Annotated in this window: 202 protein-coding genes, 2 tRNA genes, 1 other RNA gene and 1 pseudogene (2 of these 206 only partly in view); 129 read left to right on the top strand and 77 right to left on the bottom strand. The window is 54.7% G+C overall.

The genetic code is table 11. The annotated features are described in order from the left end of the window. Both JM93_RS12615 and JM93_RS12610 read right to left on the bottom strand, forming a co-directional pair. Positions 1 to 594 carry the 5' portion of an FAD-binding domain-containing protein gene (locus tag JM93_RS12615; protein WP_145343858.1) on the bottom strand. The gene continues 966 nt to the left of window position 1, outside the view, so only the first 594 of its 1,560 coding nucleotides appear in the window; the start codon lies at positions 592 to 594; its stop codon lies off the left edge, out of view. A 49-nt stretch (positions 595 to 643) separates the two neighbouring features. Beyond that, on the bottom strand, positions 644 to 1,153 hold the full coding sequence (locus JM93_RS12610; protein ID WP_145343857.1) for an MmcB family DNA repair protein: 510 nt from the start codon (positions 1,151 to 1,153) through the stop codon (positions 644 to 646). Between the two features lie 241 nt (positions 1,154 to 1,394). Between JM93_RS12610 and JM93_RS12605 the strand changes: the two genes are divergently transcribed. Continuing rightward, a complete protein-coding gene (locus tag JM93_RS12605) occupies positions 1,395 to 1,901 on the top strand; it encodes a hypothetical protein (RefSeq protein ID WP_145343855.1) in 507 nt (168 codons plus the stop codon). Here the strand turns inward: JM93_RS12605 and JM93_RS12600 are convergent. The 5 genes from JM93_RS12600 to JM93_RS12580 form a co-directional block, all read right to left on the bottom strand. Further along, positions 1,864 to 2,502, bottom strand: coding sequence for a hypothetical protein (locus tag JM93_RS12600; protein WP_145343853.1), 639 nt, complete (start codon positions 2,500 to 2,502; stop codon positions 1,864 to 1,866). The genes JM93_RS12605 and JM93_RS12600 overlap by 38 nt on opposite strands. Before the next feature lie 484 nt (positions 2,503 to 2,986). Further along, the gene (locus JM93_RS12595) at positions 2,987 to 4,771 is read right to left on the bottom strand and encodes a SulP family inorganic anion transporter (protein ID WP_145343851.1); all 1,785 of its coding nucleotides are present in this window, start codon (positions 4,769 to 4,771) and stop codon (positions 2,987 to 2,989) included. Between the two features lie 154 nt (positions 4,772 to 4,925). Then, positions 4,926 to 5,819 (bottom strand): MBL fold metallo-hydrolase, encoded by an 894-nt coding sequence (locus JM93_RS12590; RefSeq protein ID WP_145343849.1) that lies wholly within the window; start codon positions 5,817 to 5,819, stop codon positions 4,926 to 4,928. Positions 5,820 to 5,864: 45 nt separating this feature from the next. Further along, entirely contained in the window at positions 5,865 to 6,308 is a 444-nt protein-coding gene (locus JM93_RS12585) for a DUF6691 family protein (RefSeq protein WP_145343847.1), read from the bottom strand. Between the two features lie 2 nt (positions 6,309 to 6,310). After that, a complete protein-coding gene (locus tag JM93_RS12580) occupies positions 6,311 to 6,739 on the bottom strand; it encodes a YeeE/YedE family protein (RefSeq protein ID WP_145343845.1) in 429 nt (142 codons plus the stop codon). A 172-nt stretch (positions 6,740 to 6,911) separates the two neighbouring features. Here JM93_RS12580 and JM93_RS12575 point away from each other — a divergent pair, with 172 nt between their 5' ends. Next, positions 6,912 to 7,961 (top strand): DUF1176 domain-containing protein, encoded by a 1,050-nt coding sequence (locus tag JM93_RS12575; RefSeq protein ID WP_145343843.1) that lies wholly within the window; start codon positions 6,912 to 6,914, stop codon positions 7,959 to 7,961. Here the strand turns inward: JM93_RS12575 and JM93_RS12570 are convergent. Beyond that, entirely contained in the window at positions 7,930 to 9,993 is a 2,064-nt protein-coding gene (locus tag JM93_RS12570) for a bifunctional DedA family/phosphatase PAP2 family protein (RefSeq protein ID WP_208995137.1), read from the bottom strand. The two genes, JM93_RS12575 and JM93_RS12570, sit on opposite strands and share 32 nt — an antisense overlap. A gap of 267 nt (positions 9,994 to 10,260) precedes the next feature. On the opposite strand from JM93_RS12570, the gene pap reads away from it, so the two are divergent. Continuing rightward, positions 10,261 to 11,727 (top strand): polyphosphate:AMP phosphotransferase, encoded by a 1,467-nt coding sequence (pap, locus tag JM93_RS12565; protein ID WP_145343841.1) that lies wholly within the window; start codon positions 10,261 to 10,263, stop codon positions 11,725 to 11,727. Here pap and JM93_RS12560 read toward each other — a convergent pair. Next, positions 11,724 to 13,448: a Na/Pi cotransporter family protein gene (locus tag JM93_RS12560; RefSeq protein WP_145343839.1), complete on the bottom strand. Its 1,725-nt coding sequence runs from the start codon at positions 13,446 to 13,448 to the stop codon at positions 11,724 to 11,726. The genes pap and JM93_RS12560 overlap by 4 nt on opposite strands. Before the next feature lie 59 nt (positions 13,449 to 13,507). Then, on the bottom strand, positions 13,508 to 14,686 hold the full coding sequence (locus JM93_RS12555; protein WP_145343837.1) for a pyridoxal-phosphate-dependent aminotransferase family protein: 1,179 nt from the start codon (positions 14,684 to 14,686) through the stop codon (positions 13,508 to 13,510). 366 nt (positions 14,687 to 15,052) lie between these two features. On the opposite strand from JM93_RS12555, the gene JM93_RS12550 reads away from it, so the two are divergent. Continuing rightward, entirely contained in the window at positions 15,053 to 16,081 is a 1,029-nt protein-coding gene (locus JM93_RS12550; RefSeq protein ID WP_145343835.1) for an N-formylglutamate amidohydrolase, read from the top strand. A gap of 15 nt (positions 16,082 to 16,096) precedes the next feature. Here JM93_RS12550 and JM93_RS12545 read toward each other — a convergent pair whose 3' ends face one another. Together JM93_RS12545 and JM93_RS12540 are read right to left on the bottom strand one after the other, a co-directional pair. Beyond that, the gene (locus tag JM93_RS12545; protein WP_145343833.1) at positions 16,097 to 17,275 is read right to left on the bottom strand and encodes an NAD(P)/FAD-dependent oxidoreductase; all 1,179 of its coding nucleotides are present in this window, start codon (positions 17,273 to 17,275) and stop codon (positions 16,097 to 16,099) included. A gap of 66 nt (positions 17,276 to 17,341) precedes the next feature. Continuing rightward, on the bottom strand, positions 17,342 to 18,559 hold the full coding sequence (locus JM93_RS12540; RefSeq protein WP_145343831.1) for an acyl-CoA dehydrogenase: 1,218 nt from the start codon (positions 18,557 to 18,559) through the stop codon (positions 17,342 to 17,344). A 179-nt stretch (positions 18,560 to 18,738) separates the two neighbouring features. Between JM93_RS12540 and JM93_RS12535 the strand changes: the two genes are divergently transcribed. From JM93_RS12535 to JM93_RS12525, 3 genes are read left to right on the top strand one after another with little or no spacing between them, the layout of a single operon-like run. Beyond that, positions 18,739 to 19,662, top strand: coding sequence for a LysR substrate-binding domain-containing protein (locus JM93_RS12535; protein ID WP_145343829.1), 924 nt, complete (start codon positions 18,739 to 18,741; stop codon positions 19,660 to 19,662). A gap of 22 nt (positions 19,663 to 19,684) precedes the next feature. Continuing rightward, positions 19,685 to 20,596 (top strand): lipid kinase YegS, encoded by a 912-nt coding sequence (yegS, locus tag JM93_RS12530; protein ID WP_145343827.1) that lies wholly within the window; start codon positions 19,685 to 19,687, stop codon positions 20,594 to 20,596. 41 nt (positions 20,597 to 20,637) lie between these two features. Then, on the top strand, positions 20,638 to 21,720 hold the full coding sequence (locus JM93_RS12525; RefSeq protein ID WP_145343825.1) for a glycosyltransferase family 61 protein: 1,083 nt from the start codon (positions 20,638 to 20,640) through the stop codon (positions 21,718 to 21,720). Between the two features lie 5 nt (positions 21,721 to 21,725). Here the strand turns inward: JM93_RS12525 and JM93_RS12520 are convergent, their stop codons facing one another. The 4 genes from JM93_RS12520 to JM93_RS12505 all read right to left on the bottom strand — a co-directional run bounded on the left by JM93_RS12520 (position 21,726) and on the right by JM93_RS12505 (position 25,052). Further along, complete coding sequence (locus JM93_RS12520) at positions 21,726 to 22,466, bottom strand: glycosyltransferase family 32 protein (protein WP_145343822.1); 741 nt, start codon at positions 22,464 to 22,466, stop codon at positions 21,726 to 21,728. 4 nt (positions 22,467 to 22,470) lie between these two features. Further along, entirely contained in the window at positions 22,471 to 23,430 is a 960-nt protein-coding gene (locus JM93_RS12515) for a glycosyltransferase family 2 protein (RefSeq protein WP_145343820.1), read from the bottom strand. Further along, positions 23,427 to 24,497, bottom strand: a complete 1,071-nt coding sequence (locus JM93_RS12510) for a glycosyltransferase family 4 protein (RefSeq protein WP_244300835.1) — start codon at positions 24,495 to 24,497, stop codon at positions 23,427 to 23,429. Before JM93_RS12510 ends, JM93_RS12515 begins: the two co-directional genes overlap by 4 nt. Positions 24,498 to 24,599: 102 nt before the next feature. Further along, positions 24,600 to 25,052 (bottom strand): methyltransferase family protein, encoded by a 453-nt coding sequence (locus JM93_RS12505; protein WP_145343816.1) that lies wholly within the window; start codon positions 25,050 to 25,052, stop codon positions 24,600 to 24,602. Positions 25,053 to 25,544: 492 nt separating this feature from the next. Here JM93_RS12505 and JM93_RS12500 point away from each other — a divergent pair, with 492 nt between their 5' ends. Continuing rightward, positions 25,545 to 28,922 (top strand): M10 family metallopeptidase C-terminal domain-containing protein, encoded by a 3,378-nt coding sequence (locus JM93_RS12500; protein WP_145343935.1) that lies wholly within the window; start codon positions 25,545 to 25,547, stop codon positions 28,920 to 28,922. A 671-nt stretch (positions 28,923 to 29,593) separates the two neighbouring features. Here JM93_RS12500 and JM93_RS12495 read toward each other — a convergent pair. Then, positions 29,594 to 29,670 (bottom strand) — tRNA-Arg (locus JM93_RS12495). A 188-nt stretch (positions 29,671 to 29,858) separates the two neighbouring features. Between JM93_RS12495 and JM93_RS12490 the strand changes: the two genes are divergently transcribed. Beyond that, on the top strand, positions 29,859 to 31,403 hold the full coding sequence (locus tag JM93_RS12490) for a cryptochrome/photolyase family protein (protein ID WP_145343814.1): 1,545 nt from the start codon (positions 29,859 to 29,861) through the stop codon (positions 31,401 to 31,403). Between the two features lie 360 nt (positions 31,404 to 31,763). On the opposite strand, the gene JM93_RS12485 is transcribed toward JM93_RS12490, so the two are convergent. Continuing rightward, positions 31,764 to 32,192 (bottom strand): septal ring lytic transglycosylase RlpA family protein, encoded by a 429-nt coding sequence (locus tag JM93_RS12485; RefSeq protein ID WP_145343812.1) that lies wholly within the window; start codon positions 32,190 to 32,192, stop codon positions 31,764 to 31,766. A gap of 480 nt (positions 32,193 to 32,672) precedes the next feature. Between JM93_RS12485 and JM93_RS12480 the strand changes: the two genes are divergently transcribed. Next, on the top strand, positions 32,673 to 34,544 hold the full coding sequence (locus tag JM93_RS12480) for a bifunctional diguanylate cyclase/phosphodiesterase (protein WP_170230637.1): 1,872 nt from the start codon (positions 32,673 to 32,675) through the stop codon (positions 34,542 to 34,544). 35 nt (positions 34,545 to 34,579) lie between these two features. Here JM93_RS12480 and gyrB read toward each other — a convergent pair whose 3' ends face one another. From gyrB to mutM, 8 genes are all read right to left on the bottom strand, one after another. Next, complete coding sequence (gene gyrB, locus JM93_RS12475; protein WP_145343808.1) at positions 34,580 to 37,030, bottom strand: DNA topoisomerase (ATP-hydrolyzing) subunit B; 2,451 nt, start codon at positions 37,028 to 37,030, stop codon at positions 34,580 to 34,582. A 133-nt stretch (positions 37,031 to 37,163) separates the two neighbouring features. After that, a complete protein-coding gene (recF, locus tag JM93_RS12470) occupies positions 37,164 to 38,312 on the bottom strand; it encodes a DNA replication/repair protein RecF (protein WP_145343806.1) in 1,149 nt (382 codons plus the stop codon). Between the two features lie 19 nt (positions 38,313 to 38,331). After that, the gene (dnaN, locus tag JM93_RS12465; protein WP_145343804.1) at positions 38,332 to 39,450 is read right to left on the bottom strand and encodes a DNA polymerase III subunit beta; all 1,119 of its coding nucleotides are present in this window, start codon (positions 39,448 to 39,450) and stop codon (positions 38,332 to 38,334) included. A gap of 159 nt (positions 39,451 to 39,609) precedes the next feature. Beyond that, positions 39,610 to 41,085 carry a chromosomal replication initiator protein DnaA gene (gene dnaA, locus JM93_RS12460; protein WP_145343802.1) on the bottom strand — a complete coding sequence of 492 codons (1,476 nt, stop codon included), beginning with the start codon at positions 41,083 to 41,085 and terminating at the stop codon, positions 39,610 to 39,612. A gap of 154 nt (positions 41,086 to 41,239) precedes the next feature. Continuing rightward, positions 41,240 to 41,680: a rhodanese-like domain-containing protein gene (locus JM93_RS12455; RefSeq protein ID WP_208995136.1), complete on the bottom strand. Its 441-nt coding sequence runs from the start codon at positions 41,678 to 41,680 to the stop codon at positions 41,240 to 41,242. 646 nt (positions 41,681 to 42,326) lie between these two features. Further along, positions 42,327 to 42,593, bottom strand: a complete 267-nt coding sequence (gene rpsT, locus JM93_RS12450; protein ID WP_145343800.1) for a 30S ribosomal protein S20 — start codon at positions 42,591 to 42,593, stop codon at positions 42,327 to 42,329. A 166-nt stretch (positions 42,594 to 42,759) separates the two neighbouring features. Then, positions 42,760 to 43,533: an enoyl-CoA hydratase gene (locus JM93_RS12445; RefSeq protein WP_145343798.1), complete on the bottom strand. Its 774-nt coding sequence runs from the start codon at positions 43,531 to 43,533 to the stop codon at positions 42,760 to 42,762. 121 nt (positions 43,534 to 43,654) lie between these two features. After that, positions 43,655 to 44,548, bottom strand: coding sequence for a bifunctional DNA-formamidopyrimidine glycosylase/DNA-(apurinic or apyrimidinic site) lyase (gene mutM / locus JM93_RS12440; protein WP_145343796.1), 894 nt, complete (start codon positions 44,546 to 44,548; stop codon positions 43,655 to 43,657). Positions 44,549 to 44,719: 171 nt separating this feature from the next. On the opposite strand from mutM, the gene ubiE reads away from it, so the two are divergent. The 3 genes from ubiE (at position 44,720) to JM93_RS12425 (ending at position 48,362) form a co-directional block, all read left to right on the top strand. After that, positions 44,720 to 45,523: a bifunctional demethylmenaquinone methyltransferase/2-methoxy-6-polyprenyl-1,4-benzoquinol methylase UbiE gene (gene ubiE, locus JM93_RS12435; protein ID WP_145343931.1), complete on the top strand. Its 804-nt coding sequence runs from the start codon at positions 44,720 to 44,722 to the stop codon at positions 45,521 to 45,523. A 3-nt stretch (positions 45,524 to 45,526) separates the two neighbouring features. Further along, positions 45,527 to 47,110: a 2-polyprenylphenol 6-hydroxylase gene (gene ubiB / locus JM93_RS12430; RefSeq protein ID WP_145343794.1), complete on the top strand. Its 1,584-nt coding sequence runs from the start codon at positions 45,527 to 45,529 to the stop codon at positions 47,108 to 47,110. Positions 47,111 to 47,288: 178 nt separating this feature from the next. Then, positions 47,289 to 48,362 carry a zinc-binding dehydrogenase gene (locus JM93_RS12425; protein ID WP_145343792.1) on the top strand — a complete coding sequence of 358 codons (1,074 nt, stop codon included), beginning with the start codon at positions 47,289 to 47,291 and terminating at the stop codon, positions 48,360 to 48,362. Here JM93_RS12425 and JM93_RS12420 read toward each other — a convergent pair. Both JM93_RS12420 and JM93_RS12415 read right to left on the bottom strand, forming a co-directional pair. Beyond that, entirely contained in the window at positions 48,359 to 48,991 is a 633-nt protein-coding gene (locus JM93_RS12420; RefSeq protein WP_145343790.1) for an alpha-ketoglutarate-dependent dioxygenase AlkB family protein, read from the bottom strand. The two genes, JM93_RS12425 and JM93_RS12420, sit on opposite strands and share 4 nt — an antisense overlap. Positions 48,992 to 49,001: 10 nt before the next feature. Then, positions 49,002 to 49,811, bottom strand: a complete 810-nt coding sequence (locus tag JM93_RS12415; protein WP_145343789.1) for a glycine-rich domain-containing protein — start codon at positions 49,809 to 49,811, stop codon at positions 49,002 to 49,004. Positions 49,812 to 50,145: 334 nt separating this feature from the next. Here JM93_RS12415 and dnaK point away from each other — a divergent pair, with 334 nt between their 5' ends. The 30 genes from dnaK to pnp all read left to right on the top strand — a co-directional run bounded on the left by dnaK (position 50,146) and on the right by pnp (position 83,390). Next, a complete protein-coding gene (dnaK, locus tag JM93_RS12410; RefSeq protein WP_145343787.1) occupies positions 50,146 to 52,062 on the top strand; it encodes a molecular chaperone DnaK in 1,917 nt (638 codons plus the stop codon). 159 nt (positions 52,063 to 52,221) lie between these two features. Next, positions 52,222 to 53,355 (top strand): molecular chaperone DnaJ, encoded by a 1,134-nt coding sequence (gene dnaJ / locus JM93_RS12405; protein WP_145343785.1) that lies wholly within the window; start codon positions 52,222 to 52,224, stop codon positions 53,353 to 53,355. Between the two features lie 77 nt (positions 53,356 to 53,432). Beyond that, the gene (locus JM93_RS12400) at positions 53,433 to 54,092 is read left to right on the top strand and encodes a class I SAM-dependent methyltransferase (RefSeq protein ID WP_145343783.1); all 660 of its coding nucleotides are present in this window, start codon (positions 53,433 to 53,435) and stop codon (positions 54,090 to 54,092) included. 38 nt (positions 54,093 to 54,130) lie between these two features. Beyond that, a complete protein-coding gene (locus JM93_RS12395; protein WP_145343781.1) occupies positions 54,131 to 54,718 on the top strand; it encodes an NADPH-dependent FMN reductase in 588 nt (195 codons plus the stop codon). A gap of 112 nt (positions 54,719 to 54,830) precedes the next feature. Continuing rightward, positions 54,831 to 55,391, top strand: coding sequence for an ATP-dependent protease subunit HslV (hslV, locus tag JM93_RS12390; RefSeq protein ID WP_145343779.1), 561 nt, complete (start codon positions 54,831 to 54,833; stop codon positions 55,389 to 55,391). A 144-nt stretch (positions 55,392 to 55,535) separates the two neighbouring features. Next, positions 55,536 to 56,840 carry an ATP-dependent protease ATPase subunit HslU gene (hslU, locus tag JM93_RS12385; protein ID WP_145343777.1) on the top strand — a complete coding sequence of 435 codons (1,305 nt, stop codon included), beginning with the start codon at positions 55,536 to 55,538 and terminating at the stop codon, positions 56,838 to 56,840. 72 nt (positions 56,841 to 56,912) lie between these two features. Then, positions 56,913 to 57,407, top strand: a complete 495-nt coding sequence (locus JM93_RS12380) for a universal stress protein (RefSeq protein ID WP_145343775.1) — start codon at positions 56,913 to 56,915, stop codon at positions 57,405 to 57,407. Positions 57,408 to 57,569: 162 nt separating this feature from the next. Then, positions 57,570 to 58,127: a NifU family protein gene (locus tag JM93_RS12375; protein ID WP_145343773.1), complete on the top strand. Its 558-nt coding sequence runs from the start codon at positions 57,570 to 57,572 to the stop codon at positions 58,125 to 58,127. 153 nt (positions 58,128 to 58,280) lie between these two features. Beyond that, positions 58,281 to 58,979, top strand: a complete 699-nt coding sequence (tsaB, locus tag JM93_RS12370; protein ID WP_145343771.1) for a tRNA (adenosine(37)-N6)-threonylcarbamoyltransferase complex dimerization subunit type 1 TsaB — start codon at positions 58,281 to 58,283, stop codon at positions 58,977 to 58,979. Between the two features lie 2 nt (positions 58,980 to 58,981). After that, positions 58,982 to 59,470, top strand: a complete 489-nt coding sequence (rimI, locus tag JM93_RS12365; protein WP_145343769.1) for a ribosomal protein S18-alanine N-acetyltransferase — start codon at positions 58,982 to 58,984, stop codon at positions 59,468 to 59,470. Positions 59,471 to 59,507: 37 nt separating this feature from the next. Continuing rightward, positions 59,508 to 59,978, top strand: coding sequence for a Fur family transcriptional regulator (locus JM93_RS12360; protein WP_145343929.1), 471 nt, complete (start codon positions 59,508 to 59,510; stop codon positions 59,976 to 59,978). Then, on the top strand, positions 59,965 to 60,843 hold the full coding sequence (gene olsA, locus JM93_RS12355) for a lyso-ornithine lipid O-acyltransferase (protein WP_145343767.1): 879 nt from the start codon (positions 59,965 to 59,967) through the stop codon (positions 60,841 to 60,843). Before JM93_RS12360 ends, olsA begins: the two co-directional genes overlap by 14 nt. Positions 60,844 to 60,942: 99 nt before the next feature. Beyond that, positions 60,943 to 62,421: a tRNA (N6-isopentenyl adenosine(37)-C2)-methylthiotransferase MiaB gene (gene miaB / locus JM93_RS12350; RefSeq protein ID WP_145343765.1), complete on the top strand. Its 1,479-nt coding sequence runs from the start codon at positions 60,943 to 60,945 to the stop codon at positions 62,419 to 62,421. Then, complete coding sequence (locus JM93_RS12345; protein WP_244318551.1) at positions 62,411 to 63,529, top strand: PhoH family protein; 1,119 nt, start codon at positions 62,411 to 62,413, stop codon at positions 63,527 to 63,529. Before miaB ends, JM93_RS12345 begins: the two co-directional genes overlap by 11 nt. Next, positions 63,526 to 64,044: an rRNA maturation RNase YbeY gene (gene ybeY / locus JM93_RS12340; protein ID WP_145343761.1), complete on the top strand. Its 519-nt coding sequence runs from the start codon at positions 63,526 to 63,528 to the stop codon at positions 64,042 to 64,044. The genes JM93_RS12345 and ybeY overlap by 4 nt, the downstream gene beginning before the upstream one ends. A 43-nt stretch (positions 64,045 to 64,087) precedes the next feature. After that, positions 64,088 to 65,302 (top strand): transporter associated domain-containing protein, encoded by a 1,215-nt coding sequence (locus JM93_RS12335; RefSeq protein WP_244300824.1) that lies wholly within the window; start codon positions 64,088 to 64,090, stop codon positions 65,300 to 65,302. A gap of 78 nt (positions 65,303 to 65,380) precedes the next feature. Then, positions 65,381 to 67,012, top strand: a complete 1,632-nt coding sequence (gene lnt / locus JM93_RS12330) for an apolipoprotein N-acyltransferase (RefSeq protein WP_145343759.1) — start codon at positions 65,381 to 65,383, stop codon at positions 67,010 to 67,012. A gap of 191 nt (positions 67,013 to 67,203) precedes the next feature. Beyond that, positions 67,204 to 67,608 (top strand): helix-turn-helix domain-containing protein, encoded by a 405-nt coding sequence (locus JM93_RS12325; RefSeq protein WP_145343925.1) that lies wholly within the window; start codon positions 67,204 to 67,206, stop codon positions 67,606 to 67,608. A gap of 113 nt (positions 67,609 to 67,721) precedes the next feature. Next, positions 67,722 to 68,894, top strand: coding sequence for a methionine adenosyltransferase (gene metK, locus JM93_RS12320; protein ID WP_145343757.1), 1,173 nt, complete (start codon positions 67,722 to 67,724; stop codon positions 68,892 to 68,894). Positions 68,895 to 68,958: 64 nt separating this feature from the next. Continuing rightward, positions 68,959 to 69,645, top strand: coding sequence for a tRNA (guanine(46)-N(7))-methyltransferase TrmB (gene trmB / locus JM93_RS12315; protein WP_145343755.1), 687 nt, complete (start codon positions 68,959 to 68,961; stop codon positions 69,643 to 69,645). Between the two features lie 238 nt (positions 69,646 to 69,883). After that, positions 69,884 to 70,474: a ribosome maturation factor RimP gene (gene rimP, locus JM93_RS12310; RefSeq protein WP_145343753.1), complete on the top strand. Its 591-nt coding sequence runs from the start codon at positions 69,884 to 69,886 to the stop codon at positions 70,472 to 70,474. A gap of 74 nt (positions 70,475 to 70,548) precedes the next feature. Further along, the gene (nusA, locus tag JM93_RS12305) at positions 70,549 to 72,204 is read left to right on the top strand and encodes a transcription termination factor NusA (protein ID WP_145343751.1); all 1,656 of its coding nucleotides are present in this window, start codon (positions 70,549 to 70,551) and stop codon (positions 72,202 to 72,204) included. A 48-nt stretch (positions 72,205 to 72,252) separates the two neighbouring features. After that, entirely contained in the window at positions 72,253 to 72,906 is a 654-nt protein-coding gene (locus JM93_RS12300; protein ID WP_145343749.1) for an RNA-binding protein, read from the top strand. Positions 72,907 to 72,913: 7 nt separating this feature from the next. After that, complete coding sequence (infB, locus tag JM93_RS12295) at positions 72,914 to 75,586, top strand: translation initiation factor IF-2 (RefSeq protein ID WP_145343747.1); 2,673 nt, start codon at positions 72,914 to 72,916, stop codon at positions 75,584 to 75,586. A 109-nt stretch (positions 75,587 to 75,695) separates the two neighbouring features. Continuing rightward, positions 75,696 to 76,109, top strand: a complete 414-nt coding sequence (rbfA, locus tag JM93_RS12290; RefSeq protein WP_145343745.1) for a 30S ribosome-binding factor RbfA — start codon at positions 75,696 to 75,698, stop codon at positions 76,107 to 76,109. 23 nt (positions 76,110 to 76,132) lie between these two features. After that, on the top strand, positions 76,133 to 77,074 hold the full coding sequence (gene truB, locus JM93_RS12285) for a tRNA pseudouridine(55) synthase TruB (protein ID WP_145343743.1): 942 nt from the start codon (positions 76,133 to 76,135) through the stop codon (positions 77,072 to 77,074). 130 nt (positions 77,075 to 77,204) lie between these two features. Then, positions 77,205 to 78,596 (top strand): flavin monoamine oxidase family protein, encoded by a 1,392-nt coding sequence (locus JM93_RS12280; RefSeq protein WP_145343741.1) that lies wholly within the window; start codon positions 77,205 to 77,207, stop codon positions 78,594 to 78,596. A gap of 271 nt (positions 78,597 to 78,867) precedes the next feature. Further along, on the top strand, positions 78,868 to 80,412 hold the full coding sequence (locus tag JM93_RS12275) for a hypothetical protein (RefSeq protein ID WP_145343739.1): 1,545 nt from the start codon (positions 78,868 to 78,870) through the stop codon (positions 80,410 to 80,412). Between the two features lie 280 nt (positions 80,413 to 80,692). Then, positions 80,693 to 80,962, top strand: a complete 270-nt coding sequence (rpsO, locus tag JM93_RS12270) for a 30S ribosomal protein S15 (RefSeq protein ID WP_145343737.1) — start codon at positions 80,693 to 80,695, stop codon at positions 80,960 to 80,962. Positions 80,963 to 81,260: 298 nt separating this feature from the next. Continuing rightward, positions 81,261 to 83,390, top strand: coding sequence for a polyribonucleotide nucleotidyltransferase (gene pnp, locus JM93_RS12265; protein ID WP_145343923.1), 2,130 nt, complete (start codon positions 81,261 to 81,263; stop codon positions 83,388 to 83,390). Positions 83,391 to 83,445: 55 nt separating this feature from the next. Here pnp and JM93_RS12260 read toward each other — a convergent pair whose 3' ends face one another. Further along, positions 83,446 to 86,205: an EAL domain-containing protein gene (locus JM93_RS12260; RefSeq protein ID WP_145343735.1), complete on the bottom strand. Its 2,760-nt coding sequence runs from the start codon at positions 86,203 to 86,205 to the stop codon at positions 83,446 to 83,448. 372 nt (positions 86,206 to 86,577) lie between these two features. Between JM93_RS12260 and dapB the strand changes: the two genes are divergently transcribed. Beyond that, positions 86,578 to 87,381, top strand: coding sequence for a 4-hydroxy-tetrahydrodipicolinate reductase (gene dapB, locus JM93_RS12255; protein ID WP_145343733.1), 804 nt, complete (start codon positions 86,578 to 86,580; stop codon positions 87,379 to 87,381). 33 nt (positions 87,382 to 87,414) lie between these two features. After that, complete coding sequence (locus tag JM93_RS12250; protein WP_145343731.1) at positions 87,415 to 88,035, top strand: 2,3-bisphosphoglycerate-dependent phosphoglycerate mutase; 621 nt, start codon at positions 87,415 to 87,417, stop codon at positions 88,033 to 88,035. Positions 88,036 to 88,090: 55 nt separating this feature from the next. Here JM93_RS12250 and JM93_RS12245 read toward each other — a convergent pair whose 3' ends face one another. The 3 genes from JM93_RS12245 to JM93_RS12235 are packed head-to-tail and all read right to left on the bottom strand — an operon-like array spanning position 88,091 to position 90,770. Further along, positions 88,091 to 89,095, bottom strand: a complete 1,005-nt coding sequence (locus JM93_RS12245) for an adenosine kinase (protein ID WP_145343729.1) — start codon at positions 89,093 to 89,095, stop codon at positions 88,091 to 88,093. A gap of 19 nt (positions 89,096 to 89,114) precedes the next feature. Then, on the bottom strand, positions 89,115 to 90,005 hold the full coding sequence (locus tag JM93_RS12240; RefSeq protein WP_145343727.1) for a prephenate dehydratase: 891 nt from the start codon (positions 90,003 to 90,005) through the stop codon (positions 89,115 to 89,117). A 27-nt stretch (positions 90,006 to 90,032) separates the two neighbouring features. After that, entirely contained in the window at positions 90,033 to 90,770 is a 738-nt protein-coding gene (locus tag JM93_RS12235) for a 3-deoxy-manno-octulosonate cytidylyltransferase (protein WP_145343725.1), read from the bottom strand. A gap of 198 nt (positions 90,771 to 90,968) precedes the next feature. Here JM93_RS12235 and JM93_RS12230 point away from each other — a divergent pair, with 198 nt between their 5' ends. The 8 genes from JM93_RS12230 to JM93_RS12195 all read left to right on the top strand — a co-directional run bounded on the left by JM93_RS12230 (position 90,969) and on the right by JM93_RS12195 (position 101,401). After that, the gene (locus JM93_RS12230) at positions 90,969 to 91,520 is read left to right on the top strand and encodes a c-type cytochrome (protein ID WP_145343723.1); all 552 of its coding nucleotides are present in this window, start codon (positions 90,969 to 90,971) and stop codon (positions 91,518 to 91,520) included. A 226-nt stretch (positions 91,521 to 91,746) separates the two neighbouring features. Continuing rightward, on the top strand, positions 91,747 to 93,081 hold the full coding sequence (locus tag JM93_RS12225) for a diguanylate cyclase (protein WP_208995135.1): 1,335 nt from the start codon (positions 91,747 to 91,749) through the stop codon (positions 93,079 to 93,081). Positions 93,082 to 93,188: 107 nt separating this feature from the next. Further along, positions 93,189 to 95,072, top strand: a complete 1,884-nt coding sequence (locus JM93_RS12220; RefSeq protein ID WP_145343719.1) for an extracellular solute-binding protein — start codon at positions 93,189 to 93,191, stop codon at positions 95,070 to 95,072. Next, complete coding sequence (locus JM93_RS12215; protein WP_145343717.1) at positions 95,072 to 96,946, top strand: extracellular solute-binding protein; 1,875 nt, start codon at positions 95,072 to 95,074, stop codon at positions 96,944 to 96,946. The genes JM93_RS12220 and JM93_RS12215 overlap by 1 nt, the downstream gene beginning before the upstream one ends. A 35-nt stretch (positions 96,947 to 96,981) precedes the next feature. Next, positions 96,982 to 98,100 carry a microcin C ABC transporter permease YejB gene (locus JM93_RS12210; protein WP_145343715.1) on the top strand — a complete coding sequence of 373 codons (1,119 nt, stop codon included), beginning with the start codon at positions 96,982 to 96,984 and terminating at the stop codon, positions 98,098 to 98,100. 73 nt (positions 98,101 to 98,173) lie between these two features. Next, on the top strand, positions 98,174 to 99,289 hold the full coding sequence (locus tag JM93_RS12205; protein WP_244300832.1) for an ABC transporter permease: 1,116 nt from the start codon (positions 98,174 to 98,176) through the stop codon (positions 99,287 to 99,289). Positions 99,290 to 99,299: 10 nt separating this feature from the next. After that, complete coding sequence (locus tag JM93_RS12200; protein ID WP_145343711.1) at positions 99,300 to 100,934, top strand: ABC transporter ATP-binding protein; 1,635 nt, start codon at positions 99,300 to 99,302, stop codon at positions 100,932 to 100,934. Further along, positions 100,931 to 101,401 carry a hypothetical protein gene (locus JM93_RS12195; protein ID WP_145343709.1) on the top strand — a complete coding sequence of 157 codons (471 nt, stop codon included), beginning with the start codon at positions 100,931 to 100,933 and terminating at the stop codon, positions 101,399 to 101,401. Before JM93_RS12200 ends, JM93_RS12195 begins: the two co-directional genes overlap by 4 nt. An 11-nt stretch (positions 101,402 to 101,412) precedes the next feature. Here JM93_RS12195 and JM93_RS12190 read toward each other — a convergent pair whose 3' ends face one another. Next, entirely contained in the window at positions 101,413 to 103,857 is a 2,445-nt protein-coding gene (locus tag JM93_RS12190; protein ID WP_145343708.1) for a hypothetical protein, read from the bottom strand. Between the two features lie 329 nt (positions 103,858 to 104,186). Here JM93_RS12190 and JM93_RS12185 point away from each other — a divergent pair, with 329 nt between their 5' ends. Continuing rightward, on the top strand, positions 104,187 to 104,399 hold the full coding sequence (locus JM93_RS12185) for a hypothetical protein (protein ID WP_145343706.1): 213 nt from the start codon (positions 104,187 to 104,189) through the stop codon (positions 104,397 to 104,399). 594 nt (positions 104,400 to 104,993) lie between these two features. Here the strand turns inward: JM93_RS12185 and JM93_RS12180 are convergent. The 4 genes from JM93_RS12180 to JM93_RS12165 form a co-directional block, all read right to left on the bottom strand. Further along, positions 104,994 to 106,196: a lytic murein transglycosylase gene (locus JM93_RS12180; protein WP_244300823.1), complete on the bottom strand. Its 1,203-nt coding sequence runs from the start codon at positions 106,194 to 106,196 to the stop codon at positions 104,994 to 104,996. Between the two features lie 68 nt (positions 106,197 to 106,264). Continuing rightward, on the bottom strand, positions 106,265 to 106,843 hold the full coding sequence (locus JM93_RS12175; protein ID WP_145343704.1) for a histidine phosphatase family protein: 579 nt from the start codon (positions 106,841 to 106,843) through the stop codon (positions 106,265 to 106,267). A gap of 3 nt (positions 106,844 to 106,846) precedes the next feature. Next, complete coding sequence (nudC, locus tag JM93_RS12170) at positions 106,847 to 107,791, bottom strand: NAD(+) diphosphatase (protein ID WP_208995134.1); 945 nt, start codon at positions 107,789 to 107,791, stop codon at positions 106,847 to 106,849. Positions 107,792 to 107,865: 74 nt separating this feature from the next. After that, positions 107,866 to 108,276, bottom strand: coding sequence for an HIT domain-containing protein (locus JM93_RS12165; protein WP_145343702.1), 411 nt, complete (start codon positions 108,274 to 108,276; stop codon positions 107,866 to 107,868). Positions 108,277 to 108,545: 269 nt separating this feature from the next. On the opposite strand from JM93_RS12165, the gene ffs reads away from it, so the two are divergent. The 4 genes from ffs (at position 108,546) to recR (ending at position 111,666) form a co-directional block, all read left to right on the top strand. Beyond that, positions 108,546 to 108,643, top strand: an RNA gene (gene ffs, locus JM93_RS12160) — signal recognition particle sRNA small type. A gap of 143 nt (positions 108,644 to 108,786) precedes the next feature. Then, complete coding sequence (locus JM93_RS12155) at positions 108,787 to 110,625, top strand: DNA polymerase III subunit gamma/tau (protein ID WP_145343700.1); 1,839 nt, start codon at positions 108,787 to 108,789, stop codon at positions 110,623 to 110,625. A 96-nt stretch (positions 110,626 to 110,721) separates the two neighbouring features. Continuing rightward, positions 110,722 to 111,042: a YbaB/EbfC family nucleoid-associated protein gene (locus JM93_RS12150; RefSeq protein ID WP_145343916.1), complete on the top strand. Its 321-nt coding sequence runs from the start codon at positions 110,722 to 110,724 to the stop codon at positions 111,040 to 111,042. Positions 111,043 to 111,057: 15 nt separating this feature from the next. Next, the gene (gene recR, locus JM93_RS12145) at positions 111,058 to 111,666 is read left to right on the top strand and encodes a recombination mediator RecR (RefSeq protein WP_145343698.1); all 609 of its coding nucleotides are present in this window, start codon (positions 111,058 to 111,060) and stop codon (positions 111,664 to 111,666) included. Between the two features lie 11 nt (positions 111,667 to 111,677). On the opposite strand, the gene JM93_RS12140 is transcribed toward recR, so the two are convergent. Continuing rightward, positions 111,678 to 112,433, bottom strand: coding sequence for a class I SAM-dependent methyltransferase (locus JM93_RS12140; protein ID WP_170230635.1), 756 nt, complete (start codon positions 112,431 to 112,433; stop codon positions 111,678 to 111,680). Between the two features lie 174 nt (positions 112,434 to 112,607). On the opposite strand from JM93_RS12140, the gene JM93_RS12135 reads away from it, so the two are divergent. From JM93_RS12135 to JM93_RS12105, 7 genes are all read left to right on the top strand, one after another. After that, positions 112,608 to 113,276, top strand: a complete 669-nt coding sequence (locus JM93_RS12135) for a sulfate transporter family protein (RefSeq protein WP_145343694.1) — start codon at positions 112,608 to 112,610, stop codon at positions 113,274 to 113,276. A 47-nt stretch (positions 113,277 to 113,323) separates the two neighbouring features. Beyond that, the gene (locus JM93_RS12130) at positions 113,324 to 114,229 is read left to right on the top strand and encodes a glutaminase (protein ID WP_145343692.1); all 906 of its coding nucleotides are present in this window, start codon (positions 113,324 to 113,326) and stop codon (positions 114,227 to 114,229) included. A 195-nt stretch (positions 114,230 to 114,424) separates the two neighbouring features. Then, the gene (gene sdhC / locus JM93_RS12125; protein WP_145343690.1) at positions 114,425 to 114,823 is read left to right on the top strand and encodes a succinate dehydrogenase, cytochrome b556 subunit; all 399 of its coding nucleotides are present in this window, start codon (positions 114,425 to 114,427) and stop codon (positions 114,821 to 114,823) included. Between the two features lie 11 nt (positions 114,824 to 114,834). Further along, positions 114,835 to 115,218, top strand: coding sequence for a succinate dehydrogenase, hydrophobic membrane anchor protein (gene sdhD, locus JM93_RS12120; protein ID WP_145343688.1), 384 nt, complete (start codon positions 114,835 to 114,837; stop codon positions 115,216 to 115,218). A gap of 5 nt (positions 115,219 to 115,223) precedes the next feature. Beyond that, complete coding sequence (gene sdhA / locus JM93_RS12115; RefSeq protein WP_145343686.1) at positions 115,224 to 117,050, top strand: succinate dehydrogenase flavoprotein subunit; 1,827 nt, start codon at positions 115,224 to 115,226, stop codon at positions 117,048 to 117,050. A gap of 10 nt (positions 117,051 to 117,060) precedes the next feature. Then, entirely contained in the window at positions 117,061 to 117,915 is an 855-nt protein-coding gene (locus JM93_RS12110; protein WP_145343684.1) for an FkbM family methyltransferase, read from the top strand. A 52-nt stretch (positions 117,916 to 117,967) separates the two neighbouring features. After that, positions 117,968 to 118,750, top strand: a complete 783-nt coding sequence (locus JM93_RS12105) for a succinate dehydrogenase iron-sulfur subunit (protein WP_145343682.1) — start codon at positions 117,968 to 117,970, stop codon at positions 118,748 to 118,750. Between the two features lie 254 nt (positions 118,751 to 119,004). On the opposite strand, the gene JM93_RS12100 is transcribed toward JM93_RS12105, so the two are convergent. Next, on the bottom strand, positions 119,005 to 119,877 hold the full coding sequence (locus JM93_RS12100; protein ID WP_145343680.1) for a LysR family transcriptional regulator: 873 nt from the start codon (positions 119,875 to 119,877) through the stop codon (positions 119,005 to 119,007). A 169-nt stretch (positions 119,878 to 120,046) separates the two neighbouring features. Here JM93_RS12100 and JM93_RS12095 point away from each other — a divergent pair, with 169 nt between their 5' ends. The 11 genes from JM93_RS12095 to msrA all read left to right on the top strand — a co-directional run bounded on the left by JM93_RS12095 (position 120,047) and on the right by msrA (position 131,045). Beyond that, entirely contained in the window at positions 120,047 to 120,631 is a 585-nt protein-coding gene (locus JM93_RS12095) for an NUDIX hydrolase (RefSeq protein WP_208995133.1), read from the top strand. Further along, positions 120,628 to 121,644, top strand: coding sequence for a Gfo/Idh/MocA family protein (locus JM93_RS12090; protein WP_145343678.1), 1,017 nt, complete (start codon positions 120,628 to 120,630; stop codon positions 121,642 to 121,644). Before JM93_RS12095 ends, JM93_RS12090 begins: the two co-directional genes overlap by 4 nt. Positions 121,645 to 121,646: 2 nt before the next feature. Further along, positions 121,647 to 122,804: a DegT/DnrJ/EryC1/StrS family aminotransferase gene (locus tag JM93_RS12085; RefSeq protein ID WP_145343676.1), complete on the top strand. Its 1,158-nt coding sequence runs from the start codon at positions 121,647 to 121,649 to the stop codon at positions 122,802 to 122,804. After that, positions 122,801 to 124,648 (top strand): DegT/DnrJ/EryC1/StrS family aminotransferase, encoded by a 1,848-nt coding sequence (locus JM93_RS12080; protein ID WP_145343674.1) that lies wholly within the window; start codon positions 122,801 to 122,803, stop codon positions 124,646 to 124,648. Before JM93_RS12085 ends, JM93_RS12080 begins: the two co-directional genes overlap by 4 nt. Beyond that, a complete protein-coding gene (locus tag JM93_RS12075) occupies positions 124,645 to 125,325 on the top strand; it encodes an HAD family hydrolase (RefSeq protein WP_145343672.1) in 681 nt (226 codons plus the stop codon). Before JM93_RS12080 ends, JM93_RS12075 begins: the two co-directional genes overlap by 4 nt. Positions 125,326 to 125,330: 5 nt before the next feature. Beyond that, positions 125,331 to 126,560, top strand: coding sequence for an MFS transporter (locus JM93_RS12070; RefSeq protein ID WP_145343670.1), 1,230 nt, complete (start codon positions 125,331 to 125,333; stop codon positions 126,558 to 126,560). Between the two features lie 35 nt (positions 126,561 to 126,595). Beyond that, positions 126,596 to 127,474 (top strand): phosphoribosylaminoimidazolesuccinocarboxamide synthase, encoded by an 879-nt coding sequence (locus JM93_RS12065; protein WP_145343668.1) that lies wholly within the window; start codon positions 126,596 to 126,598, stop codon positions 127,472 to 127,474. A 9-nt stretch (positions 127,475 to 127,483) separates the two neighbouring features. Then, positions 127,484 to 128,326 carry an HAD hydrolase family protein gene (locus tag JM93_RS12060; protein ID WP_145343666.1) on the top strand — a complete coding sequence of 281 codons (843 nt, stop codon included), beginning with the start codon at positions 127,484 to 127,486 and terminating at the stop codon, positions 128,324 to 128,326. 368 nt (positions 128,327 to 128,694) lie between these two features. Next, positions 128,695 to 129,726: a trans-3-hydroxy-L-proline dehydratase gene (locus JM93_RS12055; protein ID WP_145343664.1), complete on the top strand. Its 1,032-nt coding sequence runs from the start codon at positions 128,695 to 128,697 to the stop codon at positions 129,724 to 129,726. A 170-nt stretch (positions 129,727 to 129,896) separates the two neighbouring features. Further along, a complete protein-coding gene (locus JM93_RS12050; RefSeq protein ID WP_145343662.1) occupies positions 129,897 to 130,271 on the top strand; it encodes a VOC family protein in 375 nt (124 codons plus the stop codon). A gap of 129 nt (positions 130,272 to 130,400) precedes the next feature. Next, on the top strand, positions 130,401 to 131,045 hold the full coding sequence (gene msrA, locus JM93_RS12045) for a peptide-methionine (S)-S-oxide reductase MsrA (RefSeq protein WP_145343660.1): 645 nt from the start codon (positions 130,401 to 130,403) through the stop codon (positions 131,043 to 131,045). 99 nt (positions 131,046 to 131,144) lie between these two features. On the opposite strand, the gene JM93_RS12040 is transcribed toward msrA, so the two are convergent. The 5 genes from JM93_RS12040 to JM93_RS12020 all read right to left on the bottom strand — a co-directional run bounded on the left by JM93_RS12040 (position 131,145) and on the right by JM93_RS12020 (position 136,464). After that, on the bottom strand, positions 131,145 to 131,738 hold the full coding sequence (locus JM93_RS12040; protein ID WP_145343658.1) for an outer membrane protein: 594 nt from the start codon (positions 131,736 to 131,738) through the stop codon (positions 131,145 to 131,147). A gap of 252 nt (positions 131,739 to 131,990) precedes the next feature. Further along, on the bottom strand, positions 131,991 to 133,856 hold the full coding sequence (recQ, locus tag JM93_RS12035) for a DNA helicase RecQ (protein ID WP_145343656.1): 1,866 nt from the start codon (positions 133,854 to 133,856) through the stop codon (positions 131,991 to 131,993). A gap of 93 nt (positions 133,857 to 133,949) precedes the next feature. Then, positions 133,950 to 134,849, bottom strand: a complete 900-nt coding sequence (locus tag JM93_RS12030) for a GNAT family N-acetyltransferase (protein ID WP_145343654.1) — start codon at positions 134,847 to 134,849, stop codon at positions 133,950 to 133,952. 113 nt (positions 134,850 to 134,962) lie between these two features. Next, positions 134,963 to 135,340, bottom strand: a complete 378-nt coding sequence (locus JM93_RS12025; protein WP_145343652.1) for an MAPEG family protein — start codon at positions 135,338 to 135,340, stop codon at positions 134,963 to 134,965. 374 nt (positions 135,341 to 135,714) lie between these two features. Next, positions 135,715 to 136,464, bottom strand: a complete 750-nt coding sequence (locus tag JM93_RS12020; protein ID WP_145343651.1) for a substrate-binding periplasmic protein — start codon at positions 136,462 to 136,464, stop codon at positions 135,715 to 135,717. A 282-nt stretch (positions 136,465 to 136,746) separates the two neighbouring features. Here JM93_RS12020 and JM93_RS12015 point away from each other — a divergent pair, with 282 nt between their 5' ends. Beyond that, a complete protein-coding gene (locus JM93_RS12015; protein ID WP_145343649.1) occupies positions 136,747 to 137,151 on the top strand; it encodes a low molecular weight phosphatase family protein in 405 nt (134 codons plus the stop codon). Here JM93_RS12015 and JM93_RS12010 read toward each other — a convergent pair. Continuing rightward, positions 137,141 to 137,749: a GNAT family N-acetyltransferase gene (locus JM93_RS12010; protein ID WP_145343647.1), complete on the bottom strand. Its 609-nt coding sequence runs from the start codon at positions 137,747 to 137,749 to the stop codon at positions 137,141 to 137,143. The genes JM93_RS12015 and JM93_RS12010 overlap by 11 nt on opposite strands. 192 nt (positions 137,750 to 137,941) lie before the next feature. Between JM93_RS12010 and JM93_RS22340 the strand changes: the two genes are divergently transcribed. The 11 genes from JM93_RS22340 to lpdA all read left to right on the top strand — a co-directional run bounded on the left by JM93_RS22340 (position 137,942) and on the right by lpdA (position 151,443). Next, complete coding sequence (locus tag JM93_RS22340; protein WP_145343644.1) at positions 137,942 to 138,472, top strand: protease inhibitor Inh/omp19 family protein; 531 nt, start codon at positions 137,942 to 137,944, stop codon at positions 138,470 to 138,472. Positions 138,473 to 138,551: 79 nt separating this feature from the next. Continuing rightward, positions 138,552 to 139,334 (top strand): DUF7662 domain-containing protein, encoded by a 783-nt coding sequence (locus JM93_RS12000; protein ID WP_145343642.1) that lies wholly within the window; start codon positions 138,552 to 138,554, stop codon positions 139,332 to 139,334. Positions 139,335 to 139,571: 237 nt separating this feature from the next. Beyond that, on the top strand, positions 139,572 to 140,729 hold the full coding sequence (gene zapE, locus JM93_RS11995) for a cell division protein ZapE (protein ID WP_145343911.1): 1,158 nt from the start codon (positions 139,572 to 139,574) through the stop codon (positions 140,727 to 140,729). Positions 140,730 to 140,903: 174 nt separating this feature from the next. Beyond that, positions 140,904 to 141,866, top strand: coding sequence for a malate dehydrogenase (gene mdh, locus JM93_RS11990; protein WP_145343640.1), 963 nt, complete (start codon positions 140,904 to 140,906; stop codon positions 141,864 to 141,866). Positions 141,867 to 141,930: 64 nt separating this feature from the next. Beyond that, positions 141,931 to 143,130, top strand: a complete 1,200-nt coding sequence (gene sucC, locus JM93_RS11985; RefSeq protein ID WP_145343638.1) for an ADP-forming succinate--CoA ligase subunit beta — start codon at positions 141,931 to 141,933, stop codon at positions 143,128 to 143,130. After that, complete coding sequence (sucD, locus tag JM93_RS11980; RefSeq protein WP_145343636.1) at positions 143,131 to 144,039, top strand: succinate--CoA ligase subunit alpha; 909 nt, start codon at positions 143,131 to 143,133, stop codon at positions 144,037 to 144,039. Between the two features lie 213 nt (positions 144,040 to 144,252). Beyond that, positions 144,253 to 147,237 carry a 2-oxoglutarate dehydrogenase E1 component gene (locus JM93_RS11975; RefSeq protein WP_145343634.1) on the top strand — a complete coding sequence of 995 codons (2,985 nt, stop codon included), beginning with the start codon at positions 144,253 to 144,255 and terminating at the stop codon, positions 147,235 to 147,237. 66 nt (positions 147,238 to 147,303) lie between these two features. Continuing rightward, on the top strand, positions 147,304 to 148,839 hold the full coding sequence (odhB, locus tag JM93_RS11970; protein WP_145343632.1) for a 2-oxoglutarate dehydrogenase complex dihydrolipoyllysine-residue succinyltransferase: 1,536 nt from the start codon (positions 147,304 to 147,306) through the stop codon (positions 148,837 to 148,839). A 29-nt stretch (positions 148,840 to 148,868) separates the two neighbouring features. Next, positions 148,869 to 149,483: a LysE family translocator gene (locus JM93_RS11965; RefSeq protein WP_145343630.1), complete on the top strand. Its 615-nt coding sequence runs from the start codon at positions 148,869 to 148,871 to the stop codon at positions 149,481 to 149,483. A gap of 24 nt (positions 149,484 to 149,507) precedes the next feature. Next, positions 149,508 to 149,816: a hypothetical protein gene (locus JM93_RS11960; RefSeq protein ID WP_145343628.1), complete on the top strand. Its 309-nt coding sequence runs from the start codon at positions 149,508 to 149,510 to the stop codon at positions 149,814 to 149,816. A gap of 223 nt (positions 149,817 to 150,039) precedes the next feature. Beyond that, positions 150,040 to 151,443, top strand: coding sequence for a dihydrolipoyl dehydrogenase (gene lpdA, locus JM93_RS11955; protein ID WP_145343626.1), 1,404 nt, complete (start codon positions 150,040 to 150,042; stop codon positions 151,441 to 151,443). Between the two features lie 491 nt (positions 151,444 to 151,934). Here lpdA and JM93_RS11950 read toward each other — a convergent pair whose 3' ends face one another. Further along, positions 151,935 to 152,354 (bottom strand): MerR family transcriptional regulator, encoded by a 420-nt coding sequence (locus JM93_RS11950; RefSeq protein ID WP_145343624.1) that lies wholly within the window; start codon positions 152,352 to 152,354, stop codon positions 151,935 to 151,937. A gap of 82 nt (positions 152,355 to 152,436) precedes the next feature. On the opposite strand from JM93_RS11950, the gene JM93_RS11945 reads away from it, so the two are divergent. Next, positions 152,437 to 153,075 (top strand): cation efflux transmembrane domain-containing protein, encoded by a 639-nt coding sequence (locus JM93_RS11945; RefSeq protein ID WP_145343622.1) that lies wholly within the window; start codon positions 152,437 to 152,439, stop codon positions 153,073 to 153,075. A gap of 69 nt (positions 153,076 to 153,144) precedes the next feature. Here the strand turns inward: JM93_RS11945 and JM93_RS11940 are convergent, their stop codons facing one another. The 5 genes from JM93_RS11940 to fsa all read right to left on the bottom strand — a co-directional run bounded on the left by JM93_RS11940 (position 153,145) and on the right by fsa (position 156,168). Continuing rightward, positions 153,145 to 153,372, bottom strand: coding sequence for a hypothetical protein (locus JM93_RS11940; RefSeq protein ID WP_145343620.1), 228 nt, complete (start codon positions 153,370 to 153,372; stop codon positions 153,145 to 153,147). Positions 153,373 to 153,492: 120 nt separating this feature from the next. Continuing rightward, positions 153,493 to 153,900 carry a serine/threonine protein kinase gene (locus JM93_RS11935; RefSeq protein ID WP_244300820.1) on the bottom strand — a complete coding sequence of 136 codons (408 nt, stop codon included), beginning with the start codon at positions 153,898 to 153,900 and terminating at the stop codon, positions 153,493 to 153,495. Positions 153,901 to 154,063: 163 nt separating this feature from the next. Next, the gene (rpsU, locus tag JM93_RS11930) at positions 154,064 to 154,285 is read right to left on the bottom strand and encodes a 30S ribosomal protein S21 (RefSeq protein ID WP_145343616.1); all 222 of its coding nucleotides are present in this window, start codon (positions 154,283 to 154,285) and stop codon (positions 154,064 to 154,066) included. 161 nt (positions 154,286 to 154,446) lie between these two features. Further along, a complete protein-coding gene (locus JM93_RS11925) occupies positions 154,447 to 155,403 on the bottom strand; it encodes a tyrosine recombinase XerC (RefSeq protein WP_145343614.1) in 957 nt (318 codons plus the stop codon). Positions 155,404 to 155,514: 111 nt separating this feature from the next. Next, positions 155,515 to 156,168, bottom strand: a complete 654-nt coding sequence (gene fsa, locus JM93_RS11920; RefSeq protein WP_145343612.1) for a fructose-6-phosphate aldolase — start codon at positions 156,166 to 156,168, stop codon at positions 155,515 to 155,517. A gap of 201 nt (positions 156,169 to 156,369) precedes the next feature. On the opposite strand from fsa, the gene JM93_RS11915 reads away from it, so the two are divergent. Beyond that, the gene (locus tag JM93_RS11915) at positions 156,370 to 158,568 is read left to right on the top strand and encodes a primosomal protein N' (protein ID WP_145343610.1); all 2,199 of its coding nucleotides are present in this window, start codon (positions 156,370 to 156,372) and stop codon (positions 158,566 to 158,568) included. A gap of 202 nt (positions 158,569 to 158,770) precedes the next feature. Here the strand turns inward: JM93_RS11915 and JM93_RS22265 are convergent, their stop codons facing one another. After that, positions 158,771 to 158,929, bottom strand: a complete 159-nt coding sequence (locus JM93_RS22265; RefSeq protein WP_280114426.1) for a hypothetical protein — start codon at positions 158,927 to 158,929, stop codon at positions 158,771 to 158,773. Between JM93_RS22265 and JM93_RS22150 the strand changes: the two genes are divergently transcribed. The 6 genes from JM93_RS22150 (at position 158,856) to JM93_RS11885 (ending at position 164,298) form a co-directional block, all read left to right on the top strand. After that, a complete protein-coding gene (locus JM93_RS22150) occupies positions 158,856 to 159,098 on the top strand; it encodes a DUF1428 domain-containing protein (protein WP_280114424.1) in 243 nt (80 codons plus the stop codon). The genes JM93_RS22265 and JM93_RS22150 overlap by 74 nt on opposite strands. 241 nt (positions 159,099 to 159,339) lie before the next feature. Continuing rightward, a complete protein-coding gene (locus tag JM93_RS11905; protein WP_145343608.1) occupies positions 159,340 to 159,900 on the top strand; it encodes a F0F1 ATP synthase subunit delta in 561 nt (186 codons plus the stop codon). Then, positions 159,900 to 161,429 carry a F0F1 ATP synthase subunit alpha gene (atpA, locus tag JM93_RS11900; RefSeq protein WP_145343606.1) on the top strand — a complete coding sequence of 510 codons (1,530 nt, stop codon included), beginning with the start codon at positions 159,900 to 159,902 and terminating at the stop codon, positions 161,427 to 161,429. Before JM93_RS11905 ends, atpA begins: the two co-directional genes overlap by 1 nt. Positions 161,430 to 161,461: 32 nt before the next feature. Beyond that, complete coding sequence (locus JM93_RS11895) at positions 161,462 to 162,346, top strand: F0F1 ATP synthase subunit gamma (protein ID WP_145343604.1); 885 nt, start codon at positions 161,462 to 161,464, stop codon at positions 162,344 to 162,346. Positions 162,347 to 162,371: 25 nt separating this feature from the next. Continuing rightward, positions 162,372 to 163,796 (top strand): F0F1 ATP synthase subunit beta, encoded by a 1,425-nt coding sequence (gene atpD, locus JM93_RS11890; RefSeq protein WP_145343602.1) that lies wholly within the window; start codon positions 162,372 to 162,374, stop codon positions 163,794 to 163,796. A gap of 94 nt (positions 163,797 to 163,890) precedes the next feature. Next, positions 163,891 to 164,298 carry a F0F1 ATP synthase subunit epsilon gene (locus JM93_RS11885; RefSeq protein ID WP_145343600.1) on the top strand — a complete coding sequence of 136 codons (408 nt, stop codon included), beginning with the start codon at positions 163,891 to 163,893 and terminating at the stop codon, positions 164,296 to 164,298. Between the two features lie 141 nt (positions 164,299 to 164,439). On the opposite strand, the gene JM93_RS11880 is transcribed toward JM93_RS11885, so the two are convergent. The 7 genes from JM93_RS11880 to JM93_RS11850 form a co-directional block, all read right to left on the bottom strand. Beyond that, positions 164,440 to 166,242 (bottom strand): M10 family metallopeptidase C-terminal domain-containing protein, encoded by a 1,803-nt coding sequence (locus JM93_RS11880; RefSeq protein ID WP_145343598.1) that lies wholly within the window; start codon positions 166,240 to 166,242, stop codon positions 164,440 to 164,442. Between the two features lie 632 nt (positions 166,243 to 166,874). Beyond that, positions 166,875 to 167,081, bottom strand: coding sequence for a hypothetical protein (locus tag JM93_RS11875; RefSeq protein ID WP_145343596.1), 207 nt, complete (start codon positions 167,079 to 167,081; stop codon positions 166,875 to 166,877). Between the two features lie 238 nt (positions 167,082 to 167,319). Continuing rightward, a complete protein-coding gene (locus JM93_RS11870; protein ID WP_145343594.1) occupies positions 167,320 to 168,954 on the bottom strand; it encodes an NTP transferase domain-containing protein in 1,635 nt (544 codons plus the stop codon). Positions 168,955 to 168,959: 5 nt separating this feature from the next. Then, positions 168,960 to 169,646, bottom strand: coding sequence for an XdhC family protein (locus tag JM93_RS11865; RefSeq protein WP_145343592.1), 687 nt, complete (start codon positions 169,644 to 169,646; stop codon positions 168,960 to 168,962). A 3-nt stretch (positions 169,647 to 169,649) separates the two neighbouring features. Next, positions 169,650 to 170,279: a LysE family translocator gene (locus JM93_RS11860; RefSeq protein ID WP_145343590.1), complete on the bottom strand. Its 630-nt coding sequence runs from the start codon at positions 170,277 to 170,279 to the stop codon at positions 169,650 to 169,652. Between the two features lie 6 nt (positions 170,280 to 170,285). Beyond that, the gene (locus tag JM93_RS11855) at positions 170,286 to 170,630 is read right to left on the bottom strand and encodes an XdhC family protein (protein ID WP_145343588.1); all 345 of its coding nucleotides are present in this window, start codon (positions 170,628 to 170,630) and stop codon (positions 170,286 to 170,288) included. A gap of 120 nt (positions 170,631 to 170,750) precedes the next feature. Next, positions 170,751 to 172,361 carry a phosphoenolpyruvate carboxykinase gene (locus JM93_RS11850; RefSeq protein WP_145343586.1) on the bottom strand — a complete coding sequence of 537 codons (1,611 nt, stop codon included), beginning with the start codon at positions 172,359 to 172,361 and terminating at the stop codon, positions 170,751 to 170,753. Positions 172,362 to 172,906: 545 nt separating this feature from the next. On the opposite strand from JM93_RS11850, the gene JM93_RS11845 reads away from it, so the two are divergent. The 14 genes from JM93_RS11845 to JM93_RS11780 all read left to right on the top strand — a co-directional run bounded on the left by JM93_RS11845 (position 172,907) and on the right by JM93_RS11780 (position 191,988). Further along, the gene (locus tag JM93_RS11845) at positions 172,907 to 173,605 is read left to right on the top strand and encodes a response regulator transcription factor (protein ID WP_145343584.1); all 699 of its coding nucleotides are present in this window, start codon (positions 172,907 to 172,909) and stop codon (positions 173,603 to 173,605) included. Positions 173,606 to 173,617: 12 nt separating this feature from the next. After that, positions 173,618 to 175,441 (top strand): sensor histidine kinase, encoded by a 1,824-nt coding sequence (locus JM93_RS11840; protein WP_145343582.1) that lies wholly within the window; start codon positions 173,618 to 173,620, stop codon positions 175,439 to 175,441. Then, entirely contained in the window at positions 175,438 to 175,905 is a 468-nt protein-coding gene (locus JM93_RS11835; RefSeq protein WP_145343580.1) for an HPr kinase/phosphorylase, read from the top strand. The genes JM93_RS11840 and JM93_RS11835 overlap by 4 nt, the downstream gene beginning before the upstream one ends. A gap of 111 nt (positions 175,906 to 176,016) precedes the next feature. Beyond that, complete coding sequence (locus tag JM93_RS11830) at positions 176,017 to 176,421, top strand: PTS sugar transporter subunit IIA (RefSeq protein ID WP_145343578.1); 405 nt, start codon at positions 176,017 to 176,019, stop codon at positions 176,419 to 176,421. Between the two features lie 6 nt (positions 176,422 to 176,427). Then, on the top strand, positions 176,428 to 176,709 hold the full coding sequence (locus JM93_RS11825) for an HPr family phosphocarrier protein (RefSeq protein ID WP_145343576.1): 282 nt from the start codon (positions 176,428 to 176,430) through the stop codon (positions 176,707 to 176,709). Positions 176,710 to 177,034: 325 nt separating this feature from the next. Continuing rightward, positions 177,035 to 178,423 (top strand): adenosylhomocysteinase, encoded by a 1,389-nt coding sequence (gene ahcY / locus JM93_RS11820; RefSeq protein WP_145343574.1) that lies wholly within the window; start codon positions 177,035 to 177,037, stop codon positions 178,421 to 178,423. Between the two features lie 378 nt (positions 178,424 to 178,801). Further along, complete coding sequence (locus JM93_RS11815; protein ID WP_145343909.1) at positions 178,802 to 181,180, top strand: sensor histidine kinase; 2,379 nt, start codon at positions 178,802 to 178,804, stop codon at positions 181,178 to 181,180. A gap of 9 nt (positions 181,181 to 181,189) precedes the next feature. Beyond that, positions 181,190 to 182,716: a tRNA (adenosine(37)-N6)-threonylcarbamoyltransferase complex ATPase subunit type 1 TsaE gene (gene tsaE, locus JM93_RS11810; protein WP_145343572.1), complete on the top strand. Its 1,527-nt coding sequence runs from the start codon at positions 181,190 to 181,192 to the stop codon at positions 182,714 to 182,716. A gap of 31 nt (positions 182,717 to 182,747) precedes the next feature. Beyond that, positions 182,748 to 183,479, top strand: coding sequence for a nucleotidyltransferase family protein (locus JM93_RS11805; RefSeq protein WP_145343570.1), 732 nt, complete (start codon positions 182,748 to 182,750; stop codon positions 183,477 to 183,479). Between the two features lie 2 nt (positions 183,480 to 183,481). Then, entirely contained in the window at positions 183,482 to 186,634 is a 3,153-nt protein-coding gene (gene addB / locus JM93_RS11800; protein ID WP_145343568.1) for a double-strand break repair protein AddB, read from the top strand. A 5-nt stretch (positions 186,635 to 186,639) separates the two neighbouring features. Continuing rightward, entirely contained in the window at positions 186,640 to 190,137 is a 3,498-nt protein-coding gene (gene addA / locus JM93_RS11795; RefSeq protein WP_145343566.1) for a double-strand break repair helicase AddA, read from the top strand. Between the two features lie 74 nt (positions 190,138 to 190,211). Then, positions 190,212 to 190,532: a thioredoxin gene (trxA, locus tag JM93_RS11790; protein ID WP_145343907.1), complete on the top strand. Its 321-nt coding sequence runs from the start codon at positions 190,212 to 190,214 to the stop codon at positions 190,530 to 190,532. Positions 190,533 to 190,649: 117 nt separating this feature from the next. Then, entirely contained in the window at positions 190,650 to 191,291 is a 642-nt protein-coding gene (grpE, locus tag JM93_RS11785; RefSeq protein ID WP_145343563.1) for a nucleotide exchange factor GrpE, read from the top strand. Between the two features lie 73 nt (positions 191,292 to 191,364). Then, the gene (locus JM93_RS11780; protein WP_145343561.1) at positions 191,365 to 191,988 is read left to right on the top strand and encodes a trimeric intracellular cation channel family protein; all 624 of its coding nucleotides are present in this window, start codon (positions 191,365 to 191,367) and stop codon (positions 191,986 to 191,988) included. Between the two features lie 21 nt (positions 191,989 to 192,009). Here the strand turns inward: JM93_RS11780 and JM93_RS11775 are convergent, their stop codons facing one another. The 8 genes from JM93_RS11775 to aroA all read right to left on the bottom strand — a co-directional run bounded on the left by JM93_RS11775 (position 192,010) and on the right by aroA (position 199,499). Continuing rightward, positions 192,010 to 192,687 carry an ornithine cyclodeaminase gene (locus JM93_RS11775; RefSeq protein ID WP_170230631.1) on the bottom strand — a complete coding sequence of 226 codons (678 nt, stop codon included), beginning with the start codon at positions 192,685 to 192,687 and terminating at the stop codon, positions 192,010 to 192,012. 231 nt (positions 192,688 to 192,918) lie between these two features. Next, the gene (locus tag JM93_RS11770) at positions 192,919 to 193,290 is read right to left on the bottom strand and encodes a LapA family protein (protein WP_145343557.1); all 372 of its coding nucleotides are present in this window, start codon (positions 193,288 to 193,290) and stop codon (positions 192,919 to 192,921) included. Positions 193,291 to 193,401: 111 nt separating this feature from the next. Beyond that, positions 193,402 to 193,701: an integration host factor subunit beta gene (locus JM93_RS11765; protein WP_145343555.1), complete on the bottom strand. Its 300-nt coding sequence runs from the start codon at positions 193,699 to 193,701 to the stop codon at positions 193,402 to 193,404. Then, positions 193,694 to 194,704 carry a signal peptide peptidase SppA gene (gene sppA / locus JM93_RS11760; protein ID WP_145343553.1) on the bottom strand — a complete coding sequence of 337 codons (1,011 nt, stop codon included), beginning with the start codon at positions 194,702 to 194,704 and terminating at the stop codon, positions 193,694 to 193,696. The genes JM93_RS11765 and sppA overlap by 8 nt, the downstream gene beginning before the upstream one ends. Positions 194,705 to 194,905: 201 nt before the next feature. Then, positions 194,906 to 195,334, bottom strand: a complete 429-nt coding sequence (locus JM93_RS11755) for an FKBP-type peptidyl-prolyl cis-trans isomerase (protein WP_145343551.1) — start codon at positions 195,332 to 195,334, stop codon at positions 194,906 to 194,908. Positions 195,335 to 195,522: 188 nt separating this feature from the next. Further along, a complete protein-coding gene (gene rpsA / locus JM93_RS11750; protein WP_145343549.1) occupies positions 195,523 to 197,223 on the bottom strand; it encodes a 30S ribosomal protein S1 in 1,701 nt (566 codons plus the stop codon). Between the two features lie 297 nt (positions 197,224 to 197,520). Continuing rightward, complete coding sequence (gene cmk, locus JM93_RS11745) at positions 197,521 to 198,147, bottom strand: (d)CMP kinase (RefSeq protein ID WP_145343547.1); 627 nt, start codon at positions 198,145 to 198,147, stop codon at positions 197,521 to 197,523. Further along, positions 198,144 to 199,499, bottom strand: coding sequence for a 3-phosphoshikimate 1-carboxyvinyltransferase (gene aroA / locus JM93_RS11740; RefSeq protein ID WP_145343545.1), 1,356 nt, complete (start codon positions 199,497 to 199,499; stop codon positions 198,144 to 198,146). The genes cmk and aroA overlap by 4 nt, the downstream gene beginning before the upstream one ends. A 209-nt stretch (positions 199,500 to 199,708) precedes the next feature. On the opposite strand from aroA, the gene JM93_RS11735 reads away from it, so the two are divergent. Both JM93_RS11735 and JM93_RS11730 read left to right on the top strand, forming a co-directional pair. After that, positions 199,709 to 200,107, top strand: a complete 399-nt coding sequence (locus JM93_RS11735) for a TIGR02300 family protein (RefSeq protein ID WP_145343543.1) — start codon at positions 199,709 to 199,711, stop codon at positions 200,105 to 200,107. A gap of 146 nt (positions 200,108 to 200,253) precedes the next feature. After that, positions 200,254 to 200,329, top strand: a tRNA-Ala gene (locus tag JM93_RS11730). Between the two features lie 416 nt (positions 200,330 to 200,745). On the opposite strand, the gene JM93_RS11725 is transcribed toward JM93_RS11730, so the two are convergent. Next, positions 200,746 to 201,375, bottom strand: coding sequence for an SOUL family heme-binding protein (locus JM93_RS11725; RefSeq protein ID WP_208995132.1), 630 nt, complete (start codon positions 201,373 to 201,375; stop codon positions 200,746 to 200,748). 252 nt (positions 201,376 to 201,627) lie between these two features. Continuing rightward, positions 201,628 to 203,031 carry a DUF4214 domain-containing protein gene (locus tag JM93_RS11720; protein WP_145343539.1) on the bottom strand — a complete coding sequence of 468 codons (1,404 nt, stop codon included), beginning with the start codon at positions 203,029 to 203,031 and terminating at the stop codon, positions 201,628 to 201,630. 268 nt (positions 203,032 to 203,299) lie between these two features. Here JM93_RS11720 and JM93_RS11715 point away from each other — a divergent pair, with 268 nt between their 5' ends. The 6 genes from JM93_RS11715 (at position 203,300) to JM93_RS11690 (ending at position 209,756) form a co-directional block, all read left to right on the top strand. After that, positions 203,300 to 203,740 (top strand): YqaA family protein, encoded by a 441-nt coding sequence (locus JM93_RS11715; protein ID WP_145343537.1) that lies wholly within the window; start codon positions 203,300 to 203,302, stop codon positions 203,738 to 203,740. Between the two features lie 446 nt (positions 203,741 to 204,186). Then, positions 204,187 to 205,497 (top strand): extracellular solute-binding protein, encoded by a 1,311-nt coding sequence (locus tag JM93_RS11710; RefSeq protein WP_145343535.1) that lies wholly within the window; start codon positions 204,187 to 204,189, stop codon positions 205,495 to 205,497. Between the two features lie 116 nt (positions 205,498 to 205,613). Then, entirely contained in the window at positions 205,614 to 206,495 is an 882-nt protein-coding gene (locus tag JM93_RS11705) for an ABC transporter permease (protein WP_145343533.1), read from the top strand. Positions 206,496 to 206,505: 10 nt separating this feature from the next. Beyond that, positions 206,506 to 207,348 carry a sn-glycerol-3-phosphate ABC transporter permease UgpE gene (ugpE, locus tag JM93_RS11700; protein ID WP_145343531.1) on the top strand — a complete coding sequence of 281 codons (843 nt, stop codon included), beginning with the start codon at positions 206,506 to 206,508 and terminating at the stop codon, positions 207,346 to 207,348. A 7-nt stretch (positions 207,349 to 207,355) separates the two neighbouring features. After that, the gene (locus tag JM93_RS11695; protein WP_145343530.1) at positions 207,356 to 208,435 is read left to right on the top strand and encodes a sn-glycerol-3-phosphate import ATP-binding protein UgpC; all 1,080 of its coding nucleotides are present in this window, start codon (positions 207,356 to 207,358) and stop codon (positions 208,433 to 208,435) included. Positions 208,436 to 208,616: 181 nt separating this feature from the next. After that, positions 208,617 to 209,756 carry a DNA alkylation repair protein gene (locus JM93_RS11690; RefSeq protein WP_145343528.1) on the top strand — a complete coding sequence of 380 codons (1,140 nt, stop codon included), beginning with the start codon at positions 208,617 to 208,619 and terminating at the stop codon, positions 209,754 to 209,756. A gap of 4 nt (positions 209,757 to 209,760) precedes the next feature. Here JM93_RS11690 and JM93_RS11685 read toward each other — a convergent pair whose 3' ends face one another. The 3 genes from JM93_RS11685 to JM93_RS11675 form a co-directional block, all read right to left on the bottom strand. Next, entirely contained in the window at positions 209,761 to 210,399 is a 639-nt protein-coding gene (locus tag JM93_RS11685; RefSeq protein ID WP_145343526.1) for a glycoside hydrolase family 25 protein, read from the bottom strand. Between the two features lie 61 nt (positions 210,400 to 210,460). Further along, positions 210,461 to 211,603 carry an MFS transporter gene (locus JM93_RS11680; protein WP_145343524.1) on the bottom strand — a complete coding sequence of 381 codons (1,143 nt, stop codon included), beginning with the start codon at positions 211,601 to 211,603 and terminating at the stop codon, positions 210,461 to 210,463. 52 nt (positions 211,604 to 211,655) lie between these two features. Further along, on the bottom strand, positions 211,656 to 212,015 hold the full coding sequence (locus tag JM93_RS11675; RefSeq protein WP_145343905.1) for an MmcQ/YjbR family DNA-binding protein: 360 nt from the start codon (positions 212,013 to 212,015) through the stop codon (positions 211,656 to 211,658). A gap of 371 nt (positions 212,016 to 212,386) precedes the next feature. On the opposite strand from JM93_RS11675, the pseudogene JM93_RS22405 reads away from it, so the two are divergent. Beyond that, positions 212,387 to 212,536, top strand: a pseudogene (locus JM93_RS22405) (helix-turn-helix domain-containing protein); the annotation flags it as partial. A 168-nt stretch (positions 212,537 to 212,704) separates the two neighbouring features. Here JM93_RS22405 and JM93_RS22145 read toward each other — a convergent pair. After that, positions 212,705 to 212,911 carry a hypothetical protein gene (locus JM93_RS22145; protein WP_244300819.1) on the bottom strand — a complete coding sequence of 69 codons (207 nt, stop codon included), beginning with the start codon at positions 212,909 to 212,911 and terminating at the stop codon, positions 212,705 to 212,707. A 452-nt stretch (positions 212,912 to 213,363) separates the two neighbouring features. On the opposite strand from JM93_RS22145, the gene JM93_RS11665 reads away from it, so the two are divergent. Both JM93_RS11665 and JM93_RS11660 read left to right on the top strand, forming a co-directional pair. After that, the gene (locus JM93_RS11665) at positions 213,364 to 213,792 is read left to right on the top strand and encodes an Hsp20 family protein (RefSeq protein WP_145343522.1); all 429 of its coding nucleotides are present in this window, start codon (positions 213,364 to 213,366) and stop codon (positions 213,790 to 213,792) included. Positions 213,793 to 213,821: 29 nt separating this feature from the next. Beyond that, positions 213,822 to 214,106, top strand: coding sequence for a BQ00720 family protein (locus JM93_RS11660; RefSeq protein ID WP_145343520.1), 285 nt, complete (start codon positions 213,822 to 213,824; stop codon positions 214,104 to 214,106). Here the strand turns inward: JM93_RS11660 and JM93_RS11655 are convergent. Then, positions 214,103 to 215,377 carry an OpgC family protein gene (locus JM93_RS11655; RefSeq protein ID WP_145343518.1) on the bottom strand — a complete coding sequence of 425 codons (1,275 nt, stop codon included), beginning with the start codon at positions 215,375 to 215,377 and terminating at the stop codon, positions 214,103 to 214,105. The two genes, JM93_RS11660 and JM93_RS11655, sit on opposite strands and share 4 nt — an antisense overlap. A 130-nt stretch (positions 215,378 to 215,507) precedes the next feature. Then, on the bottom strand, positions 215,508 to 216,890 hold the full coding sequence (locus tag JM93_RS11650) for a tetratricopeptide repeat protein (protein WP_145343516.1): 1,383 nt from the start codon (positions 216,888 to 216,890) through the stop codon (positions 215,508 to 215,510). 189 nt (positions 216,891 to 217,079) lie between these two features. Between JM93_RS11650 and JM93_RS11645 the strand changes: the two genes are divergently transcribed. The 3 genes from JM93_RS11645 (at position 217,080) to maiA (ending at position 219,618) form a co-directional block, all read left to right on the top strand. Beyond that, a complete protein-coding gene (locus JM93_RS11645; RefSeq protein WP_145343514.1) occupies positions 217,080 to 218,234 on the top strand; it encodes a YeeE/YedE family protein in 1,155 nt (384 codons plus the stop codon). A 109-nt stretch (positions 218,235 to 218,343) separates the two neighbouring features. After that, positions 218,344 to 218,835, top strand: a complete 492-nt coding sequence (locus JM93_RS11640; protein ID WP_196220696.1) for a DUF302 domain-containing protein — start codon at positions 218,344 to 218,346, stop codon at positions 218,833 to 218,835. Positions 218,836 to 219,156: 321 nt separating this feature from the next. Beyond that, positions 219,157 to 219,618, top strand: coding sequence for a maleylacetoacetate isomerase (maiA, locus tag JM93_RS11635; RefSeq protein WP_341873630.1), 462 nt, complete (start codon positions 219,157 to 219,159; stop codon positions 219,616 to 219,618). 222 nt (positions 219,619 to 219,840) lie between these two features. Here maiA and JM93_RS11630 read toward each other — a convergent pair whose 3' ends face one another. Next, positions 219,841 to 220,602: an SDR family oxidoreductase gene (locus JM93_RS11630; protein ID WP_145343510.1), complete on the bottom strand. Its 762-nt coding sequence runs from the start codon at positions 220,600 to 220,602 to the stop codon at positions 219,841 to 219,843. 179 nt (positions 220,603 to 220,781) lie between these two features. On the opposite strand from JM93_RS11630, the gene JM93_RS11625 reads away from it, so the two are divergent. Beyond that, positions 220,782 to 221,567, top strand: coding sequence for an ion transporter (locus JM93_RS11625; protein WP_145343508.1), 786 nt, complete (start codon positions 220,782 to 220,784; stop codon positions 221,565 to 221,567). A 3-nt stretch (positions 221,568 to 221,570) separates the two neighbouring features. On the opposite strand, the gene JM93_RS11620 is transcribed toward JM93_RS11625, so the two are convergent. After that, positions 221,571 to 225,686, bottom strand: coding sequence for a sensor domain-containing protein (locus JM93_RS11620; RefSeq protein ID WP_145343506.1), 4,116 nt, complete (start codon positions 225,684 to 225,686; stop codon positions 221,571 to 221,573). Positions 225,687 to 225,950: 264 nt separating this feature from the next. Between JM93_RS11620 and JM93_RS11615 the strand changes: the two genes are divergently transcribed. The 4 genes from JM93_RS11615 to panC all read left to right on the top strand — a co-directional run. Beyond that, on the top strand, positions 225,951 to 226,784 hold the full coding sequence (locus tag JM93_RS11615; protein WP_145343504.1) for a CE1 family esterase: 834 nt from the start codon (positions 225,951 to 225,953) through the stop codon (positions 226,782 to 226,784). Positions 226,785 to 226,910: 126 nt separating this feature from the next. After that, positions 226,911 to 228,191, top strand: coding sequence for a CaiB/BaiF CoA transferase family protein (locus JM93_RS11610; RefSeq protein WP_145343502.1), 1,281 nt, complete (start codon positions 226,911 to 226,913; stop codon positions 228,189 to 228,191). Continuing rightward, positions 228,188 to 229,804 (top strand): thiamine pyrophosphate-binding protein, encoded by a 1,617-nt coding sequence (locus JM93_RS11605; protein ID WP_145343500.1) that lies wholly within the window; start codon positions 228,188 to 228,190, stop codon positions 229,802 to 229,804. The genes JM93_RS11610 and JM93_RS11605 overlap by 4 nt, the downstream gene beginning before the upstream one ends. Before the next feature lie 139 nt (positions 229,805 to 229,943). Beyond that, positions 229,944 to 230,686, top strand: the 5' portion of a protein-coding gene (panC, locus tag JM93_RS11600; protein ID WP_145343498.1) for a pantoate--beta-alanine ligase. 124 nt of this gene lie beyond the right edge of the window; 743 of the gene's 867 nt are visible here — the first part of the coding sequence; it begins with the start codon at positions 229,944 to 229,946; its stop codon lies beyond the right edge, outside the window.

Genomic DNA, 230,686 nt, shown 5'->3' with positions numbered 1-230,686 from the left:
GGCTTCAGCGCGGCCGCCCCGCTGACGATGCGGACAATGGTCGTGTGAAACGGCTATGCTAGTTGCATTGGGGGCACACCCGAGGTCAATGCCCGCAACGGGCTCCAGCTGCGGCGCCTGATGAGCGGGTTGGGCCATGAAACTGTCCCATCTCTTTGCCCAGCCATCCCTGCTTGTCAAACGCCGCACCACACCAAACTGCGGAATTTCATGCCACGCGACACCACGTTCTCGGCACCATGCATTTACACGCAAGTCCCGTTGATAGGTCCAATTGTTACCGGTCTCCTCATGAGACCACAGAGCTTCTATACCAAACTCGTCATGAAACTCTTTGAGAACCTGTCGGATTTCACCAGTCCTGATGATCAGAGGCTGGCCCAAAGAGCCCAAATCCTCAAGTAAGCTTGTTAGGCACTCTTTCAGAAAGTTGAAATGCCGCCCCGACGCGTCAGGCTCAGCCCAAAGATCGGGTTCAAAGACATAAAGTGGTATGACTGGCCCTCGCCGAGCAGCCAGCGCCAAAGGGGCATGGTCTACGACGCGCAAATCGCGCTTGTACCAGACAACTTGGATCTTGGATGTTTCGGGCATCGTTCTCACGGATTATGTGTACTTTACGTTAAGAAAGCCAACTGGATCGCTAGCCCGTTTCAAAGAGTGCTTTGATCTCGGGATCGTGAAGATCGTGCAATCTCATCGCTGCCGCTCGGGCAAACCGCATTGTTACCGCTTTCCGGGTTGCTCCGCTTAGTCTGTGTTCTGGCGCATCCCGAACGATTGCCGCAGCATATCCGTCTGAAACAATGAGACCTGCATTTTCCGGAAAGATATTTGCTGGAACGTCAGGATGAGTGGCAAAAAAGAGTTTGTCGCAGTGCTGCCGATAATCTGGCCACTTGGTGTCGGCCCGGAAATCGGCGGTCGAAGACTTCACTTCAATAATCCAGAGTTCGTGTTTTGGCCCCAACGCCAACAAGTCTGCTCTCCGGCCCGATGAAAGCGTGACTTCTGAGAGGCAGGCAAAACCCAAACCACGAAGCGCTCTCGCTGAACCACGCCATATGCTCAAAGCTGCCGTAGATTGGCGGCCGTCCTTTAACGGATCATCCATCGAAATGCATGCTGGTTGGTTTGTGATCGCATTATCCATTCTACATATGTTCTATATTTGTTCTGATTTGGCAAGTGTGATCGCGAAGAGGATTTAATGTTCTTTGAAAAATTCGCCGGTATTTGTTAACCCTTAAACCGTTTGTTGTCCGTCTGCAGAACGGTCTATCCGTGTCCAAAATGACACGGCTTGGCAAAGGAAATTTGATGTGGGCATCCTTAGGCATTGCAGCAGGATGGGTTTCGTTTCTAGTGTATATCCACTTGCGTAAGAGTGGAGTATGACATTGGCAATTCGCCAATTAGCCCTGTTTTGCCTCGCCGTAGCTTCGGTCTTTATTACGTCGCCGGTGAACGCAGCCAAAGGCGACCGTCAGGTCTCTTTACCGCGATCTTCGCCGTTGCTTGAAGGTAAGGTTCTTGATCTTCGTTTTGCTGAATTTGCACAAGGAATCTGGGCGAAGGATCACGCGGTCTGTGACAGTCTAACGAGAATTGATCGTGCTCAACCAGGTGAGGCTCTCGCCATTTTTAGAGGGCTCTTCGAAGCGCCTGGCCAAATCTGCAATGTCTATGGTGCTGAGCACAGGCCTTCTCGCGTCCAACGCGCTGCAATGAACTGCAGGTTGGACAGCGGAGGCTCTGCGCTCGGCCTCGTTACTGTTCAAAAACGCGGCGACGCGATTTTGCTGGTTCAGGATGGCGAAGGTGTTCCCATGGCTTTCTCCTTTTGCCGTCCCATCCCGCCACTTATGGAGCCGGCTGGTCAGTCGACAGCTCAAGATTGAGACCCAGGGTTTCCCCAAGATCCTTCATGGCGCGATCGACCGGAAAAACCTTACTTGTCTGAATCATGAGGTCACAAGCATCATATGTGCGGCCCAACTGACAAAGCAGTCGTATCCGGTGTAGTGGCAATTGCTTCCTCCACCGCTTTGGTAAGGTGGATAAAACGTTAGAATGTGCGATGAGGTCTTCCGCCTTTTCTATCCATGATAGCGCCGTTTGAAGGTCGCCTTGAACCTCCGAAATCTTAGCGGCTAACCAAATCATACCTGGATTTTGCTCAAAGCACGGCAGAGCTCGCAGACCTGAAACAGAAACTTGGTTTCCAGACATCAGCTGTTCTGCTGTAAGGCCAAATTGTTCCAGTGACTTTACCGGAACATCTGCGAGCAGATTTTTCGACGCGAGCTCGATTTCGGGAGGCCGATTGAATGTCATAATCAGCCGCCGAATAATGTTGAGACTGTATAGGTGGTCGTGGTTTGCATGGGAGGACCAGACAAGATGATGTTTTGCATGCGGCAACCGGTCAAACGCAACTGCCGCATTCAGAGCATCAACTGGATCGCAGACCCCAAAAAAGCAGTGAACCGGGTGGGGCATTGGCAATGCTTCCAGGCCTACGGCCAATGTGCTTGCCGCGGCAATGTGCTCAGCGCTTTGGCTTCCAGGCCGGCCAAGCTCAAGCTCCGGGCCAAAAGCGTAGATGGTTCCGTCACGCCTTCGCAGTCCCGTGGTCAAGGCTCCATAGCCCCCCATTGAGGATCCGTAGTATACAACGCGATTAGGCTCTGCTTCGATCGTGGCCGTCTGAACCGCGTGGTCGATGTGTCGGTCCAGATCAATGTACCAGCCGTTAACTAGGTCATTTAACAAAAGGCACGAATGCCGGGTGCGTGCGAAAAGCCGGTTAAGTCCGAATTTGCCGTCGGGCACTCTGACCTGTGAGAACACGACAACAAGTATCTCACCACCTCGATTGACAAGGTGAGATTTGAGCCGGCCTTGGTCATATTCGTGTTTACCAGTCTGCATCGTCGAAACATCGCTGAAGTGCGCAGATAAAGAAATTCAGAGTTCCATGCATCTAGATCTCTGGCCCGGACCACACGTCGGATTGAGCAGTCTTCTTTGGCGTTCGCGCTTCTGAGATGTGCGCAGTCAAGGGATCAAGCGTGCACAGAGCATCATATTGGCTCAAAAACACCTGACCGGTCAGATGCTCCAGGAACGGTGTTTTTTGGAGACGGTCCATGACTGGACCCTTAACTTCCGACAAGTGGAACTGGACTCTTGAGTCAGAGAGGCGGTGGTTGATTTCTTCAAGACTTTCCAACGCACTTGCATCGATTTCATTGATGGCCGGACACATCAGGACGACGTGCTCGATGTCGGGTTTGGCCGCGACAAGCGCATATATCTTGTCTTCCAAATACCGGCTGTTGGCAAAGAAAAGGCTCTCGTCGACCCGCACCGACAGCACGCGCTCACCGGTTGCAACCTTGTGTCTGTCGATGTTCCGGAAATGCTCTGTGCCGGGTACGATCCCAACCACTGCCATGTGGGGCCGGCTATTGCGGTAAAGATAAAGCGCGATCGACAATCCGACCCCTGTAACAATCCCCTTTTCCACCCCAAAAAACAACGTAATGAGTATGGTCGCGGCCATAGAGACAAAATCGCTTTTTGAGTAATCGAATGTGCGCTTGATTGCTGCAAAATCAACAAGCGACAAGACGGCCACGATAATGGTCGCGGCCAACGTTGCCTGAGGAAGGTTGGTCAAGAGCGGCGTCAGGAAAAGTGTTGCGAGGGCGATCCCAATAGCTGTGAATGCGCCTGCCGCCGGTGTTGCAGCACCGGCGTCAAAATTGACCACAGACCTTGCAAAGCCTCCTGTCACCGGATATCCGCCGGAAATCGCAGAAGCGATGTTTGATGTTCCAAGACCAATCAGTTCCTGATCAGGTGCGATCCGCTGACGTTTTTTTGCGGCCAGAGTTTGGGCAACCGAAACAGATTCGACGAAACCGATGACAGAGATGAGCAGCGCAGGGCCAGCCAAGGCCAGCCAGAGCTCGCTTTCGAAGCGCGGCAACTGTGGAACCGGCAGTCCAGACGGGATGTCTCCAACCAATCGGACGCCTTGTGAACCGAGGTCTAGGGCAGCTGCCAGGGCCGTGGTTGCGGCAACTGCAGCAACAGGTCCAGCTTTCGTCAAGATGTCTGCTGCAAATGGTTTGAAACCGGCACTGATCAGGGCAGGTTTTAGGCCTTTTCGGACCCAAAATAAAAATACAGTCGCCGCTGCCCCGATTGCGAACGTGATCCAGCTGATGGAACTGAGATGCAGGAAGATGGATTGTAGAATTTCCAAAAGCGTGTGGCCGCTTGCCGGAATCCCGAGGATGTGCTTGAGCTGGCTGGATGCGATCAAAAGACCCGACGCCGTGATGAAGCCCGAAATAACCGGGTGGCTTAAAAGGTTGGCCAGAAAACCGAGCCTCAGCAGTCCCATCGCGACGAGCATGAGACCGGATAGGAACGCAAGCGCTATTGCGGCACCCAGATATTCTGGAGTGCCTTGGCTGGCCAGTTCACCAACAGCGGATGCAGTCATCAATGAGACGACTGCGACCGGACCAACAGCTAGCGCACGGCTGGTACCGAAGACTGCGTAGGCGACCAGAGGCAAGATCGACGCGTACAGCCCGATTTCTGGAGGTAGGCCGGCCAACAGCGCATAGGCAAGCGATTGCGGGATCAGCATGATCGTCACAATGACCGCTGCAACGAGATCGCTTATCGCGGTCTCCTTGTTATAGCTCTTACCCCAGTCAAGAATCGGGAAATACTTCAGAACTGCGTTCATGGTCCTGGGTTTCCTAAGGACAATCGGCGAAACAAAACCGAGCCGGCATCTCGGCTCGGAGTATTTTGGATAGTCTTGGCGATTTTCCCTGGTTTTTGTCCAGTCGGCTCACCGTTCACGGAACTGTGGAAGGCTACGACGACTGGGTTAGAGCTCAGAGGCCGTTGACCGGCACCTTTAGGAACGTTTTTCCACTGTCATCCGCTGGTGGCAGCCTTCCGGCGCGCATATTCACCTGAAGGGAGGGAATGATCAGCTTCGGCATGTCAAGTTGGGCATCGCGCTCGGTCCGGAACTTAACGAAGTCTTTTTTCGTTTTTCCACCTCCGACGTGAATGTTGTGTTCTTTTTCAGCGCCAACGTTGGTTTCCCACTGGATATCCCGGCCGTTGGGCCCGTAATCGTGACACATGAACAACCGCATGTCGTTCGGTAATGCGAGAACTTTTTGAATGGAATCGTAAAGCACTCCCGCGTCGCCGCCGGGGAAATCTGCACGTGCTGACCCACCATCAGGCATGAACAACGTGTCGCCGACAAAGGCAGCGTTGCCCATGACGTGCACCATACATGCTGGCGTGTGCCCCGGCGTATACATCGCAAAGGCCGTAAGTTTGCCAATCTGATAGGTATCTCCATCTTCGAAAAGACGATCGAATTGACTGCCGTCGCGTTGAAATTCTGTGCCTTCGTTAAAGACCTTACCGAATGTTTCCTGAACGACGGTGATCTTCTCACCGATCCCAAGTTTTCCGCCGAGTTTTTCCTGAATATATGGTGCGCCAGACAGGTGGTCGGCGTGCACGTGGGTCTCGATCAACCATTCAAGCTCAAGGTCATTTGTCTTGATATAGGAAATAATCGCATCGGCGCTGTCATACGAAATCCGGCCTGCCGCGTAGTCGATGTCCATAACGCTATCGATGACGGCGCAAGCGTTGGAATGGGGATCCTTCACCACGTAGCTAATGGTGTTTGTGACAGGATCAAAGAAGGCATTGACCTCCGGTTCGACGCTCATATCAACGGGATAGTTTGAGTTTGCCATTTTTAGTCTCCCAAGCGGACAGGCCGCTGCATTTTTGGGGATTGTTCAGGTTGCTGCGGGCGCGCGACCGCGATCAAGCGCCGACTTTGCCGACTTGGCAACAACCATGCCGGCAAGGATCGCAGATGCTGTTACAAGGGGTTCGACCATACCTAAGCCAAGAGCTGGAACAAGACCGCCGGGGCAAAAGCCGCTTAAGCCCCAGCCAATACCGAAAACAGCCGATCCGCCGATCAGCCGGGTATCCAAATCAGATGCTGTCGGCAGTTGAAACGCGGTTCCCAGCAAAGGCGCCTTTTGAACCCAGACCAACCGGTAGCCGATTGCGGTGACCAACAACGCTCCACCCATCACGAAGGCCAGGCTCGGATCCCACGTTCCGGCAATATCAAAGAAATTCAAGACTTTGGCAGGATCCGCCATTCCAGCTATGAGGATGCCGGTACCGAAGACTACGCCTATTGCGAAAGCTGATATAATCTTGGTCATTCTTACCCTCCAAAGATGTGCCGGGTTGCAAAAACAGTGGCCATCGCGGTTATCATGAACGTGCCGGTGGCAACCATGGACCTCGCCGAAAAACGGGATAATCCGCAAACGCCGTGACCACTTGTACAGCCGGAGCCAAACGAGACACCTATTCCAACCAGGAAGCCGCCAACCAAGAGTGCCGGGTAAGAAACCGGAATAGTGATTTTCGTAAGACTGCCGGTCGCAGCGTGCAAGACGATTGGACTGACAATCATTCCTGCAACAAAGGCCGCTCTCCACGCCCACTCATCGGAATTGGGCTTTGATAAAAGGCCGCCTAGAATTCCGCTGATACCGGCGATACGGCCATGGACAAGCATGAGGCTGACAACAGCCAAGCCGATGAGCGTTCCGCCAAGAAATGACAGAAAGGGAGTGAAATCGGTCATTTAATTGCCCTGTAATACATATTCGATAAATTGAATATAATGCACCATGGGGCCGGTGGCAACATTAGTTTCAAAAAAATGAAAATATTAGAGCCGGGACAATAAGCACTGGTTTTCCGGGCAAACCAAGCGCATTCTAACGTTTCGTAAATTAAAGTGTTTGGGGGTTGCGGTGGTGTTACTACGGCTTGGGTTTGTTTTGCTGTTGAGTGTCATATCGTCAGCGCTGTCTGCTGATGATTTAGGTCCCGAGATCGATCTAAAACTCATGGATCCAGACACTGTAAGAACTGGAGCGACAAAGTGCTTTTTCAGCATATGGCAGCACAATCGAGACCCCGAGACCGACACTTACTCGTATTTGTTTCATCTGCCGTTCAATGAAGATGGCGCGCCAGCTGAAGCTATCATTAAGGTGGGGCAATCGGTGCTTAGCCTTGAAGAGGTTGCGCAGAGCGGGGTCGAAAGCATCGCCGGAGTCCCGCCGCATTTTCTCTATATGTCTAACGATCGCTATACCCGCGTGCATATCGAACTCATTGAAGCACGGGACGCTGGAACCACAACGGAAATCGGTCATGCAAAAGTCTATGTCGTTCAGGATGGCAAGGTGCCGTTCAGAGCGCGGGGCAGAGGTGTTTTTGGGTGCCCGGAAGCGGGCGAAGAGTCCGCTACTGGCCAAAGACTTTCGGAAAAAACGTCGCTCCCGGTAGGTATTCCCTTTGGTGCACCAGAACTCCTAAGCTCGCTTGCAGAGGTTCCGGCGTCTGTAAGGCTGCAGATGCATGAGTTTGCGTCTTACGACTGCAGTTTAGACGTGGAACCACCTTGGGCTGGCGCACGCCATATCGTCAACAGCAATTACATTTTATGGGAGCAGCCGTGCTTTCTGGGCCCCTATCAAGCGTCGAGTGCTTTTGTTGTAACCCAAAACCCGCCTCAAAACTGGGCGGAGGTGTTGACTTTTCCAAATCCGCCGGGGCTGGAGGGTGAGCAAGTCTACGGGGCTATGAATGCAGAAGTGGACCACGCGAACGGCCTTGTTCGAGCGACGCAATTTGGCCGGGGTCTGCGCGACTGTGGCAGTCACGCAATCTACCGCCTGACCGACGGACCTGGAGAAGTGCTCGATTTCGAGCTTCTTGAATACCGCGACAAACCAGAATGCGATGGTCTCGAAACGGACCCGGTCAATTGGCCACTGGTGTATCAAGCCTATTAGAGGGGGGGGCAGGTGCAGCGGCTCCAGAGGCGCCCCGGTCATTTACAAGGATGACCTCTGTCTTGTCGGAGCGATGTCGAATAACAGCGCCCGGCAAAAGGTGTGCTGGGTTTTCATCAAGTGAAGGCCATTCGCGATCGGTTTTCGGCCCCGAAAACTCTCCCATAGGCCGCAGGATTTCCTCATGCATTACGCTGCCGATAAAAACAGGCACTTCCCGGTCAGGTCCGGAAATCCGAAAGCGGCTGGGCCATAGCCTGAGGATCCAGCGCCCGCCGGCCGTGGCTCCGCCGTCATCCCGGATCAAAACGAGAATGGGTTGGCGGCCATTTTGCGTTCTAGGTAAGACCGGCAAATCCTGGGCTGGCGTTTCCCCGGTGACAAAGCCCGTGATACTTGTGATGGTCCAGTTTGGAGGAAGGTGCCATCCATACGGCTCGAGCGCGTGAGCGAACTGCGCCGGATCGCCGGCATATTGAATGACCAACGGTTCTTCAATCTCTCCGCTGAGCTCAATCCGGTTTTGCGGCAGCTGTTTCCAGCCCGTGGCCTCCCATTCGGCGGCCGACAACACCTTGATATTGGATTGCGGCTGATAGGCCAGGATTGCATCGCTGAAATTTGTCTGGACGTGGTAGGCGCCGAAAACAACCAAGACCGAAGTGATAATCGCGGCAAGGGTAGGGCGTCCCACTTTTTCGTTATGGATCGAGCCAAATACGAAAGCGAAAGCAGACACCATTGCAGTGCCAAACAACAACCCTGCAAGGACATCTGACATCCAGTGTGCACCGAGATAAACGCGTGAAAACCCAATGGTTATAACGAGAATGGCGGTGACGGTGAAAATACCAGCTTTGGCCCAGCGGCTGCGGTCATGAGCAATTAAAACAGCGCAGATTCCGTAAAGCACAGCATTAAGTGTGGCATGTCCGCTTGGGAAACTGAATGCATCCGCACCGGTATAAAGATCCATAGGGCGTGAGCGGTGCAGCAGCAGCTTAAGGGTCGGCACGAAAACGGCAGTAACCCCAATAGCTATCAAAAAACCGATTGCTCGGCGCCATGCGCGGCGCGCAAACAGGTAGATCGCTACTGCCGCGGCCACAACACCAACGACAATCCCATCTCCCAACATCGTCGCGGCAATCATGAGTTTGTCGCCGATAGGGGTCCTCAGGCTTTCGAAAAGATTGAGGATCGCGATATCCGCGCGGACCATGGGTTCGCCCGGCGCAACTTCACCCATGATCCAGAAGAACAGCGGCATAGTGATCAAAAGTAAGACCGCAGATGCCAGCATTCCGGCTGAACGGGGATGCTCAGGGTCGAAGTTTCGCGCAATCCATTGCGAAACGCGATCAGGCCTTTTGGCAAACCAGGAAACGGTAGCCGCATGAGCACCCGGAAAAAGAGGGATGATGATGATGATCAACCAGCGGCCTAGCATTATAGCCAGGAACAGGATCACCAGCAGTGCGCCGAGCACCAGAGCAAGGCGTCCGCTGATCTGGCCAATCGCGTTCAGGGCGGTACCAGCAAGATATCCCGGACCAAGATGCACCACGCTCCAGGCAATGGCAGAAGTGATGTTGATCACGGTGAAGCGCGTTGCGTTCATACCCACCATGCCCGCAATTCCAGGCACAACAGACTTCACACCGGGAACAAATCTGCCAATGAAAACGCTCTTGCCTCCATGGCGCCTGAAGAAATCTTCGCCACGGTCCATTAGGCTGGAATACTTGGAAAGGGGCCAAATCTGACGCAATTTGTCTTTGTAAACGTAGCCGACCCAATACGAAATGGCATCCCCAGCAATCGCACCGAGCGTTGTCCAGACAAAAATCGAAACAGGGTCCAGTTTTCCCAGACCGACAAGAGTGCCGGCGCCGACCAGCACAACAGTGCTAGGAACAAACAAACCGACTATAAACAGGGCTTCGCCCATGGCGGCAGCAAAGCAAACCAGCCCGGCAATCTCGGGGTTATCGCCGATGAAATTGACGAGCTGGGTAAGATAGTCGGTCACGCAGGTGTTCCTGTGGGACTGGAAATTGCCGAAAAGGCTGACGGCATGCGGTGTCGAATTCCAGTTTCGAATAAAATGCGAGCAGCTTTCATATAGGCAACCAAGCCGGTCCCCAACAGCGAATTTTTTGGTGCCTCTATTTCCAGCATCAATCCCTCACATGTGCTCTTCAGCAAAGATGCTGGACCAAAGACCTCATTGACGGATACTGTTTATGATAATTACGGCGATTTGCGCTCGCGAGTTTTTGCGGCAAATGGAGGTATCATGTTCGAATCTGCGCGTTTGCCCCAGAAGATGGACAAGAAAACCTTCAAAAAACTTGAGCCCGAAATTCGCGAGTCCCTGTTAGCGCCTCAGCTTGAGATTGTTGAAAACAAGAAATTTTCTACCGTCATTTTGGTTGATGGGCTCGATGGTGCCGGCAAAGGCGAAGCGGTGGCCCGTCTTTATGGCTGGATGGACGCCCGGCATCTGAGTTGTAACGCCTATGGCGAGCCGATGGAAGAAGCACGGCTTCGGCCGCCGCTTTGGCGGTATTGGCGCGATCTGCCGGCCAGGGGCGAGACAGCGATTGTCTTCGGAAGCTGGTACCAAAAACCCTTGCGTGACCGGGTCTATAACAAGCTTTCTGATGAAGAGTTCTCCAAGGAGCTCGAGCGAATCCGAAATTTCGAAGATATGTTGGCCAATGAAGATGTTTTGGTTTTGAAGTTCTGGTTCCTTCTGCCCAAAGAAGATCAGGAGCGACGGCTCGAAAAGATCAAGAAGAAGAATGCCGCACGGCATGTCTTGTCCGACTGGGCTGCCCTGAAGAATCATAGCAGCGCGAGCGAAGTCGGCGAAAAAATAATCCTTGAAACAAGCACCGGCAACGCGCCGTGGTTCGTGATTCCCTCTCAAGATGCCGAGTACAGAGATTCTGCCCTGGCGCAGACACTTGCCCGCTCCATGAAACTCAAGCTTGCAGACGGCGAACCGAGGACGGTTTCAGCTCCGCCAGTCATTGGAGGGGTTAAGAGAAAGACTGCAATCGACGCGATTGATTTGTCAGCAAAGCTCGACAGAGACGACTATGAAAAAAAACGCGAAAAATATCAGAACACCCTCTCTGATATCTCAGATACGAAGGCTTTTTCAAAACGGGGTATGATCCTTGTTTTCCAAGGGAATGATGCTGCGGGAAAAGGGGGATCCATACGGCGGGTTATCCGCCCGCTCGACCCGAGGATCTATAAGGTTCATCCGATTTCCGCACCCACGGACGAAGAAAATGCGCATCCGTATCTCTGGCGTTTCTGGCGGCGGGTGCCGCGCAGGGGGCACATCGCGATTTTTGACCGGTCTTGGTATGAGCGTGTGCTTGTTGAACGTGTCGAGGGTTTTGCAAGCCATGAGGATTGGCTACGCGCTTATAATGAGATCAATGATTTTGAAAACGAGCTTGCCGATTTCGGGTACATCATCTGCAAATTTTGGCTCGCCATAAGCGAGGAAGAACAGTTAAAGCGCTTCAAGGCGCGAGAAGACACGATTTACAAGCAGCACAAGATTACCGACGAAGACTGGCGAAACCGTTTAAAGTGGGACCAGTACGCGATTGCGGCCGGTGACATGGTCGATAGAACTTCGACACATTATGCACCTTGGACACTTGTGTCCTCTGAAAACAAAAGGCACGCGCGCGTTGAGGTGCTAAAAACGATTTGCAAACGCCTTGAGGAAGAACTTTAGGCGGCTCGAGCACTGTCGGTGCTGTAGAGAGCGCGTGCGGTTTTGACAAGATCCTTGGTGAGGTGGCGGGTTATCGCACTTGCGTTGATCAGTGCGGTGCCTTCAGCAGCGCTGAGGGTCTTGGTTCGGATCAAGGCATCCACTTCTGAAAAAATCTGATTATCGAGCTTATTCGCTTCCTTGCGCAGTGTATTGAATGTATCCGGCTTTCGCTGGGATACTGGCAGGTCCCGCAGAGCAAAAAATGCGCGTAGCAGTCTCACGATAACGATGCGGATCGAATCAACTTCGCTTTGGAAAGCCGGCTTACTGACTGTAGCGCTGCGGCTCAAAATAGCATAAAGAACCGCCACGTTTTTCAAGATGTCGGGTAGGCGCCGGTTGGCGAGCCGGAGCGCCAGCAGTCTTTTTGCCTGTTCCGGCTTCAACTCGTGTTTTGCCAGGATCTTGCTTGAGTAGGCCAAGAGTTCTTCGAATAGGGGTTCTATCCTTTTGGTGAAGAAGCTGTCGATATCAAGCACCATCAGGTCTGTGCCTGCGCGCACCACCTCTTCATCGCTCATTCGAGACTCAATGTCCCGCCGGGACAGCGACAGGCCATGGGCGACGCTCTCGTAGATCGCATTCGAAAACAGCCGTCGGGACTCGTTTTCAAAAGCCTCCAGGGCGGTCTCTGGATATTTCATGGCCGATTTCGTCAAAAATTTCGACTGGGTCAGTTCTACTTCCGGTGCGGCACGGTCAGGGACAATCGCACTCACCAACGTTGAAATTGGTGCTACGAACCAAATCAAGAGAGAAGTATTCAGGATGTTGAAAACACTGTGAAACGAGGCAAGGCCCAATGGAATTGCGGTGGCCGATACCATTGGTGAAGTGCCTTCAAGCAAGATTGTAAAGCTCGAAACAAGATCGATAAGGGAGCCCAAAAACAATAGCGCCCAGCACACGCCGAATAAATTGACAAACAGGTGAGCAAATGCCGCACGCCGCGCGTTTGCATCAGCAACAAGTGCAGCCAAGTTCGCAGTGATTGTTGTGCCGACATTCTCGCCCAGTATGATAGCAACCGCGGCCTCAAAAGGTAGCCAACCCTGACTGGCCGCAACGATTGTAATTGCCATAGTGGCGCTTGAAGACTGCAAGATGATCGTGAGAAACGTGCCGAATCCCAGAAAGATAAAAATGGAGAATAAACCGAAGCCGGAAAGGTCGGATATCAATCGATAAATCTCGGGATTGTTTTTGAGATCCGGAAAAGACCCCTTCATGAAGTCCAGTCCAATAAACAAAAGGCAGAAACCGATCAGGAACTGCCCCCATTTGATGGCTTGGGTGTTTTTTGACGACACAAGAAGAAAGCCAACGGCCATGGCCGGAATCGCGATCGCACTCATCGAGACGCCGAAACCGAGAAGCGCGATCAGCCAGGCTGTGAATGTGGTGCCGATATTTGCACCCATAATGACCGGAATGGCTGACTTGAGCGACAGCAGACCGGCGTTTACGAAGCTGACAACCATCAGTGTCGTCGCGGAGGATGATTGAATGGCCGCTGTGATGAAAACGCCGGTGAAAACGCCTTTGAATCTGTTGGAAGTCAATTTCGCGAGTGTCGCTCGCAAGCCGGAACCCGCAAGCGCGGAAAGGCCGTCGCTCATGACCTTCATGCCATAAAGAAACAGCCCGAGTGCACCAGCAAGATTGAGTACGGCAATCATAGGCAATGCCTCAGAGATCGAAGCTCATGCTTGAATTAAAATCTCAAAACAGCTCTAATCTAGAGAGCCTTGTCAAGGTAGTCTATCGCCGCTTGAAGCCCGCCTGAGTTGTGTGGGATGCCGAGTTTTTTAAGGCCGAGCTCTACCGCACTGAGTGTCCCAAGAACCATCACCGCGTTTACATGGCCCATATGGCCAATCCTTATCCCTTTACCGACTATCGGACCGATCATGCCGCCGATTGTGACGCCACAGACATCCTTCGTGAAATTGCGCAGCGGTTCTGGATCAATTTCATCAAAAGTGGCAACGGTCACACTGTTGGAGCGCGCATGCGGGTTGATGATATTGAAGTCGATTGATCCGGCCTCGGACCAAACACCGAGTGCGTGCCGTGTTGCTTCGGCCAGCAGCGCATGGCGGTGCCAAACTTGCTCAAGCCCTTCTTGAAATAGAAGATCGAGGGCAGCTCTAAAAGCAAAAAGAAGATGTTCAGGAGGCGTCCCGCAATACTTCTGGTAGTGTATCTCGCCGTTTCGGAACGTCCAGTCCATGTAGTTGTTTTTCAAGTTTGCGGACGCATGTGCTTCGACTGCTTTGGGGCCCGCTGCCACAAAAGACAGTCCTGGCGGGCTCATGAGCCCCTTTTGTGAACCGGTAAGTGCAATGTCTACGCCCCAGGCGTCCATCTCAAATGGCATGCAGCCAAGGGAGGCGATGGTGTCCACCATGAAAAGTGCAGGGTGGCCGGCCGCATCAATTGCTGCACGGACAGCCTTTACGTCATTCCAAACACCTGAAGCGGTGTCCACCTGAACCATCAAAACGGCTTTGATTTTGTGGTCTGCGTCCTGCCTTAGCTGCTGTTCGACAACATTTGGATCCACGGCGGATCTCCAAGTGCCTTCAACGCGATCAACATTCAGGCCGAGAACTCTAGCAGCTTCGCCCCATGCATGCGCAAAAAGGCCAGATTCCAAAACGAGAACAGTGTCTCCACGGTTGAGCGTGTTGGTGAGCGCTGCGTCCCATGCGCCATGCCCATTCGCTGCATAAATGTAGACCGGCGCTTCCGTACGGAAGAGGCGCTTCAATCCTGCCATACAGGCATCTGTCGTTTCTACGAGCGGGCCTTCATAGATGTCGATTGCGGGTCGATGCATGGCCTGCAATACGGTGTCCGGAATATTTGTCGGCCCTGGAATCATGAGGAATTCCTTGCCGTTTGACAGCGTCATTCTCGCGTCCTTTGAAATGTGTTCAGAAGGTGTGTCAGCGCTGGGCAGCGCAAACACAAAAGACTATTGGCCCTATCTTGCGCCAAAAACCATGTCGGTCAAAGGGCTATGGATCTCGGAATTCTGAATGTACGGAAACTGACCCATCAGCCGCACAACGAATATCTGTGCGTATTCAATGTCGCCTGCGTTTTAAGCATGCGAAACCGTATAAAGTGGCGGTGTCGGTTTCGGCATCTGGCGCATTGGCTTCCGCGTCATCCGATGAGCTTTCATTTTTTTGATTTGCCGCGGATTTGTCTTGTTTCCGTAAGGTAAAAAAATCAAACTGATCGCGCGACGCGTTCGGGCACTAGGTTTTGCACCATGATTGTTCTGAAAAGAGGCAATAGTCCACTGATACTCTGCCTTCCGCACAGCGGTACGGAAGTACCGCCGGCGATCGGCGGAAGATTGAGTGCCACTGGCCGTTTGCAGATGGATATCTCCTGGCACCTCGATCAGGTGCTCGATATCGCTGATTTGCTGGATGCGACGATTATCGCAACAACGATCTCACGATATGTTGTCGATGTTGATCATGACCCCCGGATGCGCAAGCCAGAGGAAGAGGACTACGCCCGGGCGTTGTGCCCGTTGACCACGCTTGATGGCAAACGCCTTTACAAAGCTGGGGAGGAGCCGGGCCCAACAGAAATCGATCAGCGCGTGCTGCTTTTCCACGATCCGTATCATGCAGCGGTGCGGCAACAGATCGACCGGATACGCCGACTCAACAAAACCGTGTTGTTGTTCGATTGCCAGTCCCGGCGATCAAAACCCGGTCCGGTGCCAGGCGTCATGCTGCCGATCATCAATATAGGCACGCATGACAATACTTCTTGCCATCCCGATCTGCGAAATACTTTTGCTGGGTCGTTTACCGGCCTTACCGGCTTTAACGTTTCGACCGACGACGGCGTGAAAGGCCGGTACATCAGCCAGACCTATGGCATCCCGGAGTCGCAGATCCATACACTGACGCTCGTGATCGCGCAGCGCAGCTATCTTCGCCATGAGACCCCGCCGTTTGAGCCTGATAAAGCGCGCATGGCACGATTGCGGGCGGTCTTGCTCGAAGGGTTCACCCGCACGCTCGATTGGGCGGGCTGGTCTGGAACGCCGCAGCTGAGAAACTTGGTACAGTCCGCCAGAGCAACCGGCGAGCTCATGACAGTTGAGCGGCAGAATTCCACAGACTCTGTTGGAGATGGCGGTCAGGCAAGCACGCCGGCCGGCAAACCAGTGCAGCTGCAAACCACGCAACAGCATGCAACTGCCGTTACTGCTGCAGAGCGGAAACTGGTTCGTCCAATTATACCGGATAACTTTCTCGAGGCAGACGTGGCCGAATAGGCTTCATAACAAAAACTAGACCACATTTCTTTCGATCAATGGTCTATTTGTTGTAAGCCGTTCCATTCCGAGTGCAGACAAATCAAGCGTTTGATAGCTGCCTGTCGCGATGTGTTCCGCTAAACCGCACCCGACGGCCGGAGCTTGTTGAAGTCCATGCCCCGAAAATCCGAGCGCAATGTAGAAGTTATCAATTCCCGATACGGGGCCGACAAAAGCATTGTGGTCAAAAAGATTCATGTCGTAGCATCCAGCCCAGGCCGCTCCTGGTTTGATGGATTCGAACGCAGGCACTCTGTTGGCAAGGGTTGGCCAGATGTGCTCTTCAAACAGCCCGTATTCAACCTCGAAGTCATCGCAGTCAGGATCATCGACAGGCGGGGCTGAGCCACAGATGTAACCAGCGCCTTCCGGCCGGACATAGGTTCCGTTCGGATCAATGAGCAGGGGAAAGCGGTCTAGCGATTGCCGGCATTCAAATGTGAAAACACATCGCTTTTTGCTACGAACTGGAACATCCATGCCGACTTTCCGGCAGATCTCAGTCCCACCTGATGCACCCGCAGCATTCACGAGTATTCCGGCTGACAATATGTCACCGTTTGCGAGCGTGATCGCCCATGATGATCCGTCACGAGAAAACTTGGTAGCTTTTGCATTGACATAGCGCACCCCTAGCGACCGGGCTTTTCGGCGGAACGCCTGCATAAGCCCGTAGCCATCGAACCAGCCCTCTCCCGTCAAACCATGACATCCAGCTTCCAAGCCGTCAGTGTTCAGCCAAGGAAACCGTTCGCTGATTGCGGCCAGGTCAAAATATGCAATATTCGCTCCAAGCTGCTGCTGCAGCTCATGATTTTCCTTCAGGATTGAGTGTTTGTCTTTAGTTGCAAGAAAAAGGTACCCGCCTTCATGGAGATCGATCGTCGGCGCTTCGCCATCAACACTCAGGTGTTCGCCAATGCCGCGAAGATAGGAAATGCCGAACAAAGAGATCTCGATGTTGATCTTACTAGAAAATTGCTGGCGTATGGAGGCGGCTGATCGCGCCGAGGCGCAAACCTGGTAGGAAGGGTCGGCTTCGACAACAATTATACGACCTGAAAAATCAGGGCGCTGTGCTAACTGACATGCGATCGATGAGCCCATCACGGCGCCGCCGATGATGACAACATCTGCAAATGAATTGGACATGGGCGTGCCCTGGAAAAAGGAGCTGAAAGTCTATTGCTTTCAGCCCATCGAAAGGGGTTTTGAAGCCTAGAAAAATGCCTGCAAGCCTGTTTGCGCGCGCCCCAAAATCAGTGCATGCACATCATGCGTGCCTTCATAGGTGTTCACGGTTTCCAAGTTCTGCGCATGGCGCATGACGTGATACTCTTCTTGAATGCCGTTGCCGCCGTGCATGTCCCGTGCGACACGGGCAATATCTAGCGCCTTGCCGCAATTGTTCCGCTTGACGATAGAAATCATTTCCGGCGCTGCCTTGCCAGCGTCAAACAAGCGCCCAACACGCAGCGATGCCTGAAGGCCGAGCGAAATCTCAGTTTGCATGTCGGCAAGCTTTTTCTGGAATAACTGTGTCTGCGCGAGCGGGCGTCCGAATTGCTCTCGGTCTAGTCCGTATTGGCGCGCCCGATGCCAGCAGTCTTCTGCAGCGCCGAGAGAGCCCCAAGAGATGCCATAGCGCGCCCGGTTCAAACACCCGAATGGACCTTTCAAACCAGATACGTGAGGCAGAAGCGCATCTTCACCTACCTCAACATTATCCATGACGATTTCGCCGGTGATAGATGCACGCAGGGAGAGTTTTCCGCCAACTTTCGGTGCCGACAAGCCCTTTGTTCCCTTGTCGAGCACAAACCCCCGGATTGCGCCATCATGGGCTTCGGATTTTGCCCAGACCACAAAAACATCGGCAATCGGCGCGTTGGAGATCCACATCTTGGAACCGGTCAACCGATACCCATTTTCTATTTTTTCCGCGCGTGTGCGCATTCCAGCTGGATCGGAGCCTGCATCCGGTTCAGTGAGCCCAAAGCACCCAACAAACTCACCGCTCGCGAGCTTTGGAAGGTATTTTTTGCGCTGTTCCTCTGAGCCATACGCATAAATCGGATACATGACCAGCGAAGACTGAACGCTCATCATGGACCGGTAACCTGAATCAATGCGCTCGATTTCACGGGCGACAAGGCCATACGATACGTAGGACGCGCCAGCGCAGCCATACTCTTCCGGAAGCGTTAAGCCAAGCAGGCCAAGCTCACCCATTTCATTGAAGATGGAGCGGTCTGTCTTTTCCTCCCGGTAAGCTTCAATGATCCGCGGCAGCAGCTTGTCGGTCGCATAGGCACGAGCGCTTTCCATTATGAGCACTTCGTCTTCATTGAGCTGGTCGTGGAGCATGAAAGCGTCTTGCCAGTCAAAAATACCGCCGCCGGTTGGCGAAGATTTTACAGATGCTTGAACATTCATGGCGTTGTCTCCTCCGCTGTTGGCGGCATGCGGCCAACTCGAAACAGCGGATCGACTGCATATTTGGCCATTATTATCACTATCAGGAATAGTTTGCCGCCGACTAGATTGACATAAAAGCTATTTCTGCTCAATTGTTCATGCCAAATTGGAATAATAAGTGTATGTGCGGGAAATAGATGAAACGTGCATTTGTACCGCCGGCCGACGCATTGATTGCCTTTGAGTGTGCCGCGCGTCACGCCAGTTTCACTCGTGCTGCGGAGGAGCTGAATCTGACACAAGGTGCGATTTCTAAGCAGATTAGGCACCTGGAAGACCGGCTTGGAGTCGAGCTGTTTCGGAGGGTCAGGCAGAGGATCGTCTTGACGGATGCCGGCCGGATATACCTTCATGATATCAAAGGCGCCTTGGAGGAGTTGACGGATGCAACGCGGCAAGTAATGTCCTATGCGGGCAGCGAAGACGTCTTGAATCTCGCTGTTTTGCCGACTTTTGGCACCCGTTGGCTTGCGCCTCGTATTGCCGGTTTCTCAAAGCGCTATCCCGCCGCTGGCCTCAATCTCAGCGTCCGGCTTCAACCTTTTGATTTTTCTGTAGAGCCCTTTGATGGAGCCATACATCACGGCAATCCGGTTTGGGCAGGTGCGATAGCAGAGCCGCTTTTTGCAGAAGAGGTAATCCCCGTTGCCTCACGTGCTTTTCGAGACCGGCACAACATCAATTCTCCTGCAGAACTTAGTCGTGTTCCCCGTCTGCAATTGTCGACACGCCCTATGGCTTGGAGGCAGTGGTTCGACCTGGCCGGTGTGAGTACTACAGCGGCTTTTCAGGGCGCGAGGTTCGAGCAATTTGTAATGATTGCGGAGGCAGCGGTACACAGTGCCGGGGCGGCCCTTATCCCTCGATTTTTTATCGAGGATGAACTGGCATCCGGGCGCTTGGTCAGGTTGTTCGATCTTTCTTTGCGGCAACAAACTGCCTACTACTTCGTTTATCCTGAAAATCGGACGCTGCGCCCGGTTGTGAAAGCCTTTAGAAGCTGGCTGATTGAAGAGGCGCGTATGGCGCGTGCCGATCGCGAAGCCATGCTGCCTGGATGATTGATAAGGAGCTTCGCAGAACGTGTCGAAGCAACATCTAAGAGTGATCTTAAACGGGAAAGCTGCGCTTCGTGACGATGTCCGGCGCGCAGTCGATGCGGTCAGAAAAATGGGCCATACGGTCAGTGTCCGTGTGACTTGGGAGGCCGGAGACACGCAACGCCTTGCATTGGAAGCATTGGATGAAGCAGCTGAGGACCAGATTTCCACATTGGTAGCCGCGGGAGGAGATGGAACCGTCAACGAGATTGTTGCCGCGCTTCTTGATGGTCTGCAGGGAGATAAAACACTGCCATTTGAGTTGGCTGTGCTGCCGCTGGGCACGGCCAATGATTTCGCTCGTGGCGTTGGCCTTGATCCGAGTGATATTTTGGGGTGTCTCAGGTTCGCAGCGCGGTGCCAACCCAAGCCGACCGACGTTGGCTCCGTCAATGGCCGGGCTTTCATAAACATGGCGACCGGAGGTTTTGGGGCCAGTGTGACGTCAGAAACGGATCCGAACCTGAAACGTGTGCTTGGCGGCGCAGCCTACCTTTTCACCGGGTTGCACAGGTTTTCGGAGCTCGCATCTAGCCATGGGGCGATATCGGCTGAAGACTTCTCATGGAGGGGGGATTTTCTCGCAATTGCCGTTGGAAACGGAAAACAGGCAGGTGGCGGTGTCGAATTATGCCCGGATGCGCTTCTTGACGACGGGTTCCTGGATCTCACCATCGTACCCTACCCTCGGGGAGATGATGTCGCAGACCTACTTGGCCGTTTGATCGAATATGGGCCCGATGGTCTGCGCGACAGCCTGATCATGCGTAGGGTCAAAGCAGTCATTATCGAAACTGATAAGCCGCTGCAGTTTAATCTTGATGGTGAACCGATCCACGATACAAGGCTCGAGGTCTCGGTATTGCCGAAAAAAATCGGGTTCCGTCGGCCATAACAAACCTGATCGCGCCACCGATCTGATGGACGAACTAAGAGATGAGTTATCCGTTCCGTGATGCCTATCACCGGCTTCGCAAATCATTGACATCCAAAGTGGGGCAACTGTGGCCGACGGTGGCATTTGAAACGGCTACCACACCCGTTACCGAGAACGAATATTCTCCCTACGATGTGGAATGGCCCAAACCACTTCCGGCGCAGGCCGTTGAGTTTTTGCACTCCTGGAGCAAATTATCGGACCGGGAGGCGGTCTACAGAGTTACAGGCCCGTGCACCCTGGACCCTAAGATGGGAATAATATTCAAGCAGGGGCGTGTTGTGTGGGGAAGCAGCGACCGGTCACAAACGGAAAAAAACCCTTCATTTTTAAAGCATCTTCAAAAGCCGGCTTTGTGTTTGCCAAAAGCTATTTCGTTGCATCACTTTCATGGCGACAACTACTTCCATTTTTTTCTCTATGTCTTGTCGAAATTGCATTCGGCAGAACACCTCGGCATTTGCCCGTCGGCACCGGTCATTGTCTCAGAGAAGACGGGTGCAACCAGCTTCTTTAAAGAGGCCGAAGCTCTTGGGCTTTTTGGGGGGCGCCAAGTCGTCCGGCAAAAACGAAAAGAGGTCTTGCGGATTGAAGAGCTTTATTTGGTGCAGAGTCCCTTTTGCCGGAGGCCGTTTTTTGATTGGTTGTGTGAAAAGCTGGAACTTGATCTTGAACCGGCCAATAAACGTCGCCTGCTTGTGCTGCGTGGAGAAAATGCAGCCAATGGCCGGGCGCTGAGGAATAGAGGCGCTGTGATTGACTTGGCTAAAAAACACGGTTTTGAGGTCGTTGACCCGGGCGAGCTTACACTCAAAAAACAAGCTAAGCTATTTAGTGAGGCGGAAGTTGTACTTGGTCAACATGGAGCGGGTTTGACCAATCTTGTTTTTCGGCGGGCTAAACCAACAACGTTGATAGAATTGTTTTCACCAACTATGGGCTCGCCACACTATTTCATGATCGCGCGAGAAAAGAACTTCCGATACCGCAGCCTTATGACCCGAAATCCGCAAGGTAGAGATTTTACGGCAAGCACGGAAGTGGATCTGTCAGAGCTGCAGCATGTTCTCTTACAGCTTTGATACGATTAAAGGTAGTTTTTAAAACTCGGGGCCGGAAGTCCTTGCAGGATATGACGCCTGTGCCGGTAAACCAACGGGTGGATCACATCTGCGCAAATCGCCGACCATGGCAGCGGGTAGGCTGTTTCTCCTGACGCAGGTGGTTGATCCGACGCGGCCCTTGGGTTGGTCGCCGGATTGCTTCTCAATGCCGGCAGCAGAAGGTCCAGCCGGTCCTCAACTTGGCTGAGCCAGTCGCTGGTGAATGGCGATGCGGGTTTGCAAATATACCCGCACATGCCGATCAGTGAGCGCCACTGGCTCCGAAGCCAACGGTATCGCATTGTGTTGGCAAATGTGTTCGTTTGATTGTTGAGAATATAACTCTTGCCGAGCAAGCGGTGGCGGTGGATGTGAGCAACGCCTTTACCGGACTTTTCCCGGTAGCCGATGGCATACGCGTCCGGGGTTTTTGCAAGTTGGTCAAACGCCGGCCGCCAGGATGCCGTGGTCAACTTAATGTCTGCGTATCCACCACCATGGTAATGCATGAAATACGGACGGAGATAATCGGACTTGTGCACCGCAGACAGGTACTCATAGGCTGAATGCAGGGGGTGCTCTGGGAGGACCCAGTTGTCAAGCGTGCTGGGTGTTACCAAAACAACGTCAAGATCAGTATTGCCAAGACTTTGAAGGCACTTTTGGCGTTCTGGTGACATCTCGTTTGAGCCAGTCCAGAACGCGAAAACGCGTTTTTCGATCATTGCCTCAATGCCCGTCAATCTTATCGTAGTAGCTTGCCGACTGCAGAAAAATACCGCGTAGGTTGCCAATCGCCCGGGCAAAGCGCATGCGATTTTTGTAGTAACGCTTCTCAAGGCTTTGCCATCCGCCACGGTAGAGCGGTGCAAGAATGACAAGAAGCACGGTGCTCGAAATCAGACGTCGCAGGCCCTTCAAGCCAAATTTGACAAAAGTTTTGGGATAGCCATTCCGCAATATTCCGACTTGAACATGTGCCGTTGCACTGGCGCGAACAAAGCCCAACATCCGCGCAGCGGTCAACCGGTTTTCCGGGACATATTCATTAACGACCGCGTCCGGTGTCCAGACTATTTTAAAACCGCGTGCGTGGGCGGTTTCGAAAAAGTCCAGATCTTCATAACCATGCAGGAAGACGGGATTGAATCTCAGGTTGTGCGGAGGATTGATGAGATCTGATAGGAACGCGACGTTGTTGGTCGAGGCGCGTTTGAGCTCCATTCCTGGTGTGTTTTTGGATGGCACTTCTGGTGGGAACCAGCTCGGAGGCTCCACCTCGAATGTTTTGGTCACCGGCCCATAGCTGACCGATATGTTGTCTTTCATGAGGGTTTGGAAATGCGCGTTTAACCAGCCATCTTCGGCTTTTTCGTCATCATCGATCAAGGCGACAATATCGAAACCTTGTCTCAATGCCTGTTCAAGCGACTTGTTCCGGGCAAAGGGAATACCGCGTGTTTTTTCCTGTGCGTAGTGTATCGGGACCTTCTGTGATGCTGCAAACTCGAGCACCGCTTGTCTGGACTTTGGCTCTTGGTCATTTTCCACGACCACGATCTCCAGAGTCCAAGACTCCGGAATCTCTTGAGCGGCAAGTGACTTAAGGCATCGAAGCAGCATTTTTGGTCGGTCTGCAGTACACACCAAAACGCCAATCCGGCCGGTATTACTTTCCGCTATACTCATCTTGTATTCTCCGGCTGGCGAGTATCGGCTGTTCTTGTTTTTAAAATGGTTTCCAGCACATCATCGTAGCGTTTTGCGACCCGCCCGATTTCGATTTGTGCTTCAAACCTTTCTCGTGCCGCACTTGCAAGCTTTTTACGGTAATCGATATCTTCCATGACGAGCTGGAGAGCGGCGGCGATCTGCTGTAAAAAATCTGGAGCACCCGGCATCGGTAGGTAGTGCACGGTGTCGCCCGCGGCTTCGGGAGTGCCGCCGGTTGGGGTTGTAATGATCGCGCATTTGCAGGCCATGGCTTCCACCACGGCTCGCGGAAATCCCTCGGCAACGATGGATGGGAGTGCCGCGATCGATGCTCTACCAAGCGCTCTTTGAACCTGCGTGAAATCGAGGTTCTTTTCAATAACGACACCTGTATGGGAACAGGCCTTCCCAGTGATTTTCTCGAATATTCTTCGTTCGTCTTGAGTCTGCACGGCAAGCACAAGATGCAAACGCCAAGTATCTGGCTTTGCACGCAAAAAAGCATCCAATAGATGGATGACACCTTTGTCTTCCCGGGCTCTGCCGACATACACGATCGTTTTTTCTTTCGTCTCAGATGGCTCCCAAGAGACACCGTCAACACCGTTTGGCACAACAAAGGTTGGCAGGTTGTTCTGCGGGTATGCCGCTAAGAAACTGGATCTGATGTAGTCGCTCACAAAGATCGCGGCGCTTAAGTGCTTCAGGGCACGGCCCTTTCGCCATCGCGAGAGAAGCCCTCGCTTGTGGCGCATCAGGCCGTGCCGGTGCAGGACGACCGGGAGGTGAGGAAGCCTCCGCGCGATAAACGATGCGCTCTCGGCATGTTGATGCACAACCACAAGATCAGGGCATTCGCGCTGCAAGATGATCGCTGCGTTTTTTGCAATTGCTTTTGGTGGCACAGGAATGAAGTTCACGTCCGGAAACGGGTTCTCAACCAGGCCGCCAACAACACAAGTATCTGCTTGAAAGCGGCTACGCAGAACTAGGTCCCGCGCCACGAGATCAATGGAGGTTGCGCCTGTTTTGGAAAAATGCATGCCCCGTGGCAGCACAATGCCGAGTTTCATAATGCCTGGGTTCCAACTGCCGAGTTACGAACTTTTATCCAAGCCGCCGGGTGTGCGCAAATTGTGCTGCGGCTATATCCAGCGGCGGACTGCGCTACAGTATTGGTCGTATCCTTCGCCAAATTTCCGCCGAAGTTCGATCTCTTCGGGTTTGATTTGGAAGGTGGTCAGATACCACACGAACAAACAAAGTACCGGGACCAAAATGAAGCTGCCAAGCCAAACACCGTAAGCTGAGAGAAGCAAAGCCATTCCCAGATACATCGGATTGCGAGAAATCCGGTAAAATCCAGTTCTGACAAACTTCTTTGTGTTCGATGGGGACAATGGTGAGATCGTGGTCCGGGCCTTTATGAAAGCCAGCACGCTTGTCGCGTCCATCGTGGCGCCGATGAGGCCAAGGATACCCGCAAAAGCACTCTGACCGGGAAATGTGACCGATAGCTCAGGGAACCAGCGAGCGCCCAGCCAAATCAAAAATCCATAAAATATACCGATAATCGGTGGTGGAACTGTAAGACTCATTTGCTGCGCCGGACCTTCAGAAAACTGTTTTGGGCATTTTAGACGCCACCGCACACCGCTCTTAACAGAGTTTGTGTGGTACTGCACTCTAGCGTGATGTCGGCCAGCTCATCTGGTTTTCGTCAGAAATCTGGACGATTTACAGCAGTAAGCAACCGATGCCTCAGGACCTTCAGTGTCCCGACAGTGCGACGTGTCGAAAATCGGCTGTGGGATTTTGGTATTTGATGGCGACAAAATTCTGGCAAAAACGCAAAATACACCAATAGATAGAAAATAGGATTGGGGGGCATACACAACCCGCCAAAATAAGACACTTGAATACAACTAAAAGTTATTACAGCATATATATGCAATCAAAAAATTGAGGTTTGAATGTGTAATTCCTGTTTGAGCAACCAGCTTTCGGTTTCTTACGACGCAAAACCGGTACCTGCAAAAGTTGAAGATGGCGGCGCCGGTCTCAACACGCATAGTTTTGTGCTAGGGGTCATGGGGGAGGTCGGTTCGGCTGGATTTTCTGAAGAGGGCGCCTCTGCAGCTCAAAACTCTGAAATCTGGTGGGTCAACGATCAAAGTCCAGAAAATCCCTTTGGAAAAAGCGAGGATTATGAAGCGTATCTGGACTATCTCGGAGCGCTGCCACGCAGCTTGACGCCGGAAACCACGGCGCAGCCGTTGGTCATAAACGTTGGCGAGCTTAACAATCATCCTGATTACAAGGCGGCCGCCATAGGCGCTCTGAACATGTGGTCTTCGGTCACTCCGATGCAATTCGAGGTAGTGGATGATGTGCCGTTCGATCCCGACACTCAGTGGATGGAAGTTGTAAGTCCCGAGGTTGGCGAACAAAGTGATGGAAGCGCGTTTTCAAGCGACCGTTACGTGAGTGTCGGACAAAGGTTCCATGATACCGAACCCAATCTAACAGACATTGGCGGTTATGTTTTCGACACGTTCATTCACGAATTTGGCCATGAATTCGGATTGAACCATCCAGGATTATACAACTATAGTGGCCCTGGCGGCGTTCAGATAAACTATCTCAATAACGCAACCTGGACCTTTGATCGCCAACAATACAGCGTAATGTCATATTTTGACGGAATTGACGTTGGCGAAGACAGTCGTTGGTCCGCCTCAACACCACTGATGGGCGACATTGAAGCGGTTATTCGTCGTTTCTTTTCAACTGTTGATGAAGACGGCATACGCACATACCAAAACATTGAACTCAATACCGGAGACAATGTCTACGGGTTCAAGAGCACAGAATACGGTTATGAGCTGACTTCGACTGGAATGCAGCGGGATATCGGTTTCGTGATCCATGATACTGGCGGAAACGATACGATCGACTTTTCTGGGTCTACTGCCGGGACCATTCTTGATTTGCGCGCTGGACAGTTCTCGAGCGTGAATGGTCATAGGAACAATGTTTCGATCTTTGACGGCCACAATGCGGATCAAACTCAATATTTCATTGAGAACGGCATCGGCAGCAGTCATGACGATATCCTGATCGGCAATGACGGAGCCAATATCCTTGACGGGCGCGGCGGCGCGGATCGTATGGCCGGTAACGATGGCGACGATATCTACTATGTTGATTCTGCTTATGATATTGTTCGCGAGGAAGCTGATGGCGGCAACGATACGGTAATCGTGTTGGCAAGCGGTTTGGACATCGGTTCGTTCGCACATGTCGAAAATATCATTTATGCCGATGGCGGCTTTGCGGAGCCTGACACCGACGATAACGAAAGTGTTGCAGAGGTCGGAGCCGACGCTCAAACTGCCCGTCCCGTCTTTGGCGACGGCGGCAACAATACTATCAACGGAGGTGCTGGAAGCGACGTCATTTTTGGTCTAGATGGTGATGACCTTCTCATCGGCGGTCGCGATACGCTGGCAAGCCGTGACATCAACAACACAATCGCTATCGCCGATCTTGAGGACCAAACGGAAACCGACGATGGCGCGGATTCGCTCTATGGTGGTCGCGGAAACGACACGCTTGTTGGAGGTGCCGGCAACGATTTACTCGACGGTGGCGAAGGCAACGATATCCTGCGTGGTCAGGACGGGGCGGACATCTTCAGGGGCGGCGCCGGGTCGGATACGGTTGACTACAGCACGGAGAGTCCATTCCAGCTTCTCGTGAATTTGGAAACCAACGTCGCGAGTGGTGGAACCGCATCGGGGGATACCTTCGACAGTATCGAAAACCTGATTGGCTCGGACGATCGGATTGATCGGTTCGTGGGAACGGATGCTGCCAACCATTTCTGGGGCCGTGGTGGCGGCGATGTTTTCAACGGCCGGGATGGAGATGATGTTCTTGATGGCGGCAATGATGGTGACATCCTCTATGGGGAGGGAGGAAATGATACGCTAATCGGCGGCTCAGGTCAGGACTACCTCGATGGTGGCAGTGGAATAGATACTGTTGTTTACGAGGGAAGTTCTGCTGGCGTGACAATCGATCTTGCAAATGGCACTGCGAGCGGAGGAGATGCTGACGGGCCGGTTCAAATTGTCGGCAGAGGGACTGCAATCCGGCATGACATCATTGTTGGTGTTGAAAATGCAGTAGGTTCTTCATTTGATGACCGCCTTATCGGGGACGGCGGCGTCAATGAGCTCTTTGGCGCTGGCGGCAACGATGTGCTCACAGGCGGTAGTGGGGCAGATGTCCTAAACGGTGGCGAAGGAAGCGATACAGCAGATTATTCAGACGCGGATACTGGCGTTTCACTCAATCTCTCGCGGAGCAAGTCTGAGGGGGACCGTTACATTTCAATAGAGAACCTTGCTGGCTCTGGATTTGACGACAGGATCAAAGGGGATGATGGCGACAACATCTTAACAGGTCAGGGCGGTAGCGACACACTACGAGCTGGCGATGGCGACGATATTCTCTTTGGTGACTTCGGCGACCAAGCCGAAGCGATCCCGAGGCCGGGGCTAGGGTCCGGATATGCAACCCTTGGGCCTGACGCGACAAACAACTCGATCGAGACTGCCTTCGATATTTCGAATAATTTCTCACTAACCGAAGATCCGGATATCTTTGATTCTACGACGGTTCTTCATACGACAGTCAGTGCAACCGGGAACGGAAAGGGGGGCTACTACAGCATCGACTTGGCAGCTGGAACCATTTTGACGATAGATATCGATGGAATTGCCGATCCAAATGTTCATGACAGTTGGGTTCGTCTGTTGGATAGTGACGGAAATGTGGTTACTGAGAACGACGATGGGGGCGGTGATCCCGGATCGACCAGCAACCGGGACTCAAGCACTGTCTTCGTTGTCGAAGAGACCGGCACCTACTACATTTTGGAGGGAAGCTGGACCAGCACAAGCCCAGATGGATGGACCGAAGTTGTACCTGTAGGCTCCACCTATAAACTCAATGTTTCGGTTGAGTTTCCGCCTGAACCAGTCCAGCCGGGGATTGCAGCCGCAGACAGACTTTTCGGCGGCAATGGCGATGATTTTCTGGACGGTGGGCTTGGAGCCGATGTTTTGGTCGGTGGTGCGGGCGGCGATGCCTTCCGTTTTTCAACCGAACTGGGTGCAGATAATGTCGACGAAATTCGCGACTTCAACGTGGCGGATGACAAAATCCTGCTTGACAGACTGATCTTCTCAAAGCTTGGAGAAGCTGGCGCGTTTGATGAAACGGCATTTCACATGAGTTCGCTTGGGGTGAGTGAGGATGCAAATGACCGTATCATCTATGACACCAACGATGGTGTCCTCTGGTACGATGAGGATGGGTCAGGACAACTCGCGGCAGTTCAATTTGCGGCGATCGGGAAACGTCTTGAGATGACCGCCGATGACTTCGTAATTGTTTAGGTACTAGAAAAAAAAGGGCGCCAATTGGCGCCCTTTTGCAAACCAGTTTTTGGCCCAGAAAAACGCAGCCAGCAGCTATGGATCGTGAAGCGAGCTGAATGTTGAATAGACGCGCCTTCCTTTGCACCTCCATATTGGCAACTCTGACCGTTCCCTGCACCCGAGCGCGCGCTCAGGAAGAAAAAGTCTTCGTAAGGGTTACTTATCCAAGCCTTAAGGCAATCCCCGAAGGACGCATCCGGATATTCGTTCCGGACCAAGCCGTACCCAGTTCTGAAACCGGAGGTCAGGGACTGCGCGAAAAATTGTTGATCACAGATGGGAATACGGATTTTGAAGAGTTCTCGTTGCCCGTGTCATTCGCAGCCGCGCGGCCAGTGCAAATCATCGCTCATTTGGAGCGGACTGACGGCTGGTTGTTGGCTAGGGGCAGTGTCCGATTATCTCATGCAAAAGATGTCGTAATTCAACTTACGAAAGTCATGTATTGAAGCGATGGATCCGTCACTTGAACCAAAGTGTACGCGCACCGGTATTTATACTCGTGTCGCTACCGAGATATTCGATGGATATCGGAAAAACTGCGCGGCGTTTGAACCCGTCTCAAGGTCGTAGCGAATGCGATGCCCAACCGGCGTATTAAACGCGATATCTCACGTATCGGATATTTTTGGCGCACCCGACAGGATTCGAACCTGTGACCTCTGCCTTCGGAGGGCAGCGCTCTATCCAGCTGAGCTACGGGTGCTGGCACGCAAAGCGATATAGAGACCGCCCTGATACAGGATGATCGTGGTTCGGGCAATGTCTTTCTGAATTTGTTGACAGGGTAAAGGCCGCTTCATTGTTGCTGATGATTTGTTGTGGCGGCGGAGTGATATGGCAGCGCAGGGGAAGCGTATAAGACGTGCGTAAAACACAAATGGAAGCTGCCAGGTGCGAAAACTTATAGTTATTTTCGGTGATCAATTGTCCCACGGGTTGTCCTCAATACGGGATGGAGATCCGGCCAAGGACGCTATTTTGATGATGGAGGTTGTAGAGGAGGCCACACATGTCCGGCACCATAAAAAGAAGATTGCCTTCATTTTTTCCGCTATGCGGCACTTTGCGCGAGAACTTAGCGAGAAGGGGTGGGCTGTTCACTATATAAAGCTTGAAGATTCAGACAATGCGGGGTCTTTTTCCGGGGAAGTTCTACGGCAGTGCAAGATCCTCAAGCCAGAACGTTTGGGTGTGACTGAGCCTAGCGAGTGGCGTGTACTTGAGGATGTCAAAACGTGGCAGTCAGATCTTGGAATCCCGGTCGATATCTTTACTGATACTCGTTTTTTGTGCCCGTTGCCGAAGTTCACATCATGGGCAAAAGGCCGCAAACAGCTGCGTATGGAGTATTTCTACCGTGATATGCGCCGCCAGACCGGTTTGCTCATGAACGACGATGGCAAACCTGGCGAGCCAATTGGCGGGAAATGGAATTTTGACACTGAAAACCGCAAGCCGGCCAAGGCCGACCTTTTTATGCCGGAGCCAAAACGCTTCGAGCCAGATCAGGTCACGCAAGAGGTGCTCGATTTAGTCAATAATCGGTTTGGCCATCACTTTGGCGATCTCGAGCCGTTCTGGTTTGGAGTCACAACCCAACAGGCTCATGAGGCTTTCGAACACTTTCTGCAAACGGCGCTCCCGCACTTTGGAGACTATCAAGACGCTATGCTGAAGGGCGAAAAGTTCCTCTATCACGCAGTAACCTCGCTTTATCTCAACATTGGTTTGCTGGACCCGCTTGAAATGTGCTCCGCAGTGGAAGAGGCGTACAAAGCCGGTGACGTGCCTTTGAACGCAGCGGAAGGGTTCATTCGCCAGATTATTGGCTGGCGCGAATATGTTCGCGGCATCTATTGGCTGAAAATGCCCGATTATGCCTCCGGAAACTTTCTGAACGCAACACGGGACCTTCCCGAGTTTTATTGGACAGGCGACACTGACATGGCGTGCCTGAAAGCAGCGATAAAGCAAACCCGGGAAGAAGCATACGCTCACCACATCCAACGCCTGATGGTGACCGGGAATTTTGCAATGTTGATCGGCGTTGATCCGAAGCAGGTGCACGAATGGTATCTTACCGTTTATGCGGATGCATTTGAGTGGGTTGAAATGCCCAACACGATTGGTATGAGCCAATTCGCGGACGGTGGTTTGCTTGGATCAAAGCCATATGCATCTGGTGGGAACTACATCAACAAGATGTCTGACTATTGCGGCGACTGCGCCTACAAAGTGTCGAAAAAGACCGAGCCTGATGCTTGTCCCTTTAACGCGCTTTATTGGACGTTCCTGGCCCGCAATGAAACGAAACTGAAAGGCAATCCGCGGTTGGCGCAAATGTACGCGACCTGGTCCCGTATGAGTGCGCAAAAACAGACCGCGTACTTAAATGCGTCTGAGAAATTTTTGGCGAGCGTATACCCGTCAGAATAAGAACAGACGCTTTTTGGCAGGGCCTTCAGCCATCACACGTTTGTTAGCCCTTAGAGGTATTCACGTCACAAAAAAGTATTTCATGGCTGGTAGTTGGTTATTGGAAGTAAAAAAAACGCGTAACCCGCAAAACGGGCCACGCGAAAAAGTTACTGTGCACGTGGCCCCATCGACCACGGCTAGGATGATAGCGAGGTGGCTGTTGTTTGTCATCACCGCGAACGATCTTATTTATTGATTTTGGGTTCGATAATGGATCACCAAAGATACTTAAATAAATCCGAAGCTAAGGTCACCCACATGGTTTGAGAAGGCCGTCTGATCCGATGATGGCTCTTAGCGGCGCAACTTCTTCGTCAGTCACTTGCAGGCATACCGCGCTCTGAAGGTTTTTATCCCAGCGGGAAAGGTAATCCGGACCCTGGTCACGCCTTTTCGGATAAAACCTAATCGAGCGGCAGCCGCTTTCGTGACGTCAATAACCCGCCCATCCACAAAAGGCCCCCGGTCATTGATCCGAACAAGAACCTCGCGACCGTTTGCAAGATTTTTCACTTTGACCATCGTACCGAAGGGCAAATTGCGGTGGGCTGCGGTTAACGCGGTTGGATCTGTTTTTTCTCCGTTCGCGGTTATACCGTTTAGTGCATACCAGGATGCATTGCCGCATTGCGCAGATTGACCGGTAGGCTTGGGCACAGGGGTGTTTGCCCCAACCGCAGGCATTGATCCAAGTCCGACGGTAAGTGTTGCTGCGCCAATCAAGTTCACAATCCGCGATCGCATCATTCGTCCTACGCAAGGTCCCAACATTCGGTTGTTTACGCCACTTCCGTGTCACCAGTGTGGCTTCCTCGAATTCGCCGGTCCGATGAACTTGCGCAAGAAAGCGCACGACTTTCGAAGAATGGGTTAATTTAAAATTAACCTTACGGAATCATTAGCCTGTGGGTAGTTGTGCGGAGACGATAACTTGGAAAACAGCTGTGCTATATCTGTAATTATTAGTAGTGGGCGCTATTCAACAAAGCGACTCATAAAATCTAAAATGTTCATGGGGGTGTTCTGTTGCAAAACAGACATGGAATGCTGTTGCCTCATTCAGGGGATCGTGCACCGGCACGGCATGATGCAGTTCCCGAGCTATATGCCTCACTGCTAGAAGTACTGCCCCGTGCTGCGGCGTTCGTGGCTGCGTCTTCAGAGATCTTTGCTTGCAATCAAGCATTTAGCCGGCGTATCCCAAAAGGTGTTGCAGATGTCAAAGCTATGAGTCTTTTCAGCAGTTTGACTGCAGAGAGCGCACGCAAGCTGCAATCCGCACTCGTTGCGGCGCTTGGTGGCGCTCATACGCATGTCGAGGGCGGAGTATATTTTACAAATGGCTCTTTGATGGCGTCCGAGCTGTTTTGTGAACCTTTGGAGTTCAAGGTCGGAACAGAACGAGTTGTTCTTCTGCAGGTTGATTGGCCGCGCCACGAAACGGTGAAGCGTGCTCCTTACTTACCCCCTGAACGACTATTGTCGCATTTCCCGGATGAAGTGCTCGTTTTTGAAGCAGACGAAGAGCTTGGTGCAATTCAAAACAAGCTCGAGTTCGTGATCGGCACCCCGATTGATGGCTCCGAGTTGGAAAACGCCATTCAGAACTGCCGGCAGAAGGGACCAGCAACGCTTCATGTGCGAAGTGAATTCCCTCAAAAATTGACCGGTGGTGCATCAGGCCAGACGACTGAAGTTCGCTTAGTTCATATGGCATCTGAAACCGAGGCTTCATCCCATATTATGGCGGTTCTGCGCCAAAATGTCGACGCGCCCGATGAGGTGGAAGAATACAAGCGGCTTGCGAACCTTGATCCTCTCACCGATCTTTTAAATCGACGTGCTTTCTTGGGAGCGCTTGATCGTCAGCTGGAAGCTATGCGGGCCGATGCGGGCAATGGCTTGGGTGTATTTTATATAGATTTGGACGAGTTCAAAAAAGTAAATGATTTCGGCGGCCATGATGCGGGTGACACCATGCTGCGCCTGGTCGGTTCAGCCTTGGATAGTATTCTGCCGGAGCACGGGGCTGCGGGCCGGATTGGCGGTGACGAATTTGCATGCTTTTTGAGCCTTGTCGATAGTGAAGAATGTGCACTTGCAAAGGCACAGGAGTTTCTGGACGCATTGTTAAACATTCGGCTCAATGTCGATGACCGCGTTTTTACTATCGGGGGCTCTATCGGTGTTGCGCTTGTGCGCGAGCTGGACGTCTCCTCAAAAACCACTGCATCCGGAGTGCTGAAATTTGCTGATGAAGCATGTCTTTGCGGCAAGAGATCAGGTGGGAGGTCGATTTCAATCCGGATATTTGAAGATAGCGGCAACAATCAAAAGAGCCCACACGCAGACGCTCCGGAACCAGACCGGCTTCGTGCTCAAGATCTTTCGCTCTATGCCATGCCAGTTATCTGGCTGGGGACACGAAGGCCTTTCGCTCAGGAAATTTTGCTGAGGGTGAAAGTTACAGCATCAGCCTCAATCTCTCCGCGCGCGTTGTTGTCTGCAGCAGCTCGCAATCGATATATTTCTAAGGTCGATAGTTGGATATTAGACAAAGTTCTGGATGCTGCTGACGAAGAGAGGGGACGAAGTTGGCTGACTGTAAACGTATCCGCAGAGTCCGCCAGGGATGAGCATTTTTGCGACGTTCTCAAGATGCGGCTAGAAACCAATCCCCTTCTTGCGGCACGTATTTGCTTGGAAATTTCTGAACGTGACTTTTTGCGGGAACCCGCGTCCATCGAAGCTTTTTTCAAGTTAGCGACTGAACTCGGTTGCCAAACAGCCATCGACGATTTTGGGGGGCATTGGCCCGTATTATCGCGACTTACTGAATTGAAGGTGGACTGGATAAAGCTTGATCCGTCTTTGACCGGACCAGCCCTGTCAAATGAGGCAAAAGCAAAAATCTTGGCCAGTCTGGTTCAGACCACACACGATTTAAACATCCGCCTTATTGCAAAGCACGTTGAAACACAGGAACAGGCGGATCAGCTGTCAGAAATCGGGATTGATGCCGGCCAAGGGCACTATTTTGGCCGCGCCATCCCATGGCCCGGCGCGGGAAATCGAAACGTCCCGAAAAGCATCACATAATAACACCCGACCGATTTGTCGGCCGGGTTTTTTGACTAGATATCCAAGTTTGCAACGCTCAAGGCGTTGTCCTGGATGAAATCGCGCCGTGGTTCGACTTCGTCACCCATCAGTTTAGTGAATATGTCGTCTGCATCGTCCGCCTCGCGGATTTTTACCTGCAGGAGCGACCGCGCGTTCGGGTCGAGCGTGGTTTCCCAGAGCTGATCTGGGTTCATCTCGCCAAGTCCCTTGTAGCGTTGAAGCGAAATGCCCTTTTGCCCATACGCAAAAATCTGATCGAGCAGCGCTCGGGGTCCGCGTACTTCGGTTAACATGTCTTTTCTACGAAGGGTTGCCGCTTTCCCATAAACTTCTTGAAGATGTTCGGCGTATCCATTGAGCCGCCGTGCATCGGAAGAAGACAAAAGAGCCGGATCGATAATCGCAGCTTCTTCAACACCGCGCACAGTACGCTTAAACAGAAGCGTGCCATCGTCCTGAACTTCACCTGTCCAGCCTCTTTCGAATTCTTCGGCTAGAATATCGAGGCGGCGGGCGATGTAGCTTGCAGCTTCGTCGCTTTTTGCCGGATCGTCGAGTGTTTCCGGACTTAGTGCTCCGGCAATCGCGGCCTGCTCCACGACGTCCCGATTATAGCGTGAATGAAGACCATCAAAGATGCCAGAAATGGTTCTAGCTGTTTCAAGAACCAACCTCAGGTCTTCGCCGGTGCGCACTTCTCCGTTCGCAAGTGTCAGCGAGCTGTCTTCCAAACCACTGGAAACAAGATAGCGCTCAAGAGCTTCCTGGTCCTTGAGGTATTGCTCGCTTTGACCGCGTTTAACCTTATAAAGTGGAGGCTGGGCGATATAAACATAGCCGTTCTCAATCAGATCTGGCATTTGCCGGAAAAAGAATGTCAGAAGCAGTGTGCGAATATGTGCGCCGTCAACGTCAGCATCCGTCATGATGATAATTTTGTGGTAGCGCAGCTTCTCAATGTTGAACTCTTCTTTGCCGATACCAGTACCCAAGGCGGTGATCAGCGTGCCGATCTCGTTCGAAGACAACATCTTGTCGAAACGCGCACGCTCCACATTCAAGATCTTTCCTCGCAGTGGCAATACTGCCTGATTTTCCCGGTGACGGCCCTGTTTTGCCGAGCCGCCAGCAGAGTCACCCTCCACTAGGAACAATTCGGCTTTGGAAGCATCCCGTTCCTGGCAGTCCGCAAGTTTTCCAGGCAAGGACGCTACATCCAAAGCGCCTTTGCGCCGTGTTAGCTCGCGCGCCTTGCGTGCGGCCTCACGCGCGGACGCTGCCTCGACTACTTTGGATACGATCGCGCGCGCAGGAGCGGGGTTTTCCTCAAACCAGTCAGCCAAGGCAGATGAAATCAGGTTTTCAACAACTGGTCGCACCTCTGAAGATACAAGCTTGTCTTTTGTTTGAGACGAGAATTTGGGGTCTGGAACTTTCACTGAAAGGACGCATGACAGGCCTTCGCGGCAGTCGTCTCCGGTAACCGTCACCTTTTCCTTTTTTAGCAAGCCCGTGCTGTCAGCGTAGCCTGTTACCTGACGGGTCAAGGCTCCGCGAAAGCCTGCTAGATGCGTCCCGCCGTCGCGTTGTGGGATGTTGTTGGTGAAGCACAGTACCTGTTCGTGGTAGCTGTCATTCCACCACATTGAGGCTTCAACCGTAATGCCGTCGCGTTCCGACGATACTGTGATGGGGGTTTCGATGAGCGGATGCTTGGCGCGATCGAGATATCGGACGAAAGCCTCAAGCCCACCTTCATAGAACAGCTCTTCCACGACATCTTCAACACCGCGTTTGTCGGTCAGGATGATCCGGACGCCTGAATTCAGGAAAGCCAGTTCACGGAGCCGGTGTTCAAGAGTTGCAAAGTTGAAGTCGATTTTTGTGAAAGTCTCTGGAGAGGGCAGGAAAGTGACTTCCGTGCCCTTCTTGCCATTCGCCGGACCAACGACCTCCAGCGGGCCGATTGCATCTCCATGAGCAAAACTGATGACGTGCTCTTTGTCATCCCGCCAAATCCTGAGATCAAGCTTCGTCGAAAGTGCATTGACCACAGACACGCCGACACCGTGAAGGCCGCCCGAAACTTTGTAGGAATTCTGGTCGAATTTTCCCCCGGCGTGCAGCTGGGTCATAATCACTTCGGCTGCCGATACACCCTCTTCAGCATGAAGGTCGGTCGGGATACCTCGCCCATTATCAGAAACAGTTACGGAACCGTCGGCGTTGAGGGTGACCGTCACATGATCGGCATGGCCCGCAAGTGCTTCATCGATGGCGTTGTCCACGACCTCATAGACCATGTGGTGGAGCCCAGATCCATCGTCGGTGTCGCCAATATACATGCCCGGGCGTTTCCGGACCGCGTCCAGTCCTTTCAGAACTTTGATCGAGTCGGCGCCATAGACAGCTTCTTCGCCATCTGGGGTGGGAACGGAATCAGGCACGGAAGTATCGCTCATGCGAATCAATCACCAATCGGTCTGTAATTTAACACCCCGTTATACGGGGTTGTTCAGCTCGTTCAACCACGGCGCTGCAGCGCCGTGAAAACGGGTATCATAGTCGTGGAAAAACCATGAAACTTCGGCGGTTTTAAGGGTGGTTTGACGATTTCAGCAATCGGGCACGAGAATTGTCGATGCTGAAAATTTCACCAGATGCGGGCAGAGCCTCGAAAAGGCCGGCGTCGGTGCCCGTCATGAAAACTTGTCCTCCCATTGCATGGAGCTTTTCGAACAATGCTTCGCGCCGGTTTGGATCAAGGTGGGCAGCCACTTCGTCGAGAAGCAGGACCGGAGGCGAGCCGGTCATGGATTTGGTGAGGCCTGCATGGCCCAGGATTAAACCAATCAATAGCGCTTTTTGCTCCCCGGTTGAGCATTTGCTCGCAGGCATCTGTTTTTCGCGGTGGTGAACCTTTAGGTCGCTCAGATGAGGCCCAAACAGCGTGCGTCCGGCCGCTTGATCGCGGCGGCGGGTTGTCTGTAGCGCGGTTCTATATGCGTCTTCGATGTCAGAGGCTGCTGCGCCTTCGAATTCAGTTTCGAATTCACCGGCCAGCACAACATCCGCGCTCGGAAATGCGTTCGCGATTTTGGATTGAGCAGAAAGGGCAGAGGTCAGCAGAGCTGTGGTTTCCCTTCGCGCAAGGGAAACCGCCGTGCCAAGCTCGGCGACCTGGGTTTCAACTGCGTTTGCATAAGCGTCTGGCGCCCCTTGCTCCAACACCTTGTTACGGTTTCGAAGTGCTTTTTCAAAATCGCCGACCCGGCGGCCGTGAGCCGGGTCTAACGAGAGCGTAAGCCGGTCCAAGAACCTGCGCCGATCAGAACCGGGCCCCAAAAAGAGTCCGTCCATACTGGGGACAAGCCAGAGCGCTCGGACGTGGTCCAGAAGGGCTTCTGTGGATCTTGCATCCGCGCCATCGATCCGAACTTTCCGGCCAGCCTCGCCAGGGGTGAAGCCAGTGCCGATCCGGGTCTCAAGAAATTCGCCTGCCAGTCTGGCGGCAACACTCCAGCCACCGCTTCCAGCATGGCGGGCAATGTCGGAAAGTCCGGCGCGCCGGATACCGCGGCCGGCAGTCAAAAAGGAAATTGCTTCCAGTACATTCGTTTTGCCAGCGCCGTTGTCGCCGACAAATGCTGAGAGCCTGGCGCTGAACTGAATATCCAGATGCCGATAGTTGCGAAAATCGGACAGCGTCAGCCGGGTAATGAGCGCCGCTGCCGTACCTGTCATCTCAAGTGCCTTTGAACGGTCACACGCGCATTGGCATTAGAACAAACAAGCAATCATCGACCGAGTTGTCCTGGATCAGTGTCGGTGAACCTGAATCCGCCAGGCGAAATAATGCAGTGTCGCTCGACAATTGATTGGCGATATCAAGAAGATATCGTGAGTTGAAGCCGATCTCGAGAGGTTCGGCACTGTACTCGACTGCCAATTCCTCGGTTGCGCTGCCCGAGTCTGGGTTGTTGACCGTGAGTACCATTCGACCGTCACTCAGGGCGAGTTTTACAGCGCGTCCGCGTTCTGACGAAATTGTTGAGACGCGGTCGACAGCTTCTTTGAACTCGTCCCGGTCAACCCGCATTTCCTTGTCATTGCCTTGTGGAATAACGCGGCCGTAATCTGGGAATGTGCCGTCGATCAATTTGGAGGTCAAAACAATAGGGCCGGTGGTTGCCCTGATTTTCGTCTCGGAAAGTTCGATTTGAACGTCAGCTTCCGGGCTTTCCAGAAGTTTTTGAATTTCCCCGACGGTTTTGCGCGGCACAATGATGCCGGGCATGCCCGAGGAGCCGCTTGGAGCCGGAACTTCTGCCTGAGCCAGGCGGTGTCCATCGGTCGCAACTGCCCGGAAGCGCTGCCCCTCGCCGGTTTCAACGGCATGAAGATAGATGCCGTTCAGATAGTAGCGAGTTTCCTCGGTTGAAATAGCAAACTGCGTTGTGTCAATAAGCTTGCGGACGTCGGCCGCGGTCAGAGTGAAGCCATGGGTGAAATCACCTGTCGTCAAATCAGGGAAATCGGTTTCCGGCAGCATTTGTAGGGTAAACCGCGACCGGCCGGCACGCAGCTCTAAAGTTGCGTTGTCGCCAGTGGTTTCCAGCACGACCTGGGACCCATCGGGAAGCTTGCGCACAATGTCATAAATCATATGTGCCGGAATTGTTGTAGCTCCGGGCATTTCCACCATCGCAGGGATGGTTTCAAGAACTTCGAGATCGAGATCGGTAGCCTTTAGCCGCAAGGCGCCATCTTCGGCGCGCAGCAAAACGTTTGACAGGATGGGAATAGTGTTCCGGCGTTCGACCACCCGGTGAACGTGGGTCAGGGACTTTAGGAGATCGGTCCGCTCGAGGGTCGCTTTCATACGCTAGATCCATACTCGTGAGGTGCCGGAAGAAGACCCGGCTGAATGAAACTACAGAGCTGCACGTTGCCGCAGCGGGGCGAAGACACTGCCCGGATCAGACCGGAAATGCAAGAGGGGCGCCCGAATGGACGCCCCTCTTTTCATAGAGTTTTTTGCTCAGGCGTCCAGCATGCGTTTCAGCAATTCCAGCTCTTGCGACAGCGCATGATCAGCCCGTGCCAATTCTTCGATTTTTCGTACCGCGTGCAGAACCGTTGTGTGATCCCGATTGCCGAAGCGGCGGCCAATTTCCGGCAATGAGCGAGGTGTCATGACTTTTGCCAAGTACATGGCGATCTGACGGGGGCGCACAATTGTTCTTGTCCTGCGCGCTGATAGAAGATCCGCCTTGGTGACATTATAGTGCTTCGACACGATGCGCTGGATGTCTTCGATCTTTACCCGTCGCGGTTCGCTGGACCGGACCAGATCGCGGAGGGTCATCTCTGCCATTTCCTGGGTGATCGGCTGATTGGTCAGCTGGTTGTGTGCGACCAGGCGATTCAATGCGCCTTCCAGGTCGCGGCCGGAAGATGCAACATGCCGCGCGACATAGTCCAAAACGGTGTCCGGAACTTCAAAATTTGGGTAGGTCCGCTGCGATTGAGCTACCCGCGCAGTCAAGATGTTTCGGCGCAGTGTGAAGTCCGGCTCGTGAATTCCGACCACAAGACCACCGGACAGGCGAGACCGGACGCGGTCGTCCAACGTGTCTAGCTCCGAAGGTGCACGGTCGGCAGCTACAATCACTTGCCGCGCGCCATCGATGAGCGCGTTGAGCGTGTGACAGAATTCTTGTTGCACCTGTTTCCCATGGAGAAACTGCATATCGTCGATCAAGAGCAGATCGATTGTGCGTAATGTATCCTTAAATGCGAGTGCTGACTGCGCTTTCAAGGCCGATACGAAGCGATACATGAAGTGTTCGGCCGTTAAGTACAAAACCTTTCGCCCGGAGGCCCGCGCTTTGGATGCGACGGCTTGCATTAAGTGGGTTTTTCCCAGCCCGACGCTTGCATGCAAGAACAGCGGATTGAACGTGACCGTTCCACCGGATGCGACCTGCCTTGCAGCTGCCAGAGCAAGGCCGTTGGAATCGCCCTCGACGAATGTTTCAAAGGTGTATTTTGGATCGAGCGAAGCGCCTTGCAGGACATCGCGGTTGGTTTCAGCTGTTTCTCCGCGTCCAACGGCAGCTGTTGCTGCTTGGGCTGCTGCAACTGGGTTGGTATCTGCAAATCCATCAACGCGGTTGTCGCTCGCGGTAGGCTTAGGCCGCTTCGCCGCCGGGAGAGCGACAGCTGCGCCGACTGGCTTTTGCCGAGGGCGAATTGCGCCGCGCACGGTCAATTCGATGCGGTGGACGTTTTCGCATTCGCGCTGCCACAGACCCATGAGCCGGTCATTGTAATTTGATTGGATCCATTGCTTCAAAAAACGGGTTGGGACAGACAGACGGACTGTCCCTTCATTGTGTTCTTCAAGGTCAACTCGCGCGAACCAGCTGGAAAAAACATCGTCGCCAAGCTCCGCCCGCAGACGTTTCTTGACCCTGTTCCAATGTTCAGAGCCGCTACCCTCCGAAACCTGCATGTTATGCCTCCTGTCACTCGAAGATACAGTCCGCCACAGCTGCACCTTCGACACTACGCCGCCTTTTGGCAGCTTTTGTATGTCCCTTTTGGGACGGTTATGGGGTTGGCGGAAGCCGACGCTTCCGCCTAAACCTGCCTTCACAGGCAGAAAACTAACTTTGGATCCAAGGCAAGCCGGCGGCCTTCCAGCCGGATTGAGAGCCTCGATGTCCCAACTGGTCGAGGCCGCCTTCAAAGCCGCCTGCCACGTTGAAACAATGGGTGTAGCCAGCTTGCGTCATTGCAATTGCTGCTGCCTGACTGCGCGCGCCGGAGCGGCACAGAAAATGGATTGCGGCCCTTTGGTCAAGGTCTTTTTCGTTCAACAACGCGGAAAGTTTTTCTACAAAATTGGTAACCGGCGGCATGGGTGGAAAACTCTGCCATTCGACGAACAGCGGCTCTTTGCGGATGCCCCGCAAATCCGGCACTCCCACAAAAGTCCATTCCGCCTGGGTACGAACATCCACGAGCACAGATGCCTCATCTGCACTCAACTTTTCAAAGCTCTCGGTGACGCTTATGTCACCTGCGTAGTTCTGTAGATTCTGCACAACAGTCCCCCTGCAGTAGCGATGCCACTGTGTTGTGTTTATCTAGGTTTTTGGGTGAAATTAGAGATCAGAAAGATCTCGTGTCACTAAAATATGTATACAGCAGTGTATTGGTTCCGGTTACGGAAGTGCACTTGCTTAGATCGATGGTGTGTTGACTTTGTCATTTCGTGTCCAAGCAGATCTTTATTTGTGTTTTACGCTTTTTGTCGTCCCTGCGTCCGACTGGTTAAACATATACAGCGCCTTTCGCGGGAGCAACAGGGTCAAATCGATAAAAGCGCCTCCTCGCCCAAGCGTCCGTAGGGTCACATTTGGTCCGGTGGGTTCGGCGCTCGGGCCAAATGCTTTTTGTCTCAATGATTTTTTCATCTTTGCGTCGACCGTATCGACTGGTTTGCGGGTACGAAAAAAAGACCAACAAAAAATTCTTGACTCATGTCGAATCCGGAATCCTGTTAACCCCTCTCGGGGTCATGTCTTTAAGCCTTTGAAAAACAGACAAATATTCTGACAGTCTGGGTTATTGCAAAAAGCGCTTAGGGAGCAATAGATGTTAGCCGGGTTACCCATCGGCAATATTGCGCGGCTAAAAAAAAACCCGGCTTTCAGCCGGGTTTTTTGATCATGTTTGTGCGCAAATATTTTATGCGCTAAGCGCCTTAACTCTGGCGTTCAAGCGCGAGACTTTCCGCGATGCATTGTTTGCATGCATGACGCCTTTAGATGCTGCACGCATAATTTCCGGTTGGGCAGCTTTTAGTGCTTCATTTGCCGCGCCTTGATCGCCGGAAGCGATCGCTTCTTCGACTTTGCGCAGGAAAGTCCGCACCCGGCTGCGCCGGTTTTTATTCGTGGCCGTACGGCGGGCAATTTTGCGGGCCGCCTTCTTGGCCGAGGGTGTGTTGGCCATGGGCTCAATCCTGATCCGTAGATGGAACTTAAGTCCGATTGCGACCAGGAGCGGTTACGCATGACGCAATCAAGACCCGGTCAAACAAGAACGGCGGCAGTCTCCTGCCACCGATTGGTGGCTGCTTATAGTCGTGACATTCTATCGCGTCAATGCCGCTGAGCATTTATTTATTTGTGAACTGCGGCTTTCTCTTGTCGGTAAACGCCGTCATTCCCTCATTCTGGTCTTCCAAGGCAAACATGGCATGAAAAACCCGGCGTTCGAAGCGGATGCCTTCAGCCAGCGTTGTCTCATATGAGCGGTCAACGCTCTCCTTGGTCATCATCACAACCGGCAAAGAGAAGTCTGCAATCTTATCGGCTACTTTTAAGGCTTCCTCCAGCAGGTCGTTCGCAGGGATAACGCGGCTCACCAAGCCGCTTCGCTCGGCCTCTTCGGCATCCATCATCCGACCCGTCAGGCACATCTCCATTGCCTTGGATTTTCCGACAAAACGGGTGAGCCTCTGTGTCCCGCCAGCGCCGGGAATGACCCCGAGCGTGATTTCTGGCTGACCGAATTTGGCAGTATCTGCCGCGAGTATGAAATCACACATCATTGCGAGTTCGCAGCCTCCGCCCAATGCATAGCCTGCAACTGCCGCGATGATCGGTTTCCTGTTGCGCGAGACCCGGTCGAGCGGCGTAATAAGATCGTCGATATAGGCTTTTGCAAAATCGTGGGGTTGCATTTCCTTGATGTCAGCGCCTGCCGCGAACGCTTTCTCGGATCCGGTCAAAACAATGCATCCGATACGCTCATCTTTTTCAAAGGCATCGAGCGCTGTACCCAGTTCTCCAATGAGCGCTGAGTTCAAAGCATTTAATGCCTTGGGCCGATCAAGAGTAATCAAGCCGACCTTTCCGCGTTTTTCTACGCGGATGTTGTCATATCCCATCGGATTCGCTCCACCATGCGGTTTCGTTTTCGGCAGTGTCGGAAATGCCTAACCGACAGACGGCGGGGCTGGCAACTCCCAACTTGTTTAGGAGACGCTGGATATGGCAAGCAGTCATTGGTCACCGCTGGCATGACGGGCAATAAAAAGTCGAGCGATTAGATTGAACGATCCGTTGTATCGTGCCGTCGCACCCCAGCCTTTTGCAGGGCTCGCCTTCCCGGTCATAAGCGGCGAACGTATGTTGAAAGTAACCGAGGCTTCCGTCAGCGCGAACGTGATCCCTCAGGGATGAGCCGCCAGCTTCAATCGCGTCATGCAAGGTGGCCCGGATATCGTGCGCCAACCGTTCGGTTGCTTTGGTGCCGTTGCCACTACGCCCGGAGATCGTGTTCGCCGAGCGCCGTGGATCAAGACCCGATCGCCACAACGCCTCACAAACATATATATTGCCAAGGCCCGCGACGATACGCTGGTCAAGGAGCGCGGCCTTCAGAGGCGTTTTTTTGTTTGCGAACCTTTTGGACAGGAAGGCGCCATTCAGCGCGTTCCCAAGGGGTTCAATCCCGAGTTTTTCAAAGAGCGGGTGAGTTTCAAGGGTAGAGCGCTTTGCCAAGGTCATGAACCCAAACCGGCGGGGGTCGTTGTAAATCACCTTCACATTCGGCGCGTTCGGGGGAGCGAGATGAAATGCGACATGGTCGTGTTTTTCGTTCTTTGATCGCGTATGAGCAAAAAGTCCCGGCATTTTTTTGGTTTGCTCGGTCTCTATCCGAAAGGAGCCGGACATGCCCAGATGCATGATGAGAACTTTATCTGCCTCGATATCAGCAAGAAGGTATTTGCTGCGCCGGCCCAAAGAGTGCACTTTATGACCTTCCAACCGCGCTACGAAATCTTTGGGGAACGGGAAGCGGAGGTCTGCGCGATTCTGTTCCGCCTTTATCAGCGTGGCTCCTTCGAACACTGCCATAAGGCCTCTTCGAACCGTTTCCACTTCCGGCAACTCTGGCATAAAGACCGATACTCCTTGTTATGATTCAACGGTCTGCGACATTTGCCGCAACTGTTCAGGAGAACATAGCGCTTCGCCTAAGCTTGTACTATGTTCCGCCGCATTCATAGCCGGATGATCCGGATGCGGCGCCTCAGATTGGCGCCGGCCTTCGACTTTGAGGAGTTTTTAATGGCGCAGGACAGGCAGGCTCAATCGCGCAATTCCGACCGCGCGCCTGAAAACATGCCGACCAGTTTTGGCTTTCAAAGTGTGGGTGAAGGCCAGAAACAGGCGCTTGTCGACGATGTCTTCCACAAGGTGGCCGATCGGTATGACGTCATGAACGACCTGATGTCGGGTGGGCTGCATCGGCTGTGGAAAGATGCGATGGTTTCTGTTCTTGCGCCACCGAAATCTAAAGCACGGCCGTGGCGCTTGCTGGACGTCGCGGGTGGAACGGGGGACATCGCCACGCGTGCGGTGCGCAAATCCGGTGAGCAGATCGAAGTGGTAGTGTGCGACATCAACGAATCGATGCTCGGCGTTGGCCGCGAACGGGCCGCGAAAGCTGGACTTACTGATCAGATCGAGTTCACGCAGGGAAATGCAGAAGATCTGCCTTTTCCGGACAAAAGCTTTGATGCGTACACGATAGCTTTCGGGATACGGAATGTACCCGACATCCCCAAGGCGCTGTCAGAAGCGCGCCGGGTCTTGAAGCGTGGCGGAAAGTTCTTGTGCCTGGAGTTTTCGGATGTTGATGTACCGGGTCTCGACAAGGTTTATGATGCCTTTTCCTTCAATGTGATCCCGCCGATGGGGCGGCTCGTGACTGGAGACGGCGATCCATACCGCTATCTGGTCGAATCCATCCGCAACTTTCCGCATCAGGACCGCTTCGCTGAAATGATCCGTGATGCCGGTTTTGAGCGCGTTTCTTATCGCAATTATTCAGGCGGGATCGCTGCTTTGCACTCCGGGTGGAAATACTAATTCATGGCGCTGGTAATTCGCCCCTTATTGCGCCTGTTCAAAGCAGGCTTCGTCATGGCGCGGGAAGGCGTGTTCGGTCTCGCTCATTTGCCTGATTTGCCGCCGGGGCCGCGGTTGGCTATTCGGCTTGCCAGATTGTTGGAGCGGAGGTCTGTTAGGGACAAAAGCGCGGACTTGAGGCTGTCTGATGCTTTTAACCGGCTTGGGCCATCCTACGTGAAATTGGGTCAGTTCCTTGCAACCCGCGCCGATGTTGTCGGGAAGGACGCGGCCGAGGAACTGGCCGCATTGCAAGACCGTTTGCCAGCGTTTCCGCAAGACGAGGCCATAGCCGCAATCGCGGAACAGCTCGGCGCGCCGATTGATGAGCTCTTTGTTGAGTTTGGCGGAGCCGTTGCCGCCGCCTCGATCGCTCAAGTCCATCCTGCTGTGATCGAAGAACGTGACGGAACCCGGCGCAAGGTGGCTGTGAAAATTCTGCGCCCGGGCGTTTCTAGACGGTTTCAAAAGGATCTGGAAAGCTATTACCTTGTCGCCCGTTTGGCGGAACGGTTCCTGCCCGCCTCACGACGCCTGCGCCCGCTTGCGATCGTAGATACGCTTGCGCGTTCTGTTGCACTTGAGATGGATTTTCGTCTTGAGGCGGCGGCTCTTTCCGAAATGGCGGAAAATACAGCCAGCGACCCTGGTTTCCGTGTCCCTGCCGTGAATTGGCTGCGCACGGGAAAAGGGGTATTGGTCATGGAGTGGATTGAGGGCCGCAAGCTCTCAGACGTTCTAGGTCTGATCCAAGATGGCCAAGATTTGCCCGCTTTGGGCGCTTCCGTGATCCAGAGCTTTTTAAGGCATACCCTAAGAGATGGTTTTTTTCATGCGGATATGCACCAAGGCAATTTGTTCGCGGAGCCTGATGGTACTCTGGTGGCTGTCGATTTCGGAATTACCGGCCGGCTAAGTCCGCAGGAGCGCCGCTTTCTGGCTGAAATTCTCTACGGCTTTATCACAAGGAACTACCGCCGGGTTGCAGAAGTGCATTTTGAGGCGGGTTATGTTCCGTCAAACCAGGATGTTGACGTTTTTGCTCAAGCGATCCGAGCCATCGGTGAGCCGATACACGGGCAGGATGCCAGCGAAATCTCTATGGCCCGCCTGCTCACACAGCTATTCGAAGTGACGGAACTATTCGATATGCGCACCCAGCCGCAATTGATCATGCTGCAAAAAACCATGGTCGTTGTCGAAGGGGTAGCACGTTCTCTCAATCCGCATCTTGATATGTGGTCGACAGCAGAACCGGTTGTTCGTGAATGGATCGAGCAACATCTAGGGCCGGCCGGGAAACTGCGCGATCTCGGTATTGGATTATCCGCGCTGAACCGTGTCGCATCGGATCTTCCCATTTTTGCCGACCGTATCGGCCGGCTGTCGGAAGAGCTTGAATCAATGGCGCATAAGGGATTGAGGTTCGACAGTGAAACTGCCGAAGCGATTGGAAAGGCTGAAGCCCGTCATACCCGCTACGGGCGGGTCGCGCTCTGGATAATCGCGATCTCATTGGCCGCCATGGCAATGAACGGAGTGTTCTAGCGCGTGAATGAAGCCGCATCCAGTAATGGAGTGGTGCGCTTAGATTCGGCCTGCCTTTGCATGATCTCAGGCGCTTTCAATGCGATGGTGCGGCCATCATTTTTTCGTCCTTGACCGCTGAGTATGTCCAATCTACCAGAGGAGGTAGAAAGAATGTTCTACCAAGAGGAAGGGCGAAATGCAGATTCCAGCGCGAATGAGCGGCATGGTGCTTGCGGGACACGGAGATCTGGAGTGTCTCCAGTGGCGGGATGACCTTCCGGTCCCGGTGCCTGGGTCCCAGCAGGTCCTCATCAAAGTTGAAGCGGCAGCGGTCAACAACACCGACATAAACACCCGCATTGGCTGGTACTCAAAAGCTGTCCGCGGTGACACAGCTGCTGGAGCCGGTGGGGCCTACGCTAAAGATGCGGAAGACAGTGGCGGCTGGTCGGGTGATGCGCTGAAGTTTCCGAGGGTCCAGGGAGCGGATTGCTGTGGTCGTATTGTGGCAGTTGGAAGTGGTGTTTTAGACAACAGGATCGGAGAGCGCGTAATTGTGCGTCCGATGCAAGCACCCAAGTCAGGGTTCACGCACTTGCCACTGGTTACCTTCGGTTCGGAATATGATGGTGCATTTGCGCAATACGCTGCAACCTATTCCGAAGATGCGATCGCCGTTGAATCTGATCTGAGCAGCGTTGAACTTGCCTCTTTTCCCTGTGCCTATTCAACAGCGGAGGGCATGATCCAGCGCTGCGGTCTTGGCGGTGAGCGCGTTCTGATCACAGGCGGGTCTGGTGGTGTCGGGTCTGCAGCAATTCAGCTTGCCAAGCGCCGGGGCGCACATGTCACGGCCATGACTTCTGCAGACAAGGCCGAGGTCTTAAAATGCATGGGTGCCGATGACACATTGGATCGCAATGACGCGATACCGCCTGCCACCTTTGACGTTATTATCGACCTTGTAGGCGGCTCCAGGTTTCCGGAGCTTCTGGACGGTCTCAAGCAGGGCGGCCGGTATGCGGTTGCCGGAGCGATTGCGGGCCCGATCGTCGAACTAGATCTGCGAACGCTTTATCTGAAAGATTTGACATTTTTCGGCTGCACCAAGCAGGAGGCAAATGTCTTCACGGATCTAGCCGGCTATATCGAGCGCGGTGAAATTCGTCCGTTTCTGGGGGCAACTTTTAAGCTTCAAGACTTGCGCGCAGCTCAGGAAGCGTTCTTGTCCAAAAAATACGTTGGAAAAATCGGTCTAGAGGTGTCTTAGTCAAAGGCCGGTGAAGTTACACGGCGGAGCGTCAAGTTAATGCGTCCGCCGTTGGTCAGGAGGGAGGACGTATTTGGATAAAGTCGGTCGATGCCATGAAAAGACAGTCGCGCGTCGCCGCCCAGAACAATCACGTCACCAGACTGAAGTTTCAATGACCGGGTTGGTGATTTTCGTTCATGACCGCCTAGCCGGAAAAGGGCTGTATCACCCAGCGATACGGATACGACGGGCGCGGTAAAATCCTGTTCGTCGCGGTCTTGATGTAAACCCATCTTCGCATTTGACTGATAGAAATTGATCAAACAAGCCTCTGGCGACGCAGAGTTTGGCGCGAGTTGGTTCCAAAGGTCTAAAAGCATACCGGGCATTTCAGGCCAAGGAGCTCCTGTGTCCGGGTGGTGCGGTTGATATCGATAGCCACTTCGATCAGCTACCCAGCCAAGCGGGCCGCAATTGCTCATCTTGACCGAAAAAGGTTTGCCCGTTCTGGGCATGACGGGCCGAAATAGAGGGGCGGTCGCGACGATCTGTCTGATCTCATCGATAAGGGCAGATTGCGCCTGGCGATCAAAATATCCGGGGAGAAATTGAAAGCCGACAAGGTCAAACGGAGAGCTGGCACTCATCAGGTCTGTCTCAATCGCCGCATCCGCTGCAGCCGGAATCGCCGCCCCCGGACGAGCATCCACCGCCCCCACAGCCGCTTGAACCGTCCTTGGTCTTCTTCTGGAAAAGGGCCCAAACAACCAGTGCCGCCGCAGCGAGGCATATGAGAAACACGACGGTGTGTTCGGTTACCCAGTGAGAAACCATGTTCGTCAATTTCTCGATCCAGGTGTCGCCAGCTGGAGATCCATGTGCAAGCGCTGCTCCTGTCCCAAGGGCAGCGGTTGCCGCTAGTACAGCCAGTGTTTTGGAACCGTAAGGCGCGGCAATGACCCTGCCTGCAATTGCCGCCAGGAGTTTTCGGAGCTGCGGCTTCGGTATGACCCAGAATTCATCGGTATTAACGCGCCGATGGAATGGGGCTGTTTTGAAACGGACTTCAGGCGAAGGCCAAATATCTTCTGGGGGATCCCCAAACTCGTCACGGTAAAGAGCCAGTGTCGCGTTGTAAGCGGCTTCAAAATGAGCGCGTTGTTGCGGTCCGCCGACAGTCGGTGTGTGGTGAAGTCTACTTCCAAGTGCCTGCGCGAAAGGTCCCCAATAGTGTTTTGTGTAGGTTAGGTGTAGGTGCCACGCTTGATCGACTTCATCGCTCGGAGTAACAACTCCATGGCTGATTCTGCTGAGATAGGCAAAACGCAGGTATTCTAAAATGACGCGTTGCGCAAAATTTTCCGTCCACCCGTTGTCGCGTGCAAGCCGCCGGGCAAACGGGAATGCAACATTTTCGAGGTCGGGTGAAGCATCTGAAATACGCTTCCAAAGCTCAGGGTTTTTCATCGCACAACAATGCCTGTGTGATTGCCATTTGCTGACCAACAATAGCAATTAAATGGAAACCGTATTGTAAACGCCGGAAGCAGGTTGCGCGCCGGAAAAGCCTAAAACCTCGGCCGGTCGGCCCAACTTCCGCACTACAGGGGTGTTGAAACTTGCAAAGAGTCCGCGACTTGGTCTCTTGCAGGCAAAGTTTCATCCACCTATATAGCGGCTAAGCTTCACGCCAAAATCTAATTCCACTTGGTGTGTTGTCCGGCGCAATCCCGGAATTTTTAAGAGGAGCCGATAAGATGCCTGAACGGGTCTTCTCGGTTTGCTAGAAAGAGAGGCAGATATGGCAAAGGTCATTGGTATCGACCTCGGCACGACGAACTCGTGCGTGGCCGTTATGGACGGCAAAGATGCTAAAGTTATTGAAAATGCGGAAGGTGCGCGCACCACGCCGTCCATGGTCGCATTTTCCGACGATGGCGAGCGGTTGGTTGGTCAGCCTGCGAAACGCCAAGCCGTAACCAACCCTACAAACACGCTTTTCGCGGTCAAGCGGCTTATCGGACGCCGGTATGACGATCCGACCGTTGAGAAAGACAAGAAACTTGTGCCCTTCGAAATTGTCAAAGGCGGCAATGGCGATGCATGGGTAGAAGCCGACGGTGAAAAGTACTCACCGTCTCAGGTGTCGGCCTTCATTTTGCAGAAAATGAAAGAAACCGCCGAGAGCTACCTCGGCGAAACAGTCACGCAGGCGGTGATCACCGTCCCGGCCTACTTCAATGACGCGCAACGCCAGGCAACCAAAGACGCCGGCAAGATCGCTGGGCTCGAAGTTCTTCGGATCATTAACGAGCCAACAGCTGCTGCGTTGGCATATGGCCTCGACAAAAACGATGGTAAAACCATCGCTGTTTACGACCTTGGTGGCGGTACTTTTGACGTCTCAATCCTTGAGATTGGCGACGGGGTATTTGAGGTGAAGTCGACAAACGGCGATACTTTCCTCGGCGGTGAAGACTTCGACATGGTTCTCGTCGATTACCTTGCTGCCGAGTTCAAAAAAGAACAGGGTATTGACCTCAAGAACGACAAATTGGCTCTCCAGCGCCTGAAAGAAGCTGCTGAAAAAGCGAAGATTGAACTCTCGTCCTCTTCGCAGACCGAGGTCAACCTTCCGTTCATAACAGCTGATGCCTCTGGACCGAAACACCTGACCTTGAAGCTGACACGCGCGAAGTTCGAGTCACTTGTTGAGGACCTCGTCAAGCGAACAATCGACCCATGTAAAGCTGCGCTGAAAGACGCCGGTCTTGCAGCAGGGCAAATCGATGAGGTTGTTCTGGTCGGCGGCATGACCCGCATGCCGAAAATCCAGGAGACTGTGAAAAACTTCTTTGGCAAAGAGCCACATAAGGGTGTTAACCCGGATGAAGTTGTTGCCATGGGTGCGGCCATTCAGGCTGGCGTTCTGCAAGGTGACGTGAAAGACGTACTCCTGCTTGACGTGACACCACTGTCGCTCGGTATTGAAACGCTTGGCGGCGTGTTCACGCGCTTGATCGACCGCAATACGACTATTCCGACCAAGAAGAGCCAGGTTTTCTCGACAGCTGAAGACAATCAAACGGCTGTTACGATCCGGGTCTTCCAAGGTGAGCGTGAAATGGCTGCCGACAACAAGGTGCTGGGTCAGTTCGATTTGGTGGGCATCCCTCCGGCACCGCGCGGTGTTCCGCAGGTTGAAGTCACCTTCGATATCGATGCCAACGGCATCGTGAATGTGTCGGCAAAAGACAAAGGCACTGGCAAGGAGCAACAGATCCGTATTCAGGCTTCTGGCGGTTTGTCCGACGCTGATATTGATCAAATGATCAAGGATGCGGAGTCGCACGCTGACGAAGACAAAAAGCGTAAGGAACTTGTCGAAGCCAAAAACCAGGGTGAATCCTTGGTTCACTCGACTGAAAAGTCGCTGAAAGACTATGGTGACAAGGTCGGTGCAGACGAAAAGGGCGCAATCGAGACTGCTCTTGAAGACCTGAAGGCCGCTTTGGAAGGCGAAGACTTGGAGGGGATCAAGACCAAGACCCAGGCTCTCGCGGAAGCGTCCATGAAGCTTGGTGAGGCCATGTATCAGGCTGCGCAGGCAGATGCCGAAGCTGCCGAGGCTGGCGAAGATCAGGCAGAAGCAAAAGACGATGACGTTGTCGATGCGGACTTCGAGGAAGTCAAAGACGACGATAAGAAATCTGCTTAACTCTCATTGGCCTGCGGTTTAGCTAAACCGCAGGCCAACTGCTTTGGGGTGCACGCGCTCCGTGGACAGGTCCGGCCTTTTAGCTGGGCCTTTGCTGCTTAAACATTTGCACACACGGACTGCTCCGGAATTCCGGAAAGACAAGACTGAGCGATCTTGATGGCGAAACGTGATTTCTACGAAGTACTGGGTGTTTCTCGCGACGCGGATGAAAAAGCCCTAAAAAGCGCATATCGCAAAATGGCAATGAAATACCATCCGGACCGCAATCCGGGCGATGCGGCTGCAGAAGCAAGCTTTAAGGAAGTGAACGAGGCCTACGATACCCTAAAAGACAGCCAGAAACGCGCAGCTTATGACCGGTTCGGTCATGCGGCTTTTGAAAATGGTGGTTTTGGGGGTGGTGGCGGGCCGCACGGCCCGGATTTTTCGTCAACCATGTCGGACATATTCGAAGAATTCTTCGGGATGGGGGGCGGTGGTGGCCGTCGGTCAGGAGGGCGTGAGCGCGGCGCAGATCTGCGGTACAATCTGGACATCACTCTGGAAGACGCGTATGCCGGCAAAACCGTCGAGATCGAAGTCCCGACGAGCGTAACGTGTGATGTGTGTTCCGGTTCAGGGGCAAAGCCTGGCACTAGCCCAACCGTGTGCCGGACCTGCGGCGGCGCTGGTCGTGTGCGGGCAGCGCAAGGATTTTTTACGCTGGAGCGCACCTGTCCAACTTGTCAAGGCCGCGGGCAAGTGATCTCCGACCCATGCACCAATTGCTCCGGGTCTGGACGGACAACACAAGAGCGCACTCTATCGGTCAACATTCCAGCAGGCATTGAGGATGGCACCCGGATCCGCCTCGCCGGAGAAGGCGAAGCAGGTTTACGTGGTGGTCCTGCCGGCGATCTCTATATTTTCCTGTCGATGAAGCCGCATGATCTGTTCCAGCGGGATGGTGCTGATCTGTTCTGCCGTGTTCCAATCTCGATGTCGACGGCGACTCTGGGCGGGCAATTTGATGTGCCGACTGTTGATGGCGCCACAAGCCGGGTCAAGGTTCCGGAGGGAACGCAAACCGGCAAGCAATTCAGATTGCGTGGTAAAGGCATGCCGATCATGCGTTCCAGTCAGTATGGCGACATGTACATACAAGTCACGGTTGAAACGCCTACAAACCTGACAAAGCGGCAGCGCGAATTGCTGGCGGAATTTGAAAAAGAAGCTTCGGGCGAAAACCACCCCGAATCCGCTGGATTTTTCTCTAAAGTTCGAGACTTCATCGATAATTTGGGTGCCTAACGTTCTTTATCCGTGACCATGCCTTGAAAATGCCCCTGTCGCAGCACTAAATCCTCAAATCAATCAGGGGTCTGTGTATGATCGGATCTGTACGGGGACAGCGGAAAGTTCTCAAAGAAAAGGTTCAGCGCGCGAAAGCTGTGCACGCAAAGGCACTCGACGAAGCGCGGTTCTTAAAAAGCTGGCTCAAAAGCCCGCTTGATACGGGCGCGATCAGCCCATCCGGTCCGCGCTTAGCCGAAAAAATGGCATCATTCATAGCGCCGCGTCCAGGCATGCGGCTTCTAGAGCTTGGCCCGGGGACTGGCGCCGTGACGACAGCTTTGCTGGCGCGTGGTGTTCCGGTCCAGAGTCTTATCGCTGTCGAATATAGTGCGGCTTTTTGTGCGTGCCTTGCTAAGAGATTTCCAGGTGTTCATCTCATCAATGGCGATGCGTATGCCCTCACCAAAACACTTGTTGAGGCAGATATTGCGCCGCATAACGATGCGCGGGCTCAGGAGTTTGACGGCATTGTGTCCTCATTGCCACTCCTCAACATTCCGGAGACAAAGCGCCTTGTATTCATGAAGGAGATCATGGCACTCCTGAAGCCGGGGGCGCCTTTTGTTCAATTTTCTTATGGACTGAATAGGCCTGTGGCCGCGCCTGACAGCGGCGTCAAAGTGGAAAGTTCGGACTGGATCTGGAAGAACCTTCCCCCTGCGCGCGTTTGGGTGTACCGAAAAGACAGATGAGGCTGTGAACGACCTGTGGATAAGCAAGGGGCGGCGACGTGCGTAATCCAAAAATACTCGTTTTTTCAGGGTCGTCGCGTAGCGGCTCCCTAAACGGTAAGCTTGCAGCGCTTGTGAAAAAACATCTGGTATTGAGCGATGCTGAGGTGACCCACATTTCGCTGAATGACTATCCTATGCCGCTTTATGACGGTGATCTGGAAGCGACAACCGGTGTTCCGGCTCATGCTCAAAAGCTCAAGAAACTATTTGAAGAGCAAGACGGTGTTTTTATAGCCTGCCCGGAATATAATTCTGGGATAACCCCCTTGTTGAAAAACACTCTTGATTGGATCAGCCGGGCCAAAGATGGCAATACGAGAGTGGATGGACCGTTCAAGGGTAAAGTATTTGCCGTCGGAGCGGCATCGCCCGGCGCTTTCGGCGGAATGAGGGGGCTCATAAGTGTTCGGACTATTTTGGAGGTGGGCCTCGGCGCGCTTGTAATCCCTGAAATGGTAAGCGTGACGCGCGCTTCTACCGCATTTGACGCCAAAGGTGACTTGGCGGATGAGCGTGCGGCCAAACAACTTCAAATGCTGGCCCAAGCGCTATTGCGCCATACGCGCATTCAGCTTTCCATCTGAAATTATTGTATCAATTCATTGGTTTGAGGCGTCTCAGTTCGGGCTGGCTTGGAAAATCGGATAAGTCAGCCTACATACCGGGCACGATAAAATTCCCGATAAGGATGAGTTTATGACTGAAACGCGCGATCCCGCGACCTGGCATGGCACGACCATTATGATGGTGCGCAAGGGCGGCAAGGTGGTGATTGCAGGCGACGGGCAGGTTTCGCTCGGTCAAACCGTCATCAAGCACAGCGCCAAAAAAGTACGCCCGTTGGCAAAGGGCGATGTTATTGCCGGGTTTGCTGGTGCGACGGCAGATGCCTTTACGCTTTTCGAACGGTTGGAATCGAAACTGGAACAATATCCAGGGCAACTCATGCGCGCCTGTGTCGAATTGGCGAAGGATTGGCGCACAGACCGCTATTTGCGGCGTCTTGAGGCTATGATGCTGGTGGCCGATAAAAATGTATCGCTTGTATTGACCGGAACTGGCGATGTTCTGGAGCCTGAAGGTGGTGTCATGGGCATCGGGTCAGGCGGAAACTATGCATTAGCAGCGGCAAGAGCGCTCGCCGATACGGATATGGATGCTGAGGCAATAGCCCGCAAAGCCATGGCCGTTGCTGCGGAAATCTGTGTCTATACAAACGAAAGCGTCACTGTTGAGGCGTTGGTTACCGAAGGCTGAAGCCATTCATCGCATGCCTCGACGAATGAGAAACGCATTTTTATCGTTGGCAAGAGTGGGCCATTTTGAACAAACCGCTTCCCGGGTTTTTTGTCGATCGCTCTGAATGCCACGGAATGAAACAAAAGAAGGTGTACAGCACCAATGACCGATTTTTCACCGCGTGAAATCGTTTCCGAACTCGACCGTTACATCGTCGGTCAAAAAGATGCCAAGCGTGCGGTGGCCATTGCCTTGCGCAACCGCTGGCGTCGCCAGCAGCTTGAAGGTCAGATGCGCGAAGAAGTTCTGCCGAAGAACATCCTTATGATTGGGCCGACCGGTGTTGGGAAGACGGAGATTTCGCGGCGGCTTGCAAAGCTCGCAAATGCCCCTTTCGTGAAAGTGGAAGCGACAAAATTCACTGAAGTGGGCTATGTCGGTCGTGACGTCGAACAGATTGTGCGGGACTTGGTCGAAGCAGGCATCAGTCTGATCCGGTCGGCCAAGCGCGAGGCCGTTAAAGCCAAGGCACATATTCTGGCGGAAGACCGCGTTCTGGATGCGCTTGTTGGTGCAAATTCTAGCCCGGCGACCCGGGATAGCTTCCGAAAGAAGTTGCGCGAAGGCGATCTGGATACGAAAGAGATCGAGGTTGAGGTGCGGGCCCAGCCGCAAATGCCAAGCTTTGACTTGCCAGGCATGCCTGGTGCGAGTGTAGGCGTCATGAATATGTCTGATCTTCTGGGCAAAGCATTTGGCGGCCAGACGAAAACCAAGCGAACAACTGTCCGCGATTCCTACGAACTGCTTATCAATGAGGAATCCGACAAGCTGCTTGATGAGGACAAAATCATCGAAGAAGCAATTTCCTTGGTTGAGAATGCAGGGATTGTTTTTCTGGACGAGATTGACAAGATCTGTGCCCGCGAAGGTCGCTCCGGTGCCGACGTGTCGCGTGAAGGTGTGCAGCGCGATCTGCTGCCTCTGATCGAAGGCACTGTGGTTTCCACAAAGCATGGTCCGGTCAAGACTGACCATATACTGTTTATCGCTTCCGGTGCTTTTCACGTTGCGAAGCCGTCCGATCTTTTGCCTGAGCTGCAAGGGCGGCTGCCTATCCGGGTCGAATTGCGCGCGCTGAGCAAAGAAGACTTCCGCGCGATCCTGACGGAGCCCGAAGCAAGCCTTATCAAGCAGTATGTTGCGTTGATGAAGACGGAAGAAATTGAACTGGTCTTCACCGAGGACGCAATCGACGAGATCGCCTCTGTTGCGGTTGATCTGAATGCATCGGTTGAGAACATCGGCGCGCGGCGCCTCCAGACAGTCATGGAGCGGATCCTTGACGATGTGTCCTATTCAGCTCCCGACCGGCCAGGGGAGACGATTGAGATTACGGCCGATTACGTGCGTGAGAACATTGGCGAACTTGCGAAGAATGTTGATTTGTCAAAGTTTATTCTCTGACGTGCGTGTCATGCTGTCTGGTGATGGCTTCCGCCGCTTGCGGCAGGAGTTTGCTAGTGGCAGCATGCGCCCATGGTAGCGATTAGAAAAAGCAATGAAGAAGGGCACCGCCGGAAATTTCTGGTGGTGGTCGATGACACACCTGAGTGCGACCGGGCCATCGTCTATGCAGCGAAGCGCGCCGCGCGAACCGGGGGCGTCGTTATCCTTCTTGCAGTGATTGCCGCGGATGATTTCCAGCATTGGCTTGGCGTGGAAGACATTATGCGCGCTGAGGCGAACGAACAGGCTGAAACTGTTCTTGCAAAAGCTTCGGACCGCGTGCGGTCTGTTGCGCGAACCGAGCCTGAAACGGCGATTCGTGAGGGAAACAAATCGGAAGCGATCGTTGAGCTCATCGAGTCCGATGATGATATTGCCATTCTGGTGCTTGCAGCTGGCATGGACAGCGACGGTCCTGGTCCACTCGTATCATCGATTGCAGGAAAACTCGCCGGCAGCTTTCCAATACCTGTAACGATTGTTCCGGGGAATCTGGACGATGATTCCATCGCGGCGCTTGCCTGACGCTATCTTGATCCGGGATCTAGAGGACTTATCTAGTTTTTAATGGTTCCAAACTGGATCCACTTGCGCTAGAAATACGTATCGGTAAAAGACGATAATTCACGGATGCCGACTGTTGGACGCGCACGCCCGGCTCCACACAAGCGTTCAAGGAACAAAGACATGTTTATCCAAACTGAAGCTACTCCGAACCCGGCGACCTTGAAGTTTCTTCCCGGCCGCGTGGTCTTGCCGGAAGGCACGTATGATTTTCGGTCTGCCTCAGATGCCGGGGTTTCACCGCTGGCTGAAAAGCTATTTCACATTCCAGGTGTTGCGGCCGTGTTTTTCGGACATGACTTTATTACGGTGACCAAGGACGATACGGATTGGCAGCACATGAAGCCGGCCATTCTCGGTGCGATCATGGAGCAATTCATGTCCGGCCAGCCTGTTATGTCGGCAGGGCAATCCGAGGATATTGAAGAAGGCGAATTTTTTGAGGCCGGCGATGAGGAAACAGTTGGCGTGATCAAAGACTTGCTTGAAACCCGTGTTCGGCCTGCGGTGGCGCAAGATGGTGGCGACATCACGTTCAAGGGATTTAAAGAGGGGGTTGTTTACCTGTCAATGCGTGGGGCGTGTGCAGGATGCCCGTCCTCGACGGCAACCCTTCAGCACGGGATACAGAACCTGTTAAAGCATTTCGTTCCTGAGGTTCAGGAAGTGCGCCCGATCTAAGGCGCGATGAATATCGGAGAAAGCCCGGCCTCTTGGTCGGGTTTTTTGTTTTATTGGCACTGAACACCTGCTAAATCCCGCAACCCCGACCTTTGGGGTAATCCCAAAGCGCGGCTCGACATTTGTCTTATCCAAATCTAACACGGTATCATTATGCGTGTGCTGGCCCTTGACACCTCTTTGGCGAATTGCGCAGCCGCTGTCCTAGACGACGGAACGGAAGCGGCTTGTCTGGTTATTAGACAAGAGGAAATCGGCAGAGGCCATGCAGAGCATCTCATGGTCATGATTGGTGACGTCATGGCCGAGGCCTCCACTGCATTCACCGATTTGGATCGTATCGTAGTGACCACCGGACCGGGCAGTTTCACTGGTTTGAGAGTGGGGTTGTCCGTTGCGCGCGGGTTTGGTTTGGTTCTTGGAAAGCCAGTTGTTGGGATAACGACCCTTGCGGCCATTGCGCGCTCAGCTGCTGTAGCCAATCCAGCAAATTTAGCCTCGATTTTTGTCGCGCTTCCCGGAAAGGGGGCTGAAGTATATGGGCAACTTTTTGATGCAGACGCTGCCCCTAGCGGCGAACCGGCTGTCTGGCGCCTGGACAACCTCCTTGACAGCTTGCCATCCAACGTCAGGCTAGCCGGTGCTGCAGCTGCGGACGTTGGCTTAGCGTGTGGTTTGGGGCCGCAAGCAATCATCTTGGAGCGCGCGTATCCGGATATTGCAGAGGTCGCAAGACTCGGTATTCTTGCGGAGCCAAACGAGGCTGCAGCCGCTCCGCTCTATCTGCGCCCGCCCGATGCGACACCACAAACCAAGGGCCTAATCGAGAGGCTGCCCGAAAAAGCGAGCTGAATATGACCTTCTGGTGGTTCTGGGCTGCGGCGCCAGTCGTTGAAAAAGCCCGGGACGAAGATCTAACAGACATTGCGGAAATTCACAGGAAGTCGTTCCCACACGGTTGGGAACCTGACGAACTTGCGCGCATGATGAACCAGGAAGGGACATCGATTCTTGTAGCCCGTCGATCCAGTCCCTACGGAACCCAATCCTGTCTCGGCTTCCTTATCACTCGCGTGGCAGGCGATGAGGCGGAGGTTATAACAATTGCAATAGACCCGCGTCATCGTGGTCGGGGTATAGCAAAGAAACTGATGCAAGATGGCATGTTCCGGCTTTACGGCGAGCGCTGTGCAAGCTTGTTTTTGGAGGTCGATTCTAGCAATGAACCTGCCTTGCTGCTCTATCGGAGCCTCGGATTCCGGCAGGTTGGCGAGCGCAAGGGTTACTATCGGGGGAGTGCGGGCGATGGAACCGCGCTTGTCATGCGCGTTGATCTTCGCTAAGCGCTGGCCGCAAGATGAATGGATGCAGGCAAACCACATGACAGAGGAACGGCCATCAGCTTTGGCTGAACAATGTGCAGCAAAAGGCATGCGCATGACCGAGCAACGCCGGGTGATCGCCTCCGTCATTGAAGAGGCTTCCGAAAGCCATCCCGATGTTGAAGAGCTTTATCGGCGTGCGGTTGCTATCGATACCAGGATTTCCATTTCAACGGTCTACAGGACTGTGAAACTGTTTGAAGACGCAGGCATGATTGAGCGGCACGACTTTCGTGATGGCCGCTCGCGGTATGAGACCGTTCCGGATGAGCACCATGATCATCTGATTGATTTGCGGTCCGGAAAGGTCATTGAATTCCGCAGCGAAGAAATTGAAGCGCTGCAGGAGTTCATTGCCAAAAAGCTCGGGTTCAAGCTGGTCGATCATCGATTAGAGCTTTATGGTGTGCCTCTCGACGGCAAAGACAAGTCAGTCTCTGGAGACCCCGACGGCGATGGTTCAGATTAAGGCCATTTTGACGATTGTGCTGCTGGCAATCGTCTCAGTCGTCTTAATTCCGTTGCAATGGTGCGCCGTGAAATTCGGTCTGTCGATTCAAAGGCGCCTCCCCCTAGTTTGGCACCGGCTCGCACTCGGACTGGTTGGAATACGTGTCCGGCAGATCGGGAAGCCATGTGAGCGGCGTCCACTGCTTATTGCCTCAAATCATGCGTCCTGGGTTGATATTACCGTCATCGGATCTTTGATGCCGTTGTCTTTCATCGCAAAGTCGGAGGTTGCGGGGTGGCCGGTTTTCGGCCTTTTTGCAAAGCTCCAACGGTCAGTATTCGTGAATCGAACTAAACGTAGCGACACTGGAAAAGTGGCTGATACGATCGCCGGACGTTTAAAAAGCGGAGATGCTATGGTCCTGTTTGCCGAAGGCACCTCCAATGATGGGAACGTTGTCTTGCCATTCCGGTCTGCGCTTCTTGGGTCTGCCACCCGTGCGCTAGATGCCGACGGCGGGGACGTTTGGGTTCAGCCACTGTCGATCGCCTATCAGGGAATTCACGGTTTGCCGATGGGCCGTCAGTTTCGGCCGGGAGTTGCTTGGTACGGAGATATGGAACTGGCGGGGCATTTGTGGGGTGTTTTTGTTAACGGTGCGCTAGATGTAATTGTCACGTGGGGCGAACCTACGCTTGTCCATCATGAGACCGACCGCAAAGCACTAACGGTGCAAATGGAAAACCAGGTCAGGTCCATGACGGTGGCTGCTTTGACAGGGGCGGCGGTAAAATCGGCATGTGACCTGGAAAACAGCGGCGGTAACCTATTCTCAAATGCGGAAAAAACGTCTAAAGCTGGCGCCGAAAAGAGCGCTGCTTGATGCTTGTCTCGACAGGCCGACACAATCCATCCTTTTTAAAAGGAAACTGCGCTCCGCAATTCAACGATTTCTATCAAGCCTGAAGGCCGCAAGAAGCGAATGACAAGCCGTACGGACAGTCAATCAGAAGTGAATACCGAAGAGAAAGCTGAAGCCCGCGACAACACTCGAAAGGTGTTCGTACGGACATATGGCTGTCAAATGAATGTCTATGACAGTGACCGTATGACCGACGTTCTGGCATCTGAAGGGTACACTGCGGCAACTTCTCTTGAAGACGCCGACCTTGTCCTGCTCAACACCTGTCACATCCGTGAAAAAGCCGCAGAAAAAGTCTACTCCGAACTCGGCCGTATCCGGAAGGTCAAAGAAGAGCGGGCAAAAAACGGCAAGCCCATGATGATTGGGGTGGCCGGATGTGTCGCGCAAGCCGAAGGCGAAGAAATTGCGCGCCGGGCGCCGATTGTCGATTTGGTCGTTGGGCCACAGAGCTATCACCGTCTACCGAAGCTGCTTGGTCAGGCAGCATCGGGAACAAAGGTGGTCGAGACCGAATTCGACATTGACGCAAAATTTGATCATTTGTCCGAACAGGCTGCTGCACCGGTCCGAAAGCGTCCGCCGGCGGCTTTTTTGACCGTGCAGGAGGGGTGCGACAAATTCTGCACCTTCTGTGTTGTTCCCTACACTCGAGGCGCAGAGGTTTCCCGGTCTGTCAGTCAGATTGTGACTGAGGCCGAACAAATGGCTGCGGCCGGTGTGCGCGAGGTCACGCTGCTGGGCCAGAACGTGAATGCCTACCACGGAGAAGCTGAAGACGGCTCCGTTTGGGGGCTTGGACGCCTGCTGCGCCGTTTGGCAGAGGTCGATGGACTGGACCGGCTGCGCTATACTACAAGCCATCCGCGGGACATGGACGATGATCTGATCGCCGCGCATCGTGACCTCGAGAGTCTCATGCCGTACCTTCATCTTCCGGTGCAGTCCGGTTCGGACAACATTTTGAAGGCGATGAACCGGAAACATACCCGCGATGAGTATTTCCGCCTGATCGACAGGATCCGTGACGTGGTGCCGAATATAGCATTGTCCGGAGACTTCATTGTCGGTTTTCCCGGTGAAACGGATCAAGACTTTGAAGACACGATGGATCTGATCCGGCGGGTGGAATACGGATCGGCGTTTTCGTTCAAGTACAGCCCAAGGCCAGGCACGCCCGGCGCGTCAATGGAAGCACAGGTGCCAGAAGACATCAAAAGCACGCGCTTGGCGGAACTTCAGGCGCTCTTGTCGGATCAGCAGCGGGCGTTCAACGCTTCGCGACTCGGCATGACCTTTAATGTGCTGCTTGAAAAGACAGGCCGTCAGCCGGGTCAGCTGGTCGGCAAGTCGCCCTGGTTGCAAGCTGTCCAGCTTGACGCTCCCGAAACCTTGATCGGAAGCATACAAGCGGTGGAAATCGTCGAGATCGGTGCCAATTCGCTGTTCGGGCGTTTGATTGGCGGGCAAGATGAAAGTGTTCAGGCACGGCATAAAGCTGGACCAAAAGTCCTCAAGGAGGCGGCATTTGACGCGTGATAGCCAATCGTCGGCACGCAAGATCCCGGCACCGCAAGACAAACCGGCATCTGACTTAACGCACATTGTCCTCGCATTCGAAGACAACAGACTGATTGGGGACCTTTTCGGTCAATTCGACCAAAACCTCGCCCTCATAGAACAGCGTCTGGGCATCGACGCAGTCGCTCGTGGAAACCAAGTAACTCTCAAAGGGTCGCAGGCAGGTTGTGCACAGGCACGCGGCGCGTTGGAGGCTCTATATCAACGCCTCCAGCAGGGGCATGAAATTCATCCTGCCGACGTGGATGGGGCGCTTCGCATGGCTGCCGCAGATCAGGCGCAATTGCCCTTGCCGACGCTGGAGCCTAAGTCGAGATTGGCCTTCGCTCAGATTTCGACCAGACGTAAAACCATCGTCGCCCGTACACCGACGCAGGATGCATATATCCGCTCCATGGACAGAGCGGACCTTGTATTCGGGACTGGCCCGGCTGGGACCGGCAAAACCTATCTTGCTGTCGCCTATGCCGCGGCGTTGATTGAACGCGGGGATGCCAGCCGTCTTATCCTATCTCGGCCGGCTGTAGAAGCTGGCGAGCGTCTGGGTTTTCTGCCCGGCGATATGAAAGAAAAGGTCGATCCATACCTGCGCCCGCTTTATGATGCGCTTTACGACATGATGCCGCCGGAAAAGGTAGATCGTGGCCTGCAGTCCGGCATGATCGAAGTGGCTCCGCTCGCCTTCATGCGCGGACGGACCTTGTCGGATGCAGTGGTTCTGCTGGATGAGGCACAGAACACCACATCGATGCAGATGAAGATGTTCCTGACGCGTCTGGGAGAGGGCTCCAAGATGATCGTTACTGGCGATCCGAGTCAAATCGATCTACCGCCCGGGCAAATGTCTGGTCTGCGCGAAGCACTTGCGCTTCTAACGGATGTGGAAGGTGTTGCGCACGTTCGCTTTACCGAGGCTGACGTGGTTCGGCACGAGCTTGTCGCGCGCATTGTGACCGCTTACGACAATGCGTCTCGCAAGGCTTCTGAAGACCGTGAAAAGCGCCAGGAAGCGCGTCGCGTGGAGCGCGGTCACACCGAAGGCCAGCGTGAGGTTGCAGTCGAATGACCGAAGAAGCGGCCGGGGCAGGTGACCTGGTCATTGACCTCTCGATTGTTGCGGGAGACTGGCCGACGGAAGAGAGACTTGCCGCTGTGTGCAAACGAGCGTGGGCAGCTGCGCACAAGGTTGCTTCTTTCAACTTCCAGGCAGGCTCCGAAGTTTCTGTAGTTTGTACGAACGATGCAGCCGTTCAGAAACTCAACAAGGATTGGCGAGGCAAAAATAAGCCAACAAATGTCTTGTCATTTCCAGCGAGCGAGCCGGTTGAAGACGTCTACGGTCCGCTGCTTGGGGATATTGTGCTTGGATTTGAAACAATTTCCCGAGAAGCGGATGATTTGGGAATTGAATTCGAAACGCATGTAACCCATCTCATCGTTCACGGAATTCTTCATTTATTCGACTATGATCATCAAGAGGACGATGAGGCGGAGTTGATGGAGCGTATGGAAATCGAGATACTTTCATGCCTCGGTATTGAAAACCCTTATGCGGACCGACCTTTGGTGAAGGATGCTTGACTGGCGTTTTGGTGTACCTGCGCTAGCGATTTGAAACATGATGATGACTGCTTCTGACAATCCGGCGCCTAGTACGCAGCCGCAAAACGAAACCAAGAGCGGCGAGCAAAACGCCGAGGACCCGCAACAGACCGGGCCGCAGACATCTGCGGCGCTTTGGGAAGCGGTGAAGAGGGTCCTAGGCTTTAATGGGCGTGGCTCTGCGAATCTGCGTGAAAATCTCGAGGATGAGCTGGCACGTGAAACCGGTCACGATGCCACTTTTTCACCCGAAGAGCGTATGCTGCTCGGCAATATACTGCGCCTAAGGGAGCTTCGCGTCGACGATGTCATGATCCCGCGCGCAGACATAGAGGCGGTTGAAAACACAACGACGATTGGCCGCGTCATGGCACTTTTTGAAGAAAGTGGCCATTCACGCATGCCCGTTTATGAAGACACGCTGGATGATCCGCGGGGCATGGTCCACATTAAGGATCTGATGGCGCACATGGCAGCTTGCGGTGCACCGAAAAAAGAAGAAAATGCACCCGCGCAGTCTGCAGACGTGCCTGGCATATCCTCTCAAATCAACCAAAACGGAAATGGCAAAGGTCATAATTCCCAGCTTCTTGATCTGGGATGTGTAGACCTCACCGTTTCGATTCAGGAGGCTGGGCTTATTCGGCCTTTGCTGTTCGTCCCGCCATCAATGCCAGCAACTGATCTTATGGCGAAGATGCAGGCAGATCGTATTCAGATGGCGCTGGTCATTGACGAATATGGAGGAACAGATGGGCTTGTTTCGCTAGAGGATCTTGTCGAAGAAGTGATCGGCGATATCGAAGATGAGCATGACGAAGACGAAGACGATATGCTCAGTCTGGTGTCTGAAGGTATTTGGGTTGCTGATCCGCGCATGCCCCTTGAAGAATTGGATGAAGCGCTCGGTACCGACGTTTCATCCGGCGAGATCATTGAGGATGTCGATACGCTTGGCGGCCTCTTATACGTCACCGTTGGCCGCGTGCCGGTACGCGGCGAGTTGGTGGTTGCATCGGAGTTGCCCGGATTTGAGTTTGAAATCCTGGATGCGGATCCGCGGCGCATCAAGCGCATCCGTATCCGGCGTCGGCGCCATGAGGTGCGCGTGCCCGAACTCAGACGGCGCGGCAAAAAGGCTGAAGATGGCAGTGGTGCATCTACGGAGGAGCACAACGAGCCTGACGCGAATTCCGGACATGAAGACAATAAAACACCCCCTTCTGCCGGTTCTTGATAAAACCCTGCGCTTGACCCCAATGCCCGCTTGACGCAAACGTCTCCGGCTGCCGTTTTCCTGCCGGGATAATTTCGAATGAATTCACTCAGCCAGACCTTGTTGGCTCTACCCCATGCTTGCTTGCTGTCTTGGGGGTGGCGGCGGCGGGGTTTAGCGCTTGCAGCCGGCGGAATCGCAGCCTTCGCGTTACCGCCTTATGAATTGCTTTCCGTTCTCCTGCTGGCGTTTTCTATGTTCGTTTGGCTCCTTGATGGGGCGATTCGGCCGAAGTCATCGTCTTTGAACCGCTTTAGGACTGGTTTTGCGGTCGGATGGTGGTTTGGTTTCGGATATTTTTTATCGGGATTGTGGTGGATCGGCGCAGCGTTTCTGGTTGAGGCTGACCGTTTTGCTTGGATGATCCCGTTTGCGGTTTTGGCTATGCCAGTCGGTCTGGCGCTGTTTGTCGGGCTTGGAGCGGGCCTCGCTGGACTTCTTTGGTCTACCTCCTGGCAACGTGTTTTGGCGCTTGGTGTTGGGCTGTCCTGCACTGAATGGCTGCGGGGGCATGTGCTAACCGGCTTCCCATGGAATGCCTTCGGATATGGGGTGTCCGGGTCACTGTCGCTCTCACAAACAGCAAGCACGATCGGTATTTATGGCCTTAGCCTTTTGGTCGTATGCATCTCAGCGACACCGGCAACGCTCCTAGATCCCCGATCGGGGGTGCTCCGGCGGGCGGCGCCGCTGGCCACTGCCGGGTTGGTCCTAGCCGGGCTCTTTGGATTTGGGGCCGCTCGTCTGAGTGAGGGAACTCAGATATCTGATCAGGTGGACATTCGAATAGTCCAGCCTTCCATCGATCAATCGGAAAAATGGCGACCGGAAAACAGGAACACCATTTTTCAAACCTATTTGGAACTGTCTCAAAAACCCTTGGTAGGGGCGGGCCGCATTGGAAGGGAAAGGATCATTGTTTGGCCGGAATCCGCAGTTCCCTTTTTGCTGACCCGCGAACCCAAAGCCTTGTTTGAAATTGGAAGGGCCCTTCCCGACAAGACCACGCTAATCACCGGTGCTGTGCGTTTGGAAGGATCGGGACCGGATCGGCGCTTCTTCAACAGCGTATATGTTGTCGATAGCAGCGGTACCGTGCAGGATCTTTATGACAAAGTCAGGCTGGTACCCTTCGGAGAATACCTACCTCTTGAGAGTATTTTATCTCGTCTTGGCATCACGGCTATAGTAGATACACCTTCTGCATTTAAGGCCGGTACTCGACAAAAAGCGCTCACGCTCCCGGAAGGCGGGACTGTTCTGCCGTTGATTTGCTACGAGGCAATTTTCCCATATTTGTCTGGTTATTCCCACGCAGCGTCAGCAGCTGAGGGTCCTGAGTGGCTTTTAAATGTCACAAATGACGCGTGGTTCGGTCGGACACCGGGACCTTATCAGCACTTCGCCCAATCACGATTTCGCGCAATTGAGCAGGGGATTCCGCTTGTCCGGGCTGCCAACACCGGCCTATCCGCCGTGGTTGACGCAAAGGGTCGGGTTGTCTCGCAGATGGAGCTGTTTGAGGTTGGAGTAATTGATACGCCACTTCCGTTGAAAATTAATGATACACTTTACGGTAGGTTTGGAGATATACCCTTCACGTATTTGGTGCTGTTAAGTCTAATTTTACTGATCTGGCAACGATACAACCAAAGTTCGCGTCAAGATTGATTTTTGTGCTTGGTGTTTGTGAATCATTCGTGATACAACCGTGATATCGCTTATTAATTAAGCGTCGTTTACGAAAGCGGTCTTGGGCAGGGGGTATGCCCGGATGTGGCGGGGTTGGGAGTCGCTGCGTCGCCGTTTTCACTGTGGTGGCCAGTGGCGGGATGAACGCCAAAAACAAGAAAGACTTCCAGATGTCGAGTAAAAAGTCCCCAAATCCGATTGATATTCATGTTGGTAGCCGCGTGAGGCTTCGCCGCATGATGCTTGGAATGAGTCAGGAAAAGCTGGGCGAGAGCCTTGGGATTACGTTCCAACAGATCCAAAAATATGAAAAAGGGACCAACCGGATCGGGGCTAGCCGGTTGCAACACATCGCGACGATCTTGAAGGTACCTGTTGCATTTTTCTTCGAGGATGCACCAGGCACACCAGACGAGGCCGAAGGGTTTGGAGAGTCCCAGCCGACGTCTTACGTTGTCGATTTTCTGTCCTCTTCTGAGGGGCTCTCGCTCAATAAGGCGTTTGTCCGAATCGAGGATCCAAAGGTCCGCCGCCGGGTGGTTGACCTTGTGCGAGCCTTGGCAGGGGACGAGTAGTTTCGCAAATGGGTGCTTGACGTCAGCCCAAACTTTAAAGATTGATGACTGCTGAAGCGGCGATACCCATCGCCGCTTCTGTCTTATTGTTTCCCAGAAGGACGAGATTGCCAATGGCCCGTCAAGAATACCTTTTTACCTCTGAGTCTGTGTCCGAAGGTCACCCGGACAAAGTCTGCGACCGCATCTCCGATGCAGTGGTCGACGCCTATCTTTCAGAAATGCCTGATGCTCGTGTTGCGTGCGAAACCCTTGCCACAACCAATCGCATTGTGATCGCTGGCGAAACGCGAGGTCCGGAGTCCCTGACGAAGGACTATATTGCGCATTTGGCGCGGATGGCTGTGAAAGACATTGGGTATGCTCAAGAGGGGTTTCATTGGGAAACCTGCGACATCGCGGTTCATTTGCACGCACAGTCCGCGCACATTGCGCAAGGGGTTGATGCGTCTGGCAACAAGGACGAAGGGGCTGGTGATCAGGGCATTATGTTTGGTTACGCGTGCCGTGAAACTGAAGAACTGATGCCGGCGCCAATCTTGTTTTCACACAAGATACTGAAGAAACTGGCCGAGGTCCGGAAATCTGGGCAGGAGGCAGTGCTCGGTCCGGACGCCAAGAGCCAAGTAACTGTCCGCTATGAAAACGGCTTGCCGGTTGGCGTGACATCCATTGTGTTGTCGACGCAGCACTTGGATGAAACCCTGACATCCATGGATGTACGCCAGATCGTGGAGCCTTATATCCGCGATTGCTTGCCGTCCGGTTGGATTTCCGATGAGACCGTTTGGCACGTAAACCCGACTGGCGCCTTCGTTATCGGTGGGCCGGACGGCGACTGTGGTTTGACCGGCCGCAAGATCATAGTGGACACATACGGCGGAGCGGCCCCGCATGGCGGTGGTGCTTTCTCCGGCAAAGACCCGACAAAAGTTGACCGCTCTGCCGCCTATGCAGCCCGTTATCTTGCCAAAAACGTTGTAGCTGCGGACCTTGCCGATCGCTGCACCATTCAGCTGTCTTATGCGATCGGGGTGTCCGAGCCGCTTTCAGTGTATATGAACCTTCATGACACTGGCCGTTGTGACGAAGCCAAACTCGAAGCTGGCCTGCGTGACGTGATGCGCTTGAGCCCTCGGGGTATTCGGGAGCATCTGCATCTAAACAGCCCGATCTATGAGCGGACAGCGGCCTACGGTCACTTCGGTCGCGAACCGGCTGCTGATGGCGGGTTCTCGTGGGAAAAGACCGATTTGGTTGACGCCTTGCGGACGCTTGCCGGATAACACATCGAACCGCGTTATTTAGGGGATGGCGGCCGCCGGTGAAAACCGGCGGCCCTTGTTAATTATGACTGATCGCTACGAAGGCTCATTTTACGGTCGGCGGAAAGGCAAGCCGCTCAGCCCGCGGCGAACCGCGTTGATGGAAGATGTTCTTCCGAAAATGAGGCTCGACCTGCACGCATCTGCGCCGTCTGATATAAGAACCTTGTTTTCGAGTAAGGTAGATGCGGTTTGGATTGAAGTTGGTTTCGGAGGTGGTGAGCACCTTCTTCATCGGGCAAGAGAAAACCCCGGCGTCGGGATTATCGGCATCGAGCCCTTTATAGGCAGCATGGCAAAAGTCGTTGCTGCAATCTCGGATGAGAATATTCGTAATGTCCGTCTCTATGATGATGACGCTGCTCACATCCTCGATTGGCTCCCGCCTGACTCGGTCGACCTTGCATACCAGCTCTACCCAGACCCTTGGCCGAAAAAACGGCATTGGAAGCGGCGCTTCGTCAATACGGAAAACCTTAATCGATATGCCAGAGTGCTTAAGCACGGCAGTGAGTTCCGATTCGCAAGCGATATCGACACCTATGTCGACTGGACCCTCCAGCATTGCAGGGACCATCCTGCCTTTGAGTGGGCTGCTGAGACCGCATCCGACTGGAGGGTGCCGTGGTCCAATTGGCCAGGCACAAGGTATGAAGCTAAGGCGCTTAGAGAAGGCCGGGTACCGCGGTACCTAACGTTTCGGCGCGTGTAAGGCGGGATCTTCTGGAGCCAAATGGCGAAAGATCCGGATTAGCCTTGCCTTTAGGGGGTGTTTGCAGGTATACAGCCGAGAAATCACCTCGACCGGCTTATATGAGCAGTTTGAGAGTGGGCCCGGAAAGGACCCGCTCTTTTTTGCATAGTCAGTTGAAGGTCGCATCGATGCCCATCGTATGTTTGCTGGGCTGGCAGTTTCGTCGGGGTCTTCCCGGCGCAATCGGGAGTGCATTGTGAGCGCACCAGAACCTCGGATTGTTGTTGAGACAGGACTTGATGCTCGTGTGGCCGCCATTGTCGAGCCCGTGGTCGAAGATCTTGGATATCGTCTGGTTCGGGTTAAGATCAGTGCGGCCAACGGATGTACACTGCAGATCATGGCAGAACGTCCCGATGGCACTATGACCGTCGAGGACTGTGAATCTGTCAGCAGGGCGGTTTCGCCCGCACTCGATGTGGAAGACCCGATCAATCGCGCCTATCATCTTGAGGTCTCTTCGCCGGGAATTGACCGTCCATTGGTGCGTGCCAGCGATTTTGAGCGCTGGGCTGGCCATGAAATGAAAGTGGAATTGGCGGTTCCACAGGATGGCCGAAAGCGTTATCGCGGCACATTGCTCGGCGTAAATGGGGACGCGGCGCAAGTTCGTCTGCCGGACGTTAAAGCCGATCAAGAGGATACCGTGGATATCCGTCTTGACGATATCGGCGAAGCGAAACTGGTATTGACCGACGATCTGATTACGGCGGCACTGCAGGCTGAAAAAGCCGCGTTGGCTGCTCAGGAAAACAAATCGTTTGAACAGGATAATAAGCCAAACTGATGCCAGTGCCCGCAAAAGGGATGGCAGAACGCGCTGTTCGAAAGATCAGGACCGGCGCATAAGGAGTAGAACGGATGGCAATCAGCGCTAACAGGCTTGAACTGCTGCAAATCGCGGATGCGGTTGCGCGTGAAAAGTCGATCGACCGGAATATTGTGATCGCTGCGATGGAAGATGCGATCCAGAAAGCTGCCCGGTCGCGCTATGGCACCGAGACTGAAGTCCGCGCAGAGATCAATGCCAAAACCGGCGACATCCGATTGCAACGTTTGCTTCAGGTCGTTGAACACGTTGAAAACATGTCGACGGAGATTGCTCTGGAAGACGCACGTTCGCGGAACCCGGAAGCAACACTCGGTGACTTTATCGCCGAACCGCTTCCTCCTCTCGATTTTGGGCGTATCGCGGCACAGTCCGCCAAACAGGTTATTGTTCAAAAAGTTCGCGAAGCCGAACGCGACCGTCAATATGACGAGTTTAAGGATCGTGTCGGCGAAGTCATAAACGGAGTGGTCAAACGAGCCGAGTACGGCAACGTGATTGTTGATCTGGGTCGTGGTGAGGGAATTGTCCGCCGTGACGAGTTGATCCCACGCGAAATTTTCCGAACAGGCGATCGTATACGCGCCTTCATCTATGATGTTCGGCGGGAACAGCGTGGTCCGCAAATATTCCTGTCGCGTACGCACCCGCAATTCATGGCGAAGCTGTTCGCGCAAGAAGTGCCGGAAATCTATGACGGTGTGATCGAAATCAAGTCTGTTGCTCGTGATCCTGGATCGCGCGCAAAGATTGCTGTGATTTCCAAGGACTCATCGATTGATCCGGTTGGAGCCTGTGTAGGGATGCGCGGTAGCCGCGTTCAGGCTGTTGTCGGCGAGCTGCAGGGCGAAAAAATCGACATCATTCCGTGGAATGAAGAGCCCGCGACCTTTATCGTCAATGCACTTCAGCCTGCGGAAGTGGCGAAGGTTGTTCTCGATGAAGATGCCGAGCGCATCGAAGTCGTCGTTCCGGATGAGCAATTGTCCCTCGCCATCGGGCGCCGCGGCCAAAACGTGAGGCTTGCGTCTCAGCTCACAGGCTGGGCGATCGATATCATGACGGAAAACGAAGAATCAGAGCGCCGTCAGAAAGAGTTTGTTGAGCGGTCCGATCTGTTCATGAATGCGCTGAACGTGGACGAAATGGTCGGCCAGCTTTTGGCAACCGAGGGCTTCACGTCCGTCGAAGAGGTTGCCTATGTCGAAATCGAAGAAATCTCCGAGATCGAAGGCTTCGACGACGAAACCGCCGAAGAAATTCAGGCGCGTGCAAGAGACTATCTTGATGAACTGGAATCAAAGTTGGACCAGGAGCGTCAGGAGCTCGGAGTTTCAGATGATCTGCGGTCCATCGACGGCCTCACCTTGGCAATGCTGGTTGCTCTTGGTAAGGACGACATCAAGTCGATGGAAGACTTGGCCGGCTGCGCAGCAGACGACTTGGTTGGCTGGACTGAACGCAAGGACGGCGAAGTTAAGAAGTTCGAGGGTACCTTGAGCAGCTTTTCACTGTCACGGGCGGAAGCGGAAAATATCGTAATGAGTGCGCGTCTTGCGGCAGGCTGGATTACCGAAGAGGAATTGGCTGCCCAGAACGCAGATATTGGGGAAGAAGCCGACGGGGCTGACGAAGAGGATGCGGCACAACCTGAAGAGCAGGTCGGCGGAGCGATTCTCAACGGTTGAGCGAATTAAAGGTCGCGCGAACGGAAAATTTGGCATACGGAGGGCGGGGTGCCGCGAAAAAACGAGCCAACGGAACGGCAATGTGCTGTGACCCGGGAGGTTCTGCCGGTTACCCAGTTAATCCGGTTTGTGCTTGATCCGGAGAACCAGGTGGTTCCCGATCTGAAACGTACGCTTCCCGGCAGGGGGGTGTGGGTAACTGCCACCACGGACACCGTGGCGGCGGCTGAAAAACAGGGAAAGCGGGTGTTTTCGCGCGGCTTCAAGACAGAAGCGCGCGTAGATCCGGGCCTGAGCGAGCGCGTGGATGCGCTCATGACGAATGCGGCCTTGCAGGCCCTGTCCATGAGCCGGAAGGCCGGCGAGTTGGTAACAGGGTTTTCCAAGGTCGAAGCGGCGCTGCGGCAGGGCGATGTCATTGGACTGGTCCACGCAACCGATGCTTCGGATGACGGTATCCGAAAGCTTGGAGCTGTTGCCGCTCAGGGAAATGAACTGGCAAACGGATACAGCGTTGTCCGTTTGTTCGATTCGACTCAATTGGATTTGGCATTGGGTCGGTCAAATGTGATACATGCTGCACTGCTTGCGGGTCGGGCGAGCGAAAACTTCCTTAAGCGAGCGCGCGAATTGGAAGCTTTCCGGTCGAATTCCGCCATAAATGAACACGGCAACGCAAACGGTGCAGTTGCGCAGGACTGAAGGCAATATGAGCGATACGAAAAACCCAGGCGACAAAACAATCAGCGTTGAGCGCGGCAAAACGCTTGGCCTTAAGCGAGGCGGCGGCGACCAGGGAACTGTACGTCAGTCCTTTTCGCATGGCCGCTCAAAGGCTGTCGTCGTGGAAAAGAAGAAGCGTCGCGTCGTGGTGCCCGGGCAAGAGCCAAAGCCTGAGCAAGCCAACCTGACCACACAGCGGTTGGAAAAGCCAAGCGAAGCGCCACCGCGCAAGCCACAGCCTGCCGACACGCAGCAAGCTCAGCAAGCACGCCGCTCTGCCTCTGGCCAGCGCTCCCAAAAGGGTGGCGGCAATGTTCTGCGCACCCTGACCAAGGACGAGGCGGCCGCTCGTAGCGCAGCACTCAAGCTGGCCAAAGAACGCGAAGTTGAAGAGCAGAAGCGGGCCGAAGAGGAAGCCACGCGCCGTGCTGCTGAAGAAGCGCAGCGGAAGATCGAAGAAGAGGCGCGTCTGAAGGCCGAGGAAGAAGAGCGCAAAGCGCGCGAGGCTGAAGAAGCCAAGCTTGCTGCTGAGCGTGCGGCCGAAGAAGCCAAAAATCCGCAGCCCCAGGCTGAACAGGCACCTGAGCCGGCTAAAACGGCTCCAAAGTCGGCTGAGCGTTCTGCGCCTAACCGCGCCGAGCGGCCTGCTGCCGCAGCGCCGAAAGGCCGTGCTGGTGAAGAGGAAGATGACAACCGCAGCAAAGCCTTGCGGCCGGTCACTCGGCAAAAGCCGGCCCCTGCACCTGCACGCCCTCGTGGTGGCGACGACCGCCGACGTTCAAAGCTTACGATTTCGGCGGCAACCGGCGGAGAAGAGCAGCGTTCGCGCTCGCTCGCATCTATGCGCCGGCGTCAAGAAAAGGCAAAGCGGGGCCAGCAGCAGGTTGTTCGCGAGAAGATCTCTCGTGAAGTGATTCTGCCAGAAGCAATTACAATTCAGGAACTTGCCAACCGGATGGCGGAACGCGCTGTCGATGTGATCAAGTTGCTGATGAAGCAGGGTCAAATGCTGAAGATCAACGACGTGATCGACGCTGATACAGCGGAGTTGATTGCTGAGGAGATGGGGCATACCGTTAAACGCGTGTCTGAGGCGGACGTCGAAGAGGGACTGTTCTCGATCGAAGACACCACAGAACACCTGAAGCCGCGCCCGCCGGTCGTGACCATTATGGGTCACGTCGATCACGGCAAAACTTCTTTGCTTGATGCAATTCGGAATTCGAAGGTGGTGACGGGCGAAGCCGGGGGGATCACCCAGCATATTGGCGCTTATCAAATCGAGCAGGACGGCCAAAAGATCACATTCATCGATACACCAGGCCACGCAGCCTTTTCGCAAATGCGAGCCCGCGGTGCCAAATCGACCGATATCGTGATCCTGGTTGTCGCAGCTGATGATGGCGTCATGCCGCAGACAAAAGAAGCGATCGCGCACGCGAAGGCAGCAGACGTCCCGATCATTATCGCGATCAACAAGATAGACAAGGAAGGTTCTGACCCGAACCGGGTTCGGACCGAGCTGCTTTCTGAGGAACTCGTCACTGAATCCATGGGCGGGGATGTCATTGACGTTGAGGTTTCGGCGAAATCTGGACAGAACCTCGACAAGTTGCTTGAGATGATCATCCTGCAGTCGGAAGTTCTCGAGCTTCAGGCCAATCCGGACCGGACTGCCGAGGGTATTGTGATCGAGGCGCAGCTGGATCGTGGACGCGGCCCGGTTGCTACAGTGTTGGTTCAAAAAGGCACTTTGAAGCCGGGCGACATTCTCGTTGCCGGCGCGGAGTGGGGCCGTGTTCGTGCCATGCTGGACGAGGACGGAAAACAGGTCAAAGAAGCACCGCCGTCCAAGCCGGTCGAAGTCCTTGGCTTCCAAGGCACACCGGAAGCAGGTGACATGGTCGCTGTCGTCGAAAACGAAGCCCGTGCGCGCGAAATCGTTGAATATCGTCAGCGTCAGATCCGCGAAAAGGCCTCTGTTGTTGCCTCTGGCAGCCGCGGTTCTCTCGAGCAGATGATGAACCGTCTACAGGAAACCGGTAAGAAGGAATTCCCGCTGGTTTTGAAAGGCGACGTGCAAGGCTCGACGGAAGCAATTGTCCATGCCCTCAACGAATTGGGCACAGACGAAGTCAGCGCACGCATCCTGTTGTCCGGTGTTGGCGGCATCACCGAAAGTGATGTTACTCTCGCCGCAGCGTCAAAGGCGCCGATCGTTGGCTTTAACGTTCGCGCCAACAAGCAGGCACGCGAAGCTGCGCAGCGCGATGGAATCGAAATCCGCTATTACAACGTGATTTACGATCTCGTGGATGATGTGAAGGCGGCGATGTCCGGTTTGTTGTCGCCAGAGCGCCGCGAAACGTTCCTTGGCAACGCGGAGATCAAGGAAATCTTCCATATTTCCAAGGTCGGCAAAGTGGCCGGGTGTCTTGTTACCGAAGGGATCGTCGAGCGCGGTGCCAATGTACGTCTCATCCGCGACGATGTCGTTATCCACGAAGGCAAGCTTGGCACGCTCAAGCGCTTCAAGGATGAGGTTAAGACCGTCGAGTCGGGTCAGGAATGCGGCATGAATTTCGTCAACTATCAGGACATGCGTCCAGGCGATATCATCGAGTGCTTCCGCGTTGAGGAAATTGCCCGTACCCTCTAAGGGTGTCGCGATTTAAGATTGATTGCGCCGGTGCGGTCGTTATTCGGCTGTGCCGGCGCCGCTCATTTTGGGCGCCGGCGTTACAGTGCATCCAACACAGGAACTGAACATGTCAAAACAGTCAGCACGCGGCGAGCGTGGTCCGTCGCAACGCCAATTGCGCGTTGGCGAAACGGTTCGCAAGGAACTGTCCGACATTCTCACCCGCGGGGAAGCAAGCGACCCTGATCTTGAAGGTGTCATCATCACTATTCCGGAGATCAGAATGACCCCGGATCTGAAACTGGCGACGTGCCTTTTCATGCCACTTGGGGGCGGTGATGTGCAAAAGGTCGAAAAAGCTTTGAACAGAAGCGCGAAATACCTGCGTGGCCTCGTCTCGCGCCGGTTGACGATGAAGTATATGCCCGACTTGCGTTTTGTCGCCGACACGCGGTTCGATGACGATGACCGTATAGGCAGTCTCTTGCATTCTCCCGATGTTGCCCGGGATCTCGACAACAGCGGCAACAACAACGACTAAGAAAAAGACCAGCAGGTAGGGCGATGGCGCGGCAGCAGAACCGCAAGAAAAAGAATGCAATCAGCGGCTGGCTTGTGCTCGACAAGCCCTATGGGATCACGTCAAATGAGGCGCTGGGCAAGATCAAGCGCATTTTCTCGCCCTTGAAGGTCGGGCACGCAGGAACCTTGGACCCAAGGGCATCCGGCTTGCTGCCGGTCGCCTTTGGTGAAGCAACCAAGACCGTGCCTTTTGTAATGGATGGCCGGAAAGTTTACCGGTTTGAAGTAACTTGGGGGGCGGAAACCAACACGGACGATACCGAAGGCGAGATTGTTGCGACCTCGGATGTCCGGCCCGGACGGGAGGACATTGTGTCCGTCCTGCCGGAGTTCATCGGCACCATCATGCAGGTCCCGCCGAAGTTTTCAGCAATCAAGATCGCCGGCGAACGGGCCTATGATCTTGCGCGTGATGGCGAAGAGGTTGCACTGCAAGCGCGGCCGATCGAGGTACATCGCCTTGAACTGGTTGATTGCCCTGATGAAAACCGGGCCGTTTTTGAGGCTGAATGCGGGAAGGGTACCTATGTCCGTGCAATGGCTCGCGATCTCGGGCGCCGCCTTGGTAGCTGTGGTCATGTTACGGAGCTCAGGCGCTTGCTGGTTGGCCCGTTCGGCGAAGACGACATGGTGCCGTTTGATGATTTGATCGAAGCCGCAGAAGAGCTTGAAGGTGGTGCCGGCATAGAGCCGCTTGTTGAAGAGTTTGTTCTTCCGGTCCGCGAGGCAATGGAAGATCTCGTGGAAGTCCCGATAACACAAGACGATGCCCAGCGAATCCGTCAGGGTATGGCGGTTCTTCTGCGCGGACGTGACGCGCCGCTCAATTGCGAAGTCGCCTTCGCCAGTGAGGCCGGGGTACCGGTGGCAGTCGGTTCGATCGAAAAAGGCCGTTTCCAGCCAAGCCGGGTGTTTCACCTTTAGCTCCTAGGTTGAGGCTCAAGAACCTTGTTGTTCTGGGTCATGCGCAGTTTTCACTTAGTCTTCGAAGACCTTGATGGCATGCTGCGGGGGGAGCGTTTTGCTTGCGCTCCGATGCTGGGAGGGCGGATGAATGATGAAGGACACAAGGCGCGCAAGCCTGCAAAGCCGTCTGACGAGGCGCAAGCTTCTGAAAGCCGGCGCTGCCACGGCTTTGACACTTCCGTTCATAGAAGGTAGGCGGGCTCTTGCCCAAAATGACGATTTTGATGTCATCGTCATTGGCGCTGGCATTTCGGGACTTGCGGCGGCGCGGCGCCTCAAAGAACTCGGATACTCGGTTGTGGTGCTGGAGGCGGCCTCTGACGTGGGGGGGCGGATTCGCACGGACTGGTCTTTAGGCGCGCCGTTTGAAGTTGGCGCCGGTTGGATCCACGGACCGGATGGCAACCCGGTCTCCGGTCTTGCCGCAGATATCGGCGCACCGACCCTGGTGACGCCCGACGAGAGCTATCAGGTTTTTGCAAAGGATGGAGAAGCGGTCCCGGCCTCCGTCATTGAGGCAAAATATCTGGACCTTGAGCGCCTATATACCCGAATCGACAACACGTTTGACAACGACCAGCCTTTGGTTGAAGCGATCCGCCGTGTTTCCAAGGGCAGCTTGGAGGATCCCGTTCTCCGCTGGATGATGAGTGCCTACACGGAGTTCTCGACCGGCGGTCCCACAGAAAAGCTATCCGCCTATTACTTTGACGAGGACGATGAGTATGACGGAGCGGATGTCATTCTGACGGACGGCTATGATCAAATCGTCAAAAGTCTTGCGGAGGGTCTTGATATTCGCTTCGGTGCCGCGGTCGAGCGCATCGAATACGAGGAAGGCGATGGTGCGGCCGTTTACACGTCAGATGGTCCGTTTGAATCCTACTTTGTTATCTGCACGGTTCCGCTTGGGGTCTTAAAAAAAGGGGCTATCGTCTTTGATCCGCCGCTGCCCGGAGCCCATCAAAAAAGCATCGAGACGATCGGCTTCGGCAGCGTTACCAAACTGGCATTGAAATTCGATCAGGCCTTTTGGCCGGAAGATGTTCAGTATTTTGGCTATATGAGCGAACCGAAGGGGCGCTGGAACTATTTTCTCAATTACCGGACCTTCAGCCCGGAAAACATTCTGCTGGGGGTGAGTGTCGGGGATTATCCGTTTGTTGCGGAGAAAATGAGCGATCCCGAAATGGTTGCCGATTGCATGAGCGCGCTGCGCGTCATGTTCGGCGACGGCATTCCCGAGCCCAACGATCGTTTGGCAACCCGCTGGTCGGAAGACCCGCATACGTTTGGCGCGTATTCCTATTCAGCTGCCGGCAACACGCCAGCCGATTTTGACAGGTTTGCAGAGCCGGTGGCGAACACGGTCCTGTTTGCCGGTGAGCACACGACCTTCGATTTTCACGGCACGACCCACGGCGCCTACCTGACCGGACTGGCAGCGGCTAACCTGATCGAGGACGAGCTGGCGGAGTAGGCCAGGCCTTTGGCATTGTTCCGGCGGGCTGTGGCCGGAACACAGACGTCCCATCGTGGCAGGCAGGCAAAACAGCGTTTTGGGCATGTGGTTCCGGAACCCTCGACCGCTTTCCGCGCGTTGGGGCACGCCCACAGTGCGTTGTGCCCACGCGGCGACCTTGTTGTTCACACTATCCACCCGCAACCGTCCTCAATTGGAAGGCCGAAGCGCTTTTGCCGGTCAATGGCAGTCCGGTGCCGGCCCACGGAGACAACGCGGGAGATATGGGATGGTGAATTACATCGGGTTTCTTGTCGATATTAGATTTTCGGACGAAAATACTCTAAATAACGGCAATTACATTGTCTATTGTGATTCCGATCAAAACAAACTGGTAGAGTTAGGCGGTCCTGAAACCAATTTCAAACACGGGATTTTTCCCAGCCCGATGTGCGCGGTTCTTATCTGGATCAAGAACAAATTGGGGCCCGTCACATCTAATGGTGGGGGTAAATTCTGCACTGATAAAGTGACTATAGATGCGTTTAAAGGCAATATCGAAGCTGTGAATCTTGTCGGAGTGATCGTAAATGGTGGTGTTGAAAAGTTGAAAGAACACCTTTGTTATTCAGTCCTGCCGTTGTTCTATATTTGCGAGGATGGTATCGGAAAGAAACAAATCAAGATATTTAATAGTGATTTGAATGCCGAAAGTGTTGCGCAAATTTACAGTGGACAAAAAACAATAAACCTAATGCAAGATGGCGAAATTGGAATGAGTGAAGACGGATCATTTTACGTTAAAAAATTGAATCCTTCAGAAGAACAGAAAGAAATTCAAAGTGCTAATATTGCGAGAGTTTTTAAGCTATCTCGCGTATACTCAGAGGAATTTTCTAAAAATATCGGTGATTTTCAATTTGGTGCTGAAAAAACGGGGGTCGAAAGCCAGCAAGACTTGCAGGCTATAGCTGAATTCGAAAAGAGAGATGCGATCTCCGGGGTGTTAAACAACATTCAACATCGCTGGTTTGAAGCGAGAAAAAAGACAAACCCCGAGGAAATCAAGAATTATAATATCGGTGCGTTTGCCGCGCTGAAAATGGATGGTCCGCAAGGGCAACCTGTTTTCAAACCGCTGCTGCAGAGTCTGAACATCAAGGGCACCAACAAGGCTGCCCATGCGGAAACGCGGATCGCCTATGTCATGGACTATCTGCAAGCCTGTGTTCAGGCGAAAAATTCGCCCCTTGTCTTCAAGCACTTGTACCAAAGGTTGCTGGAACAAGAAAACGCAACGCTTTACATGTTCAGCTCGTTGCTGCCCTGTTACATGTGCGCGGCCGAAGTGTTGACGGATATGGGTGGTTATGTCCAAAAAATCGGCGAAAATGATGACTATGGGATCCCGATGTCGTTCAAGGGATTACCACAACAGACGATGTTCTTCTCCAATATCGAATACCTCGATGTGGATGCCAATATCGAATACCGGGAACTCACGGCAACCTTTACAAGCCAACAGCAACAGCAACAGCAACAGCAACTACAAAAGCCAAAGAGTGTCTCGATCACGCCCTATGCAATCCCGGATACGCAGTCACAGTCCATCTCCAGCCTGCTGTGTTACCCGAACGGGGCGCCGGCTTCTTTAGCGTCCCTCCAGCGCGCGGCGGTTTCCGATGCGGGAAGCAGCGTCTCATTTGTCGGGCTGCAGAATGATCCCGCCATGGAACGGTATGCGCTGCTGTCTCGGGCGATCAAGTTACCGAAAAACCTGCCGCAGGCGCAGTCCGTGTTCGCGAAGCAGGCATTCACTCTCGGGAACAACTAGTCATAAAATCAGTTGGAAACGGCCACCGGAGGATCCTTTGCCCTGCCGTCCTGTCCCGCGTACACGGGTGTGTGACAGGGCTAGGGGTGTTTTCACAAAAAGGACTCGCGTTTGCGGCGGTTTTCCGTCATATTCCGGCGCCACTGGGCATTGAAGCCCAATTGGTCCCTTCAAAACCTTTGCTGACCGACATCTTGGCTCTGGCGCAGGAGGGATTAGGCCGGATTTCCGGTATGTCAACGTGCCCGGTCAACGGGCCTATCTCTTGAAAGGAAGAGCGATGTCGATCACTGCAGAGCGCAAAGCTGAGCTCATCAAGGAATACGCCACCAAAGAAGGCGACACCGGTTCTCCGGAAGTCCAGGTCGCGATCCTGACCGAGCGGATCAACAACCTCACCGAACACTTCAAGGGTCATGGCAAGGACAACCACTCCCGCCGCGGTCTTTTGAAGATGGTTGCGCAGCGCCGGTCCCTTTTGGACTACACGCGTGGCAAAAGTGAAGAGCGCTACAAGTCTTTGATTTCACGCCTTGGCATTCGCCGCTAAGGTTTGTCCAAGAATTAAAGAAGCGCGGTGGGTTCCAAACCCGCCGCGTTTTTCTTTAAAACGCGGTCTCTTTGAGTGTTTCCCTTTTGGCATCAAAAGTTCTATAGAGACCCCGTGACATGTCATGGGGCAGGATTGCCAGCTTCTTTCCGCGAAAACCGCGAAAGCAGCTTGTTGTCTTGCCCGTGGCCTGTCCGCCGGTAACCGGCCCATCCGGGGCCGACCGGGAACGTGTTTGCTCTTTGAACGGCTGCGCATCATTGGCAGCGGAGCAGGCAAGAGATGTTAAGGAATGATGATGTTCGATATTCATCGCGTCGAAGTGGATTGGGGCGGGCGCCCTCTGGTCTTGGAAACAGGCAAGGTTGCGCGCCAGGCAGACGGCGCCGTCATGGCGACCTATGGGGAAACCAAGGTTCTGGCGACTGTTGTGTCCGCAAAAGAGCCGAAGCCGGGGCAGGACTTCTTTCCGCTGACCGTCAACTACCAGGAAAAGGCGTTTGCTGCCGGTAAGATCCCGGGTGGTTACTTCAAGCGTGAAGGCCGTCCGAGCGAACACGAAACGCTGACATCGCGGCTCATCGACCGGCCGATCCGTCCGTTGTTCGCCGATGGCTACAAGAACGACACACAGGTCGTGATTACCGTTCTGTCGCACGATTTGGAAAACGCGCCCGATATTCTGGCGATGGTTGCTTCCTCAGCGGCTCTTACGCTGTCCGGTGTTCCGTTTATGGGGCCGATCGGCGGCGCACGCGTCGGTTACATCAACGGCGAATATGTGCTCAACCCGCTCGTTGATGACATGCCCGAGTCCTCGCTGGATCTCGTGGTTGCCGGCACGAACGATGCCGTTTTGATGGTTGAGTCCGAAGCCAAGGAGTTGGATGAAGACACCATGCTCGGGGCCGTCATGTTCGGCCACAAGGGCTTCCAGACCGTCATCGATGCGATCATCAAGCTGGCGGAAGCGGCAGCGAAAGAACCGCGTGAGTTTTCCGTCGCCGATTACTCCGACCTTTTTGCAAAGGTCAAGGAAATCGCTGGCGGCGATCTGGCCGCGGCCTACAAGATCACATCCAAGACCGAGCGCAAAAACGCGGTTGACGCGGCCAAGGCAAAAGTTGTCGAGGCCCTTATCACCAATGCGGCCGAAGGCGAAGCAGTCGAGGCCACGGTTCTCGGCGAACAATTTAAGAAGCTTGAAGCGGAAATCGTCCGCGGCGGCATTCTCGATACAGGCACCCGCATCGACGGCCGCGATCTGTCTACCGTCCGCCAGATTTCCTCTGAAGTCGGCATCCTGCCGCGCGCTCACGGGTCTTCCCTGTTCACCCGTGGTGAAACACAGGGCCTCGTCGTTGCGACCCTCGGCACCGGCGAAGACGAGCAGTTCATCGATCTGCTGGAAGGCACCGTTAAGTCTCACTTCATGCTGCACTATAATTTCCCGCCATACTCTGTTGGTGAAACCGGCCGCATGGGTTCCCCGGGGCGCCGCGAAATTGGTCACGGCAAACTTGCCTGGCGTGCAATCAACCCGATGATGCCGGCTCACCATGATTTCCCGTACACCGTACGGATCGTGTCCGAGATCACCGAATCAAACGGTTCTTCTTCCATGGCGACCGTTTGCGGGACATCGCTCGCACTCATGGACGCCGGTGTTCCGTTGAAAAGCCCGGTTGCCGGCATTGCGATGGGCCTGATCAAGGAAGGTGATCGCTTTGCTGTTCTGTCCGACATCCTGGGCGATGAAGATCACCTCGGGGACATGGACTTCAAGGTTGCCGGTTCCGAAAACGGTATCACCTCGCTGCAGATGGACATCAAGATCGACGGTATCACCGAAGAGATCATGAAAGTTGCGCTGGGGCAGGCAAAGGATGGCCGGATCCATATCCTTGGCGAAATGGCCAGCGCACTGACCGAAGCCCGGTCTGAGCTCGGTGAACATGCTCCGCGCATCGAAATGATGAAAATCCCTGTCGACAAGATCCGTGAAGTCATCGGTTCTGGCGGTAAAGTCATTCGCGAGATCGTCGAAAAGACCGGTGCAAAGGTCAACATCGAGGATGATGGCACAGTCAAGATCGCCTCTTCCGATGGCAAGGCCATCAAGGCCGCCGTCAACTGGATCAACTCCATTGCGGCTGAGCCGGAAGTCGGCGTCATCTACGAAGGCACCGTCGTGAAATGCGTAGACTTCGGCGCTTTCGTCAACTTCTTCGGAGCAAAGGACGGTCTGGTCCACATCTCCCAGCTGGCTCCGAAGAAAGTTGCCAAGGTCACGGATGTGGTCAAGGAAGGCGACAAGGTCTGGGTCAAGCTCATGGGCTTTGACGAGCGCGGTAAAGTCCGCCTCTCCATGAAGGTGGTTGACCAGGAGACCGGCAAGGAAGTCGAAAAAGAAGAAGCTGAAGCCTAATTGGTACCCAGCTAAAACCGTGCGCCGGCAAATCTGATTTGCCGGCGTTTCGTTTTTATCCGGCCTGCACCACGGCCTGTGCGTGTTCTGACGCAACGTCAGCCCGCAAGTATGATCGGAAATCCGCTTCTGCCATTGGGCGGCTGATATGATAGCCTTGAATAAGGCGGCAGCCCATCTTTGTCAGGATTTCACATTGGGCCGCATTTTCGGCCCCTTCTGACACAACCTGGATATCGAGGCTCGATGCCATTGAAATGATGGCTGAGACCAGGGCGCGATCGTCGGCATCATTTTCGATATCTTTGATAAAAGAACGATCGATCTTCAATGTGTCGATGGGAAGCTGCTTCAAATAACTGAGCGACGAGAAGCCGGTTCCAAAATCATCCAGAGACAGATGGATCCCTAGATTTTTTAGGTCTGTGAGGACTTCAGCCGGATCAATACGCCGGTTGTCAAACATCACGCTTTCAGTGATTTCGAGTTGGAGGCAGTCCGGTGTCATGCCCGTTTCGTCGAGAATGTAGGCAACCGTATCGGCAAATCCGGCTTCCCGGCACTGGCGAGGTGAAATGTTCACACTGATTTTCGGCAGGGTGAAACCTGAACGCTGTAAAGACTGAAATGTCTGACAGGACCGCCTGAGAATCCAGATACCAAGCGGAACGATAAGACCGCTCTCTTCGGCAATTGGGATGAATTCATCTGGAGGTACGCGGCCCAGCTCCGGATGCGACCACCGTGCCAGTACCTCACAGGATGCAATGGACCCGGTTTGAAAGTCGTGGATTGGTTGGAAGTGGAGCTCAATGGTCTCTTCGGCAATGGCACGTCTGAGCGCCGTCTCGAGCTTGATCGCCCGGTTGGTCTTGCGGTCGAGGCGCTTCGAGAAGAAACTGAATGTGTTGCCGCCCTCAGATTTGGCTTGATACATAGCCATGTCGACATGACGCAAGAGCGCCTCTATCGAGTTGCCATCACTTGGACTGACCGCAATGCCGATACTACCAGTCACATAAAAATCGTCGGCATTATCCATTGTCACAACATTCGCAAGGTTTTTCAAAATTGCGCTGGCGACGCTTTCGACCGACCATTCATCCTGTATTTCAGTGAGGATAACGGCAAATTCGTCGCCGCTCAGCCTTGCCATTGTCTGGCCCTGAGGCAATGCGCTTTTGATGCGTTCTGCTGCAATTTGTATAAGCCGATCCCCATACGTGTGGCCATGGCTCTCGTTGATGGTTTTGAATCTGTCGAGATCTATGTACAGCACCGCACACAAATCGCCGCGATCCATCGCACGTTTCGTTTCTTGCGCCAGCCGATCCATAAACAGGGTCCGGTTCGGCAAGCCGGTCAACGCATCGTAGTGCGCATGCTGCACAATGAGGGCTTCCTGACGTTTTCGCTCTGTAATGTCGGTAATTGTCGCGTAAAAAGCCTCTTTTCCATCCCAGCTGGTCATGCGCACGTGCTGCTCAAGCCAGACCTCGCTCCCATCGCTCCGGGCACCTTTGACTTCATAAACACGCGGTGCGAGACCGCCATTCGTACGCGGATTGTAGTAGGACAGCATACGTTCGCGTTCGGAAGGTGCGTAGATGCTCATGGTCGCACCGCCGATGAGATCTTCCTTTTCGGCGGGATCGTGTCCCAAAATTTTCAAAAGGGCATCATTGGCATAAAGAATCCGTTGATCAGCGTGTACCAGAACACCTTGCAAAGACCCGTCAATCAACTCCCGGAATTGAGCGTCAGTGTCACGAACACTTTCGAATGCCTCTTTGAACATGTCTGCGAGTACATTGAATTCCAGGATCTGCCCGGGCTGATAGCCGGTAATATGCTTGCTGCGGCTCATGAAGCGCGCGTACGCCATCAGTTTCTGAAGGGCCGGAGATGTCACCCTCTTCAACAAAAGCGAGGCAACAACGGCAGCGAGGACCGCGTACAGCAGGAATGGACCGAAGAGATTCCGGTAGGTCTCTTGCACGTTCGACAACGCTTCGCTTGGATGAATTGCAGTAAACAGAAGCGGTTGCTCTTTTTCATACTCATCGAGGGTGGTGCCAAGCGCCAAAAGCCCATCGTCGAGCACATGCCCGCTCTGCCTGAGCTCGGTGGCAAGGCCGGACAGCCTGTTCAGCTTATCCTGTTCGCCCAGAGACGCGATCGGCTCGGATCGATAGAACAGCTGCAGGTTCTCTGTGTTCAAAACTCTGGCGATGGCGCCCATTAGAAAATAGGAATCATTCAATTTGACGGCAGCGAACAATCTGCCGATCGGCCGGTGTGTCTGCGGATGGGTAATCCTCAAGGAAAGCGCCCGATAAACGTCGCCGCCTTGTTCATCAGAAACCTGGATGGTTTGCCAAACGTCCGGAGCGAGAGTTTCGCGCCTTTTCAGATCGAAAGCCTTGGTTGCGCCTGGCAGTAAGCTCGCATCCAGCCAAGCGCGCTGATCTTCAGCTTCGACTATGATCACGTCAATCAACGAGCTTGCGCTTTCCGTGTTCAGGCGCTCCAGCAAATATAGGGCATCTGGCAAGTTGCCATCCAACAAAGCCGATGCAAGATCCTTGTCGGCTGCAGTCCGGCGCAGACGATACTCCAGTTGCTGAAAATGCTGTTCGAAAACGAGGCGTATCAACGCGTTTTCTTTGTCGGCGGTATGCATCGATTCCTGGCGCGCAATTGAGATGCTGCCGGCATATGTGATGGCAAAAAGAACAAGCGTCGTGATGATCAGGCCAAGGCTGTAAAGGCCAATTGCGAACCAGCTGTACCGAACACCTTTATGTTTCGTCATTGAGACGCCCTGCCAGCCTATCGTTGTATCGATACGTTATTGCGCAAGTTTCTACCTGTCAGCGTTTCGGGAAATTCGGGGTTGTCCGGCTGAACCGTTACTGGGTTTTGCAGGATGCAACCATGCACTGCCACGAGTTTATTCTTTATGAATTCACTTTGATTTGTTTGCCGAAGGGGTTGGCAGACAATTAAACCTGCGGTGTTTTGCATCGCACCGCGGGTGTCGAAATAGTTTTTGCAAGTGACTTTAGGAAACACGTCGCAAATCGGCACATATACCGTAAACGCCCGTATGGAGTCGGTTTGCCTGCCGCTGACAACCTGATATATCCCCCTGCACATCGCAAGAAATCTGGTTAGGGATAGCGCAATGCGTCTTGTCGTAGTTGGGGCCGCGGGCCGCATGGGAAAAGCGCTCGTGCGCGCTGTGCACGAGCAAGATGGCGCCGAATTATGCGCTGCAATCGAGCGTCCGGAAGCACCTGAAGTGGGGCTTGATGCAGGTCGTCTGGCCGGGCTCGGAGATCTCAATGTTCCCATTACCGATGATCCGCTTTCAGCCTTTGCCAGGGCGGACGGGGTTTTGGACTTCACGGCCCCCCAAGCTTCACTTTGGTTTGCCGAGCTTGCTGCTCAGGCGCGTATCGTGCATGTGATCGGTACGACCGGCTGGACGGCCAACCAGGAAGGTCCGCTCCATGTGGCCGCCCGGCATGCGAGAATCATCAAGTCCGGCAACATGAGTCTTGGCGTCAATTTACTTGCTTATCTCGCGAGGCAGACTGCGCGGGCTCTTGGCGACGACTTCGATATTGAGATCGTCGAAATGCATCACCGGCACAAGGTGGATGCACCTTCTGGAACTGCACTGCTGCTCGGTGAGGCGGCCGCCGAAGGCCGTGAGATAGATCTTGCTCAGCGGTCGGTTCGCAGCCGCGACGGAATTACCGGAGAACGCAATTCAGGCGATATAGGCTTTGCGACGCTTCGCGGTGGGTCTGTGATCGGCGAACATTTGGTCATTTTTGCCGGCAACGGCGAGCGCATCGAATTGACCCACAGGGCGGAGGATCGGCAGCTTTTTGCACGCGGCGCAGTCAGGGCAGCACTGTGGGGATACAAAATGAAACCGGGATATTATTCCATGGCGGATGTGCTCGGTTTAAAGGACTAACCATCAGTTTTGGGAAATCGAAGGAGAATGGCCATGGAACGCCTTTTGGTGCTGGTCCGTCACGGTCAAAGCGAGTGGAATTTGAAAAACCTGTTTACCGGCTGGAAAGATCCAGACCTGACCGAACAGGGGGTTGCCGAGGCAAAACGCGCAGGGCAGGAACTGCGTGACCTGAAATTTGCTTTCGACATTGCCTTCACATCCGATCTCAGCCGTGCGCAGCGAACACTCGGGCTTATTCTTGAAGAGTTGGATCAGACTGGGCTGGAAACCATTCAAAACCAGGCGCTCAATGAGCGCGACTATGGTGATTTAACCGGTATGAACAAAGATGAGGCGCGCGATAAATTCGGCGAAGAGCAAGTTCACATTTGGCGTCGGTCTTTTGATGTGCCGCCGCCAGGTGGAGAAAGCTTGAAAATGACGGCAGAAAGGGTTCTTCCCTACTTTAAAAAGGAGATATTGCCGCTGGTTTTGTCCGGAAAGAAGACCATCGTAGCAGCACACGGCAATTCTCTGCGCGCGCTCATTATGGAACTGGAAGGATTGACTCCGGATGAAATTCTCAAGCGCGAACTGGGAACGGGGGCTCCGGTGATCTACCGCCTGGATGAAGACGGCAAGATCGTCAGCGTTCAGGATCTCGCCGCGTAGAAGGATTTACATGGCACAAGCCCGATTGAATGCGGGCTTGTGCCGATTGTAATATTTAGAGTTCAAAGCCGTTTTGCCCGGCGACTTGTCTAAGCGGGCGTTCCGGCCGGGCGCCAACGTGCCCGATGACATTGGCTGCACACAAGCAGCCCAATTCCGCAGCCGATTTTAGGTCATAGTCTCGGGCAAGCCCGAAAAGGAAACCGGACGCGAATAAGTCACCTGCTCCGGTCAAGTCCACAACATTCGGGACGTCTTGTGCACCGACCTTGACAGTTTCCTCCCGGCTGATTGCCATTGCGCCGTCTTCTCCGAGCGTCAGGGCAGTAAGGGCGCCGCTTTCTCTTGCTGCAATGATCGCTGCATCCAGATCGGATGTTTCGTACAGCGCCTTGAGCTCATGATCATTGGCGAACATGAGATCGACGACGCCATCCTTCAACAAACCGATGAATTCGGAACGGTAGCGATCGACGCAAAACGAGTCCGACAATGCAATGGCAACCCGGCGTTTGTTCTGGTGCGCGATTTCGGCTGATTTCAAGAATGCTTTTTTCGCCTCCTCCGGATCCCAGAGATAGCCTTCCATATAGGTCACGGCTGACTGTGCGACGATTTCCGCATCGACGTCTTCAGGGCCAAACTTCGTACAAGCACCGAGATACGTGTTCATGGTGCGCTCGCCGTCTGGGGTGATCAAAATCATTGACCTTGCGGTCGGCAAGTCGTTTTCAAGGCGTGGTGTATCATAGTGTACGCCGGTTCCGCGCATGTCGTGCACATAGCTGTCGCCCAATTCATCTTCTGCGACCTTGCCGAAAAACGCCGGTGCACCTCCCAAAGACGCTATCCCGGCGGCGGTGTTGCCGGCGCTGCCGCCCGAGATCCTGACCGTTTGGCCCATCTTGCCAAACAGTCTCACAGCTTCGTCCGTGTCGATGAGGCGCATCATGCCCTTGGTCAAGTCTTCGGAGACGAGGAAATCCTCCTCAACATGGGAAAACACATCGCAAATGGCATTTCCGATGCACAAGGCATCAAATCGGGGGGCAGTGGTCATGGAGATTCCTGATCAGCAGTTAGGATTGCGGGTTGGGACGAAGAGCGCGGTTTGCCTCTGGTTCCCGGATTTTGTCGCGAAATGGACTGGCCCGGTAGACCCCGACAACATTCAATTCCGCACAGAAAAAGGCGAGCTCTTCGATCGCAAGAGCGACGCTGGGGTCGTCGGGATGCCCCTCAATGTCAGCATAAAACATTGAGGCAAAGAATTGGCCTTCCAGTTGGTAGGATTCGAGCTTCGTCATGTTTACGCCATTGGTCGCGAACCCGCCGAGTGCTTTGTAGAGCGCGGCGGGGACGTTGCGGACACGGAAGATAAAGCTCGTGATTGTCGCGTCACCGTTGTTTGCGGCTTCCCGCTTTTCGCGTGACAGTATCACGAATCGCGTTGTGTTGTGGGCCTCATCCTCGACATCGCGGCGGAGGATGTCGAGCCCGTAAATGTCCGCTGCCATTTCTGGAGCAAGGGCCGCTGTGCTGAAATCGTTCTTCTCAGCGATCTGCCGAGCTGAACCTGCCGTGTCAGCTCCGACAACGGCATTGAGCCCGAGTTCGCGAATAATCTTGCGGCATTGTCCCAAGGCATGGATGTGGCTTTGAACAGACGTTAAGCCTTCCAGGCTCGCGCCTTTGGGTGCCATCAACTGAAACCGGATCGGAAGGAAATACTCCCCAATGATGTGGAGATTCGATCTGGGCAGCAGGTGATGAATGTCAGCGACCCGGCCTGCGACTGAGTTTTCGATCGGGATCATGGCGAGTTCGGCGCTACCGTCATCCATTGCGGCGAAACAGTCTTCGAAGGTTGCGCAGGGCACGGCTTCGAAATCCGGATAGACATTGCGGCAAGCCATATGGGAGTTTGCGCCCAGTTCACCTTGGAACACAATTTTTCTGACGTCGCTCATTAAGGATCTTTCTATAGTCGCTTCGAATTAAGGATTGGACGCCAATGCGTTTCGGGCCCGATCGAGGTCATCAGGAGTGTTGACATCCATGGGGGCACTTTCAATGATCGAAACGTCAATTCGCATGCCTGCTTCAAGAGCCCGAAGCTGTTCCAGTCTCTCGCGGAGCTCAAGGGGAGAAGGTGGCAGGCTGACGAACCTATCTAGCGCTGTCCGCCGGTAGGCATAAACACCGATATGCTGGTACAGGGGCCCGTCTCCTGTTGGGGCGGTGGCGCGCGTAAAATACAGCGCCCTATGGCGGCCTGAAGCGGTTCGTGATGTCACGGCCTTCACATAGCTTGGGTCTGACTGTTGTTTCGGGTCGCGGATTTCGGTCATGATCGTTCCGATATCAACCTGTTCATCCTGCAAAGGCGTAAATGCCGCTCGGACGGCGGATGGCGCGATCAGTGGTACATCACCTTGCAGGTTTAGGATTGTGTCGATCGATTTTCCCGGGTCGATGAGTTCGGCGGCTTCGAATACGCGATCTGACCCGCTTTCGTGGTCGGGGCGGGTCATGACCGCCTCCCCACCCTGAGCTTCGACTGCTGACTTGATGTCCGGGTGGTCGCAAGCGACTACAATCCGTCCAATACCGGCATTCCGGGCCTGTTCATACACGCGAACGATCATGGGCTTGCCGCAAATGTCGGCCAACGGCTTGTTGGGTAGCCGGGTGGCCGCCATTCTGGCCGGAATGATTACTAGCGCTTGGCTCACGAGGGTCTCCAAAGTGCGTGGAAGGTCTTGAAACTGTAGAAAAACCGGTTCCGCGTCCGAATGTCGTAGTTCGAGGTCTTTTAAACCTATGGACAGCAAGGTCAAAAAATTTGTAGGGTCCGCGCGAATTTAAGAGGTGTAGTTGGGTTCGTGGCAAAGCCGCGGACCCGGACGCGTATAAGCTCGGAGCCGGAAAGAATGGATTCCTTCACGCTAAACAAAGCCGCGGGTGCGGTTTTGATGGTACTGATCCTGACCATGGGGGTTGGGATTGTCTCAGACATCATTTTCGAGCCAACTATTCCCGGCGAGCCAGGGTATGAAATCGTTCTGGCCACCCCTGAGGACTCCACTTCGGAAGTTGAGCCGGAGCCGGATGTTGTTCCGATTGGCGAGCGGCTCATGGCTGCCTCTGCATCCGCGGGCGAAAATGTCGCGAAGAAATGCGCGGCTTGCCATTCGTTCGACCAGGGTGGCGGCAATAAAGTTGGACCGGCACTTTGGAATGTGATGGGCCGCAAGCCCGGTGGGCTTGACGGTTTCGGGTACTCCTCCGCCATGACTGCCTATGGAGAGGAAAAGCCGGAATGGACTTACGAAGGAATGGACAACTTCCTGGCAGCTCCCAAGCAGTATATCTCAGGAACATCGATGGGCTTTGCTGGTTTGCGTCGGCCTGAGGAGCGCGCAGACATGATTGCGTATCTGCGGGAACTTTCTGAGAATCCGATGCCGCTTCCGGGACAGTAAGTAGTTATTACAATAAAGCAAAAAATTAAAGGCCACCCTTTGGGTGGTCTTTTTTGTTTTAGTCGGAATTTGTGTTAACTTTCCTAGCGTAAGTTTCGTCTAATTCGATGGGCTGCATTCTGTTAATATGACGAAACCAAGTCTTCGCTCACTGGTATTGCAAACATCCAACGGACGCTGGGTGGCGCTTTTTGTTGCCTGCCTGTGTTTGGTCGCCGGAGCAGCCATGACCGTACATGTCGGCGGCGTAGTCGAAAACAATCTCGAATCCCGTCACAAGCAACAGGCTGTTGCGCACTTATCAGAGGCCCGGGCGCGGCTTGAAGGTGAGATTGGCAAGGCAATCGCGCTAGGAAATGGTCTCAGATCCCTCATTGTCGACCGTGACGGCTTGCCGCTTGATCAAGACTTGTTCAATAGGGTGGGTGCCGAGCTTCTGGACGGAAATTCAGTGATCAAACTGATTGCGGTTGCGCCGGACAACATCCTTAGCCTTATTTATCCGCTTGTCGGAAACGAGGGCGCAATTGGCTTGAATTACCGGTTAAACGCCGAGCAATGGCCGTCGATCCGGGAAGCGATGATCCGCAGGTCCGAGGTCATCGTTGGACCCGTGAATCTCGTGCAAGGCGGTCAGGCACTTTTGGTCCGCATTCCGATATACCCGCCGGCTTTTGCAGCCCAGCCGTTGGCTGAACGCCGCTATTGGGGCGTGGCAACTGTAGCAATCGATCAATCGGAGTTGATTGTTGCATCCGGTATGAAGGAAAGCCTGGGCGATTATCAAGTGGAGATATTATCCTATTCTGAAAACGGAACGCAGGCGATTTACGGCGGTATAGAGCTCTCAGAGCAGGATGTCGTGTCCCTGCCGGTGCACTTTCCCGGGACGACGGAATGGGAGGTGTTGGCGTATCCTGAGAATGGATGGCAAACCACCGGCGGAAATCTCTGGCTTACATGGCTGTCGGGTGCAACGGCGACATTGATTTTTGCCGGTATGGCATTCCTGTTGATACTGGAAGTTTACAAGGTGCGGCGAATGGCGCTGCACGATGATCTCACGGGCTTGGCAAATCGCCGCCTTTTGGAAGAGCGAATGAAGCAGCTCGCGGCCATGTGTGACCGCAGCGGCGAGGGGTTCGAGATCTTTTTTGTTGACTTGAACGGCTTCAAACCGGTCAACGACAACTATGGTCATGCCGTAGGAGACCAATTGCTTGTCGAAGTTGGCCAACGGCTTACCCGCCAGGTTCGGCTGTCAGATACCGTTTCGCGTGTCGGTGGCGATGAATTTATCGTCTTGACGACCGGCACCATGTCCCGGGATGAAAGGGACGCATTCGTGGAGCGGCTAGAAGAGCGCTTGAGTCGAACCTTCGTGTTTGCAGGCGCTGCCATTGAAATCGATGCGAGCATAGGGCACGCAGCTTTTCCTGATGATGCCAGCACGATCGAAGATCTTCTCCGCGTCGCTGATGCCCGGATGTATTCGAACAAGGTCCATCACGGTGCGAGCATCACACCTCTAGAAGTACCTCCTGCGTCCGTTGCTGGTTAAATTTCCGTCATCTTTCGCTTAGGTGGGTGACGTCGCGGCTTCAGGTCCCTAAACTTTATGCCATGAGCTGCATCAACTTGATGCACGGCCCCTGTTTGGAGACCTTCATGCCACAGCAACGCGCTCGGCGTTTTTTGAACTTCTCTCTTGTGTTGATTTCGGCAGTATTCGCAGCCTCCGCCGTTTCTTCAGTACCGGTAAAAGCGCAAGAGCCAGCCTGGCGGTATGCTGTTTCCTTCACTGGTGAGCCCAAATACGGACCTGATACGGACCATTTCGACTACGTTAATCCACTCGCTCCGAAAGGCGGATCTGTACGTCTAGCCACAACAGGGGGCTTCGATTCGTTCAACATCATGGTGCCGCGCGGCAATCTGGCGCCCGGCATTGGGTTAATCTACGACACACTGATGGAAGCCAGCCTCGATGAGGCCGACATCAGCGCTCAATATGGCGTTCTGGCCGAGGCCATGCGCTATCCCGAAGACTACGCCTGGGTTGAGTATAGATTGAACCCTGAGGCACGGTGGCACGATGGTGAGCCCGTTACGGTGGAAGATGTGATCTGGTCGTTTGAGACGGTGACGGAGTTCGATCCCAGGCAACGATTTTACTACCAGAACGTCGTAATTGCCGAGCCCGCAGGCGAGCGCACAGTCAAATTCACGTTTGATGCCGCGGGCAATCGGGAACTGCCAAAGATCATGGGGCAGCTTTATGTCTTGCCGAAGCACTGGTGGGAAGGCACGGCCCCCGATGGGACGCCGCGCGATATTTCATCGACCACAAGCCTAGAAACACCTCTTGGCTCGGGCCCCTACCGTATCAAGGAGTTCGACGCCAACCGGCAGGTAACCTACGAGCGCGTTAAGGATTATTGGGGCGCAGATTTGCCGATCCGGGTTGGAACCAACAACTTCGATGAGGTCCGCATCATTTCGTTTTTGGACAACGCGGTCGAGTTCGAGGCTTTCAAGGGCGATCAATATGATTTCCGGCAGGAGCGCAGCGCCAGCCAGTGGGCGAAGGCCTACGACTTCCCGGCAACGCGCGATGGCCGTGTGGTCAAAGAGGTGTTTGCGGACAAGGGAAGCGGGCGGATGCAGGGCTACATCTTCAACCTGCGCCGCGACAAGTTCCAGGATCCGCGGGTCCGGCAGGCTTTTAACTATGCTTATGACTTCGAAACGACGAATGAAGTGGTTTCTGCGGGACTTCTGAAACGGATCGGCTCCTACTTTGCCGGAACGGATTTGGCAGCCACCGGACTACCCGAAGGCAGGGAGCTCGAAATCCTCGAGGAAGTCCGCGACCTTGTTCCGCCGGAAGTGTTCACAGAGGAATATAAGAATCCCGTTGGTGGATCGCCGCAAAACATGCGCCAGAACCTGCGGACCGCGCTAAGCCTTCTAAAAGAAGCGGGATATGAACTCGACGGCCGGCGCCTGATCAACAAAGAAACCGGCGAGCAGCTGACGGTCGAATTCATCTACTACGACAAGAGTTTTGAACGCAGCCTCCTGCCGTTCACGCGCAACTTGGAAAATATCGGTGTTGCGACAACATTGCGCCTTGTCGATCAGCCGCAATTCATCAATCGGGTGCAGAACCGTGATTTCGACATGACAATCGGTGCCTGGCCGCAGTCGCTGTCCCCGGGGAACGAACAGCGGGACTTCTGGGGCTCTGAGGCCGCTGACAGGAACCAGTCGCGCAACTCAATTGGCATCAAGAACCCGGCCGTCGACAAACTAATCGACAGGCTCGTTTTTGCCGAAGACAGGGAAACCCTTGTCGCCGCTACAAAGGCTCTCGACCGTGTCCTGCTTTGGAATCACTATGTGGTTCCGCAATTCTACAGCGACGTTGACTGGACCGCGCGCTGGAACCGGTTCGGCCACCCGGAAAACATGCCAGTTTACTCAATCGGGTTCCCTACGATCTGGTGGTACGATGCGGAACTCGCCCAACGGGAAGGACTTGCACGATAATGGTTTCAAATAGCCCGAGCCGGCGCGAAGTCCTAAAACTCAGTGGAGCAGCTGCACTTTTTTCGGCTTTTCCTGCCGGACTGCCCGCCATGGCCCGTCAAGCGGGCATTTCGCATGGTCTTTCTGTGTTCGGAGACCTGAAATATGGACCCGACTTCAAGCACTTCGACTATGTGGTCCCGGATGCGCCAAAGGGCGGGCGGTTTTCTTTCCGCGCGCCAAGCTGGGGCTTTAACCAGAACATCCAGACGTACAACACCTTCAATACCTTTATTTTGAAAGGCGATGCGCCTCCCCGTATGGAGCTTTGTTTCGACAGCCTTATGGTGCGGGCTCTCGACGAGCCGGATGCCATGTACGGACTTGTTGCAGAAACGGTTGAGGTATCAGAGGACGGAAACACCTATACCTTCAACCTGCGGCCGGAAGCCCGGTTTCACGACGGCTCAAAGCTCACAGCCGAAGACGTCGCCTTTTCCCTGATGCTGCTTAAAGAGGAGGGGCATCCGCAAATCAGCCAGACAATCCGCGAGCTTGCCGGGGCTGACGCTATTGATACACATAGGCTCGAGGTCCGGTTTTCCGGAAACCAAACCCGCCAATTGCCACTTTTCGTTGCCGGATTACCGATCTTTTCCAAACGGTACTACACCGCGTTCAGCTTTGATCAGAGCACTCTGACTCCCCCTTTGTCGTCCGGGCCTTTTAAGGTTGGCGATCATGCGGTCGGCCGTTTTGTGGAATATGACCGGGTAAAGGACTATTGGGCACAAGACCTGCCGGTCGTGATCGGGCACTATCATTTCGATGTGCTGCGTATTGAGTTTTTTCGAGACTACCAAGTGTCTTTCGAAGCCTTCAAGAAAGGCAATATTACGTTCCAGGAAGAGTTCAGTTCCAAGATCTGGGCAACCGAATACAATTTTCCAGCGGTTGAAGGCGGTCGGGTCGTCCAGGAAATTTTCCCGGACAACCGGCCTTCCGGCGCGCAAGGCTGGTTTTTTAATACCCGACGGGACAAGTTTGCTGATCCGCGGGTACGGGAGGCGATCGGCTATGCGTTTGACTTCGAATGGTCGAATCAATCGTTGTTCTACGGCCTTTATGAGCGAACGGCATCGTTCTTCGAAAACTCGGACATGAAGGCGGAGGGGCTTCCCTCGGAGGCGGAACTCGCGCTGCTTGAGCCATTTCGTGGACAGGTGCCAGACAGCGTATTTGGCGAGCCTTGGGTGCCACCTGTCTCTGATGGCAGCGGCTTTGACAGAAGCCTCCTACGCAAGGCGGCGCAAATGTTGAAGGAGGCCGGCTATAAACGTGATGGCGCGGCACTGATCGGTCCTGACGGACAGCAACTGACGATCGAGTTTTTGAACAACTCGGCCGCGTTTGAGCGCATTGTCATGCCCTTCATTACAAATCTTGAACGCCTCGGGATTGCCGCAACCTTCCGGCTGGTTGATCCGGCGCAGTACCAAGCGCGCCTAAACGAATTCGATTTTGATGTGGCGGGCAGGCGCTACGCGCTTTCCGCAACGCTTGGTGACTCAATACGTCAGTTCTGGGGATCGCGTGCCGCTTCAACGCCTGGAAGTTACAACTTGTCCGGTATCTCAGATTCGGCGGTTGATGCTCTGATTGAAAAGGCACTTGCTGCTGAGACTCGTGACGACATGGTGATCGCCGCTCGGAGCCTGGACCGGGTGCTGCGGTCTGGAAAATACTGGGTACCGCAATGGAGCAAGGGCACGCACACCATCGCAATGTGGGACATGTTCGGTTATCCAGATAAACCACCGCATTATGCATTCCCGGTCGAGACCACGTGGTGGCTTGATCAGGAAAAAGCCAAAAAGATCGGTCAAGCCGGCTAACAACAACAAGAAACACGAGGCACGAGCGGCATCCCATGGGCGCATATATCCTCAGGCGACTGCTCCTAATGATTCCGACGCTGGTCGGGATCATGGCATTGAACTTCGTCATCATCCAGTTCGCTCCAGGCGGGCCGGTTGAACGGGTGATTGCGCAATTATCCGGCACGGATGTGTCGGCAACATCCCGAATCAGTGGCGGTGGCAGTGATTTCGGTGGTGCGGGCGGCGAAGCGTCAGGAAGCGTTACTGCGGCGGATAGTGTCACCTCAAAATACCGAGGTGCGCAGGGGCTTGATCCTGAGTTCATCAAGGAACTCGAAGCTCAATTCGGCTTTGATAAGCCGCCGCTTGAACGGTTTCTCGGAATGCTCTGGGATTATGCCCGGTTCGACTTTGGCGAAAGTTATTTCCGAGACATCAAAATCATTGATTTGATTGCAGAGAAACTACCGGTCTCCATATCGCTCGGCCTTTGGATGACGCTGATTTCCTATGCAGTTTCGATCCCACTCGGGATACGCAAAGCAGTTTCCGACGGTTCCAGGTTCGATGTCTGGACGTCTGGTGTGATCGTCGTTGCCTATGCGATTCCAGGCTTTTTGTTTGCGGTCCTTTTGATCGTTCTTTTTGCCGGCGGGTCGTTTCTTGATATCTTCCCTCTGCGCGGCCTTGTTTCTGAGAATTGGGATACTTTGTCCTGGCCAGAACGTATCCTCGACTATTTCTGGCACCTGGCCCTGCCGCTGACCGCTATGGTCTTGTCGGCCTTTGCGACCACAACGCTTTTAACGAAGAACTCATTTTTGGATGAAATCCGCAAACAATATGTTCAAACCGCACGTGCAAAGGGGCTAAACGAACGGCAGGTTCTGTATGGCCATGTCTTCCGTAACGCAATGCTGATTGTCGTCGCCGGGTTTCCGGGAGCGTTCATTTCCTCGTTTTTCGCCGGATCCTTGCTGATCGAAACGATCTTCTCGCTTGATGGTCTCGGCTTGCTCGGTTTTGAATCGGTTATCAACCGCGACTATGCAGTCGTTTTTGCGACGCTCTACATTTTTTCCCTGCTTGGACTGATCGTGAATCTTATCTCCGACCTCACTTACACCTGGATCGATCCTCGGATTGATTTCGAGACCCGGGAGGTTTGATCGGATGGATTCGCGTTTGAACAAGGACCTCGAAAACGAGGGGTATGACGTCCTCTACCCGCTGGCGGAAGAGATGGCCCCGCCACCGCGTAAAATGCGTCTTTCGCCGATCAATCAGCGGAGACTTCAGAATTTCAAGGCCAACAAACGCGGCTACTGGTCACTCTGGATCTTTCTTGTTTTGTTCACGCTGGCCATGTTCGCCGAGTTTCTAACCAATGACAGGCCAATCCTTGCGGTCTACAAGGGCGAAGTTCTTGCACCGGTTTTTGTCGATTATCCGGAAGAAAAGTTCGGCGGCTTTCTGGCCGTGACCGACTATCGGGATCCGTTCATCCAGGACGAAATCAATGCCAATGGATGGATGCTCTGGCCGCCGGTCCGGTATTCGTATAGGACCGTGAACAATGAAATCCCGGTACCCGCGCCGGCGCCGCCGTCCTGGATGATGGACAAGCAGGAGCGCTGCCAACGCTATCCTTTGGGCGCAGACGATCCCAACTGCGTGATCGGCAATTGGAATTGGCTTGGTACCGACGATCAGGGCCGCGACGTTCTTGCTCGCCTTGTTTATGGGTTTCGGATTTCGGTTCTATTCGGACTGGCGCTGACGGTTGCCTCATCAGTGATAGGCGTCGCGGCCGGTGCGGTGCAGGGGTATTATGGCGGTTGGGTTGACTTGCTGTTTCAGCGCTTCATCGAGGTCTGGACGGCGATCCCGACATTGTATCTGATCCTGATCGTTTCGTCGGTTTTGATACCCGGTTTTTGGACGCTTTTCACGATACTGCTTGCTTTTTCCTGGGTGGCGCTTGTCGGCGTCGTCCGCGCGGAGTTTCTCCGCGGCCGCAATTTTGAATATATTTCGGCCGCACGCGCGCTGGGCGTTTCCAACGGTGTCATCATGTGGCGGCACCTCTTGCCCAATGCAATGGTCGCCACGTTGACCTTCATGCCCTTCATTTTGAATGGATCAATCTCAACGCTAACAGCGCTTGACTTTCTGGGCTTTGGCTTGCCGCCTGGCTCGGCATCGCTCGGAGAGCTTTTGGCGCAAGGCAAGAACAACCTTCAAGCGCCCTGGCTAGGTATTACCGGGTTTATTGTGATTTCTCTTATGCTCAGTCTCTTGATCTTTATCGGTGAAGCCGTGCGAGATGCATTCGATCCGCGCAAGAGTCTGGCGTGAGGAGCTTCAGATGACCAACAAGCCTCTACTAAGCGTTCAGGACCTGGCTGTCGCATTTACACAAGGTGGGAAACAAACGACTGCCGTTGATGGGGTTTCTTTCGAGATCGACAATGGTGAGACAGTTGCTCTTGTGGGCGAAAGCGGATCGGGCAAGTCGGTTTCTGCCCTGTCGGTCCTGAAGCTTCTGCCCTATCCGGCAGCATCACACCCTTCCGGGGAAATCGTCTTTGACGGCAACAACCTCCTGAGCGCCAGCGATACCGACATGCGCAAGGTCCGCGGCAATCGGATTTCAATGATATTCCAGGAGCCGATGACCTCCTTGAATCCCCTGCATACTGTCGAAAAGCAGGTGGCGGAAATTTTGAAGATCCACCGTGGTATGAGCGATACAGCAGCCCGCGAGCGTGTTTTGGAATTGCTGACACAGGTCGGCATTCGTGAACCCGAAACCCGGCTCAGTTCTTATCCGCATCAGCTCTCCGGCGGTCAGCGGCAGCGCGTGATGATCGCGATGGCGCTCGCAAATGAGCCCGATCTCCTGATTGCGGATGAACCCACGACAGCACTGGATGTCACGGTGCAAGCGCAGATTTTGCAGTTATTGAAGGACCTGCAAGCGGAGCGCGGCATGGCCATGCTGTTCATCACCCATGATTTGGGCATTGTGCGGAAATTCGCGGATCGCGTCTGCGTGATGACCGAAGGTAAGATTGTCGAACAGGGATCTGTTGAAGAGATTTTTTCCAAGCCACAGCATGCCTACACCAAGCATCTTCTGGCGGCGGAGCCCAAGGGCGATCCACCGCAAACCGATCTGGACAAACCAATCGTTGTTGAAGCTGATGATTTGAAAGTCTGGTTCCCGATTAAACGCGGCTTTTTGCGCCGGACTGTGGATTACGTAAAGGCGGTAGACGGCATAGACATCAAAGTGCGTCAGGGGCAGACGCTCGGAATTGTAGGTGAAAGCGGATCGGGAAAAACAACGCTCGGTCTTGCGCTATTGCGCATGATTTCGTCAAACGGCCGCATCAGCTTCAACGGGCAGGACATTCAGCAAAACTCCTGGAAGGAGATGCGTCCGCTAAGGCGGGATATGCAGATCGTCTTCCAGGATCCGTTTGGCGCATTGAGCCCGCGAATGTCGGTGTCCGATATCGTTGGCGAAGGTCTGCTTGTTCATTTTCCCAATATTTCGGCGGAAGAACGGGATCGGAGAGTTGCGAAGGCCTTGGAAGAGGTTGGCCTCGACGCTTCGACACGGTTCAGGTATCCGCATGAGTTTTCCGGCGGCCAGCGTCAGCGCATATCGATTGCCCGCGCTATGGTTCTGGAGCCGAAGTTCGTCATGTTGGATGAACCGACATCCGCGCTGGACATGAGCGTCCAGGCGCAGGTGGTAGACCTGTTGCGAGATTTGCAAAAGGCTCACGGGCTTGCCTACCTGTTCATCTCGCACGATTTGAAAGTGGTGCGAGCGCTTGCGAATGAAGTGGTGGTGATGCGCCAGGGCAAAGTTGTCGAAGCCGGGTCATCTGACCAGATTTTTGACGCCCCGCAATCTGACTACACAAAAGCGCTTATGGCTGCCGCTTTCCGCCTTGAGACAGCTTCTGTTTCCGGTGTGATCAGCGAATGAGCTGGAGGTTGGCAAAGAAGGCGCTGCTCCCGAACTACTCGTTCCGATTGTGCGGTCGGAAGATCTGGCTTGCCGGTGTTGCGATACAGGCGTGTGTGTGGGGGGCTGTGTTTGCGGAGGCACGGCCGGTGATACTCAAGACCTACACCTGTGCCGTAAAGGAATTTCGAACCAGCGATCCTCAAGAGAAAGATTTCGCAGCCGTCAATCAACACAAGGTTTTTGAAATCGAAGACCGCGGCAGTGTTCTTGTCGTGTACACCAATGGTCCCGGCGTACACGAGGGCCGTTTTGAATTCGATACGGGAGCCCGAACCGATGACCGTGTTGCCGGGAGCCGGCGCGGTCTGCATCATTCGCAATTCCTCGACCTGCATTTCGAAACACACAGGATTTCGGGGAGCATGAGCCTGACCGGAGCTTTTGGCGTTAACAAATGGCAGCTCGAATGCGGGCTGATATCCTGAGGAGCCGAAATCTAGTCTTCCAGCCCTTTAGAGACCGCGTTTGTCTTGTCCACGATTTGGTCGAAAGCATGTTCGACTTTGGACAACTTGATCTCTTTTGGATTCAGCCCGAGGTGTTTCAGGTATTTGTCCGGAATGCCTTTCAGGCATCGGACGGCAAGCGGATTATTGTCGTTTAGAACATCAGCCGGCTTGTCCCAATTCAGATTTGGCACAGCATCGAGCAATGTGTCTTTAAGCGCTCTTGCATAAAAGGCAGGGTTGTTGTCGAGGCGACCCTTCATTTTGTCGAGAGCATCAAGCTTACGCTCCATTTTCCGCTCCGCCAGCTGATTCTTGTTCATCCGGCAGTCCGGTCTCTTGTTGAAGTCATTGAGCGAGTCGTAACCAAGCCTTTGCATGTTTCTGTTAACAGTGCGCCCGCTGGGAGTGCTGTTGTAGCGCAGGTGCACTGTTCCACACATGCGGTTTTGACCGTTATTGTTGTCGTCCTGAACATGAAGGGTGATGGATGTCGCAGCAACTTCGCTCCCATCGTCCAGAAGGGAGGAAACGGTGTGGCTCTCATGGGTGTCGGTTACAAGGCGTGGATGTGCAAGGTTCTGGATCGGCGCGTCGTTGTTCATGTTCCGAAGGTTGAACCGCGTTCCGTGGCTGAAATCCGGATACTCATCCAATCCCGGGATATTGCCGGAAGCATCAAAAATCTGCTGGTTCTGCTTGATGGGCCGCGGATTTGCCAAGCCTGAATAGGTGTCGGTAATCTCGTCTTTCAGGTAGGCAGGTACATCGTAAGTGTTACCCTGATTTTGCCCGATCGTGATGGTGTTTTTCCCGTGGCTGGTATGGGTAGCATGGGGGATTTGGGATACGCCTGTCCGGAAGGCCTTCCGTACCTTTTGGCGGTCCTCGTTGAGCAGCTCCCGTCCCTGGACGTGTAGTTCGTTGCGTTTGGTGCGTGTTGAGTTGCTATAGATCCTGTCCAGAATCGTGTTCATGCGCTTGAGAAGCCTGCCCTGCGCCTTGATGCGCCGCCCAATATCGTGTGTTGGCAGCGTGTTCTCGATGTTTTGACATTTTTGATACTCGGCCTCCACCAGCGTGCGCAGCTGGTCGTTGAGTTCGTGATCAATATCTGCACTTGTGTCGAGAAGTGCCTTGAACTCCTGCTTGGCGGTCATGATCTTCCTGTCCTGCCAATCACTTTTAACAATCAGCTTTTTTCTGTTGTTTTGCCGCTCAAGCTGATTGTTTTGATCGAGGTTGGAAGTCTTGCCAGTTTTGTTTTTCCTGCTGGTTTTTGGAGGCTCATCCGCGGTTTTTGCTTCCGCTGCGTTCTTGTCTGGCAGCGGGCGGGGCTCGAAATCGGTTTCAAGCGTGCCGTCATAGATCTTGGAACTCTTTTGCCAACTCTCCGCGTTCAGCCTGGTCTTTTCAAGTTTGTATTCGCTGTCGGCAGCGTTGCCGGCGAGTTTGAAAAGGTCCTCCCGCAGCCGGGTCCCTTTCCTGAAGATCGGGTCACCTTTGGCCTCAAGACCGTTTTGTCTAATAAAGATGGGGATCGCCTGTTTTGCTAACCGGCAAAACTCGGGGTCATTTTTAAAAAAGTCGCAATACTTGAGGGCCGCGTTTTTGATTGCGTCCGGATCCTTGTGTTCTTTGCCGGCTTTTTCGACCAGAAAAACAACCTTGTCGTAGAACCATTGGCCCGCGTCTTTCCTTTCGGATGTGCGGCCGTACTCACTTGCCAAAGACGTCATTTCGCGCGAAGCGCCGATAATTGCCATGTGGGACTTGACCAATAGGTCCAGTTGCGCAATTTGTTGCTTCTTGACTAGGTTTATATTTGCGCCAAAATCCGCTTTGCCATGCGTTTCTGATGCCTTTTCATATCTGATCGGGGTTTCGTTTCTGCGCTTCAGAGTGCTTTTCCGCTCCGCGATGAATTCATCCCTGTACAGGGTGTGAAGCCGTTGTCGTTTGGCGCCGACGATCTGATCATCAGTCCGGCTAAGACCTGTTTCCGTCTCCTTGATGTTTTCCAGTGCCTTAGCGATTCCATTGGTGGCTTTGTCGACCTCGCTCAGGTTTTTCTTCAAAGACTCCCGCTCAAGATCCACGGTGTCCGGGTGTACATTTGCCTTCTCGAAGCGGAGAATGGTGGCACGATCATGGTCGGCAGCGCGCTGGTGATAGTCTTTCTTGTATTGACTGAGTGCCAGCGACTTCTTGGCCGCGGCCAACGTCTCAACCTGTTTTCTTTTGCTTTTCTGGAGCTGCTTGATTTCAACGTCGAGTACGTCCTTGTATTCCCGAAGCGGCAGCTTCTGGGGGTTGAACCCGGAAGGCGGGGAGGTCTTCATATCCCGGTTCAAGCGGGTCAAACCCGGCTGCGGGATGCCGAGGAGCTTTTGCTGTTTGGCGATGTTGGGGTGCTTGATTGGACATGAACGCATCAAACTTCTTTCAGTCCTCCGCATCGCCGAAAATCTCGCGCCAAATCCCATTCTGCTTGTAAACGACATGAAACACCGTGTATAAAAATTGATATGATATGAATAAATTGAATATTGCAGTTCAGGTACTCAAGTTATAAGTAAGTAGATTTGAATGTAACTTTGGTTTGGAGCGGCAAGTGTGGTGCCGGATGTTATCCAGGCCAAGCCACCGCTGCGACATCTCTGAAGCCGGCGATATTACAGTTTCGTCTGACAATGCGCGGCTGTGCCGCCCATCAACAAAGCAATCCGCCGCTCGAGGCCCATTTAAAGCCCAGCAGAAAAGGGTGGCCCATGATGCTGGCGACCATCAAGTAGACTACCGTCACAATGGAGGCGAGCCCGGTGAAGAGGCCGGGCCCCACGCCGATCGCGGCTGCAAGCTGCAATTTGCCTGCCAGCAGCACAAACGACAGCGCACCAGGGTCATCCAGCGCTTGGAAGGCCTGGATATCGTCAGCCGGGCTGCGGGATCTGCAAACAGCTTTTCAAAAAAGTGAGGGACGAGATCAAGGCCGACATAGAGCCGTATAAATGCAAGCTGCACCGCGCCGAAACTTGTTTTCGGCCTGCCTGTGGAAGAGGTTGAGTGCAACCCGTGAACCACCGGAAGGACGAACAGTGTCAGACAGGCAACAAACGCTCCCGAACATGGATCGTGGATCCATGCCAGCCCCGGAAGCACGGACACGCGCCGGAGGCAACGAGAAGCGGAAAAAGCCCAAGAAGGAAGATGAGCCGGGGTATCTGCCGCGGCATCGAAAATGCAGGACCGGTCGAGAGGGCAAAAGAAAGAACCAAAAAGGAGATGGCCGGTGAACCGGTAACCTTTGCGGCTGCGGGGCTGTTGCGGCCGCGTTCGAAACACCCGCCATAACGCTGAGCGCGAGGACAAGCGCAACACCCGTCAAGCATGCAGCCGTCAGTCTGATCAGGTTTACTGCGTTTGCATGAGACATTGCTGCATTCTCCGCTAGAGAGGAGAGGGCGGCCGGGTGTGATCGAGGGAACCAGGGCACCGGGAGGCAGCGGGTCGATATTCGGTATCAGGTTGAAAAAAGTAACGGAGTTACTGCAACGGTGCCATGAAGTATCTATCCCACCCAGCAGGTTGCGAAAAAGCCAGCTTTCTCTTGAGCTTTTCCGATTGATCTGCGGGTTTTAAAGCCTATCAATCCGTCGGCACCACCGACATCATGACCATCTGCTTCGAGCTTTTGTTGGAGTGTGCGCACTGCGCCCCGGGTTGTTTGCTTCGTCGGTTTCCAATCCGCGACGAAGCCCCGGTTGTTGCCGTACCGGTCAGCAAGATGACCGACAAAAAGCGCATAGACATCGGATTCGTTATATTCTTTCAGAACATAGAAGTTTTCAGTTGCAATGAACGCGGGGCCGTATCTTCCGGCCGGCATGAGAATATTGCCGGGCTGACGAAGTTCGTGCTCGGGAAACGGGCGTCCGCTCACCCGCGTCACACCTTCGCGGACAAATTGGGAAATCAACTGGCGATTGTCCGGACCTTCCCGGCTGCACGATATTGTGTCCGGGACGACAACTTCGTACCCCCAGTCGCGGCCCTTCACCCAGCCATGCTTATCCAGGTAGTTTGCGATCGACGCCATTGTATCGACTTCCGAGCTCCAGATATCCCGGCGTCCATCACCGTCAAAATCGACTGCGTATTTTAGGTAGGAAGAGGGAAGGAACTGCGGATATCCCATGGCGCCACCCCATGAACTTCTCATGGATCTGCGTGAGACATCGCCACTTTCCAAAATCTTGAGGGCTGCGATCAGTTCGGATTTGAAGAATTCCGCCCGCTGGCCCATGAAGGCGCGTGTGGCCAAAACACGCAATGCGTCATGCGGAATTTTCGCGCCACCATAACCAGACTCCCTTGCCCAAATGGCCAGTATGATGCGTCTCGGCACCCCATACCGTGCTTCGATTTTTCCAAGACTTGCGGCATGTTTTTGCATCAACCGCCGCCCCCCCGGAACGAGGGCATTGAACTGGCTGTCCCGGAAATAGCCGGCCGGCGCGCGGAACTCAGCTTGAAAATTCACTTTTGGCGGACTTCCGTTGCCACCTGGACCGACAAGGCCGGGGAGTGATGTATCGGGTAAAAGGCCCGCCAATTCCCGGTCAAGTGTAGCTTGCGACACGCCTGCCGATCGTGCAGCAGGGCCAACATCGTTGGACAGGAAAGATTTAAATGCGGCGTCATGAGTTCCAGCAACTGCATGCGAGAGTGCCAGAACGCAGCAGGCAACCAGACTTGCAGTAAAGCGGATCACGCGCAGCTCCACGGTTCAGTGAACGGGTGCTGGCAGTCTATCAGGTTTTGCAGGTGTTAAAACGCCAGCTAAAGCTCTGTCCAAGACAACTTGCTGGCAGCCTTTTCAGTCAAGTCCTTACGGTCAAATTGGAACCAGGAGCCGGCGCGTTTTTGATCATGTTCGCGCGAAATCGGCGTGTTCATGAGGTGGCACATGAGCAAGGTTCCTACGCCGCCATGGCCAGCGAACAGGATGGGTGTGTCCGGTGGGATCCGGACGAGGGCGGCTTGAACGCCGGAAACAATTCGCATCTGCGCATCAAAGGCCCGTTCCCAGCCGCGCACCGAAGTGTAGGGATCGCTAAAAAATTCGTCTGCGACCTTGTCGAACTCCTCGGGCGGTAGATAGCCGGTCGCTGAGCGGTCGTTTTCGTGAAGCGGCTGCAGGGTCAGGACCGGGATCTTGAGAGGGTCGGCAATGGCGTGTGCTGTGTCCACAGCCTTCTTTTCAGCGCTTGAGATAACCCGCTTGATGTCCCGAGCGAACGGGAGATCCAGAAACTTTGCTGCGCGTTCGCGGCCTACTTCCGACAGGCCCCACTCAGGTACGGGTACGGCCTCGTCGATATTGACTTCCGGATGGGTCAAGTAAATGCAAAACGACATGTTCTAAAAATCCCCTTCCAGCCAGCCGGCAATTAGTTTGTAAGCAATGGAGATCGAGGGCGGTATCCGGTCGCCGTCCGAATGCGTGCCCTCCAGCATCTTTCTAACCTCTGCCCGGTCGCACCAACGGCACGCTTCGAGTTCGTCATCTTCGATATGGATTTCAGTGCTTTCGGCCTTGCCAATGCAGCCAATCATCAGGTTGGCTGGAAACGGCCAGGGTTGATTGGAGATGATTCTGACCTCTCCAACATCAATGCCCGCCTCTTCAAGCGTTTCCCGGCGAACGGCTTGTTCGACCGTTTCGCCCGGCTCCATGAAACCGGCCAGGGTCGTGTAAATCCCATCCGGGAGCCGGGGTGGCCGTCCAAATAAAGCGCGGTCGCCATCGGTGATCAGCATGATCACGCAGGGGTCAGTCCGCGGGAAATGCTGGCCGCCACAGAACTTGCAGTCCCGGCGGTAACCGGCGTCTGCTATTTCGCTCGGTTTCCCGCACCGCGAGCAAAATCCGTGTGTGCGGTGCCAATGTAAAAGCGCCCTCGCTTGGGAAAGGGCACTCAAGTCCTGTTCGGAAAAAATAGATTGCAAAGCGATGTTTCGAAGGTCGTTTGCCCATAAGCTGTCATCCGCATCGACTTCTTCGTCACTCATGGGCAGCAGTCCGGCAAACAAAGGCCGGCTGCCGTCATGGTTCTGGCCAAGAAAGACCAGCTCATGCCGCTGGGCTCCAAGAGCGAAGGCTTTTTTCGGCGGATGCCCCAGCGCGCCGGCACGGCTGCTGTCGAACACCAACCGGTGCGCCGTAGACAAAATGACCTCACAATCCGGCTGACCGATGCGGTCATTCAGGAAGGTCAGGTCTTTGCGTCGCAGCGACTGGCGGTCGAGCGTGTTTTTAACGAAGCTCATATCCGATGGCGTCAACTCCTCGGAGGCCAATGCCATGCTACGCTTCCTTCAGACGTCAATGGGTTGCTCTGATTTGATTTCCTAGTCGTAAGGCGGCCCGAAGCGCGTGTCTACCCGGGCAAATGGTCTCTTATCCGTTCGATCAGGTCGCTGGCTGCGGGCTTTTCATACTCCTTGAAAGGAACAGCACCCCACACAGGCCCGGGCCATGCTGCGTCGTGCCGGAATCTGCCAATCACATGGACATGAAGTTGAGAAACCTGGTTGCCGAGCGCCGCGACATTCAGTTTCTCGGCCTTGGTGATCTCACGGAGCGTTTCACTGGCGAGCGCTATTTCCCGCATCAGCTGGAGCTGGTCCGACTCATCGAGGTCGATGATTTCGATCAGGTTGTTCTTTCGCGGGACCAATAGCAGCCACGGGTAATTTGCGTCTTTGATTAGGCGCACCGTGCAAAGCGCGAGATCACAAATCGGAAAACTGTCACCTTCCAGGCGTGGGTGCAGGTCAAAAGTGGTCATGGCTTGTGCTCATTTACGTGCCGGATCGCCGCAGCGAAGCAGCAAAGTTGTGTTGTGTCATCCTTGACTTAGACCAAAGGGTTGATCGGTCTGCAATTTAAATGGTGGGCTTCCTTTGTCCTGCAACAACAACATTCAGCTTGCCGAAAGGGCAAAAATGCATCTTCGAAATTTATAGGGTGTGGAATCAGCGCTGTTTTTGCGGCAAACAAAAAAGCTTCAAGAAACCGCTTGTCAAACCCCGGTGCCGTTCTGATATAAGGGTGTCGGGAGGTTGGTGGTGGACGAGCCACTCGCCAACCGGGTCAGGTCCGGAAGGAAGCAGCCCTAACGAGCCTCGGCACGGGTCGCCGTGCCAGCCTCCCACCCTTTCAGATACATTCGGTTTCGGACGCTAGGGTTTCTGTCGGGAAGCCCTGAGTGTTTTTGCCGGATCGCGCCGCTTTATTTGCACAAAAATTTCTCAGAATCCGCTCACGCACATCACGCAAAACTCGTTATGGTGCGCCCATGGACGACATAGCATTTCCGCAAGACGGCACCTCTGAGACCCCGCAAGATGGCGGCGCATACCGCGTTCTGGCGCGCAAATACCGGCCAAAGACTTTCGAGGATCTGGTCGGTCAGGAGCCGATGGTTCAAACGCTTGAAAATGCGTTTGAGACAGGCCGGATCGCGCAAGCCTGGATGCTGACCGGGGTTCGTGGCGTTGGAAAAACAACGACAGCGCGAATCTTGGCGCGCGGCTTAAACTATGAGGTCCCCGGACAGACAGACAAGCCGACAGTGAAACTCGAACATGAAGGTGTTCACTGCCGTGCAATTATGGAAGGCCGACATGTCGATGTGATCGAGATGGACGCTGCCTCGCATACCGGGATCGGCGATATCCGTGAGATCATCGATGCTTCACGCTACCGGCCAGCCAGCGCCCGCTACAAGGTTTACATCATCGATGAGGTTCACATGCTGTCCAATGCGGCCTTTAACGGGCTGCTGAAAACGCTTGAAGAGCCACCGGAGCATGTGAAGTTCATTTTCGCGACCACCGAGATCCGAAAGGTACCGATCACGGTTCTGTCCAGATGTCAGCGTTTTGATCTGCGGCGAATTGATCAGGCTAAACTGACCGGATTGCTGCGCCGGATCTCAGATGCGGAAAGCATCCAGATTTCAGATGAGGCCCTATTGATGATCGCCCGGGCAGGCGAGGGCTCGGCACGCGATTCATTGTCGCTTCTTGATCAGGCCATGGCCCATGGCGCCGGCGCAATTGAAGCGGATGATCTGCGCCAGATGCTCGGTCTTGCTGATCGGGCGCGGGTGATTGATCTTTTTGAACACATCATGCACGGGCGCGTTGCAGAAGCGCTAGATGAATTGTCCGGGCAGTATGAAGTGGGGGCTGACCCCGCAGTCGTTCTGACGGATCTTGCCGACTTCACACATCTGGTCACGCGAATGAAAATTGCTCCGCGCGCGGCTGACGAGGGGTCTGTGACAGAAGTTGAGCGCGTACGCGGGCAAGCCTTTGCCGAGACGCTGTCAATCCGTCTGCTGTCGCGTGCTTGGCAGATCCTTTTGAAAGGCTTGCAAGAAGTGCAAGCTGCACCAAAGCCATTGTCGGCGGCCGACATGGTGCTTGTCCGCCTTGCGTATGCAGCCGACTTGCCAGATCCGGGAGAAGCCTTGTTGAAGCTTCAGCAGGGCGGCCCGGTTCAAGGCGCGGGGGCGCAATCAGCACCTCCCGGCGGACCTCCACCGCAAGGCGGGCCATCTGCGCAAACGGACGCGGGCCCAAAACTCAAGGCTATCGCAGGAGGTGCTTCCAGAGTGCAGCCGGCGGCGCAGGGAGTGCCCGAGCACGAGCCTTTGCGGGCGGTCGCCCAAGCGGAACCAGAGCCGCCAGCATTGATTTTGCGGTCCTTACAAGATTGTGCGGCTCTTGCGTCGGAAAAACGCGACATTCCGATGAAGGTCGCGATAGAGCGTCAAATGCGGCTCGTAAAGATCGAGCAGGGCCGGATCGAGATCCAGCCAACACCGGACGCGCCCGCTGATATCGCCGGTGAATTCGGCCGGAAGCTGACCGACTGGACTGGCACGCGCTGGATGGTTTCGATCAGCCAAACGCCCGGCCGTCCAACCATCCATGAAGAGCGCGAAGCCAATCAGGCGCAGCTGTTGTCGGATGCAAAATCGCATCCGACGGTCGCTGCTCTGCTGGCGCATTTCCCCGGTGCAAAAGTAATCGACGTGCAGGTTAAGACCAGTGAAGACGAAGATCCTGCTCTTGCCGACCCTCTTCTCAGCGAAGCGCTGGGCGAAGATGACAGTGACGATGTATAGGCCGTTTTATATTGCTTGACGCATGAAGCTGGCCTAAATCTCATGCCTGATTTGAATGGCGGGCAAGACCCGTTGAAACCACCGGAGGGCGAGTCGATGGACTTCCTGAAAATGATGAAACAAGCCAAGGAAATGCAGTCCCAAATGGGGTCGCTCCAAGAGCAGATTGTCGAAATCGAGGCTGAGGGAACATCCGGGGCGGGCTTGGTGAAACTTGTGCTCAATGGCAAGGGCGAAATGAAAAGCCTGAAGATCGATCCGTCCTTGCTCAAGGAAGATGAGGGCGAAATCCTCGAAGACCTGATCATTGCAGCGCACACTGACGGCCGGGTGAAGGTGGATGCAGCCATTCAGGAAAAAACCCAAGAGCTCATGGGTGGTCTCGGCTTGCCTGCCGGTATGAAGCTGCCGTTCTGATCGGCACCCGGCGACATGGCACAAAACAAGGTCGCAGGGCCTGAAATTGAGCGCCTGATCCAGTTGCTTGCAAAACTTCCGGGCCTGGGACCGCGGTCGGCCCGGCGCGCGGCGCTGCATCTCATTAAGAAAAAAGATCAGTTGCTCGCACCGCTGTCCGAAGCGATGGGGGTTGCGGTTGAAAAAATCGGCATTTGCTCAAGCTGCGGGACAGTTGATACGACCGATCCCTGCGCGATTTGTTCTGATCCAAAGCGCGATTCATCTGTATTGGTGGTGGTGGAGGATGTTGCCGATCTGTGGGCGCTTGAACGGGCCTCGGCGACAAACGCGATCTATCATGTCCTCGGTGGTACGTTGTCCCCACTCGACGGCGTAGGTCCGGAAGACCTTAACATCGCCAAGCTGATCGAACGCTGTGAGGGCGGTGAAATTCAGGAAGTGATCTTGGCGATCAACGCAACTGTCGAAGGCCAAACCACTGCGCACTTTGTTATGGATCAGCTAGCACCACTCAACGTCAATGTTACCAAACTGGCCCATGGCGTTCCTGTCGGCGGAGAACTGGACTACCTGGACGAGGGCACGCTCACGCAAGCGCTGAAAGGACGCACGCGTTTTTGACCGCATGACTGTCAGTTTTCGTTGGCGCTTTTGCGGTACTTGAATAACCGGCAATAACCACCATCCGGCTGGCTGAAAACCGTGCGGTTCCGAACAAAACCCGCATAGAGGCCCAGGGTCAGCCAAGTATCTGCAGTCTCCGGCTTGTCGCACTCTTCAATATGCTCCCAAATCCGGGAAAATTCGCGCTCTGTCAGCTGGTTCCAGCGGGCTTTCAGCACATGGTGCATCCGTCTGTTGAAGGAGGTGGCCGTTTCTCCGTTGCTGAGGACCGGCTCGTAAATCATCAAGACGCCGCCCGGCTTCAAGGCATGGTGCGCCAACTGCATGAACCGAGCTTTGTTTTCAAGGCTTAGGTGGTGAACAGATAAGCCGCACCAAATAAAATCAAATTGGCTTTGCGACATGGAAAGGGCTTGCAACATGTCACGGCATTCCAGTTTGGTCTGATATGTCGCAGCGTCGAGATTTCGTGCCGCCAGGGCAAGGGCTGGTCCAGACAGGTCAATTCCGGTGTAGCTGGCGACTGGAACTTGGCTCAGGATGGTGCTGGGCATGGCTGCGTCACCGCAGGCGAGGTCGAGAAACGAGAACCCAGCCGGAATGTCTTTTTCAAGACACGCCTCGAGGTGCGCAGCCACCTCCGTATGGTGAAAATAGTTCAGCTCAACCAGGCGCTTGTAGATCTGCCAATCGTTTCGGAAAATTTCCAGAGCATCGAGCCTGTTGTCGAACGTACTATCGAATTGCCTAAGCGCTTCAGCCATCTCGATCCTCCCGATTGTTCTCGTGGACCGGAGGCTTTTGATCTCCAACCGGCAGGACATTAAGCGGATAGAACCGTGAACCCAACGTGATTTAGATGTTGCTGCCTTGCTCTCTTGCGGCACGCGCCGGCACAGCTTATCTCGTGGTCAGTCAAGATGATTGGATGATCACGCATGTTTGCTTCCGCCTCGCGCGCGATGTCACAGGTTTTTCAGCCCGCTTTCCGGGCCATATTTTTCAAAATGATTGGGTTTACTTTGGCGGTTCTGATTATGGTCTGGATTGGCCTGCAGACGCTTGTGGTAGGCTTTGTCAATCTGCCATATCCTTGGCTTGACACGGTTATATCCGTTCTGACGGGAGTCGGTGCAATCGTCGGCCTGAGTTTTTTGATCGCTCCGGTGTCCGCCTTGTTTGCCGGACTGTTTCAAGATGACATCGCCGACATCGTCGAGCAGGGCGATTATCCGCAAGACCGGCCGGGCCACGCGCTACCATTTGCCCAATCAATTTTCCTGACACTGAAGTTCACCGGCGTTGTCATTCTAGGCAACCTGTTTGCGCTGGTTCTTCTGCTGGTCCCAGGGGTCAATCTCGTCGCGTTCTTTCTTGTGAACGGCTACCTGCTGGGGCGAGAGTTTTTTGAATTTGCGGCAATGCGGTTTATGCCGCCTGAGGATGCCAAGAAGCTCCGCAGGGCACGGGGCGGGACTGTGTTCATGGCCGGTTTGATCATTGCGGCGGTGCTGGCTGTTCCTATCCTGAATCTGGTCACGCCGATTTTTGCAACGATTTTCATGATGCACCTCTACAAGCGCCTTGCAACAGCGCAGCCAATCTGAAGGTATCCGCCTGACGCAAATGACGTTCCAATAAAGAGCCAGGACGGATGCAAAGCATTTTGGATGAGATCGCCGAAAGGGCCCGCATGACACGCCAAAAGGGGCGCGTTGCGGACTATATTCCCGAGCTGGCGAAAATCGATCCGGATCACTTCGGCATGTGCATTGCCACCGTAGACGGAGAGTGCTTTTCGGCTGGGGACGCTGACATTCCGTTTTCCATTCAGTCAGTCTCTAAGGTGTTCGCCCTGGCGCTGGCTCTAGGACGTGTCGGGGATGCAATCTGGCATCGCGTTGGCCGGGAACCTTCCGGGCTGTCATTTGACTCCATTCTCTTGCTTGAGCGCGAAGATGGCGTTCCGCGCAACCCTTTCATCAACGCCGGAGCGCTGGTTACAACGGACACGTATTTGACGGCATCCTCCCCACGTGAAGCACTTGCGTCGCTGCTGCGGTTTGTGAGGACTGCCTGTGACGATGAAGGCATTCATATCAATGAGAAGGTTGCTGCGTCTGAAATCTCCACTGGGCACAGAAACTTTGCCCTCGCGCACTATCTGGCCTCCTGTGGCAATTTGCACAATGAAGTGAACAAGGTGCTTGGCACCTACTGTCATCAATGCGGAATTGAGATGACATGCCGCCAGCTCGCACTTGCCGGTCGGTTCTTGATCGACGCACCCGACATGCCAAGGCTTGTGTCGCCTGACCGCCGCCGGCGGATCGCATCTCTTATGATGACTTGTGGCCACTATGACGGTTCGGGGGACTTTGCATTCCGGGTCGGATTACCAGGAAAAAGCGGGGTCGGAGGCGGGATTTTGGTGATCGCGCCTGGCCGGGCCGCGATTGCAGTATGGTCGCCCGGGCTGAACCGCTATGGCAATTCCAAGCTTGGCACCGAAGCAATGGAGTTTTTTGCCAAACAAACTGGCTGGTCGGTCTTTGGATAGGCCTTTCGCTTAGGTGACGGTCCGGCGCGAGCACTTTTCGCTTGTGATCAATGATCTTTGCCCACTTTCGTTCAGCATACGCCCTTGTGATGCTTTGACGCGACGCGGTGTTGGCGTTAGAACCCTCTCGGACAACGCATTGAGTTGCTTACGTTTACGTAATCGTAAGCTGGCGTCGTACGGGAGAGATTTTCCATGTCGAATGCCGACCTGCAGGGCAAGCGCCCGCTGTCGCCCCATCTTCAGATTTATAAACCCATTCTGACGATGGTCATGTCGATCTTGCACCGCATCACCGGAGCGGCGCTTTATTTCGGCACAATTTTGCTGGCCTGGTGGCTGATCGCAGCCGCTGCCGGACCGTCCTACTTCAACTTTGTCAACGACATTTACGGCTCGATCATCGGTCGGCTGATCCTTTTCGGATTCACCTGGGCACTGGTCCATCACATGCTGGGCGGCTTGCGCCACTTTATCTGGGACATGGGTGCCGGTTTCGGGCGTGAAGCGCGAGAACTGCTCGCAAAAGCGACGATCATCGGATCCGTCTGTCTGACGATCGTTCTCTGGATCATCGGTTTTGCGGTTAGCTGAGGGACAAGCAAATGACTGATATGCGTACACCACTCGGCAAGGTTCGCGGGCTTGGGTCGGCCAAGGACGGCACCGACCATTTTTGGCGTCAGCGTGTCACCGCTGTCGCAAATGTCTTCCTAATTTCGTTTTTTGTGATCCTTGTCATTTCGATGCAAGGTGGCACTTATGAAAGCGTGACTGCGACCCTTGGGAATCCATTGGTCGCGATCCTTATGCTCCTCGTGATCCTGTCGGGCGTCTATCATATGAAGCTTGGCATGCAGGTCATCATCGAGGACTACATTCATTCTGAGGGCATGAAGGTGCTTGCTCTTCTCGGCAACACGTTTTTCAGCGCCCTTATCGGTTTCGGCTCCTTGTTTGCCGTGCTGAAAATTGGCTTTGGAGGTTGACCCGAATGGCCAAGAGCTATGACTTTGTTGATCACAAATATGATGTGGTGGTCGTTGGAGCTGGCGGTGCCGGCCTGCGCGCGACACTGGGTATGGCCGAGCAGGGTTTGCGCACGGCTTGCATCACAAAAGTGTTTCCGACGCGCTCGCACACTGTTGCAGCTCAGGGGGGAATTGCAGCATCGCTGCAGAATATGACTCCGGACAGCTGGGAATGGCACATGTACGACACCGTCAAGGGGTCGGACTGGCTGGGCGATTCCGATGCAATGGAATATCTCGCACGTGAAGCACCGAAGGCGGTTTACGAACTGGAGCATTACGGCGTTCCGTTCTCGCGGACTGAAGACGGCAAGATCTACCAGCGTCCGTTTGGTGGCCACATGCAGAACTTCGGCGAAGGTCCTCCTGTGCAGCGCACATGCGCGGCTGCCGACCGGACTGGTCACGCGATTCTGCACACGCTCTACGGCCAATCGTTGCGCCACAACGCCGAATTCTACATTGAGTACTTCGCGCTCGACCTGATCATGTCCGACGATGGCGTGTGTCAGGGTGTGATTGCGTGGAACCTTGATGACGGAACCATTCACAGGTTCTCGGCGAAGATGGTTGTGCTGGCAACCGGTGGGTATGGCCGGGCCTATTTCTCCGCAACATCGGCGCATACTTGCACCGGGGACGGCGGTGGCATGATCGCCCGCGCAGGACTGCCTCTGCAGGATATGGAGTTCGTGCAGTTTCACCCGACCGGGATTTACGGCTCCGGCTGCCTGATCACGGAGGGCGCGCGCGGCGAGGGCGGCTATCTTGTTAATTCCGAAGGCGAGCGCTTCATGGAGCGTTATGCACCATCCGCTAAGGACCTTGCATCTCGTGACGTCGTCTCCCGCTGCATGACAATGGAGATCCGGGAAGGTCGCGGCGTCGGCAGGAACAAGGATCACATCTTCCTGCACCTGGACCACCTCGATCCCGCGCTGCTGGCAGAGCGTCTACCAGGCATTTCCGAATCCGCCCGCATCTTTGCAGGCGTAGACGTGACCAAGGACCCGATCCCGGTCCTGCCGACGGTTCACTACAACATGGGCGGTATTCCGACCAACTACTGGGGCGAGGTTCTGGATGCGTCTGGCGACCATCCAAACCGCATCCAACCGGGTTTGATGGCTGTTGGTGAAGCCGGCTGTGCATCGGTTCACGGAGCGAACCGCTTGGGGTCCAACTCATTGATCGACCTTGTGGTGTTCGGTCGCGCGGCCGCAATAAAGGCCGGTGAGGTTGTTGATCCGAAGGAAGCCGTACCGACGCCGAACGAGGCGGCTTGCGAAAAGATTATGGCCCGGTTCGACAAACTGCGTCATGCATCAGGGTCGACTCCGACTGCGGATCTGCGTGACAGGATGCAGCATGCTATGCAGGAGGACGCAGCGGTATTCCGGACCCAGGAAACACTGGCACAGGGCTGTCAGAGGCTTGACGACATCTGGTCAGGCATGAAGGATCTGAAGGTGTCTGATCGGTCCATGATCTGGAACTCCGATCTGGTCGAAACGCTTGAGCTTGAAAACCTCATGGCGAATGCGATCACCACGGTTTACAGCGCCGAAGCGCGCAAGGAGAGCCGTGGGGCACACGCCCGTGAGGACTATAAGGACGGGGCGTTTTCCGGCCGGAATGACGAAGATTGGCGCAAGCACACACTCGCTTGGGTCGACGAGGACGGCAAAGTTAGGCTTGACTATCGCGGTGTGATCACCGAGCCGCTGACGCCTTACCAGCAGGGCGGAATTGACCCGGCGAAGATCGCGCCGAAAGCGCGCGTTTACTAGGGCCTGGCCAGTGAGCGCAAGCGTAGCCTTTCCGGACACAACAAGTCCCTTCGGCACCTATCCTGCCGAAGGGACTGTACGTGCGGCATGGAGACTGGCTGACCGCCATGATCTGTCCAAAGCGCTGCGCAAACGCATCCGAAGCCTTGTCAGCCGGTTCTTCAAAGGTCCCTATGACACCGAGGTGGATGGTTTGCGGTTCCGGATCTACCCGGCGCAGAACTATGATGACCGAAAGATCCTGGCCAAGGGCCGGCTACCGGAAAATGCGGAACACCAGCTTCTTGATACGCTTATCAGGGAAGGTTGTGTATTTGTAGATGTGGGAGCCAATGTTGGGACTTATTCGTTGTTCGCGGCCAATCGCGGCGCGAATGTGCTGGCGATCGAGGCAAACCCGGAGACGGCAGACAAACTTGCTTTCAACGCCGAAGCCAATGGATTGGCCAACATAGAGCTGGTGCGCACTGCGGTCGGCGAAAAATCCGGGACGCTGTCTTTGTGGCACGAGCCGAGCAATTGCGGGTTTGCCACGCTGGTCGAGGATCTGACAACCGGAGAATGGGCTGGCGACTGGACCGCGCGTCCGGTCGGCGTGCGCCCGCTTTTGGAAGTCATTGATCAGGAAGGCCTTGAGCGCATCGACATCATGAAACTTGACGTTGAGGGCTTCGAAGACAGGGCTTTGCTGCCATTTCTCGAACAAGCGCCGCGCTCAATCTGGCCAGCTACGCTGCTTTTGGAGACGAATTGCCGCCCACACTGGATCAAGGACTGCCTGCCGGCATTGAAAAGTGCGGGCTATCACATAACCGGTGAGACAAAAGACAACATGGTGTTCCAGCTCAAAAACGGGCACCTTTGAACAAGAACGGCCCGGACGCGACTTAGAGGGCCAAAACGCGGAGCATTGAAAGATGGTTCAGCTGACGCTTCCCCGGAACTCTCAGGTCACTGAGGGCAAGGTTTGGGACAAACCGGACGGGGCAACCAATCTGACAGAGTACCGGATCTACCGGTGGAATCCGGATGAGGGACGCAATCCGCATGTCGACACCTATTATGTTGACCGGGATGATTGCGGTCCGATGGTGCTCGACGGTCTAATTTACATCAAAAACAAAATCGACCCGACACTGACGTTCCGCCGGTCTTGCCGCGAAGGCATCTGCGGTTCTTGCGCTATGAACATTGACGGCACAAACACACTGGCCTGCACCAAGGGCATGGACGAAGTGGCCGGAAATGTGGTCAAGATCTACCCCCTGCCGCATATGCCGGTGGTGAAGGATCTTGTACCGGACCTAACACGCTTTTACGCCCAGCACCGGTCAATTGAGCCATGGCTCAAGACAACGACCCCTGCGCCGGAAAAGGAATGGCTGCAAAGCCATGAAGATCGCGTCAAATTGGATGGGCTTTATGAATGCATCCTGTGTGCCTGCTGCTCGACGTCTTGTCCGAGTTACTGGTGGAATGGCGACCGGTATTTGGGTCCGGCCATCTTGCTCCAGGCCTACCGGTGGCTGATAGACAGCCGGGATGAGGCAACCGGCGAGCGTTTGGACAATCTTGAAGATCCGTTCCGGCTCTACCGCTGCCACACAATCATGAATTGTTCGCAAGCATGCCCCAAAGGCCTCAATCCGGCCAAGGCGATTGCCGAGATCAAGAAGATGATGGTCGAACGGCGGGTGTGATCTCTACCCAATCCGAATTGGAAATGCCGCCCATTTTGGGCGGCTTTTCATTTCAGGCGCTCCAATAGATCGAAGTTAGATTCCAAGACTGTCTGGCTTGTTATGGTCGGACCTATTGATTGGTTCGTCGCACTGTTTTGACCTTGTAAAATAGGTCATCTCTCATAAAAAACAATTTATGAATGACCGACCGACCGGCCATTAGGCCTCTACAAGCTCTGATCACATGAGCGGTGCGGGCAATTTTCATCTCTTCACTGCTCCTCCGCCCAGATATTTGGAAGCTCTTGCCGGATATGGTCGGCGAATTGGCGGGCGTGAGCAGGGAGGGTGTCATTTAGCTGCAGACTGATTTGAAACAGGGGCAGGGCGGGAAGATGCTCCGCTTCTAATGCGGCAAGCGGCTTTGGAACCGCCCGCGATAAAAACGGGGCTATTGCGAGATCCGCCGCAAGCACGGCCAGCACAGATCCAAGGTCCCCGGCCTGCGTGATCTGGCGCCACGCCAGCCCCGACCGTTCCATGGCAGTGCTGGCTGGCCCGGTGAACCGGTCGTATCCGCCGGCAAGCGCGACTTTGATTGGCTGGTGCGTCGCAGCGCTTCCGTTCGGTAGGCCGGCCCAGACCAGGCGGTCGGCGCACAATGCCTCGCCTGCTGAGGCGCCCGCCAAATCCGTCGTCACTGCAATGTCGAGGCCGCCTTCTGACAGCAATTTGCACAAGGCCTCCGATGGAAGTCCGACAAGGTGAATTCCGTGATCCTGATGGTGTTGTCTGAAAGACGTCAGCAGCGGGGGGACGACACGTTCTAGCAAGTCATACGCTACTCCAAACCGGATGTCGGGATTCGAAGTGCGGCGCGTGATGTCGGCAACGATCTGGTCGTTCAAACCGATCAAGCGAACGGCTGCGTCATACAGCCGATCGCCGTCTTGCGACAGCCTCACTTTATTGGGGGAGCGATCCAGCAGTTTGAGCCCAAGCAACTGTTCCAGCCGAGTCATCTGCTGGCTCGCGGCCGATTGGGTCATGTTCAAACTTGTGGCTGCTCCGGTGATTTGCCCGGCGTTGGCAACGGCGACGAAAGTCCGCAGCAAATTCACGTCGAGACTAAGAGGTCGGGACATTGCGAATCCACAACTAGGAGAGAAATTACGGAAATTTAACACGCATAAAATGCATTTATATTACTGTTTCTTATGCTAAGTATTAAAATTTTTTTCTGTAGATTTCCGTCAGGTTCGAATAGAAAAAAATGAAAAAAATACGCAGAAATTTTCATTTCTGAATATAGGGATGGACAAATTGCTAAATTTGGCACGCCTTCAAAAACAAAAGGATATGTTCCGCGAAATAGAAATTCCGTATTGCGGAATTTTTAGACCGGAAAATGATCGGGATTTTAAATTTGCATTAAATACACGAAAGTTTATTCAGCAAAATGACGATGCATTTAGCCGGTCAAAACGGGCTGGACACATCACGGCGTCCTCTTTCATCCTGGACGAGACAGGTGAGCATGTTCTCCTGACGCACCATGCGAAACTGGGATGCTGGCTGCAGCTTGGCGGCCATTGCGACGGAGTGCGCGATGCACAGTTCGTCGCGTTAAAGGAAGCCCGCGAAGAATCCGGCTTGTCCAGCGTACGCCTGCTTTCGTCCGGCATATTCGATGTCGATGTTCATGATATCCCAGCGAACTCCGAAATGCCGAAACACAAACATTTTGATGTCCGGTTTCTGATGACCGCCGACCGCGGTGAGGTGTTGCGCCCTACCTCGGAAAGCAAGGAATTGCGGTGGGTTCCCCGCCGCTGTCTTGCGCGGTTTACGGACAAATTATCCGTTCTGATCCTCAATCAAAAACTGGTGGCGTCATGAAACTTGGTTTCATTGGATTTGGGCCACAGGCCAAAGAGAATATCATTCCCTGCTGTCAGTTGATTTCAGGGGTCGAAATCGCAGGTATCTGCGAAAAAGACGCCCACCGCAGGCGGCAGGCACAGGAGCGTTTCCGCCTTGACTGCGGCTACTCTGACTACCGGCAAATGATCGATGACTTGCACCCCGATGCGGTAATCGCGGCCTGTTATCCCGACGATCACTACGAAATCGCGCGTTTCTGCCTAGACCGGAGCATTCCGGTCTTCGTCGAAAAGCCACCGGCGCCATCCTCCAGACATTTGGAGGAATTGATCACTCTGGCGCGCCGCAAGCGTACGACAACGGGCGTTGGAATGAACTTTCGGTTTGCTGCCGTCTCAACCCGGCTGAAAGCGCTGGCCAGCGGTCAGCTGAGTTCCATTAGTCTGCGGCATTACTGCAACAAGCCAACCGACCCTTTTTGGAATTACGCTTCGACACTGCGGTCCTTTTTGCATGCGCAGACAATCCACAGCTTAGACTTTCTGATCGATTTGTGCGGGCCGGTTGACGAGCTTGCCGTGTTCGGAGGCGATGAGGCCAGCGTCATCGACATGACAGTAATGGTGACGTTTGCCAACGGCCAGCATGCGTCCTTGATCACAGCAAATACCAGTCCCCATTTCGTATTTGATTTTGATGCGGTGTGCAGTGATGGCCGTCACATCTCAAGCTCCGCGTTGTGGCACATGGGCGTTACGGAAGTTGGCAAGGTGTATGCCAACGAAGAGGAGAAGCGCTGGTCGGAACACTGGGCGCCGTCTCCTTTGGATTCGGGCTATCAGCGTTCGGGATATGCCGGGCAGATGGCGGAGTTTCTGGCCGCGGTGGAGGAGGGACGGGAGTCCCGAATTTCCTTTGCGTCGGTGGCTGAAACGTACCGGTGCTTGGACCAGATCGAAAGCCAGGTTGCCGGTCGGCGGTACATTCCAAAGCCAGCCATGCATTCTCTGACGCGGGAGGCTGTTTAGCCATGAGACAACAGCCCTCCAAACAGCCGCTGCAAAACCTGCATATCGCCTTCGATGCGGATGATATCGATGCGGTGGTACGCGCTTTCAATTCCCGGAGTTTTTCGGGAAAATCGCCAATCATTCAGGACTATGAAGAGGTGATCAGCGGCTATTTTGGCGTGCCGCACGCACTAGCTTGCAGCAATGGCACTGTAGCAATCGAATTGGCGCTGCGGGCTTTGGGTCTTGGGGAGGGCGACCGGGTTGCCCTGCCGCCTACGGCGCCGGTCATGACCATTTTGCCCTTGTTCAATCTCCGGTGTGAGCCGGTGTTTTATGATGTTGCGGAGGATACCTTCGGGCCGGATCTCGATGACCTGGAGCGTCTGGCTCGAGACGGGCTGGCCGCAGTGATCACGGTACCGATGTGGGGGTATCCCTTTGATATGGCGCCGGTTCAAGCCTTTTGTACTGCAAAGAACCTTTTCTTGATCGAAGATTGCGCGCACGCTTTTGGAGCCCATGCGGGTAACGGGCTGTTTGGGACTTTCGGAGATGTGGCGACATTCAGCACCCATGAACGCAAACTTGTCAGCACCGGCGAGGGGGGCTTTTGTCTGATCAGGCGGGCAGCTGTCCATGAGCGAATGAAGAGCTGGCTTCACCATGGCGCGACTTGGGACGCAGCAGGAGGTTATGCGCTTGGAACGCAGCTTGGCAGCAACTGTAAGCTCCCGCCGCTCTGCGCGGCGCTTGGCATTTCGCAATTCGAAAAGCTCGATCGCAAGATAGCTGCGCGACGTGAGAGAGTGGTGGCAGTTCGAAGCCGCTTGCAGTCCTGCCCGGGCCTGCTCGAATTCCAAAGGTTCCAGGGGCTGGAAATCAACGGATATGCGATGGTGTATTGGGTGCATCCGGACCTTTGTGCCGCCGACCTTGGCGGCAAGATGCAGGAAGCAGGCATCATTTCCGACACGGTGAGATACGCCTACAAACCGCTTTATGAAGAACCCGCGTTCCGCGCCTTCGAGCGTCGCTGTCCCAACGCGGAAAAAATGATTTCGTCCATTTTGACCATTCCTTGCCATGAGGGGCTCAGCGAGGGGGATATTCGATATATCGCGGAAACCGTGCACGGATTGTTCCATGCCGGCACGGCCCTGGAGCAGGCGTCATGAGCGATCTGGCTGCCCGGGACATGTATGACGGCGCGATTTATCCTGCCGGCTGTACAGGCACCGCCGATCGGGAGCTGGTCGATGCGGCTTGTCGGGCTGCAGCCAGTTTTGGCGATGGCGGGACATCGGCAGTCAAACTGTATGAGAGCGAGCTCGCGGCGGTCTTTGGCCTGGCAGAGGCCGTCGCCGTATCCAGCGATACGGCCATGATCACCGTAATCTGCGGCGCCTTGGGGCTGCAGGCCAAACTTCCGGTTGCCGCGGCCTCCCATGTTCCGGGCTGGGCTAGAGCAGGGTTCCGTGTAGCCGGAGTGGCAACCAAGCTGCTGGAAAAACACGATTCACAGACTCTTGCGCATACTCTGGGTGCGTACTCTGCAGTCTTTTGCGTCTATGAGGGCAACTTGGACAAGCTGCGCCGCCTAGAGCAGGCAGCGCGCGCAGCCGGTATTCCATTGCTGGTTGATCTTTCGGGCTGCCAGATCCAGGACGCGTCGTCTGCTGCTCATTTTGCCGATATCGCGCTCATCGACACCGGAAAAGACCAGCCGATCAACACAGGGGAAGGTGGCGCACTGGTTGTTCGCGACCCAGGGACGGCACAAGCACTCCGCAGGTACTGTCATTTTGGCAATCTTGATGGTGTTCATCTGGGGGTTAACCACAAACTCAGTCAAATCCAGGCGGAGGTAGCGCGGGTTCAGATCCGGCGGCTTTTTCCCAATGCGCCGCTCGGGTTGCAAAAAAACGGTTCCGAGCAGCCGCGGGCCGCCGGTATTCCGGATTTTTTTGATCCGCGTTCATCAGAGGATGCGCAACAGCTGGTCCGTGCGCTGGCACACAACTACTCCGGCGACGGTGAGGCGGTGCTTTCCTATGAAATAGCATTGGCTGACTGGTTTCACGCCAATTATGCAATCAGCGTGTCATCGGGATACGCGGCGGTGTTGGTAGCCCTTGCGGCGGCCGGGGTCCGGCAAGGCGATGAAGTGCTACTGGCACCAACATGTCCGTTATGCACAGTGTTCGCGCTCACAACCCTCGGAGCCACTCCGGTGTTTTGCGACACCCGCGAAAACAGTTTTTCGATCGATTTGGAGGCGGCGCGGAAAAATTTGAGCTCCAAAACGCGCGCGATCCTGGAAGTGCCGATGTGGGGGTACCCGGTCGAGGCGGCGCAAACCGCCGACTTTTCCAAAATGCACGGGCTCAGCTTTGTGATCGACCTGGCACTCGGGCACGGTATCAGCCTGAATGGCGATCTGATCTGGCGCTATGCCGATGTGGCCGCATTTTCAACCCACGCAACCAAAATGCTTGTTACCGGCGAAGGCGGCTTTGTGCTGACCTCGCGCTTCGATCTTGCCCAAGCGGCACGCAAAGCGCGCCATTACAAGGACGGCAACGGGCTCAACTATAAACTCGGTGGCTTGCAGGCCGCGCTCGGACGGGCGCGTTTGCCGCTTTTGTCGGACCATATCCGCAAGCGCAGAGCCTGTATGGGCGAGCTCGCATGTGGCTTGAAAAATGTGCAGCTTGCGTCGTTTCCTGAAATTCCTGGAGGCGAAGCCTGCGGCGTCAAGATGCTCATAAAAGAACGCTCCGGCAATGGGGCTGCTTTAAACGCCCACCTCGCCAGCCGCAAAATCCCGTCAGACATCCAGATCTATCGCTGTCGGCCGCTCTACGAGTTTCCGGTTCTCAAGGGGCGATCCGCATCTTGCCCCAACGCAGCGCGGCTCCTGTCATCCATAGCGACGCTTCCGGTTCATCCCGATATCGGTGTCAAGGAGCGCGACCAGATGATTGAGGCGCTGAACAGCTACAAAAGGTCAGACCGATGAAGCTCCGCCTACTCGAGTATGATCATATTGTCTTTGACTGGAACGGAACCGTCGTTGATGACCTTGGACTTGCCGTTCAGTCTCTCAACAGAGTCCGTGAAGACGTGAACCTGGGCGCGGTTGACGCCGATACTTACCGGCGGCATTTCAGGTTCCCGATTGCAGAATTTTATGCCTCAATCGGATTTGACTTCCGCAAACGCTCCTTTGTGGAGCTTGTGACGGCCTATCTTTACCACTTCGACAATCAAGTTGCGGATTGCGAGATTTGCGCCGGGTTTCATGATCTTGCCGATGCCCTCCGGCAGCACAATGTCCCAATTTCGGTCCTGTCGGCATCCCATCAAAAGACGCTTGAGCGGATTGCGCAGCGCAAGCAGCTCGCTCCCCTGGTCACACATTTGTATGGTCTTGATGATGAGGCGGCGATGGGCAAGCTCGATCGCGCCCGCGATCTGGATCGGTTGATCGGCCAATCCGGAGCCAGCAGCGTTTTGATGATCGGCGACACCGATCATGACTATGATGTTGCGCTTGACCGGGGGTGGGACTTTGTTGCTGTTGCGAGTGGCCATCAGCACCGGGACCGGCTCGAAGAGCTTGGTACCCCTGTCGTGGATCAGCTTGGCGAATTGATGGATTTTGCTCCGCTGCAGTCTCGTTCAGTCGTGGTCTGACTTTGATGAGCGCCGCTACACACAAAAATGGCAGCTGGCTGATCGTGGTGCTCTTATGGGGTGCAGGGATCTGTTCAGGTATTCAGTTTGCCAAGATTGCGATTGCCCTTCAGCCCCTTGCGGTCTCGTTGTCCGTTTCCGAGACGGCTGTCAGTGCGTTAATGGCCGCTGCAGGCCTGTTCGGCCTCATTTTCGGTGTTAGTGGCGCGTCCGTTTGCAGGTTTATGGGCTACCGGAATTCACTGTTTGCCGCTCTGGCAGTTGCAGCTGTGATCGCATTTTTGCAAGCCCTTATGCCTGCCTACCCGGTGTTTTACGGCCTCCGGTTGCTAGAGGGGATAACCAACCTGGTCATTGTAGTGGCGGCCCCGACGCTCATCAGTCTATATGCGCCTAAAAACACGCTGCCATTTGCCATGGCCCTGTGGGGATCGTTTTACGGGGTTGCATTTGCCGTCACTGGGTATTGGGGTCCCGATTTTATTTTTAGGTCTGGTGTTTCGGCCTTCTTGGCCGCTCAGGGCGGACTGCTGCTTCTCGTCGGGCTTTCGCTGGCGCTGACCAGGCTGGAGAACACCGGTCAACGGTCTGTTTCTGCAACGAAGGTCAGCATGTTTTTGCAGGAACAAGCTGCAACGACCGCCAAAGCTTATGGCAGCGCTGCAACCATGTTGCCCGGCGTCCTGTTCTTTTTTCATGCAAGCCTCTATCTCGGGTTACTTATCTGCCTGCCTCTGTTTGCTCCTACAGACGGAAGCCGGGCGTTTCTGCTGGTTGGCATGCCGTTGATCAGCATCATCGGTACGTTGATGGCCGGACCTGCCGCAAAGCGTTTTCCGGCGGGCAAAACCATTGTTTCTGGGTTTTTGGTAATTGCAGCGCTCGCGGGCCTCTTGCCCGTCATTGGTGCAGATGCTGCCGCGCATGGAGCCTATGTTATTGCCGCTCTGGCGTTGATGCTGGCCTCCGGTCTGGTGCAAGGCTCAATTTTCGTGCTGGTTCCCAACCTTACCCGCTCAGCGGACCAAGAAGCCCTAGCATTTGGTGTGATTGCCCAATTGGGCGCGCTGGGAAGCATGGCCGGGCCAGTCCTATCGACATTCGTGTCTGAGCTATCAGGGGCACAGGGATTTGCCGTCTTGAGCAGTTCTGCGGCGTTGATTGGTTTTGTAATCGCTCGTGTTTTTTTACGCCGTGCGTCTTCTGGCAACGGAGATCTGGTGCGTGCTGAATGATCTAAAAACAAGAATTTGCTGGAAGGGGAGCTAATATGAATGTTCAAACAAAAATCGAGAGCCCTGATTTTAAAGCTGCCCGCAGCAACTGGGATCAGCTCCGGCCTCTCTGCCGCGGAGAATCCAAAGACATCCGCATTGTCGACGACCACCATGTCATGGTCCGTATGATACCAAGCCTCTATTCTTACACCCAAAACCGTTCCGCGATGATTGAGGGTACCGATACCGCGCGCTTGAGGTCTTTTGAGGCTTTGACGACAGTGCTCCGGCGAGCGGGTGTCAGTGTTGCTGCTGTGGCCTTTGGCGAGGACTACTATGTAACCCGGCGGCTGAAGCATGACGGTGCAGACTATGTCCCGCCGATCGAAGTTGTCGTCAAAGCCCGGCATGTCGGCACGCCCAAACATGCGCTCTACAAGATTTCCGAACACAGGACCTTAACCAACAGCCGGTTTTTGCCGGATCGCCCCCATCAGCCCTATGTCCGGTTCGACTACACCAATCCGCTGAAATCTGATGACGGAACGCGGCTCAGGGACGAGTGTATTCCGACCCAGCTCGCTGCACAGTTCATGGATGCTGCGGCCGCCGAACACACGGCGCTTGCAGCGTTTGCCGCGCTTTATGGCCATTTGAGCGCCTGCGGCATCCGGTTGGATGATATCTGCTTCAAGATCGACCACACCGGTCGGGCCATTTTCGGGGAAGTATCTCCGGACTGCATGCGCGCGGTCTACGTGGCTGATCAAGAGGACTTTTTTGGCGAAGCCGGCACGGACACCAGCAAAGACACCTTCCGTGCAGGATCCTCGGAAGATACCGTCAGACAAAAATACGACCGGTTTGTGCACTTGCTTGGCCGCAAAATCAGACCTGCCGTATCTCCCTTCCAATGTCCCTCCTGGACTTAGGTCACCGGGATGGCTGTATTCGTTTTTGACCTGGACGGGACCATCTGTTTTTCCGGCAACGAGATTGCCGATCCGATCCTGCAGCAACTCTGGACATTGATAGCGCCAGATCGCGTAGTCATTGCGTCTGCCCGTCACCCGGTGAACATCATGGAGGTGCTGCCGTCCGGCCTGTTTGAGCGCTTTGATATCATTGGCGCCAATGGCGCAGTGGGATATCAAAAGGGCAAACTCGTTTATGGCGCGGCGCTTGAGGGGCGGGGGGTATTGCGTATCCTGGCGGAACTGGATCGCCTGAACTGCGCCTATCTCGCCTATGGAACGGATTTTGTCGTATTCAGCCCGGCGTTCCATTCGCTCCATGCCCGTGTCGAGGTGAACATTGGTCCGCTGTTGCGGGTGGGGGATGCGTCCGACTATGACAGCGTGATCAAGATCCTGGTTTTGCCGACGGATCCCGATGGAAAAGCGCTCAGCTTTTGTCAGGATGTGGGGGGACACAGCCTATTCGCCCATCAGGATGGAACCTTTGATATCATGGCCCGTGGTATCACAAAAGCAGGCGGCCTCTTGGCTCTGGGCTATTCCTTTCCAGTGGATGCCGCGTTCGGCAACGACAGCAATGATGTGCCGCTCCTGCGGATCGCCAAGGAGGCGGTCTGCGTAGGAGATCACGCGGCTGCGCGGTCGGAAGCGGATCATCTGATAGAAGACGGGCCAAACCTTGCCTCGAGGGTTGCTGCAAAAATCGCTCAAATCCGGCTAGTCGTAGCATCCCCTCATGGAAATCTAGCAGGGCAACCCGCCACCGGCTATGGCTCAACCCTCAGACCGGGAAACCCAATCCCTTAGCAGTTTTGGCCGCTGCCGCGTTTGATCGAATCTTTGGCCAGCCCGGCAAGAGAAGTTTCTGTCGCTCAGGGACAATAGCCCACGCATTCTATTCGTTTGGGCGATAGACAAACCAAGCGATGGTATTCCCAATAAGTTTGCGGAAAGGCGCTGGTACAATGCCTGGTTTTGTTCGCCTGGCAGTCGCGACCTCTCCTGTGTGATCGTTCGAGCGCGCTGACGGGTTGGTCAGAAATGACTGGTTCCAGTTCCTTTTTGACTAGTGTCTGCTAAGCAATTCATACGAGCGGAGGGAACCGGTTGGTCAAAAGGTTTCCCGCTGCGCTGATGAAACGAGCGCAATAAAGGTCAAACTATCTGGAGGTCTCATGCGCGCATCCAAGGTAATTCATGTTGTCTCCTGCCACGCGGAAGGGGAAGTCGGCGATGTCATCGTCGGTGGGGTGGTGCCACCACCCGGGGACACGCTCTGGGAGCAGCGCAGCTGGATCGCGAAAGACAACACTTTGCGAGACTTCGTGCTCAACGAGCCGCGCGGGGGCGTCTTCCGCCATGTCAATCTGCTCGTTCCGGCCAAACATCCAGAGGCTCAGATGGGCTGGATCATTATGGAGCCGGAAGACACGCCTCCCATGTCCGGTTCCAACTCAATCTGTGTATCGACTGTATTGCTGGATACGGGCCTGATCGAGATGCAGGAGCCGGTGACACATATGGTGTTGGAAGCGCCGGGCGGATTGGTGCGCGTGCGTGCTGACTGCGCCCATGGCAAGGCCAAGAGGATCCATGTCGAAAATGTGCCTGCCTTCGCCGGTGATTTGGATCAGATGCTGAATGTGCCGGGCCTTGGCACACTAAGGGTCGATACGGCCTATGGCGGTGACAGCTTCGTGGTCGTTGAAGCGCAGGATATCGGTTTGGCGCTGGAAGAGCGAAACGCGCGCCCGTTGGCCGAGTTGGGTGTTAAAATCACAAATGCTGCCAATAGCCAGCTGGAATTCCATCACCCAGAGCAGCCGGATTGGCAGCATTTTTCGTTTTGTCTGTTCGCAGGCCCGCTTCAGGAAACATCAACTGGCTATGAAGCCAAATCCGTTGTTGCCATCCAGCCTGCAAAGATTGATCGCAGCCCGACAGGAACTGCGGTCAGTGCCCGAATGGCCCTATTGCATGCAAAGGGACTGATGACGACCGGGCAAACGCTCTCCGGGATTTCGATCATCGGATCGCGGTTCGATGGCACGATTCTTGGTGAGGCCCGGGTCGGCAACAAATCGGCAATTCGGCCGGAAATCAGCGGCCGCGCTTGGGTTACCGGAATCCACCAGCACATGCTGGACCCGGAAGACCCCTGGCCAGGCGGGTATCGCCTGACGGACACTTGGCCGATGGTTCGGTAACACTCATCTGCGCCCGATTGCCTTTTGTTGCGTTTCGGCCAATGGGACATGCAGTGAATCATTGAACCCATCACGGGTTTGTTCTTTATTTGTTCTTGATGACATCGGATCTGGGATTTCGATCTTAGCCGATGAATTGTTGGGCTACCCGTATGTGAGGAGGCATTTCCATGCACAAAAGCCGATTGGCGGTCGTCGCGATCGATTGCGAAACTGATAATCTGGACCAGTTCACGTCCTTTTGGGCAAATGCGCTTGGGTGCACGCCGGAGGGGGAGCCGGTTGACCCAAAGTATCGCGATCTGAAAGAACCCAAAGAAGAAATGCGAGTCTTGCTGCAGGCGGTCGATCATCCGCCGAGAGTCTGTCTGGACATGGAAACAGACAATATTCCTGCCGAAGCGGAACGTCTCAAACAACTCGGCGCCCGAGAAGTTGGAGCTTGCAAAGGCTGGGTGGTCATGGAAGCACCAAGAGGTCACCGGTTTTGCTTTATGTCTCCGCAGCGGCCTGATTTTGAGGTCAACGCGGTCCAGTGGATCTAGGAAAATTGTCCGGACATAGGTATCGTTCGATCACCTTGCATCACACCCGCGAGAGCGAAAGGCTGAGGGCCTGATGCATGCCACAATTCATCCTACTTCTGTCAGCAGATAAAATTGATGGAGATTAGAATGAGCCTCAAAACATTGCTCATGGGAGCAGCAACAGCGTCGGCAATCGCAGCGGCGGCGCCAGCGCAGGCTGAAACGGCAGTGTTTGCCGGCGGATGTTTCTGGTGTGTGGAAGCCGATCTTGAAAAAGTCCCAGGCGTTCGGGATGTGGTGTCAGGCTATGCTGGAGGGGAAACCACCAACCCAACCTACAAAAACTATGAGCGCGGCGGGCACCGTGAGGTTGTCAAGGTCGACTTCGATGAAAGCACGCTCAGCTATGGTGAGCTTGTAGACATCTTTTTGCGCACCATAGATGTGACAGACGCTGGTGGTCAGTTCTGCGACCGCGGCTTCGGCTACTCTTCTGCCATCCATCCGCTTGATGAAACCCAGGCCAAGGCAGCTAAGGCTTCAGTTGCAAAGGCTGAAAAATCTCTTGGCCGAAAGGTTGTGACCCCGGTTGAGCCTCCCGCGGTCTTCTGGCCAGCAGAAGACTATCATCAGGCATACTACAAGAGCGATGTTCGAACCCTCACCCGGTTTGGTTATGTCACACGGGCCGACGCTTACAAAGGCTACCGGAAAGCCTGCGGGCGGGACCAGACTGTCAAACGGGTATGGGGTGACCAGGCCTTTCAAGGTGTACCGGGCATCGGGTCATAGGATGTCAGTCAAAAATACGTCCGGTCATAGCGCTCGCCTATAGCAAACAGAAAATAGGCTGCCTACCCGGCAGCCTTTCCAGGTTCAAATGCACTCTGACTAAAAGTGATAAGAAACGCGTGCGCGAACAAGATCCAGATCACCGTCGACCTTAAAGTCGTTGCCTCCTAGATTATATGTTTTTGAAGCGAACCAATGATGCTGATAATCTAGACCGACTGAAACACTATCGGTTACTAACGCCTCAATTCCGGCGCCAAGCAACACGCCGGTATGCGTGTTTGAATCCTTCGTGCCACGTGCGCTGCTCTTAAACGATATTTCCGCCAAGCTAACGCCCGTTGAGCCGTATGCAAAAAACCGATCAAAGGCAAAACCCGCACGAACAAGACCAGCCAGCATCCAGTCGGAATTGGTCTCGAAGCCGACTGATGTTGTCGAACTGAGATTGGTCAAATTCGCTTCGCCTTCCAGCCCCAACACGAGGTTGCCAAATTGGTGATTGTAACCCGCGTGTACGCCGCCGATTACAGAGTCAAGTGTGGAGCTTGGAGTCCCCAGGTTGTCTTCCCCTTTCAACCATCCGTAGCCAAACTGGCCGCCAGAATAAAAGCCTTGCCAATTCTTGCCGGCATCGAAAGCCGGTTGCGGTTGCGGGAGATCTGCAGCCAGAACAGATGGGGAGGCGAGCATCGCCAACGCAAAAACGAGACTGTTTTTTTAGGCATGTGTTTTTTAATATTCACGTTATTGGGGTAATTACATTGATAAAAATGCAGATATCGCCTTTCCGTGGTAGCGATCAAGACACCAAAAACACATGACCGCGAAAAGGCGAGCCTGTGACGTTCCGGCCACAGGTTTTCCACCCAAATTGGATCTGTTTGTGTCTGGCACCTGATTTTCGATAGAAGCCAAACAACCAAAAAAATAAAAGGTTAGCGTCTACAGCCCGACACCAAAAGCCCGGACCAGATCCAAAAAATCTGATCCGTACTTTTCCAGTTTTGATTGGCCGACCCCCGAAACCGCCAAAAGGTCCGCTGTAGTTTCAGGGCGGGCCTTGGCGATTCCCGCCAGGGTGGCATCAGGGAAAACCAAGTACGGAGGAACTCCGTTATCGCGGGCGATTTGGGTGCGCAGGCGGCGCAGGCGGTCAAACAGAGTGCGATCATCAGATTCAAGGTCGTCGGCTACAGACGCCGCACGGCCAGCCAGTTTGCTGCGTTGTTTGGCGGCTATCCGGTCTTTGCGCAGCAGCACCTGCTGTTCTCCTCGAAACACCGACCGGGCTTTTTCGGTCAACACCAGCGCCCCGAATTGTCCGTGATCGACGTCCATAATGCTGGCGGCGATCAGCTGGCGGGCAACCGATTGCCACACCTTGGCGGGATGTTCCTTACCGATCCCATACACTGACAGCGCATCGTGACCGAACTTGGTGATTTTTTCAGTTTCCTTGCCAAGCAGGACATCAATAACATGGCTGAGACCGAACCTCTGGCCGGTTCGGTAGAGCGTCGACAGGAGCTTTTGCGCAGCTTCTGTCCCGTCCCATGTATCGACCGGAGCCGAGCATGTGTCGCAATTGCCGCAGGGGGTGTCCTTGACCTCTCCGAAATGGGCAAGCAACGCCTGCCGACGGCATCCGGTTGTCTCGCAAATCCCAAGAAGAGCGTTGAGTTTGGCCATTTCTGCGCGTTTGACTTCGTCCGGCGCATCACCTTCAGAAATCATCCGCCGACGCTGAACCATATCGGCCATGCCATAAGCCATGAATGCGTTTGACGGTGCGCCGTCTCGGCCTGCGCGGCCCGTCTCTTGGTAATAGGCTTCAACAGATGACGGCAAATCCAAATGGGCCACATAACGCACATTGGGTTTGTCGATCCCCATGCCAAAGGCAACCGTTGCGACCAGGCACAAATCCTCTTCGAGCAGAAACGCGTCCTGGTTCCGGGCCCGGGTCTCCTGCGGCAAACCTGCATGATAGGGTAAAGCGCGAATACCCTTTGCGCTCAGCCACTGAGCTATGTCCTCAACCTTTGCCCGTGACAGACAATATACAATGCCGCTTTCGCCAGAGTGCCGCTTGAGAAAGTCCAGCAATTGCTGACGCTGGTTGGTGCGTTCGGCAATTTCATAGCGGATATTTGGCCGGTCGAAACTGGTTGAAAACACTTCGGCTGTCTCGAGTCTCAGCCGCCTCGCAATGTCTTCGCGGGTGTGCGGGTCTGCGGTTGCGGTCAGTGCAACGCGGGGGACTGTCGGATATCGTTCTTTCAGCAAAGATAGTGATAGATATTCGGGCCGGAAATCGTGCCCCCACTGGCTGATGCAATGCGCTTCATCGATGGCGAAGAGAGAAATATCCAATGTGTCCAGGAAACGCCGGAAACTCTCGGTCCCCAGCCGTTCCGGGGTCACATAGATCAGATCGAGTTCACCCCGGCGCAGTGCGTTTCGGACTTCTTCTTGTTGCTCCGAACCAAGGGCCGAATTCAGTGCTGCTGCCCTCACACCCACGGCGGTCAGCGCGTTGACCTGATCCTTCATGAGTGCAATCAGTGGAGAAACCACTACCCCGACACCACGGCGGCACAAGGACGGGATCTGGTAGCACAAGGACTTTCCCGCACCGGTGGGGAAAAGCACCAACGCATCGCGTCCCGAGATCAGTGTCTCGATCACCTCCCGCTGCCTGCCGCGAAAACCGTCATATCCGAAGACGGTCTGCAGAACATCATCGGGGGAACGCTCAACGCCATGGCGGAGGTGCGTGTCGGCCAAAAGCGGGCTGGTCAGGGGCATATGCGGCTCAATCTCAAGATTCGCCGCAACAATCCCTTATTCGCGCCCTTTGAGCAATCTTCACCTGTGGATGATTTTTTCGGCGGCGCGCTGCTACCTGTGAAACTCAGCGTCCGGATTGTTGCCGAGCGTTTGTGAACAATGTACCCGCAGACGTTCTGCCTGCTCGCTCAAGTCGCCTTCCAGTAGGTCCGGGTCGATCGGCTTGCCGAAATGGACCCGGAACTCGGCGTCTTTTTTATTCAGGAGCTCATTGAAAACGGTCATGTCGCGTAATTCGGTCGAAACCCTAGCCAAGAAATAAAACAGGCCGGAATTCCGCCCGCCCATGTGCACTGGGATAATTGGAGCCGAGTTTTTCTTGGCCAAGGCAAGGGCGGAGGTCATCCAGGGGCGTTCCGTGAGTTGGCCCTGATGCCAGTAGGCCAGACGTCCTGACGGGAACAAAACCACAACGCGTTCCTTGTTGAAGGCGGATGCCGCCAACTTCAAGGTTTCTTTGGTCTTTTCGCGGCTCTTGAAATCGGACCGCCATTCGACAGGTATGATCATATCCGCCAAACGTGGGTTGATCCGGATGGCATCCCGGTTCGCGAAGATTGCCAGATCGGACCGCTGTTTTTTGATGGCGTCAAAAAGCGCGATGCCGTCCGCAATGCCAGTTGGATGATTGGAGACCAAGACCACGGGACCGGATGCCGGGACCCGTTCAAGCCCCAAAGTGGTGACATTGAGCGTGAGCAACGAACTGAGATACGCAAAGACGTCGAGCGCTTCCATATGTCCGATTTTGTCGGCCATATCCACCGCTGAGGAATACCGAAGAATCTTGAAGGCAAAGGGCCGCAAGAGAGGCCACCATGGTGTGGCCATCACCTGTTTTCCGCGTTCGGCAATCAATGCGTCAACAATGTGCACGTCGGTCCGGTTTACAAAGGAGTTGTGAGACGACTGGCTGGGGAACGTCGTTGTCGTTTGGTCTGTTGTCCGCACCGAAATGTCCTTGCCAGAGGGGCCATGATGGATTGCTTAGCCGTATCGTTAAGCTATGCGCGGCCCAGATGCAATTTTGATGAAACGAGAGATATTATTCGGTCGGACTTCATCTAGCTCCATAGTGGACTGGTAAATATGCCGATACAGCTGAGAAATGCGGCTGTCCACGCCATAGAGCGGTGCGTAGCACGGTCCGTCCAATAACAAAATATGTAGATGATGCGCAAAAGGATGAACAAAACAGCCAGCCGATCTATCCAGAAAGCATTGCCGCCTTGACCGATTCCCACGATGACGGACACTGCGAAGAACGGAAACGCCTCGAAACCATTTGCCTGTGCTGCCTGGGCGCGCGCTCTGAATCCGGATTTCCAATAGTCGGGGTCACGGGGGCGAGAGTTGTCGAAGTCTTTATTCAGTTTTGCTGGAAACGCAGCGAGTATAGGTAAAATCGCCGCAACTAGCAGGCACCAAATCGAAATTGCCACCTCTACCCCCATTGTTCTGCGCGCTGACACTGCCAGCAAGCACGTTCGAATCCCAAAATCAACACGTCAGCATCGAACCAGTTATTGATTGCTGCAGGGTGCCTCGCGAGGGTGATAGAGTTTGAGTTGTGCAAGTTAAGTCTGATGGAGCTCCCTTACGCCTGCACTCCAAAAGCACGAGACCAGGAACGATGCCGATCTCTGTTTGAATACCTGCTTCCCTTGAAGCGCTCCAGCGATCTGGCAGGCGACGCCTTTGCGTGCCCCCGCCTTTTGATGGTTGAAGGGTGACTACCGGCCCGTAATGACAGTAAGCTTTTCAACCGGGACCCGGTTTCAGAGTAAAGCAACGACATCCACCGCGAACAGGGGGCTCATTCGTCCTCTGCGTTCAGGCCATGACTCATCAGGATCTCGCGGTGTCGGCCGCTTGCTTTGAGCGCATCCAAGCCTTGAGTGAGAGCCTGCACGACGTCCGGATCGGATCCAAGACTCATCGCCATATAAAGTTGCCCGCCCAGGCCGGGAAGTTTGAGAACACGTTCAAAGTCTGCCGGCTCAAACCCCTCCTGTCGGATAATGTAGCTGAAGAAGGCGTCGTCGCTCGCCACTAGATCAATCCGGCCCTTGGCAAGTTTTCGAATGTTAAGCAAATCGTGGTCAACGGGCTCAAGCCGCGTGAAGCCCTCGCTGAGCAGGTATTGATGTTTCACATCGGACAGGTACACGCCGATTTGATAGGCGCGCGCGTCATCCAGCGTATCCACTTGAACCGAACGATCTGACGAACGTTTGAACAGGGATGAACCGTAGGGAGCGATCTGTCCGATCCAAATAAACTGGTTCTCCCGTTCCGGCGTACGCGCGATTGAAAAAATCAGCGTATTAGGACGGCTGAGTGCCAGATGATAACTGCGGGCCCAAGGCTGAAATCGGATGGGCGCGGAAAGCCCTGCGGCTTCCATGACGGCGGTGACCACTTCGGTGGACACACCGGAAGCGATTCCAGACTTAGAATAATTGTAGGGGGGGAGGTCCTCCGAGACGATTTGGAGTGGTTGGGAAACTGCCTGGCCAAGCAGTGTGAAAAATAACAATGCAAATATCGAGCAAAATTTACACATCAGCGAGCCATTATTCAGTGCCGTCTACGTTGCGGTCGAATTCTAGGCAGTCTAAACTTTAGTTTGGCTTAAATTGTCCGTATAAGCGTAAAAAACGAGGGATAAAAGACAGCAAAAATCTCCACTGCTTTGTTTTTGTCATAATCAATTGTTGCGCTTCCTATAGGCGAGCAGCGAGTGGTTGATACATGAACATGCCCGCAGGAGATGAGGGTGGTAAAAACAACGATCTTATTTGTGTGCCGTGACAATGCACTGCTTGGCCCTCTGGCGGAGGCATATTTGAATCGTGTTTCCAGTGGGATGGTGCGCGCATTTTCTGCTGGCCTGGTTCCTGCCGGAAGTCTCAACTCGTCTGTTCCGAAGCTTTTGTCGGCACATGGGGCGTCGGCAAAAGGGCTGGGGCCGAAAAGTGTCGACGTTTTTTTGCAGCCCCATGCTCCAATGCCCGATATCGTTGTTCATCTTGAGGATTTGAAATCGTTCGGACGTCAATTGGATTGGGTGAATGATGCAAAGACCCAAGTGTGGGATATTGTGTCTTCGCCGTATAGGGACGCAACTTCTGCCGTTGCAGCCGATTGTTTTCAGAAAATCCGAGCCTGCGTTGATCAAATAATCGACCCGAAGGCGCACGGAGCTGCGCGGCCTGAACACCCGTTCTATGAGTTGGGTCTTACCGCCTGACGTCCATAAGCAACCTTGTGACAAATTTCTTGTATAGCCAGGACGCGAACTTGGACAAAAACCCTTCATTCGTTTGGTCATATAGGCTGGTTGTCACGTCGACGCAGCCGATAGCGTCAAGGCCTTCAATGGCGACGTTGGGGGTAAACTTTGAGACGAGTGCTCGCATTCCGGAGTTTGTTGAAAGGCAGCAAAGATAGACTTGATTGGCGGCATCTTGTTCAGCGCTGTCGAGGATGAGACGCATCAGTTCGGTTCCTATGCCGCGCCGCCGCCAATTGGGCTCGACGCAGAGGGCGGCCTCTACTGCCTGGTCTCCGCCGATCGGGCGGACTTCACCACTAGCGCGCACATGACCGTCTTCCATGTAGGCAAAAACAATCGTACCGACATTCAGGGCGGTCGAAACGTACTGCATCAGAAAGCGATCACTCGCCTGCATGGCGAACCGGTCGCGTCTGGTCTCGGGGTCAAGCCGGAGAAGGTGCGCCTTAAAAAGGTCAGCATCACTGAGTTTAAGCCGGATAAAGCTTCCGTATGGGGCGGACCATGCTGAGTTGGCTGGCGCATCGGGGCGCGGGAGGGAAGTGTGAGACATGTCTCACTCCTGTGTGCACAAACAACAACTGGCTTTCCTCCCAGACCAGCTTTTGATTAGAAGAGTAGGATGGATATTGCGGCGGCATCAAGACACTGGACGTTCAACTAAAGCAGGGGTTTTGGCTTTTCGACAAATTCTGGGCTAAGTGATGCACCAGTTTGTTCGCGGCGGAACAAGGATTGATTCGATATGAAGCGTGGTTTGATGACGGCCTGTGCGGTCGGACTCGTAGTTTTGACAGCCGGCTGTCAGCGGTTCAGTGGTGGAAGCAATTATGCAACGCCGCTGCCGGCAACACCGACCACTCCCGTAGGTCAGGGCAGCTTGCAGCCCTTGGATCAAACAGCCGGTTTAAATGAAGGGGCGGTGGATCCCAGCGCCCCCCTCGCCGACCAGGAGGTGGTTGCGGCTCCTGTTGCTGAACCCACAGGGGCTTTAGAAATCGGACGCAGCGATATGCTTGGAGGGTGGAAGCTGGCTTCGGGAGGGGACAATTGCATGGCATTCATGACTTTGACCACCTGGTCTGGCGGTTATCGCGCAAACACACGCGGTTGTGCGACACCTGCTCTGTCCAGCATCTCCGCCTGGGATCTCACAGGCAAACAGGTCGTGTTGAAAGATGGTAATGGCGCGCCCGTTGCTCAACTTTACGCTACGTCTGCGCAGCAGTTTAATGGTCAAACTTCAGCAGGCAGTGCCGTTTCACTGTTTAGATAACAACTTTAGGTATTTTTATCTGGACGGCACCCCCATGAGATGTGTTACCTTACCTTTATGAAAGGAAAGGTGACTAAGTATGTCCAAATATGATCCCTTACGTGAGCATCTTGCACGTTTGGATGATGTTGTCTGGGCTGCAAAGCTCGGTGACGTAGAGGAGATCCTAGGCTCGGGTCTCCCAAAAAGTGCGCGCGAGCACAGAACCTGGTGGGCAAACTCTGGCGGTAGCCTGGTTCATCAAAACGCTTGGTTGGATGCCGGATGGCGCGTGGAACGCACAGACCTGACACGTGATGTGGTTGTGTTCCGGCGGTTGCGGATCGGCGGCACCGCGCTGGCCGGAAGCGCGAACGGATCGGTACCGAGAAACGACCGAAGGTCTGACGATGAGAAACGCCTGTCGGCGATCGCCTCCTCGTTGCGCCAACCGGTTACGGTGACGCTCCGTGCGGAATGGAGTGTCCTGGGAGATGTTCAAAAAGTGCCGTGTTCGGCGTCGGTTCTGCCCCAAGGCGCGGGAGTCATCAGGGCAGTGACCCTGAATCAAGGCAAACCTTCTACCTTGGTAATCCCGACCGATGCTGTCCAAGCGACGTACCGCCGTCTTCGTATGGCCTTCAAGGGGTTAGATGGTGCCCATGACGGCGAGCAGGCGGATGCGCTGCTGGAAAAGCTCGGTTTGGACAAAGGTGCTCCAGTCGAATGCGATGTGGTTCGCCCTGGAAACGCTTGGCTTCTGACCGATGGCCGTGGCCGGAAGGCAGATCTGGACAATGAGCAGGAGCGGGCGCTGGTCGCGCAATTGCTATATGTTCAAGAGCTCCAGGCTGAACGAAGGGCAAGGTTGATTTCGCTGTAAAACTAAGCTGAAATCAAACGAAGATGTTGCTTTTCGTGAGGCGGTCGCAGGTGTGAACCTTCGGCCGTCTTTCGTTTGATTAAATCGATTTTGTTGCTGTGTGCATTGTTATGCAAGCCGCATGCACTTGAAACGGCAGCATTTTACTTTTATGCCGCCTTGGTGGCGGCGTGTTGACGCCCTTGGAAGGCAAGGTGCGCAAATCGGCGCTGGTAAGTGGGAGCGCCACTCTTGAAAATGGATCTGCCGGTCTCGCGCGCGGTTGCTTCCCGCTATGACGAGCTTGTTGCCTCGGGTGAAATCTCCAAAGACCCGGTGCAGGTAGAAGCTGTCCGTTGCCTTGATCTATTGAATACAAAGCTTGCTGAAACGAGGCTGGCGTCCAAGAAAAGTTCCCTTGGGTGGCTGTTTGCCAAGAAAAAAGCGGAACTTTGGGCTGCCGTTCAAGGGCTGTACATGTGGGGTGGTGTCGGCCGGGGCAAGACGATGCTTATGGATCTCTTTTTTGAGGTCACGGTGATCCGCCGGAAACGCCGCGCTCATTTCCATGAATTCATGCTTGATGTGCATGAGCGTATTCATGCCCATCGTCAGGCCCACAAACGCGGCGAGGTCAAGGGGGATGATCCGATTCCACCGGTTGCGGAGCAGCTGGCGCGCGAAACCCGTCTTTTATGTTTCGACGAATTTGCGGTCACCGATATTGCCGATGCAATGATTCTTGGCCGGTTGTTCACCCAACTGTTCGAAAAAGGTGTGATCGTCGTCGCGACATCAAATGTCGATCCCAACCAGCTGTACAAAGATGGTTTGAACCGGCAGCTTTTCTTGCCGTTCATTCATTTGCTGACGTCCAAGGTAAGAGTGCTGCACCTCGATTCCCCGACGGATTACCGGCTTGAAAAGCTCGCGGGCGCCCCGGTCTATATCTCGCCTCTGGATTTATCGGCCAAAGACAAGACTGACGAACTATGGCGCAAGCTGACACACGGTGTTCAGCCCCGCAGTGAGGAACTGGAAAACAGAGGCCGGATGATCCCGGTGCCGGTTGCTGCGGCGGGCGCTGCTCGATTTGACTTCTCGGACTTATGCGCGAAGCCGCTGGGGGCCAGTGATTATCTGCGCCTTGCACATGCCTTCGGTACGCTGTTCATCGAGAATGTTCCGGTTATGGACAAGGCTCGGCGCAATGAGGCAAAGCGGTTCATCACTCTGATCGATACGCTTTACGATAACGGGATCAAGGTGGTGATTTCCGCCGAAGCAGAGCCCCAGGGTCTTTATGTGGCTAAAGATGGTACTGAAGCGTTTGAATTTGACCGGACAGTTTCCCGGTTGATCGAGATGCGATCTGAAGCTTATCTGGCGGGCGAAAAAGAAGATGTACACGCATAAGGCAATCTTCCCAATACGTCATGTTAAGTTACGGGAAGTTTGCAAAAATTTGCTCGGCTTGCGCGCAATATCCCTATGGCGAGGTTGCACGCGGTTTGCAAAGGGAGTAGTGCCAACGCCAGTCATTGGCGGATGGCACAAGGTTCCATCTTACGTAAAGGGAAACTTTCGGTTATGGCGCGGAACAAGATTGCTTTGATCGGCTCTGGTCAGATCGGCGGCACGCTCGCTCATCTTGCTGGATTGAAGGAACTCGGAGACATTGTCCTCTTTGATATCGCGGAAGGAGTGCCCCAGGGCAAGGCTCTGGACCTGGCCGAAAGCTCCCCGGTAGACGGCTTCGATGCCAAGCTATCAGGCGCAAACGACTACGAGGCCATTGCAGGCTCCGATGTCGTCATCGTAACGGCGGGCGTTCCGCGTAAGCCAGGCATGAGCCGCGACGACCTTTTGGAAATCAACCTGAAAGTTATGGAGCAGGTCGGTGCTGGTATCGCCAAGTACGCACCAAATGCGTTTGTCATCTGCATTACCAACCCGCTGGACGCCATGGTTTGGGCGCTGCAAAAATTCTCAGGCCTGCCTAAAAACAAGGTTGTGGGCATGGCAGGGGTGCTGGACAGTGCCCGGTTCCGCTACTTCCTCGCCGACGAGTTCGATGTATCGGTCGAGGACGTTACAGCGTTCGTCCTGGGTGGCCACGGCGACACCATGGTGCCACTGACCAGATATTCGACGGTCGCTGGTATTCCGCTGCCGGATCTGGTCAAGATGAGATGGTGCACCGCAGAGCGCCTGGAGCAAATCGTTCAGCGTACACGTGACGGTGGCGCGGAAATCGTCGGTCTGTTGAAAACCGGTTCTGCGTTCTATGCCCCAGCCTCCTCCGCCATTGCGATGGCCGAGAGCTACCTTAAGGACAAAAAACGGGTACTTCCCTGCGCGGCTGCGCTCGACGGCCAGTACGGTCTTAAAGACACCTATGTCGGTGTCCCGGTTGTGATCGGCGCAGACGGTGTTGAGCGTGTCATTGAAATCGAGATGAACGCCGACGAAAAGACCATGTTCGAAAAATCCGTCGCATCTGTCGATGGGCTTGTCGAAGCCTGTAAGAAAATCCAGCCGGCGCTCGCCTGAGCCGCTGAAAAGTCTCAGTGGCCGCCCCTGAGACGGGGCGGTCCTCCGACAACGGGGGAAACCTATGAACATCCATGAATACCAGGGCAAAGCAGTTCTAAAGGAATTCGGTGCGCCCGTCGCAGAAGGCGTCGCGATTTTTTCTGCTGATGAAGCGGAAGCGGCGGCCAAATCACTTCCTGGCCCGCTTTGGGTTGTGAAATCCCAGATCCACGCAGGTGGCCGCGGCAAGGGAAAGTTTAAGGAACTGGGCCCTGATGCCAAGGGCGGCGTCCGTTTGGCGTTTTCGCTTGAAGAAGTGACAGCGCATGCCAAGGAAATGCTCGGCAACACCTTGGTGACCGCGCAAACGGGAGAGGGCGGCAAGGTCGTCAATCGTTTGTATATCGAAGACGGTGCCGACATTGAACGTGAACTTTACCTTTCCATCCTTGTAGACCGCACTGTGGGCCGTCCGGCTTTCGTGGTTTCTACTGAAGGCGGCATGGACATCGAGGCGGTCGCCCACGATACACCGGAAAAGATCATCACTTTGCCGATCGATCCCGAGACCGGCGTGACCGAGGCCGATTCCAAGAAGCTGTGCGATGCCCTCGAATTGACTGGTGTTGCGGCTGAAGACGGCATGAAGCTGTTCCCGATCCTGCACAAGGCCTTTGTCGAAAAGGACATGGCGCTTCTGGAAGTGAACCCGCTGATCGTCATGAAGGACGGCCACTTGCGTGTTCTCGACGCCAAAGTCTCCTTTGACGGCAACGCTCTGTTCCGCCATGACGACATCATGGCTCTGCGCGATGAGACCGAAGAAGACGCCAAGGAAATCGAAGCGTCCAAATACGATCTCGCCTACGTTGCTCTCGACGGTGACATTGGCTGCATGGTCAACGGCGCCGGTCTTGCCATGGCGACCATGGACATCATCAAGCTCTACGGTGCTGAGCCGGCCAACTTCCTCGATGTTGGCGGCGGTGCGTCCAAAGAGAAGGTGACGGCCGCATTCAAGATCATCACCTCTGATCCGAACGTCAAAGGCATCCTGGTCAACATCTTCGGCGGCATCATGCGTTGTGACGTGATCGCGGAAGGCGTGATTGCAGCTGTTCAGGAAGTCGGTCTGCAGGTTCCGCTCGTTGTCCGCCTTGAAGGCACCAATGTCGAGCTCGGCAAGAAGATCATCAATGAAAGCGGTCTGAACGTGATCGCCGCCGATGATCTCGACGACGCCGCCCAGAAAATTGTGAAAGCCGTTAAGGGGGGCGCGTAAATGTCCATCCTCGTTAATAAAGATACGAAAATTATCGTTCAAGGCCTGACCGGCAAGACCGGCACGTTCCACACGGAACAGGCGCTTGAGTATTACGGCACCAAGATGGTTGCCGGTGTGCACCCGAAAAAGGGCGGCGAAAGCTGGTCTTCCGGTCTGGAAAGCGCGGCCGAGTTGCCGATCTTTGCGTCCGTTGGCGAAGCCAAGGAAGCAACCGGTGCGGACGCATCGGTCGTCTACGTGCCGCCTGCGGGTGCAGCCGCTGCGATCATCGAGGCGATTGACGCGGAAATCCCGTTCATCGTCTGTATCACCGAAGGCATTCCAGTCGCCGACATGGTCAAGGTCAAAGCGAAGCTGGAGAAATCCAAGTCGCGCCTTCTTGGACCGAACTGCCCGGGCATCCTGACTCCGGAAGAGTGCAAGATCGGCATAATGCCGGGCTCGATCTTCAAGAAGGGCTCCGTGGGTGTTGTATCGCGCTCCGGCACACTTACCTACGAGGCGGTCTTCCAGACCTCCAACGCCGGTCTTGGCCAAACCACGGCTGTGGGTATTGGCGGCGACCCGGTCAAGGGCACTGAATTCATCGACGTCCTTGAAATGTTCCTGGCCGATGATGAAACTCAGTCGATCATCATGATCGGTGAAATCGGTGGCTCGGCGGAAGAAGAAGCCGCTCAGTTCCTGAAGGACGAAGCCAAGAAGGGCCGGAAAAAGCCGATGGCCGGTTTCATCGCGGGCCGCACGGCGCCTCCTGGCCGCACCATGGGTCACGCAGGTGCTGTGATCTCCGGAGGCAAAGGTGGTGCGGAAGACAAGATCGCTGCGATGGAAGAGGCCGGTATCAAGGTGTCTCCGTCCCCGGCGAAGCTCGGCGAGACTCTTCTCGAAGTCTTGAAGGGCTAAAAGGCACGAAATCGCTTTTTGCAGAGCGGAAAGTCTTTACGTTTTGCTCTGCATATAGTCAGGATTGATCAAGACGCTCGGCGTCTTGATCATATTTGAGGGGCCCGGGCATGCGGCGCGGGTCTGAAAACGAACCCGGAGCGGGCTTTTAGGCCTTCAGGCCTTGGGGTCCGGCGAACATAAAGGGCGGGGGCAACCCTCCGCTGGGTGGACATGGCACGGCAGGAAGCGAACAACGTATTCGCACTGACGTCGTTGCTTTACGGCGCCAACGCAGCCTACATCGAAGACCTCTACGCACAGTACAAGACCGACCCGAATTCGGTGGATGCCGAATGGCGTGACTTCTTTGCTGCGTTTCAGGACGAGAAAGAAGCGGTTCTCAAGGAAGCGCGTGGCGCGACCTGGAAGCGCAAGGACTGGCCGATTGAAGCCAACGGCGACCTCGTCAACGCATTTGACGGCAATTGGGCGCCGATTGAAAAACAACTCGGCGACAAGCTGAAGAAAAAAGCCGAAGCGGCGGGGACGGCCGTCTCTGAGGCGGAGGTACATCAGGCAACGCGTGATTCGGTCCGCGCCCTGATGATGATCCGTGCTTACCGCATGCGCGGTCACCTGCACGCCGATCTTGATCCGCTGGGCCTTGCGGGTAAGGGCGATCATGAAGAACTGCATCCCTCATCGTACGGTTTTACTGAGGAGGACTGGGACCGAAAGATCTTCATCGACCACGTTCTGGGCCTTGAATACGCGACCATCCGTGAGATGCTCGACATCTTGAAGCGGACCTATTGCTCGACGCTCGGCGTCGAGTTCATGCATATCTCTGACCCGGCTGCAAAATCTTGGATCCAGGAGCGCATTGAAGGGCCGGACAAGCAAGTCGCCTTCACCCGTCAGGGCAAGCGCGCGATCTTGAACAAACTTGTCGAGGCCGAGGGCTTCGAGAAATTTCTGGATGTGAAGTACACCGGTACGAAGCGCTTTGGCCTTGATGGCGGGGAAGCGTTGATCCCGGCATTGGAGCAGATCATCAAGCGTGGCGGCCAGATGGGCCTGAAGGATATCGTCCTTGGCATGGCTCACCGCGGGCGCCTCAACGTACTCACTCAAGTGATGGGCAAGCCACATCGCGCGGTGTTCCACGAGTTCAAAGGTGGCTCCTTCGCACCGGACGACGTCGAAGGCTCGGGTGATGTGAAGTATCACCTCGGGGCCTCTTCCGACCGGTCGTTCGACGACAATGACGTTCACCTCTCCTTGACCGCGAACCCGTCTCATCTGGAAATCGTAAATCCTGTTGTTTTGGGCAAAGTGCGCGCTAAGCAGGATCAACTCGCCGCGCAAGAAGACGGTACCTTCATTGAAACGACGGAAGTTGACCGATCAACTGTGCTGCCGTTGTTGCTGCATGGCGATGCGGCCTTCGCGGGTCAAGGCGTCGTTGCGGAGTGTTTTGGCCTGTCTGCATTGCGCGGTCACCGGACTGGTGGGTCGATCCATGTGATCATCAACAACCAGATTGGCTTCACCACGAACCCGCGGTATTCACGGTCATCGCCATATCCGTCAGATATGGCCAAGGTGATTGAAGCACCGATCCTGCACGTGAATGCTGACGATCCTGAAGCTGTGACATTCGCAGCGAAAATTGCGATCGAATTCCGCCAGACGTTCGGGCGTCCGGTCGTGATCGACATGATCTGTTACCGCCGCTTTGGTCACAATGAAGGCGATGAGCCAGCGTTCACGCAGCCGCTCATGTACCGAAAGATCCGCAAACACGCCACGACGCTTCAACTATATTCGGAGCGGTTGGTTAAAGAGGGTGTGGTCAGCGCGGAAGAAGTCGAGGCGATGAAGGCCGAATGGCGCAATCACCTTGATACCGAATTCGATTCGGGCCAAGCGTATAAGCCAAACAAGGCCGATTGGCTGGATGGCAAGTGGGCCGGTTTGAAGCGTGCGGAAGGCGAGGACGACCCACGGCGTGGGCAAACCGGACTGCCGCTCAGCGAGCTCAAGGAGCTTGGCCGGGCTTTGACGCATGTGCCGGAGGATTTCAACATCCATCGCACTATTGCCCGGTTCATGAAAAACCGGGAGCGCATGATCGAGACCGGGCAGGGGATCGACTGGGCAACGGCCGAAGCTCTGGCCTTCGGTGCTCTCCTGAGAGAAGGGCATCCGGTGCGGCTTTCGGGGCAGGACTGTGAACGGGGAACATTCTCCCAACGCCATTCGGTGCTCTACGACCAGGAGAATGAGAGCCGTTACATTCCGCTCAACCATGTCGGAGAGCATCAGCAGCGCTACGAGGTCATCAACTCGATGCTCTCTGAAGAGGCGGTGCTCGGTTTTGAATATGGCTATTCGCTCGCGGAACCGCGCGCTTTGACCATGTGGGAAGCCCAGTTCGGCGATTTTGCCAATGGAGCGCAAGTTCTCTTCGACCAGTTTATCTCGTCCGGCGAACGAAAGTGGCTGCGTATGTCCGGTCTCGTGTGCCTTCTGCCGCATGGCTACGAAGGGCAGGGTCCTGAGCACTCTTCAGCGCGCCTGGAGCGTTTCCTGCAAATGTGTGCTGAAGACAACATGCAGGTGGCAAACTGCACGACTCCGGCAAACTACTTCCACATTCTGCGCCGGCAGCTGAAGCGGGATATCCGCAAGCCGCTGATCCTGATGACGCCGAAATCGCTGCTCCGGCACAAGAGAGCGGTGTCCAGTCTCGAAGAGATGGGCGAAGATTCGACCTTCCACCGTCTGCTTTGGGATGATGCGGAAATGGGTACATCGGAAACCAAGCTGGTTGCCGATGACAAGATCCGGCGCGTGGTGATGTGTTCGGGCAAGGTCTATTTTGATCTTTTGGAAGAGCGCGAAAAACGCGGTATCGACGACGTTTATCTTCTGCGCGTTGAGCAGCTCTATCCGTTCCCGAAAAAGGCGTTGATGATGGAACTGGCGCGCTTCCCGCAGGCCGACATGGTTTGGTGCCAGGAAGAGCCGAAGAATATGGGCGGCTGGTTCTTTGTTGAGCCTTACATTGAATGGGTGCTCGAACAGATTGATGCTCAGAAAAAACGTCCGGTCTATGCAGGACGTCCAGCAATGGCGTCGACTGCAACCGGCCTTATGTCCACCCACCTTGCACAATTGAGAGCGTTGCTTGACGACGCATTCGACACCTGATCCTCCTCCGGGCCAACCGGCCCGGATTTTCACGGAATTGGCCAGGAACTTTAAGAGAAGGCAACCATGGCAACCGAAATCCGCGTGCCCACTTTGGGCGAATCCGTATCTGAAGCTACCATCGCGCAGTGGTTCAAAAAACCAGGTGATGCCATCTCGGTGGACGAGCCGCTTGTGGAGCTTGAGACCGACAAGGTGACCGTCGAGGTGCCGGCACCGGCGTCTGGCACGCTCGAGAGCATTGTAGTAAAAGAGGGCGACACGGTCGAAGTCGGCGCGCTCCTCGGTCAAATCGCAGAAGGTGGAGCGGCTGGCGCGTCAGCATCTACGGCAGCGAAAGGCGATACCAAGGCCGGGTCGCCGGAACAACAGGCACCCGCCGCTGACCAGATTGTGGATGTGCTGACGCCGAGCGCAGGTGAATCGGTAACCGAAGCGGAAGTCGGCTCTTGGAGCGTTAACGTCGGCGATGTCGTAAAGGCGGACGATACGCTGGTTGAGCTGGAAACCGACAAGGCAGCCCAGGAAGTACCGGCGCCGGTCGCTGGAAAAGTCGTCAAGATCGCCGCCGAAACGGGTGCAACGGTCGAACCCGGGGCGCTGCTATGCCAGATTGACACGTCAATCGTAGGCGGTGCCTCAGCGCCAGCAAAATCAGAGGCGCCTCAAGCAGCAGAAACGGCACCCGCTGCCTCGCCGGGAACGGATATGCCTCCCGCGCCTTCTGCCTCCAAGATGATGGCGGAAAACAATCTTTCTGCAGACCAGGTCTCGGGCTCGGGAAAACGCGGCCAAGTGCTGAAGGGGGATGTGATCAACGCGATTGCTTCCGGTGCGACTGCTCCATCGTCAGCGTCTGCACCTTCCGCTGCGTCGCGTGGTCCGGTGGCAGCAGAAGACGAGCCGCGTGAAGAACGTGTGCGCATGACCAAGCTGCGCCAGACCATTGCGCGCCGCTTGAAAGACGCTCAAAACACAGCCGCCATGCTGACCACTTACAACGAAGTGGACATGGGACCGGTGATGGAGCTGCGCAAGCAGTACAAGGACCTGTTCGAGAAGAAGCACGGCGTGAAGCTTGGCTTTATGGGGTTCTTTACCAAGGCGGTGACCCATGCGCTGAAAGAAGTCCCGGCCGTGAACGCCGAGATTGACGGCACGGACATCATCTACAAGAACTTCTGCCACGTCGGCGTTGCCGTTGGCACCGACAAGGGTCTTGTTGTTCCGGTCGTGCGGGACGCGGACCAGATGAGCATTGCCGAGGTTGAAAAGGAAATCGGCAACCTGGGCCGCAAGGCGCGGGACGGCAAGCTCGGCATGGCCGACATGACCGGCGGCACCTTCACCATTTCCAATGGCGGTGTCTATGGCTCGCTCATGTCCTCGCCGATCCTGAATGCGCCGCAGTCCGGCATCCTCGGCATGCACAAGATCCAGGAACGCCCGATGGCCGTGAACGGTCAGGTGGTGATCCGCCCGATGATGTATCTGGCGCTGTCCTATGACCACCGGATCGTCGACGGCAAGGAAGCCGTGACCTTCCTGGTCCGGGTCAAGGAAAGCCTGGAAGATCCGCAGCGCCTGGTTCTGGACCTCTGATTTCAGGCACGTAAAAAAGGACCGCGCCGATGACCCTGGAATTTCTGATCGCCGCTTTCATCGTGGTTTTCGTTCCAGGCACCGGCGTAGTCTATACAGTGGCCGTTGGCCTTGGAAAAGGCCGGCGGGCCAGCCTTGCGGCGGCTTTCGGCTGCACGCTTGGCATCGTGCCGGCCATTGTCGCGTCCCTGATTGGCGTTTCGGCCCTCTTGCACACAAGTGCGCTCGCGTTCCAGATCGTGAAATACGCGGGCGTGGCCTATCTGCTGTATCTGGCCTGGCAAACCCTGCGTGACAGCGGACCAATGGACCTGAAGGCCGACCGGGCGGGTGGCAAAAGTCTCCTCGGCATTGCCACAAGCGGCACCTTGATCAATGTCCTCAATCCGAAACTCACGATGTTCTTCCTGGCGTTTCTGCCACAGTTCGTCGATCCGGCAGCGGGCAACGCAACAGCGCAGATGCTTGCCATGAGCGGTGTTTTCATGGCCATGACATTCGCGGTTTTCATCGTTTACGGCCAATTCGCGGCGCTTGTGGGTGAGCGGGTTCTGCGCAGCGACCGGGTTCTCACCTGGATGCGCCGCTCCATTGCCGCAACCTTTGCAGCTTTCGGCGCGCGCCTGGCCTTTGCGGAACGCTAGGGTGAAATAAGGGGGGACGGCATCTTGAACAGGTCTGGACTTAAGCTTGTGCAGATGGTCTGCCGTCTCGCCATCCTGGCGGTTATGGCCGCGCCGCTCATTGGCGCCGGTCTGGGTTTCCATCCGTCCGGGCAAGCGGCCGCGCGAACCGCTGACCTCCAGCGTATCGTTGGGACCTATTCGGTTGAGGGGCAAAATCCGAATGGCACGCGGTATCAGGGAACGGCAACGATTTCGCTGAACGGCCCGGCGGTTGAGATGCGCTGGAACATCGCCGGTGAACAGTTTAGCGGGACCGGGGCACTGGTGCAGGGGATCCTGACCATTGACTGAGGGGCGGCCGAACCCGTGGTGTACAAGGTCAATCCGAATGGCACTCTCACAGGCGTGTGGGCCGGCGGTCAGGGCTCCGAAACGCTGTCTCCGCGCCGATAGGCGGGTGTCTGAAGAGGTTAGGCGCCAAAACCATAAAAGCGGGGCGAGGGCTTGACCTCCCGCTTCGATCCAGGCCCGTATCAGGGCGAACTCACAAGCTATGAAACAAAAGGCGAGCGAAATGGCTCAATATGATCTCATTGTCATCGGAACAGGACCTGGCGGATATGTCTGCGCCATCAAGGCAGCGCAACTCGGCCTGAAGACGGCTGTCGTGGAAAAGCGGGCAACGCTCGGCGGCACCTGCCTCAACATCGGCTGTATTCCGTCAAAGGCGATGCTGCATTCATCGGAAATGTTCCATGAATCGGGCCACAGTTTCGAGAAAATGGGCATCAAGGTTGCCAAGCCGAAACTCGACTTGTCGGCGATGATGGCGAACAAGCAGGAGGTCGTCGATGCCAACGTCAACGGTATCTCCTTCCTGATGAAGAAGAACAAGATCGATGTTCACCACGGCACCGGCAAGGTTCTGGGTCAGGGCAAGGTCGAGGTCACATCGGAGGACGGCAAGTCCAGCACGCTGGAGACCAAGAACATCGTGATTGCGACCGGCTCCGATGTTATGCCGCTGCCGGGCGTTGAGGTTGACGAGAAACAGATTGTGTCTTCGACCGGCGCGCTGGAGCTGGAAAAGGTTCCGGGCAAGATGGTGGTCGTTGGCGGCGGTGTGATCGGCCTTGAGCTTGGCTCCGTGTGGAGCCGGTTGGGCGCCGAGGTGACCGTTGTCGAGTTCATGGACAAGATCCTTGGTCCGATGGACGGCGATGTGTCTAAGCAGTTCCAGCGGATCCTGAAGAAGCAGGGCCTTGAGTTCAAACTGTCCTCCAAGGTCACCGGCGTTGAGAAGAAGGGCAAGAGCCTGAACGTCACGGTCGAGCCGGCCGCGGGCGGCGACGCCGAGGTGCTGCAGGCCGACATCGTCCTGGTGTCCATCGGGCGGAAGCCTTACACCGAAGGACTGGGGCTTGATGCGGCCGGTGTTGCCACGGACGACCGGGGCCGGGTGAAGATCGACGCCCATTACAAGACCAATGTCGACGGCATCTATGCCATTGGCGATGTCGTCGTGGGCCCGATGCTGGCGCACAAGGCCGAGGATGAAGGCGTCGCGGTTGCCGAGATCCTTGCCGGTCAGGCCGGACATGTGAACTATGATGTCATTCCGAACGTGGTCTACACCCAGCCGGAAGTCGCCTCTGTCGGCAAGACCGAAGAGGAACTCAAAGCCGCGGGCATCAATTACAAGACCGGCAAGTTCGCGTTTTCCGCCAATGGCCGCGCGCGGGCGATGAACGCCACGGACGGGTTTGTGAAGGTTCTGGCGGATGCCGAGACCGACCGGGTTCTGGGCGCCCACATAGTCGGGTTCGGCGCTGGCGACATGATCCACGAGGTCGCCGTCCTGATGGAGTTTGGCGGATCGTCCGAAGATCTCGGCCGCACCTGCCACGCACACCCGACCATGTCCGAAGCAGTCAAGGAAGCGGCCATGGGCGTTTTCGCCAAGCCGATCCATTCTTAACCGCGGCACGGGATTGTATAAGAAAGCCGGGTTCAACACCCGGCTTTTTCGGTTGAGTTCCTAACCAGCGCTCGATTCGTGTTAGCGTCGAAGCGCTCTTGATTTTGCAAGGAGGACCTAAATGCCGGCTCAAAGCTATTTTGTTACGTCTGGACTTTGGTTCGTCCTTCTGTTCACGGGAACTGGACATACGGGGGTCTATGCAGCGCCTCTTCCCGAAGGGCCCTTCTTTCAAACCTGTACGGAAGTGTCAGTCAAAGGTGAGTGGATTACGGCCAAGTGCATGCCTAATGAAACTGTAAAAGATGACATGGGAAGCTGGACGCCCACTCGGCTCGACATGTCGACGTGTGAGCGAATCGCGGGGTCCGTCGTTTTGGAAAATGACAAGGGCCGGCTTGCCTGTAAGACCAAAGACCCGCACGCGGGGTAATCATCTCAAACGGTGAAAGTGCTGCACAGGAAACGGCTATAGGCCAGGACGTGGCCAGCTAGTGTTCGCCTGAACAAAGCGTGTGGTCGGCAAACGCTTTGAGCACTTGGCAATCGGCAGCTCTGGTTCCACCTTCGCAACTCGAAGAGATCCGCTCCAGTTCCACCTCAAGTTTTTGCAATTGCCGGATACGACTGCGGACCTCACGCAGCTGTTCTTTCGCGATTCTGTCGGCATCTGCGCAGGGTTGGTCCGGCCGCTCTGACAAGGCAAGCAACGCCCGGATCGCGGTCATTGGCAATCCCATATTGCGCGCATGCCGGATAAATGCGAGGCGCTCCAGGTCCTTCTGAAAGTAACGCCGCTGGTTGCCCTGCGTCCGCACGGGGGTATCGATCAGGCCTTCTTTCTCATAGTAGCGAATTGTCGGCACTTTCACGCCGGTTTTCCTGGCCAAGTCTCCGATCGAAAAATCCATAGGCGCCTCTTGAACCTCTAGTCACTAGAGCCTCTACCTATGCATGCAGACAGGAAATGGCCAGTAAAAACGGGAGAACAAAATGGGTGCCGGCTGCGGACAAAGCCATGAGGCAACATTTGAAGGGGTATCGCGGGATTATAAGCAGCGCCTCTGGATCGTGATCTTTTTGAATGCTGCCATGTTTGCAGTGGAAATGGCGGCTGGTCAGGCGGCAGGTTCAAAAGCGCTTCAGGCTGATGCTTTGGACTTTTTCGGTGACGCGCTGACTTACGGCTTGTCGCTTGCTGTGATCGGAGCTTCGCTCAAGATCCGTGCAACCGCAGCTCTGACCAAGGGCGTCAGCTTGTTGGCCATGGGGCTCTGGGTCTTCGGCTCAACAGCCTACCAAGTTCTTGTCCTCGGCGTTCCACAAGCCGGTATCATGGGTAGTATAGGCTTTCTCGCGCTGCTGACGAATCTCGCAAGCGTGTTGATTTTGGTGCGTTATAGGGACGGCGACGCAAATGTTCGGTCTGTATGGCTGTGTTCCCGAAATGATGCGATCGGAAATGTTGCGGTCATGGTTGCCGCACTCGGCGTATGGGGAACATCGACAGGTTGGCCGGACCTCATTGTCGCAGGTCTCATGGCCGCGCTTTTTTTGAACTCTGCATCACAGATTCTGGTGCAGGGAGTGCGAGAGTACCGGAAGGGTTCCATTGCGCATGGGGCATCTTAGTAATGTCAAAAAAACTCTAAGGCGCTGGCATGGGCCGCTTGCCAGCGCCTTATGAAAGTAATGGAGAGATCACTCGGCGGGCGCCTCGGCGGCTTCCGGCATGATCGCCATTTCTTTGATGGTTTCGACGCTCAAGTCGTTTGTCGCAATTGAAACGTTGCTATCGTCCGCAGTCGGAGCTGTTGCGACCGTTATTTTTTCGCTTTCGGCAGACTTCATCCAAGAGCAAGCACTTGCCGGAGCGATGGCAAAGGCAGAGGTTGCTATAACAGCGAGTGTCAGGGAAAGGATACGCATTGGCTTCTCCATCCATGAGTGCTGCACACCATAGTGCAGTATTCCGTAAGGTAAGTTATTTATGGAAAGAGGCAAGCCAAGAGAATGACTAAAAATTGCGCAAACTGAACGTCTATTTTGTCACTTGCGGCGCAGGTTAAAAGTGGTTTCCCGCATTGGGATCTCAGGATCATGTGCAATATCAATCACATGAGTGTCGAGTATGTCGCCAAAACTGCGCACTGAAATGACTTTTGCCCCTAAAAATCCGATCAGCTCGACACGGAACCCCCCGCCCTCCCGCATTTCGGCCTTGGTCCAACCCCATTTGCAGTCGCGCGGGATGCAAGATGTGAAAGCACGTATGCGCGCCTGTACTGTGTCATCAATACAGGTCGTTTCAACCTCGATGCGAGTAATTTCCTTGGCCTCGGCGTCGGGGTTGACCCACACGCCATCTTCCGGGAGCGGGCAATACACACGCGCCTCCGCCGGCATGGCAGACCAAACGACGACTGCAAAAAGGGCAAAAACATAACCGCGCAACACACACTCCGTTGCTGTGACGACAGTGTGCAAGTATACCAGAAAGCTCGTTAAGGTGTTATTAAGACTGCTGCAAGTTCGTTGCAGCTTGCCAAACAGAACAAGGCCCGGTTGACGTTTTGAAACGTGCAATCCGGGCCTGGTTACAAAGTCAATCTAGGTGGGCTCAGCGCTTGTGTGCGCCGACCAAACCTTCGCGCTGGGCGAGCTTGCGCGCAGCCTTGCGGGCGCGGCGAACAGCTTCAGCCTTTTCACGGGCGCGTTTCTCAGACGGCTTCTCAAAAGCCTTCCGGGTTTTCATTTCACGGAATACGCCTTCGCGCTGCAGCTTTTTCTTCAGCACGCGAAGGGCTTGGTCGACATTGTTGTCGCGAACAAGTACTTGCAAGTTCTCTCCTGAATTCTGCCGACGAGCGCCGGTAGACCGGGCAGCCGCCGTGGTTAAGCGTGATCAAAAACGCTGTGGAAGGCCGGGACACTAGCAGCTTTTTTGAAAAATGCACCCCCTTTCCGACGAAAAAAGGCGAATTTACCGGAAGATTCTGCGAATTATTGGCGTGGATGCGCCTTGTCATAGGCCTCCAGCAAGCGCTGGCTGTCAATCTCGGTGTAAATTTGCGTGCTGGACAGGCTCGCATGCCCCAACAATTCCTGAATTGTCCTTAGGTCACCGCCTCCGGAAAGAAGATGCGTCGCAAAGGAATGACGTAAAGCGTGAGGGGTAGCTGTGTTTGGCAAACCAAGTGCACCACGTAGCTTCTCCATTGCCAGCTGGATGATGCGCGGGTTCAGCGGGCCCCCGCGGGCGCCAACAAAGAGCGGCCCATCGGGAGAGATGCTGTAAGGGCAGAGTTTTTGGTACTCGGCGATCGCCTGCCCAACCACCGGCAATGTCGGCACAATGCGCTCCTTACCGCCCTTTCCGAGGATACGGATCGTCCTTGTTTCAGGCGTCGGCGCGGTTTTCCCCGTCAAAGAAAGAGCTTCAGCCAACCGTAAACCGCATCCGTAGAGCAAGGTCAAAACCGCCGTGTTCCGCGCCTGGATCCATGCGGCCTGCTCCATTACCAAGTCGCCGCCGACGATGGTTTTGGCGTCCTTCGGGGAGACCGGCTTGGGCAGGGATTTCCCGGAGTTGGGCGGGCGGATCGCGTCGGATGCCGCAGCATTGATTTCGCCTTGCTTTTCCAAGAATTTCAGGAACGATCGGATCCCGGCAAGTCCGCGCGCGAGTGAACGGCTCTGGACACCTGCCTTCCTGCGCGTTGCCAGAAAACTCCTGAAATCGGCTGGCCTGAGTGTTTCAAGATCCGAAATTGACGGCGAACCACCCAGGTGGTTTGTCAAAAAACGCAGAAATTGTTCCAGGTCCCGTTCATACGCAGTGAGCGTTTTGTCTGCGAGGCGACGCTCATCGGACAAGTGGTCTTGCCACGCTTCAATGCGCGCCAGAACGTCTTTTTGGGCAAAAATAAGAACCGCGCCCGGATTGGAGGAATTACTCATACCACTTTCATGCCTGAAACAGGCAAGAGAATTGTTAATGACAATAATTCCGGACACAAAAAACCCGGCCGCAGCGGCCGGGTTTTGGTTCTTTTTGACCGGTTCCGAAAGTCAGAGAATGCTTTGGCCGGTCTTTGCCCAATCTGTCAGAAATGCATCCAGACCCTTGTCGGTCAGCGGGTGCTTCACGAGCGCTTTAAGCGTTGCCGGCGGAACGGTTGCGACATCGGCCCCAATGATAGCGCATTCGCGAACGTGATTCGGCGTACGGATGGAGGCCGCCAGAATCTCGGTCTCAAATCCGAAATTGTCATAGATCACGCGAATTTCACGGATCAGCTCAAGACCGTCCATATGGATGTCATCAAGCCGTCCAATGAACGGCGAGATGTAGGTCGCACCCGCTTTTGCGGCCAAAAGGGCCTGATTGGCCGAAAAACAGAGAGTGACATTTGTCTTAGTGCCGTCCTCCGTCAGCTGTTTACAGGCTTTCAAGCCGTCGAATGTCAGAGGAAGCTTGATCACCACATTGTCGGCAATATTGCGCAGCTCGTGCGCTTCCTTGATCATGGTTTCGAAGTCCGTTGCTGCGACTTCGGCCGAAACGTCGCCCTTTGTGATTCCGCAGATCTCTTTAATGACATCCTTGAACTGACGGCCGGATTTTGCGATGAGCGACGGGTTTGTGGTCACCCCGTCCAGCAGTCCGGTGGCTTCCAGTTCCTGGATTTCTGCGGTGTCAGCGGTGTCTACGAAGAACTTCATTCATTGCTCCCTTAGGCCCGGCGTCAGCCTCGCACCCTGCAGGTGCATCGACCTGCCTTTGATCTCTTATCGGCGCCTGTTTACCTTAGGATGGAGCGGATAAGAAGCCCGATTCGGAGCGAAAATTCTTCTTGTCGCCAGGCGCTGCGGGATGCGGCCATAGGTTTTGGCGGTGAAACAGGACACGGGAAGGCCTGAAGCGTGTTGTTTGATAAACCGGACGCGGAACCGGACAATATTGCCAGCGTTTTGGTTCCGGTCGCTGTGCCCGGCGCATATACTTATCTCGTTCCACCAGGCGAACAGGTTCAGCCGGGAACAATCGTGCGGGTGCCACTCGGCACACGGGAGGTTGTCGGCGCAGTGTGGGACATCGAGCCTGATGTGGCCATCAATCCCAAAAAGCTGAAAACCATCACACACATTTATAAGGACGCGCGGCCTCTTGATGCAAATCTGAGGCGGTTTGTCGATTGGGTCGCAAATTGGACATTGGGCGCACCCGGTATGGTTTTGCGGATGGTGCTTCGATCCGAAGAAGCGCTTTTGCCGGAGGCACCTGTTCCCGGTGTGCGCCGTATTGAAGGGGCAGAACCGGACCGCATGACAAGCGCTCGTCAGCGCGTGCTAGCTACGATGGAGGACGGGCTAGCCTGGACAAAAAGCGGGCTCTCGCATGCCGCCGGAGTAAGTGGCTCGGTCATTGACGGCTTGCTTCATCAAGGTGTTCTTGAGGTGGTGTCGTTGCCAGCAGCATTGCCGACACCGCCGCCCGATATCGATTTCGCAAGAACGAATCTCAACCCAGCCCAGCGACGCGCAGCGGATCAACTGATTGCGGCCTTTGATGAAGGCGGTTCGATATCGCTTGTAGATGGGGTCACGGGTTCGGGGAAAACAGAAGTCTATTTTGAGGCGATTGCCGAAGCCATGCGCCGCGGAAAGCAAGCGCTTATCCTGCTGCCTGAAATAGCCCTGACTGAACAGTTTCTGCGGCGCTTTGAAAAGCGATTTGGGGTCTATCCAGCGGAATGGCATTCTGAAATCACGCCGAAAAAACGGGGAAGGGTCTGGCGCGGGGCGGCAAGCGGCGATGTTCGGGTCGTGATTGGAGCGCGATCTGCCTTGTTCCTTCCGTTTGTCGATCTTGGCTTGATCATCGTCGATGAAGAGCATGATGCGGCCTTCAAACAGGACGATCGTGTCCCCTACAGCGCGCGGGATATGGCCGTTGTACGCGGGCATATTTCCAAATTCCCGGTAATACTGGCCTCGGCCACGCCATCCGTCGAAAGCCGTGTGAATGCGGATCTTGGACGCTACCGCCATCTTGTCTTGCCTGAACGGGCGACAGGGGCGGCTATGCCGGAATTGCATGCGATTGACATGCGGCACGAGGGGCCGGAGCGCGGGCACTGGATCGCACCAAGACTGCTGGAAGCGATTAAGGGAGCGTACGGGGATGGTGCGCAGACGCTGCTTTTCCTAAATCGGCGTGGTTACGCGCCATTGACGCTTTGCCGGACCTGCGGCCATCGCTTTCAATGCGGCCATTGCAGCGCGTGGTTGGTCGAGCACCGGTTTCAAAAACGCCTCGTGTGTCATCATTGCGGCCATTTTGAAAAAGTGCCCGAAAGCTGCCCGTCCTGCGGCACAGTTGATTCGCTTGTGGCCTGCGGGCCAGGTGTTGAACGCATTGCCGAGGAAGTTTGCAGTAAGTTTCCTGAAGCGCGTGTGCTTGTTCTGTCTTCGGATCTGCCGGGCGGCCCTGACCGTCTGCGCCGTGAGATGAAAATCGTCGAGGAAGGCGGCGCTGATATCGTCATAGGGACACAGCTGGTCGCCAAGGGGCACAATTTCCCGAAGATGCGGGTCGTCGGTGTTATTGATGCTGACCTCGGCCTTGCAAATGGAGACCCGCGCGCAGCGGAAAAAACGTTCCAGCTTCTTGGGCAGGTGACCGGGCGCGCCGGACGTGTCACCGGTGGCGGCTTGGGTTTTTTGCAAACCTACTCACCTGACCATCCGGTGATATCGGCCCTTCTGTCATCAAATATGGACGATTTTTACACGGCCGAAATCGCAGCCCGCAGGGCCGCGGGATTGCCGCCATTCGGCCGCTTGGCCGCAGTCATCGTTTCGGGGCCAGATAAGGTGTTTGCCGATGGGTATGTACGGTCCCTGTCGCGCGCAGCGCCTCGGGTCCAGGCCGTTACTATTCTCGGTCCAGCCGAGGCTGCTCTCGCTATGGTTCGCGGACGATACCGGTTCCGGCTACTTGCCATAGCCCCACGTCAGTTCGATCTGCAAGGATATATGCAGCACTGGCTGGACTGCGGCCCAAAACCGACAAAAGGTTTGAGGGTTCAGATTGATATCGATCCGCAACACTTCCTCTAGGGGCCGACAATCTCGCCGCGGCACGGGCGGGCCAAGTGCATTGTGTTTCCCGGTAATCATGACACAGTGAGGTTTGTTCTGATTTGGAGGACGTTCCGTGACATACATCCAGGGATTTTTGGCGCCGGTGAAGACGGACAAAAAAGCCGAGTACAAGACGATTGCAGAGAACTCCTGGGCACTTTTCTAGGAGTATGGCACCTTAAACAGTGTCGAGGCGTGGGGCGCCGACGTTCCCGATGGCGGTAAAGTTGGAGCCAGGTGAAACGGTCGTCTTTTCCTGGATCGTGTGGCCCGACAAACAAACTGCAGATGCAGCAATGGCACGCATGCCGGAAGACTCGCGATGGGAAACTGTCATGCCTGATGCTGATCAGGTTTTCAGCATGAAGCGTATGATCTTCGGCGGGTTTGAACCGCTGCTTGAGACCTCGCGTGTGGATTCTGCGTTCCTGCGAGATATCTGCCTCGCCAAATCGATTCCGCAGGGTTTGTCGTTATGTGGATGGCAATCGTCTAAAGGTTTATGACACCCGTGATCCGTTGATTGGAAAGTGTTTTTGAGCATGGAAGACAAAAAACGCCTTCGAATCGACGTAAACACCCGCCGGGTGAAGTTGCACAGTTGAAAACCCTGTGCTAATTGAGGCGCGGCTTTGGGGGAGCGGTTTAACCGTCATACCTTCTGACCCTGAATTCACTCATTTTTTCAATGCCTTGCGGCCGTCCTGGTTTAGCGGGGCTTGAAATGCGTCAGAGAGCTCGGACCTGGTGACTGACAACGTATCTCTCGTATCTGGTGTGGCGAAGCGATATGCCTCCGCTCTTCTCGATCTTTCCGAGGAGCAAGGCGTGACGGCTGACGTGGAGCGGGATCTCAACACAATCGAGGGGTTCCTCGACGAAAGTTCAGATCTCGACCGTCTTGTGAAAAGCCCCGCTTTTAGTGCCGAAGAGCAAGTTGCTGCTCTATCCGCACTTCTCGACAAGGCAGGCATAAAAAGTCTTGCTGCAAATTTTGTGAAGCTGGCTGCTCAAAACAGGCGCCTCTTCGTTCTTCCGGGCATGATCGCGGCATACAAAATGCTACTGGCCGAAAAGCGCGGCGAGGTCACAGCTGAGGTGACGTCTGCAGCGCCGATGTCGGACGCTCATGCCTCTGCTTTGAAAGACGCCTTATCGGCGAGTTCAGGCAAAAATGTTAACATCACAGCGAAAGTCGACCCTGCTCTAATTGGTGGTCTGGTTGTCAAACTGGGCTCCCGCATGGTTGATACGTCGCTGCGTACCAAACTCAACTCACTTAAGTTCGCGATGAAAGAGGTCGGCTGATGGATATTCGGGCCGCGGAAATTTCCGCCATCCTCAAGGACCAGATCAAGAACTTCGGCCAGGAAGCCGAGGTTTCTGAAGTTGGTCAGGTGCTGTCCGTCGGTGACGGTATTGCTCGTGTCTACGGGCTGGACAAGGTCCAGGCCGGTGAGATGGTCGAGTTCCCTGGTGGCATCAAGGGCATGGCCCTTAACCTGGAAGCCGACAACGTCGGTGTGGTTATCTTTGGATCCGACCGTGACATTCAGGAAGGCGACACAGTCAAGCGGACCGGCGCCATCGTGGAAGTGCCGGTTGGTAAAGGTCTTCTGGGCCGCGTTGTCGACCCGCTCGGCAATCCGATCGATGGTAAAGGACCGATTGAGGCAACTGAAAAGCGCCGTGTGGACGTCAAGGCGCCAGGCATCCTGCCGCGCAAGTCCGTGCACGAGCCAATGTCGACCGGCCTCAAGGCAATCGACGCTCTGATCCCTGTTGGCCGTGGCCAGCGCGAGCTCGTGATCGGCGACCGCCAGACCGGCAAGACCGCGATCATTCTCGACACCTTTTTGAACCAGAAGCCGCTTCACTCTTCTGACAATGAGGATGACAAGCTCTACTGCATCTATGTTGCGGTCGGTCAGAAGCGGTCAACCGTTGCACAGTTCGTCAAGACACTGGAAGATAACGGCGCACTCGAGTACTCAATCGTCGTTGCCGCTACCGCATCCGACGCGGCGCCGCTCCAGTTTTTGGCACCGTTTGCCGGTTGCGCAATGGGCGAGTTCTTCCGCGACAACTCCATGCACGCAGTTATCGGCTACGATGACTTGACCAAGCAGGCCGTTGCCTATCGCCAGATGTCCTTGCTTCTGCGCCGTCCGCCAGGACGTGAAGCGTTTCCGGGTGATGTTTTCTATCTTCACTCCCGCCTGCTTGAGCGCGCTGCAAAGCTCAATGAAGAAAATGGCAAGGGTTCTTTGACGGCGCTGCCAGTCATTGAGACCCAGGGCAACGACGTGTCCGCGTTTATTCCGACCAACGTGATTTCGATCACCGACGGTCAGATCTTCCTTGAAACCGATCTGTTCTACCAGGGCATCCGTCCTGCTGTGAACGTCGGTCTGTCGGTATCCCGCGTGGGGTCCTCAGCACAAATCAAGGCGATGAAGCAGGTTGCAGGTCCGATTAAGGGTGAGCTTGCACAGTATCGTGAAATGGCAGCGTTTGCTCAATTCGGTTCGGATCTGGATGCGACCACCCAGCGTCTGCTGAACCGGGGTGCACGTCTGACCGAACTCCTGAAGCAGCCGCAGTTCTCGCCGCTGAAAACCCAGGAACAGGTTGCAGTGATCTTTGCTGGTGTGAACGGCTACCTCGACAAGCTGCCGGTCGACAAGGTCCGGGCGTTTGAAGACGGTTTGCTTCTGTTCATCCGCGGTGAACATGCGGATCTTCTGGATGCGATCTGGGAAAAGAAAGCACTGGATGACGAGCTGACGGGCAAGCTAAAGACCGCGATCGACGCGTTCGCCAAGAACTTCGCCTAAACTTCACGCCGGGATAAGGAGCAGGGGCGGCCATGCCGAGCCTGAAGGACTTACGAAACCGTATCGCTTCAGTGAAAGCGACGCAGAAAATCACCAAGGCCATGCAAATGGTGGCCGCGGCGAAACTGCGTCGTGCTCAAGAAGCTGCGGAGGCTGCCCGGCCCTATGCTGAACGCATGGGTGAGGTGCTGGCCAACCTAGCTGTGGCCTTTGAGGGTCGCGATGATGCGCCGAAACTGATGGCAGGTACGGGCAATGACCAGACACATCTTTTGGTTATCGCCACGGCCGAGCGTGGTCTGTGTGGCGGTTTCAACACAAATATTGCAAAGCTCGGGCGCGAACGCGCCCGCAGTCTGATCGCGCAGGGCAAAACTGTTAAAATCCTCTGCGTTGGCAAAAAGGGTTTCGATGCGATCAAGCGCGATCTCGGGCAGTACGTCGTCGAGACGATAGAACTTCGCAGTGTGAAGCACGTTGGCTTTGCAAATGCAGATGAAATCGGCCGCAAGATACTCTCGATGTTCGAAGCGGGTGAGTTCGACGTTTGCACGTTGTTCTATTCAAACTTCAAATCTGTAATCGCGCAGGAACCGACTGCCCAGCAGCTTATTCCGGCCGATCTGCCGACAGCAGATTCTGATGCAGAGTCGGGTGCGACATCGGTTTACGAATATGAACCTGATGAAGCGGAGATCCTTGCAGATCTGTTGCCGCGTAACATCTCCGTTCAAATCTTCCGGGGGCTGCTGGAAAATGCGGCGTCCGAGCAGGGTGCGCGCATGTCTGCAATGGACAACGCTACCCGCAACGCTGGTGAAATGATCGACAAGCTTACGATCAACTACAACCGTCAGCGTCAGGCACAGATTACGACGGAACTGATTGAAATTATCTCTGGCGCGGAAGCGCTGTAACGGGATCGATACGAGGATTAGGGATATGGCTGACAAAAAAGTCGGACGGGTCACCCAGGTCATCGGCGCCGTTGTCGACGTCAAGTTCGATGACCACCTGCCGTTGACCCTGAACGCTCTTGAGCTGGACAACCAGGGCACCCGCCTGGTGCTCGAAGTTGCCCAGCACCTGGGTGAAAACACGGTTCGCACCATCGCGATGGACTCCACCGAGGGTCTGGTCCGCGGTCAGGAAGTTGTGGATACGGGATCTGCGATTGAGGTTCCGGTCGGTGACGGCACGCTCGGCCGGATCATGAACGTGATCGGCGAGCCGGTGGATGAGGGCGGCGAGATTCCGCACGAAACACGCCGTGCGATCCACCAAGAAGCCCCGGCATTCATCGACCAGTCGACGGAAGCTGAAATTCTTGTGACGGGCATTAAGGTCGTGGATCTTCTCGCGCCCTACGCCAAGGGCGGTAAGATCGGCCTGTTCGGTGGCGCGGGCGTTGGTAAAACAGTTCTCATCATGGAGCTGATCAACAATATCGCGAAAGCACACGGCGGCTACTCAGTGTTTGCCGGTGTTGGCGAACGGACCCGTGAAGGCAACGACCTTTACTGGGAAATGATCGAATCCGGCGTGAACAAGGAAGGCGGCGGAGAGGGCTCGAAAGCAGCACTCGTCTACGGTCAGATGAACGAACCTCCGGGAGCTCGTGCCCGTGTTGCCCTGACCGGCCTGACCATCGCGGAAGACTTCCGTGACAAGGGCCAGGACGTTCTATTCTTCGTCGACAACATTTTCCGCTTTACTCAGGCTGGTTCAGAGGTCTCGGCGCTTCTCGGCCGTATTCCTTCTGCAGTGGGCTACCAGCCGACGCTTGCCACCGACATGGGCGACATGCAGGAGCGGATCACGACGACGCACAAAGGTTCGATCACGTCTGTGCAAGCCGTTTACGTGCCTGCCGACGACTTGACCGACCCTGCACCGGCATCGACATTCGCACACTTGGACGCAACGACGGTTCTCAATCGTTCAATCGCGGAAAAGGGTATCTACCCGGCTGTGGATCCGCTGGATTCCACATCACGGATGCTTAGCGCGAACATCATCGGCGAGGAACACTACGAAACCGCCCGGGCGGTTCAGGTAACGTTGCAGCGTTACAAGGCCCTTCAGGACATCATTGCTATTCTCGGAATGGACGAACTTTCTGAAGAAGACAAACTCACCGTTGCGCGTGCCCGTAAGATCGAGCGTTTCCTGTCCCAACCGTTCTTTGTCGCTGAAGTCTTTACAGGTTCTCCGGGCAAGCTGGTTGCCCTCGAAGACACCATCAAGGGCTTCAAGGGGCTCGTTGAGGGCGAATACGATCATCTTCCAGAAGCGGCATTCTACATGGTCGGTTCAATCGACGAAGCGATCGAAAAAGCTCAGAAGCTGGCCGCCGAAGCCGCTTAACATGATCATGAAGCCGGACGCCCCACTTGGGCGTCCGTCCTGTTGTTTGATGGCTTGACCATCTGAATATCTAGACTGACAAGGAACATGCCGGATGGCTGAACTTTTCCAGTTTGAGTTGGTCTCACCCGAGCGCCAGCTGCTCTCCGAGCAGGTGGTTGAAGTGACCGTTCCCGGCACTGACGGGGAATTCGGCGTTCTTAAGAACCACAGCCCATTCATGTCGACAATCAAACCGGGCATCTTGAAGGTCCGCAAAGACAGCGGCGCTGTAGATGAATATTTTGTTCGCGGAGGCTTTGCCGACGTGGCCGGGTCCGGTCTGACGGTATTGGCAGAGCAGGCGGTCCCGGTATCCGAGATTAACTCTGAAATGCTGAATCAGCAGATCAGAAATGCGGAAGAAGACGTCGCCGACGCCAAGGACGACGATACGAAACAGAAAGCAGAAATGCATCTGTCTCAATTGAAAGATGTTGCGGACGCTCTGAAAGCGGCCTGATCAACTCGACAAGCTTTTTCGAAACGCGGTTTCTCACGGAGCCGCGTTTTTTTGTGTCTATAGTTGATTTGCTGGCGTTCAGAATCCTCCAAAATGAAAGGGCGCCGAAGCGCCCTTTGGAGATGCCGATAAGCCAGTGCGTCAAACAAAAGCGAGGTCGTTTTGGGAGATGATCCCCGCGTCTACGCCAAGTAGAGATATTGAATTATCTCCAAATTTAATCACAGAATCGGCGCCTGAAGCCAGTATCGTCAGATTGTCAAAGGCTGCGAATTCGCTTCGAATCGCTATGGTATCGAACCCGCTCTGGAAATCCGTAATCGTTTCTGCGTCACCGCGATTATAGATACAGAACATGTCGCTGCCCGAACCCCCGGTGTAGGTATCGTTGCCGCTGCCACCGACTAGGCGGTCATTCCCCGAACCACCGATTAAGCTATCGTCTCCGGCACCACCGTTGAGAACGTCATCAGATGACCCTCCGTCGAGTCTGTCATTCCCGCTGCCGCCGAATAACTTATCATGGCCGGCGCCTCCTACTAGCGTGTCATCTCCAGCTTTCCCGTGAAGAGTGTTGCTCGCTGCGTTGCCGAGAACCACATCGTCACCGCGCCCGCCAATTGCGTTTTCTATCACCGCGCTGTAGGCAATCGCCATATTGCCGAGGCCACCGCCTACGTTTGAATAGGTGCCATCAATTAGACTTACAAACTGATCGACTTTTCCAGCTCCCGATAGATCAATGGTGTCAACGCCACCTGCGTCCCAAAGCGTAAGGGCGTGCGGCATCGCTTGAGAAAAATCATAGACACCACCCTCGGTGGAGTTGAACCCATAGGTCGTATCGCCGGAGCGGGTTGATGTATTCGCACCGTAGAGCTGTTGCAAAGCCAGTATGTCATGCAGCATCAACGTATCCGGAAACGCACCGAACCCCAGAGACCCGTCAGCGTTGCTTTCATCAAAGTAACTCATCACGGAATATTGCTGGGTGTCTTCACGGTACTGCGCAAACGCTTCGTAGGTGATGTCGATATCCGGAGATGCATTGTAGTCCCCCGGATGGTGCAAGCCGACGGCATGGCCGATCTCGTGCATCACCGCAAAATGACTATAGGAGCCGTTTGGCAGCTCTTCTTTCGAAACACTGTTGGTGTTCAGCCAAACATCCCCTTCCCATCGGTCTGAGGCATCGGAGCCTGGGAAATAGGCATAAGCGCCCGCCCCATCCGTTGTTGAGAAATAGTTTGAGAACAACATGGACGCGTCGTCGGTATAGCCATCCGGGTTGACCCTTTCGAACTGGATGTTGGCTATTTCGGAATAGGTTGCAAGGATCGCTTCAACAGCAACCATTTGGGCAGCGGTTACTTGTTCAAAGGTTTCGGGCACTTCTGCGGCGTATTCGGGGTCGAGGTTGTTCAGTGTATCCCGGAATCCGTATGTGACCGTTGCGGGCTGGCCGGGCGTGCCCCAGGACACGCCCGGCCGCAGCAATGCGCCAGCCGCCATGTCGCCATCATAGACAGCCTTTGTACCCTCAACTGCTGACAGCCCATATTGTCCGGTTAATCCTGCTTCTCCAGCCGACACGGAAAGGAAATAGCGGCCGGAGGTCTGGGCCGTAAACGTTATTGCCGAATAGGCCCCGGGACCCGCGTCATCGTCTTCACCAATAAGCGAGCCGCTCTGGTCCAAAAGTTTCAAGTAGGGGTCTTCAAGCCTGCCTCGGCCGTCAAATGTACCGACAGCCGCGAATGTGTAGGTTTGCCCGGCCTTCAAATCGATCGCAAACCAATCACTGTCATCACCCGGAGCAAGGTGTGCCTGCACGGTAGTGAAAACCGCATTTTGAGTACCTTGCGCGATTTTTCCAGTTTCTCGCAAAACATAAGAAGTTGATGTTCCTGAAGCTGCGTCTGATGTTTCAAAGATATTCGGCACGTGTGTCCTCCAACGTGTGCAGCGCTATTCGCTAGATTGGCGCTCTTTGGAAGGCCCCACCTGGTCTGGTTTGGAGGGAGCCTGGGTTAGACACGTGATTTCGATTTGCCGAATAGCCCTTTGGATCGTAGCGGCCTTTTCGGCTTCGCTTTGGAGGGGGTTCCCCTTGACCGCTTCTTTGAGGCGTTCGATCGCGTCGCGACATGTATGAGCTAAGTAAGGTCTGTCGGGATTAACGGGCATCCTCGCCCACGCCTGTTCAAAGCTCAAGCACAAGGCAAAAGCCACGGCTGTTGCTGCTAGCCGATGTTTTCCCCCCGGCATGGAACGTTGAGCCATTGTCGCGTCTTCCCGTTGCATGCTCTTCAGACCCAGTTCGCACCAAATTCCGCCACTCGAAAAAACAATTATCACATGCATACTATCCAGATACACTTATAAATTTTAAGTTGCAATGCCAAACCTCTGAACCGGCTCCCTTGAGTTCAGGAACGTTGCTACAGCTTGGAATGAGCCGGGAAACATGGTCTTAAAAATAAAAAACCCGGCACGGAGGCCGGGTTTTAAGGTATGTGCGGCTTGTTGTTTTTGTTCCGCACGCTGTCTGCTTTTATTCTCAAGCAGCTTGAAACTTATGCAGCCCGTTTGAAGGACAGGCTCATGCCGCCGCCAGAACGGTTGCGGCGGCGCTCTTCCGGCGGAATGTAAACGATCGCGCTATGGTCGGCGCAGTATGAAACACCCGCTTCAACACGATTGGAGCATGGGAACGTGTAGTTACCAGCGTCCCCCTCTGCCCACTTGCAGCGGCCCGGACGTGGAAGGCTAAAATCAGACATGACGTATTCCTCTCAAACTCTGCAGAACGCCAAAAGCGCTCGACCATCCTCGGGAGGGAGGATCCGAACAGCTCTTGTCAAAAACGGATTTACATGCGTCCTTGGGTCGAAACAGCGTCTCTGCGTTTGTCGCCGGACACCGCAAACAAATAGGCGCTGTGTCACAAAAATGCAATAGAGTAGCTATCATAGAAGGAATGCACTGGGTGCATACCAGTCTGCGGCGTTAACCAGATCTTTAAGCTTGATCGGATGCCTTTGCTTCAGGCGAAGGAAGCTCTCCGCCGACGGCCTCCAAATCTGCCGGAGTATCAAGGTCCTGGTGGGCGGCGCTCCCGATTTCAACTTCCACAACCAGATCGGTATGCTCTCCAATAAGATGGCGAGCACCGGTATCTCCCGACAAATTCTGTAGGTCCGGAAAGAAGTTTGAGTCCCAAAGAACCGGGTTGCCGCGCTGCCCGTTCGACATAGAAAGAACGATTTGTCCTGTACCCGAACTGCGATAGGCATTCACAAGCGCTTTAAAATCCTTTGGTGTCACGAATGGCATATCGCCGAGAACAATCATGACAGCGTCGGTATCCCGCGGAAGGGCTGTGATGCCAGTCCGGATTGAGCTGGCCATACCGTCTTCAAAGTCCGGATTGTAAATAGTCTGGTGAGCGATCCCGGCAACTTGTTCTTCGATTTCCTCTGCCATGTAACCAGTCACCGCAACAATATGGTCGATTCCGGACTGCGTGAGGTGCCGAGCCGTCCGTTTTACGAGGGTCTCTCCTTCCAGCGTCGCAAGCAGCTTGTTGTGAGCGCCCATTCTTCGGGATTTGCCCGCAGCTAGCAAAACGCCAGCGATTTTCGGTTTGGAATTAGAACGTCGGGGCAAACGTGGTTGTGGTCTTGATGTAATTTCCATCAAAAGACCTCCAACCCCCATACCGGAAATGCCATGCGCGCTCACCTGAACACCCGCCAGGAGGCGGTCCAAAACCCAATCAAATCCGTTTTCTTTCGGGCTGCGCGCACACCCCGGTGCGCCTATGACCGGAAGGTCCGATACTGATCCAAGCAGAAGCAGATTGCCTGGATCGACCGGCATGCCGAAATAGTCGACGCTTCCGCCCGCTGCTATGATGGCTTTGGGAAGGACGTCGTCTCTGTCGACGACAGCGGATGCGCCAAACAACACCAAAGCCTCTGCGCCGAGTTCGATTTGCTTGGTAATCGCCCGGCTTACATCGCCGACTTCGTGATCTGTGCGGATCTCCGACACGACACTGCTGCCGCTTGCAGAAAGACGCTGTTCAAAAACACGTCTTGTCTTGTCCATGGTTGCAGGCTTGAGGTGATCGAGTGTCGTCGCAACAAGGCCAAATTTAAGCGAACTAAAAGGGAGAACTTTCAATGCGCCTTTAACGGCAACCTCGCATTTTTCCAAAACCGCGTCAGGAACCGCAAACGGAATGATTTTCGCGGTCGCGATCATGCGCCCTTGTTCAACCTTGCTATAGTTCGGAAGGGTCGCAATTGTAACGGACGGATCAACCCGGTTCGCCGCATTGATTGCCTGTTCGTCGATGACCAAAAGACCTGTGTGGTCGGCAAACAGGTTTACCCTTCCGGTAAACGCTTCATCCAGATGGACACCGCTGTCGGCGGCGGCTATTGCAAGCCGGCATGAAGCAAGGTCCTCGGTTATGTCTGTTGGCTCGAGACGGGCCACGACAATTTCCGAAATACCCGCGGACTTTAAGTGACCGATGTCCTCACTCGAGAGCAGTCGGCCCTTCTTGTAAATAGTGCCGTTCAGCTTGGTAGCATGAGCAAGGATACAACCTTGCGCATCCTCAACCGGTTGAGGGCCGAATTTCATAAGCGTTACTCAGTGCCTTTGCGCAGCGCCTTTATGATAGCGCCCAAGATTGCCACAGCAATTTCCGGCGGGCTTGCCGCGCCGATATCAAGACCGATGGGCGCATCGATGCGAGCAAGATTTCCCTCTGATGCGCCAGCCTCCATCAGACGTTCACAGCGTTTGCCGTGTGTTTTCCGGCTGCCAAGCGCGCCGACATAAAAACAATCAGCCTCAAGGGCACGTTGAAGTGGCAAATCGTCTATTTTGGGGTCATGAGTGACTGCAACCAATGCTGTGAACGCATCAAGCGGGACATCCAGCAAGGCATCTTCAGGCCATTTTGCCAGCAATGATCCGTCAGGAAACCTGTCCTCCGTTGCAAACGCCGTCCGCGGATCAATGACCGTGATATCAAAACCGGCCTGCTTTGCCATAGGTACCAGCGCTTGGGTAATATGAACGGCGCCAATAACAACGATCCGAGTTGGCGGCACATCAACGGTCAGAAAATATGTTCCGCTTCCGGTTTCTACCTGTCCGGATTTGCCGGACAGGAACCGGCTTTCAAGTTCAGAAGCCAAGGGATCGGTATCTTCAACCTCGCCCTGCCGAATGATCCTTTGGTTTCCGGTCTCAAGATGCGTCAAAAGTATCGCTGCGCGTCTCGCACTTCGCTCTGCATTCAATTGGGAAAGCAATGATAGATCCACGGATCATCCCTTATCGCTAGCAAGTTTTATGCCCAGGCAAACAAGTATGCTGCCACTGGCCCACCGGATAACAGCCTGCCAACGACTGTGCTGCGTGAGCCGTTTTTGGACCTCTGATGCAAAGAACACCGTGAAAATGTCGGCAGTGCTGAATGCCATATTCACAAGTGTCCCCAAAATGAGAAACTGCACCCAAAGCGGCAGAGCCGCTTCCGGTGATACAAACTGTGGCAAAAAGGCTATGAAAAAAACGGCAACCTTTGGATTGAGTACCTCGACCAGAACGCTGTCCACAAATGCGCGCTGCTTTGACTTTTCTGGGAAGGCAGCCGACACGCCTGTCGACGGCCGGCTGCGGATCATTTGAATGCCAAGAAACACGAGATAGGCACCTCCAGTAATTTTAAGAAGGAGGTACAGGGTCGGAACCGCAACGAAGAGCGCAGACAATCCAAAGGTAGCTGCGATCACGTGCGCATAGCACCCAACATGGATTCCGAAAACAGCGAAAAAACCGGCGGCGCGCCCGCGGGCCAGCGTTTGCGCTGCTGTAAAAAGCAACGCTGGACCCGGCATAAATGCGAATAGCGCAGTTGCGGTCGCAAATGCCAGAATTAACTCTAGGCTTGGCATGGCCGGCTATCGTCCGTTCGAGACCGGTTCGACATAAACCCGGATCTTGCCGCCGCAAGACAGGCCGACCCGCCAGGCGGTTTCGTCTGCGACGCCGAATTCGAGTGTGGTCGGTGTCTGGGTTTCAATGACATCGATCGCTTCAGACACTACTGCGCCTTCTACACACCCCCCGGACACAGATCCTTCGAAATTTCCGTCCTGGTCAATAACCAAGTGGGACCCGACGGGCCGGGGGGCTGATCCCCATGTTTCTATTACTGTGGCAATGGCAACTGTTCTGCCGTCCCTTGTCCACAATTCGGCGGTTTTAAGAGGATCGGAGTCTGGTCGGGCTTGATCGGTCTGCATGTGGCGCTCCCCGTTATCGGCCTCAGTATATAATTGGAGCCGGGACGAGTTAAAGCGGCAATGCATGGGCGAAACAGAAAAGGCGCCGCAGGCGGCGCCCTTAAACGCGTGGCTATTTGGTTATTCCGCAGCAGTCCTGATCTCGGGAGCCGCCTCACGAACCGCGCCATCGACATGTTTTTCGAATGTTTCGAAGTTATCGATGAACATCTGAACCAGCTTGGCCGCTTGGGCGTCATAGGCCTTTTTGTCTGCCCATGTTTCGCGTGGCGTTAAGACCGCACTGTCAACCCCGGGAACGCTGGTCGGCACGGCAAAACCGAAGTGCGCGTCGGTCCGGAACTCGGTGTCCTTCAAGGTGCCGTCCAAGGCTGCATGCAGCAGTGCCCGGGTGTCTTTGATCGGCATTCGGGAGCCGGTTCCAAATGCACCGCCTGTCCATCCGGTGTTCACTAGCCAGCAATCTACATCGTGTTCTGCAATAAGATCGCGCAGCAAATTGCCGTACTCGGAGGGATGCCGCGGGATGAATGGAGCCCCGAAGCATGTCGAGAACGTCGCTTGCGGTTCGGTAACACCTTTTTCCGTGCCAGCCACCTTCGCAGTGTAGCCGGACAGGAAATGATACATGGCCTGTGCAGGCGTAAGCTTCGCGATTGGTGGCAGTACACCAAAAGCGTCCGCCGTCAACATGATGATTGTCTTCGGCATCGGTGCAACGCCAGTGTCGCTGGCATTGGAAATAAAGTGGATTGGGTAAGCTGCGCGGGTATTTTCGGTCTTCGAGCCATCGTTGAAGTCCGGAATGCGCTGATCGTCCAAAACCACGTTTTCGAGCACGGTCCCGAAGCGCTGCGTTGTAGAAAAGATCTCCGGCTCGGCTTCGGCCGACAGTTTTATTGTCTTGGCGTAACACCCGCCTTCGAAGTTGAAAACGCCCGTTGTGCCCCAACCATGTTCGTCATCGCCGATGAGTGTGCGCTGGGGATCCGCTGACAGGGTGGTTTTGCCAGTCCCTGAAAGACCGAAAAAGATCGCTGTATCTCCGCTCTGTCCGACATTGGCAGAGCAGTGCATTGGCATGACGCCTTGAGCGGGCAGAAGAAAGTTTAGAAACGTGAAGACGGACTTCTTCATCTCGCCGGCATAGGACGTGCCGCCAATGAGAACAATTTTTCTGGAGAAATCGCAGGCAATTACGGTTTCGCTTCGGCAGCCGTGGCGGTCAGGGTCGGCCTTGAAACTGGGCAAGTCGATGACGGTCATATCTGGCGCAAATGTTCCCAGGGATTCCGGCTCCGGACGCAACAGCATGTTCCGGATGAAAAGAGAATGCCAAGCGAACTCGGTGTAGACGCGCACCGGAAGCCGGTATTGCGGGTCAGCGCCGCCGAAAAGATCCTGCGCAAACAGCTCTCTTCCCGCAGCGTGTGCTTTAAAGTCCTCCAATAGCACGTCAAATTGGGCTTGAGACATTTCTTTATTGTTGTCCCACCAAACTGTTTCACTGGTGAGGTCATCGCGAACAACAAATTTGTCGTTTGGCGAACGTCCAGTGTGGATCCCGGTGTCTGCAACCAGGGCGCCGCCGGCCGCAATCCGGCTTTCTCCGCGGGAGATCGAATACTCATAAAGCGCGGGCTCGCTCTGGTTCCAGTAAACGGCCTTCAAACCGCTCAATCCAAAGGTTTCGACGCCGTTTGAGGGATTCCTGACACCGACTTCTAGCATGATCCCGCGTTTCCTCGTGAATTGCGTTTGTTGCCCGCCTTGGGAAGATATTTGGCTTGCTGGCGGGAAGGATTGGGAAACTATTGGAAGTGCATGGCCGCAACAAGGCTACAAAAGGCTTGGGTTAGCCGTTTAATCGATTAAAAAGCCTATTCACCTAGTCTTTGTTTAATTCCGGCGAAGTCAATCGTTACTTGATTTTCAATTATCTTCGATTTGACTATGAAAACGAAGATTTCGAAATTAAACGCGCATGGGGCGAGCAGGCTCGAATTGCTGAGCGGCTATTAGTCCGATTTGCCGACCGGCGTACAATACGGGAAATGGTTGCCGGTATCCGGGATGGCCAGAGTTGGAACGCGTAAAATACCTCCTGGCTGAAAGACCGAATTCCTGCGCTGGGCATATTAATTCGGCTCAGCGATGCTATATACGAGGAGATTGCCTTAATTTATGCGCATTTAAAGCGCCAAAGGCCGTAATGGCGTATCGTAGAGTTTTACGAGCGCTGACCCGTTCGACATGAAATATGGAAATGAAAAAGCATGCCGACAATTGCGCTGGTAGACGATGATCGCAACATCTTAACCTCGGTCTCCATTGCCTTGGAGTCGGAAGGCTACAGGGTCCAGACCTATACGGATGGCACCTCGGCGCTGGACGGGCTTCAAAGCGATCCGCCCCAGCTCGCGATATTCGATATCAAAATGCCGCGCATGGATGGAATGGAACTGCTGCGGCGTTTGCGACAGTCAACAGATCTCCCGGTGATCTTTCTAACGTCGAAAGATGACGAGATCGATGAACTGTTCGGGCTAAAAATGGGCGCTGACGATTTTATACGCAAACCGTTCTCTCAGCGTCTGCTTGTGGAACGTGTGCGCGCCGTACTGCGGCGGGTTGCTCCGCGCGATGCAAGTGCACCGCGGGATGATGCCGACAAGTTACTCGAACGCGGGCAACTCGTCATGGATCAGGAGCGGCATACGTGTACCTGGAACAACAAACCGGTCACGTTGACCGTAACCGAGTTCCTGATTTTGTCCGCACTGGCGCAGCGCCCGGGCGTGGTCAAAAGCCGCAATGCGCTTATGGATGCGGCCTACGATGATCAGGTTTATGTCGACGACCGGACGATCGACAGCCATATCAAGCGTCTTCGCAAGAAGTTTAAAATCGTCGATGACGACTTCGACATGATTGAAACGCTCTATGGTGTAGGCTATCGCTTCAAAGAGGTCTAATACCGGGCATTCATGACCGCAGAAACGGACAAGTCCGACAGTTTCGAACTACGGGAGGGGCGCTCCTCCGGCGACCGGTCTCAGCTGCGGCGGCTCGGCAACAGACGCGTGCGGCGAAGGTTCCTTGGCCAGCTTGGCCAGATCTTTGGAACATACGTCTTGTCGTCTTTGACGCGACGGATCCTTGCCATCAATCTTGTCGGCCTGATCGCGCTTGTCATAGGCATTTTGTACCTCAATCAGTTCCGTGCTGGACTTATTGACGCCCGCGTCCAAAGCCTCCTGACGCAAGGTGAAATCATCGCAGGGGCCATTGCCGCTTCTGCAACTGTCGACACCGGGGCGATCACTGTCGATCCGGAACGGCTTTTGCAGCTGCAAGCCGGCGAGAGCATAACGCCGGGCGGGGATGATCTCGACAGTCTTGATTTCCCGGTCAATCCCGAGAGGGTAGGGCCGGTCCTGCGCAGACTGATCTCACCAACAAAGACCCGGGCTCGCATCTATGATCCTGAAGGGATTTTGATCCTCGATTCTCGGCACCTTTATTCCGGTGCTCAGATTCTGAGATTTGATTTGCCGCCGCAGACGGCAGATGAACCGGGCGTCTTTGATACAATTTGGCAAACCATGAAACTGTGGTTCCGCCGCGGGGACATGCCGATCTATCAGGAAGCGGGCGGTGGCGATGGCCGTGTTTACCCTGAAGTTGAGGCGGCCCTTGCAGGCTCGCCAGCAACTTTCACCCGGGTGTCGCCACGCGGTGAGCTGATCGTGTCTGTCGCGGTTCCGATCCAGCGGTTCCGTGCTGTGTTGGGGGGCTTGCTGCTCTCGACACAAGGGGGCGATATCGATGCGATCGTCCGGGCCGAACGCATCGCGATTATGCGCGTATTTCTAGTTGCTGCGACGGTTACTATTTTGCTTTCGATCCTCTTGGCCGGCACGATCGCGGGGCCTGTTCGCCGCTTGGCTGCCGCGGCTGAGCGCGTTCGGAAGGGATCAGACTCACGGGAGGAAATTCCGGAATTTTCCGACCGTCAGGATGAGATCGGTCACTTGGCGCGGGCCTTCCGCGATATGACCAATGCGCTCTACAACAAGATTGACGCGATCGAACAGTTCGCGGCTGACGTGGCTCATGAACTAAAAAACCCGCTGACCTCGTTGCGCAGTGCGGTTGAAACACTGCCGCTCGCAAAGACCGATGAGTCCCGGGAACGGCTCCTCGATGTCATCCAGCACGACGTTCGGCGGCTGGACAGGCTTATCACCGATATTTCGGACGCATCGCGCTTGGATGCGGAACTCGCGCGTGCCCAGGCAGAGCCAATCGACCTGTCGGTGCTTTTGCGTGCGATTGTCGATGCCGGCAATCAGCGCGGCGGAGGCGAGGAGGGCGGAGAGGTTTTCCTAACGGTTGCCAACGCGTCAGGTGCGAAGCCTTACGTCGTGTTTGGACATGATATTCGGCTGGGGCAGGTGGTGAGCAATCTCATCGACAACGCGCGCTCCTTCTCGCCAGCTGATGGCTCTGTTCGAATTGGTTTGAGCCGCAACGGCAAAGACGTTCAAATCACCGTCGACGATGACGGACCGGGCATTCGTGCGGAGAACACCGACCGGATCTTCGAGCGTTTTTACACGGACCGGCCAGAAGGTGAGGGGTTCGGAAACAATTCGGGCCTGGGGCTCTCCATTTCTCGCCAGATTATAGAGGCTCACCGCGGCGAGATTTCGGTTACAAACCGAATTGAAGAGACTGAAGATGAGTCCGAGCAGCGGATTGCTGGCGCACGCTTTACGATAGTGCTACCCGCCCATGTGCAGAAATGAAGCCGCAAACCCGTCATGCAAACTGTATCGTTATTGGAACGCTGGGCATTCTTGTGTTCGGCGCTTCAGGCAGCGGCAAGTCTGCGTTATGCGATGTGCTGGTTTGCGCTGCGAAAGCAAAAGGCCATTTCGCCGCTTGGGTCGCTGATGACCGTGTTGAACTTGAAAAAAACGAAAACAGACTTCTGGCGCGTGCCCCGACAACACTGAGCGGGTTGAGAGAAGTACGCGGATTCGGCATCGTCGAAATGAAGGCTGTACCGGTTGCAAGGATTGATTTGGGCCTTCGACTGGTTCCCGTCGCCGAGATTGATCGCATTCCGGCCCGTCCTCTGCTTGAAGAGCGGCTTCTGGACATTGCCTTGCCGGTTCTGAAGGTTTGTGAGAATGACCTGGGCGGCGCCACTGTCCGTTTGCGGGAGGCAAGCGCATTGCTTTTCCCCAATGTGCCGGACTACATTTGACACACACTGCCCGATTTTGCTTGCAAGTCGTCTTTGTGTTGTCGAAATTGCACCGGGCCGCCGGGTTGGCGGAAATTGGACACTACAACCCATGAACGGGCTGCTTATCGTATGATTGGACTTGTACTCGTCACCCACGGACGTCTCGCCGAAGAGTTCAAATCGGCGCTCGAGCATGTCGTCGGGCCACAGGATCAGGTCGAGACTATTTCGATTGGGCCCGACGACGATATGGAACAGCGGCGGCAGGACATTCTGGCGGCTGTGGAGGCGGTGAACACTGGCAAAGGTGTTGTGCTGCTAACCGACATGTTCGGGGGAACGCCTTCGAATCTCGCCATTTCAGTTATGGATGGAAAGCAGATTGAGGTGGTTGCCGGCGTCAACCTTCCGATGCTTATCAAGCTGGCAAGCGTTCGATCCGACCGGGACATTGCAGAGGCCGTCGACGAGGCTAGGCAAGCCGGACAAAAGTACATATCCGTGGCAAGCCAGGTGCTTTCAGGACAAAGTTAAGCCCGAATGGATGTGCCTCCGATCCAGCGTGAACTCACAATTGTCAACCGGCGCGGTCTCCACGCGCGTGCGTCTGCAAAACTCGTAAAATTGGTTGAGACCTTCGATGCGGAGATAACAGTCTCCAAAGACGGGCAGACGGTTGGCGGTACTTCGATCATGGGTCTCATGATGCTGGCAGCGAGCACCGGGTGCTGCATTTATGTGTCTGCCGTTGGGCCGCAAGCAAACGAAGCTATGGACGCAATTGCCGATCTCGTTGGCGACGGCTTTGGCGAGTCCGATTGACCATCAGGTGAAGCCTTGCTTACGGCTTTTTATGATCAGCCAAACCAGAGCGAATGTTCGTCGTATGCCACGCTTCAGCGCCAGAACGATGTGCAGGGTGCCGTACCCTGTTGCGCCGAAATGGTCTCATTGCGCGCTATGCTTCGGGACGTTAGTAACCTTCTGGAAGGGATATAAAGAATTCTTTATATCTTTATTGCGATTAAGCAGGGGTCAGGGTATAACCCCGGCGAAACCATAGACGGATCTCTTGCAGACTGAAGAAGCGTTGGCTTCTGAATCTTCTCACCAGGCGATAATAAGCCAGCAAACTCAGGACATTTTCATGACCGACTACATCGTCAAGGACATCAGCCTCGCGGACTGGGGCCGGACCGAAATCGAAATCGCCGAGCACGAAATGCCGGGATTGATGGCCTGTCGCGAGGAGTTTGGCGCATCCAAGCCGCTGAAGGGGGCTCGCATAGCCGGTTCCTTGCACATGACCATTCAAACAGCTGTTTTGATCGAAACCCTGGTCGCGCTTGGTGCGGATGTCCGGTGGGCATCCTGCAACATTTATTCGACACAGGATCAGGCAGCTGCCGCTATTGCCGCCGCCGGTGTCCCTGTCTTTGCTGTGAAAGGTGAAACGCTGGAAGAATACTGGGATTATGCGGACAAGATCTTCGACTTCCCCGAAGGCGCCAACATGATTCTGGACGATGGCGGTGATGCGACGCTGTACATCCTGTTGGGCGCTCGGGTCGAAGCCGGTGAAACCGATCTGATTGAAAGCCCGAAATCCGAAGAAGAAGAATGCCTGTTTGCGCAAATCAAAAAGCGCATGGCTGCCAACCCGGGCTGGTTCACCAAGCAGAAAGATCTGATCCAGGGCGTCTCCGAAGAGACCACCACCGGTGTTTTGCGCCTCTATGAGATGCAGAAAAAAGGCTCGCTGCCGTTCCCGGCCATCAACGTCAACGACAGTGTCACCAAGTCGAAATTCGACAACCGCTATGGCTGCCGTGAGTCCCTGGTTGACGGCATTCGCCGTGGCACAGACGTCATGATGTCTGGCAAGGTCGCCGTGGTTTGCGGCTATGGCGATGTCGGCAAAGGGTCTGCACAGTCCCTCGCAGGTGCCGGTGCACGCGTCATCGTAACCGAAATTGACCCGATCTGTGCTCTGCAGGCCTCCATGGATGGCTTTGAAGTCAAAACCATCGAGCAGGCGCTTCCGGAAGGGGACATCTATGTTACCGCGACCGGCAACAAGGATATCATTACTCTCGATCACATGCGCGGCATGAAGGATATGGCTATTGTCTGCAACATCGGCCATTTCGATAACGAGATCCAAGTCGCGGCGTTGAAGAACACCAAATGCCGCCCGGTCAAAGACCAGGTGGACATGTATGAGTTTCCAGACGGCAAGCGTATGATCCTGTTGTCGCAAGGTCGTTTGGTAAATCTTGGCAATGCGACTGGGCACCCGAGCTTCGTTATGTCCGCAAGCTTCACCAACCAGGTCCTGGCTCAGATCGAGCTTTGGACGCGCGGTGATGAGTACAAGAACGAAGTTTATGTTCTGCCCAAGCACCTGGATGAAAAGGTTGCCCGACTGCACCTTGAGAAGCTGGGTGTGACCTTGACCGAGTTGTCCGATGAGCAATCCCAATATTTGGGGATTAACAAAACCGGGCCTTTCAAGGCGGAGCACTACAAGTACTGATCGAATCCTCAGTCAGCCACCACATATAGGGTCGCCAGTTTGGCGGCCCTTTTCTATTGGTTAATGCTTTATTTTAATTTTAAGAGTGCTGTTAACTTTTCGATAAGAGACTCTTCAGCGCGATTCCCAAAAAGGTTATGGTTTAAACGAATCAGGGGCCAGGAGGCACACACGTCCCTGATTTGTCTTCGGCCCTCAGGGCACCCGGGTTCTCCGGGAAAGGCGGCGTAAGGGGAACAAAAAATGCCGGCAGGCAACTTGGGCGACGCGCAAATGCGTGCGTCGTGGCGCGGTAGGATTCTAACTTCAGCCAAGTCGATTGGTGCAGGGGCTTGCGTCTTTGCGGGTTCTTCGGTGTCCGCTGCCGCTGCAGGCTTTATGGATACTGCCGCTAAGGAGATCAGTCCGGACGAGATGATGCTTCTGGGGATGGCGGGCGGCCTGTGCCTTTTTGCCGTGACCGCTGCAGTCGCCCTCATCAAGTACCGCCGCAATGCGATCAGTCTGACCCGCCGGATGGAACGAGAAACGCGTGACCTAAAGTTCCAGGTCGATCGTTTGGAATCCATGCTCAACACTGATGAGCAACGTGTTATCGTGTGGACCGGCAATGGCGCCCATCCACAAGTATGGGGGATCCTATCCGAGCAATCCGGTGTGCCGCGGATCCCGGATCAGTTGCTCGCATTCGGCAACTGGCTGACTACAAAATGCGCTGCTGATCTGGAGCGCCATCTTGATGCGCTTTTTCGCAGCGGAGAGGCATTCTCACTGACTCTTAAAACGCGCACTGGCACTTTTGTTGAAGCGTTCGGCAGAACCACTGGGGGGGCTGTCGTTCTTCGCCTACGGGACTTGACCGGTGAACGGCAAATGCAGGCCGAGCTCGCCGCCCGTAACGCTCGGATATCCGGCGAATTGCATATGCTTCATGCGCTCCTGAACGCAATGCCCGCGCCTGCTTGGCAGCGCGATGCAGAGGGCAACCTGATTTGGGCCAATGCGGCTTATGCGGCCGCAGTTGACGCGTCGGATGCGGCAACTGCCGTTCGTGACGGCATGGCGTTCCTTGATGCTGAGGCCGCAGATGCGATGCGTCGGCAGCGCACAGACGACGGAGTGTTTTCCGCCCGCATGCCTTTGGTGGCTGGTGGAGAGCGGCGTGTGTTTGAGGTGACGGATGTCTCGGCAAATGTCGGCGCGTGCGGAATTGCGGTCGACATCAGTGAGCTTGATCAAGTGCGCAAGGAGCTTGATCGCGCAGAGGACTTCCATGGCCGCACGCTCGACCAGCTGGCAACCGCAGTCGCGATCTACGGAGCAGACCGGCGCCTCGAGTTCTACAATGCGGCCTTCCGGCAGTTGTGGGATCTGGACCCCGCCTTCCTTGAGGGGAGCCCGGATGATGGTTCGGTGCTCGATGCTCTGCGCGCGGCACGCAAGCTTCCCGAACAAGCGGACTATCGTGGCTGGCGCAACAAGATGCTGGAAAGCTACCAGTCGGTTGATGCGACCGAAACGTGGTGGCACTTGCCCGACGGCCGGACGCTGAGAGTAATCTCCAACCCGCATCCGCAGGGTGGCGTCACTTACATCTACGAAAATGTGACGGAGCAGCTCGATCTTGAAAGCCGCTACAACGCACTGACGCGGGTTCAGGGTGAGACGCTCGACAATCTCTCTGAGGCGGTAGCTGTGTTCGGCAGCGACGGCCGCTTGAACCTTTGGAATCCGGCTTTTGGTAGGATATGGGGGCTCGGCGAAGATCAGCTGTCCACGATGCCACATGTCAATCAGGTGGTCGATGCATGTGTCTTGCGGGAAGACGAGAAACAGGCCTGGGACCAGCTTGCTGCCAGCGTGACCGGGCTGGTCGACAATCGCATGCAGGCCGGGGACCGCATGGAGCGGCATGATGGCACGGTTCTCGACTACGCCATCGTGCCGTTGCCCGACGGAGGGACGCTTGTCACCTTTGTGGACGTGACTGATAGCGTGAACATTGAACGGGCTTTGATCGACAAAAACGACGCTTTGGAACAGGCTGACCAGCTTAAAAACGCTTTCATCCAGCATGTGTCCTACGAGCTGCGCTCTCCGCTCACGAATATCATCGGATTTGCTCAGCTTCTGTCCGACCCCAAGTTCGGCGACCTATCAGAAAAGCAGGACGAATATGCCGAGTATATCCTGTCGTCCTCTTCAGCGCTTCTTGCGATCATCAACGACATTCTTGATTTGGCCACTCTAGATGCAGGCATCATGGAGCTCGATCTCAGTGAAGTGGATGTGGCAGCAACAGTTGAAGCTGCCGTTGAAGGACTGAAAGACCGCCTTGCCGAAGCCCGCATCAACCTGCGCACACACGTTCCAGACGACATTGGCGTGATGATTGCCGATGAGAAACGCCTTCGCCAAGTGCTGTTCAACCTGATTTCGAATGCTGTCAGGTATTCCGAGCCGGATGGGGCGATTGATGTCAGCTGTACGCGCGATAACGAAGAGGTTGTCTTTGTGGTCAAGGACCATGGCTGCGGGATCCCGGCCGAGGTTTTGACACAGGTGTTCAATAGATTTGTCGGCCACGATGCGGGGTCACGCCGCCAGGGCGCTGGCTTGGGCCTATCCATCGTAAAAAGCTTTGTTGAGCTGCATGGCGGGACGGTTGACATTGTCTCCGCGGAAGGCAAAGGCACTACGGTAACCTGCACGTTTCCGTCAGAGCCACAAACTGCGGGGCGCGTCGCTGCAGAATGACCGGAACCCATGTTGCCAGACACCGTTCTTCGGACGCTTGATAGTCCCTTCATAACCCTGAAGCTGCCTGATGAAGCAGCCACGGCGGAACTTGCCGAAGCGATTTCACTATTTTTGAGCAAGGATGACCTGATTGCGTTGTCTGGCGATCTTGGTGCCGGCAAATCGACATTTTCCCGGGCGCTGATTAGGCATTTGGCCGAAGACCCTAACCTTGAGGTGCCAAGCCCTACCTTTACGCTGGTTCAAAGCTACGATCTTCCCAGGCTTTCGGTCTCCCATTTTGACCTTTACAGGCTGGAAGAGCCTGACGAATTGACCGAACTGGGTCTCGAAGAATTGTTGGAGGAGGGGGCAGTTCTTATCGAGTGGCCCGAACTCGGCGGTGATCTTCTGCCTGCGAATGCACTATGGTTGCAATTCGCCGAGATAGATGGTGTCAGGTGCGTGACTATGCAAAGCTCCGAAGAGGACTGGTCGCGCCGCTTGCAGCGAACGTTGTCCATCAGGTGGTTTTTGACGGATAGTGGATTTGCCGGGGTTGAGCGTCACTATTTGGCGGGCGATGCATCTACGCGGCGGTACGAACGGCTTGTCGGGGATGACGTAACGTCCGTCTTGATGGATTGGAATAAGCCGGATGGCGCTGCCGGAACCAAAGAAGCGCTCAGCTATAATGCCAAGGTTCACCGGGCCAAGGATGCCCAGTCGGTTATTGCAGTAACGAATGAGCTTCTCCGGTGTAGCATGCCGGTGCCAAGAATTTTGGCCTGCGACGTTACTGCTGGTCTCGTTGTGCAAGAGGATTTTGGAGACGAGCGTATCGCAGATGCCGGCGAACCTGTTCCGGATCGTTTTGTGGCGGCAATCAACCTGTTGGCTCAGTTTCATGCAAAATCGTGCACCAAGGCTGCGCTTCCGTTGGGCGATGGGCGAACATATCAAGTCCCTGAGTATTCTCGTTCGGCCTTGCTGACAGAGGCCGGCCTTTTCTTTGATTGGTTCCTTCCAGAGGTGTCTGCAAAAACTGTGCAGCGCGAAGACCGTTCCCGTTTTGACGGAATTCTGACGCGCGCACTGGAGCAGGCCGCCATCGGTGAGACGGGATTGGTGCTACGCGATTTTCATTCACCTAATATTTTATGGCGTCAGGAGCGCCGCGGAGATGAAAGGCTTGGACTGATCGACTATCAGGATGCTGTTATCGGTTTGCTGGCCTATGACGTCGGTTCGCTGCTTTACGACGCCCGCGTCACAGTTGACGAAGCTCTGGAAAACAGGCTTCGAAACGCCTATGTCGCAACCAGAAAGGCACACGACAAAACGTTCGATGTGGTAGCATTCGAAATTGCACTTGCTGTCATGTCGGTACAAAGGATTTTAAAGATCCTTGGGATATTTTACCGCTTGGCCAGACGGGATAATAAACCGGCTTACCTTGCGCATGTTCCGCGGATGACAGCGTACCTGGACCGGGTGTTGAAAGAACCCGCGCTTCGGGAGTTTAACGAATGGTTCCGGGCTCTGAAACGTTAGCCCATCGCAAGTAGAATTGGCCAAGGTGGTGATGTCAAAACAGTTTCGTCCTCAAAGCGCCATGATCCTGGCGGCTGGCCGGGGCAAGCGCATGCGCCCGATCACGGCAACGACGCCCAAACCGTTGATTGAAGTCAATGGCAAGTCGTTGATCGACCATGGCCTCGACCGTCTCGTGCACGCAGGGGTGAAGCGTTGCGTGGTCAATGTTCACTATCTTGCTGACTTGGTGGAAGTGCATGTTCGCCGCAGGGCCGACATGGACATCATGATTTCAGACGAACGCCACATGCTTCTTGATACTGGCGGAGGGATCAAGAAGGCGCTTCCCATGCTTGGAGACGAGCCATTTTTCCAGTTGAACGCGGACACTGCCTACTGGATTGAAGGCGTAAAGCCAAATCTTGAACACATGATCGATACCTGGGATGAAAGCCGGATGGACGCGCTGCTGCTTGTTGCAGAAACGGTTCGGGCGGTCGGGTATGGCGGCCGCGGCGATTTTCAGATGGCGCGCGACGGAAGCCTGATCCGGCGTCCGGAGCGCGGTGTCACCCCCTTCGCCTACGCGGGCGCCGCGATCCTGCATCCAAGGCTTTTCGAGCGCGCGCCAGAGGGCGCATTTTCCATGAATATGCTATTTGACCGGGCTATCGAGCAGGAGCGCCTGTTTGGCGTGCAGATGGAAGGTGTTTGGCTGCATATTGGAACGCCGGATGCGATCCTGGCGGCTGAATATGCGGTTCGTGAGAGCGCCGCCTAGGCATGTGTCAACCCAAGGCGCGAAGAGCAATTTACACGATACCGCCGTCGGTCCCATTCCTTCCGCGCCTGGTTGAAACCCTTGTCGATGGAACGCTGGTCGACGGTTTTCGCCCGCTGGATGATCCCCTGTTGCTGGCAGACGTAACGCTCTATCTTCCGACGCGAAGGGCGGCGCGCCAGCTCCCCGATCTGTTTCAAGAGGTATTCAAAGGCAAGCCTGTGCTATTGCCTCGCATCTTGCCAGTGGGCGATGCGGACGAAGACCTTGATGCTTTTTTTCTAGAGGGTGACGGCGAGCCGTTGCCGCCCGCGATTGCACCGATTGAGCGGCATCTGGCCATGACACGCCTTGTCATGGCTTGGAAAAGCGCGTTGCGGCGCGAAGTGCTTCAAATCGGGTCGGACGAACCTTTGGGTGTTCCGGCATCTCCGGCTGATGCTGCATGGTTGGCTGGCGATCTTCTGGCCTTGATGGACGAAATTGAAACAGAAGAGGCCAATTGGTCCGGTTTGGCCGGATTGGTACCGGAGGATCACGCAAGATACTGGCAGGTTACGCTAGAGTTTCTCGAGATCGTGCATAAAGCATGGCCCGGGTTTTTGGCCGAGCGCGGCAGGATGGATCCCAAAAAGCGCCGGTCAGACCTCATTCGGCGTTCAGCGAAAAGGCTTGTGTCCCAACCGCCCAGGGGGCCGGTTATTGTCGCGGGTGTAACAGGGTCTATCCCTGCAACGGCAGAGTTGTTGAAATCCATTTCCAAATTGCCCCAGGGTGTTTTGGTTTTCCCAGGCCTTGACCTCCATCTGGACGAAGTGTCTTGGAACCTCCTTGCGGAACATGGTGCCGGCAATCGCGAACAAGACCGGCAGGTTCAGCGACCAAGCTCCCAAGCATCCCATCCGCAATACTCCCTCAATCAAGTGGTTCGCCGGATAAATATATCCCGATCGGATGTTGCCAGTCTTGGCGAGCCGCCCGATAAGGCGCTGAGCGACCGGGACCGGATTGTGTCGGAAGCGATGCGCCCGGCCGACACATCTGATCGCTGGAATGCCTTCAAGTCGAGCCCAGCCGCGAATGTGCCGGCCGCTTTCGAGCATGTTGGAGTTATCCTGGCACGAAATGAAACCGAAGAGGCATTGGCGGTCTCGATCGCACTTCGGCACGCGGTTGAACGCGGCGAAACCGCCATGCTCGTGTCACCGGACCGGATGCTCACGCGGCGTGTGGCCGCCGAACTGGCGCGCTGGAAAATCCAGGTTGACGACAGTGCTGGCCGCCCATTGGATCAAACCCCGCCGGGTATCCTAACACTTCTGGTTGCCAAGCTGGCAGTGAACGGCTGCAATCCGATTGACCTCCTGTCTTTACTCAAGCACCCGCTGTGCAGATTAGGGCTTTCGGCCAAGGACATCCGGTCGGCCGCTCGTGCACTGGAACGCGGTGTACTGCGCGGGCCAATGCCGCATCCCGGCACAAACGGGCTTTTACGGGCGGTCGATGCAGCCAAGCTTGAAGCGGAGGCAGCAACACATGTCCCGCGCTGGAAGAAGATCCACGAGGCAGACTGGGATGTGCTGAAGGACCTGATCGTGCGGTTGCAGAGGGCGCTGGCACCGCTTGAAGGGCTGGTCGCAGACAAGGGCAAGCGGCCAGCGACAGCGTTGGCGGAGGCCAACCTGGACGCACTAAAGCGGATTGCAGAAGACGAGCACAGCTCGCATGACGAATTGTTTGCCGGCGAAACCGGGGATGCACTCGCGGCCTTTTTTGTCGGGCTGCTTGAAGCTGGAAACGCCGGTCTCGATTTGACCGTCGAGGATTGGCCGACAGTATTGCCGGCGCTTATGGCCGGCAGCTCTGTCAGGCGGCGGTTGCCTGGTGACCCGCGTGTTCAAATCCTCGGGCCGATGGAGGCACGGCTGCAAACGGCAGATTGCGTTATCCTGGCTGGGTTGAACGAAGGCACCTGGCCGCAGCGGACACGAAACGATCCTTGGCTGAATCGGCTGATGAAACAGGATCTAGGGCTGGATCCGCCCGAACGGCGCATTGGCGCTGCAGCGCACGATTTTGTCCAGTGTATGGGCGGCAAACGCGTCTTGATTTCGCGGGCACTTCGCGCTGACGGCGCACCGACTGTCGCTTCACGCTTGCTCCAAAGACTGACAACTTTGGTGGGGCCGGACGTAACAGCCCAGCTTGAAAAGCGGGGCCAAGTCTATTGCGCCTACGCCGCTGCAATTGACCGGCCGGCCACGCCGATCCGGCCGGCCGAACGGCCGTCTCCAGTGCCACCTTTAGAAGCCCGCCCGGTCAGCTTGTCGGTGACTGAAATTGAACGCCTTATCCGGGACCCTTATGCGATCTACGCCCGCCATGTGCTGGATCTTCAAGAGGTTGAGCCGATAGGCGGCGTTCCAGGCGCTGCCGACAAGGGCATCCTGATTCACGCCGCGCTTGCCAAGTTTTTAAAGGAGTGGCCCGGACCATTCGATCAAACGGCCGTAGATGCGCTTCTTGAGATCGGCGACCGGTTGTTCCGGCCGCTGGACGCCTTTCCCGCGATCAGAGCCCTTTGGTGGCCGCGCTTTGAACGGGTGGCAAAAGCTTTTGTGGACTTTGAGGCCAAGCGTGCACCTCGTATCAGCACTCGGCACCTCGAAGTGGGAGGCGGACTGGAACTTGCGCTGCCTGGCTTTTCTTTCCGGTTGCGCGGCCGGGCCGACCGGATCGATGTAAAAGACGACGGGACGGTTGCTGTCATCGACTACAAAACGGGTCAGGCGCCGTCATTGAAGCAGGTCGAAAGTCTGTTGGCGCCCCAAATGCCTCTGGAAGCAGCTTTGGTGTCGCGCGGCGGTTTTTCCGGGTTGCCCGCAGGGCAAACCGTTTCCGAACTCCTTTATGTGCAACTGAAGGGCGGAGCCGAACCGCTGCTGGAGTTGCCGAGGAACCCGAGAGAGAAAGATCTGGGCGATTTTATTGGAGAGGCTTGGGCCCGTCTCGAATCGCTAATCGCGTATTATGGCGATGAAACAACCGGTTATCTCTCCAGAGCGCGGGTCTTCCAAGAGCGGCAGGTTGGCGGCACTTATGATCATCTGGCGCGTGTTCAGGAGTGGACGGCCGGTGGCGGAGAGGAGGAATAAGCCGAATGCAGGTTCCTCAACTGACCCGTGAGCGTCAGGATGTCGCCTCACGCCCCAAAGCCTCGGCCTGGGTGAGTGCCAATGCCGGTTCCGGCAAAACCTTCGTGTTGTCCCGCCGTGTCGTACGGTTGTTGCTCGACGGGACCGATCCTTCGCGCATTCTGGCGTTGACGTTCACCAAGGCTGCAGCCGCCGAGATGGCGACCCGGGTGTTTAAGATACTGGGAAGTTGGGTCGCGATGGACGACGCAACGCTGGCAGCAGAACTTACGGATATCGAAGGCGCCGCGCCCGGCCGCGCCCGTCTTGCCATGGCGCGCAAGCTGTTTGCGCGCGCTTTGGAAACGCCCGGTGGCCTCAAGATTCAGACTATCCATGGGTTCTGCGAGGCGTTGCTTCACCAGTTCCCGCTTGAAGCCAATGTTGCCGGACACTTCACTGTTCTTGATGACCGTGTCGCCGGCGAGCTGATGGAGGGCGCGCGCGCAGCAGTGTTGCAAGCCGCGGAAACGGACCCAGAAAGCGTGCTGGGCGAGGCGCTCCGAACGGTCATCGATCTCATGAGTGATGGCGGTGCACAGAAGGCGCTCGAAGAACTCATTCAAAACAGGGATGCTTTGCAACGATGGTTGATAGATGCCGGTGGACTGGACACGGCCCTTTCAGTGCTTGCGCAACAGCTCGACATTGACATTACAAGGTCTTTGAAGACCTTCGATGAACATTTCAGGACAGGCAGCGATCTGATCGGTCATAACTGCCTCGCCTGTGCCGAAGCGCTGCGGACCGGAACAAAAACCGATATAGAGCGCGCTGATGCCCTCACCGCAGCCAACAGCGCGGTGGATCATCAGGTGTTTCGGGCACACTGGCTGCCAATCTTTTTGACGGCGAAACACGAACCGCGAAAAAACCTTGCAACTAAGAAAGTTGCAGAGGCTTTTCCCCATGTCGTCGAACAGCTTGTGTCGGAACAAGCGCGTTTGATGGATCTTTTGGAAAAGCGGCGCGCCTTGGTAACGTTCGAGGGGAGCTCGGCTGTTCTAAGGCTCGCTCATGCGGTGATTGGCTCCTATGAGCGGTTGAAAGCTGCGCGCGGTTTTCTCGATTTCGAGGACCTTGTGGTCAAAACCGCGCATTTGCTATCGCGGTCAGACGCGTCGCAGTGGGTCCAGTACAAAATGGATCAGGGGCTTGATCACATCCTTGTGGACGAGGCCCAGGATACAAGTCCGCGTCAATGGGAAGTGGTAACCTCCCTCGCCCAAGAGTTCTTTACAGGCGAGGGAGCGAACGCGCGCACCCGGACTTTGTTTGCTGTGGGCGACGAAAAGCAGTCGATCTACTCCTTTCAGGGCGCGGTCCCTGCTTACTTCGATTTAATGCGTAGAAGTTTTGAAACCCGCGCCAAATCTGCCGATATGGAGTTTCATTCTGTAGAGCTTCAGCTGTCGTTTCGCTCAACCCCGGATGTCTTGGGAGCTGTCGACAAGGTTTTTCTATCGGAAGAGGTCCATCGCGGCTTGTCACAGGAAACGCGGCCGCCGGTCCATGAGGCGATCCGCAAAGATCCCGGCATTGTCGACATCTGGCCTTTGGAGGTTGTTGAAGAGACTCAGGAGCCCGAAGACTGGAGAACGCCGGTTGACCATGTAGGCAAAGGCAACCCGATGACCCGCGTCGCCCGGCGCATCGCGGCGACCATCAAAGGGTGGATGCGAGACGGCATTGCAGCGCCAGGGGACGTGATGATCCTCTTGCGCAAACGAGGTCCATTTGTGGACGTCTTGAACCGCGAGTTGAAGCAGCAGAATATCCCAGCTGCCGGGAGCGATCGTCTTACTCTGACTGATCACATCGCGGTGCAAGACCTGGTAGCGTTGGGCCGGTTTCTGCTCCTGCCCGAAGATGACTTGTCGTTGGCCTGCGTGCTCAAGAGTCCCTTGTTTGATTTGACTGATGAGCATTTGTTCGACGTGGCCCGTGACCGGCCCGACCTCGTCAGGGCCGGAACGCTATGGCAATCAATTGTAAAGAGGTCCAGCCAGGCGCCGCTCTGGAAAAGCGTCCGGGAGACCATAGAGAAGTGGCGCGCCGGTGCTGATTTTATGCCGCCATTCGAATTTTATGCCAGGTTGTTGTCCGCTGATGGCGGACGCCGAGCCTTCCGGACCCGGCTTGGCGATGAAGTCGATGATGTTCTGGACGAGTTCCTCACTCTGACCATCAGCTATGAGCAGGCGGGAACACCGGGTCTTGAAGGGTTTTTGGCTTGGATGGCCTCTGCGCCCGCGGAAATAAAGCGCGAGTTGACGAACGCGAAGGGCATGGTTCGCATCATGACCGTGCACGGTTCCAAAGGACTGGAATCTAAAATCGTTATCCTTGTAGACCCCGGCTCTGCCCCGTTCTCTGCGCAGCACGATCCTGCATTCCTCCCAATGAAGCGGGGCAACGATGATGCCCGTCCGCCTGCTCTGATCTGGTTGCCTTCGAAGGCTGAGCGCACAGGATGGCATGACGATATGCTTCAAGACCTCCGCCAGGGAACCGAGGAGGAATACCGGCGTCTTCTCTATGTCGCTCTAACCCGGGCCGAGGATCGCCTTGTGGTATGTGGGTGGGAGCCTAAACGCGGGGCGCATGAACAGTGCTGGCACACGATGGTTCGCACCGCACTTGCTCCCGAGGCTGAAGAATTGGTGGACCAAACGGGTGCGGTGACCGGCTGGCGCTGGCAACGTACAAAGTGTGAGGTGCCGCATCCGGAAACCAAGCCAGTCGAACAGACGTCGGGGTCTGGCTGTCCGTCGGAGTTGCCGGTTTGGCTGAACACGCCAGTCGCACCCGTGAAGCGCAGAACAAGGCTGCAGCCCTCAAAAGCGTTCGAGGCGATGGAGCAAAAAGAGGGGATTGAGCCGGTTTCTCCCGCCCTGCGCCTTGGCATGACCAGCTCGTCACCATCTTGGGCTCTGGAGCGCGGCCGGATCGTCCACCGGCTCCTGGAAATACTACCGGATCTGCCTGCCCAAGATCATGAGAGTGCTGCCCAGAGAATTGTTGCAAGTGCCTTGCCTGAGGTCTTTGCCAGCAAGGCGGATGACTTGGTGCATGAGGTCCTGCAAATCTTGCGCAACGACGCTTTGTCCAAGTTGTTCCAAGACGGGGGACGGCCTGAGGTGCCGATTGTCGGAACGATTGCCTCAGCCGGGGGCAAGGAAATTCAGGTTTCTGGGCAAATAGACCGCCTGGTGGTCGAAGCGGAAAAGGTGACGGTCTTCGACTACAAAACAAACGCAGTTGTTCCGGAAACGGCGGCCGCAGTCAGTCTCGAATACCTTGCACAATTGTCGGTCTACCGCGAACTCCTCAAACGGATTTATCCTGGCAAGGCAATAGAGGCCGCGTTGTTGTGGACCACAATACCGAGACTTATGACGATCCCTGCCGATATTCTTGATGACACGTTCAGAACTCTGCAGCCGGACGGGACCAGCGCTTGACGGATCATTTCCGGCTACCTACGTTCGAGCCAACCATTGCGGCTGTGCCGCGTCAGATTGAAAGTGAGCTTGCTATGGCTACTACAAACACCTCCGATGCGTCCTTTGAAGCAGACGTGCTGAAGTCATCAGAGCCGGTTGTTGTCGACTTCTGGGCTGAATGGTGCGGCCCTTGTAAGATGATCGCGCCTGCGCTCGAGGAGATTTCCGAAGAGCTTGATGGTCAAGTCAAAATTGCCAAGCTGAACATCGATGAGAACCAGGATATGGCAATGAAATACGGCGTCAGGTCCATCCCAATGTTGATTCTCTTCAAGGACGGCGAACCAATGGCAACACAGGTTGGTGCGGCACCAAAGGGCAAGCTGGCCGATTGGATCAAAAGCGCACTTTGAGCTGCGTATACCCTGACGTTTACATCGGTGGCTCGGATCGGGTATGCACTGCGCAACCGGTCCGAGCTTCCTGCTTTTTGCTCGGCAATCACTGATTGACATTGTTACGGATCGCATATGAGTGACGAAACCAAACCGACCCAGGACAACCAGACTGACGTAGATCCGGCTCACGCAGCAGAAGCTGATGAAGCTGGCAGCGAAGATGCGGCAGTCGACCCGATAGAAGCCCTTCAGGCCGAAAACGCCGAACTCAAGGATCGCGCCCTTCGGGCTATCGCGGAGATGGAGAATCTCCGGCGCAGGACGGAAAAAGAGCTGAAAGACACACGGCAATATGCTGTCGCAGGGTTTGCCCGCGACATGCTGACGGTTTCAGACAACTTGCGCCGGGCGCTTGATTTTCTGCCCGATGAGGATCGGAAAAATGCGGATGCTGGCATCGCCTCGCTCATCGAAGGCGTCGAAATGACTGAGCGCGAGCTCTTGAATCAGCTAGAAAAAAATGGCGTCAAGAGGCTGGATCCTGAAGGACAAAAATTCGATCCGAACTTCCATCAGGCTATGTTCGAGGTGCCGAACACTGAGGTCCCGAACAATACGGTCGTGCAAGTGGTCCAGTCTGGGTACGTCATCGGAGAGCGGGTCTTGCGGCCGGCTATGGTTGGCGTTTCGAAAGGCGGCCCTAAAGAAACTCCAACGGGTGATGGCCCTGCCGGACAAAGTGCCCCCGGGCAAACAGTTGATAAGAGCGCCTGAGACACAGTAGGCTGAATTTATCACAAGCGCTTCTGCCTGAGTGGCGGAAGCGCTTTTTTTGTGGGGGGCGGCGATGCTGTTTCAGGTTCTTGATTATCTCGGCGTTGCTGTCTTTGCCTTTTCAGGCGCGGTTGTCGCTTCCCGAAAACGTCTCGACTTCATAGCATTTCTGTTTTTTGCAACCTTGACCGGGATCGGGGGCGGGACCTTACGGGATCTGATCCTTGGAGTGCCTGTGTTCTGGGTTGGTGGAGACGGTTACCTTATTGTGTGTTTTTGCGTCAGCGTATTTGTCTGGTTTTTTGGCGGTTTCGTCGAGCGGCTTGGAAAGCCACTAAGATGGGCGGACGCGGTTGGGTTATCTGCCTATTCGGTTATGGGGGCAGCAAAGGCTTTGAGCGTTGGAGATGCAGTGTTCGTCGCTGTATTGATGGGCGTTGCAACGGCGACATTCGGCGGGGTCCTACGTGATGTGATAGCCCGTGAATCCTCCGCAATCATCAAGCCGGAGATTTATGTTAGCGCAGCGTTTGTCGGGGCAGGCACCTATGTAGCACTATTTTCGGTTGGTGCAGGTGGCTGGATTTCTGCCCTGGTTGGGGGGGCGCTGGCACTAAGCCTGCGGGGCGGCGCCATCCAGCGGGGCTGGCGCCTTCCGGGGCACAAGCCGATCCGCCAAATCCACCGTCAGGACTAGCCAATACGTTGCGGGACCCGCTCAGGTCCGTAGAAAAATATGCCCACCAGTTGCAAGATCAGCAAGGCCGGACGCCTTGCTGGACTGAAAAAGGGTGAGCTGGCTGTAAAACCGTCTGCCGGCCTTGTCGCCTTGTGCCAATTCATGAAGAGTGGCTGCAATTTCTAAAGTCCCGGTGTCATCGGACGAAACGTTGTCACTGATGAATATCCGCGCGTCTTCCTTAAGAGCTTGCGGTATGGCGAGCTCTGGGACAATGACGTCGATGTGGAGTCCCGGGCCGACGCTTTCCAGCGATATATCCGGGACAGGTCCTTGAAGGACGGTGATCATGTCAGCGCCCGACACAGTTTCGCTCAAGTCATTGGCTGTGCCGATAGTCATGCGCGACAGGGCTGGTTGAGATGCCAACCTGCGGCACAAGGCGTCATCGGCACCGTAAATCAGGACGGACCGGATGTCCCGAATTTCGGCGTATGCACTCAGGAGATAGGCAAGCAAGGGGTGGGTGCCAATTATCAGCAGACGGCTGATGTCTTCGCGTGCAAGATAGCTGGCGGCCAGGGCGTGGATACCGGCTTGACGCCACAGGTTCATGTACGAACCATCCAGCAACGCAATAGGAGCTCCGGTGCGGCCGGAAAACAGCATGTATACGCCGGAAGCAACAGACGCGGCATCCTGTTGCAGTAGATCCAAGTCAACTCCCAGACCGATATATCCGCGATCGGTGTGTCCTTGCGCAGTAAAGTTCGTCCAGGCCGGATTTATCTGTAAACAGCCCCGCCCTGTCGGCGAACGGTCTATGTCAAAGCGGGACGGCGGCGGATAAACGGTTTGCGATCTATATGCCTGCCGAAGCGTTTCAATTAGGCCGCGCCATTCCAGAACAGCGTCCATATCCTTTGCGGAAATGACGCGCATGAATGCTTAGGCCGCTCTGCGATCATTCGGTCCGGGGAGGCCCGCCCGATTTGTCGAGGAAGATGGCGACAATGCTTGTGCCTGTTCACGCAGCTGATCGGCCTCCTTGTGCCATTGATCGGCTTCACGGCGCTTCACACGGGCTTCTTTTCGCCAGCGTCCTTGTTTTGCCCAGGCGCCGATGCCTCCAAAGACAATGCCAACCAAGACGCAGCCAAACATGATCCAGAAAAGAGGCACATCCGTCACGGTGAGCCTCGGATCCTGCGGATCGAAGGGGTTTAGCGACAAAGACACCGTGTGGCGGTTTGCGACAGCCAGCGGGACGATGATCACAGCGATTGCGAACAGGATAAGGTTTTTGACAAAGCGGGTCACAAATATGTCCTCCACGCGGAATGTGCGATCAGCCTACCTGGGCATGAGGGGTGCTGGGCGGTAGCATCGCCTTCAGGCATTAGACTCGCCCGAGCACAGATAGCTTACGACTCAGTCCTCGCCGTGGTCTACACCGCCGTTGAGCCGTTCACGCATTTCCTTGCCGGTTTTGAAAAACGGCACGAATTTCTCATCGACGTCGACCTTTTGGCCGGTGCGCGGGTTGCGGCCCACGCGTGCGGGCCGGTTTTTGACCGAAAATGCGCCAAAGCCGCGCAGTTCAACCCGGTCGCCCCGCATTAGAGCTTCGGTAATCTCGTCAAGGATGGCATTGACAATGTTTTCTACGTCTCGCTGGTATAGGTGCGGATTTTGCTCTGCAATATGCTGCACCAGTTCAGACTTAATCATTGCCGCCCCCGGGATTTTTCGAGATATTATCTGCCGTTACCGGAGCCTGCCAAACAGACACCAGACCGTCAAGCGCAAAACCTCGCGAAATCAGCCCCTTAGCATTTTCCAGGTCCGGAAACATACCTTTTGCGATTCCTTCGCCGAATGCGCGCGATAAGGAAGCGGCAAATGGCAGGTCAGACGTTTCGTCGCTGGGGCTCCAGGTTACGATTGGAAGATCCCTGGGCACATTGCGCTCATTCTCTAGCCAGGCAATTGCCGTGTCTTCCCCGCCAATGGCATCAATCAATCCGTTTTCCATTGCCGCATGGCCGGAATAGATGCTTCCGTCGGCCAATTCACGGGCCTTGGCGTCGTCGAATGGTCTCCGCTCTGCGACAAGGGCGACGAACCAGTCGAAAGAGTCGTTTACAAGCCGTTCGAGCACTGCGCGGGCTTCAGGCGTGGTTTCCGAATAAAAGTCTGGTTCCGCCTTGAGGGAAGCGCTTTTGACGGCGTCCATGCTGACACCAACTGTATCGAGCAGTTTTTCGATGTTGCCGTATTGAAACAGGACGCCGATCGATCCTGTTATCGAATTGTAGCGCGCGACAATATGGTCGGAGGCCAGCGCTATCATGTAGCCGGCAGACGCACCAACGGTCCGGATTTCGGCCACGAGTGGTTTTTTATCCGACAATTTCCTGAGCGCGTCATAGAGGCCCTCGCCACCGGTGGTGCTGCCGCCAGGTGAATTGATAGACAGGATCACGCCTTCAACGGCGTTCGCCTCGGATATCTTTTCGATCATGTCGAGCAGATCCCGGTTGTCGACAATGACGCCTTCTACGGCAATGCGGGCCACATGCGGAGAGCGTTTCGACAATCCGGCGATGCCAGCGGCGTATGCGATGCCTGCAATCAAGGCGATAGCCAAAATAGCGAAGGCTGCAACACGCCAAAACGTAAGTTTTCGGCGCATCCGGCGCCGATCCACCAGGGCATCTGCATCAAGGCTCATCAGAGTGGAACTCCTCACGCATATTATTCTCAGGGCTCTTTAATAGATATACATGTGGCGAAATTGCAAATGCTGTGGTCAGTATTTTAATTATTTCAGGTATTTAAATATGGTCGCTCGTCGCAATGGTCCCTTGGGTACACAGTGATGCGGTACGCTACCACTCGCAGCGCACCACATAATCTGCGTATTGGGCTTGCGTTAAGCGATTTCGACCAGCGACACGTCAAATACCAATTCTCGGCCAGCGAGGGGATGGTTTGCATCCAAGAGCACAGCTTCGTCGGAAACAGCCGAGATGCGCACGGGCATGACCTGACCGTCCGGGTTCTGGACTTGGAGCTGCGTGCCGACCTCAAGGGGAATATTTTCGGGCATCTGCGCGCGCGGCACCTCCTGAAGTGCTTCTTCACGCAAAGGTCCATACGCGTCCTCGGGAGCAATTTGAACGGTTTTAGACTCGCCAACCTTCATACCGGTCATAGCTTGCTCGAGTCCCGGGATGATCTGTCCGGATCCAACAGTGAACTCCAGCGGCTCCCTGCCTTCCGAACTATCGAAGACCGTGCCATCTGTCAGTGAGCCCTTGTAATGGATACGCACCGTGTCCCCCGATTTGACTTCGGTCATATTTTTGCTCGCAATTCTGTCTTGGGGATTTGAATTGAAGAAACCCTGACTTTTAGTAGGTTTTCTAGACTCGGCGCAGCCTAACGGGTCATGCCGAATTGTAAAGGCTTTAGCCGATCAGCGCATTTGAAACAGAAAAAGCCCGGCGCGTTGCCGGGCTTTCAATTGTTGTATGCGAATAATACGACTTAGTCGTCTTCGCCCGCTTTTTTCAAAGCTGCACCAAGAATGTCGCCAAGAGACGCGCCGCTGTCTGAGGAACCGTATTGAGCAACGGCTTCTTTCTCTTCTGCAATCTCAAGTGCCTTGATGGACACAGAGACCTTGCGGGTCTTCTTGTCGAACTGCGTGATGCGTGCATCGAACTTGTCGCCAACGGAGAATTTCTCCGGACGCTGATCTTCCCGGTCGCGTGAGAGATCGGCACGGCGGATGAATGCCGTCAGATCGCTGTCTGCAATCTTGACGTCCAAACCGCCATCCTTGATCTCGATGACTTCGCAGGTGACGATGGCACCTTTGCGCAACTCACCAGCTGCACCGGATTCCATCGGGTCACCACCAAGCTGCTTGATGCCGAGCGAGATGCGTTCTTTTTCAACGTCGACGTCAAGGACAACAGCCTTGACCATGTCGCCCTTCTTGAACTCGTCGATAACCTGTTCGCCGGGACGGTTCCAATCCAGATCGGAAAGGTGAACCATGCCGTCAACGTCACCGTCGAGGCCAATAAACAAGCCGAATTCGGTCTTGTTCTTGACTTCGCCCTCAACTTCGGTGCCGACCGGGTATTGCTCAGCAAATGCATCCCACGGGTTCTGCAGGGTCTGCTTGAGGCCGAGAGAGATGCGGCGTTTGACCGGATCGACTTCTAGGATCATCACTTCGACTTCCTGGGAAGTAGAAACGATCTTGCCCGGATGGACGTTCTTCTTGGTCCAGGACATTTCGGAAACGTGGATCAGGCCTTCGATGCCAGGTTCCAGTTCGACGAATGCACCATAGTCGGTGATGTTTGTCACGCGGCCATTGAACTTTGCTTCGAGCGGGTACTTCGCTTCGATACCATCCCAGGGATCAGTTTCGAGCTGCTTCATACCCAGGCTGATGCGGTGCGTATCCTGGTTGACGCGGATGATCTGCACCTTGACGGTCTGGCCAATGGTGAGAACTTCGGACGGATGGTTGATGCGGCGCCACGCGATGTCGGTGACGTGCAGCAAGCCATCAATGCCGCCAAGATCGACGAATGCACCGTAGTCGGTGATGTTCTTGACCACGCCTTCAACGGTCTGGCCTTCTTCGAGGCTCTGGACCAGTTCCGAACGCTGTTCTGCACGTGTTTCTTCGAGAACCACGCGGCGCGACACAACGATGTTGCCGCGGCGCTTATCCATTTTAAGGATCTGGAAAGGCTGCGGGGTGTGCATCAGCGGTGTGACGTCGCGAACCGGCCGGATATCGACCTGTGACCGCGGCAAGAACGCAACAGCACCGTCCAGATCGACTGTGAAGCCGCCTTTGACCTGATTGAAGATCTGGCCAGTGACTTTTTCGTTTGCTTCGAAAGCAACTTCGAGACGGACCCAGCTTTCTTCGCGGCGTGCTTTTTCGCGCGATAGAACAGCTTCGCCGAGAGCGTTTTCAACGCGCTCAAGATAGACTTCGACTTCGTCGCCGACATTCATGTCGCCATCGCGCCCTTTTGCGCCGAATTCCTTCAGCGGCACGCGGCCTTCAACCTTGAGGCCAACATCGATGACGGCAAGATCTTTTTCAATAGCGACAACAGTGCCCTTAACGACTGCACCTTCATACAGATCGTGTTGGACAAAAGACTCTTCGAGAAGAGCTGCAAAATCCTCGGTGGAGGGGTTCAGTTCAGACATTCAAGCTCCTGGTGCCATTCCTGGCAGGCCGCCGGCGGGTTGGTGTTGCGTTGCGATCGTAAATGCTCTTGGGACCCAGAAGATTTGGGTCCGATTGCCCATGCTGAAAAAACAGCATCAGGCAAGCCGGCGGGGCAAAAGCACCATGATCGATAGTCATATTCCATTCACAGGTAAGCAGCGCTGTTCCCTGTTCATGCTCCAGGTGAGTGCACCATGTGCGCAAGATGCTTTGGTCTGTTTCGCAAACATGAAAGGGGTACGTCTCCCGCACCCCACAGCATCAGCTTTTCAGATCTAGCTTTTGCAGGCTTTAGCCACAATATCCACAGCCGCCTGGAACGCCGTTTCTATATCCATTTCCGTTGTGTCAAGCAAGTGGGCATCTGAGGCTTTTGTCATTGGCGCAACCTCGCGGTTGCTGTCGCGTTCGTCCCGCCGCTTCAAATCATCCAGAACCGAGGCGTAGGTTGCCTCCTTGCCATTCGAGAGCATTTCATCCGTTCTTCGCCGTGCCCGGGCTTCCGGAGAGGCGGTGATGAACAATTTCACATCAGCATTGGGACACACTACGGTGCCAATGTCCCGTCCGTCCAACACAGCGCCTGGCGGTGTCTCCGCAAATCGTTTTTGCAGCGATACAAGTTCCTTTCGCAGACCGCCCAGGACTGCAATTCGGGATGCTGCCTCGCCAATTTCGTGGGCAGAAAGGACGCCTTTATCCATGTGGGCCAGATCCAGGTTCTGCGCAATTTCAATGGCAACGGCCTCATCCCCCAGCGGCAACCCTTTTGCGAGAAGGGCTGCTGCAACCGCCCGGTATGTCAGGCCGGTGTCGAGATGGCGGATTTCAAAATGTTCTGCAAGGCGCCGCGCAAGGGTTCCCTTGCCCGAGGCGGCCGGGCCGTCAATCGCTATGATCATGCCGCCTCGCTTCCGGTTTTGGTAATTGTTCCTCCCATTTCCTCAAAAAGGTTGATGAAGTTGGGGAAACTTGTCGCAATAACGGCGCCGTCGTCGACGGTGACCGGATTGTGCGCTGCAAGGCCGAGGATCAAAAAGGACATGGCGATGCGGTGATCCAAGTGCGTGGTCACTGTTCCACCGCCGATGTTGTTCGTCCCACCTGTTACTGTAAGTGTGTCTTCGGTTTCAACACAGGGCACGTTGTTTGCCTCGAGGCCGCGCGCAACCGCCGCCAAGCGGTCGGATTCCTTCACGCGCAGTTCCTCAAGGCCGGGCATAAAGGTGTCGCCCTGTGCAAATGCGGCCGCTACAGCCAGTACGGGATATTCATCAATCATGGAGGGCGCGCGGTCAGCCGGCACCGTAATCCCGTGCAACCGGCTGGCCTTGACAAGTATGTCGCCGATCTCTTCCCCGCCGGACACCCGTTTGTTCACAATCTGAATGTCACCGCCCATCTCAACCAAGGTTGTGATCAGGCCGGTGCGGTGTTCGTTTAGGAGAACGTTTTCCACCGTGATGTCAGATCCGGGAACAATCAGTGCGGCGACGATCGGAAAGCCTGCCGAAGAGGGGTCGCCTGGGACTTCGATGTCTTGAGGCTTAAGCTCAGGTTGCCCTTGCAATTTGATGACGCGCTCTCCAGCCTCATTGATGGTCACAGAAATGTCTGCTCCAAAGCCTGCGAGCATCTTTTCCGTGTGATCGCGGGTTGGGATCGGCTCGATGACGGTCGTTTCGCCAGGTGCATTGAGCCCGGCAAGTAAAACAGCAGACTTCACTTGCGCCGAAGCCATTGGCACCCTGTATGTCATTGGAAGGGCCTGCTTTGCACCGCGAATGCTTGCCGGCAATCGGTCTCCCGAGCGTGCGATCACGCTGGTGCCCATCTCGCGAAGTGGGTTGAGAACCCGCCCCATAGGACGTTTTGAAAGTGAAGCGTCTCCCACGAAGGTCGCCGCTATGTCATGGGTTCCGAATATGCCCATCGTCAGGCGAACGCCTGTTCCGGCATTGCCAAAATCAATTACGCTCTCGGGTTCTAGGAGGTTCCCGAGTCCGACGCCGTCGATCGCGTAAGAGCCGTCTTGTTGTTTTTCAATGATCGCGCCCACTGCGCGCATAGCATCGGCTGTCGCCAGAACGTCCTCCGACTCCAACAGGCCTGTCGCTGTGGTCCGCCCGACTGCAAGTGCGCCAAACATCAGGGCTCGATGGGAAATCGATTTATCGCCAGGAACCCGAATGGCTCCTTTCAACGGACCTGACGCGGTTGAGCGCAGAGGAGAGGGTGAAACGGAATGCGACATGAAGGTGTCCAATGTTACGTCATGCTGAGACAGAAAAGAGGCGTTTCCCTACCACGCAGGTGCACAGGCGTCATCTGCTATAGAGCTTGAATTTTTTTTCATACCATGCAGAAAACGTGACTGACGTACATTTTTGCGGATTTGGCTTTGACACCGGGGCTTAGTTAAGGCTATGGGGCCCCACTCCATGAAGACGAAGGGTTAGCACAGTGGCAAAACCTGAACTTGGCACAAAGCGGCTGTGCCCGAGCTGCGGCGCCAAATATTACGATTTGAACCGGGATCCCATCACCTGTCCCAAATGCGGAACGGTGTTTGAAATCGTCATGACATCGCGTGCAGCGAAGGCTGCCAAGGCAGCAGCCGCTGCTGCGGAAGACGACGAAGAAGAAGATGATGTCTCAGCTCCGGAAATTGTCACTCTGGAAGAAGCTGACGCAGAAGCGGAAGGTACCGGCGACGATGTGCCGGATATCGACGATGATGGCGTGGAGCTTGAGGATGACTCCGACAGCGGAGATGACGTTTTCATCGAAGATGAAGATGAAGACGACGAGGCGGTGCCGGGCATCCGTGTAGAGATAGATGAGGATGATACAGATCGGTAAGCTACCGATTTTCAATGGGTTTCCGAGTCACGCATGTTTTCCACACCGCCAGCTCGTGAAACAGAAATTTTCCTCTTGAACAATGGAGGCGGCATAGATATGTTCCGCCTCCATCAGTGCACGAGATAAGCGTGCTGATGACGGTAGGGGCCTTAGCTCAGCTGGGAGAGCGCTTCGCTGGCAGCGAAGAGGTCAGGGGTTCGATTCCCCTAGGCTCCACCATTTTTCTCGTAAGGCTTTGACCTTACTGGAGCCGGTTAGAAGCAAACATACAAAGCGTTCCGAGTGGCACACACTAATAGTGCACACGAGGCCTTGAAGTCACCCCTGCATATTTCAGCCTTTATTGTATTGAACGGTGCGATCAGTTTTGTACGGGTAGCGGTTTTGTCGCGCGCGGGTATCCGCCGGGTCCGATGCCGCTGGCCGGTGTGCTGACGTAACGTTCCAGACCGCTCGGTTTCATCCGCATGCGCAGCTGCAGGCATGCGCGATACCTCCAAAAAATGGCGCAGCTGTTAGGGGCCAGGTCGAGCTTGCGAGCGTCAGGTCAGAACGCAAGGGCGCGAATTTTTGACTTCTCTTGGCGGCGCACGAGGTCACGCAGCGGATTGGAGGCTGCAACGCGTTTCAGCGAACTATGGGGCAATCGGGATCTGCACCTCGTTCCGGCGGAACGGGGGAAGTGTGAAAGGATCGTTGAAATAGGCATAGACCGGAGCGCCGGTTGCGGTGAGACCGTTCATGCCAATAAAAGTGGAAAGCTGCGCCGCATGTTTTTCGAAGTTGCGGTCGGTCCAACGGCCCGAGAAGGTGATTGCGGCAACGCGGCCGCCCGGCACCGACACAATTCGGACCTGCTCGTTGTCAGGTTTCGGGGCACTCGCCACAGTATATTGAGAGGGCAAGAAGAATGCGACCTGCCACGCGTCAGCGCCGGCCGGAGCCTGTGTGACCGGGGCCGTCATAGATATCTTCTGCGGGTCCGGGGCCTGGCGCACCGGTGCAGTCATCGCGATTTTTCCGTTACCCTGGTTGGCCCCAGAGATGTAGTCGAACAAGATGCCGAAAGCTTTGCGCGTTGCGGCACTCCGGCTGCCCTCAACCGTCACCTCCGCCGCGGGAGTGGCTTGATAGCGGCGGATTTCGATCTGGCCGCTCGACTGCTCAACCGTGTAGGCTGGCTGTTCGAGGCCCGTTGCCGCGCGTTGAAACAACACCATTGCGCCGATCCCAACTGCAATCAGGAAAACGGACAGGATGCCCACCCACCTGATCCATGTTCGATGTTCTGCTGTCATGCGGTAAATATGGCGCGTGCGTCCTGAATGACCAGTTCACACCCAAAGGTGCCGGTTGGGCAATGTTGGAACAGTTTGCCGTAAGCAAAAACCATCAGGCATTGGATGGCCAAAGCCGGGTTTTCACACCACCGACAAAACGCATATCAGAGCCGTTCCATATGGTTTCCCAGCCTAAGTGAAAGCGTGGAGTCACTCGGTCGTATTTGGGTGCAGGGTTTATACCAGCCAGATTCCGTCTTCGATTTGCCCAAGGACAGCGGCCTTGTTTTCCAAACTTTCGGAAAAGCCTCGCAAAACCTCTTCTCGTGTCTCACCATCGTCATTCAATCGTTTAAGCCATCCCGCCAATCCCGCAGCTTCCGGTTCGCGGTCAAGTACGTTGTTGTAGAGCAGCGTTACAAACGCACTGTCGTTCACGGCAGCGCCATAGGTGTTCTGGAACTCGGCGGACAGAATGAACGCATTGGCCATCTGGGCGATCGTCATGCCGCTATCCATGAGATTGATATTGTGTGACAAGCCGTCATTGTCCGGTGTGCGGTCAAACGCGGCCTTGTAGAGTCTGTACGTTTGACCTGCAGTTCCATCCAGGTCCAGCGCCAAAGTGCCATCGTTGAATTGAAGCCGTTCGACGTTGGTAAAGGCGTCGGTTCCAATGGCGCTGCCGGATATCGTGACTGTTGAACCCGTGGTTGTGACCATAACGTCGGACCGCGTTGCCGATAAAATGACGGTATCAGTTCCGGATAAGCCATCCCAGGTGTCGTTGCCACTTGTCGCGGCAAAGGTGTCATTTCCATTGGTGGCGGCTTGTCCAGCTTCTGCGGAAAGGGCGTCAAGCTTTACATTTTCACCGGACACGGACACTTCTTTCGCGACCGTTCCACCAAGGCTGCCGCCTGAAAATGTGACAGTGTAGGTCCCGTCGGTTAGCTCCAAAGCGTACGCTCCGGAGGCCCAAGAGGTTCCAGAAAAAGTACCCGATGCGCCAGTTGCTACTATGGAGATGCTGCCGAGGCCTTCGCCAGGATCATAAAATCCATCATTGTCACTGTCCGAAATCACAACTCCGGTCAAAAACGTCCGCCCGCCATCCGCAAAGTTTTCGGTCAGCATTGACGTGTTGGTGTATGTGACACCGTTGCTGGCTGTGTAGGAGCCGACCTCTTGCCCAAGCCCGATTTCCGAAAATCGGCCTTCGAGAATATTCGTGCGATGCCCCGAGGATTTGAAAAGACCCTCGTGGTGATTTTCGATCGTTGCCGTATTGAAGCCAACACTCGACGTTGTGCTTGCCCGTAGAGAGATATTCTCTCCAGTTGACCATCCACCTGAGGCTGATGTCCAACCGGCTGCAAATATTCTTTCGCTTGCACTGGAGCCGTCGCTGCCCGTGTGGCTGAAATAGTTCCCGCTAAGCATCGACTGGCTATGCGACGCTGCAGACATGTTCAAGAACGTTGAAAAAGCTAAGGGTTGTTTTGTGGATGAGTCGATCGTGCCGTCCGCCAAATCGTCGTTCAAACCAATGCCATACCGGCTGGCTTCGCCGTTGGGGTCGGAGCGCGCCCGATTGATTAGTTCGAGCAAATAGGTTTCGTATACGCTCGGTGCTGACATTGAACTGATATCCCTATCGAATTTCAGGTAAACTCGGCCTGCGCCCTACGCAGATCATCAAGCGGTAGAGGACTATCGACCATCTACGCGGTCAAAATATAGCAAATTTGCTCTTGTCTGGGGATTGTCAGTCAGACCGTGAAAAGCCTTATTTGCTTCAGATGCTTGGCTTGGAGATCTGCGCCAAGTCTTTCAAAAAAAGTTCCTGAGAAATCCGCCAAACGCCAAAAATGCGGCAAAATAACGGAGCTTCCGTATCGAGGATGAGTTGTCACTTTCTGTTCTAATCGCGCTTTTTTCATCATCCTTTTTGGCTGCCACCTTGTTTCCCGCGCAATCGGAGCTGGGGCTTGCATTTCTTGTTGGCTCTTATCCGGATCAGATCCCAGCGCTGGTCTTGGTCGCAAGCTTGGGAAATACCCTCGGGGCGTGCTTGAACTGGGTGATCGGATCTGGGGCGCGCCGTCTTGAAGGTCGGTGGTGGTTTCCCGCCAGACCTTCATCGCTTGCACGCGGTCAGCAATTTTATAACCGGTACGGCCATTGGAGCCTGTTGCTTAGCTGGATGCCGATAATTGGCGACCCGATCACATTAGTTGCCGGTGTTTTCAAAGAACCATTCTGGCGTTTTCTTGTGCTGGTTGGTTTGGCAAAGACAGGCAGGTATTTGGTTGTGGCGTTGGCTGCACACTCTTGGGGCGGTGGCTGACCTCCATGCCGCCGCACCCAAAAGCTCCGCGCATCGCGTTTGAGCAGGATGTCGTAAAATTTTCACATGAGCGACACAGGTTTTTCATGTGAGCAATGCTAGCTGTCGTGCAGGAAAATGGAAGGCACTTTTGTGTCGTATGAAATTCCTACGACGCGAAGGATTTTTCGCCTAAACGCATGAAATATGCGGGTCTAGGCCGAGATTCTTGATGACATAAGCGGTATTTGAGGCGGTTTTCACAAGAGCTAGCCCATGTCAGTCAAATGCCCTTGGGTGACCGCGTGTTCATAGGCTGTCAACTATTGTTCATATGAGCGACATATAACGTTCATATGAAAATAATACCAAGCGCCTCGTAATTAATACAGTGCGCTGCAAACACACTGACAGCAGCTGCCAACAACCGATGGCAAGGGCTAGCCCTTCATTACGGGAGCACAGGAATGGCTTATCACAAAACTGTCGCCAGCGTCGTCGCTGCTGCGGCCATGCTTGGTACATCCACCGTCGCATTCGCTGCGACCGAGATCTCTTGGTGGCATGCTATGGGCGGCCGGCTCGGCGAAGTCGTCGTCGACATTGCAAACGGCTACAACGAATCCCAGACTGCATGCTCGATCACACCGGTCTACAAAGGCACCTACGAAGAAACGCTGACTGCGGGCATCGCCGCATTCCGTGCCGGCGAGCAGCCGAACGTTATTCAGGTTTTTGATGCTGGAGCCGCCACAATCATTTCGGCCAAAGGTGCTGTCATTCCGGCTCAAGACATTCTTCAAGATGCTGGTGTTGAGTTCGATATCAACGACTACATCGAAGGCGTCCGGAACTTCTATGCCGACAGCGACGGCAAGATGATCGGCATGCCGTTCAACTCCTCCACGCCGATCCTTTACATCAATGAGGAAGCGCTTGAAAAGGCTGGTGTTGAGGCCCCAGAGACTTGGGAACAGTTCCAGGAAGTCGCGCCGAAGTTGAAAGAAGCCGGTTATGTGCCTCTGGCCCAGTCACATCTGCCATGGATCTTCACGGAGAACTTCAAGTCGCGCCATAACCTTCAGTTTGCGACCAACAACAACGGCTATGATGGTGTAGCCGGCACCGAGCTTGTTTTCGGTGAGCCAATCAAAGCACACTTCACAGCTGTCAAGCAGTGGCTCGACGATGGCCTGTTCGGCTGGTACGGCACCGGCTGGTCCGATAACCAGACGCCGTTCAACGAAGGCAAGGTTGCCATGTGGCTCGGTTCTTCAGGGTCCTTCGGCGGCATTCAGCAGACTGTAGAATTCCCATTCTCCGCGACATACCTGCCTTACTGGGGTTCAGTTGAAGGTGCTGGGACAGGGACGTTCATCGGTGGCGCTGCGCTTTTTGCAATGTCCGGAAAGCCTGACGAAGAGAACAAGTGCGTTGCCTCGTTTTTTGAGTATTTGACCTCTCCGGAAGTCCAGTACATGTGGCACAAGGAAACCGGTTATGTGCCGATCACCAATGCCGCATACGAACTTGCCAAGGAAGACGGCTATTACGAAAGCACGCCTGCTGCGGAAATTGGGATCAAGCAGCTTTCTTTGCCGGGTGGTGACTGGACGAAAGGCTACCGTATGGGCTTTTACGTCCAGATCCGTGACGTCATGAACCGCGAGTATGGGAAGATGCTCACCGGTGAAACATCCGTCGAAGAGGGCTTTGCCACGATCGAGGCGGAAGGCAACAAGTTGCTCGAGCGTTTCGCAAAAACCACTGAGAACTGAGCAAATTCTGATCTGGTAATGTCAGGGACGCCATCGTGCGTCCCTGTACCAAAAAAGTTCAAAGGCGGGCAGGCTGACCATTGGTTCATGCCCGCCTTGTCCGTTTCGGTGGGGCAATGAAAAAAGTTCAATTCAATACCCGGTCCGTGCCGTATTTGCTGCTTTTGCCGCAGCTTTCCATCGTGGCCATCTTCTTCCTCTGGCCGGCGGCTGAAGCTGTCCGATCCTCGTTTTATCTCGAGGATCCTTTCGGCTTCGGTGCGACCTTCGTCGGTTTCGACAACTTCATTGACACAGTTACCTCCTCAGACTACGCGCGCGTCGCGCGGTTCACGACCGTCTTCACGTTGCTGGTGACCTTTTTATCATTGGGTATTGCGCTGTTATTGGCGGTCAAAGCCGACAAGGTTCTCAGGGGCGCATCGAGCTACAAGACTTTGTTGATGTGGGTCTATGCAGTTGCTCCACCGGTGGCTGGATTAATTGGTGTGATGATGTTCGACCAGCATGTAGGCCCAATGGTCGACTTCTTTGCATTGTTCGGTTGGGAGATGCAGATCGGGGTAAACTACTTCGACACCGGGTTTGCAATGACCGCGACTGCAATCTGGAAACAGATCCCGGTGAACTTCATCTTCTTCCTCTCAGGACTGCAAGGTATTTCCAAGTCGGTCCAGGAGGCGGCCAGCATCGATTGCCGATCAGGTTTCCGGAGGTTTTGGACTGTAACCTTCCCATTGCTTGCACCGACGGGGTTCTTCCTTCTGATCATCAACATCACCTACGCCATGTTTGATACGTTCGGCATTATTGATGTCGTGCTGAAAGGTGAGCCTGGAAACAACCCAGTGACGCTGGTTTACAAGGTGTTCCTCGATGGGTTCCGTGGCAATGATTTGGGCGGATCCTCAGCACAGTCCGTGATCCTCATGATCCTTGTTTTCGTTTTGACCGTGATTCAGTTCCGGCTGATCGAACGGCGCGTGCACTACACATGAGGGCCTGGATATGAAACGCATTAAATTCTCGGACCACGTCATCTTGCTCGCCGGCGTTTTCTTCATGGTCGCGCCGGTTGCCCTCGCTTTTCTAACGTCAACCCACGATGCCGTGACGATCTACAAATCCGGCATGCAGTTCACTTTCGGGGATCAGTTTCTGCAAAACTACGAAACGGTTCTGACCCGCGCAGGCGGCTTCACCAAAGAAGTCGACGGGCTGGTGATGTTGAAAAACTCACTTATCTTGGGGCTGGGTTTTGCAATCGGAAAGATTATCATTTCGATGCTGGCAGCGTATGCCATTGTCTACTTTCGGTTTCCGTTCGCCAGCCTTTGCTTTTGGGTGATCTTCTGCACGTTGCTGCTGCCGCTTGAGGTCCGAATCCTGCCCTCCTACGAAATCGTTCAGGGGCTCGGCATGGTGAATACCTATTCCGGCCTGATCGTACCGTTGATCGCATCTGCAACCGGAACATTTTTCTTCAGGCAGTTCTTTTTGTCCGTCCCGGACGAGCTGTTGGAGGCGGCGCGGATCGACGGGGCGGGCCCCTGGAAGTTCTTCATCGATATTTTGGTCCCGCTTTCAAAAACCATGATCGCGGCGATCTTCATCATTATGTTCGTCTATGGCTGGAACCAGTATTTGTGGCCGACATTGATCACCACGGAAGAGTCGCTCTTCACCCTTGTACGCGGCATCAAGCAAATCATGCAGGTTTGGATCGGCGCACAAATCCCCGACTTCAATGAAGCTATGGCGCTCGCAATTTTGGCGATGCTGCCGCCGGTGGTAATCGTCGTGATTTTCCAGAGCTGGTTTATCAAAGGGCTCGTCGAGAGCGACAAGTGAGGTAACAATGGCAACAATAACTCTCGATTCAGTCCGAAAAGTCTATGCAGGCAATGTCGAAGCCGTGAAAGGTGTATCGATCGACATTCAAGATGGCGAGTTCATTGTCCTGGTCGGGCCGTCCGGCTGCGGAAAATCGACCTTGCTGCGCATGGTTGCCGGCCTTGAAGACATCACGACAGGCGAGGTGAAAATTGGCGAGCGGGTGGTCAATAATGTTGATCCGGCCGATCGGGATATCGCAATGGTGTTTCAGAACTATGCGCTATATCCGCATATGTCTGTCTACAACAATCTCGCCTACGGACTTAAAAACCGGGGCATGGCGAAAGGTGAAATCGACCGGCGAGTCAAAGAAGCTGCCCGAATTCTCGAAATCGGCGAATACCTGGACAGGAAGCCGCGTGCGCTATCCGGCGGACAGCGCCAGCGGGTCGCAATGGGCCGCGCTATTGTGCGTGAGCCTGCAGCCTTTCTGTTTGATGAACCCTTATCGAACCTTGATGCCAAGCTCCGGGTTCAAATGCGGGTCGAGATCAAGCGACTGCAAAAATCATTAGGCACTACTAGCGTTTACGTGACCCATGACCAGCTGGAGGCTATGACGCTCGCGGATCGTTTGGTGGTGCTTAACAAAGGGAACATCGAACAGATCGGAGCGCCGATAGAGGTCTATGACAGGCCGGCCTCCACGTTCGTTGCAAGCTTTATCGGGTCGCCCGCCATGAACCTTTTGCCAGTCTCCGCGAATGGATCGGGACTTCAGCTTGAAGGTGGTGAGGGCCTCAGCGGGCCGAACACATATGGCCGGGATAAATATACAGTCGGCATCCGGCCCGAGCACCTGCGTGTTGTCGACGCGGGTTCTTCTCATCCAGATGCCGGGCTAAGCCTGGATCTGGTCGTCAATGTGCTTGAGCCGGTTGGGGCTGAGAGTTTTGTTTATGCAAGTTTTGCGAAAGGCGGGCCAGAGATGGTGATCCGTGTTTCAAACCATGCCCGCTATCAACCAGGTGAGAAATTACAGCTGATCGCGGATGCGCAGGATGTCCACTTCTTTGACGGCGGGAATGGAAAACGGATTTAGAAATCTAAATCCAAAGTGAGGCGGCCAAACGAGGGGGCTGCCGATCTAAGGTGGCCGTTCCGGTTACGGGGCGGCCAATTTTTGTTCCTGACAAAAGGTGTCAGGAGCTGTCACGGCCAATGATTGCATTTGAACGTCCGAGAGTGAAACTACAGTGAGTTGAAATTGAAGACTGCATGTCATGGAACCTTTTAAAAACAAGATTTCCAAAGATCTCGCCCTGCTTTTTGCTGAACAGCTTGAACAGCACCTTCCAGAATTTGAAAAGTCAGCCTTTCTTAGAGAGATATTGCCGGAGTTGCCTGCATTAGAGCTGAAACAACGTGCTGCGTGCATCGCAGCGGCGTTGGATAAATTCCTTCCCACAGACTTGCATGCGCGATTTCAGGTCATTGAAAACCTTTTGCACCCCGACGATCAGGGAGCAGGCATAGAGCGTTGCAGCGACCAGAATGGCATCCGGGGATGGGGCATCATGCCGCTTGGAATGGTTGTGAGCCGGTCGGGTTTGAGTGACTTCGATGCTTCCTTTGCGCTCCTGAGGGAGCTTACTAAGCGCGCCACCGCCGAATTTGATGTTCGCCCATTTCTCGATGCCGATCAGGATACTGCATTGGATATTCTGTCGCTTTGGGTGGCCGACCCAAACATGCATGTCCGCCGTCTCGTTTCCGAAGGAACGCGCCCACGCCTGCCGTGGGGTATGCAGCTCAAAAAGCTTATTGAGGATCCAAGTCCTACACTTCCTCTGCTGGAAGCCCTCCGCGACGATCCGGCTGACTACGTCAGGCGATCAGTCGCAAATCATTTGAACGACATTGCTAAAGATCATCCGGATCTTGTCGCTGATCTGGCAGCAATGTGGTTGCGAGATGCCGATTTAAATAGGCAACGGCTCGTCTGGCATGCTTGCCGAACGTTGATAAAGCGCGGCCATGAAGGCGCAATGCGCGCATTTGGTCTTCACGCTCCGCAGCTTGAGGTACGTGGCCCGCACCTCGATTCAGAAGTGGTCTCATACGGCGGCGAAATCGATTTTGAAGTTGAACTCACATCCAAAGGCGGTAGCGGGCAATCCCTGATCCTTGACTATCTTCTGTTTTTCAAAAAAGCCAACGGCAGCCTGGCTGCAAAGGTGTTTAAGTGGGCGACCTTGGCATTACAGCCCGGCGAAACCGTGCGTTTACGCCGCAAACATGCAATCAAGCCAATAACGACACGCAAGTATTATCCTGGCGTCCAGGCCGTTGGGCTGCGGATCAACGGCCAGGATTTTGGTTTTTCGGAGTTTGAATTGCGCATGAATTCTGAGACCGCGTAGACCGCTAGTACCATTTTAAAATGCTGGTGCCGGGAGGCGAGACGTTCAGGGATGAGTTGGCGAGATCGCAGTCGCAAAATCCCCCAATTCCTGAAACCGTTCCTTGGTCCGAATATTGCCAGATCGTGTAGGAAGACCAGGGTGCCGGGACTGTTGGGCTCTGCGCGTCGGTGTATTGTGCAAGCCACAACGGATATTCCGAGAAATCCGGGTTTCCCAGTCCATCCCAAAAGGAAGGATTGGTGTAAATCATCGGCCGGACGCACAAAAAGCGCTCGACCAGTGACACCAACCCGGCGAGTGCATGCACATATTCTGCCGCGCTACAGCCGTCCATTTCTTCGCAGTCTATAGCAGGCGGAAGATCGGTTGTCCTGCTGTAACCAACTGACCGCATGGCTTGTACGATAGCCTCTGCCTGTTGGAGAAAGCTGTCCCGCGGCAGGAAATAGTGGTATCCGCCGCATTTTAAGGCGTATTCTTGGCAGCCGCTCCAGTTCTGCTTGAATGTCGGATCTGTATATCCTGTGCCTTCCGTCGCCTTGAGATAGGCAAAATCGATCCCCGATGCGGCCACACCCTGCCAATTCACGGTTCCCTGATAATGCGATACGTCGATTCCACGCTGACCGGTTTCTGACATGTTGGTCCTCCAAATGGCTCTATTGGAGAAGACGTTTTGCAAGTCCGGATGTGAGGACACGTCAGGTGATCGACTTCAATCTCTGCATGGCGACAACGCCGAGAGCGGGGCCGATTGCCATGATTGCAAAAAGCACCGGCCATCCAAGGCTTAGCGCTAAAAGGGGCGTTGCCTGCACTGTTAGGAAGGTCAGCGCGAAGCCGAGAGCTGTTTGAAAAGTCATAAGGCTTCCGGCCTTTTCGGGAGCCGAGTAGTCAGCTACAAGAGCCGAGAACTGTGCCGAGTCTGGAAGGATAGCGGCGCCCCAGATCAGCGCCAGAACAATAGTCAGCCAGGCCGGGCCGCCGAAGGCGGCTGCAGACGCCAATGCCGCTGATCCACTGATCATCATGGCCCAGATCGCGATGTTCGCCTTGCCGAGCCGGTCCGCAATGAAACCAGCGAGAATGCAGGCAATGCCCCCGGCTGCAATCGTCCCAAAGGCCGTCAGCCGACCCATGTCAATCGCCTGTTGCTCGGGCAGCGAATGCGTGAACGATGCTGTCGCCGCGACTCCGATCCAAGCCCACATCGCATAGAGCTCCCACATGTGCCCGAGATAGCCTGCATAGGCAAGCCGGACTTTGCGATTGGTCCAGGCTTCGGAAATCGTCCGGATATCAAATCGGGAGGCTTTGCCATGAAAGGGCCCAAGACCTGAAAAAAGGCACAACAAACCGCCGACACCCGCCGCAATAGAGGCGGTAGAAACGGCCCACCGCCAATCTGCGCCGCCGAGAAACGCCAAAAGGTGCGGAGCTGCTGAACCAAAAGTCAGCGCCCCGACAAGTGTGCCCACCAAAAATCCACGATCTTTCTGACCCCATCCCACGGCAATTTTCAAGCCAACGGGGTAAACCCCGGCCAACAGCATTCCGGTTATGAACCTGGCAAAAATCGATAAACTGCTTCCGGGTTCCAGAACCAGCAAGCTTGCATTGACCAAGGCGGCGGAAAGCGCGCAGGCAGCGAAAAAGCGTCTTGGATCAATTCGATCGGCGAGCCCGAATACAGCGGATAGAAGAGCGCCAACGACGAACCCGGCTTGCACCGCACTAGACAATGCTGCCTGGCGAAATTCCGAAATCGGGGTCTCTGCAAGCATGTCGGGCAAAATGGCCGCTGACATGAACCACAAGCTCATGCCGGCAATTTCAGCCAACATCAAGATGCCTAGAGAAGTGCTTTTTCGTTGCAAGAAAGGCCGGTTTTGAATGTCAGCCGTCAAGGCCCAGGTCCTTGCGCAGTTTCCGGGTTAGTTTCGCCGTGACAATACCGTGTGCTGCAGTTATGTAGGCCTTGAGGTCCTCGTCGCTTAACGCTCCCGGATCTCCCATTTGTACCCACTTGGCACGGGCGAGATAGGGTGCCGGAATCATGCCGGACTGCTCGAGCAGAAGAGCATATCCAATATCTGAGCATTTAAATCCATAACGTGGATAATCGCCTTTGCCCCATCGCGAACAAATGGCAAAGATCTTCCCGCCGACCTTCCATACCGAAGCATCGCCCCATTGGATGACATTTGTGGTGGCCGGTAACTGGCCGCAAAAACGGTCAAACTCTTCAGGGGTCAAAGGAATAATGCCCAAAAATGATATCAATGAGATTTGTGGACACAAGATTGCGCCTATAGGCGCCGCCGGGCAACCACAAAAACCCTGTTTTTAATGCGACTGAAAAGAGACTGTTTGACGATGGGAGCTTCCGGCAGGTTCCAAAGAACATCGGCGTGCACATATAGTTCCCGTCGTAGGTCATTCTTTTTAAATTTTTCCCTTTGTCCCGGACGCTTCAGTGCCTGAAAGAAAATATACGGCGACATGAGTAAGCTTTCATATTTAAAAAAATATAGTAGGATCGTATGTTAGATCGTTGAGATTTCTTTTTTTGATGCCGGAAAACTAATTTCAATTATGAAAAAGACTTCGATTGGCAGGATGCTGCGCTGTTTTTAAGTGTTGCTAAACACAATGGGCTCACTGGTGCGTCCCAAGAGACCGGACTGAGTCCTGCAACGTTGGGTCGGCGCGTTTCTGCGCTTGAGGTTGCGCTAGATAAACGCCTATTCGAAAGAGAGCCGCGCGGTTACCGGTTGACCGAAGCCGGTCTGGAATTGCTTGAACTTGTGGGCGGCATGTCACGGTTTGCACAAAATGTCAGCGAATGGGCGGCTGATAGCGGGAGTAAGCGGAGAATTCGGATATCAGCCGGAAACTGGACGCTCAGGTTGCTGGCTGATCATGTCGGCAGCTATTGGTCCTCCCTAAGTGGATGGCAGCCTGAGTTCTTGGCCGACCTCCATGATTTGAACTTTTCGCACCAACAAATCGATATCGGTATCCGCAACAAGCGTCCCACCGACCCCCGACTTGCCGGCCGAAAAGTCGGTCATGTCGAGTTCGCTGTCTATGGATCTGCCGACCGAACGGACCCAATCCCGGACCGATGGATAGGCTTCACAGAGGAGCAACTGCGTTTTCCGACCGCTCGATGGATCAATAGCCATCACGCAGAAAACGTCATCATAAACGTCAACAGGTCCGAGGATGCTCTCGCTCTTCTAAAAGGAACAAATGCACGAACTGTTTTTCCATGTTTTGTTGGCGACAGCTTGGAGACAATCAGGCGCTTGTCCGAACCAATACCGGAACTAAAAACAGAAAGATGGTTGGTTGTTCATAACGAAGGCCGTCATGCCACGGAAATCCGCCAGGCGGCGAACGCGATCGCTAAACTGCTTAAAGGCGATCCGCAGCTGATTTGGCGCTGATGACCGCGGTTTTGGGCGCTGTGGCTTCGCGCGAGAGTGGATAGCTTGAAACGCTCCTTCAATGTCGCCATATTCATCAGCGAAGGGATACTCCCAATCCGGATGCCTTTTGAAGGGTCCGGGCACAAGGTCGCTTGAAAAGGACTTTGAAAATGACACGCATGTCTGCGTTCTCCAGCCCGTTTATGCTCGGGTTTGACGATATTGAGCGCGTGCTTGATCGCGTCTCAAAGGCTGCCAATGACGGTTATCCGCCCTACAACATTGAGCGGTTGCCGAAAACGGAAAGCAACGGCGACGTTATACGGATTACGCTGGCAGTCGCCGGCTTTACACGCAATCAACTTGATGTGTCGGTCGAAGAAAGCCAGCTGGTTATCCGGGGCCGCCAGGAAGATGACAAGAGCCGCGACTATTTGCACCGCGGCATAGCTGCCCGGCAATTCCAGCGCGCATTTGTTTTGGCAGAGGGTATAGAGATCCTCGGAGCTGACCTGAAGGACGGTCTTCTTTCTATTGATCTTGCACGCCCGGAGCCCGAGCGGGTCATCCGAAAAATAGAAATCTCCAGCGGCGAATAAATCACTGCCGGACAACAACGGAGAAACTGATGCACGATACAAATAAACCCGAAGCGGCTGGGCAGGCTCCAGTCCATGTGACCATCAGCAAGGACGACCTGAGTGAATTGGGAACAGGTACAGTTGGATATATCCGCGCCGTAAAAGCGTCTGAATTGTCGGCGCTGTTCCCGGAAATTCCGCCTATTGAGGACAATGTTACCCTATGGGCATTGTTGAACGCCGATGGTACGCCCATTTTGGTGGCGGACAGCCGCGAGGCAGCGTTGGCAAACGCATTTGAACAAGAGCTGAAGATGGCAAGCGTCCATTAACGGACAAAGCATCTGGTTTCAGCAAAAGCACCGGCCTTCGTGCCGGTGCTTTTTTTTTGCGCCGGGGTTGAGATGGCGCGGTCTTTTCCCGCCGGTGCGCTTGAGCCCGGTTTTGGCCGGATTGTGTGTTTTGGGTCTGGAGTCTCGCCTCCGCCGGGCATGGCCGGAGGCTTGCGCCAAGGTTCGGATTTAAACCAGCTTACGGTATAGGCAACCACGACCAGAACAAGCATGCCGCCCAGGTTGGTCAAGATTTGGGGCAACCATTCTCCGCGTCCCCAAGCCATGTCCCGCAACAGCGCAGCACCCTGGGCAACGACAAGGCTTGCCATGAAGACCGCAAGAGACTGCTGGCCTACTTTTTGAACCACGCGTACAAAGCCGTCCCAAAGTTTTCCGTAGCCAAGAAGTCTGCGGCCGTGCTCGCCTGCTGCCACCCACGCCAAATAGGCCAAGGCCAGAAAATGCAGATACCGGAAAAAGCCGAATTCAGTCTTGATCCAGAGTGGTTTTATCGCCTGACGGACTTCAAAGGCCCACACCCAATCTAGGTAGGGTTCGCCAAAAATCCGGAAATACGCAAATGGCACCGATGCGACCAAGACGATGATGCTGACGACCACAAGACGTCTGTCGACTGGAGGCGCCGGTATCCAACCCCGCATGAACGCAAAGCCTGTGAAAAATAACAGTTGCCATGCAAACGGATTAAAAAACCACTTGCGGTCTGACCACGGCTCGGCCGGAAGATCCAAAAAGCCAAACTGCGCAAAAAGCCAAAGCCCGATAGAAACTGCGAATGCAGCTTTTACCGACATTTTTGATGCCAGCATGATCAAAGGGATCAGGGCGAGAATAACGATGTACATGGGCAGGATGTCGAAATAGTTCGGTACCCATGTGAGGCTCATGATGCCCGGAAGGGCGATCTCCGTTTTGTCGAAAAGGTGCCTCAGGTTGAGCGATACGACGTAGTCTTGCGTGAGCCCGCAACACCTGTTCAAAAACCCGCTTTCCTGAATAGCGACCAGCCCAACTGCAATAATCAGGAACTGACCGATGAATGCCCAATACACTTGCCACATACGGTGCAAAATTCGGGCTGTGCCAAGTCCCATCCCGTGTAGGTCGAATATCTTTCCGAACGCAAGAGCGGATGCCATTCCGGAGCAGAATACAAAGATCTCGGTGGCATCGGAAAACCCGAAACGGGCGGGAATCCAGAGGGTCCACCAATTGCTCGGGACGTGGGCGATGTAGATTATAAACATTCCGATCCCGCGGAAAAAATCCAGGCGGGGATCACGAATTCGCTTCTTTTGGGGCTGGGCGTTCACGGCAATTCACTGTTCGAAAAAGGCGCTCGCACAAAGGGCCGAAGCGCTTCATGCACGACTTGGGTCAGGCAGAAACGGCGCGCAAGCGCTCATCTTCCATGACTAGCGATGCTTTACGCATTTTTTCGCAAATAACAATGCGTTGTTCAGCGAACCGATCAAGTGCGCCCCGTTTGCGGGCCCGGTCCTTTACCAGCTTCTCCGCTTCGTTCGCCATCCCTGCCCGAATGGCGGAATCGATGGTGATACGTTCGAACACATCTCGTTGTGCGTGAGACCCGCCGATGCCTGGGAGCGCTTTGCGGGCCGAACTCAGCAAAGTAAAGGCGGACGCATAGTTGCCAAGACGGTACTGTTCTAAACCGGCACCGGCTGGGATGCCCGCTGTTTTGGAAATGCCACCAAGATCGGTTTCATACTGGGCACGAGTTCGTAAACCAGTAAGAAGGCGCTCGGCACCCATTCTGCGCCCGCCATTCAGTAGCGCCAGCAAATAGTGCAAATCCGCAAACACGTTGCAGCCGTCGTCCGCGCGTTGATCTGACAGCAAGGCGAGCTCTTCCCAGCGTGACCCCACATTCACGCCTTCAATCTCCAGACGGGATAGCAGCGATGCGGCATTGGAGATATCCCGGTAGTCGTCCGTCTTGTCGCGTCGGATTTCTGAGTCGTAAAGCGCAAGGACCTTATCTGTGTCACCGCGATCCAGATACATAAGCGCAAGATGCCACCAGACGTGATAGCCAAAATTGTTACAATGCGCCCAGGAGTTTGGTTGGCTTTCAAGCCAACCTATGCCGTCTTCGGAACGGCCGGTCATATCGTGGACATGTGCAACAGCGTGCAAGCCCCAGGCATCGTCCGCTGCATACTCGAGGGCTTGGCGTCCGGTCGCTTCCGCGAGCCTGTAGTCGCCCGTTTCTTCAAAAGCAAATGCTTGACAGCCCAGGACATAACCAAGCGCCGGATGCGTCTCGTCATAGGCGCTGATTACGCTTTCTAAAGATGCCCGCATACCTGTCGAATCGCCCAGAACGAACCGGATCGCATGCACCATTTTCAACAAAAATGCGTCGCGCTGATAATGCGATAGCGCTCGGTCCAGGATTTGGGCCGACTTCGAGGGCCAACCATCTAGCCATGCCCGAAGGGCACGGACAAACGCGTTCTCGCGCTCAGTTATGGTATCGCGTTGGCTTGCTGTGGTGGCGAACCGCCAGCACTCTTCTGCAGTGCTTAGGAGCTCCTTGCGGCCAAGCAGCATGCAAAACAGGCCGCGTGCGGCATGCCCGAACGCAAAATCTGGATCTTCGGCGAAAGCCTCTTCCAGATGCACGGGCGTAGCTTTTCCGTGCGCAAGAAAGGCAAGAACGGTTTTATTCCAGTGACCGACCACAGCCGAATTCACTACGGTTATTTCGTAGCCAAATTGATCGGTAACGCGCATGAATCAACCTTTTCCCGTATCTGTACCGCACCGCAAAAGAGCACAGGGACTCTGTTAAACTGCAACACACAAAAAGGTGTGGTAACCGTGTGATCCTTGTCGATGCCGTGATAAGAAAACTGGTGATGCCATACACCGGATCTGGGCATCTTGATCCTACTGTTACTTTGCAGGTCTTATACGGTCCATATGTTGCAGCGCTCCCCAATAACCACCCAGAAAGTTGTCTTTACTGCGGCAGCGCTAACGCTGCTCGGAGTTTGTGCACTGGCATATGAGGCTGCGGGAGCGCGACAGGCCCTCGCCGTTTTAATCGGCGGTTTTGCCGGGCTCGCTCTCTATCACGCAAGTTTCGGCTTCACCGCGGCTTGGCGCCGGGTTGTCACCGAACACCGCGGGGCGGGACTACGTGCGCAATTCTTGCTGATCCTTCTCACAGCGGCTGTGTCCTTTCCTTTGATTGCTTATGGCGAGCGCCTCGGATGGCCCGTGGGTGGTTTCGTTTTTCCGTTCGGCGTTGCAGCTGCCATAGGCGCATTCATTTTTGGTATCGGTATGCAACTCGGCGGTGGCTGCGGCTCAGGTACTTTATTCACCGTTGGCGGCGGTTCTACCCGCATGGTTGTGACACTTGCCGCTTTCATACTCGGATCGGTTTTGGCGACCGCTAATCTGCATCAATGGAACCGCTTGCCGGCGTTGCCGGCTTACTCGCTGGTGAACGAGTTCGGGCCAACCCTTGCGTTTGCAGCAACGGCCGTTGTACTGGGGCTTATTGGTGCTGCGACAATCTGGCTGGAACGTCGAACCCATGGCGAGGTCGCTCCACCCACTCAGACTCTCTCTGTGCTGCACGGCCCGTGGTCGATGGCGCTCGGAGCTGTCATGCTCGCGATAGCTGGTATTTTAACCTTCATCGTTGTGGGCCGCCCATGGGGCATCACATCCGCATTTGCGTTGTGGGGAGCAAAGGCTTTTCAAGCAGTTGGTATTCCTGTCGAGACATGGCCTTATTGGACCTGGCAGGTAAGTGCATTGGAAACCAGTGTTTTTATGGACACAACATCTGTGATGGATTTTGGCGTTATTCTTGGTGCCATGATTGCGGCTGGCTTGGCCGGTAAATTTGCGCCGGTTTGGACGCTTTCAAAGCGAGACCTGATGACGGCCGTTGTTGGAGGGATTTTGATGGGCTATGGCGCGCGACTTGCCTATGGCTGCAACATCGGCGCTTATTTGGGAGGGCTCGTTTCGGGCTCCATGCATGGTTGGTTATGGCTTCTGTTTGGGTTTGCCGGGAGCGTTGTCGGAACGCGTATAAGACTGCGCTTGGCAATGCGCTGATTTCTCGGCTGCCACACCTCATTGTGAAACGGGTGTGAAACAAACGGCCTCATTTTGGGTCCAAAAGGCACCATCTATGGAGGCAAACCAAAGCTTTTTGGAGGTTTCCATGCCAAGACATTTCTTCATTTATCCCCTCCTGATGTGCGCCTTGATCCTCAGCAGCGCAGCGCTTGCACAGAGTGTGGAGCCACGTCCGGGTTGGCGGGTTGTGAAGACCGAGCAATCCTACGACGAACTGGTGGAAAGCGTGTCGTCTTCCATAAAGGCCGAGGGGATGCTCCTCGTAACTCAAGCGAGCGCGTCCGCCGGGGCCAAAGGGCAAGGCATTACGATCCCCGGCAATCGGGTTATTGGCGTGTACCGGAACGATTTTGCGCGCCGGATGCTAGATGCGTCGGTCGCATCTGGGATCGAGGCTCCCATTCGCTTTTACATCACTGAAAACACCGACGGGACGGGCACGCTCTCCTGGAAAACGCCGAGTTTTGTGTTTGAGCCCTACATGGGCGAAAGCGGTGGGCAACTGAAGGCTTTGGCATCCGAATTGGATGGTGTTTTCATGAAGATTGCCGACAGGGCGGTCGGCTCAGAAAATTGAAGCTGAGCTGCGATTTGCTTCAAAGAGCCCCTTGCGGATGCGGCATTCCTGTCTAACTATTGAAGTGTGTTTAACAGCGAGAAAGGAGGTGTGCCCATGTCTAGTGAGTATCCGACTGTGGCCCGTTTGTTTGGGCGGTTTGGATCGGTGTTGGAGCAGCCTCTGGCAGCGAGATAGATCGCCGGGATTTATCCGGACTACGGATCACAACGATCTCATGGGAGGACCGCTTTTGCGGTCCTCTTCGCGTTTTTGGGAGCGCGATACTTGCATAGCAGTTAGTTTCAAGTGAAACTATCAGCCGGCCTGCCGAGAAAGTCTATGCATCAGCTGACACTTCATACTTATTTTAGAAGTTCCACGTCTTTCCGCGCGCGTGCGGCCCTTAATCTGAAAGTTGTGAATGCACACCAACGCTTCTACCATCTCAAACACGGGCAGCAGCGTGCTCCCGGCTATCTCGATCTTAACCCACAGGGTCTCGTTCCCACCTTGCAGCTGCCGGATGGGGTAGTGCTGACACAATCGCTGGCGATCATCGAATTCTTGGAAGAATCTGTTCCAAACCCTCCGCTGTTGCCCAAAGATCCGATCCAGCGTGCGAGGGCGAGGGCCCTTGCTTTGATGATCGCTTGCGACATTCATCCGATAAACAATTTGAAGGTACTTGAATTTTTGAAGCAGCGCTTCAACGCGGATGGGGATGCAGTAAAGGCTTGGTTTTCCCACTGGGTTACGGAAACCTTCGATGCGCTCGAAGTCCAGTTGAGCCGGCGCCCGTAAGAGTGGTTATTTTGTTCCGGCGAAACGCCAGGAATCGCCGATATTTGCCTTACGGCTCAGGTCGTGAACAATGCCAGGTTTGAAGTGCCGATGAGTACCTATCCGCATTGTCTTGAAATCTGCGAAAGATGCATGGCTCTCAAAGCATTTTCTGATGCTTCTCCAGCCATGCAACCAGATGCTGAGACGCCTTGAGGACGGCGTCATGAAGTCTTTCGGACTTCAAACCAAGCCGATTGCCTTGCGCACAGTTTCGTCTCTTAGAGAACAATCGGCGCCGAGAAAGTGAGAACTGGCATCGCCCGCAAGCCAGCTAATGGCCTCTCCAACCCATTGTGCCGGTATGTGCGCACTCGGGTCTAGTCGGCTGACGGGATTAATCCCGGATGCTTTGATTTGGACCTGCATCTCCGTGTCTACCGTTCCAGGGCTTAGTCCGACGACATGGATGCCGTGTTCGCGCCATTCCTTGTCGGCACATTTTGTCAGCGAAAGAGCTGCGGCTTTGGAGGCGCAGTAGTGGCTCCAACCTTCCAAGGCGCCGGTTGCCGCACCCGAGCTGATATTGATGATCTTGCCCGACCGTTGGCTCAGCATATGCGAAGCAACTGCGCGGAGGCCAAAATACACTCCTTTCACATTGACATCGATCACCTTGCTCCAATCGTCTGGAGAGCTGTCCTCAATCCGGCTGATCGGGTCGATCAGGCCGGCATTGTTGACGAGGATGTCAAGGCCATCAAATCTCGAAAGACAGAGCGCTGCAGCAGCTTCCAAATCCTCAAAACGCGCGACGTCACAGGATATTGCCTCTGCTCGCCCGCCGCTTTCGACGATCGACTGCGCGATTCTCTCGATGTCGGTGGTGCTACGGGCCGCTAGGACGACGGCTGCGCCGTTTCGTGCAAGGCTCCGTGCACCTGCTTCACCAATGCCGCGACTTGCCCCGGTGACCAATGCAACCTTGCCTGAATGGTCTGACATTTATGCTCTAACTCCTGCAGTGAATTGCAATTTCCTCGCATGTTTCTACAGAGCATATTGCAGGCCGTGTGACTACCTGCTGATCACGGATCTGCGGAACAGGTCTGGGAGTGTATTTCGCCTTGGGCGCGTTTGATGCTAAGCGTTCCGGTATGAAAACGTGAATATTGAAAGCCCGAATGCACGACACTCTCGAAAAGCTCCGTGTGAACCTCCGTCAATTATATTTCGGGTCATCAGCCGGTTCCCGCCTTTGGCGTTACGCCCTTCTCATCTTTGATATCGTGACAATAGGGTATTTCATCGTCTCTGCGATGATCGACCCGAACCGGATCCACCACGAATTGGATTATACAATAGCTGCAATTCTAACGTTCGATTACATCGCCCGGCTGATTGCAGCGCCCAGGCCGTGGCGCTACATGGGAAGCTTCACATCGATTGCCGATATCATAGTGATTGTGTCGTTAATTGCGCCCGCGTTTTTTGAAAACTTCGGATTCTTGCGCGTTGTCCGCATGTTGCGTTTGATGCGGTCCTATCATTTGCTGAAAGAGCTTCGTGATACGTCGAAATGGTTCAGACGGAACGAAGAAGTCTTTCAATCCGCCGTCAATCTGGTGGTCTTCATATTTGTGGTGACTGCTCTTGTGTTCGTTGTCGAACATGACCGGAACGAGAACATAAACAACTACCTGGACGCGCTGTATTTTACCGTCACGACCCTCACCACCACGGGTTTCGGCGACATAACAATGACAGACAGCGCAGGCCGGCTAATGACGGTTGCGATCATGATATTCGGGGTTGGGCTGTTTTTGCGCCTTGTGCAGACGATTTTCAGGCCAGCCAAGGTACAGTTTCCGTGCCCCGATTGCGGACTTGCACGTCACGACCCAGACGCCGTTCATTGCAAGCATTGCGGCCGCGTTCTGAATATACCAACGGACGGCGAGTGGGCTTAACAGCTAGGCAAGTGCTGCGATTTTCCAATCCTGCGCCGCAAACTCAGCCAGTCTTTCCCGAGTCATCGGTTTTGCCAGTCCATAGCCTTGCAGGATGTCACAGCCCATGTCGCGCAGCATATGAACGTGATCAATAGTTTCGACGCCTTCGCAGCCCACCTCGAGGCTGACTGCCCGGCCCATATCGATGACTGCTTGAAGCAGTTTGCGATGCTCCGGTGATGTTGTGATTGGTTTGACGAGGTCGCGGGCGATTTTCATGCGCTTTGGAGACGTTGAGAGCATGCCAAGGAAGGATGACTGCCCGGTGCCGAAATTGTCGATCTCAATGTCGATGCCGAGATCTGATATTTTTGAGATCCTATCGCGCAGTTCGTCGCTCGCGTGATCCAAAACGGTCGATTCATGAACTTCGAATGACAATCGGCCTTCCGGAATTTTCAACTTTTTCAATAGATTTGTCAGGAACGGATTGCTGAGTCTTTGAGCGGAGACGTTTACTGCTATTCGTGGAACAAACGTGCCACTCAGGTCCAATTCGGCCAGGTCCAAGAGCGCTTTTTCAAGTATTGTCTGATCAATCTGGTCCGAAGCGGAAATTTGCCTGGCCGCATCGAGGAAGGCAGGAGGGTCCAATACGCCAAGCACAGGATGCCGCCAGCGGGCTAACGCTTCTACAGCCACAAGTTCCAAGTTTTTAGCGTCAAACTGCGGCTGATAAACAGGAAAGAATTCGTTTTTTTCGAGTGCGTCCAAAAGATCGTCTGAAATTCTTTTCGTCCGCTCGATTTCTTTCTGAAGCTCGCGCGAGAAAAACGTAAATTGACCCCTGCCGCTGCGTTTGGCGCGATACAATGCGATATCAGCGTTCATCATGAGCCGGGAAGGGTCATGCGACACCTCACCCGTATGTTCGGTCATACTGGCGATGCCGATATCGATCCCAATACTTGCCCCGAACCGGCACAGCTCATTCTCGTAAGCCACCGGTTTGTTAAGTTCGGTGATGATTTGGTCCGCAAGATACTCCAGTTCCTCGCGCGCTATATCTCCCTCTCGTAGAACGACAAATTCGTCGCCGCCAATACGGGCAATAAAGTCGCTTTCTTTGCAACTCTTGCGCAAAACGTTTGCGACATGCTGTAAAATAAAATCGCCGGCTGCATGCCCCATAGTATCGTTGATCGCTTTGAACCGGTCCAAATCGATCTGCAAAAGGGCCAACTCATCCTCACGGGTTCCTTCGTGCCATTCGTGAAGTGTTTGGTCAAGATATCTGCGGTTTGGCAGTCCCGTAAGGGCGTCGTGAAGACTGTCATACTCGGCTTGTGACTTGGTTTCGGTGAGAATCTGGTTCTGCTCCTCCGCAACGCGGTGGGCATCTTCGAGTTCTTTTTCGCGCTTTTTGAGATCGGAAATATCTGTGATTACTCCGACAATATATTTGTCGCCGTTGTCGGTACGGGCCAGGGATTTGCTTATGATTGCGGCTCCGAGGCCGGTCCCCGAGGTCTCGCTCATCGTGTCTTCGCTGCGCAGGGTTTGCCCGTCAGCAAGCACTTTTCGGTCCATCTCGTTGATGTGCGTGATCCGGTCGTTCGGGCTAAGATCGTCGATTGTTTTGCCCAGCATCTCGGATTTGTCGAATGAAAAAAGACGACAGAAAGCCGAGTTTATCATCACATACCGGAGGTCTTCATCCTTGGCTAGAACCGGTGTTGGAAGAGTATCCAGCACGAGTTGAGACAGTTCGGCCTGCCGCAAGGCGGCCCGCAGTTCCTGCTCGCGTTCTTTCAGGACGCCAATATCATTCAAGACTGTGACCACATATCCTTCACCAGATTTAGTTGTCGCAAAGGACTTTCTTGTAAGTGACGCAAATTCTGTCCCGTTGGGAAGTGGTATCGGTTCGTCGAGCTCTTCGAGCTTCCCGGTCGAGAGAACAAACCTGTCACGGCTTTTCAGGTCCGGAATGACTTTAGCCGGAAAAATGGATTCTGCTGGCTCACCCAGGATTGCTTCGCGGGGCCGTCCGACAAGCGCGCAAAAAGCATTGTTGGCCATCACATAGGTCAGGGATGCATCTTTCACAGCGATCGGGTTTGATAGCTGATCAAGCACGGCTTCCGAAAGCTCCGCTTTGTCCAGCGCAACTTTCAGCGCGGTCTCCTGTTCACGCAGTGTCGTGACATCGTTGAACACGGTGATTAGATAGTCGTCATCCTCGGCGCGCAGCAGACTGTGCCGGTTCTGGGTCCAAATGTGTGACCCGTCTGCTGCAACCAAATCTGAGGTCGTTTCCCGAGTTTGCCCGTCGGACAGCACAAACAGACCGGTGCCTTCGGCTTGCGATGCCTCCTTGGCCGTAACCAGGTCACTAGGTTTAAGGCCTGCAACCTCGTTCCTGGCAACGCCGAACATGGTACAGAACGCATTGTTGACCATGACATAGCGCAGCTTTGAGTCCTTTACGACAACCGGGTTGCCAAGACGGTCGAGTACTTGTTGGGCGAGTTCCGCTTTTTGAAGAGCGTCGCGTAGTTGTGTTTCCTTCTGCTTCAGCCGTGTAATGTCAGTGAAGGTGCTGACGACATACTCGCGGTTCTGGTCTGTCCGGGCGATGCCGCGACGGATAATTGCAGGACTTGATTCGCTATCTGCCCGGGAAACGGTGGCTTCGAATTCCTGCGCAAGACCATGGTTCAATACGTCCTGGTCCGAGTAGCCCGGCATGCCCCCATCTTTTGATGAGAGTAGGTGTTCGCCTTTTTGACCAATGATTTTGCTTTTTGGCCGGCCGCATGCCTCGCTGTAGGCTTTGTTGACCATCACAGATCGAAGGTCTTCATCCTTAACATGCAAAGGAATGCTGAGCTGATCAAGAACGCGCTCAGCAAGCTGTGCTTTCTCCAGCGCTTCTTTCAGCCGTTCTTCCTGCATCTTGTATCGTGTGACGTCACTCACCGTTGTGACAACAAAGGGTTTATGACCCGCCACAATGACCAGGCCCTTGGCGGTCACGGTCCGCACGACGCTTCCGTCTGGACGCGGAAAGACGTTTTCATCCTCGCGCGCAGTGCCGGTGGTAAATACGCTGTTGTCCAGTACTCGCATTTTCTCCGAGAGTTCCTTGGGAAGGAAAGCCCCGGTATCACAGCCGACAATGGTGTTTCTGTTTACGTCGAAGAATTCCTCGTAGGCCCGATTCATGAAAATGCAGTTGTATTGGTCATCCCGAACGATGACTGGAGTCTTAAACTGTTCGAGCACCTGCTCTGCGAGCTCTGCTTTTTGCAGCGCTTTTGAAAGATCGCTTTCTTTTTGTTTGAGCTTCGTTACATCATGGCGAACGCACAAAAGCAGATTTTCGCCGGACGGGGTGGCGATACGCGATTTTCGTGTGCTGAAAAACATCACGTTTCGGTCGCTGTCCTCAGCAATTTCTGTGTAGTCGCGTGCTTTCCCAGTTTCCAGAACCTTATGGTCGACGCCTTTGCTGACTGTGGACTCATGCTTGTGCTTGAGCTCGTTGGAGGTCTTCCCCATCAACGTCTCGGCGTCTAGCCGAAAAGCTTTCCGGTAGGCGTCGTTGGCAAAGACATATTTTTGATCTGCATCTTTAATACTGATGGGTGTTTCGATCTGTTCCAGAGCTGAACGTGCGAGAGCATTGTCTGCCTCCGCCTTTTCAAGAGCCGTTTTTTGTAGTTTTTGGGCCGTGATATCGCTGGACGTAATGACGTAAAGCGTATCTCTCAGGCGCTTGCCAACAAACCTGATGATCGTTCCGTTATGTAGTTCAATGGTTTCTTCAAATGCTTTGCCATGGGTTTGGAGCGCTATCAGTAATTTCGAAAAACTCTTAAACCGGGCGGTTTTAGCATGCTGAAATATCGCTTCGAAAAGACTCTCAGTGTTCAGGGGATAACGGCTCGACGGCTTTGACAGTTCGAGGTCAAGACCTAGCAAGTGGGCAAATGCGGCATTTATAAAAATTGTATCGTGGGACTCGGCGAGTAAGATCCCCTGGTCGCTTATTTCTGCAAACCTCTCGAACAAATCTCCAGCACTGGCATCATTGTCCGCACTTGCTTTGGATCGGTCAATTCCCAACGCCATATGCCCACCTCACCTGCATAGTAGAAGTATTATCGCCAAATATTATTAAAAAAATATTTGAAAATACGCAGGGAGAATCTGTAGTATGTTTTGAGTTACGTCATTAAATTTCATCTACCTTTGGTAAATACTGTTTATTCATTTGTTAATGTAAAGAATCACAATAATTACGACGGGCAACGGCAGCAACTTTGCGTGAGCTTGTTGATGAGCAGAGCTTCGGCGGTACCTTGTCCCTCGAGTACGATCTGGGGGGGAGTGAATATGGCTTTGTTACTAAGGATACTCTTGATAGTTGCATTTTGGGCTCCTGTGGGTGCGTCAGTCAGCGCCGAAGCGCTGTATTGCCAGAATGAAACACCGTGCGAGACGGAAAATGGCCTCTACTACATGCACTGGCCCAAGGGTGTTGCAACCGATCGGCGCTCGGGAGCAGTCTTTTTTCTTCACGGACACCGCGGCAAGGCCGTTAACGAAATACGCAACAAAAGCTTCAAGGCTATGGCTGACGAGCTCGGTGTCGCGTTCGTGGCTGTCCAAGGTGTGGAGGGCACATGGTCGTTCCCGAATGCTCCCCGCAGTCTTCGCAATGAGTTCCAATTTTTCGACGAAGTGATCGAGGATGTCACAACGCGGTTCCCGGTCGATCCGCAAAAGTTGATGCTCAGCGGTTTTTCTTCCGGCGGCTTCATGACTTGGTATCTCGCTTGTGAAAATGCTGAACGTTTTGCCGGATACGCACCGATCGCAGGGGCGTTTTGGAAACCTTTGCCGGACGACTGCCCGACGACCGCGCCTTATCTGTTTCACGTACATGGCACCAAAGACACCGTTGTTCCGCTGGAGGGGCGCCCACTTGGTGGCGGCCGGTGGCATCAGGGCGATGTATTTGAAAGCTTCGATGTATGGCGCAGGCAGGAAGGCCTGCTAGAGACCGCGCCCGAGGCCATAGCGGAAGGTGGTTTGCGGTGCGAGCGATGGGCGCCGGAAGATGGTCTGCTGGAACTTTGTCTTCACGAAAACGGTCATAGTGTGCGTGCCGACTGGTTAAAGCGCGCTTGGCGCGAGTTGGAGGCGGCGCGGGGTTGGTCTTATTGATGAGGGGTGTGAGCGGCGTGCAATTTCATGACGGCAAAGTGAGATGCCGTGAAGCCTAGGGAGAAACTTAGCTATTGACCGGCGGTGCCCTACTGTAGAATTTCACCTCGGAATGGCAGGTGAAAAGTGACAATAGATAGGCTTGGAAAAACATCACTTGACGGTCTTCTTGTCGTCGATTTGTCCCGCATTCTTGCAGGGCCTACCTGTACGCAGATCCTTGGAGACCTTGGAGCAGAAGTCGTCAAGATTGAGCGGCCTGGCTGGGGGGACGACACTAGGGGGTGGGGCCCTCCGTTTTTGAAGGCGGCGGATGGGCATGACACCAACGAAAGCGCCTACTATCTTTCCTCAAATCGAAACAAGTCTTCCCTTGCAGTCGATATCTCTTCTGACAAAGGGCAGCAACTGGTGGCAGACTTGGCCGCAAAGGCGGACATCCTCGTAGAAAACTTCAAGGTCGGGGATCTAGTTCGCCGGGGTTTAGATTACAAAACGTTATCTGCTCGAAATGCCCGCTTGATCTACTGTTCGATTACTGGGTTCGGTCAAACCGGGCCCTATGCACATCGTGCCGGCTATGACTTTTTGATCCAGGGAATGGGCGGAATCATGTCTCTTACTGGTTTCCCGGATGAAGAGGGCGGTACTGAAACGAAGGCGGGTGTCGGTATTGCTGACGTGATGTGCGGAATGTATGCGACCGTCTCTATCCTCGCGGCGTTGAACCATCGCCATGCCACAGGCGAGGGTCAACATATTGACATGTCCCTGTTCGACAGCCAGGTGTCCTGGCTTATTAACCAAGGGGTAGCTCATCTTGTTTCTGGCGAAGTGCCGGGCCGTTTGGGCAATGGCCACCCGACAATCGTACCCTACGAGACTTTTCCTGCTGAAGACCGTTCATTCATTCTTGCAGTAGGCAATGACAGTCAATTCAGAAGGTTTTGCGAAATCGCGGGGGCCTTGCATCTCGCGGATGATCAGCGGTTCGCTACAAATGCTAACAGGGTGCGCAATCGGAAAACCCTTGTTCCGAAACTGCGGAAAATTACCATCAACAGGACTGCTGCGGATTGGATCGAACGTCTTGAATCCGCAAAGGTTCCCTGTGGGCCTGTAAATGATCTCGGGGCGGTTTTTACCGATCCGCATGTCTTGGAACGCGGCCTTAGAATCCGGATGCCGCATCCACTCAGCGAAACCGTTGAGCTGATTGGCTCGCCGATCAAAATGACCGCGACGCCCGTGCAATACAAAAAGGCACCTCCGACACTTGGTGCCGATACGGCCGATATCCTGACAAGGCATCTCGGGCTGTCATACGAAGATATCGCCAGTCTCGAGAGAAACCGTGTGATCGAGATTGGCTGCGTAAAAAAAGAACCAGAGGAACATACTTCATGACGACCGGTGCCGACATTATAGCACATAAGCTGTTTGCAGCAGGGTGCCGCCATGCGTTCGGGATACCGGGTGGGGAAGTGCTCGCCGTGATGGACAGTCTGGACCGGGCCGGCTTGAAGTTTGTGCTGGTGAAACACGAAAATGCCGGTGGTTTCATGGCTGAAGGCGGCTGGCACGCCGATGGAGCCCCTGGGGTGTTGCTGGCAACATTGGGTCCTGGGGCGGCCAATGCAGTCAACGTTGTTGCCAATGCATGGCAAGATCGCGTGCCGCTGATTTTTCTAACCGGATGCGTGGATTCCGCAGAGGCCGAAAGTTACACGCATCAGGTTCTCGATCATCAGCAGATGCTGCGGCCAATCGTTAAAGCCAGCTTTTCAGCCCGGCTTGGGGCGCTGGACGTCATGATGGAAAAAGCGTTGTCGATCGCGTTGGACGGCCAGCCGGGTCCGGTGCACATTGACGTGCCGATCAGTGTTGCAGAGAGTGCCACCACTGAAGCATGGTCTGATGCATTCGATTCACGTCCAGACGATATCTTCTCGGCGTCGGGTCCCCATCTGGAAGCAGCAAAGGCGCTGTTTGCGTCGAGCGAGCGGCCGATCGCGATTGCTGGTGTTGATGCCGTCAACGAGATGGCAGGCGCGGAGATCACCGCCTTTTGCGAAGAGTTTCAGATCCCCCTGGTCACCTCCTACAAAGGCAAAGGCCTTTTGAGCGAGACACATGAACTTGCCTTGGGTGGAGCCGGCCTGTCTCCAAAGGCTGATGACGTGCTTTTGCCGTTGATCCGGCAAAGCGATTGCATCTTGCTCCTCGGATATGACCCGATCGAAATGCGGATCAATTGGCGCAATCCGTGGCCTGAAACCGCCCCTGTCATTGATGTCTCTCCCGTCCTGCGGACACACGGCATGCACAGCGCGCATGTAAGACTTCGGAGCCACGTCCGTCCGGTTCTGGCGGAGCTTTCAGCGTCCAGGCCAAACAGTATGAAAAGCTGGCCTGATGCTGAGCCGGCTGAGGTTCGCAGACAGTTGAAGGCGGCGTTTGGCATTGAGGCTGAAGGTTGGGGACCGGCGGCTGCATTCCATGCCTTGAAACAAGTGATGCCAGCCAATGTCGTTGTGAGTGCGGACAGCGGCGCGCACCGCATTCTCGTCAGTCAAATATGGGAATCCAAACAGCCGCGGGGCATGATCCAATCATCAGCCTTGTGCACCATGGGCTGTGCCGTCCCGCTTGCCATGGGCCATCGGTTGGTTGACCAGACCCGGCCGGTTCTGGCCTTTGTGGGTGATGCTGGCCTTGAAATGTGTCTCGGCGAGCTTTCCACGCTCCGGGATCTGAACCTGCCGGTGATTATCTGCGTGCTCGTTGACACGTCATTGGCTCTGATCGAATTGAAACAGCGCAAAAGCCAAAGACCCAATGTTGGCGTGGATTTTGGCGAGACTGATTTTCCTGCAATTGCAAAAGCTTATGGCGGGCATGGAGTTTGGGTCGAAAGCACCGATATCCTCAAGCGCGAAGCGAAAGATGCTCTAACCCGCGACGGGTTCACAATACTCGCCTGCCGGATTTCCAACCGTGCTTATGATGGCAAGTTTTAGGACGTAGCCCAGGCGAACCTTAAACTTTTTAGCACAGCTGCCGTTGCGGCCGGGCTGGACCCCTCAGGTCAAACTGGAATATGTTGCACCTGCGAAATGAGACCGGCAGGATTCATGCCGGCTTTGGGAGGGTGAACAGATGGAAGTGTGCTCCACAAAAGGGGCAATCCGCGGCTTGGTGCGCAACTGGCGGAAATCCGGTAATTCACTTGGGTTGGTTCCGACTATGGGTTACCTGCACGAGGGCCATTTGGCGCTCGTTCGGCGAGCACGGTCCGAAACGGACCGGGTTGTGACGTCCATCTTTGTCAATCCCACGCAATTCGGCCCGAACGAAGATCTCCAAACATATCCGCGCGACGAAAAACGCGACCTTGCCCTTCTAGAGGCAGAGGGGGTCGACGCTGTTTTCATGCCGGATGTAGAGGAAATGTATGGCGCGGCCGGCGATACCTTTGTCGAAGTCCCGGGTCTGTCAGCACGGTTGCAAGGCGCCCTGCGTCCCGGGCATTTTCGCGGTGTCACGACAGTCGTGACCAAACTGTTCAACATCGTTCAACCGGACGTGGCCGTTTTCGGTGAGAAAGACTACCAGCAACTGACCATAATCCGGCAAATGGTGAAGGACCTCGACGTGCCTTTGCGCATTGTCGGCCAACCAACCGTTCGGGAACCGGATGGTCTTGCCTTGTCTTCCCGAAACGTTCGCCTGGCCGCCAAGCACCGGCAGCAAGCGACCGCTTTGAGCAAGTCATTGGCTGTTGCTGCGAATATGGCGAAGCCGCAGCTGCGGGTTGCAGAAATGGAGCGGGAAATCCGCACCATCCTCGAGGAGGCACCGGATGCGGAGATAAAGAGCGTCGACATCCTTGACGCGACAAC

This window comes from Roseibium hamelinense (assembly GCF_007830545.1).
GTDB classification, from domain to species: Bacteria; Pseudomonadota; Alphaproteobacteria; order Rhizobiales; family Stappiaceae; genus Roseibium; species Roseibium hamelinense.
This window is presented reverse-complemented; position numbering and strand designations above follow the sequence as displayed.

Coding starts and splice junctions, on each gene's coding strand:
- JM93_RS12325 (WP_145343925.1), top strand. CDS start 67,204: ATGTCGAGTAAAAAGTCCCCAAATCCGATTGATATTCATGTTGGTAGC.
- JM93_RS11875 (WP_145343596.1), bottom strand. CDS start 167,081: ATGTCTGATTTTAGCCTTCCACGTCCGGGCCGCTGCAAGTGGGCAGAG.
- JM93_RS11660 (WP_145343520.1), top strand. CDS start 213,822: ATGCACGATACAAATAAACCCGAAGCGGCTGGGCAGGCTCCAGTCCAT.
- fsa (WP_145343612.1), bottom strand. CDS start 156,168: ATGAAGTTCTTCGTAGACACCGCTGACACCGCAGAAATCCAGGAACTG.
- JM93_RS11805 (WP_145343570.1), top strand. CDS start 182,748: ATGTCAAAACAGTTTCGTCCTCAAAGCGCCATGATCCTGGCGGCTGGC.
- JM93_RS12040 (WP_145343658.1), bottom strand. CDS start 131,738: ATGCTCGCCTCCCCATCTGTTCTGGCTGCAGATCTCCCGCAACCGCAA.
- JM93_RS12000 (WP_145343642.1), top strand. CDS start 138,552: ATGTCCAAATATGATCCCTTACGTGAGCATCTTGCACGTTTGGATGAT.
- JM93_RS11620 (WP_145343506.1), bottom strand. CDS start 225,686: ATGGCGTTGGGAATTGACCGATCCAAAGCAAGTGCGGACAATGATGCC.
- JM93_RS11765 (WP_145343555.1), bottom strand. CDS start 193,701: ATGATTAAGTCTGAACTGGTGCAGCATATTGCAGAGCAAAATCCGCAC.
- JM93_RS12155 (WP_145343700.1), top strand. CDS start 108,787: ATGGACGACATAGCATTTCCGCAAGACGGCACCTCTGAGACCCCGCAA.
- trxA (WP_145343907.1), top strand. CDS start 190,212: ATGGCTACTACAAACACCTCCGATGCGTCCTTTGAAGCAGACGTGCTG.
- JM93_RS11945 (WP_145343622.1), top strand. CDS start 152,437: ATGGGTGCCGGCTGCGGACAAAGCCATGAGGCAACATTTGAAGGGGTA.
- JM93_RS12380 (WP_145343775.1), top strand. CDS start 56,913: ATGGTAGCGATTAGAAAAAGCAATGAAGAAGGGCACCGCCGGAAATTT.
- truB (WP_145343743.1), top strand. CDS start 76,133: ATGGCGCGGCAGCAGAACCGCAAGAAAAAGAATGCAATCAGCGGCTGG.
- JM93_RS12550 (WP_145343835.1), top strand. CDS start 15,053: ATGATTGTTCTGAAAAGAGGCAATAGTCCACTGATACTCTGCCTTCCG.
- JM93_RS12580 (WP_145343845.1), bottom strand. CDS start 6,739: ATGACCGATTTCACTCCCTTTCTGTCATTTCTTGGCGGAACGCTCATC.
- JM93_RS12505 (WP_145343816.1), bottom strand. CDS start 25,052: ATGAGTCTTACAGTTCCACCACCGATTATCGGTATATTTTATGGATTT.
- JM93_RS12510 (WP_244300835.1), bottom strand. CDS start 24,497: ATGCATTTTTCCAAAACAGGCGCAACCTCCATTGATCTCGTGGCGCGG.
- JM93_RS12590 (WP_145343849.1), bottom strand. CDS start 5,819: ATGGCAAACTCAAACTATCCCGTTGATATGAGCGTCGAACCGGAGGTC.
- JM93_RS11840 (WP_145343582.1), top strand. CDS start 173,618: ATGACCGCAGAAACGGACAAGTCCGACAGTTTCGAACTACGGGAGGGG.
- JM93_RS12555 (WP_145343837.1), bottom strand. CDS start 14,686: ATGACGCTGTCAAACGGCAAGGAATTCCTCATGATTCCAGGGCCGACA.
- JM93_RS12480 (WP_170230637.1), top strand. CDS start 32,673: ATGAGTCTTTTCAGCAGTTTGACTGCAGAGAGCGCACGCAAGCTGCAA.
- JM93_RS11815 (WP_145343909.1), top strand. CDS start 178,802: ATGGATACTGCCGCTAAGGAGATCAGTCCGGACGAGATGATGCTTCTG.
- JM93_RS12105 (WP_145343682.1), top strand. CDS start 117,968: ATGGTTCAGCTGACGCTTCCCCGGAACTCTCAGGTCACTGAGGGCAAG.
- JM93_RS12010 (WP_145343647.1), bottom strand. CDS start 137,749: ATGTCTCACACTTCCCTCCCGCGCCCCGATGCGCCAGCCAACTCAGCA.
- ybeY (WP_145343761.1), top strand. CDS start 63,526: ATGACCGAAGAAGCGGCCGGGGCAGGTGACCTGGTCATTGACCTCTCG.
- JM93_RS11835 (WP_145343580.1), top strand. CDS start 175,438: ATGAAGCCGCAAACCCGTCATGCAAACTGTATCGTTATTGGAACGCTG.
- tsaB (WP_145343771.1), top strand. CDS start 58,281: ATGCGTGTGCTGGCCCTTGACACCTCTTTGGCGAATTGCGCAGCCGCT.
- sucD (WP_145343636.1), top strand. CDS start 143,131: ATGTCCATCCTCGTTAATAAAGATACGAAAATTATCGTTCAAGGCCTG.
- pnp (WP_145343923.1), top strand. CDS start 81,261: ATGTTCGATATTCATCGCGTCGAAGTGGATTGGGGCGGGCGCCCTCTG.
- JM93_RS12165 (WP_145343702.1), bottom strand. CDS start 108,276: ATGACCACTTTTGACCTGCACCCACGCCTGGAAGGTGACAGTTTTCCG.
- JM93_RS12075 (WP_145343672.1), top strand. CDS start 124,645: ATGAAGCTCCGCCTACTCGAGTATGATCATATTGTCTTTGACTGGAAC.
- JM93_RS11855 (WP_145343588.1), bottom strand. CDS start 170,630: ATGCAGACCGATCAAGCCCGACCAGACTCCGATCCTCTTAAAACCGCC.
- JM93_RS12375 (WP_145343773.1), top strand. CDS start 57,570: ATGTTTATCCAAACTGAAGCTACTCCGAACCCGGCGACCTTGAAGTTT.
- addA (WP_145343566.1), top strand. CDS start 186,640: ATGCAGGTTCCTCAACTGACCCGTGAGCGTCAGGATGTCGCCTCACGC.
- lnt (WP_145343759.1), top strand. CDS start 65,381: ATGAATTCACTCAGCCAGACCTTGTTGGCTCTACCCCATGCTTGCTTG.
- JM93_RS12100 (WP_145343680.1), bottom strand. CDS start 119,877: ATGTCCCGACCTCTTAGTCTCGACGTGAATTTGCTGCGGACTTTCGTC.
- JM93_RS12535 (WP_145343829.1), top strand. CDS start 18,739: ATGAAACGTGCATTTGTACCGCCGGCCGACGCATTGATTGCCTTTGAG.
- hslU (WP_145343777.1), top strand. CDS start 55,536: ATGACCGATTTTTCACCGCGTGAAATCGTTTCCGAACTCGACCGTTAC.
- grpE (WP_145343563.1), top strand. CDS start 190,650: ATGAGTGACGAAACCAAACCGACCCAGGACAACCAGACTGACGTAGAT.
- zapE (WP_145343911.1), top strand. CDS start 139,572: ATGGATCTGCCGGTCTCGCGCGCGGTTGCTTCCCGCTATGACGAGCTT.
- JM93_RS12520 (WP_145343822.1), bottom strand. CDS start 22,466: ATGATCGAAAAACGCGTTTTCGCGTTCTGGACTGGCTCAAACGAGATG.
- JM93_RS11755 (WP_145343551.1), bottom strand. CDS start 195,334: ATGACCGAAGTCAAATCGGGGGACACGGTGCGTATCCATTACAAGGGC.
- lpdA (WP_145343626.1), top strand. CDS start 150,040: ATGGCTCAATATGATCTCATTGTCATCGGAACAGGACCTGGCGGATAT.
- JM93_RS11630 (WP_145343510.1), bottom strand. CDS start 220,602: ATGTCAGACCATTCAGGCAAGGTTGCATTGGTCACCGGGGCAAGTCGC.
- JM93_RS11925 (WP_145343614.1), bottom strand. CDS start 155,403: ATGAGTAATTCCTCCAATCCGGGCGCGGTTCTTATTTTTGCCCAAAAA.
- JM93_RS12610 (WP_145343857.1), bottom strand. CDS start 1,153: ATGGATAATGCGATCACAAACCAACCAGCATGCATTTCGATGGATGAT.
- ubiE (WP_145343931.1), top strand. CDS start 44,720: ATGGCGCAGGACAGGCAGGCTCAATCGCGCAATTCCGACCGCGCGCCT.
- JM93_RS12085 (WP_145343676.1), top strand. CDS start 121,647: ATGAGACAACAGCCCTCCAAACAGCCGCTGCAAAACCTGCATATCGCC.
- nudC (WP_208995134.1), bottom strand. CDS start 107,791: ATGGCATTGGCCTCCGAGGAGTTGACGCCATCGGATATGAGCTTCGTT.
- JM93_RS11690 (WP_145343528.1), top strand. CDS start 208,617: ATGGAACCTTTTAAAAACAAGATTTCCAAAGATCTCGCCCTGCTTTTT.
- JM93_RS11720 (WP_145343539.1), bottom strand. CDS start 203,031: ATGTCAGCACCGAGCGTATACGAAACCTATTTGCTCGAACTAATCAAT.
- JM93_RS11625 (WP_145343508.1), top strand. CDS start 220,782: ATGCACGACACTCTCGAAAAGCTCCGTGTGAACCTCCGTCAATTATAT.
- JM93_RS22340 (WP_145343644.1), top strand. CDS start 137,942: ATGAAGCGTGGTTTGATGACGGCCTGTGCGGTCGGACTCGTAGTTTTG.
- JM93_RS12545 (WP_145343833.1), bottom strand. CDS start 17,275: ATGTCCAATTCATTTGCAGATGTTGTCATCATCGGCGGCGCCGTGATG.
- rpsA (WP_145343549.1), bottom strand. CDS start 197,223: ATGTCTGAACTGAACCCCTCCACCGAGGATTTTGCAGCTCTTCTCGAA.
- JM93_RS22265 (WP_280114426.1), bottom strand. CDS start 158,929: ATGACAGTTTCCCATCGCGAGTCTTCCGGCATGCGTGCCATTGCTGCA.
- JM93_RS11975 (WP_145343634.1), top strand. CDS start 144,253: ATGGCACGGCAGGAAGCGAACAACGTATTCGCACTGACGTCGTTGCTT.
- JM93_RS12190 (WP_145343708.1), bottom strand. CDS start 103,857: ATGCGTTCATGTCCAATCAAGCACCCCAACATCGCCAAACAGCAAAAG.
- atpD (WP_145343602.1), top strand. CDS start 162,372: ATGGCTGACAAAAAAGTCGGACGGGTCACCCAGGTCATCGGCGCCGTT.
- dnaA (WP_145343802.1), bottom strand. CDS start 41,085: ATGCAGGTTTCGGAGGGTAGCGGCTCTGAACATTGGAACAGGGTCAAG.
- JM93_RS12445 (WP_145343798.1), bottom strand. CDS start 43,533: ATGGGATATGACAACATCCGCGTAGAAAAACGCGGAAAGGTCGGCTTG.
- ahcY (WP_145343574.1), top strand. CDS start 177,035: ATGACCGACTACATCGTCAAGGACATCAGCCTCGCGGACTGGGGCCGG.
- JM93_RS12090 (WP_145343678.1), top strand. CDS start 120,628: ATGAAACTTGGTTTCATTGGATTTGGGCCACAGGCCAAAGAGAATATC.
- sdhA (WP_145343686.1), top strand. CDS start 115,224: ATGGCCAAGAGCTATGACTTTGTTGATCACAAATATGATGTGGTGGTC.
- JM93_RS11825 (WP_145343576.1), top strand. CDS start 176,428: ATGGATGTGCCTCCGATCCAGCGTGAACTCACAATTGTCAACCGGCGC.
- JM93_RS12540 (WP_145343831.1), bottom strand. CDS start 18,559: ATGAATGTTCAAGCATCTGTAAAATCTTCGCCAACCGGCGGCGGTATT.
- odhB (WP_145343632.1), top strand. CDS start 147,304: ATGGCAACCGAAATCCGCGTGCCCACTTTGGGCGAATCCGTATCTGAA.
- recR (WP_145343698.1), top strand. CDS start 111,058: ATGGCACAAAACAAGGTCGCAGGGCCTGAAATTGAGCGCCTGATCCAG.
- JM93_RS11695 (WP_145343530.1), top strand. CDS start 207,356: ATGGCAACAATAACTCTCGATTCAGTCCGAAAAGTCTATGCAGGCAAT.
- atpA (WP_145343606.1), top strand. CDS start 159,900: ATGGATATTCGGGCCGCGGAAATTTCCGCCATCCTCAAGGACCAGATC.
- sdhC (WP_145343690.1), top strand. CDS start 114,425: ATGTCGAATGCCGACCTGCAGGGCAAGCGCCCGCTGTCGCCCCATCTT.
- addB (WP_145343568.1), top strand. CDS start 183,482: ATGTGTCAACCCAAGGCGCGAAGAGCAATTTACACGATACCGCCGTCG.
- JM93_RS12605 (WP_145343855.1), top strand. CDS start 1,395: ATGACATTGGCAATTCGCCAATTAGCCCTGTTTTGCCTCGCCGTAGCT.
- JM93_RS12485 (WP_145343812.1), bottom strand. CDS start 32,192: ATGATGCGATCGCGGATTGTGAACTTGATTGGCGCAGCAACACTTACC.
- JM93_RS12525 (WP_145343825.1), top strand. CDS start 20,638: ATGAGTTATCCGTTCCGTGATGCCTATCACCGGCTTCGCAAATCATTG.
- JM93_RS12055 (WP_145343664.1), top strand. CDS start 128,695: ATGCGCGCATCCAAGGTAATTCATGTTGTCTCCTGCCACGCGGAAGGG.
- dnaN (WP_145343804.1), bottom strand. CDS start 39,450: ATGAAAGCGACCCTCGAGCGGACCGATCTCCTAAAGTCCCTGACCCAC.
- JM93_RS12230 (WP_145343723.1), top strand. CDS start 90,969: ATGGATTCCTTCACGCTAAACAAAGCCGCGGGTGCGGTTTTGATGGTA.
- JM93_RS12600 (WP_145343853.1), bottom strand. CDS start 2,502: ATGCCCCACCCGGTTCACTGCTTTTTTGGGGTCTGCGATCCAGTTGAT.
- JM93_RS12065 (WP_145343668.1), top strand. CDS start 126,596: ATGAATGTTCAAACAAAAATCGAGAGCCCTGATTTTAAAGCTGCCCGC.
- JM93_RS11645 (WP_145343514.1), top strand. CDS start 217,080: ATGTTGCAGCGCTCCCCAATAACCACCCAGAAAGTTGTCTTTACTGCG.
- rpsT (WP_145343800.1), bottom strand. CDS start 42,593: ATGGCCAACACACCCTCGGCCAAGAAGGCGGCCCGCAAAATTGCCCGC.
- cmk (WP_145343547.1), bottom strand. CDS start 198,147: ATGATCATAGCGATTGACGGCCCGGCCGCCTCGGGCAAGGGAACCCTT.
- JM93_RS11655 (WP_145343518.1), bottom strand. CDS start 215,377: ATGTTTATAATCTACATCGCCCACGTCCCGAGCAATTGGTGGACCCTC.
- JM93_RS12280 (WP_145343741.1), top strand. CDS start 77,205: ATGATGAAGGACACAAGGCGCGCAAGCCTGCAAAGCCGTCTGACGAGG.
- miaB (WP_145343765.1), top strand. CDS start 60,943: ATGACAAGCCGTACGGACAGTCAATCAGAAGTGAATACCGAAGAGAAA.
- mdh (WP_145343640.1), top strand. CDS start 140,904: ATGGCGCGGAACAAGATTGCTTTGATCGGCTCTGGTCAGATCGGCGGC.
- JM93_RS11965 (WP_145343630.1), top strand. CDS start 148,869: ATGACCCTGGAATTTCTGATCGCCGCTTTCATCGTGGTTTTCGTTCCA.
- JM93_RS12360 (WP_145343929.1), top strand. CDS start 59,508: ATGACAGAGGAACGGCCATCAGCTTTGGCTGAACAATGTGCAGCAAAA.
- pap (WP_145343841.1), top strand. CDS start 10,261: ATGTTCGAATCTGCGCGTTTGCCCCAGAAGATGGACAAGAAAACCTTC.
- JM93_RS11885 (WP_145343600.1), top strand. CDS start 163,891: ATGGCTGAACTTTTCCAGTTTGAGTTGGTCTCACCCGAGCGCCAGCTG.
- rbfA (WP_145343745.1), top strand. CDS start 75,696: ATGTCAAAACAGTCAGCACGCGGCGAGCGTGGTCCGTCGCAACGCCAA.
- JM93_RS12415 (WP_145343789.1), bottom strand. CDS start 49,811: ATGAAAAACCCTGAGCTTTGGAAGCGTATTTCAGATGCTTCACCCGAC.
- JM93_RS12130 (WP_145343692.1), top strand. CDS start 113,324: ATGCAAAGCATTTTGGATGAGATCGCCGAAAGGGCCCGCATGACACGC.
- JM93_RS12220 (WP_145343719.1), top strand. CDS start 93,189: ATGCCACAGCAACGCGCTCGGCGTTTTTTGAACTTCTCTCTTGTGTTG.
- JM93_RS12275 (WP_145343739.1), top strand. CDS start 78,868: ATGGTGAATTACATCGGGTTTCTTGTCGATATTAGATTTTCGGACGAA.
- mutM (WP_145343796.1), bottom strand. CDS start 44,548: ATGCCAGAGTTGCCGGAAGTGGAAACGGTTCGAAGAGGCCTTATGGCA.
- JM93_RS12225 (WP_208995135.1), top strand. CDS start 91,747: ATGACCGTACATGTCGGCGGCGTAGTCGAAAACAATCTCGAATCCCGT.
- JM93_RS12210 (WP_145343715.1), top strand. CDS start 96,982: ATGGGCGCATATATCCTCAGGCGACTGCTCCTAATGATTCCGACGCTG.
- JM93_RS12140 (WP_170230635.1), bottom strand. CDS start 112,433: ATGGCTGAAGCGCTTAGGCAATTCGATAGTACGTTCGACAACAGGCTC.
- JM93_RS12195 (WP_145343709.1), top strand. CDS start 100,931: ATGAGCTGGAGGTTGGCAAAGAAGGCGCTGCTCCCGAACTACTCGTTC.
- aroA (WP_145343545.1), bottom strand. CDS start 199,499: ATGTCGCATTCCGTTTCACCCTCTCCTCTGCGCTCAACCGCGTCAGGT.
- JM93_RS12060 (WP_145343666.1), top strand. CDS start 127,484: ATGGCTGTATTCGTTTTTGACCTGGACGGGACCATCTGTTTTTCCGGC.
- JM93_RS12205 (WP_244300832.1), top strand. CDS start 98,174: ATGGCCCCGCCACCGCGTAAAATGCGTCTTTCGCCGATCAATCAGCGG.
- JM93_RS11870 (WP_145343594.1), bottom strand. CDS start 168,954: ATGAAATTCGGCCCTCAACCGGTTGAGGATGCGCAAGGTTGTATCCTT.
- JM93_RS12250 (WP_145343731.1), top strand. CDS start 87,415: ATGGAACGCCTTTTGGTGCTGGTCCGTCACGGTCAAAGCGAGTGGAAT.
- JM93_RS12240 (WP_145343727.1), bottom strand. CDS start 90,005: ATGAGCGACGTCAGAAAAATTGTGTTCCAAGGTGAACTGGGCGCAAAC.
- rimI (WP_145343769.1), top strand. CDS start 58,982: ATGACCTTCTGGTGGTTCTGGGCTGCGGCGCCAGTCGTTGAAAAAGCC.
- JM93_RS12595 (WP_145343851.1), bottom strand. CDS start 4,771: ATGAACGCAGTTCTGAAGTATTTCCCGATTCTTGACTGGGGTAAGAGC.
- JM93_RS11605 (WP_145343500.1), top strand. CDS start 228,188: ATGACGACCGGTGCCGACATTATAGCACATAAGCTGTTTGCAGCAGGG.
- ubiB (WP_145343794.1), top strand. CDS start 45,527: ATGGCGCTGGTAATTCGCCCCTTATTGCGCCTGTTCAAAGCAGGCTTC.
- olsA (WP_145343767.1), top strand. CDS start 59,965: ATGGTTCAGATTAAGGCCATTTTGACGATTGTGCTGCTGGCAATCGTC.
- sdhD (WP_145343688.1), top strand. CDS start 114,835: ATGACTGATATGCGTACACCACTCGGCAAGGTTCGCGGGCTTGGGTCG.
- JM93_RS11710 (WP_145343535.1), top strand. CDS start 204,187: ATGGCTTATCACAAAACTGTCGCCAGCGTCGTCGCTGCTGCGGCCATG.
- JM93_RS12200 (WP_145343711.1), top strand. CDS start 99,300: ATGACCAACAAGCCTCTACTAAGCGTTCAGGACCTGGCTGTCGCATTT.
- JM93_RS12400 (WP_145343783.1), top strand. CDS start 53,433: ATGATCGGATCTGTACGGGGACAGCGGAAAGTTCTCAAAGAAAAGGTT.
- JM93_RS11895 (WP_145343604.1), top strand. CDS start 161,462: ATGCCGAGCCTGAAGGACTTACGAAACCGTATCGCTTCAGTGAAAGCG.
- JM93_RS11780 (WP_145343561.1), top strand. CDS start 191,365: ATGCTGTTTCAGGTTCTTGATTATCTCGGCGTTGCTGTCTTTGCCTTT.
- JM93_RS11845 (WP_145343584.1), top strand. CDS start 172,907: ATGCCGACAATTGCGCTGGTAGACGATGATCGCAACATCTTAACCTCG.
- trmB (WP_145343755.1), top strand. CDS start 68,959: ATGACTGATCGCTACGAAGGCTCATTTTACGGTCGGCGGAAAGGCAAG.
- recF (WP_145343806.1), bottom strand. CDS start 38,312: ATGACAGGTACGGCAGCGGCGCTCATTACCCGGCTGACGCTGTCCGAT.
- JM93_RS11680 (WP_145343524.1), bottom strand. CDS start 211,603: ATGTTGGCTGAAATTGCCGGCATGAGCTTGTGGTTCATGTCAGCGGCC.
- JM93_RS11665 (WP_145343522.1), top strand. CDS start 213,364: ATGACACGCATGTCTGCGTTCTCCAGCCCGTTTATGCTCGGGTTTGAC.
- hslV (WP_145343779.1), top strand. CDS start 54,831: ATGACTGAAACGCGCGATCCCGCGACCTGGCATGGCACGACCATTATG.
- JM93_RS12150 (WP_145343916.1), top strand. CDS start 110,722: ATGGACTTCCTGAAAATGATGAAACAAGCCAAGGAAATGCAGTCCCAA.
- JM93_RS12050 (WP_145343662.1), top strand. CDS start 129,897: ATGCACAAAAGCCGATTGGCGGTCGTCGCGATCGATTGCGAAACTGAT.
- dnaJ (WP_145343785.1), top strand. CDS start 52,222: ATGGCGAAACGTGATTTCTACGAAGTACTGGGTGTTTCTCGCGACGCG.
- JM93_RS12175 (WP_145343704.1), bottom strand. CDS start 106,843: ATGTCGTTTTGCATTTACTTGACCCATCCGGAAGTCAATATCGACGAG.
- JM93_RS12260 (WP_145343735.1), bottom strand. CDS start 86,205: ATGACGAAACATAAAGGTGTTCGGTACAGCTGGTTCGCAATTGGCCTT.
- JM93_RS12070 (WP_145343670.1), top strand. CDS start 125,331: ATGAGCGCCGCTACACACAAAAATGGCAGCTGGCTGATCGTGGTGCTC.
- JM93_RS11615 (WP_145343504.1), top strand. CDS start 225,951: ATGGCTTTGTTACTAAGGATACTCTTGATAGTTGCATTTTGGGCTCCT.
- JM93_RS11650 (WP_145343516.1), bottom strand. CDS start 216,890: ATGCGCGTTACCGATCAATTTGGCTACGAAATAACCGTAGTGAATTCG.
- nusA (WP_145343751.1), top strand. CDS start 70,549: ATGGCAATCAGCGCTAACAGGCTTGAACTGCTGCAAATCGCGGATGCG.
- JM93_RS12500 (WP_145343935.1), top strand. CDS start 25,545: ATGGGGGAGGTCGGTTCGGCTGGATTTTCTGAAGAGGGCGCCTCTGCA.
- recQ (WP_145343656.1), bottom strand. CDS start 133,856: ATGCCCCTGACCAGCCCGCTTTTGGCCGACACGCACCTCCGCCATGGC.
- JM93_RS12425 (WP_145343792.1), top strand. CDS start 47,289: ATGCAGATTCCAGCGCGAATGAGCGGCATGGTGCTTGCGGGACACGGA.
- JM93_RS12215 (WP_145343717.1), top strand. CDS start 95,072: ATGGTTTCAAATAGCCCGAGCCGGCGCGAAGTCCTAAAACTCAGTGGA.
- sppA (WP_145343553.1), bottom strand. CDS start 194,704: ATGAGCCTTGATGCAGATGCCCTGGTGGATCGGCGCCGGATGCGCCGA.
- JM93_RS11940 (WP_145343620.1), bottom strand. CDS start 153,372: ATGCGTATCCTTTCCCTGACACTCGCTGTTATAGCAACCTCTGCCTTT.
- JM93_RS12095 (WP_208995133.1), top strand. CDS start 120,047: ATGGACAAATTGCTAAATTTGGCACGCCTTCAAAAACAAAAGGATATG.
- JM93_RS11830 (WP_145343578.1), top strand. CDS start 176,017: ATGATTGGACTTGTACTCGTCACCCACGGACGTCTCGCCGAAGAGTTC.
- JM93_RS12585 (WP_145343847.1), bottom strand. CDS start 6,308: ATGACCAAGATTATATCAGCTTTCGCAATAGGCGTAGTCTTCGGTACC.
- sucC (WP_145343638.1), top strand. CDS start 141,931: ATGAACATCCATGAATACCAGGGCAAAGCAGTTCTAAAGGAATTCGGT.
- JM93_RS12560 (WP_145343839.1), bottom strand. CDS start 13,448: ATGATTGCCGTACTCAATCTTGCTGGTGCACTCGGGCTGTTTCTTTAT.
- gyrB (WP_145343808.1), bottom strand. CDS start 37,030: ATGAGCGATACTTCCGTGCCTGATTCCGTTCCCACCCCAGATGGCGAA.
- JM93_RS12420 (WP_145343790.1), bottom strand. CDS start 48,991: ATGAGTGCCAGCTCTCCGTTTGACCTTGTCGGCTTTCAATTTCTCCCC.
- dapB (WP_145343733.1), top strand. CDS start 86,578: ATGCGTCTTGTCGTAGTTGGGGCCGCGGGCCGCATGGGAAAAGCGCTC.
- JM93_RS12080 (WP_145343674.1), top strand. CDS start 122,801: ATGAGCGATCTGGCTGCCCGGGACATGTATGACGGCGCGATTTATCCT.
- JM93_RS11640 (WP_196220696.1), top strand. CDS start 218,344: ATGCCAAGACATTTCTTCATTTATCCCCTCCTGATGTGCGCCTTGATC.
- JM93_RS11705 (WP_145343533.1), top strand. CDS start 205,614: ATGAAAAAAGTTCAATTCAATACCCGGTCCGTGCCGTATTTGCTGCTT.
- tsaE (WP_145343572.1), top strand. CDS start 181,190: ATGTTGCCAGACACCGTTCTTCGGACGCTTGATAGTCCCTTCATAACC.
- rpsO (WP_145343737.1), top strand. CDS start 80,693: ATGTCGATCACTGCAGAGCGCAAAGCTGAGCTCATCAAGGAATACGCC.
- JM93_RS12020 (WP_145343651.1), bottom strand. CDS start 136,464: ATGTGTAAATTTTGCTCGATATTTGCATTGTTATTTTTCACACTGCTT.
- maiA (WP_341873630.1), top strand. CDS start 219,157: ATGCATCAGCTGACACTTCATACTTATTTTAGAAGTTCCACGTCTTTC.
- JM93_RS11860 (WP_145343590.1), bottom strand. CDS start 170,279: ATGCCAAGCCTAGAGTTAATTCTGGCATTTGCGACCGCAACTGCGCTA.
- JM93_RS11850 (WP_145343586.1), bottom strand. CDS start 172,361: ATGCTAGAAGTCGGTGTCAGGAATCCCTCAAACGGCGTCGAAACCTTT.
- JM93_RS11685 (WP_145343526.1), bottom strand. CDS start 210,399: ATGTCAGAAACCGGTCAGCGTGGAATCGACGTATCGCATTATCAGGGA.
- infB (WP_145343747.1), top strand. CDS start 72,914: ATGAGCGATACGAAAAACCCAGGCGACAAAACAATCAGCGTTGAGCGC.
- metK (WP_145343757.1), top strand. CDS start 67,722: ATGGCCCGTCAAGAATACCTTTTTACCTCTGAGTCTGTGTCCGAAGGT.
- JM93_RS12135 (WP_145343694.1), top strand. CDS start 112,608: ATGTTTGCTTCCGCCTCGCGCGCGATGTCACAGGTTTTTCAGCCCGCT.
- msrA (WP_145343660.1), top strand. CDS start 130,401: ATGAGCCTCAAAACATTGCTCATGGGAGCAGCAACAGCGTCGGCAATC.
- dnaK (WP_145343787.1), top strand. CDS start 50,146: ATGGCAAAGGTCATTGGTATCGACCTCGGCACGACGAACTCGTGCGTG.
- ugpE (WP_145343531.1), top strand. CDS start 206,506: ATGAAACGCATTAAATTCTCGGACCACGTCATCTTGCTCGCCGGCGTT.
- JM93_RS12335 (WP_244300824.1), top strand. CDS start 64,088: ATGACTGCTTCTGACAATCCGGCGCCTAGTACGCAGCCGCAAAACGAA.
- JM93_RS11950 (WP_145343624.1), bottom strand. CDS start 152,354: ATGGATTTTTCGATCGGAGACTTGGCCAGGAAAACCGGCGTGAAAGTG.
- JM93_RS12515 (WP_145343820.1), bottom strand. CDS start 23,430: ATGAGTATAGCGGAAAGTAATACCGGCCGGATTGGCGTTTTGGTGTGT.
- JM93_RS12245 (WP_145343729.1), bottom strand. CDS start 89,095: ATGACCACTGCCCCCCGATTTGATGCCTTGTGCATCGGAAATGCCATT.